The sequence below is a fragment of the Pseudomonas sp. ADAK18 genome (genome assembly GCF_012935695.1).
In the GTDB taxonomy this organism is placed as follows: domain Bacteria; phylum Pseudomonadota; class Gammaproteobacteria; order Pseudomonadales; family Pseudomonadaceae; genus Aquipseudomonas.
Genome location: NZ_CP052859.1, coordinates 278,313 through 508,998 on the forward strand (window position 1 = coordinate 278,313; position 230,686 = coordinate 508,998).

Annotated in this window: 209 protein-coding genes and 1 tRNA gene (2 of these 210 only partly in view); 131 read left to right on the forward strand and 79 right to left on the reverse strand. The window is 59.4% G+C overall.

Going from position 1 to position 230,686, the window contains the following annotated elements; genetic code table 11:
- Positions 1-49 carry the end of an NADH:flavin oxidoreductase gene (locus HKK55_RS01235; RefSeq protein ID WP_169352996.1) on the forward strand. 1,055 nt of this gene lie to the left of the window's left edge, so 49 of the gene's 1,104 nt are visible here — the last part of the coding sequence; its start codon lies off the left edge, out of view; it ends in the stop codon at positions 47-49.
- Here HKK55_RS01235 and HKK55_RS01240 read toward each other — a convergent pair.
- Entirely contained in the window at positions 18-1,220 is a 1,203-nt protein-coding gene (locus tag HKK55_RS01240; RefSeq protein ID WP_169357759.1) for a glycosyltransferase family 1 protein, read from the reverse strand. The genes HKK55_RS01235 and HKK55_RS01240 overlap by 32 nt on opposite strands.
- A 64-nt stretch (positions 1,221-1,284) precedes the next feature.
- Positions 1,285-2,040, reverse strand: a complete 756-nt coding sequence (gene cysZ / locus HKK55_RS01245) for a sulfate transporter CysZ (RefSeq protein ID WP_169352997.1) — start codon at positions 2,038-2,040, stop codon at positions 1,285-1,287.
- 293 nt (positions 2,041-2,333) lie between these two features.
- On the opposite strand from cysZ, the gene trxB reads away from it, so the two are divergent.
- On the forward strand, positions 2,334-3,296 hold the full coding sequence (trxB, locus tag HKK55_RS01250; RefSeq protein ID WP_169352998.1) for a thioredoxin-disulfide reductase: 963 nt from the start codon (positions 2,334-2,336) through the stop codon (positions 3,294-3,296).
- A 382-nt stretch (positions 3,297-3,678) separates the two neighbouring features.
- Here trxB and HKK55_RS01255 read toward each other — a convergent pair whose 3' ends face one another.
- The 6 genes from HKK55_RS01255 to HKK55_RS01280 all read right to left on the reverse strand — a co-directional run bounded on the left by HKK55_RS01255 (position 3,679) and on the right by HKK55_RS01280 (position 6,629).
- A complete protein-coding gene (locus HKK55_RS01255; RefSeq protein ID WP_169352999.1) occupies positions 3,679-4,020 on the reverse strand; it encodes a HopJ type III effector protein in 342 nt (113 codons plus the stop codon).
- Positions 4,013-4,309, reverse strand: coding sequence for a DUF1244 domain-containing protein (locus HKK55_RS01260; protein ID WP_169353000.1), 297 nt, complete (start codon positions 4,307-4,309; stop codon positions 4,013-4,015). The genes HKK55_RS01255 and HKK55_RS01260 overlap by 8 nt, the downstream gene beginning before the upstream one ends.
- Before the next feature lie 24 nt (positions 4,310-4,333).
- Positions 4,334-4,705 (reverse strand): dihydroneopterin triphosphate 2'-epimerase, encoded by a 372-nt coding sequence (folX, locus tag HKK55_RS01265; RefSeq protein WP_003194073.1) that lies wholly within the window; start codon positions 4,703-4,705, stop codon positions 4,334-4,336.
- A gap of 2 nt (positions 4,706-4,707) precedes the next feature.
- Positions 4,708-5,268, reverse strand: coding sequence for a GTP cyclohydrolase I FolE (gene folE, locus HKK55_RS01270; RefSeq protein ID WP_169353001.1), 561 nt, complete (start codon positions 5,266-5,268; stop codon positions 4,708-4,710).
- Between the two features lie 20 nt (positions 5,269-5,288).
- A complete protein-coding gene (folM, locus tag HKK55_RS01275; RefSeq protein WP_169353002.1) occupies positions 5,289-5,999 on the reverse strand; it encodes a dihydromonapterin reductase in 711 nt (236 codons plus the stop codon).
- 69 nt (positions 6,000-6,068) lie between these two features.
- Positions 6,069-6,629 (reverse strand): antibiotic biosynthesis monooxygenase, encoded by a 561-nt coding sequence (locus HKK55_RS01280; RefSeq protein WP_169353003.1) that lies wholly within the window; start codon positions 6,627-6,629, stop codon positions 6,069-6,071.
- 214 nt (positions 6,630-6,843) lie between these two features.
- Here HKK55_RS01280 and HKK55_RS01285 point away from each other — a divergent pair, with 214 nt between their 5' ends.
- Entirely contained in the window at positions 6,844-7,803 is a 960-nt protein-coding gene (locus tag HKK55_RS01285; RefSeq protein WP_169353004.1) for a MerR family transcriptional regulator, read from the forward strand.
- Positions 7,804-7,805: 2 nt separating this feature from the next.
- On the opposite strand, the gene HKK55_RS01290 is transcribed toward HKK55_RS01285, so the two are convergent.
- Both HKK55_RS01290 and HKK55_RS01295 read right to left on the reverse strand, forming a co-directional pair.
- A complete protein-coding gene (locus HKK55_RS01290; protein ID WP_169353005.1) occupies positions 7,806-8,411 on the reverse strand; it encodes a hypothetical protein in 606 nt (201 codons plus the stop codon).
- Between the two features lie 59 nt (positions 8,412-8,470).
- Entirely contained in the window at positions 8,471-8,938 is a 468-nt protein-coding gene (locus HKK55_RS01295; RefSeq protein ID WP_169353006.1) for a PAS domain-containing protein, read from the reverse strand.
- A 108-nt stretch (positions 8,939-9,046) separates the two neighbouring features.
- Here HKK55_RS01295 and HKK55_RS01300 point away from each other — a divergent pair, with 108 nt between their 5' ends.
- From HKK55_RS01300 to HKK55_RS01330, 7 genes are all read left to right on the forward strand, one after another.
- On the forward strand, positions 9,047-9,502 hold the full coding sequence (locus HKK55_RS01300; RefSeq protein WP_169353007.1) for a flavodoxin: 456 nt from the start codon (positions 9,047-9,049) through the stop codon (positions 9,500-9,502).
- A 231-nt stretch (positions 9,503-9,733) separates the two neighbouring features.
- A complete protein-coding gene (locus tag HKK55_RS01305) occupies positions 9,734-10,516 on the forward strand; it encodes a class II aldolase/adducin family protein (protein WP_169353008.1) in 783 nt (260 codons plus the stop codon).
- On the forward strand, positions 10,516-11,418 hold the full coding sequence (locus HKK55_RS01310) for an alpha/beta fold hydrolase (RefSeq protein WP_169353009.1): 903 nt from the start codon (positions 10,516-10,518) through the stop codon (positions 11,416-11,418). Before HKK55_RS01305 ends, HKK55_RS01310 begins: the two co-directional genes overlap by 1 nt.
- Before the next feature lie 114 nt (positions 11,419-11,532).
- On the forward strand, positions 11,533-12,444 hold the full coding sequence (locus HKK55_RS01315; RefSeq protein WP_169353010.1) for an SDR family oxidoreductase: 912 nt from the start codon (positions 11,533-11,535) through the stop codon (positions 12,442-12,444).
- Positions 12,445-12,989: 545 nt separating this feature from the next.
- The gene (locus HKK55_RS01320) at positions 12,990-14,780 is read left to right on the forward strand and encodes a DUF1302 domain-containing protein (RefSeq protein ID WP_169353011.1); all 1,791 of its coding nucleotides are present in this window, start codon (positions 12,990-12,992) and stop codon (positions 14,778-14,780) included.
- A gap of 44 nt (positions 14,781-14,824) precedes the next feature.
- Positions 14,825-16,183, forward strand: a complete 1,359-nt coding sequence (locus HKK55_RS01325; protein WP_169357760.1) for a DUF1329 domain-containing protein — start codon at positions 14,825-14,827, stop codon at positions 16,181-16,183.
- 273 nt (positions 16,184-16,456) lie between these two features.
- The gene (locus tag HKK55_RS01330) at positions 16,457-18,973 is read left to right on the forward strand and encodes a LuxR C-terminal-related transcriptional regulator (protein ID WP_169353012.1); all 2,517 of its coding nucleotides are present in this window, start codon (positions 16,457-16,459) and stop codon (positions 18,971-18,973) included.
- Between the two features lie 130 nt (positions 18,974-19,103).
- Here HKK55_RS01330 and HKK55_RS01335 read toward each other — a convergent pair whose 3' ends face one another.
- Positions 19,104-19,892, reverse strand: a complete 789-nt coding sequence (locus tag HKK55_RS01335; protein WP_169353013.1) for an IclR family transcriptional regulator — start codon at positions 19,890-19,892, stop codon at positions 19,104-19,106.
- A 118-nt stretch (positions 19,893-20,010) separates the two neighbouring features.
- On the opposite strand from HKK55_RS01335, the gene hmgA reads away from it, so the two are divergent.
- The 4 genes from hmgA (at position 20,011) to HKK55_RS01355 (ending at position 24,842) form a co-directional block, all read left to right on the forward strand.
- The gene (gene hmgA / locus HKK55_RS01340; RefSeq protein WP_169353014.1) at positions 20,011-21,294 is read left to right on the forward strand and encodes a homogentisate 1,2-dioxygenase; all 1,284 of its coding nucleotides are present in this window, start codon (positions 20,011-20,013) and stop codon (positions 21,292-21,294) included.
- A gap of 3 nt (positions 21,295-21,297) precedes the next feature.
- Positions 21,298-22,596, forward strand: coding sequence for a fumarylacetoacetase (fahA, locus tag HKK55_RS01345; protein ID WP_169353015.1), 1,299 nt, complete (start codon positions 21,298-21,300; stop codon positions 22,594-22,596).
- A 12-nt stretch (positions 22,597-22,608) separates the two neighbouring features.
- The gene (maiA, locus tag HKK55_RS01350) at positions 22,609-23,244 is read left to right on the forward strand and encodes a maleylacetoacetate isomerase (RefSeq protein ID WP_169353016.1); all 636 of its coding nucleotides are present in this window, start codon (positions 22,609-22,611) and stop codon (positions 23,242-23,244) included.
- A 227-nt stretch (positions 23,245-23,471) separates the two neighbouring features.
- Positions 23,472-24,842 carry an aromatic acid/H+ symport family MFS transporter gene (locus tag HKK55_RS01355; RefSeq protein ID WP_169353017.1) on the forward strand — a complete coding sequence of 457 codons (1,371 nt, stop codon included), beginning with the start codon at positions 23,472-23,474 and terminating at the stop codon, positions 24,840-24,842.
- A gap of 9 nt (positions 24,843-24,851) precedes the next feature.
- Here HKK55_RS01355 and HKK55_RS01360 read toward each other — a convergent pair whose 3' ends face one another.
- Entirely contained in the window at positions 24,852-25,655 is an 804-nt protein-coding gene (locus HKK55_RS01360) for a SirB1 family protein (protein WP_169353018.1), read from the reverse strand.
- 187 nt (positions 25,656-25,842) lie between these two features.
- Between HKK55_RS01360 and HKK55_RS01365 the strand changes: the two genes are divergently transcribed.
- Positions 25,843-26,862 (forward strand): Glu/Leu/Phe/Val dehydrogenase, encoded by a 1,020-nt coding sequence (locus HKK55_RS01365; protein WP_169353019.1) that lies wholly within the window; start codon positions 25,843-25,845, stop codon positions 26,860-26,862.
- Between the two features lie 54 nt (positions 26,863-26,916).
- On the opposite strand, the gene HKK55_RS01370 is transcribed toward HKK55_RS01365, so the two are convergent.
- Complete coding sequence (locus HKK55_RS01370) at positions 26,917-27,177, reverse strand: YebG family protein (protein ID WP_010564043.1); 261 nt, start codon at positions 27,175-27,177, stop codon at positions 26,917-26,919.
- Between the two features lie 431 nt (positions 27,178-27,608).
- Here HKK55_RS01370 and HKK55_RS01375 point away from each other — a divergent pair, with 431 nt between their 5' ends.
- Positions 27,609-27,944 (forward strand): DUF6124 family protein, encoded by a 336-nt coding sequence (locus tag HKK55_RS01375; RefSeq protein WP_169353020.1) that lies wholly within the window; start codon positions 27,609-27,611, stop codon positions 27,942-27,944.
- 269 nt (positions 27,945-28,213) lie between these two features.
- The gene (locus tag HKK55_RS01380) at positions 28,214-28,702 is read left to right on the forward strand and encodes a phosphate-starvation-inducible protein PsiE (RefSeq protein WP_169353021.1); all 489 of its coding nucleotides are present in this window, start codon (positions 28,214-28,216) and stop codon (positions 28,700-28,702) included.
- On the opposite strand, the gene HKK55_RS01385 is transcribed toward HKK55_RS01380, so the two are convergent.
- From HKK55_RS01385 to HKK55_RS01395, 3 genes are all read right to left on the reverse strand, one after another.
- On the reverse strand, positions 28,699-29,016 hold the full coding sequence (locus tag HKK55_RS01385; protein WP_169353022.1) for a DUF3509 domain-containing protein: 318 nt from the start codon (positions 29,014-29,016) through the stop codon (positions 28,699-28,701). The genes HKK55_RS01380 and HKK55_RS01385 overlap by 4 nt on opposite strands.
- Before the next feature lie 310 nt (positions 29,017-29,326).
- Positions 29,327-30,622 (reverse strand): serine/threonine transporter, encoded by a 1,296-nt coding sequence (locus HKK55_RS01390; protein ID WP_169353023.1) that lies wholly within the window; start codon positions 30,620-30,622, stop codon positions 29,327-29,329.
- Between the two features lie 60 nt (positions 30,623-30,682).
- Positions 30,683-32,059: an L-serine ammonia-lyase gene (locus HKK55_RS01395; protein ID WP_169353024.1), complete on the reverse strand. Its 1,377-nt coding sequence runs from the start codon at positions 32,057-32,059 to the stop codon at positions 30,683-30,685.
- Positions 32,060-32,196: 137 nt separating this feature from the next.
- Between HKK55_RS01395 and HKK55_RS01400 the strand changes: the two genes are divergently transcribed.
- Both HKK55_RS01400 and HKK55_RS01405 read left to right on the forward strand, forming a co-directional pair.
- The gene (locus HKK55_RS01400; RefSeq protein WP_169353025.1) at positions 32,197-33,144 is read left to right on the forward strand and encodes a LysR substrate-binding domain-containing protein; all 948 of its coding nucleotides are present in this window, start codon (positions 32,197-32,199) and stop codon (positions 33,142-33,144) included.
- Between the two features lie 212 nt (positions 33,145-33,356).
- Positions 33,357-33,767, forward strand: a complete 411-nt coding sequence (locus HKK55_RS01405; protein WP_169353026.1) for an HPF/RaiA family ribosome-associated protein — start codon at positions 33,357-33,359, stop codon at positions 33,765-33,767.
- A gap of 228 nt (positions 33,768-33,995) precedes the next feature.
- Here HKK55_RS01405 and fecA read toward each other — a convergent pair whose 3' ends face one another.
- The 3 genes from fecA to HKK55_RS01420 all read right to left on the reverse strand — a co-directional run bounded on the left by fecA (position 33,996) and on the right by HKK55_RS01420 (position 37,870).
- On the reverse strand, positions 33,996-36,341 hold the full coding sequence (gene fecA, locus HKK55_RS01410; RefSeq protein WP_169353027.1) for a TonB-dependent Fe(3+) dicitrate receptor FecA: 2,346 nt from the start codon (positions 36,339-36,341) through the stop codon (positions 33,996-33,998).
- Positions 36,342-36,431: 90 nt separating this feature from the next.
- Positions 36,432-37,385 carry a FecR domain-containing protein gene (locus HKK55_RS01415; protein WP_169353028.1) on the reverse strand — a complete coding sequence of 318 codons (954 nt, stop codon included), beginning with the start codon at positions 37,383-37,385 and terminating at the stop codon, positions 36,432-36,434.
- Complete coding sequence (locus HKK55_RS01420) at positions 37,382-37,870, reverse strand: sigma-70 family RNA polymerase sigma factor (RefSeq protein ID WP_169353029.1); 489 nt, start codon at positions 37,868-37,870, stop codon at positions 37,382-37,384. Before HKK55_RS01420 ends, HKK55_RS01415 begins: the two co-directional genes overlap by 4 nt.
- A 180-nt stretch (positions 37,871-38,050) precedes the next feature.
- Between HKK55_RS01420 and HKK55_RS01425 the strand changes: the two genes are divergently transcribed.
- The 7 genes from HKK55_RS01425 (at position 38,051) to HKK55_RS01455 (ending at position 47,139) form a co-directional block, all read left to right on the forward strand.
- Positions 38,051-38,353, forward strand: coding sequence for a DUF3649 domain-containing protein (locus tag HKK55_RS01425; protein ID WP_169353030.1), 303 nt, complete (start codon positions 38,051-38,053; stop codon positions 38,351-38,353).
- Complete coding sequence (locus tag HKK55_RS01430) at positions 38,350-39,921, forward strand: PepSY domain-containing protein (RefSeq protein WP_169353031.1); 1,572 nt, start codon at positions 38,350-38,352, stop codon at positions 39,919-39,921. The genes HKK55_RS01425 and HKK55_RS01430 overlap by 4 nt, the downstream gene beginning before the upstream one ends.
- Positions 39,921-40,247 carry a DUF3325 domain-containing protein gene (locus HKK55_RS01435; protein ID WP_169353032.1) on the forward strand — a complete coding sequence of 109 codons (327 nt, stop codon included), beginning with the start codon at positions 39,921-39,923 and terminating at the stop codon, positions 40,245-40,247. Before HKK55_RS01430 ends, HKK55_RS01435 begins: the two co-directional genes overlap by 1 nt.
- 11 nt (positions 40,248-40,258) lie before the next feature.
- Positions 40,259-40,834: an RNA polymerase sigma factor gene (locus HKK55_RS01440; protein WP_169353033.1), complete on the forward strand. Its 576-nt coding sequence runs from the start codon at positions 40,259-40,261 to the stop codon at positions 40,832-40,834.
- The gene (locus HKK55_RS01445; RefSeq protein WP_169353034.1) at positions 40,831-41,820 is read left to right on the forward strand and encodes a FecR family protein; all 990 of its coding nucleotides are present in this window, start codon (positions 40,831-40,833) and stop codon (positions 41,818-41,820) included. Before HKK55_RS01440 ends, HKK55_RS01445 begins: the two co-directional genes overlap by 4 nt.
- Before the next feature lie 271 nt (positions 41,821-42,091).
- Positions 42,092-44,332 (forward strand): TonB-dependent receptor, encoded by a 2,241-nt coding sequence (locus HKK55_RS01450; RefSeq protein WP_169353035.1) that lies wholly within the window; start codon positions 42,092-42,094, stop codon positions 44,330-44,332.
- A 374-nt stretch (positions 44,333-44,706) separates the two neighbouring features.
- Positions 44,707-47,139: a TonB-dependent receptor gene (locus HKK55_RS01455; protein ID WP_169353036.1), complete on the forward strand. Its 2,433-nt coding sequence runs from the start codon at positions 44,707-44,709 to the stop codon at positions 47,137-47,139.
- Between the two features lie 308 nt (positions 47,140-47,447).
- On the opposite strand, the gene HKK55_RS29490 is transcribed toward HKK55_RS01455, so the two are convergent.
- Entirely contained in the window at positions 47,448-47,921 is a 474-nt protein-coding gene (locus HKK55_RS29490) for a glucokinase (protein ID WP_169357761.1), read from the reverse strand.
- A gap of 309 nt (positions 47,922-48,230) precedes the next feature.
- Between HKK55_RS29490 and dacB the strand changes: the two genes are divergently transcribed.
- Positions 48,231-49,688, forward strand: coding sequence for a D-alanyl-D-alanine carboxypeptidase/D-alanyl-D-alanine-endopeptidase (gene dacB / locus HKK55_RS01465; RefSeq protein ID WP_169353037.1), 1,458 nt, complete (start codon positions 48,231-48,233; stop codon positions 49,686-49,688).
- Positions 49,689-49,750: 62 nt separating this feature from the next.
- Here the strand turns inward: dacB and HKK55_RS01470 are convergent, their stop codons facing one another.
- On the reverse strand, positions 49,751-50,626 hold the full coding sequence (locus HKK55_RS01470; RefSeq protein ID WP_169353038.1) for a helix-turn-helix domain-containing protein: 876 nt from the start codon (positions 50,624-50,626) through the stop codon (positions 49,751-49,753).
- Positions 50,627-50,763: 137 nt separating this feature from the next.
- Between HKK55_RS01470 and HKK55_RS01475 the strand changes: the two genes are divergently transcribed.
- Positions 50,764-51,663: a DMT family transporter gene (locus tag HKK55_RS01475; RefSeq protein WP_169353039.1), complete on the forward strand. Its 900-nt coding sequence runs from the start codon at positions 50,764-50,766 to the stop codon at positions 51,661-51,663.
- Between the two features lie 3 nt (positions 51,664-51,666).
- Here the strand turns inward: HKK55_RS01475 and norR are convergent, their stop codons facing one another.
- Complete coding sequence (norR, locus tag HKK55_RS01480) at positions 51,667-53,214, reverse strand: nitric oxide reductase transcriptional regulator NorR (RefSeq protein ID WP_169353040.1); 1,548 nt, start codon at positions 53,212-53,214, stop codon at positions 51,667-51,669.
- A 154-nt stretch (positions 53,215-53,368) separates the two neighbouring features.
- Between norR and hmpA the strand changes: the two genes are divergently transcribed.
- From hmpA to queC, 9 genes are all read left to right on the forward strand, one after another.
- Positions 53,369-54,550: an NO-inducible flavohemoprotein gene (hmpA, locus tag HKK55_RS01485; protein ID WP_169353041.1), complete on the forward strand. Its 1,182-nt coding sequence runs from the start codon at positions 53,369-53,371 to the stop codon at positions 54,548-54,550.
- Positions 54,551-54,826: 276 nt separating this feature from the next.
- Positions 54,827-55,333 carry a disulfide bond formation protein B gene (locus HKK55_RS01490; protein ID WP_169353042.1) on the forward strand — a complete coding sequence of 169 codons (507 nt, stop codon included), beginning with the start codon at positions 54,827-54,829 and terminating at the stop codon, positions 55,331-55,333.
- Between the two features lie 796 nt (positions 55,334-56,129).
- Positions 56,130-57,071, forward strand: coding sequence for a ubiquinol oxidase subunit II (cyoA, locus tag HKK55_RS01495; RefSeq protein WP_169357762.1), 942 nt, complete (start codon positions 56,130-56,132; stop codon positions 57,069-57,071).
- 3 nt (positions 57,072-57,074) lie between these two features.
- Positions 57,075-59,093 carry a cytochrome o ubiquinol oxidase subunit I gene (gene cyoB / locus HKK55_RS01500; protein WP_169353043.1) on the forward strand — a complete coding sequence of 673 codons (2,019 nt, stop codon included), beginning with the start codon at positions 57,075-57,077 and terminating at the stop codon, positions 59,091-59,093.
- Positions 59,094-59,096: 3 nt separating this feature from the next.
- Positions 59,097-59,723 (forward strand): cytochrome o ubiquinol oxidase subunit III, encoded by a 627-nt coding sequence (locus tag HKK55_RS01505; protein WP_169353044.1) that lies wholly within the window; start codon positions 59,097-59,099, stop codon positions 59,721-59,723.
- Positions 59,723-60,058 carry a cytochrome o ubiquinol oxidase subunit IV gene (gene cyoD / locus HKK55_RS01510; protein ID WP_003216374.1) on the forward strand — a complete coding sequence of 112 codons (336 nt, stop codon included), beginning with the start codon at positions 59,723-59,725 and terminating at the stop codon, positions 60,056-60,058. The genes HKK55_RS01505 and cyoD overlap by 1 nt, the downstream gene beginning before the upstream one ends.
- 11 nt (positions 60,059-60,069) lie before the next feature.
- Positions 60,070-60,957 (forward strand): heme o synthase, encoded by an 888-nt coding sequence (gene cyoE / locus HKK55_RS01515; RefSeq protein WP_169353045.1) that lies wholly within the window; start codon positions 60,070-60,072, stop codon positions 60,955-60,957.
- A 120-nt stretch (positions 60,958-61,077) separates the two neighbouring features.
- Positions 61,078-62,103 (forward strand): IS110 family transposase, encoded by a 1,026-nt coding sequence (locus tag HKK55_RS01520; RefSeq protein ID WP_169353046.1) that lies wholly within the window; start codon positions 61,078-61,080, stop codon positions 62,101-62,103.
- Between the two features lie 329 nt (positions 62,104-62,432).
- Positions 62,433-63,125 (forward strand): 7-cyano-7-deazaguanine synthase QueC, encoded by a 693-nt coding sequence (gene queC, locus HKK55_RS01525; RefSeq protein ID WP_169353047.1) that lies wholly within the window; start codon positions 62,433-62,435, stop codon positions 63,123-63,125.
- Positions 63,126-63,178: 53 nt separating this feature from the next.
- Here the strand turns inward: queC and HKK55_RS01530 are convergent, their stop codons facing one another.
- Positions 63,179-64,075: a queuosine precursor transporter gene (locus tag HKK55_RS01530; protein ID WP_169353048.1), complete on the reverse strand. Its 897-nt coding sequence runs from the start codon at positions 64,073-64,075 to the stop codon at positions 63,179-63,181.
- Positions 64,062-64,664, reverse strand: a complete 603-nt coding sequence (locus HKK55_RS01535) for a helix-turn-helix transcriptional regulator (protein WP_169353049.1) — start codon at positions 64,662-64,664, stop codon at positions 64,062-64,064. Before HKK55_RS01535 ends, HKK55_RS01530 begins: the two co-directional genes overlap by 14 nt.
- A gap of 441 nt (positions 64,665-65,105) precedes the next feature.
- Between HKK55_RS01535 and glyA the strand changes: the two genes are divergently transcribed.
- The 4 genes from glyA (at position 65,106) to HKK55_RS01555 (ending at position 70,287) form a co-directional block, all read left to right on the forward strand.
- A complete protein-coding gene (gene glyA / locus HKK55_RS01540; protein ID WP_169353050.1) occupies positions 65,106-66,461 on the forward strand; it encodes a serine hydroxymethyltransferase in 1,356 nt (451 codons plus the stop codon).
- Between the two features lie 239 nt (positions 66,462-66,700).
- On the forward strand, positions 66,701-67,237 hold the full coding sequence (locus HKK55_RS01545; RefSeq protein WP_169353051.1) for a sugar dehydrogenase complex small subunit: 537 nt from the start codon (positions 66,701-66,703) through the stop codon (positions 67,235-67,237).
- Between the two features lie 14 nt (positions 67,238-67,251).
- Positions 67,252-68,841 (forward strand): GMC family oxidoreductase, encoded by a 1,590-nt coding sequence (locus HKK55_RS01550; RefSeq protein ID WP_169353052.1) that lies wholly within the window; start codon positions 67,252-67,254, stop codon positions 68,839-68,841.
- Positions 68,842-68,844: 3 nt separating this feature from the next.
- Entirely contained in the window at positions 68,845-70,287 is a 1,443-nt protein-coding gene (locus HKK55_RS01555) for a cytochrome c (RefSeq protein WP_169353053.1), read from the forward strand.
- Positions 70,288-70,462: 175 nt separating this feature from the next.
- Here HKK55_RS01555 and HKK55_RS01560 read toward each other — a convergent pair whose 3' ends face one another.
- Both HKK55_RS01560 and HKK55_RS01565 read right to left on the reverse strand, forming a co-directional pair.
- The gene (locus tag HKK55_RS01560) at positions 70,463-71,161 is read right to left on the reverse strand and encodes a hypothetical protein (RefSeq protein ID WP_169353054.1); all 699 of its coding nucleotides are present in this window, start codon (positions 71,159-71,161) and stop codon (positions 70,463-70,465) included.
- A 73-nt stretch (positions 71,162-71,234) separates the two neighbouring features.
- Positions 71,235-71,759, reverse strand: coding sequence for a GNAT family N-acetyltransferase (locus HKK55_RS01565; RefSeq protein ID WP_169353055.1), 525 nt, complete (start codon positions 71,757-71,759; stop codon positions 71,235-71,237).
- Between the two features lie 212 nt (positions 71,760-71,971).
- On the opposite strand from HKK55_RS01565, the gene HKK55_RS01570 reads away from it, so the two are divergent.
- Entirely contained in the window at positions 71,972-73,996 is a 2,025-nt protein-coding gene (locus HKK55_RS01570; RefSeq protein WP_169353056.1) for a c-type cytochrome, read from the forward strand.
- A gap of 98 nt (positions 73,997-74,094) precedes the next feature.
- Here HKK55_RS01570 and HKK55_RS01575 read toward each other — a convergent pair whose 3' ends face one another.
- The 5 genes from HKK55_RS01575 to HKK55_RS01595 form a co-directional block, all read right to left on the reverse strand.
- Positions 74,095-75,378, reverse strand: coding sequence for an FAD-binding oxidoreductase (locus HKK55_RS01575; RefSeq protein WP_169357763.1), 1,284 nt, complete (start codon positions 75,376-75,378; stop codon positions 74,095-74,097).
- Positions 75,379-75,596: 218 nt separating this feature from the next.
- Positions 75,597-76,427, reverse strand: a complete 831-nt coding sequence (locus HKK55_RS01580) for a transporter substrate-binding domain-containing protein (RefSeq protein ID WP_178128825.1) — start codon at positions 76,425-76,427, stop codon at positions 75,597-75,599.
- A gap of 42 nt (positions 76,428-76,469) precedes the next feature.
- Entirely contained in the window at positions 76,470-77,198 is a 729-nt protein-coding gene (locus HKK55_RS01585; RefSeq protein WP_169357764.1) for an amino acid ABC transporter ATP-binding protein, read from the reverse strand.
- 51 nt (positions 77,199-77,249) lie between these two features.
- On the reverse strand, positions 77,250-78,224 hold the full coding sequence (locus HKK55_RS01590; RefSeq protein WP_169353058.1) for an amino acid ABC transporter permease: 975 nt from the start codon (positions 78,222-78,224) through the stop codon (positions 77,250-77,252).
- A gap of 137 nt (positions 78,225-78,361) precedes the next feature.
- Positions 78,362-79,612, reverse strand: coding sequence for an aspartate aminotransferase family protein (locus tag HKK55_RS01595; protein WP_169353059.1), 1,251 nt, complete (start codon positions 79,610-79,612; stop codon positions 78,362-78,364).
- Positions 79,613-79,853: 241 nt separating this feature from the next.
- On the opposite strand from HKK55_RS01595, the gene HKK55_RS01600 reads away from it, so the two are divergent.
- Positions 79,854-80,882, forward strand: coding sequence for an amino acid ABC transporter substrate-binding protein (locus HKK55_RS01600; protein WP_169353060.1), 1,029 nt, complete (start codon positions 79,854-79,856; stop codon positions 80,880-80,882).
- A 33-nt stretch (positions 80,883-80,915) separates the two neighbouring features.
- Here HKK55_RS01600 and HKK55_RS01605 read toward each other — a convergent pair whose 3' ends face one another.
- The 5 genes from HKK55_RS01605 to HKK55_RS01625 form a co-directional block, all read right to left on the reverse strand.
- Positions 80,916-81,929 carry a diguanylate cyclase gene (locus tag HKK55_RS01605; protein WP_169353061.1) on the reverse strand — a complete coding sequence of 338 codons (1,014 nt, stop codon included), beginning with the start codon at positions 81,927-81,929 and terminating at the stop codon, positions 80,916-80,918.
- Between the two features lie 141 nt (positions 81,930-82,070).
- The gene (locus HKK55_RS01610) at positions 82,071-83,981 is read right to left on the reverse strand and encodes an alkaline phosphatase D family protein (RefSeq protein WP_169353062.1); all 1,911 of its coding nucleotides are present in this window, start codon (positions 83,979-83,981) and stop codon (positions 82,071-82,073) included.
- Between the two features lie 125 nt (positions 83,982-84,106).
- Positions 84,107-84,310, reverse strand: coding sequence for a hypothetical protein (locus HKK55_RS01615; protein WP_169353063.1), 204 nt, complete (start codon positions 84,308-84,310; stop codon positions 84,107-84,109).
- Between the two features lie 129 nt (positions 84,311-84,439).
- On the reverse strand, positions 84,440-84,718 hold the full coding sequence (locus HKK55_RS01620) for a hypothetical protein (RefSeq protein WP_169353064.1): 279 nt from the start codon (positions 84,716-84,718) through the stop codon (positions 84,440-84,442).
- Positions 84,708-85,496, reverse strand: a complete 789-nt coding sequence (locus HKK55_RS01625) for a VacJ family lipoprotein (RefSeq protein WP_169353065.1) — start codon at positions 85,494-85,496, stop codon at positions 84,708-84,710. Before HKK55_RS01625 ends, HKK55_RS01620 begins: the two co-directional genes overlap by 11 nt.
- Before the next feature lie 164 nt (positions 85,497-85,660).
- On the opposite strand from HKK55_RS01625, the gene HKK55_RS01630 reads away from it, so the two are divergent.
- On the forward strand, positions 85,661-86,371 hold the full coding sequence (locus HKK55_RS01630; RefSeq protein ID WP_169353066.1) for a response regulator: 711 nt from the start codon (positions 85,661-85,663) through the stop codon (positions 86,369-86,371).
- On the forward strand, positions 86,368-87,690 hold the full coding sequence (locus HKK55_RS01635) for a cell wall metabolism sensor histidine kinase WalK (protein WP_169353067.1): 1,323 nt from the start codon (positions 86,368-86,370) through the stop codon (positions 87,688-87,690). Before HKK55_RS01630 ends, HKK55_RS01635 begins: the two co-directional genes overlap by 4 nt.
- Here the strand turns inward: HKK55_RS01635 and HKK55_RS01640 are convergent.
- Positions 87,679-88,074, reverse strand: a complete 396-nt coding sequence (locus HKK55_RS01640; protein ID WP_169353068.1) for a response regulator — start codon at positions 88,072-88,074, stop codon at positions 87,679-87,681. The genes HKK55_RS01635 and HKK55_RS01640 overlap by 12 nt on opposite strands.
- A gap of 187 nt (positions 88,075-88,261) precedes the next feature.
- Here HKK55_RS01640 and HKK55_RS01645 point away from each other — a divergent pair, with 187 nt between their 5' ends.
- Together HKK55_RS01645 and HKK55_RS01650 are read left to right on the forward strand one after the other, a co-directional pair.
- Complete coding sequence (locus tag HKK55_RS01645) at positions 88,262-88,783, forward strand: GNAT family N-acetyltransferase (RefSeq protein ID WP_169353069.1); 522 nt, start codon at positions 88,262-88,264, stop codon at positions 88,781-88,783.
- A gap of 46 nt (positions 88,784-88,829) precedes the next feature.
- Positions 88,830-89,219, forward strand: a complete 390-nt coding sequence (locus HKK55_RS01650; RefSeq protein ID WP_169353070.1) for a cytochrome c family protein — start codon at positions 88,830-88,832, stop codon at positions 89,217-89,219.
- A 70-nt stretch (positions 89,220-89,289) separates the two neighbouring features.
- On the opposite strand, the gene HKK55_RS01655 is transcribed toward HKK55_RS01650, so the two are convergent.
- The 4 genes from HKK55_RS01655 to HKK55_RS01670 all read right to left on the reverse strand — a co-directional run bounded on the left by HKK55_RS01655 (position 89,290) and on the right by HKK55_RS01670 (position 94,233).
- Complete coding sequence (locus tag HKK55_RS01655) at positions 89,290-90,000, reverse strand: hypothetical protein (RefSeq protein ID WP_169353071.1); 711 nt, start codon at positions 89,998-90,000, stop codon at positions 89,290-89,292.
- Between the two features lie 201 nt (positions 90,001-90,201).
- Positions 90,202-92,223, reverse strand: coding sequence for an LTA synthase family protein (locus HKK55_RS01660; protein ID WP_169353072.1), 2,022 nt, complete (start codon positions 92,221-92,223; stop codon positions 90,202-90,204).
- Positions 92,224-92,365: 142 nt separating this feature from the next.
- Positions 92,366-92,980 (reverse strand): hypothetical protein, encoded by a 615-nt coding sequence (locus tag HKK55_RS01665; protein WP_169353073.1) that lies wholly within the window; start codon positions 92,978-92,980, stop codon positions 92,366-92,368.
- Complete coding sequence (locus tag HKK55_RS01670) at positions 92,980-94,233, reverse strand: exo-alpha-sialidase (protein WP_169357765.1); 1,254 nt, start codon at positions 94,231-94,233, stop codon at positions 92,980-92,982. The genes HKK55_RS01665 and HKK55_RS01670 overlap by 1 nt, the downstream gene beginning before the upstream one ends.
- Before the next feature lie 195 nt (positions 94,234-94,428).
- Between HKK55_RS01670 and HKK55_RS01675 the strand changes: the two genes are divergently transcribed.
- Entirely contained in the window at positions 94,429-95,091 is a 663-nt protein-coding gene (locus HKK55_RS01675) for a response regulator (protein WP_169353074.1), read from the forward strand.
- Positions 95,088-96,485: an ATP-binding protein gene (locus tag HKK55_RS01680; RefSeq protein WP_169353075.1), complete on the forward strand. Its 1,398-nt coding sequence runs from the start codon at positions 95,088-95,090 to the stop codon at positions 96,483-96,485. Before HKK55_RS01675 ends, HKK55_RS01680 begins: the two co-directional genes overlap by 4 nt.
- Here the strand turns inward: HKK55_RS01680 and HKK55_RS01685 are convergent.
- From HKK55_RS01685 to HKK55_RS01715, 7 genes are all read right to left on the reverse strand, one after another.
- On the reverse strand, positions 96,442-96,912 hold the full coding sequence (locus tag HKK55_RS01685) for a hypothetical protein (protein ID WP_169353076.1): 471 nt from the start codon (positions 96,910-96,912) through the stop codon (positions 96,442-96,444). The genes HKK55_RS01680 and HKK55_RS01685 overlap by 44 nt on opposite strands.
- A 10-nt stretch (positions 96,913-96,922) precedes the next feature.
- Positions 96,923-97,201: a colicin E3-like toxin immunity protein gene (locus tag HKK55_RS01690; protein WP_169353077.1), complete on the reverse strand. Its 279-nt coding sequence runs from the start codon at positions 97,199-97,201 to the stop codon at positions 96,923-96,925.
- Positions 97,202-97,216: 15 nt separating this feature from the next.
- The gene (locus tag HKK55_RS01695; protein WP_169353078.1) at positions 97,217-98,380 is read right to left on the reverse strand and encodes an S-type pyocin domain-containing protein; all 1,164 of its coding nucleotides are present in this window, start codon (positions 98,378-98,380) and stop codon (positions 97,217-97,219) included.
- 227 nt (positions 98,381-98,607) lie between these two features.
- Complete coding sequence (locus HKK55_RS01700; protein WP_169353079.1) at positions 98,608-98,898, reverse strand: barstar family protein; 291 nt, start codon at positions 98,896-98,898, stop codon at positions 98,608-98,610.
- Between the two features lie 50 nt (positions 98,899-98,948).
- Positions 98,949-99,317, reverse strand: a complete 369-nt coding sequence (locus tag HKK55_RS01705; protein WP_169353080.1) for a PH domain-containing protein — start codon at positions 99,315-99,317, stop codon at positions 98,949-98,951.
- An 86-nt stretch (positions 99,318-99,403) separates the two neighbouring features.
- The gene (locus tag HKK55_RS01710; protein ID WP_169353081.1) at positions 99,404-99,730 is read right to left on the reverse strand and encodes a hypothetical protein; all 327 of its coding nucleotides are present in this window, start codon (positions 99,728-99,730) and stop codon (positions 99,404-99,406) included.
- 94 nt (positions 99,731-99,824) lie between these two features.
- A tRNA-Leu gene (locus HKK55_RS01715) sits at positions 99,825-99,909 on the reverse strand.
- A 108-nt stretch (positions 99,910-100,017) separates the two neighbouring features.
- On the opposite strand from HKK55_RS01715, the gene queA reads away from it, so the two are divergent.
- The 6 genes from queA (at position 100,018) to HKK55_RS01745 (ending at position 106,097) form a co-directional block, all read left to right on the forward strand.
- Positions 100,018-101,067, forward strand: coding sequence for a tRNA preQ1(34) S-adenosylmethionine ribosyltransferase-isomerase QueA (gene queA, locus HKK55_RS01720; protein ID WP_169353082.1), 1,050 nt, complete (start codon positions 100,018-100,020; stop codon positions 101,065-101,067).
- A 5-nt stretch (positions 101,068-101,072) separates the two neighbouring features.
- A complete protein-coding gene (gene tgt, locus HKK55_RS01725) occupies positions 101,073-102,188 on the forward strand; it encodes a tRNA guanosine(34) transglycosylase Tgt (protein ID WP_169357766.1) in 1,116 nt (371 codons plus the stop codon).
- Positions 102,189-102,231: 43 nt separating this feature from the next.
- Positions 102,232-102,570, forward strand: a complete 339-nt coding sequence (gene yajC, locus HKK55_RS01730) for a preprotein translocase subunit YajC (protein WP_076017553.1) — start codon at positions 102,232-102,234, stop codon at positions 102,568-102,570.
- A 62-nt stretch (positions 102,571-102,632) separates the two neighbouring features.
- The gene (gene secD, locus HKK55_RS01735; RefSeq protein ID WP_169353083.1) at positions 102,633-104,501 is read left to right on the forward strand and encodes a protein translocase subunit SecD; all 1,869 of its coding nucleotides are present in this window, start codon (positions 102,633-102,635) and stop codon (positions 104,499-104,501) included.
- 9 nt (positions 104,502-104,510) lie between these two features.
- Positions 104,511-105,425, forward strand: a complete 915-nt coding sequence (secF, locus tag HKK55_RS01740; RefSeq protein WP_155581727.1) for a protein translocase subunit SecF — start codon at positions 104,511-104,513, stop codon at positions 105,423-105,425.
- A 123-nt stretch (positions 105,426-105,548) separates the two neighbouring features.
- Entirely contained in the window at positions 105,549-106,097 is a 549-nt protein-coding gene (locus tag HKK55_RS01745; RefSeq protein ID WP_169353084.1) for a glycine zipper 2TM domain-containing protein, read from the forward strand.
- A gap of 88 nt (positions 106,098-106,185) precedes the next feature.
- Here the strand turns inward: HKK55_RS01745 and suhB are convergent, their stop codons facing one another.
- Positions 106,186-107,001 (reverse strand): inositol-phosphate phosphatase, encoded by an 816-nt coding sequence (suhB, locus tag HKK55_RS01750; protein WP_003175971.1) that lies wholly within the window; start codon positions 106,999-107,001, stop codon positions 106,186-106,188.
- Positions 107,002-107,146: 145 nt separating this feature from the next.
- On the opposite strand from suhB, the gene trmJ reads away from it, so the two are divergent.
- The 21 genes from trmJ to HKK55_RS01855 all read left to right on the forward strand — a co-directional run bounded on the left by trmJ (position 107,147) and on the right by HKK55_RS01855 (position 125,961).
- Positions 107,147-107,917 carry a tRNA (cytosine(32)/uridine(32)-2'-O)-methyltransferase TrmJ gene (gene trmJ / locus HKK55_RS01755; protein WP_169353085.1) on the forward strand — a complete coding sequence of 257 codons (771 nt, stop codon included), beginning with the start codon at positions 107,147-107,149 and terminating at the stop codon, positions 107,915-107,917.
- Between the two features lie 2 nt (positions 107,918-107,919).
- Entirely contained in the window at positions 107,920-108,702 is a 783-nt protein-coding gene (cysE, locus tag HKK55_RS01760) for a serine O-acetyltransferase (RefSeq protein ID WP_169353086.1), read from the forward strand.
- Between the two features lie 297 nt (positions 108,703-108,999).
- Positions 109,000-109,491, forward strand: coding sequence for a Fe-S cluster assembly transcriptional regulator IscR (gene iscR / locus HKK55_RS01765; protein WP_169353087.1), 492 nt, complete (start codon positions 109,000-109,002; stop codon positions 109,489-109,491).
- Positions 109,492-109,541: 50 nt separating this feature from the next.
- The gene (locus HKK55_RS01770) at positions 109,542-110,756 is read left to right on the forward strand and encodes an IscS subfamily cysteine desulfurase (protein ID WP_155581724.1); all 1,215 of its coding nucleotides are present in this window, start codon (positions 109,542-109,544) and stop codon (positions 110,754-110,756) included.
- A gap of 101 nt (positions 110,757-110,857) precedes the next feature.
- The gene (gene iscU, locus HKK55_RS01775) at positions 110,858-111,244 is read left to right on the forward strand and encodes a Fe-S cluster assembly scaffold IscU (protein ID WP_155581723.1); all 387 of its coding nucleotides are present in this window, start codon (positions 110,858-110,860) and stop codon (positions 111,242-111,244) included.
- Between the two features lie 27 nt (positions 111,245-111,271).
- Positions 111,272-111,595 (forward strand): iron-sulfur cluster assembly protein IscA, encoded by a 324-nt coding sequence (iscA, locus tag HKK55_RS01780; protein WP_017478657.1) that lies wholly within the window; start codon positions 111,272-111,274, stop codon positions 111,593-111,595.
- A gap of 8 nt (positions 111,596-111,603) precedes the next feature.
- Positions 111,604-112,125 (forward strand): co-chaperone HscB, encoded by a 522-nt coding sequence (gene hscB, locus HKK55_RS01785; protein WP_169353088.1) that lies wholly within the window; start codon positions 111,604-111,606, stop codon positions 112,123-112,125.
- Between the two features lie 51 nt (positions 112,126-112,176).
- Complete coding sequence (gene hscA, locus HKK55_RS01790; RefSeq protein WP_169353089.1) at positions 112,177-114,039, forward strand: Fe-S protein assembly chaperone HscA; 1,863 nt, start codon at positions 112,177-112,179, stop codon at positions 114,037-114,039.
- Positions 114,040-114,042: 3 nt separating this feature from the next.
- On the forward strand, positions 114,043-114,384 hold the full coding sequence (gene fdx, locus HKK55_RS01795; RefSeq protein WP_003209674.1) for an ISC system 2Fe-2S type ferredoxin: 342 nt from the start codon (positions 114,043-114,045) through the stop codon (positions 114,382-114,384).
- 14 nt (positions 114,385-114,398) lie between these two features.
- On the forward strand, positions 114,399-114,599 hold the full coding sequence (gene iscX, locus HKK55_RS01800) for a Fe-S cluster assembly protein IscX (RefSeq protein WP_169353090.1): 201 nt from the start codon (positions 114,399-114,401) through the stop codon (positions 114,597-114,599).
- An 88-nt stretch (positions 114,600-114,687) separates the two neighbouring features.
- On the forward strand, positions 114,688-115,113 hold the full coding sequence (gene ndk, locus HKK55_RS01805) for a nucleoside-diphosphate kinase (protein ID WP_017846179.1): 426 nt from the start codon (positions 114,688-114,690) through the stop codon (positions 115,111-115,113).
- 28 nt (positions 115,114-115,141) lie between these two features.
- Positions 115,142-116,290, forward strand: a complete 1,149-nt coding sequence (gene rlmN, locus HKK55_RS01810; RefSeq protein WP_169353091.1) for a 23S rRNA (adenine(2503)-C(2))-methyltransferase RlmN — start codon at positions 115,142-115,144, stop codon at positions 116,288-116,290.
- A 12-nt stretch (positions 116,291-116,302) separates the two neighbouring features.
- Positions 116,303-117,061: a type IV pilus biogenesis/stability protein PilW gene (gene pilW, locus HKK55_RS01815; RefSeq protein ID WP_169353092.1), complete on the forward strand. Its 759-nt coding sequence runs from the start codon at positions 116,303-116,305 to the stop codon at positions 117,059-117,061.
- Positions 117,061-118,065, forward strand: coding sequence for a RodZ family helix-turn-helix domain-containing protein (locus tag HKK55_RS01820; RefSeq protein ID WP_169353093.1), 1,005 nt, complete (start codon positions 117,061-117,063; stop codon positions 118,063-118,065). The genes pilW and HKK55_RS01820 overlap by 1 nt, the downstream gene beginning before the upstream one ends.
- Before the next feature lie 2 nt (positions 118,066-118,067).
- Positions 118,068-119,177 carry a flavodoxin-dependent (E)-4-hydroxy-3-methylbut-2-enyl-diphosphate synthase gene (ispG, locus tag HKK55_RS01825; RefSeq protein ID WP_155581716.1) on the forward strand — a complete coding sequence of 370 codons (1,110 nt, stop codon included), beginning with the start codon at positions 118,068-118,070 and terminating at the stop codon, positions 119,175-119,177.
- A 23-nt stretch (positions 119,178-119,200) separates the two neighbouring features.
- Complete coding sequence (hisS, locus tag HKK55_RS01830; protein ID WP_169353094.1) at positions 119,201-120,490, forward strand: histidine--tRNA ligase; 1,290 nt, start codon at positions 119,201-119,203, stop codon at positions 120,488-120,490.
- Positions 120,491-120,530: 40 nt separating this feature from the next.
- Positions 120,531-121,172, forward strand: a complete 642-nt coding sequence (locus HKK55_RS01835) for a YfgM family protein (RefSeq protein WP_169353095.1) — start codon at positions 120,531-120,533, stop codon at positions 121,170-121,172.
- Positions 121,165-122,316, forward strand: a complete 1,152-nt coding sequence (gene bamB / locus HKK55_RS01840) for an outer membrane protein assembly factor BamB (protein ID WP_169353096.1) — start codon at positions 121,165-121,167, stop codon at positions 122,314-122,316. Before HKK55_RS01835 ends, bamB begins: the two co-directional genes overlap by 8 nt.
- 135 nt (positions 122,317-122,451) lie before the next feature.
- Positions 122,452-123,921 carry a ribosome biogenesis GTPase Der gene (gene der / locus HKK55_RS01845; protein ID WP_154743539.1) on the forward strand — a complete coding sequence of 490 codons (1,470 nt, stop codon included), beginning with the start codon at positions 122,452-122,454 and terminating at the stop codon, positions 123,919-123,921.
- A gap of 112 nt (positions 123,922-124,033) precedes the next feature.
- Complete coding sequence (locus HKK55_RS01850) at positions 124,034-125,182, forward strand: pyridoxal phosphate-dependent aminotransferase (RefSeq protein ID WP_169353097.1); 1,149 nt, start codon at positions 124,034-124,036, stop codon at positions 125,180-125,182.
- On the forward strand, positions 125,170-125,961 hold the full coding sequence (locus HKK55_RS01855) for an amidohydrolase (RefSeq protein WP_169353098.1): 792 nt from the start codon (positions 125,170-125,172) through the stop codon (positions 125,959-125,961). The genes HKK55_RS01850 and HKK55_RS01855 overlap by 13 nt, the downstream gene beginning before the upstream one ends.
- Positions 125,962-126,161: 200 nt before the next feature.
- Here HKK55_RS01855 and leuA read toward each other — a convergent pair whose 3' ends face one another.
- The 4 genes from leuA to HKK55_RS01875 all read right to left on the reverse strand — a co-directional run bounded on the left by leuA (position 126,162) and on the right by HKK55_RS01875 (position 131,296).
- Complete coding sequence (leuA, locus tag HKK55_RS01860; protein WP_169353099.1) at positions 126,162-127,841, reverse strand: 2-isopropylmalate synthase; 1,680 nt, start codon at positions 127,839-127,841, stop codon at positions 126,162-126,164.
- 343 nt (positions 127,842-128,184) lie between these two features.
- Entirely contained in the window at positions 128,185-129,006 is an 822-nt protein-coding gene (locus tag HKK55_RS01865; protein WP_169353100.1) for a peptidoglycan DD-metalloendopeptidase family protein, read from the reverse strand.
- 3 nt (positions 129,007-129,009) lie between these two features.
- Positions 129,010-130,389 (reverse strand): exodeoxyribonuclease VII large subunit, encoded by a 1,380-nt coding sequence (gene xseA, locus HKK55_RS01870; protein WP_169353101.1) that lies wholly within the window; start codon positions 130,387-130,389, stop codon positions 129,010-129,012.
- A gap of 10 nt (positions 130,390-130,399) precedes the next feature.
- Positions 130,400-131,296: a LysR family transcriptional regulator gene (locus HKK55_RS01875; protein ID WP_169353102.1), complete on the reverse strand. Its 897-nt coding sequence runs from the start codon at positions 131,294-131,296 to the stop codon at positions 130,400-130,402.
- A gap of 99 nt (positions 131,297-131,395) precedes the next feature.
- Here HKK55_RS01875 and HKK55_RS01880 point away from each other — a divergent pair, with 99 nt between their 5' ends.
- The 4 genes from HKK55_RS01880 (at position 131,396) to guaA (ending at position 136,090) form a co-directional block, all read left to right on the forward strand.
- The gene (locus HKK55_RS01880) at positions 131,396-132,163 is read left to right on the forward strand and encodes a sulfite exporter TauE/SafE family protein (RefSeq protein ID WP_169353103.1); all 768 of its coding nucleotides are present in this window, start codon (positions 131,396-131,398) and stop codon (positions 132,161-132,163) included.
- A gap of 144 nt (positions 132,164-132,307) precedes the next feature.
- The gene (locus HKK55_RS01885) at positions 132,308-132,856 is read left to right on the forward strand and encodes a sugar ABC transporter ATPase (RefSeq protein ID WP_155581707.1); all 549 of its coding nucleotides are present in this window, start codon (positions 132,308-132,310) and stop codon (positions 132,854-132,856) included.
- Between the two features lie 104 nt (positions 132,857-132,960).
- Complete coding sequence (gene guaB, locus HKK55_RS01890; RefSeq protein ID WP_155581706.1) at positions 132,961-134,430, forward strand: IMP dehydrogenase; 1,470 nt, start codon at positions 132,961-132,963, stop codon at positions 134,428-134,430.
- Between the two features lie 82 nt (positions 134,431-134,512).
- Complete coding sequence (gene guaA, locus HKK55_RS01895) at positions 134,513-136,090, forward strand: glutamine-hydrolyzing GMP synthase (protein ID WP_169353104.1); 1,578 nt, start codon at positions 134,513-134,515, stop codon at positions 136,088-136,090.
- A 69-nt stretch (positions 136,091-136,159) separates the two neighbouring features.
- On the opposite strand, the gene HKK55_RS01900 is transcribed toward guaA, so the two are convergent.
- Positions 136,160-139,210, reverse strand: coding sequence for a membrane-targeted effector domain-containing toxin (locus HKK55_RS01900; RefSeq protein ID WP_169353105.1), 3,051 nt, complete (start codon positions 139,208-139,210; stop codon positions 136,160-136,162).
- Between the two features lie 65 nt (positions 139,211-139,275).
- Positions 139,276-139,980, reverse strand: a complete 705-nt coding sequence (gene treR / locus HKK55_RS01905; RefSeq protein WP_169353106.1) for a trehalose operon repressor — start codon at positions 139,978-139,980, stop codon at positions 139,276-139,278.
- Between the two features lie 325 nt (positions 139,981-140,305).
- Between treR and treP the strand changes: the two genes are divergently transcribed.
- The 5 genes from treP (at position 140,306) to HKK55_RS01930 (ending at position 147,868) form a co-directional block, all read left to right on the forward strand.
- A complete protein-coding gene (treP, locus tag HKK55_RS01910; protein ID WP_169353107.1) occupies positions 140,306-141,748 on the forward strand; it encodes a PTS system trehalose-specific EIIBC component in 1,443 nt (480 codons plus the stop codon).
- Between the two features lie 132 nt (positions 141,749-141,880).
- Complete coding sequence (gene treC / locus HKK55_RS01915) at positions 141,881-143,527, forward strand: alpha,alpha-phosphotrehalase (protein ID WP_169353108.1); 1,647 nt, start codon at positions 141,881-141,883, stop codon at positions 143,525-143,527.
- A gap of 177 nt (positions 143,528-143,704) precedes the next feature.
- A complete protein-coding gene (locus tag HKK55_RS01920; RefSeq protein ID WP_169353109.1) occupies positions 143,705-144,925 on the forward strand; it encodes a carbohydrate porin in 1,221 nt (406 codons plus the stop codon).
- 124 nt (positions 144,926-145,049) lie between these two features.
- Positions 145,050-147,584, forward strand: a complete 2,535-nt coding sequence (gene ptsP / locus HKK55_RS01925; RefSeq protein WP_169353110.1) for a phosphoenolpyruvate--protein phosphotransferase — start codon at positions 145,050-145,052, stop codon at positions 147,582-147,584.
- A 2-nt stretch (positions 147,585-147,586) separates the two neighbouring features.
- Positions 147,587-147,868: a PTS transporter subunit EIIB gene (locus tag HKK55_RS01930; RefSeq protein ID WP_169353111.1), complete on the forward strand. Its 282-nt coding sequence runs from the start codon at positions 147,587-147,589 to the stop codon at positions 147,866-147,868.
- Positions 147,869-147,961: 93 nt separating this feature from the next.
- Here HKK55_RS01930 and mltF read toward each other — a convergent pair whose 3' ends face one another.
- Positions 147,962-149,422, reverse strand: a complete 1,461-nt coding sequence (gene mltF, locus HKK55_RS01935; RefSeq protein ID WP_169353112.1) for a membrane-bound lytic murein transglycosylase MltF — start codon at positions 149,420-149,422, stop codon at positions 147,962-147,964.
- 286 nt (positions 149,423-149,708) lie between these two features.
- Between mltF and purL the strand changes: the two genes are divergently transcribed.
- Both purL and HKK55_RS01945 read left to right on the forward strand, forming a co-directional pair.
- Complete coding sequence (gene purL, locus HKK55_RS01940) at positions 149,709-153,605, forward strand: phosphoribosylformylglycinamidine synthase (RefSeq protein WP_169353113.1); 3,897 nt, start codon at positions 149,709-149,711, stop codon at positions 153,603-153,605.
- 4 nt (positions 153,606-153,609) lie between these two features.
- Entirely contained in the window at positions 153,610-153,921 is a 312-nt protein-coding gene (locus tag HKK55_RS01945) for an NGG1p interacting factor NIF3 (protein WP_169353114.1), read from the forward strand.
- A 140-nt stretch (positions 153,922-154,061) separates the two neighbouring features.
- On the opposite strand, the gene HKK55_RS01950 is transcribed toward HKK55_RS01945, so the two are convergent.
- From HKK55_RS01950 to HKK55_RS01985, 8 genes are all read right to left on the reverse strand, one after another.
- Complete coding sequence (locus HKK55_RS01950; protein WP_169353115.1) at positions 154,062-159,800, reverse strand: membrane-targeted effector domain-containing toxin; 5,739 nt, start codon at positions 159,798-159,800, stop codon at positions 154,062-154,064.
- A gap of 81 nt (positions 159,801-159,881) precedes the next feature.
- The gene (gene nagE, locus HKK55_RS01955; protein ID WP_169353116.1) at positions 159,882-161,588 is read right to left on the reverse strand and encodes an N-acetylglucosamine-specific PTS transporter subunit IIBC; all 1,707 of its coding nucleotides are present in this window, start codon (positions 161,586-161,588) and stop codon (positions 159,882-159,884) included.
- Between the two features lie 27 nt (positions 161,589-161,615).
- A complete protein-coding gene (ptsP, locus tag HKK55_RS01960) occupies positions 161,616-164,129 on the reverse strand; it encodes a phosphoenolpyruvate--protein phosphotransferase (protein ID WP_169353117.1) in 2,514 nt (837 codons plus the stop codon).
- Positions 164,130-164,165: 36 nt separating this feature from the next.
- Complete coding sequence (locus tag HKK55_RS01965; RefSeq protein ID WP_169353118.1) at positions 164,166-165,188, reverse strand: SIS domain-containing protein; 1,023 nt, start codon at positions 165,186-165,188, stop codon at positions 164,166-164,168.
- The gene (gene nagA, locus HKK55_RS01970; RefSeq protein ID WP_169353119.1) at positions 165,169-166,275 is read right to left on the reverse strand and encodes an N-acetylglucosamine-6-phosphate deacetylase; all 1,107 of its coding nucleotides are present in this window, start codon (positions 166,273-166,275) and stop codon (positions 165,169-165,171) included. The genes HKK55_RS01965 and nagA overlap by 20 nt, the downstream gene beginning before the upstream one ends.
- 53 nt (positions 166,276-166,328) lie before the next feature.
- A complete protein-coding gene (locus tag HKK55_RS01975; RefSeq protein WP_169353120.1) occupies positions 166,329-167,060 on the reverse strand; it encodes a GntR family transcriptional regulator in 732 nt (243 codons plus the stop codon).
- A 273-nt stretch (positions 167,061-167,333) separates the two neighbouring features.
- Positions 167,334-167,837 (reverse strand): murein L,D-transpeptidase family protein, encoded by a 504-nt coding sequence (locus tag HKK55_RS01980; RefSeq protein WP_169353121.1) that lies wholly within the window; start codon positions 167,835-167,837, stop codon positions 167,334-167,336.
- Between the two features lie 40 nt (positions 167,838-167,877).
- Positions 167,878-168,426 carry an NUDIX hydrolase gene (locus HKK55_RS01985; RefSeq protein WP_169353122.1) on the reverse strand — a complete coding sequence of 183 codons (549 nt, stop codon included), beginning with the start codon at positions 168,424-168,426 and terminating at the stop codon, positions 167,878-167,880.
- A 146-nt stretch (positions 168,427-168,572) separates the two neighbouring features.
- Here HKK55_RS01985 and HKK55_RS01990 point away from each other — a divergent pair, with 146 nt between their 5' ends.
- The 5 genes from HKK55_RS01990 to purT all read left to right on the forward strand — a co-directional run bounded on the left by HKK55_RS01990 (position 168,573) and on the right by purT (position 171,846).
- Positions 168,573-169,175, forward strand: a complete 603-nt coding sequence (locus HKK55_RS01990) for a CoA pyrophosphatase (protein WP_169353123.1) — start codon at positions 168,573-168,575, stop codon at positions 169,173-169,175.
- Positions 169,176-169,215: 40 nt separating this feature from the next.
- The gene (locus HKK55_RS01995) at positions 169,216-169,740 is read left to right on the forward strand and encodes a gamma carbonic anhydrase family protein (RefSeq protein WP_169353124.1); all 525 of its coding nucleotides are present in this window, start codon (positions 169,216-169,218) and stop codon (positions 169,738-169,740) included.
- Positions 169,737-169,952, forward strand: coding sequence for a DUF1289 domain-containing protein (locus tag HKK55_RS02000; RefSeq protein WP_169353125.1), 216 nt, complete (start codon positions 169,737-169,739; stop codon positions 169,950-169,952). The genes HKK55_RS01995 and HKK55_RS02000 overlap by 4 nt, the downstream gene beginning before the upstream one ends.
- 175 nt (positions 169,953-170,127) lie before the next feature.
- Positions 170,128-170,595, forward strand: a complete 468-nt coding sequence (locus tag HKK55_RS02005; RefSeq protein ID WP_169353126.1) for a preQ0 transporter — start codon at positions 170,128-170,130, stop codon at positions 170,593-170,595.
- 69 nt (positions 170,596-170,664) lie between these two features.
- Positions 170,665-171,846: a formate-dependent phosphoribosylglycinamide formyltransferase gene (purT, locus tag HKK55_RS02010; RefSeq protein WP_169353127.1), complete on the forward strand. Its 1,182-nt coding sequence runs from the start codon at positions 170,665-170,667 to the stop codon at positions 171,844-171,846.
- Between the two features lie 103 nt (positions 171,847-171,949).
- On the opposite strand, the gene HKK55_RS02015 is transcribed toward purT, so the two are convergent.
- The 3 genes from HKK55_RS02015 to HKK55_RS02025 all read right to left on the reverse strand — a co-directional run bounded on the left by HKK55_RS02015 (position 171,950) and on the right by HKK55_RS02025 (position 175,629).
- A complete protein-coding gene (locus HKK55_RS02015) occupies positions 171,950-173,260 on the reverse strand; it encodes an MFS transporter (protein ID WP_169353128.1) in 1,311 nt (436 codons plus the stop codon).
- A gap of 305 nt (positions 173,261-173,565) precedes the next feature.
- Positions 173,566-174,804, reverse strand: coding sequence for a transporter associated domain-containing protein (locus tag HKK55_RS02020; RefSeq protein ID WP_169353129.1), 1,239 nt, complete (start codon positions 174,802-174,804; stop codon positions 173,566-173,568).
- Positions 174,805-174,816: 12 nt separating this feature from the next.
- Entirely contained in the window at positions 174,817-175,629 is an 813-nt protein-coding gene (locus HKK55_RS02025; RefSeq protein WP_169353130.1) for an inner membrane protein YpjD, read from the reverse strand.
- Positions 175,630-175,848: 219 nt separating this feature from the next.
- On the opposite strand from HKK55_RS02025, the gene ffh reads away from it, so the two are divergent.
- The 5 genes from ffh to rplS all read left to right on the forward strand — a co-directional run bounded on the left by ffh (position 175,849) and on the right by rplS (position 179,420).
- A complete protein-coding gene (gene ffh, locus HKK55_RS02030) occupies positions 175,849-177,225 on the forward strand; it encodes a signal recognition particle protein (protein ID WP_169353131.1) in 1,377 nt (458 codons plus the stop codon).
- A gap of 250 nt (positions 177,226-177,475) precedes the next feature.
- A complete protein-coding gene (gene rpsP, locus HKK55_RS02035; protein ID WP_084377301.1) occupies positions 177,476-177,727 on the forward strand; it encodes a 30S ribosomal protein S16 in 252 nt (83 codons plus the stop codon).
- Between the two features lie 5 nt (positions 177,728-177,732).
- Positions 177,733-178,269, forward strand: a complete 537-nt coding sequence (gene rimM, locus HKK55_RS02040) for a ribosome maturation factor RimM (RefSeq protein WP_169353132.1) — start codon at positions 177,733-177,735, stop codon at positions 178,267-178,269.
- Positions 178,251-179,024 carry a tRNA (guanosine(37)-N1)-methyltransferase TrmD gene (gene trmD / locus HKK55_RS02045; protein WP_178128826.1) on the forward strand — a complete coding sequence of 258 codons (774 nt, stop codon included), beginning with the start codon at positions 178,251-178,253 and terminating at the stop codon, positions 179,022-179,024. Before rimM ends, trmD begins: the two co-directional genes overlap by 19 nt.
- A gap of 45 nt (positions 179,025-179,069) precedes the next feature.
- Positions 179,070-179,420, forward strand: a complete 351-nt coding sequence (gene rplS / locus HKK55_RS02050) for a 50S ribosomal protein L19 (protein ID WP_063322826.1) — start codon at positions 179,070-179,072, stop codon at positions 179,418-179,420.
- A 63-nt stretch (positions 179,421-179,483) separates the two neighbouring features.
- Here rplS and HKK55_RS02055 read toward each other — a convergent pair whose 3' ends face one another.
- Positions 179,484-181,280 (reverse strand): sodium:proton antiporter, encoded by a 1,797-nt coding sequence (locus HKK55_RS02055; RefSeq protein ID WP_169353134.1) that lies wholly within the window; start codon positions 181,278-181,280, stop codon positions 179,484-179,486.
- Positions 181,281-181,387: 107 nt separating this feature from the next.
- Between HKK55_RS02055 and xerD the strand changes: the two genes are divergently transcribed.
- The 6 genes from xerD (at position 181,388) to HKK55_RS02085 (ending at position 191,076) form a co-directional block, all read left to right on the forward strand.
- Positions 181,388-182,284, forward strand: coding sequence for a site-specific tyrosine recombinase XerD (gene xerD, locus HKK55_RS02060; RefSeq protein WP_169353135.1), 897 nt, complete (start codon positions 181,388-181,390; stop codon positions 182,282-182,284).
- Positions 182,285-182,426: 142 nt separating this feature from the next.
- Entirely contained in the window at positions 182,427-183,158 is a 732-nt protein-coding gene (locus HKK55_RS02065; RefSeq protein WP_155581677.1) for a thioredoxin fold domain-containing protein, read from the forward strand.
- Between the two features lie 130 nt (positions 183,159-183,288).
- The gene (locus tag HKK55_RS02070) at positions 183,289-184,593 is read left to right on the forward strand and encodes a homoserine dehydrogenase (RefSeq protein WP_169353136.1); all 1,305 of its coding nucleotides are present in this window, start codon (positions 183,289-183,291) and stop codon (positions 184,591-184,593) included.
- A gap of 66 nt (positions 184,594-184,659) precedes the next feature.
- Positions 184,660-186,069 (forward strand): threonine synthase, encoded by a 1,410-nt coding sequence (gene thrC, locus HKK55_RS02075; RefSeq protein ID WP_169353137.1) that lies wholly within the window; start codon positions 184,660-184,662, stop codon positions 186,067-186,069.
- A 129-nt stretch (positions 186,070-186,198) separates the two neighbouring features.
- On the forward strand, positions 186,199-189,774 hold the full coding sequence (locus tag HKK55_RS02080) for a transporter substrate-binding domain-containing protein (RefSeq protein ID WP_169353138.1): 3,576 nt from the start codon (positions 186,199-186,201) through the stop codon (positions 189,772-189,774).
- Between the two features lie 72 nt (positions 189,775-189,846).
- A complete protein-coding gene (locus HKK55_RS02085; protein ID WP_169353139.1) occupies positions 189,847-191,076 on the forward strand; it encodes an EAL domain-containing protein in 1,230 nt (409 codons plus the stop codon).
- Here the strand turns inward: HKK55_RS02085 and HKK55_RS02090 are convergent.
- Positions 191,073-191,735 carry a response regulator transcription factor gene (locus HKK55_RS02090; protein ID WP_169353140.1) on the reverse strand — a complete coding sequence of 221 codons (663 nt, stop codon included), beginning with the start codon at positions 191,733-191,735 and terminating at the stop codon, positions 191,073-191,075. The two genes, HKK55_RS02085 and HKK55_RS02090, sit on opposite strands and share 4 nt — an antisense overlap.
- 168 nt (positions 191,736-191,903) lie before the next feature.
- Positions 191,904-192,104 carry a hypothetical protein gene (locus HKK55_RS02095; RefSeq protein WP_169353141.1) on the reverse strand — a complete coding sequence of 67 codons (201 nt, stop codon included), beginning with the start codon at positions 192,102-192,104 and terminating at the stop codon, positions 191,904-191,906.
- A gap of 310 nt (positions 192,105-192,414) precedes the next feature.
- Between HKK55_RS02095 and HKK55_RS02100 the strand changes: the two genes are divergently transcribed.
- Entirely contained in the window at positions 192,415-192,699 is a 285-nt protein-coding gene (locus HKK55_RS02100; protein ID WP_169353142.1) for a DUF3509 domain-containing protein, read from the forward strand.
- Positions 192,700-192,870: 171 nt separating this feature from the next.
- Here HKK55_RS02100 and HKK55_RS02105 read toward each other — a convergent pair whose 3' ends face one another.
- Both HKK55_RS02105 and HKK55_RS02110 read right to left on the reverse strand, forming a co-directional pair.
- Positions 192,871-193,713 (reverse strand): TIGR02285 family protein, encoded by an 843-nt coding sequence (locus HKK55_RS02105; RefSeq protein ID WP_237151310.1) that lies wholly within the window; start codon positions 193,711-193,713, stop codon positions 192,871-192,873.
- Positions 193,714-193,784: 71 nt separating this feature from the next.
- Entirely contained in the window at positions 193,785-194,984 is a 1,200-nt protein-coding gene (locus tag HKK55_RS02110) for a CaiB/BaiF CoA-transferase family protein (protein ID WP_169353144.1), read from the reverse strand.
- Between the two features lie 148 nt (positions 194,985-195,132).
- On the opposite strand from HKK55_RS02110, the gene HKK55_RS02115 reads away from it, so the two are divergent.
- From HKK55_RS02115 to HKK55_RS02130, 4 genes are all read left to right on the forward strand, one after another.
- Positions 195,133-195,675 (forward strand): YaeQ family protein, encoded by a 543-nt coding sequence (locus HKK55_RS02115; RefSeq protein WP_169353145.1) that lies wholly within the window; start codon positions 195,133-195,135, stop codon positions 195,673-195,675.
- Between the two features lie 222 nt (positions 195,676-195,897).
- Entirely contained in the window at positions 195,898-197,607 is a 1,710-nt protein-coding gene (gene recJ, locus HKK55_RS02120; RefSeq protein ID WP_169353146.1) for a single-stranded-DNA-specific exonuclease RecJ, read from the forward strand.
- Positions 197,608-197,763: 156 nt separating this feature from the next.
- On the forward strand, positions 197,764-198,870 hold the full coding sequence (locus HKK55_RS02125) for an NADH:flavin oxidoreductase/NADH oxidase (RefSeq protein ID WP_169353147.1): 1,107 nt from the start codon (positions 197,764-197,766) through the stop codon (positions 198,868-198,870).
- A 292-nt stretch (positions 198,871-199,162) separates the two neighbouring features.
- Positions 199,163-199,348 carry a hypothetical protein gene (locus tag HKK55_RS02130; protein WP_169353148.1) on the forward strand — a complete coding sequence of 62 codons (186 nt, stop codon included), beginning with the start codon at positions 199,163-199,165 and terminating at the stop codon, positions 199,346-199,348.
- A 46-nt stretch (positions 199,349-199,394) separates the two neighbouring features.
- Here the strand turns inward: HKK55_RS02130 and HKK55_RS02135 are convergent, their stop codons facing one another.
- The gene (locus HKK55_RS02135; protein ID WP_169353149.1) at positions 199,395-201,020 is read right to left on the reverse strand and encodes a glucan biosynthesis protein D; all 1,626 of its coding nucleotides are present in this window, start codon (positions 201,018-201,020) and stop codon (positions 199,395-199,397) included.
- A 321-nt stretch (positions 201,021-201,341) separates the two neighbouring features.
- On the opposite strand from HKK55_RS02135, the gene HKK55_RS02140 reads away from it, so the two are divergent.
- The 14 genes from HKK55_RS02140 (at position 201,342) to HKK55_RS02205 (ending at position 217,855) form a co-directional block, all read left to right on the forward strand.
- Positions 201,342-202,052, forward strand: coding sequence for a tellurite resistance TerB family protein (locus HKK55_RS02140; protein WP_169353150.1), 711 nt, complete (start codon positions 201,342-201,344; stop codon positions 202,050-202,052).
- Between the two features lie 843 nt (positions 202,053-202,895).
- The gene (locus HKK55_RS02145; protein ID WP_169353151.1) at positions 202,896-204,518 is read left to right on the forward strand and encodes a methyl-accepting chemotaxis protein; all 1,623 of its coding nucleotides are present in this window, start codon (positions 202,896-202,898) and stop codon (positions 204,516-204,518) included.
- On the forward strand, positions 204,518-205,039 hold the full coding sequence (locus tag HKK55_RS02150) for a chemotaxis protein CheW (RefSeq protein ID WP_169353152.1): 522 nt from the start codon (positions 204,518-204,520) through the stop codon (positions 205,037-205,039). Before HKK55_RS02145 ends, HKK55_RS02150 begins: the two co-directional genes overlap by 1 nt.
- On the forward strand, positions 205,039-206,301 hold the full coding sequence (locus HKK55_RS02155; RefSeq protein WP_169353153.1) for a protein-glutamate O-methyltransferase CheR: 1,263 nt from the start codon (positions 205,039-205,041) through the stop codon (positions 206,299-206,301). The genes HKK55_RS02150 and HKK55_RS02155 overlap by 1 nt, the downstream gene beginning before the upstream one ends.
- Positions 206,298-206,996: a chemotaxis protein CheW gene (locus tag HKK55_RS02160; protein WP_169353154.1), complete on the forward strand. Its 699-nt coding sequence runs from the start codon at positions 206,298-206,300 to the stop codon at positions 206,994-206,996. Before HKK55_RS02155 ends, HKK55_RS02160 begins: the two co-directional genes overlap by 4 nt.
- Complete coding sequence (locus HKK55_RS02165; RefSeq protein ID WP_169353155.1) at positions 206,993-209,275, forward strand: hybrid sensor histidine kinase/response regulator; 2,283 nt, start codon at positions 206,993-206,995, stop codon at positions 209,273-209,275. The genes HKK55_RS02160 and HKK55_RS02165 overlap by 4 nt, the downstream gene beginning before the upstream one ends.
- Positions 209,272-210,282, forward strand: coding sequence for a chemotaxis response regulator protein-glutamate methylesterase (locus tag HKK55_RS02170; protein WP_169353156.1), 1,011 nt, complete (start codon positions 209,272-209,274; stop codon positions 210,280-210,282). The genes HKK55_RS02165 and HKK55_RS02170 overlap by 4 nt, the downstream gene beginning before the upstream one ends.
- A 51-nt stretch (positions 210,283-210,333) precedes the next feature.
- The gene (locus HKK55_RS02175; RefSeq protein ID WP_169353157.1) at positions 210,334-211,335 is read left to right on the forward strand and encodes a PleD family two-component system response regulator; all 1,002 of its coding nucleotides are present in this window, start codon (positions 210,334-210,336) and stop codon (positions 211,333-211,335) included.
- 235 nt (positions 211,336-211,570) lie between these two features.
- Positions 211,571-212,666 (forward strand): peptide chain release factor 2 gene (gene prfB, locus HKK55_RS02180; protein ID WP_169353158.1). Its coding sequence is split into 2 segments (ribosomal slippage): positions 211,571-211,642 and positions 211,644-212,666, totalling 1,095 coding nucleotides; the frame shifts between segments, so codons are not numbered across the junction.
- 91 nt (positions 212,667-212,757) lie between these two features.
- On the forward strand, positions 212,758-214,260 hold the full coding sequence (lysS, locus tag HKK55_RS02185) for a lysine--tRNA ligase (protein ID WP_169353159.1): 1,503 nt from the start codon (positions 212,758-212,760) through the stop codon (positions 214,258-214,260).
- Between the two features lie 106 nt (positions 214,261-214,366).
- On the forward strand, positions 214,367-215,083 hold the full coding sequence (locus tag HKK55_RS02190) for a TetR/AcrR family transcriptional regulator (protein WP_169353160.1): 717 nt from the start codon (positions 214,367-214,369) through the stop codon (positions 215,081-215,083).
- Positions 215,084-215,162: 79 nt separating this feature from the next.
- A complete protein-coding gene (locus HKK55_RS02195; RefSeq protein ID WP_169353161.1) occupies positions 215,163-216,440 on the forward strand; it encodes a flavohemoglobin expression-modulating QEGLA motif protein in 1,278 nt (425 codons plus the stop codon).
- Positions 216,441-216,617: 177 nt separating this feature from the next.
- The gene (locus HKK55_RS02200) at positions 216,618-217,532 is read left to right on the forward strand and encodes an alpha/beta hydrolase (protein WP_169353162.1); all 915 of its coding nucleotides are present in this window, start codon (positions 216,618-216,620) and stop codon (positions 217,530-217,532) included.
- Complete coding sequence (locus HKK55_RS02205; protein WP_169353163.1) at positions 217,529-217,855, forward strand: hypothetical protein; 327 nt, start codon at positions 217,529-217,531, stop codon at positions 217,853-217,855. The genes HKK55_RS02200 and HKK55_RS02205 overlap by 4 nt, the downstream gene beginning before the upstream one ends.
- 109 nt (positions 217,856-217,964) lie before the next feature.
- Here HKK55_RS02205 and HKK55_RS02210 read toward each other — a convergent pair whose 3' ends face one another.
- The 4 genes from HKK55_RS02210 to HKK55_RS02225 all read right to left on the reverse strand — a co-directional run bounded on the left by HKK55_RS02210 (position 217,965) and on the right by HKK55_RS02225 (position 220,256).
- Positions 217,965-218,171 carry a hypothetical protein gene (locus tag HKK55_RS02210; RefSeq protein WP_169353164.1) on the reverse strand — a complete coding sequence of 69 codons (207 nt, stop codon included), beginning with the start codon at positions 218,169-218,171 and terminating at the stop codon, positions 217,965-217,967.
- Between the two features lie 194 nt (positions 218,172-218,365).
- A complete protein-coding gene (locus tag HKK55_RS02215; protein WP_169353165.1) occupies positions 218,366-219,148 on the reverse strand; it encodes an OmpA family protein in 783 nt (260 codons plus the stop codon).
- 56 nt (positions 219,149-219,204) lie between these two features.
- Complete coding sequence (locus tag HKK55_RS02220; RefSeq protein WP_237151311.1) at positions 219,205-219,612, reverse strand: DUF4398 domain-containing protein; 408 nt, start codon at positions 219,610-219,612, stop codon at positions 219,205-219,207.
- Between the two features lie 299 nt (positions 219,613-219,911).
- Positions 219,912-220,256 (reverse strand): pilin assembly protein, encoded by a 345-nt coding sequence (locus HKK55_RS02225; RefSeq protein WP_169353167.1) that lies wholly within the window; start codon positions 220,254-220,256, stop codon positions 219,912-219,914.
- Between the two features lie 170 nt (positions 220,257-220,426).
- Here HKK55_RS02225 and ppc point away from each other — a divergent pair, with 170 nt between their 5' ends.
- The 6 genes from ppc to HKK55_RS02255 all read left to right on the forward strand — a co-directional run bounded on the left by ppc (position 220,427) and on the right by HKK55_RS02255 (position 226,985).
- Entirely contained in the window at positions 220,427-223,072 is a 2,646-nt protein-coding gene (gene ppc / locus HKK55_RS02230) for a phosphoenolpyruvate carboxylase (RefSeq protein ID WP_169353168.1), read from the forward strand.
- Positions 223,073-223,350: 278 nt separating this feature from the next.
- Positions 223,351-223,998: an adenylate kinase gene (adk, locus tag HKK55_RS02235; protein ID WP_169353169.1), complete on the forward strand. Its 648-nt coding sequence runs from the start codon at positions 223,351-223,353 to the stop codon at positions 223,996-223,998.
- Positions 223,999-224,098: 100 nt separating this feature from the next.
- Entirely contained in the window at positions 224,099-224,782 is a 684-nt protein-coding gene (gene tsaB, locus HKK55_RS02240; RefSeq protein ID WP_169353170.1) for a tRNA (adenosine(37)-N6)-threonylcarbamoyltransferase complex dimerization subunit type 1 TsaB, read from the forward strand.
- 172 nt (positions 224,783-224,954) lie between these two features.
- Positions 224,955-225,275, forward strand: a complete 321-nt coding sequence (locus HKK55_RS02245) for a hypothetical protein (RefSeq protein ID WP_169353171.1) — start codon at positions 224,955-224,957, stop codon at positions 225,273-225,275.
- Positions 225,275-226,135: a DUF72 domain-containing protein gene (locus HKK55_RS02250; RefSeq protein WP_169353172.1), complete on the forward strand. Its 861-nt coding sequence runs from the start codon at positions 225,275-225,277 to the stop codon at positions 226,133-226,135. Before HKK55_RS02245 ends, HKK55_RS02250 begins: the two co-directional genes overlap by 1 nt.
- A 25-nt stretch (positions 226,136-226,160) precedes the next feature.
- On the forward strand, positions 226,161-226,985 hold the full coding sequence (locus tag HKK55_RS02255) for an oxaloacetate decarboxylase (protein WP_169353173.1): 825 nt from the start codon (positions 226,161-226,163) through the stop codon (positions 226,983-226,985).
- A 6-nt stretch (positions 226,986-226,991) separates the two neighbouring features.
- On the opposite strand, the gene HKK55_RS02260 is transcribed toward HKK55_RS02255, so the two are convergent.
- The gene (locus HKK55_RS02260; RefSeq protein ID WP_169353174.1) at positions 226,992-227,612 is read right to left on the reverse strand and encodes an energy transducer TonB; all 621 of its coding nucleotides are present in this window, start codon (positions 227,610-227,612) and stop codon (positions 226,992-226,994) included.
- A gap of 95 nt (positions 227,613-227,707) precedes the next feature.
- Here HKK55_RS02260 and HKK55_RS02265 point away from each other — a divergent pair, with 95 nt between their 5' ends.
- Positions 227,708-228,490 (forward strand): class I SAM-dependent methyltransferase, encoded by a 783-nt coding sequence (locus HKK55_RS02265; protein ID WP_169353175.1) that lies wholly within the window; start codon positions 227,708-227,710, stop codon positions 228,488-228,490.
- 169 nt (positions 228,491-228,659) lie between these two features.
- On the opposite strand, the gene HKK55_RS02270 is transcribed toward HKK55_RS02265, so the two are convergent.
- Positions 228,660-229,295, reverse strand: coding sequence for a TetR/AcrR family transcriptional regulator (locus tag HKK55_RS02270; RefSeq protein WP_169353176.1), 636 nt, complete (start codon positions 229,293-229,295; stop codon positions 228,660-228,662).
- Positions 229,296-229,387: 92 nt separating this feature from the next.
- On the opposite strand from HKK55_RS02270, the gene HKK55_RS02275 reads away from it, so the two are divergent.
- Positions 229,388-230,488, forward strand: a complete 1,101-nt coding sequence (locus tag HKK55_RS02275) for an efflux RND transporter periplasmic adaptor subunit (RefSeq protein WP_169353177.1) — start codon at positions 229,388-229,390, stop codon at positions 230,486-230,488.
- A 6-nt stretch (positions 230,489-230,494) separates the two neighbouring features.
- A protein-coding gene (locus HKK55_RS02280; RefSeq protein WP_169353178.1) for an efflux RND transporter permease subunit crosses the window boundary here: on the forward strand, positions 230,495-230,686 show its 5' end (the start). Its footprint extends 2,874 nt past the window's final position; the window shows 192 of its 3,066 coding nt (coding positions 1-192); the start codon lies at positions 230,495-230,497; its stop codon lies off the right edge, out of view.

Sequence of the window (230,686 nt, forward strand, 5' to 3'; positions counted from 1 at the left end):
GGGCGATATCTTGCCGTTCAGTCGTGAGGCACTGATGACCCTGGTATAAGCGGCGGCAGGACGGGGAGCGCCTGCTCGTCCACGCACACACCACGCAACTGCTGCTCAAACTGCTCGATAATCGCCGGCCATCCCTGACGGCTGGCGTGTTGCCGAGCATTGAGTCGCACCCGGCGCAAGTGCTCGCGCCCGTCCAGCAGCCAGTTGGTCGCGTCACAAAACGCGTCCTCATCCCCGGGCATCGCCAGCACACCGTTGTGACCATGGCGGATATGCTGGGTCGCGGCCGCCTGGTCGTAGGCCACCACGCCGAGCCCTGAGGCCATGGCCTCCAAAACCACGTTGCCAAAGGTCTCGGTGAGGCTGGGAAACAGGAACAGATCGCCCGAGGCGTAATGCCTGGCAAGCTCTTCGCCGCGTTGAGTGCCGCAGAAAATCGCCTCTGGTAGCGTTTTCTCCAACATCACCCGTTGCGGGCCATCGCCGACGATGATCAGTTTTAACTGACGCTGTGGATAAGTGGCTTGCAGCGAATCGAAACAACGCTTGAGCACGCCCAGGTTCTTTTCCTGAGCCAGGCGCCCAACGTGCAGTACGGCGATATCGTCGTTGCCCAGCCCCCAACCCTCACGCAAGTCATTGTCGCGCTTGGCCGGGTGGAACAGCTGGCTGTCGACACCTCTTGCCAGCATGCCCAGTCGCTCGAAGTGGCGGCGCTCCAGTTCCAGCCGTTGGCTGGCGCTGGGCACCAGGGTCAAGGTCGAACGGTTGTGAAACCAGCGCAAGTAGTGGGTCAGCACCCGACTCAGCATGCCCAGGCCGTACTGGTTGGAGTACTGCTGGAAATTGGTATGAAAGCCGCTGACCACGCGGATCCCCAGCCGCCGTGCTGCTCGTAGCGCCGACAAACCCAGCGGGCCTTCGGTGGCGATGTACAACACGTCCGGACGCTGGCGTTTCCAGCGCCGCAGCAACTTGTGCATCGACGATTGCCCCCATTGCAGGCCCGGATAGCCAGGCAACGGCCAGCCACGGCACAGCATCAAGCCATCATCGCTGGGCCGGCTTTGATCGCTGCCCTGGCGAGGACGGATCAGTTCCACCTGATGGCCGCGTGCGCGCAAACCGTCACACAGGCGGCCAAGGGTATTGGCCACCCCGTTGATCTCCGGCGGGAAGGTTTCGGTAATCAGGGTGATATGCAGCAAAGCGCTCGTCATGGCCCCCAGTGTCGGCGCGGGCCATGTCGTCATTGTGTCATCTGGATGATGGATTTATGACAGCTCAGGCCTTCTTCACTGCCATCGCCTCGGCACCTTGCTCGCGCACCCAGAATAGCGTCGCTCCAGCCACTGCCGCCGGCATCATCAGCAGGTTGACCACCGGCACCAGCAACACCAGGTAGACGATCCCGCCGAAGCTCATGCTCTGCCAGCGTTTCTGGCGCAGCCAGGCGAGCATTTCGTTCCAGCCCAGTTTGTGGTTATCCGCCGGGTAGTCGATGTACTGGATCGCCATCATCCACACCCCGAACAGCAACCACAGCGGTGCAGCCACCAGGTTGACCACCGGAATGAACGACAGGATAAACAGGCCGATGGCCCGTGGCAGGAAGTAACCCAGCTTGCGCATTTCCCGGGCCAGGGTGCGGGGGACCATGGCTGCCAACTCTGCCCAACTGAAGGGTGGGAAGTCGTCGGTGCCGCGCACTACCACTTCGACCTTTTCCGCGAGAAATCCGTTGAACGGCGCGGCGATGATGTTGGCGAGCATGGTGAAGGTGAAAAACACCATCAGTACCACCAGCACCACGAACAGCGGCCACAGGAGATAATTCAGGAAGCTCAGCCAACTCGGCAGGGTCGGCATCAGCGTGTCGACCCACAGGCTGAACTGATGGCCGGCGAAGTAGATCAATCCGACGAACAGTATCAAGTTGATTGCCAGCGGCAGCAGCACGAACAGGCGCAGGCCGGGGCTGAGCACCAGTTTGAGGCCTTCGCGCAGGTATTGCGGGCCTGAGAGAGCGGGGGCGGGCATGGATAACTCCGGTCAAAGGGACGAACGCGCCGACCTTACCGGCTTTGCCTGAAAGGCGAAAGCGGGGTCAACATGTCGACACTAACGGTAACAAAGGCGTCGATTAATAGAGACGACTGCATAGAGACCACCTATGAGCTGGATTGTTATTCCGTATTTCCTTAATCTTGCCCCCCTCGATACGCTGCACCCATTATTTTTCAGGGCCTGCGAGTTCAAGCCTTCCCCAAGTGCTTCGCGGTCCTTTTTTATTCCAGCCGTTCTGTTGTCCGGGCGGTCGATAGGAGTGAGTCATGTCTGATACCCGTCATTCGCGAGTGATTATTCTCGGTTCCGGCCCTGCCGGTTACAGCGCTGCTGTCTACGCAGCCCGGGCCAACCTCAAGCCGCTGCTGATCACCGGCATGCAGGCGGGCGGTCAACTGACCACCACCACCGAAGTCGACAACTGGCCGGGCGATGTCCATGGCCTGACCGGTCCGGTGCTGATGGAACGCATGAAAGAGCACGCTGAGCGCTTCGAGACCGAAATCGTCTTCGATCACATCAACGCTGTCGACTTCTCGAAAAAGCCTTACAGCCTGACCGGCGACAGCGGCGTCTACACCTGTGACGCGCTGATCATCGCCACCGGCGCCAGCGCCCGCTACCTGGGCCTGCCGTCGGAAGAAGCATTCATGGGCAAGGGCGTTTCCGCCTGCGCCACGTGCGACGGTTTCTTCTATCGCAACAAACCCGTTGCCGTAGTCGGTGGTGGCAACACCGCCGTCGAAGAAGCGCTGTACCTGGCGAACATTGCCAGCACCGTGACCCTGGTTCACCGCCGCGAGACTTTCCGCGCCGAGAAGATCCTGATCGACAAGCTGCACGCCCGGGTTGCCGAAGGCAAGATCATCCTCAAGCTCAACGCCACCCTGGATGAAGTCCTGGGCGACAACATGGGCGTGACCGGTGCTCGCCTGAAGAACAACGACGGCAGCTTCGACGAACTGACTGTCGACGGTGTGTTCATCGCCATCGGCCACACCCCGAACACCTCATTGTTCGAAGGCGTGTTGGATGCCAAAGACGGTTACCTGATCGTGCAGGGCGGCCGTGAAGGCAACGCTACTGCCACCAACATCGAAGGCATCTTCGCTGCCGGTGACGTGGCTGACCACGTTTACCGCCAGGCGATCACCTCCGCCGGCGCGGGCTGCATGGCGGCACTGGATGCCGAGCGTTACCTCGACGGGTTGAAGGACGCTTCGTTCTAAACCGTTGAAATGAAAAAACCGGCTGCGAGGCTAATGCCAGTCAGTTAAGGGCGAACACTGTACCTGTGGCGAGGGAGCTTGCTCCCGTTGGGTCGCGAAGCGGCCCCAAAAATGGGACTGCTGCGCAGTCCAACGGGAGCAAGCTCCCTCGCCACAGGTTACTTTTTACCCCCTTCTACTTCTTAACTGACTGGCATTAGGCTGCGAGGCCGGTTTTTTTATGTCTGCGATTTATGCCGCACCGCAGCTCAAATGTGGGGGCTTGTGTGGGAGCTGGCTTGCCTGCGATAGCATCACTGCGGTGTAGCTGACACACCGAGGCGACTGCATCGCGGGCAAGCCCGGCTCTCACACAAGCCCCACATTTTGATCTATGTCTGACTCAGGATTTGCGTGTCAGAGGCTGTGCACTGAATTTAACACCCACCAACCCATGCTCGATCAACGCACGGATATTGCCGTGATCACTGCCCTCAGGCGTGGCCAATACCGAACGGTAATGCTCACCAAACGCCAACAGCGCTTCCTGATCGCTCAAGCCTTCCAGCAACGCCAGGCCCAGGGTCTTGCACGAACCTTCATTCTGCCCGGCAGCGTTTTCCACGCCGCCGTTGGTGAAGGCCTGTGGCTGGTAGTCGTAACCGGCGGCGACAAAGGCCAGGGTATCGGCAAAGGCGTGTTCGCCGCTGTTGAGGCTGGCGCGCAGGGTGTTCAGGTCAGTCATGGGTTTTTCCTTTGGCGAACGCCGCTTGTTGTTCGGCGTTGGCTTCTTGCTGGTATCGGGCTTTCCACTCGGCGTACGGCATGCCGTACACCACTTCACGGGCGTCATCGAGGCTGACCTCGATCTGGCGCTCGTCGGCCTCGGCCTTGTACCACTTGGACAGGCAGTTGCGGCAGAAGCCGGCGAGGTTCATCAGGTCGATGTTCTGTACATCCTTGCGGCTGTCCAGGTGCGCCACCAACCGGCGGAAGGCGGCAGCTTCGAGTTCGAGGCGTTGTTGGTCGTTCATAGTGCTCACTGCGAATGTAAGGGGTTAGCGACTCGCCGCGAGGGTGATCGACACCGACTCGGCAAAACGTAGCGCGTGGGGTTTGTCGACTTCGACTTCGGCGTACAACACCGATTCGTTGCTCATCACCAGGTCCAGCAGTTCCTGGGTCAGGCGCTCCAGCAGGGCAAAACGGTTGCCTTCCACGTGGGCGATGATGGCCTTGGTGATGGTGCGGTAGTTCAACGCATGGTCGATGTCGTTGTCGCGCACCGCTTCCTGGGCGGCGTAGAGGATGGTCAGGTTGATCAACACATCCTGCTTGTTGAGGATTTCGTCCTCGTTGATCCCGATAAAAGTGCGCAAGCACAGGTCCTTGACCCGGATGCGCGCCATGCCTGGTTGAAGTTGTGGCATTGCTACTTGCTCCGTCCAATCAGTTGCAGGAACTCCATGCGCGTGGTGTTCGACTCGCGGAAAGCGCCGAGCATCACCGAGGTGTTCATGGTTGAATTCTGTTTTTCGACACCGCGCATCATCATGCACATATGTTTGGCTTCAATCACAACCGCCACGCCGGCAGCTTGGGTGACACCCTGGATGGCATCGGCGATTTCCCGCGTGAGGTTTTCCTGGATCTGCAGGCGACGGGCAAACATGTCGACAATGCGCGCAATCTTCGATAGGCCCAGCACCTTGCCCGTTGGCATATAGGCGACGTGCGCCTTGCCGATAAAAGGCAACAGGTGATGTTCGCACAGGGAATACAGCTCGATGTCGGCGACGATCACCATCTCGTCATTGTCGGAGGCGAACAGTGCACCATTGACGATCTCCTCCACGCTCTGGCTGTAGCCATGACACAGATACTGCATGGCCTTGGCCGCGCGCTTGGGGGTGTCGAGCAAGCCTTCGCGCTCCGGGTCTTCACCCAGGCCCTTGAGAATCTCGCGGTAGTGGTGGGGCAGGGACAAAGTCATACAACATCCTCGCAAACGGCTTACTTGATATGCCGCCCGCCGTTGACGGTCAGGGTGGTACCGGTGACATAAGGGTTGTCCAGCAGGTAACGCACGCTCTGGTAAATCACCTCGGGCCCTGGCTCGATGCCCAGCGCCGATTTGGCCAGTACTTTGGCACGATACGCCGCATCGTCGCCTTCATTGAACATCACCATGGCCGGGGAGATGCCGTTGACCTTGATATCGGGTGCCAGTTGAGCGGCAAAGGACAAGGTCAGGCTGTCGAGGCCGGCCTTGGTGGCGCAATAGGCGATGTGTTGGCGGCTGCCCTTACGGGTGACGTCATCGCTGATGTGCACAATATCGGCAGGTCGAGAGCGTTGCAGCAAGTCCGCACAATGCAGGTTGATCAGGTACGGCGCAAGCATATGCACGCTGAACATGTCGGTGAAGGCGCGGCTTTCCTCGCCGGGTGTTTCTGTTTCCCAGGCCGAGGCATTGTGGATGATTGCCCGCAGGCGGGTGGTATGTGCTTTGAGTTCATCGATGAAGGTGAGGATGCCCGCCTCGCTGGAAAAATCGGCGAATAAGGCAATCGCACCGCGCTCGCGCAGGGTCTTCACGCCGGGACGTTCGCTGCGGTAGCTGAAGATGACCGGCTGCCCTTCGTCCAGCAGGCGCAACGCGCAATGCAGGCCGACGCGCTGGCTGGCGCCGGTGATCAGGATCGGGGCAGGAGTAGGCGTCATGACGGGCTCGAATCGCGGGTAGGTGAAAACTATACCAGCGACCGGCCCACCTTACCTGTTGTGCGTAGGTTACGCCGCAGCTTCAGTGGCTTTGACCCGAACCGGTGCGGGGTGCAGCCAGTTCGCCAACAAATGGGTCGACAGCGGAATGAAGAAATACACCATCAACGGCGTCAGCGCCAAAGTGCTGACCAGCACGCGGTTGAACAGGCCTAATTCGCTGAGCAGAGGCTCAAGCCCGACATTGAACAACAGCGATACCGGGAAAAACGCCAGCCAGATGGCGACCGCTTGTTTCCAGCGGGGTGGGCGCTGGCCCACGGCGCCAAACCAGCCGTCGATCCCGCGAACTCGATGTTCCGATGGGTCGGCAAACAAATCGCTGCCGCGTCCCAGCCATGCACCGCGGGACGCCGAGAACTCCCAAGCGTGCAGGGTCTGTTCATCGGCGAAACGGAAAATGATCTGGAACTCATCATCGCCCGGTGGCGGAGCCAGTACGCCAGAGCCCAGGTAGCCCGGAAAGTCAGTGGCCAACTGTTCGCCTTCGCGCAGCCAGGCAATCAGGTCTTCATAACGACCTTTAGCCACACGACGCGCGACCATCAAGGTGACGGGTGAGGTAGACATTGTGTATCTCCAGATGTATGGGCACACGTTACCGGATAGGTGGTGTACCAAGCACAACCGCGGGGTAGGGCGGCTGCACTAAAAAACAAGCAAGGATTATTCCTGAATTGACGAAATACACCAGCGACGTTGGTCGGTTAGTAGCGACCTTGAAAAACGTAGGTGTAAAAGCGTTAAATAGGATCCAAACATCACATGGATGTGTTGTCTGCTGATGGCCACGCTTACTGCTTTACTGGATGGATTTTCGCTCACTGGCACAGTTGATTCTGAAGAGTTTTTGCCAATTCGCGAAGTCTCGAGATTGACAGGCGTCAACCCGGTCACCTTGCGTGCCTGGGAGCGGCGATATGGCCTGATCCAGCCGACACGCACCGAAAGTGGGCATCGCCTGTACTCGAAAGCCGATGTTGATACCGTTCATCGCGTTCTCGACTGGATCGAGCGCGGCGTAGCGGTAAGCAAGGTGGGGAAGATCCTGGCGCGTGATGATCAGCAAGCGGCGGCGGTGCGGGTCGTGGCGCAAGAGTCTGGTAGCCACGAGTGGGGTGAGTGGCAAAGCCAACTGTGGCAGGCCATCAGTGCCTTTGACGACAGGCAATTGTGTCGCCTGTATGGCCAGATTTTCGCGGCTTATCCGATAACGGTAGTGTTTCAGGACATTCTGATGCCTCTCTGGCATCAACTGTCGCGCCATCAAGGCCAATTTGGCCAAGCCAGTGAGTGGCTGTTCTTCGACGCCTTCCTGAGTAGCCGGGCAATACAGCGCCTGCAACTGGCGGCTGCCTCGGCGGCGCCAAGGGTTTTACTGGCGGCCATGCCTGGGGAGTGTCGGAGTCTGGAATTGCTAGTGGCCGGTGTATTGCTGGGCAGTGAAGAACTGACGGCGCAGGTCCTGGGCATGGGCCAGCCCTTCGACGAGTTGACGCTGGTTTGTGAAAAGACCCGTCCTCGTGCGCTGGTGGTGTTCTCCAATCATTCACCTACCCATGACTTGTCCCGACGCCTGAACCGGCTGGCGATGACTCTCGAATGCCCGCTGTTGTTGGCAGGTGATGCTTCGGACTTGGCGCAGGAGGCCCTGGCGGGCTCGTCCATTGGCTGCCTGGGTAATGACGCAAGGTTGATGCAGCAACGACTATGGCGGTTTCTCAGCGGTACCCTGGATACCTGAGATCAGGCGTGAACTTCAGGATGTGCAAGGCGGTGCTGCTGCAGGATGAACTGGCGCAGGCGCTCGATTTCATCCGCATCCCCCTGGTTCAGGCGGTAGGCAAACAGCCCTTGGGCGTTTTCGCGCTCCAGGGTGCCGCGCACGGCGATGCGCTCGTAACCGGAAGGGCTGAACCACAGGGAAAAGGTTTTCGGTGCCTTGGCCCGGCCGCGAATTTCCAGCAGCAACCCCTTGAATGATACTTCACGGACCCATAACGAACCTGGCTGGCCCTTGATGTTCTCCAGGGCTACTGGCTCCTCGAGTGCCAGGCGCCACGGACGGATCATCGGCCCGTCTTCGAAAATGCTCGGTACACCCAGGCGCAAATGCACCGCATGAAACTCGTCTTCCACCAGTTGCAGCGGAAAGGTCATTTGCTGGTTGTCGAATTGGGCCTGGATAGTGACGTGCTCATGGGCGGCCAGCCGGGTGAGCAGATCGCGAATCTGCGCACCGCCATTGACCGTCAGGCTCGACGACGCATCCCGCACGTTGAGTTGCGGGTTATGGTGCATGGTCTGAATAAAATCCAGCTCGTCCTGCGTCAAAAGCGCGTCGCGTTGCATTGATCTGGCTCAAGGAAAGGTGGCAAAAAGCAATTATCACCTTTAAAAGACCGCATTTTCTAAGTTTTGTTAGATCCGCTCGTCGCCTTTAGCGCGGCCAGTTCAGCCAGGGCCTCGGCCAATTGCGCTTCCAATTGCGCTACGCGCTGCTGGGCCTTCACCTGAACCGTGACGTCTTTCTGCACACCGACGAAGTACGTCTGTTTATCGGCATTGTTGTAAACCGTTGATAACGACAGCTCATTCCAGAAGTGTGTGCCGTCTTTGCGGTAATTACGCAGAATTTCCCGGCAGGCACCACCACTGTCCAGCGCATCGCGAATCGCCGTCAGTGCGGGCTGGTCACGGTCGCCTGATTGCAGGAAGCGGCAGTCCTGATAAAGGATCTCATCAAGGGTGTAGCCGGTCAGGCGTTCAAAGGCCGGGTTCACGTAGATCAGCGGTTTGTCCTTGCCTTCGCGCTCGGCGACGACGATCCCGTCGTTGGAGGCGTTGATCACCATTTGCATCAACTTGGCGTTGATCATAAAGCTGTCCATGGCTTGTTTTGGGAGTGTGCAGTCTAGGACATTCGCTGAAAAAGTCTGCGCAACTGCTAATATCCCAGGCTTTTAGTCAGCTACAGGATCAGATTGATGAAAGTCGCCATCCTTTCCGGCTCGGTGTACGGCACGGCCGAAGAAGTCGCCCGGCATGCTGCAAGTATCCTTAATAAAGCGGGTTTTGAAGCCTGGCATAACGCCCGTGCCACCTTGGCGGACGTGCAGGCCTTCGCCCCGGATGCCTTTCTGGCCGTGACTTCCACCACCGGCATGGGCGAGTTGCCGGACAATCTGCAACCGTTGTATTCGATGATCCGCGATCAATTACCCGCCGCCTGGCGTGGCTTGCCGGGTGCGGTGATTGGCCTGGGTGACTCCAGCTACGGTGACACTTTCTGCGGCGGCGGCGAACAAATGCGTGAATTGTTTGCCGAGCTGGGTGTACAGGAAGTGCTGCCGATGCTGCGCCTCGACGCCAGCGAAAGCGTCACCCCGGAAACCGACGCCGAGCCTTGGCTGGCCGAGTTGGTTACTGCACTGCGCGGTTGACCGGGTACTCGCGTGGCAGCGCCAGCCAGGCCTGGGCGGCTTTCGACATGTGCCAGCGCCTTTATTGGCGCTGCTTCTCTGAAACGCTTTAAGCAAATTGAAACTATGCTGAGGAGTGACCCGCTCGGTCATCAAGCTGGCTGGCAATGCAACTACGCCAACCCTCAGGTCTGACTAGACTGGCCCTTCATCCCCCAATAATAAGAAAACCACACCGTCGAGGTCATTGCCGTGAGCCTAGCCCCCGTTCAATCGACACAGAGTGTAAAAGACCAGGTCAGTGCCGCCGAATGGCAGACCCGCGTCGACCTGGCCGCCTGCTACCGCTTGGTCGCCATGCATGGCTGGGACGATCTGATTTTCACCCACATCTCAGCCAAAGTGCCGGGCACCGAAGATTTCCTGATCAACCCGTTCGGGTTGATGTTCCATGAGATCACCGCGTCGAGCCTGGTCAAAGTCGATCAGGCTGGCAACAAGCTGATGGACAGTTCCTACGAGATCAATCCGGCGGGCTACACCATCCACAGCGCAGTGCATGAAGTGCGGCACGACGTGGTGTGTGTCTTGCACACCCACACCGCAGCCGGCGTTGCTGTCTCGGCGCAGAAGCAGGGTGTGTTGCCCATCAGCCAGCAGTCGATATTCGTGTTGTCCAGCCTGGCCTATCACGCCTACGAAGGTGTGGCACTGAACCACGAAGAAAAAGCCCGGTTGCAGGCTGACCTGGGGGAGAACAACTTCCTCATGCTGCGTAACCACGGCCTGCTGACCTGCGGCGGCACCATCGCCGATACCTTCCTGATGATGTTCACCTTCCAGCGTGCCTGTGACATTCAGGTGCTGGCGCAAAACGGCGGCGCCGAGTTGATCGCCATCGAGCCGCAAATTCTGGCGGGAGCCAAGGCCATGATCGCCGGGGTCACCAAAAGCGCCCAAGGCATGGGCGGTGCGTTGGCCTGGCCGGCGCTGTTGCGCAAGCTGGACAAGCAGGACCCAGGATACAAATCCTGATGCGTCTGGCCGAGATTCCCCTCAGCGCCTGGCGCAAACGCGGCCAGAGCTTTGTGTTTCGGGGCCGGACTATTCGTTACTGGGTGGCAGGGCAGGGCGAACCGTTGCTGTTGATCCACGGTTTTCCTACCGCCAGTTGGGACTGGCACTACCTATGGCAGCCCCTGGCCCAGCGCAACACGGTGATTGCCTGCGACATGCTGGGCTTTGGCGATTCGGCCAAGCCACTGGATCATGGCTATTGCCTGCTGGAACAGGCCGACCTGCAACAGGCCTTGCTGGAGTACCTGCGCGTACAGCGGCCGGTGCATGTGTTGGCCCATGATTACGGTGACAGCGTCGCCCAGGAACTGCTTGCCCGGCACTACGAAGGCCGCTTCAAGATGTCGAGCTGTGTGTTTCTCAATGGTGGGCTGTTCCCCGAGACTCATCGCCCAGCGTTGGTGCAAAAACTGTTGCTCAGCCCCCTGGGCTGGATGATCGGTCGCACCTTTGGGCGCAATGCCTTGGCCAGCAGCTTCAAGCAGATCTTCGGCCCTGACACCCGGCCCAGTGAAAGCGCCCTGGACGATTTCTGGAGCCTGATCAATGCACATGATGGCCCACGGATCCTGCACAAACTGATCGGCTATATCCCTCAACGGCGCCGGCAACGGGAGCGTTGGGTGGCGGCGATGCAGCGCGGTGATGTGCCGTTGCGGGTGATTGACGGCGAAGTTGACCCGATTTCCGGTGGGCACATGGTCGCGCGCTACCGCGAACTGGTGCCGAACGCCGATACGGTGTTGCTGGCCAACATCGGCCATTACCCGCAGATCGAAGCGCCGGTGCAGGTGCTCAAGCATTACCTGGCGTTTCGCGAGCGCATCGCGTTGACGGCGCCGCACGTGGCGTGTTCCTGACGATCATCCCCGCACCTTATCGCGCACCATTCAGCCCTAACCGTGTTTATTGTGACCACAAGCCCGGTGCCGGACACTCAACCTATTCCCCCCCTATCGCCCCTGGAGTTTCGTATGAGTGAGTCTGTGCAGTTCAAGGATAAGGTCGTGATCGTCACCGGTGCTGGCGGTGGATTGGGCCGGGCTCACGCGCTGCTGTTCGCCAAGCACGGCGCCAAGGTGTTGGTGAACGACTTGGGTGGCTCGGCCCAGGGCGAAGGTGCCAATGCATCGGCGGCAGACCGAGTGGTGGCCGAGATCCGTGAGGCCGGTGGCATTGCCGAGGCCAATCATGATTCGGTCACCGATGGCGACAAGATCGTACAGAACGCCCTCGACGTGTTCGGCCGCATCGACGTGGTGGTGAACAACGCCGGGATCCTGCGGGACAAGACCTTCCACAAAATGGACGATGGTGACTGGGACCTGGTTTACCGGGTGCATGTCGAAGGCGCCTACAAAGTCACCCGCGCCGCCTGGCCGCACCTGCGGGAGCAAGGTTATGGACGCGTCATTTTTACCGCTTCAACCTCCGGGATTTACGGCAACTTCGGCCAGTCCAACTACGGCATGGCCAAGCTCGGCCTGTATGGCTTGACCCGCACCCTGGCATTGGAAGGGCGCAAGAACAACATTCTGGTCAACGCCATTGCGCCTACCGGTGGCACGCGCATGACCGAAGGCCTGATCCCGCCACAAGTGTTCGAGCGCCTGAAGCCGGAACTGGTCAGCCCGTTGGTGGTGTACCTGGGCAGCGAGGCCTGCCAGGAAACCTCCGGCCTGTTTGAAGTCGGCGGTGGCTGGATCGGCAAGACCCGTTGGGAGCGCAGCCTGGGTGTGGGGTTTGACCCTGAAGCTGGCTTCTCGCCGGACGATGTGGCCGCGCACTGGCAGCAAATCTGCGACTTTGAAGGCGCCGCTCACCCTAAGGACAATATTGAAGCCTTGAAGGAAATGATGGCGAACCTGCAGAAGTACGCCCTCTGATCGTTGCATGAACATTGTTTAATAAAGCGGGGCGCGTAGAGCGCCCCGTTTTATTTCAGGCATAAAAAAGGCCGCTGCAAAAGCAGCGGCCGAAGTAAGACGTTGGATCAAGGAGCGATAAATCAACGTCAGTGAACACTGGTAACAGACTGAAAGTAATGGTCAATCCGTTTGAATTCGGCTTTCTGTTGCCTGGCGGGCGCACACTGGGAAGCGTTCGTTTGCCGTGAAAGCCAGGTAAGAATAGTCGCTTGTCACAGAATGAAAAACACCGATTCGAGACAAGGACTGTTACCAAAGTAGCAACAGTTGGCCGCGCTCTTATGTGGCAAGCCCGCTCGCCACGGGATTGGCCGTACTTCTACTTTACTGCATCCATCCTCCTGATAACCCGCCATCCACCCCGTCGATACCCTCGCCAAAACCCCATCCGGCGCCTCCTCTCATCCTTTCGAGCGACAGTACGAATACCTCCTTGGTGCGCTTATCGCTCCTGATGCGGGGCAGTAGGGTGGGGCCTTCTGTCACACCACCGGGGAAGACGCATGACAAAAACAACAATGCGCGCCATCTTCAGGCCACAGGCGCTGGCCGCTGCGGTTGCTTTGGGTTGCTGCGCCCAGGCGCAGGCTGTTTCGTTCAACATCGGGGAAATCGAAGGGCAATTCGATTCCTCTCTCTCGGTGGGTGCCAGTTGGGGCATGCGCGATGCCGACAAAAAGCTGGTGGGCATTCCCAATGGCGGCACGGGCCAGGCCTCCACCGGCGATGACGGGCGCCTGAATTTCAAGAAGGGCGAGACCTTCTCCAAGATCTTCAAGGGCATCCACGACCTGGAGCTCAAGTACGGCGACAGCGGCGTGTTCGTACGGGGCAAGTATTGGTACGACTTTGAACTGCAGGATGAAGACCGTGAGTTCAAACAGATCAGCAATAACCATCGCGACGAAGGCGCGCGTTCTTCCGGCTACCAGTTGCTGGACGCGTTCATCTACCACAACTATTCCATCGGCGACTTGCCCGGCAACGTGCGCGTCGGCAAGCAAGTGGTCAGTTGGGGTGAAAGCACCTTCATCGGCAACTCCATCAACAGCATCAACCCTATCGACGTTTCCGCCTTTCGCCGACCGGGCGCCGAAATCAAGGAAGGCCTGATTCCGGTCAATATGGTGTTTGCCTCCCAGAGCCTGACCAACCAGCTGAGCGTCGAAGGCTTCTATCAGTTGAACTGGCAAAACACCGTGGTGGATAACTGCGGCACCTTCTTCGGCAACGATGTGGTGGCCCACGGCTGCAACAGCAACTATACGGTTGGCAGCCCGGCGATTGCGCCGTTGCAACCCGTGGCGGCAGCGTTTGGCCAGGGCTTCCAGGTCACTCCGGAAGGTGTGGTAGTGCAGCGTGCCAAGGACCGTGAAGCCCGCGATGGCGGCCAGTTCGGTGCGGCCTTGCGCTGGCTGGGCGATGACACCGAGTACGGCCTGTACTTCATGAACTACCACAGTCGCACGCCGAACGTGGGCACGATCACCGCCAATACCAACTTGGCGACGATCCAACGCATCATCAATACCGCCAACTCCATTGCCCCCGGCACCGGCGCAGGCTTGGCGCAAAGCACGATGCTCGGCCGCGGTCAGTATTACCTCGATTACCCGGAAAATATTCGCCTGTTCGGCGCCAGCTTCTCCACGACCTTACCTACGGGCACCGCTTGGACCGGCGAGATCAGCTACCGCCCCAACGCGCCGGTGCAACTCAACACCACCGACCTGACGTTGTCCCTGGTCAACCCGATTGCCGGTAACGCCGCTTCACCGATTGCCAGTTCATTTGGGGCAGATAACAGCGGTTACCGGCGCAAGGAAATCACCCAGATCCAAAGCACCATGACCCAGTTTTTTGACCAGGTGCTGGGCGCCGAACGCCTGACCCTGGTGGGTGAAGCGGCCTACGTCCATGTCGGTGGGCTGGAGGCGAAATCCAAGCTGCGTTACGGCCGCGATTCGGTCTACGGGCAGTACGGTTTTGGCGGCGACACCGACGGTTTCGTCACGGCCAACTCCTGGGGTTATCGCGCCCGGGCGATCCTCGACTACAACAACGTGTTCGCCGGGATCAACCTCAAACCCAACCTGTCCTGGTCCCATGACGTCAGCGGTTATGGCCCCAACGGCCTGTTCAACCAGGGCGCCAAGGCTATCAGCGTTGGCGTCGACGCCGACTATCGCAACACCTACACCGCCAGCCTGAGCTACACCGACTTTTTTGGTGGCGACTACAACACCCTGACCGACCGTGACTTCCTCGCCCTCAGCTTCGGCGTGAACTTCTGATTTGGCTTAAAGAAGGACATCTTTTTATGAACAAGCAGCGCAACATGATTTTGCAGTGCGGCGTATTGGCCCTGAGCCTGTTGGCGGCCAACGTGATGGCGGCGGTGTCGCCGGAAGAAGCGGCCAAACTCGGCACCACCCTGACGCCGGTGGGGGCCGAGAAAGCCGGCAACGCCGACGGTTCGATCCCGGCCTGGACCGGTGGCATTCCGAAAAACGCTGGCGCGGTGGACAGCAAGGGCTTCCTGGCCGACCCGTTCGCCAATGAAAAACCGCTGTTCGTGATCACCGCCGCCACCGTCGACAAGTACAAGGACAAGTTGTCTGACGGTCAGGTAGCGATGTTCAAGCGCTATCCCGAGACCTACAAAATCCCGGTCTACCCGACCCACCGCACGGTCAATCTACCGCCAGAGGTCTACGAGTCGATCAAGCGCAGTGCGTTGAACGTCAAGGCCATCAACGACGGCAACGGCCTGGAAAACTTCACCGGTAACCGCTACTACGCATTCCCGATTCCGAAGAACGGCGTCGAGGTGCTGTGGAACCACATCACCCGTTACCACGGCGGCAACCTGCGGCGCATCATCACCCAGGCCACGCCGCAGACCAACGGCAGCTACACCTCGATCCGCTTCGAAGAAGAAGTGGCCGTGCCGCAATTGATGCCGGACCTGGACCCGGCCAAAGGCTCCAATGTATTGAGTTTCTTCAAGCAGTCAGTGACCGCTCCGGCGCGTCTGGCGGGCAACGTACTGCTGGTGTATGAAACCCTCGATCAGGTCAAAGAGCCGCGCCTGGCCTGGATCTACAACGCCGGCCAACGCCGTGTTCGCCGTGCGCCGCAAGTGTCCTATGACGGACCTGGTACGGCTGCCGATGGTTTGCGCACCACCGACAACTTCGACATGTTCTCCGGTGCCCCGGACCGCTACGACTGGAAGCTGGTGGGCAAGAAGGAAATGTACATTCCCTACAACAGCTACAAGCTCGACTCGCCGACCCTCAAGTACGACGACATCATCAAGGCCGGGCATATCAACCAGGACCTGACCCGTTACGAACTGCACCGGGTCTGGGAAGTGATCGGCACGGTCAAGCCGAGCGAGCGGCACATCTACGCCAAGCGCCACATGTACATCGACGAAGACAGCTGGCAAGTGGCGCTGGTGGATCACTATGACGGCCGTGGCCAACTGTGGCGCGTGGCTGAAGGTCATGCCCAATTCTATTACGACCACCAGGTGCCGGCCTACACCGTCGAAACCCTGTACGACATCATCGCCGGCCGCTATATAGCACTGGGGATGAAGAACGAGGAGAAACACAGCTTCGAGTTCGGCTTTGCGGCCAAGGCGGCGGACTATACGCCGGCGGCGTTGAGGGCCTCGGGCGTACGCTGATCTTCGTTTGAAATACGATCAAAATGTGGGAGCGGGCTTGCTCGCGAAAGCGGTGAGTCAGTTGGTGCATATTTGGCTGACACTCCGCCTTCGCGAGCAAGCCCGCTCCCACATTTGACCGCGTTCCACATTCAGGTCCCATGCCGGGACCCTTCGGGCGCCCGGCATTTTTTATGCCCGGCAATCAGCCTGCTGAATACTCCTCAACAACCGCCAACCACAGGACTAGGGTAGGAGGCACGCAGCCTAATAATAAAAAACAGGGACGCAGTAATGACCGCCATGACCCGTTGTCTGGATCGTCCTGGATTCATGCCCCGTTTGTCTTCCCACCATTTATTGCGCCCGCGTCTGGCCGAGCCTTTGCTCATGGCGCAGGCTCGGGTGAAGTTGCTCTGTGCACCGGCCGGCAGTGGCAAGAGCGCCTTGCTTGCCGAGTGCGCGTTACAGGCGCCCACCACGTGCCAGGTGTATTGGCTGCCCTTGAACGGTGCTGCCCTCGGCGCCCTCGATTTCTGCCAGCGCCTGGCGCAAAGCCTCGGTTTGGTGTTTGTCGATGAAGCGACATTGTCGATGGATCTCAGTCGCTGGCAGGGCACGGCCTGGGTCTTCCTCGATGACTATTGCCGGGTTCCGACCCTGGAGCTGGATGCCTTGCTCGACCGCTTGCTGGTCGCCAGCAGCCCGGCGTTGAGCTGGTGGTTGGGCGCACGGCGACGGCCGATGTGCAACTGGCCCCGGTTGCTGCTCGATGATGAGTTGTGGGAATGCAGTGGCGCGGAAATGGCCTTTGATCAGGCCGAAATCCAACAATTGACCACCCGCTGTCCCTACGCCGGGCAAACCGCCGACAAGGTGGTGCACTTCAGTGCTGGTTGGTGTGCTGGCGTGCGCATCGCCCTGCTTGAAGTGGATGGGCATCCGGATAAAACGCTGCTCGATTACCTGCAGCATGAGCTGTTCAGCACGCTGACACCTGAGCTGGCCGAAGCCTGGCGCGTGTTGGCGCACTTGCCGCGTTTCAATCCCGGTTTGTGTGAGCACCTGTTCGGTTTTGGTGATGGTGCCGACTACCTGCGGGACTTGCAGGCGCTGGGTGCCTTTATTGAACCTTGGGAGGATTCTCCCGACTGGTCGCAAGTCTTCCCACCCTTGGCGAAATTACTGCAGGACGAACCCTGGCCGGCCAAGCGCTCCTGGCATCGGCGAGCGTGCCAATGGTTCACCGTGGCCGAGGATTGGCAGGTGGCGTTCGAGCAAGCGCTGTTGGCCGAGGAGTACGAAGTCGCCGTCAGCCTGCTGCGTCATTTCAGTTTTGAAGACCTGTTCCGCCAGCAAAACGCGGTGCTGTTGTTGCGTTTGCATGAACAGCATGGCGATGAACTGATGCTGGGCTCGGCGCAGTTGGTGGGGCTGGTGACGGCGGCGTTGTTGTTTGCCGGGCGCTTCGATCAGGCCGCGCAATGCATCGACCAGTTGGCGCGGTTCACACCGCAGCCGACCGCGCAATTGCAGCGTCAGTTGTTGGCCCGTTGGCAGGCACAGTGGGGCTGGCTATTGCATCTGGGGGGCGAGGCGTTGCGCGCCCGCGAGCACTTTCTCGAAGCCCTGGCGTATCTGCCGGACGGTGCTTGGACATCGCGCTTGATGTGCTTGTCCGGGCTGACCCAACAGGCCTTGTTGCGGGGGGAACTGGACGTGGCCCAAGGTCTGAACCGAGAAGCGCTGTGCCTGGCCAGGTCTCATGGTTCATTGTTGCTGGAGGCGCTACTGGAGCTTGATCACGCCCAGTTGCTGGAGCAGCGTGGTGCGCCTTATCGAGCCCAGAGCCTGCTGGAAAATGTCCAGGCGATGCTAGCCAGGCAGCGACTCAAGGCTGGGCCATTGGTGGGACGAATTGCTCTGCGACGTGGGCGTCTGGCCTTGCGCCAAGGCCACGATGCCGTGGCCGCCGAATGCTTCGAGACAGGGTTGGACATTTGTCTGCATAGCCAGGACAAGCGTGTGTTGTACGGTTTTCTCGGGTTGGCGTTGTTGGCGGCGAACAAGGGTGATTATGCCCAGGCGTTTATCCAGCTGCGGGACGCCGAACGCCTGATGCAACAGCGGCACGTGCCGGACACCGTGTACCGGGCCGTGCTGTTGTTGCTCAGTGGGCATTTCTGGCTACAGCAAGGGCGTGCCGAGTTGACCCTGGAGGCGGTGACTCGCGTGTTGCGTCACTACCGTGGGCCGAATGCGAAACAGGCGCCGCCGGCCACGCTGGAATTGATTCCACGTCTTGAGTATTTGCAGGTGTTGGCCGAGGTGAAGTTAAGCCGTTTTGATGCGCCCATCGCGCGGCTTAACGCCTTGCTTGAGAGTGCCCGGCAACGGGGCATGCTGTGCCTTGAGGCTGAATTGCATCTGGTGTTGGGGGAGGTGGCCTGGCAAATGGCCGATCGGCCGTTGGCCTTGCGCTCATTGCAAGCCGGTCTGGAACTGGCGGGCCGTTGTCAGGTGCAGCAGGCGATTCGCGAGTTGCGTCTGCGTCAGCCGGGGTTGTTGAGTGAATTGGGGCTGGAACCTCGGGAGTATCAGGCCTGTGTCGGGGACAATCCCCTTAGTCAGCGGGAGCTGGAGGTGCTGCAGTTGATTGCCTTGGGTAACTCCAACCTGGAGATCGCCGACCAACTGTTTATCTCGCTGCACACGGTGAAAACCCATGCGCGGCGGATACATAGCAAGTTGGGGGTAGAGCGGCGGACTCAGGCGGTGGCGAAGGCCAAGATGTTGGGGTTGATGGCCTGAACGCCAATCTCGAAATCAACGCAGGCCAATGTGGGAGCGGGCTTGCTCGCGAAGGCGGTGTATCAGCCACTAGATACTTTGACTGACCCACCGCCTTCGCGAGCAAGCCCGCCCCCACATTTTTACTCAATCAGGGCTGATACCCCATCCGCCAACTCACCGCCTGGCTCGCCGCGAGCAATCGCTTGGCCGCCGGCCCATCCTCATCGGCATGAAACAACGACGTCGGCCCCACCACCGTCAACACCGCCGCCACTTGCCCCATCGCGTTGAACACCGGCGCCGACAGCGCGTCCACCCCCGGCATCAGCAGGCCATGGACAAAATGCAGCCCACGCTGGCGAATCTGTTCACAGGTGTCGGCATATGCCTGGTCATCCACCAGGGCATGGGCGATACCCGCCTGAATCTCCCGCTCACGCAACTCGACCGTTTCCCGCGAGGGCAGAAAGGCGCTGAACACCAGCCCTGTGGACGAACTCAACAGCGGCAGCACCGAGCCCAGTTGCGTCACCACCGTCACGGCCCGCACGGCCGGTTCGATGTGCACCACGGTGGCGCCCTGATTGCCCCACACCGCGAGAAAGCAGGTCTCGTTCAACTCGTCCCGCAGCTCTGCCAGGGGCAGGGCCGCGACTTTCAGCACGTCCATACTGCCCAGTGCGGCCAAACCCACACGCAAGGCTTCGCGGCCCAGGCCGTAATGGTTGGTGGCGGTGTTCTGCTCGGCGAAGCCACTGGCGATCAGCGCCTGCAAGTAGCGGTGGACCTTGCTCGCCGGCATCTGCACATGCTCAGCCAGACGCGATAACGACGTGGCCGGCGACAGTTCGGCCAGGGCTTTGAGGATGTCGGTGCCGACCTCGGCCGAGCGGACTTTCTGTTTACCGGTGTCGCGGGTAGCGGGCGGCTTTTCCATGGAAGGCGTGTATCCCAAGACGAATGGCGGTCTTTATAGCTTGACGGTCAATACCAATCAAATTACGTTATGCGTAATTGGATTACGATAAAAATAACTTCTACGCAGAGGAAGATCCATGACCCTCAATTATCAATCTGGCTTTGGCAATGAATTCGCCAGCGAAGCCTTGCCAGGCGCGCTGCCCGTCGGCCAGAACTCCCCGCAAAAAGCGCCCTACGGGCTGTACACCGAACTGTTCTCCGGTACGGCCTTCACCATGGCGCGCAGCGAAGCGCGGCGTACCTGGCTGTACCGCATCCAGCCGTCGGCCAACCACCCGGCGTTCGTCAAGCTTGAACGGCAGTTGGCCGGTGGCCCGTTGGGCGCCGTGACCCCCAACCGTCTGCGCTGGAACCCGCTGGATATCCCGAGCGAGCCGGCCGATTTTATCGACGGCCTGGTGGGCATGGTTGCCAACGCCGGGGCGGAAAAACCCGCCGGCATCAGCATCTATAACTACCGCGCCAATCGCTCCATGGACCGGGTGTTCTTCAATGCCGACGGTGAGCTGCTGATCGTTCCCGAGCAAGGTCGCCTGCGCATCGCCACCGAACTGGGCGTGCTGGAAGTCGAGCCGCTGGAAATCGTTGTGTTGCCGCGCGGCCTGAAATTCCGTGTCGAGCTGCTGGATGCCCAAGCCCGTGGCTATGTTGCGGAAAACCACGGCGCGTCGCTGCGTCTGCCGGATCTTGGCCCCATTGGCAGCAACGGCCTGGCCAATGCACGGGACTTCCTCACCCCCGTGGCCCATTACGAAGACCTCAAGCAACCCACGACTCTGACGCAGAAATTCCTCGGCGAACTGTGGGGCTGCGAGCTGGATCACTCGCCACTGAACGTGGTGGCCTGGCACGGCAATAACGTGCCGTACAAATATGACCTGCGCCGTTTCAATACCATTGGCACCGTGAGTTTCGATCATCCGGATCCGTCGATCTTTACCGTATTGACCTCACCCACCAGTGTGCACGGCCTGGCCAACCTCGACTTCGTGATCTTCCCGCCCCGCTGGATGGTCGCCGAGAATACCTTCCGGCCACCGTGGTTCCACCGCAACCTGATGAACGAGTACATGGGCCTGATCCAGGGTGCCTACGATGCCAAGGCCGAAGGCTTCCTGCCGGGCGGCGCGTCCTTGCACAGTTGCATGAGCGCCCATGGTCCGGACGGCGAGAGCTGCACCAAGGCCATCGCTGCGGACCTGGCGCCCCACAAGATCGATAACACCATGGCCTTCATGTTCGAGACCAGCCAGGTGCTGCGTCCCACCCGGTTTGCCCTGGAATGCACGCAGCTGCAAAACAATTACGACGCTTGCTGGGCCTCGCTGCCCGCAACCTTCAACCCGAATCGGAGATAACCTATGACTCAGTCCACCATCACCCGCAGTTGGGTGGCCTCCGCCAACGGTCACCGTGACTTCCCGCTGCAAAACCTGCCGCTGGGTGTGTTCAGTGTTAACGGTTCGGCGCCGCGCAGTGGCGTGGCCATTGGTGAACATATTTTCGACCTGCACGCGGCGTTGGATTTCTTTGACGGCGAGGCTCGTCGTGCCGTGGAAGCCACCGCTGGCGGTCAATTGAACGCCTTCTTTGAACTCGGCCGTGGCCCTCGGGTGGCCCTGCGTGAACGCCTGTTGGAACTGCTGGCTGAAGACAGCAGCCTGCGTGGCAAGCTCGAAGCGCTGGGGGCGAAAGTGCTGCCGTTGGCCGCCGATTGCCAGATGCACCTGCCGGCGAAGATCAACGATTACACCGACTTCTACGTCGGCATCGAACACGCACAAAACGTCGGCAAACTGTTCCGCCCCGACAACCCGTTACTGCCCAACTACAAATACGTGCCCATCGGTTATCACGGCCGTGCGTCGACGATTCGTCCTTCGGGCACCGAGGTGCGCCGACCCAAGGGCCAGACACTGCCTGCGGGCCAGACCGAACCTACCTTCGGCCCGTGCGCTCGCCTGGATTACGAACTGGAACTGGGGATCTGGATCGGTCAGGGCAACGCCATGGGCGACTCGATTGCCATTGGTGACGCGGCGGACCACATCGCCGGCTTCTGCCTGCTCAACGATTGGTCGGCGCGGGATATCCAGGCTTGGGAATACCAGCCGCTGGGGCCGTTCCTCTCGAAAAGCTTTATCACCAGCATCTCGCCATGGGTAGTAACCGCCGAAGCGCTGGAGCCATTTCGCAAGGCACAACCGGCACGCCCTGAAGGCGACCCGCAACCGCTGCCGTACCTGTTGGACACGCGTGACCAGAAAGGCGGCGCTTTCGATATTGAGTTGGAAGTACTGCTGACCACCGTCTCGATGCGCGAGCAGAACCTGCCGGCCCATCGCCTGACCCTGAGCAACACCCGGCATATGTACTGGACCGTGGCGCAGATGGTCGCGCACCACAGCGTCAACGGCTGCCAATTGCAGGCCGGCGATCTGTTTGGTTCGGGCACGTTGTCGGGGCCTGAAGCGGGCCAGTTCGGCAGCCTGCTGGAAATCACCGAAGGCGGTAAAAAGCCGATTGAACTGGCATCCGGTGAAGTCCGTAAATTCCTCGAAGACGGCGACGAAATTATCCTGCGGGCCCGTTGTACTCGTGAGGGGTTTGCTTCCATCGGCTTCGGCGAATGCCGAGGCACTGTGATCGCGGCGCGCTGAGAGGGCAGGGCCATGGAACTCTATACCTACTACCGCTCCACTTCGTCGTACCGGGTGCGAATCGCACTTGCGCTCAAGGGCCTGGATTTTACGGCGGTGCCGGTCAATCTGCTGGTGCCCAAGGGCGGTGCCAATCGCCAGCCCGAGTACCTGGCCATCAACCCGCAAGGCCGCGTGCCCGCCTTGCGCACCGATGATGGAGAGCTGTTGATTCAGTCGCCGGCGATCATCGAGTACCTGGAAGAACGTTATCCACAGGTGCCGTTGCTCTCCAAAGACCTGGCAACCCGGGCTCATGAGCGGGCGGTGGCGTCGATCATCGGTTGCGATATTCATCCGCTGCACAACTCCAGCACCCAGAACCTGCTCAAGCAGTGGGGGCACGACGAAGCGCAGGTGCTGGAGTGGATTGGTCATTGGATCAGCCAGGGGTTGGCGGCGGTGGAGCAACTGGTTGGTGACGAGGGTTACTGCTTTGGTGAGCAGCCGGGGATGGCAGATGCGTTTCTGATTCCGCAGTTGTATGCGGCAGAGCGCTTCAAGGTGCCGTTGGATGCCTACCCACGCATTCGGCGTGTGGCTGAGCTGGCGGCGAAGCATCCGGCGTTTATCCAGGCGCATCCAGCCAATCAACCGGACACCCCATAAATCAATGTGGAAGCTGGCTTGCCCGAGATCGGTGTAGCCGCTGCCGAGGGACGAGGCTGCGATGCGGGCCGCAGGACCGCCCTTGAGGGCCGCTACGTCGGAATGCCGCACCAAACCCATCGCAGCCTCGTGCCTCGGCAGCGGCTACATCGTAATTATGTATTTACCTAGTCAAAAACCGCCTCGCATGAAGGCGGACACCTAAAAAACAACACAGGTACCTTGCGATGCACAATCAGATTGCCAGCTTTCGCGCGGCACTCGACACCCGTCCGGTGTCGCGCTACCAGTGGTTGATTCTCCTGTTGCTGGCGTTGCTGCTGGTCACCGACGGCTACGATGCTCAGGTCCTGGGTTACGTAGTGCCTGCGTTGGCCAGGGACTGGGGCCTGGAAAAAGCCGCGTTCGGCCCGGTGTTCAGCGCCAACTTGTTGGGGCTGACCCTTGGCTCCCTGGCGGTGACACCGCTGGCGGATCGCTTCGGTGTGCGGCGCATTCTGCTGTGTTGTGTGCTGATCTACGCCAGCCTCACGGTGCTGATGGTCTTTGCTAACTCCCTGAATACCTTGATGGCCGCACGCTTCATCTGCGGCATCGGCATGGGCGGCGCGATGCCCAGCGCCATGGCCCTGATGTCTGAATACTCACCGCCGCGCCTGCGTACCTTGATGGTGACGTTGGCGGCGTGTGGCTTTTCGTTCGGTGGTGCAGCCGGCGGGTTTGTCGCGGCGGGGTTTATCGACAGCTTCGGCTGGCAAGCGGTGTTCCTGGCGGGTGGTATCACACCGTTGCTGCTGTTCCCGTTCCTGGCCTGGTTACTACCGGAGTCACTGCCGCGCTTACTGCGTGACGCACCACCGTATGCGCGCCTGCAAAAAGTCACCGCACGCATGCTACCCGGCTGGCAGCCACCTGCAGCGAGCGAGGCAGAAAACCGTCAGGAGCAGGGCAGCAAGCTGACCGTAGTAGAGCTGTTTCGCCATGGTTACGCCCGTCCGACGCTGCTGATCTGGGCGACCTTTTTTGTCAGCCTGATCCTGCTGTATTTCATGATCAGTTGGCTGCCGTCGCTGCTGCTGGAAAGTGGCCTGGGCATGAACGAAGCTAACCTGGTGACCTCGATGTTCCTGTTTGCCGGGACCTTGGGCGCTATCGGCATGGCCTGGTTTGCCGACCGACTGAAAAGCAAAGTGCGGCTGCTGTCTGGCGTGTTGGCTGCTGCGGCGGTGTGCACGATCTTGCTGGGGCTCAATCACGACAATCCGCGTTATCTGGTGGCCAGTGTGTTCGCGGCAGGTTTCTGCATCATCGGCGGCCAACTGACCCTCAATGCGTTCGCCAGCAATTTCTACCCGGCCCACGTACGTGCCACCGGCACGGGTTGGGCGTTGGGCGTGGGGCGATTCGGTTCGATCCTGGGGCCGTTGTTCGGCAGCATGCTGTTGGCGATGCATATTCCGGTGCAGCAGATTTTCTTTTTCTGCGCGATTCCGGCGGTGATTGCGGCGTTGTTGATCATTCAAGTGCGTTCGCCGGGTAGCGATGCACCGAAGGAGCCGATGTACAGCGATATCCTCAAAGTGCCGACAAAGTTGTGAGCGGTGGCTTCAATGCACCACTGAATTGGGCGGCAGATGCCCCAGCCGCTCGGTCAGGCGCAGCCGCTGGATAGGGTCTTCGCTGAGCATCAGGGCGTGCTCCAGATCAAAGCGCTCGGCATTCGGGCAGTCCAGGCGCTGGTACAGGCTGGCGCGGGCCAGGTAGTCGGCCGCGCTGGCATTGCCCAGTTCCAACACGCGTTCGGCGTCCACCAGGGCGGCGAGGTGATCGTCGTTGGACAGGTGCAACTGGCGCAGATTGCGTGACAACCGTTGCAGGATCTCCCGAGGCTCGGCGGTGTGCAGGTGATCGGCCTGCAGCTTGAGGTTCGGCCCGTACTGGCGTTGCAGCAGCTCGCGGCAATCGTTGGGGTACAGGCGCCGACCGCCGCAGGGGTCCAGCAGATGATCAGTACCGGGTACGCGGAGCAAGAAGTGCCCCGGAAAGTTGACCCCGACCATGGGGATGTCCAGCCGTCGTGCCAGTTCCAGGGCGATCAGTCCCAGGGCCAGCGGTTGCCCACGCTTGCGTTGCAACACCTTGTCCAGCAGGGCGGCGGCGGGGCGTAACGGGGTGTAGTCGTCCTGGGCGAAGCCTAAGTCATTCATGCGCCGCAGCAGCGGTTGGCCCAGTTCATCGGGCGCCAAGGTGGGCATGCCGAGGTTGATCCGCTGCGCCAGCCATTTGAAGTCGTGCAGGATGACCAGGGGCTCGACGGCGGGGTCGTGCTCGGCAGCCATCCACAGCGCGGCTTCAAACAGCGCGGGGGGTGAACGTTCCAGACAGGCGAAAAAGGCTTGGCGGGGATTCATTACGGTCTCCGGCGGATGGTTCGTTTTAGCCTTGCAGAGCACTTTCGTCCAGTGCCTTATAAGAAACGCCCCACTTGGTTATGTCGCAAAGCCTGTAAAACCGGCGGGCTTATTCCTGCGTACTTCGGCAAGCTTTTACCGCAGGCCTATACTTGGCCATTACAAGAAGTGATTCGGGAGCCCGACGATGTTTGCGCTCATGCACAGCTCACGCCTTGAATCGCTGCACCTGAGTATCGACCCGGTGACGGGGTTGAAGGCGGTCATTGCCATCCACAGCAGCCGCTTGGGCCCCGCCCTGGGAGGTTGTCGCTACTTGGCCTATCCGGACGACGAAAGCGCCGTCGCGGATGCTGCGCGCCTGGCCCAGGGCATGAGCTACAAGGCTGCCATGGCCGGTTTACAGGTCGGCGGCGGTAACGCCGTGATCGTCCGCCCGGCCCACGTTGAAAGCCGCGCGGCCCTGTTCGAAGCCTTTGGCCGCTGCATCGAGCAACTCGACGGCCGCTACATCACCGCCATCGACAGCGGCACTTCGGTCGCCGACATGGACTGCATCGCCCAGCAAACCCGCTTTGTCACCAGCACCACGGCCGCTGGCGATCCTTCGCCCCATGCCGCCATGGGCGTATTCGCCGGCATCCGCACCACCGCCATGGCTCGTCTGGGCAGCGATAACCTGGAAGGCCTGCGCGTGGCGATCCAGGGCTTGGGCAACGTCGGCTACGCCCTGGCCGAGCAGCTGCATGCGGCGGGGGCTGAATTGCTGGTGAGTGATATCGACCACGGCAAAGTGCAATTGGCCATGGAGCAACTGGGCGCTCACCCGATTGCCAATGAAGCCTTGCTCAGTACCCCGTGCGACATTCTCGCGCCCTGCGGCCTGGGCGCCGTGCTCAACCGCCACAGTGTCGCCCAGTTGCGCTGTGCTGCCGTGGCCGGTTCCGCCAGTGCCCAGTTGACCAACCTGCAAGTGGCCGACCAGTTGGAAGGGCGCGGCATCCTTTACGCCCCAGACTACGTCATCAACTCGGGCGGGCTGATCTACGTTGCCCTCAAACACAGCGGCGCGGAGCTGGCGACCATCACGGCGCACTTATCAAACATTGGCACGCGCCTGACGGAAATCTTCGCCCATGCCCAGGCTGAAAAACGCTCGCCTGCGAGGGTGGCGGATGAGCTGGCCGAGCGGCTGTTGTACCGATAAACAGGTATTAAAAAGGCCCTGAACCAATGATTCAGGGCCTGTTCAATTCGGGCTTTATTCCGCCGGTGGGTTCAGCAACTCGGACAGCGCGTCCGGCTGACTCTTGAACGCCTTGGCAAACACATCGCGATTCTTCGCCATGTAGATCCCGGCTTCCTCCACCTGCTGCTCGCTCAGGGAAGGCACGGCTTTTTGTAACACTTCTGCCAGCAACTCAGCGAGTTCAAGCATCTTGTCATGACGGTCAGCTTCGGCTTTATCCATGAACAAACGCTCCAGATCTCGGCTGCTGCGGTATACCACTTCGACGGCCATTCACCACCTCACATGCCTTCACGATAGTTGTCTTTTGCGACTACTGTATTTATATACAGCAAAAAGGATAAGCCAATCCACGGGTTTTGGGTAGCAGCTTTTTAATGTAGTCGGTAAATGGGGGTTTGCAGCAGGAGAAATTTCTGACAACTTGCCGGGGTTGCGCCGGTTTCGTCCGGTGGCTTACCTTCGCCGTTCGCTGCACATGCAGCAAACGGGCTTGGCGGCCCGATACACGAAAGGCGCAACAGTGTCGCCAAACAAGATTGCAGGCGTTTTTTTACGTCTGCACTCCTGTGTTATGGCGGGTTGCGCAAGGACCCTTCGGGGTGCCGGGTTCCTTTCGTGCCGGTCCGCCAACCTTGTGCAATCCGTCACCCAATCTGCTTGGCGGCAGATGGTGATGGTCCCATTACGAAAGGATCTATGCCATGAAAAAGCACTCCCCCAATCCCCCTGACAATTCGCACAATGATGGTCGGCTCCAAGCTGCCGCCAATCGGGCCATTGATCACTGTCTACGAGCTGAATCATCTCAACCTGCACCCGAATCCCCCACGATGCTTTTCAGCGTTACGCCTCAAGCGGATACGGAAACTTTACTGGTCAATGCCAGCGAAACCTTGAACAGTGCCCGTGAAATGGCAAGCAGTCTGGCTTTTGAACTTGAGGGCTCGCAACGAAGCCTGTTGCTGGCGATCCATCAGTTGGTGGAAATGAGCGGCTTGCTGGTCGATCGAGCGTTGGAGCAAACCACACCCGCTTGAGGGTGATGCAACCGAAACCCTGTAGCCGCTGCCGAGGTACGAGACTGTGATGGGGTTGGGCGGCATTCCGATGTAGCGCCCCCCCAGTCGGCGGTCCTGCGGCCCGCATCGCAGCCTCGTACCTCGGCAGCGGCTACAGAGCGCCAAGAAGTGCCTAATATCATCCGGCCACCTTCTCACTCTCTGTCCCTGGCCTTTTTTCTGCATGCAGAGAAACCGTCACGTCCAACCCGCATTATCCGGTCGAGCTGACCTAAGGAAGCATCATCGTGAAAATCAACTGGGCCGAAAAACTGCGGCATAACGTGCATCAACTGGCCGAGTCCCTGGGTAATCTGTTCGTCGAGTCGTTCCACTACCTGGCGCTGTTCGCCATTGGTGCGGTGACGGCCTGGGCGGCGGTGATGGAGTTTTTGGGGATGCTCGAAAACGGGCACATCAAGATCGATGACATCTTGCTGCTGTTCATCTACCTGGAATTGGGGGCGATGGTCGGGATTTACTTCAAGACCAACCACATGCCGGTGCGGTTCCTGATCTATGTGGCGATCACCGCGCTGACCCGCCTGCTGATTTCCAACGTCTCGCACCACAACCCGCCGGACATCGGCATCATCTACCTGTGCGGTGGGATTCTGCTGTTGGCCTTCGCGATTTTGGTGGTGCGTTATGCGTCCTCGCAGTTTCCGTCGGTGAAGGTTGAAGGCCCGAGGCGCAAAGGCCAGGCGAGCCAGGAGACGGAGAAGGGCGAGCTTTAAAACCCGGTGGTTAATGGCGCTCCACTGTTGGGCGGCCGTTGAAGAGGGGGAGGGCTATCGCCATCGGTCATCACCGCGAGGATTTCCATGGCGCTGTGGCCCTGTTCGATGGCGATGCCAAATTGCACACTTTGCACCAGGCGCCTGAGGCGTTGCGGGTCGTTGCGTTGTGCGGCGCTGATCATGCGTTTGGCCACTACGCCGTTATCGTCGGAAAGGGTCAGCATGATGCTGCCGTCCAGGCGTTGAATGCTCAAATTGACCCGGTATTGGGGGCTAAAGGTGTCGGTGATGATCTGAAAAGGATTGTCCATGGTGCGCTACCGCCTGATAAGAGCATGCAGTCATTGACGGTCGGTGTCGGGATTAGTTCGCGTTTCCAGACCACCGGCCATTCGCTCGCTGAGGTTTTCACAAGGTCCGTTTTCCTCATGAGGGGTAGAGCAAGGGCCGTGCCGTTTAGGCAAGATGCGATTCTACGGGTAGCCACAAAACCCATGTGGGAGCGGGCTTGCTCGCGAAGGCGTTGGGTCAGTCACCAGATGTGTTGACTGATCGACCGCCTTCGCGAGCAAGCCCGCTCCCACATTTGATGGGCGTTGTTCTTGAGGTTTGTGTTCCGTTTCAGGGCATGAACGAGAAAACGATCGCAGACAGCGCAATCAGCCCGATCAACACCACAAACACGTTCGATGCCTGGCCCGAGTACTGGCGCAAAGATGGCACGCGCCGAATGGCGTACATCGGCATCAGGAATAACAGGCAGGCGATGATTGGCCCGCCCAGGGTTTCGATCATGCCCAGGATGCTCGGGTTGAAGGTGGCGACGGCCCAGCAGGTCAATACCATGAACAGCGCGGTGCTGCGCTCCAGCCATTTGGCCGACATCGAGCGGTTGCGCCCGCGCAGGGATTTGACGATCAGGCCCTGGAAGCCTTCGCTGGCGCCGATGTAATGGCCCAGGAACGACTTGGTGATTGCCACCAGCGCGATCAACGGCGCGGCGTAGGCGATCACCGGGGTCTGGAAGTGGTTCGCCAGGTAAGACAGGATCGAGATGTTCTGTTCCTTGGCCGCCGCCAGGTCTGCGGGGGACAAGGCCAGCACGCAACTGAAGCAGAAGAACATCACCGTCAGCACCATCATGCTGTGGGCGATGGCCAGGATGCCGCTGCTTTTACGCTCGGCTTGCGGGCCGTAGACGCGTTTCTGGTCGACCGCAAAGGCGGAGATGATCGGCGAATGGTTGAAGGAGAACACCATTACCGGAATCGCCAGCCACAGGGTCTTGAAGAACAGCGGCAGCGGCATGCCTTCACTGGCGGAGGCGAAGAACGCACCGTTCCAGTTGGGGATCAGGCTCAGGCCCAGCAGCAGCAAGGCGGCGACGAACGGGTAGACCAGCACGCTCATGGCCTTGACGATCACGCCCTGGCCGCAACGCACGATTGCCATCAGGCCGAGGATCAGCACCAGGGACAGGATCGCCCGAGGCGGCGGTGCCATGTGCAGTTGGTGTTCCATGAAACTGCTCAAGGTGTTGGTCAGCGCCACGCTGTACACCAGCAGGATCGGGAAGATCGCAAAGAAATACAGCAGGGTGATCAGCTTGCCGGCGCCGACGCCGAAGTGTTCTTCCACCACGTCGGTGATGTCACCGGATTTGCCTGACAACACAAAGCGCGTCAGCCCACGGTGAGCGAAGAAGGTCATCGGAAAGGCCAGCAGCGCCAGCACGATCAGCGGCCAAAAGCCGCCGACGCCGGCGTTGATCGGCAGGAACAAGGTGCCAGCCCCGATGGCTGTGCCGTAGAGGCCGAGCATCCAGGTGGTGTCGTGTTTGTTCCAGCCTTTTGTGACGGTGCTTGCAGTCAGGTCTACAGCGGGATTTTCGGCAGCAGGTGTACGTACATCGGTCATCGATATTGCCTCGTTATTATTCTTGCGCGGGCTCACGTTGGGACGGTCAGCGAATGCTCCTCAGCATTCCACCCAGCTAACGGCCAGGCCGCCCCGTGAAGTTTCTTTGTATTTGTCGTGCATGTCGGCGCCGGTGTCGCGCATGGTGCGGATCACCCGGTCCAGGGAGATGAAGTGTTTGCCGTCACCGCGCAGGGCCATTTGCGTGGCATTGATCGCTTTGACGGCGGCGATCGCATTGCGCTCGATGCACGGCACCTGAACCAGGCCGCCGACCGGGTCGCAGGTCAGGCCGAGGTTGTGTTCCAGGCCGATTTCAGCGGCGTTTTCCAGCTGTTCCGGGGTGGCGCCGAGGATGTCGGCCAGGCCAGCAGCGGCCATGGCGCAGGCAGAGCCGACTTCACCCTGGCAGCCGACTTCGGCGCCAGAGATCGAGGCGTTTTTCTTGCAGAGAATGCCGACAGCCGCTGCCGCGAGGAAGAAATTGACGACATCGTCGTCAGACGCTTCGGCGTTGAACTTCATGTAGTAATGCAGCACCGCCGGAATGATCCCCGCTGCGCCGTTGGTCGGCGCGGTGACCATGCGCCCGCCGGCCGCGTTCTCTTCGTTGACGGCCAGGGCGAACAGGTTGACCCATTCCATGGCCGACAAGGTCGACGTGATGACGTTGGGTTTGCCGATTTCCAACAGGCTGCGGTGCAATTTCGCCGCGCGCCGTGGCACATCCAGGCCGCCCGGCAAGATGCCTTCATCCCGCAGGCCCTGCTCGACGCATTCGCGCATCACCGACCAGATATGCAGCAGGCCACTGCGAATCTCGGCATCGCTGCGCCAGGCCCGTTCATTGGCCATCATCAGTTCCGAGACCCGCAGGCCGTGCTTTTTGCACAGGCTCAGCAATTCGGCGGCGCTGGAAAAGTCGTAGGGCAATTGCACGTCGCTGGCGGGCGCAATGCCTGATTCGGCTTCGGCGGCTTCGATGATGAAACCACCGCCCACCGAGTAATAGGTCTGCTCGATCAGCAGGCCATTTTCCCCGTAGGCATGCAGGGACATGGCGTTGGGGTGGTAGGGCAGGCTTTCGTCCAGCAGCAGGAGATCGTGTTGCCAGTTGAAGGCAATCGACACTTTGCCTGCCAGCAGCAGTTGGCCCGACTCACGCAACTGCTGAATACGCGGACCGATGCTGGTGGGGTCAACGCTATCAGGCCATTCGCCCATCAAGCCCATGACGCAGGCACGGTCGGTGGCGTGACCTACGCCGGTGGCGGACAAGGAGCCGTACAAGCGGACCTCCACGCGGCGGGTTTCACTCAGCAACTGCTGGTCAGCCAGGGCCTGGGCGAAGGTCGCCGCCGCACGCATCGGACCGACGGTATGGGAGCTGGATGGGCCAATGCCCACCTTGAATAGATCGAAAACACTGATAGCCATGCTAAAGCCTTACAAGCAATGGAGTAGGAATCGCTGCCATGTTTTGTAGGACAAGCGGAATCGGCGCGATACTGAGCCTCTAGATCGGCACTGACCAACGAATTATCCTAAGACACCCTTTAGCAGGACTAAACCCTATGAACCGCCCGTTTCATGGTCAGACTTACGTTTGGCTGCACGTATTTTTGTGCGCTGCACGGCACTTGTCGTTCACCCGTTGCGCCGAAGAACTGCACATCACGCCGGGGGCGGTCAGCCAGCAGATTCGTCAGTTGGAGGAGCGGTTGGGCTTTCGTCTGTTTCATCGACGGGCGCGTGGGGTGGAGTTGAGCGCCGAAGGCCAGCGGCTAGCGATTACCGTGGGTGAGGCGTACGGCAGCATTGACGCCGAGCTGCAGCGCCTGGACGCCGGCATGATCAGCGGCACCCTGCGCCTGCGCTCGATTCCCTCGTTCCTGGGCAAGTGGCTGACCCCGCGCCTACCGCGTCTGCAACAGCGCTTTCCGGATATTCAACTGCGCCTGGTGGCCGAAGACAGCAGCGTGGCCCTGCACGAGGGCGACTTTGACCTGGCCATCGACCTCAATGACGGCAGCTATCCCGGTTTGTTATCCACAGCCCTGCTGGATGAGCAGATCTTCCCGGTGTGCGCGCCGAGCCTGCTGCGAGGCCGGCCGCCGCTCCACGGCCCGGCGGACCTTGTGCATTTCCCGCTGTTGCACGACATCACCGCCTGGCGTGGGAGTTATGAGTACGCGGAATGGGAGTTTTACCTGAATGCTATCGGCTATGACGCGGCGGATGTGCGCCGTGGGCATACCTTCAACCGCAATCACCTGACCATTGAAGCCGCCATCGCCGGCATGGGCGTGGCGATTGCCCGGCGTACCCTGCTCAATGACGAACTGGAGCGCGGCACCCTGATCGTGCCGTTCGGCGTGGCCGTGCCCAATCACAAGCGTTATGTGTTGCTGTACGCGCCGGGCGCGCTGAGCCATCCGGGCGTGCGGGCGGTGCATGACTGGCTGGTAGAGGAAGCAGAAATTTTTCGCGGATTGCACCCGTTGGGAGAGGGGCAACTTTGAGGAATACGGGCGTAAGAAGATGTAACTAACTCCCCACCCTAACAGCGCTTTCGGCGGTTGTCAGACTTAATTTGTAATGTGGGATTTATCTTTGTAAAGGGCTTGAATTGTTCCTCTGTCTGCTCAATTGTGTAATCAGGAGGTCATGGTTTTCACCCCTCCGGTGAAGCAGGAGTGACCTCCCGCGAGCTAGCTGAAATAAGGGAAGAACTATGCAAATCCAAGTCAATAGCGATAACCATATTGAAAGCAGCATCCGACTGGAGGAGTGGGTACGTACTACCATTGAGAGCACGCTCGAACGTTATGAAGAAGACCTGACCCGCGTTGAGGTCTACCTGCGGGATGAGAACGGCGACAAGCCCGGTCCCCACGATTTAAGTTGCCGATTGGAAGCACGGCCAAAGGGCCATCAACCGGTTTCGGTCTGCCATAAAGCCGATACGCTGGAACAAGCGATCGATGGTGCGGCCAACAAGCTGGAGCATGCGCTGGAGCACTTGTACGGCAAACTGCGCGGCAAACCACGCGCCGCCGGTCAAGGCTTGCCGAATACCAAGGCCGACGAGGCCGAGCTTGAAGAGGAATTCCTGGAAAACGAACAGGCTGCGCTTAACGGCTGATAGCTGATGGTTTTTTCAACCCTACTGAAAACGGGCCTGCATCTGCAGGCCCGTTTTGTATTTCAGGGTAGCGTCGGCTCTTGGACTCAGCGCAGATCAAGTGTGGGAGCGGGCTTGCTCGCGAAGGCGGTGGATCAGTCAAAGTATCTGGTGACTGATACACCGCCTTCGCGAGCAAGCCCGCTCCCACATTAGATCTCCATTTCCCCAGGCACTGGCGTCGAGCTTTTAGAACGCCACCGACGTTTGCACATACACCGTCCGCGGTTCGCCCACGTACTTACCCTTGTTGTTATCGTCAAACGAGCGCGTGTAGTACTGCTTGTTGAAGATGTTCTTCACCCCAACCGCCACATTCAAATCCGACAACTGCGGGCCAAAGTCATACGCCGCACGGCTGCTGAACAACATGTAGCCGGGGATCCGCCCGGTGCTGCCGTCGGCGCTTTCCGCCTGGGTATTGGCGTTGTCGGCGAACTGGCTGCTCTGATAGCTGCTGTCCACATTCAGCTTCCACGGGCCTTCGGTGTAGCCGACGCCCAGGGTGCCTTTGTGCTTGGACGAGAAGGGCACGCGGTTGCCTTTGTTCGGGCCGTTTTCGCGGATGGTGGCGTCGACGTAGGCATAGGTGGCGTACACATCAAAACCGGCCAGGGCCGGGCTCAACCCGTCGAGGGCGTAGTTGATGCTGGACTCGATGCCCTGATGGCGGGTTTCACCGCGCGCAATCACCGTGTCGTTGGTCTGGTTGCTGTCGTACTGGTTGTCGAAGTTGATCAGGAACGCGCCGATTTCCGCCCGCAGGGTGCCGTTGTCATAGCGCGTACCCAGTTCCCAGGTGCGGGCCTTTTCCGGTTTCACTTCGCCGCTGTTCACACGGTTGGGCATTTGGCTGTACTGCACGCTGCCGAAGGAGCCTTCGGTGTTGGCGTAGAGGTTCCAGTCGTCGGTCAGGTGATAGAGCACGTTCAACGCCGGCAGGGCGGTGTTGTAGTCACCCTTGTATTTGACGTTGGTCAGGTTGTTGGTCTGTTGCGACTCGATCATCTCGTAGCGCACGCCCGGGGTGATGGTCCACTTGCCGATATCAATCCGGTCATCGATAAAGAACGCATGGGCTTCAGTACCGCCGCGGGTGTCGCGGTCGTTGCGGCTGTTGGTGCTGGGCAGTTGCTGGTTGGCGGTGATCGGCGTGCGGTAGCGCAATTCGTGGCCGGCTTCGTTGATGTAGCGATAGCCGACGCCTACTTCGTGGCTGCTTTCACCAAGATCGAAGCCTTGGGCGAAACGGGTTTCGAGGCCACGCACCCAATATTCGCGGGGTGACAGCGAGAGGAAGTTGCCTTGGTCCAGGTAACCGCTGCGCAGGGTCTTGGTGAAGAAGCTATTGACGGTGAATTCCCGGCGATCTTCCTGATAGCGATAGCCGAAGTTGAACATCGTGCGACGGCCCCAGAACTTGTCGTTGGGACGGGTGGACTGATACGGATCAGCCTTGTAGTCCGCCGCGCTCAAACCGCCGGGCATATCGGCCTGGCCTTCGTAGTACTGGGCCATGGCGTTGAAGCTGTTGGCTTCATCCAGTTGGTATTTGCCCTTGAGGATCAGGTCGTCGATTTGCGTGTCGCTGTGTTCGCGCCAGTCACCGCCGCGAGTGCCGGAGTAGAGGATCGCGCCGCCCAGGCCGTTGTCGGCAGTGCCGCCCGCCAGCAGGTTGCCGGTGGTCTTGAAGCCGTCATGGCTGGAGGACGGGCTGGTCTCGGTCTGCAAGCCGCCTTTGACGGTCGGCGCATCGGGAATCGCGCGGGTCACGAAGTTGACGATGCCGCCGACGTTCTGCGGGCCGTAACGCACCGCGCCGCCGCCACGCACCACGTCCACCGCGTCCATGTTGCCCATGCTGATGGGAGCGAAGGACAGCTGCGGCTGGCCATACGGCGCGAAGGGCACCGGGATACCGTCCATCAAGACTGTGGAGCGCGACGCCAACCGTGGGTTGAGCCCGCGAATCCCGAAGTTCAGCGCCATGTCGTGGCTGCCAGTGCCGTTGTTTTCCGGGGCATTCACGCCGGGGATGCGGTTGAGCACGTCGCGGGCCTGGGTCGCGCCCTGGCGTTCGAACTCTTCGCGGCGGATCACGTCACGGGCGCCGGGGTGTTCGAAGACGTTGGTCTGGGCGGCATCGCCCAACCAGTCGCCGACCACGCTGGAAGTGCCCAACTCCAGGGTAGCCGGCGCGTTGACCGATTGCAGGCTGTAGGCGTTATCGCCTTCGGCACGCGCCTGCAAACCGGTGCCTTCCAACAGCTTTTGCAAACCCTCTTCGGCGGTGTAGTTGCCCGACAAACCATGGCTCTGCACACCAGCGGTGACTTGTGACCCAAAGGAAATCAACACGCCCACTTCCCGACCAAACTGATTCAGCGCCGCTTCCAGGGAGGAGGGCGCGATACGGTAAGGCTTGGTCTCGGCAGCTAAGACCAGCGGCAGTACCGTGAAACTGAGGCTGGCGCCCAGCAGCAGGTGGCGCAGGGTGCGAGCGAGTGGCGTCAGGCGAGTCGGTTGCTGGGGCATGGAAGGCGGTCCTGAGAAGGAGAAGTCTGGGTGGCTTTCCTTCTCTGTCACGCGAGGTGCGGAAAACGGCTCACAGGTGCAAAAAATAATTCAGGCGCGGGCTTCGACCGTCACCCAGTAGCGGGTAAAACGCCGCACTTTCACCGGCAGGCTGATTTCCAGCAGGTCGAGAATCCGCTCGCTGTCGTCCAGCGGGTAGCTGCCGGAGATCAGGAGGTTGGCCACTTGCGGATCGCAATTGAGTTGGCCGCGGCGATAGCGCCCCAATTCGTCGAGAAAATCCGCCAGGCGCATGTGGGCCGCCACCAGCATGCCGTCGGCCCAGGCGCCGCTGCCGGCATCGACGGATTGTGCGGTGTCCCAGCCTTTACGGGTGAAGTTCACCTGACGGTTTTTTTCTACCGTCAGCGGCAGGCCGGAGTAGGCCTTGGGCGTGACCTCGACATGGCCGTCAAATACCGCCAGTTGGGTGTGATCGCTGAATTGCCGCACATTCAGTCGCGCCGCTTGGGTGCTCAGCAATCCTTGACCGGTCAGGACGCGCAGCGGGGTGGTGCCCGCGTTGCTGGTGAGCAAAATCTCGCCTTCGAGCAAACGAATCAGGCGTTGCTGGCCGTTGAAATGCACATCCACCGCGCTGCCGGTGTTGAGCTGCAGCTGACTGCCGTCGGCCAGTTGCACCTTGCGGCGCTGGCCCACGGGGCTGCGGTAGTCGGCGCTCAACGGTGGCAGCAGGTGTTTGTCCCGCAGGCCCCAGGTCACGGCCGAGCCGGCGCCGAGGATCAACAACAGTTTCAAGGCGTGGCGCCGGCTGCTGGACGTCGGTGCATTTAATGCCGCGTGGGCCAAGGGCGATGGCATGCCGCGCAGCCGCTGGTTGACCCGTTGAATATGCTCCCAGGCCCGTTGATGTTCGCTGTGGGCGTCCAGCCATTGCTGCCAGGCGGCCTGTTTGCGCGGGTTGAGCGGTGCCTGCTGCATTTCCATCAGCCAGTGCACCGCCTGTTCGGCGACTTGGGTGGAGAAGTTCGTGGCCGGGTTCATAGGGCGAAGTAACAGCGCAGGGCTGCCTTGTTGAGATGACGTTTGACGGTGGCGATGGAGATCTTCAATTCGGCACCGATTTGCGCGTAGGTCAAGCCGTCGAGTTGCGCCAGCAGGAAGGCGCGCTTGACCATGGTGGGCAAGCCGTCCAGCAATTGATCAAGCTCGATCAGGGTTTGCAGGATGATCGCCCGGTCTTCTTCCGAGGGCGTCACGCACTCAGGCATTTGCGCCAGGGCATCGAGGTAGGCGCGCTCCAGGTCTCGGCGGCGGAAATGGTTGAACAGCACGCGCTTGGCGATGGTGGTGAGGAAGGCACGGGGCTCGATCAGCGTCGGTGTTTGCGGCGCCGTCAGCACTTTGATGAACGTGTCCTGGGCCAGGTCGGCAGCACTGTCCGGGCAGCCGAGCTTGCGTCGCAACCAGCCGGTAAGCCAGTTGTGATGGTCGTGGTAGAGGACTTCGACAGTGGTGGACGGCCGCAACGTGCATACTCCGGCAGCATCTGCATGCTTTAGAGAACAAGAATTGTTCGCATTGTAGTAGCGGCCGATGGCATTCGGCAATCAGTGGCAGACCGATGGAATGCGAATGCATCCGTTCTCTTTTGCTTATGAGAATATTTATCATTAATATTGCGCCCTGATAAATCAGGCGTTGCCCGCATGAAAAGTAAGGCCTCACTTCCCGTCTCCTACCGCCTCGGCGTGACATCGCGCGCGTTGGCGGCTGTCTTGGGCGGCTACTTGTTGGCTTCCCTGGCCAGTGTCTGTATGGCCTTCTGGCTACCCCTTTCACGGGCCGATGCGGTGGTCAGCGCGATGATGAGTTCTTTTGTGTTCTACCTGTTGGCGGTGATCTGGTGTTTTGCCTGCCGTAGCGCCTGGCGAGCCTGGTTTGGCATCTTGGTACCCAGTGCGGTATTGGCGACGCTGGCGGGCGTCAGCCACTGGATGGTCCAGCCATGAAAGAGGGCTTCCGTCAGGCCATGGCCTGGTTGCACACCTGGGCTGGGTTGATCTTCGGCTGGCTGCTGTTCGCGATTTTCCTGACGGGTACCTTGTCCTATTTCAAGGACGAAATGACCCACTGGATGCAGCCCGAGGTGCAGGCCCATCCTCTGGACAACGCCCGCAGCCTGGCGATGGCCCAGACCTATTTGCAACAACAGGCACCCAATGCCGCCCGCTGGTTTATCACCTTGCCTGACAGCCGCCAGCCGGGTCTGTCGGTGATGTGGCAGGACAAGGTCGACCCAGGCAAACGCGGCAATTTCATCCGCAAACGTCTCGACTCGCTTGCCGGCAGCGAGGTCCAGGCCCGAGAAAGTATGGGCGGCGAGTTCTTCTACCGCTTCCACTTCCAACTGCAAATGCCTTACCCGTGGGGCCGCTGGCTGTCGACCATGGCAGCGATGGTGATGTTTATCGCGTTGATCACCGGGATCATCACCCACAAGAAAATCTTCAAGGACTTCTTCACCTTCCGCCCGCGCAAGGGCCAGCGCTCCTGGCTCGATGGGCATAACGCGGTGGGTGTGCTGGTGTTGCCGTTTCATTTGATGATCACCTACAGCAGCCTGGTGATTTTCATGAGCATGGTGATGCCGGCAACCATCGTGGCCTCCTACGGCAGTACCGACGCGTTTTTCGATGACCTGTTCCCGGCCACTAATAATGCGCCCGCCTTGGGGCAGCCTGCGCCGTTGCTGGCGCTGGGCCCGATGTATGACGAGGCACGCAAACAATGGGGCGGCGGCCACGTCGAACGGTTGGTGGTGAACAACCCGGGGGATGTGAACGCTTCGGTTAATGTGATCCGCGCCGGTTCCGATCGAGTGGTGCATGATTTTGGCAGCGTTGTGTCGTTCAACGGCGCCAGTGGTGAAGTGGTGCGGGTCAGTACCGAGCAATCCCTGCCCATGGCCATCAGTGGCAGTTTCTACGGCTTGCACATGGGGCATTTTGCCGGCCCGGTGTTGCGTTGGTTGTATTTCATTTGTGGCTTGGCGGGCACGGCGATGATCGGCACCGGGCTGGTGATCTGGTTGGGCAAGCGTCAGCTCAAACATGCCAAGACCGGCGTCATGCCGTTTGAGTTGCGGCTGGTGGAAGTGCTGAACATCGCCAGCATGTCGGGGTTGATGATCGCCATCGGCGCGTTCTTCTGGGCCAATCGGCTGCTGCCGGTCGGGTTTGCCGAGCGCTCAAGTTGGGAAGTACAGAGCTTCTTTATTGCCTGGGGCCTGACCGTACTGCATGCGACGGTACGGCGCGGGCGCCAGGGTTGGGTCGAGCAACTGAGCCTGGGTGCGTTGCTGTTTATCGGTGTGCCGCTGCTTAACGCCTTGACTACCTCCCAGCACCTTGGGGTGTCGCTGGTTCAGGGCGACTGGGCCATGGCCGGCTTCGACCTGACCTGCCTGGGCAGTGGCATATTCCTCGCCTGGGCCGCCTGGAAAATGCAGCATCGCGCAGTGCCGCAACTCAAGGCTGAGCGTGCCCGCGCACTGTCTCTCAAGGGCGAGGTGAACTGATGCTGCTGGCGCTGCTGCTGTGTTACGTCGGATTCACTGTGTTGTGCCTGTCCACCGACCGCCACCATGGCGAGTTGCTGCGCAGCAAGCCATCGCCGAGCCGGCGGCTGGCCTTGCGTCTCGGTGGTTGGTTGCTGCTGATCGTGTCGATCTGGCCAGCGGTGCGCGTCACCGGTTGGGGCCAGGGTTTGGTGGAGTGGTGTGCGGTGCTGATGTGCAGTGCTTTGCTGCTGGTGTTGCTGTTGCCGTACCGGCCAAGGTTGGCCTTGATCCTGGCTGGCGTCAGCCTGCTGGCCAGCCCGGTTGCGGCCGTCGCAACACTTTGAGCGCACCCTTGATGATCACCACGCCACCCGAATCCCAGGATTGCCAGCACGCCGAATCGGCCGGTGGACGTGCGCATTTTTTACAGGTGTTTTTGTCCCAGCGTTCGCAGATGGAAGCGCTGGTCAGCCGTCGTGTCGGTTGCCGGGCGACGGCGGCGGATTTGGTCCAGGACTTGTTCCTGCGCTTCTGGCGTCGGCCGCTGGTGCAGGTCGAAGAACTCAGCACTTACCTGCTGCGTTGCGCCGGTAATATCGCCATCGATCACCTGCGCAGCGAAGGCGCGCGCGTGCGCAGCAACGAAGGCTGGTTGCCGGAACAACAGCACAACCAGAGTTGTGAACCCCAGGCCGCGCTGGAAGCCGGCAACGACCTGCGGCATGTCGAAGCCGCCTTGCGCAGCTTGCCCGAGCGCACACGACAGATCTTTTTGCTCAACCGGATTCACGGTCGTAAGTACGTCGAGATCGCCAAGGCCATGAGCCTGTCCCAAAGCGCCGTGGAAAAACATATGATGCGTGCCCTCGAAGCCTGCAAGGCCAGCCTTCGTGAACCCTCATTGCCACGCTCGCCAGGGAAAGCACCGTGATCACCTCTTTCAGCGTCACCCCGACGCCCGAACAGGAACAGGCCGCACTGGCCTGGCTGAGTCTGCTCCACGACCATCCCAGCAGCGGCGATCAAGCCACGTTCAGCCGTTGGTTGCGCGCCGATCCGGCTCACGCCTGTGCCTACGCCCAAGCCCAAGTGCTGTGGGAATTGAGCGAAGTGCCGGCGCGAGCACTCGCGCAGGAAGAAACCGTGGTGTTGCAGGGTTATCTGAATGCGATGGACCGTTCAAAACGCTCAAGCGTACGGCGCTGGTCGGGTGCCTTGGCGATGGCCGCGTGCCTGTTGTTGATGGTGGCTGTCGGTGCCGGTTGGCAGCCGTCGCGCTGGGTCGAAGACTTCGGCGCCGATTACGTGACGGCGCCGGGTGAGGTGAAGACGCTCATCCTGGCGGATCAATCCAGGGTCACCCTGGATGCTGACAGCTCCATCGCCGTGGATTTCAGCCATGGCGAACGCCATATTCAACTGCGTCGTGGTGCCGGTTTTTTCAGCGTGAGCCACACCGGCGAACCCTTTGTGGTGGAGGCGGGCAGCGGTGAAGCGCGGGTGCTGGGCACACAATTTGAAGTGCGCCTGCAACCGGCGGGCGCCCAGGTAACGGTGTTATCCGGGCGCGTGGGTGTCACGCCATCCAAGAGCGGGCAGCAGCAGATTCTCACCGCTGGCCAGCAAGTGGCCTACGCGGATGGCGTCGCCGATGAGCTGCATGCTGTCGACAGCGAGTCGCGCCTGGCCTGGCGCGACGGCTGGCTCAACTACTACAAGGCGCCCCTGGCCGATGTGGTCCAGGACCTGCGCCGCTACTACCCGGGGCGTATCCTGTTGCTCAATGACGACCTCGGCAACCGCCGCGTCAGTGGCAGCTTTCCGAGCCAGGATCCGCAGTCGGTCATCAGCGCCTTGCAGGCAGTTTTGGGGTTCGAACAGCACACCGTACTGGGTCGTGTAATTGTGTTGCGCTAGACATCAATTGCCGCGCGAGCAGCCCATTCGCATCAATGTTTTTCCTGAATCTCTCTTTCGCCTATCGCTACAGGCCATGCACCACGGCGCATGCAGACCCTTCATCTAACCTTCATCGCAATTACCAAAACCTGTCACCAAACCGTTACACGAGGCGCGGATGATCGCCGGATTCCTGAGCAGATGGTCAGGAAGATTGGCGTCTTCTGTCAGCTCAGTCCCGACGCAAATTCCTCCCTACAACAGAAAAATGTAAGCAAGGGATCTACTCGTGAAGATCAACAAACTCTCTGCCCTGCTTTTAGCATCGGGCCTGGGCAGCTTTGCGCCGCTGGTTCTGGCGGACGACACCCAAGATGTTGGCTCGGTGAATGTGGCCGGTAAACAAACCTTGGGCAACGGCCACATGATCCGGGAAGAAAGCGCCAAGGCACGGTCGACGGTGACCAAGGAAGCCATGGACGAAATGTCGGCCACGGCCAACGCCATCGACAAACTCAAATACACACCGGGCATCAACGTTTCCAGTGATGACGCCAGCGGTACCAGCGGCACCAGCTTCACCATGCGCGGCATGAACTCCGACCAGGTCGGGGTTTCCATGGACGGTGTGCCGATCAACGACTCCGGCAACTACAGCGTTTATTCAAACCAGTTCGGCGACCCGGAAAACCTGGCAGAAGTGTTTGTCACTCAGGGCTCTTCGGAAGCGGACGGCCCGCACATTGGCTCCAGCGGCGGCAACATTGGCATGATCACGGTTCGGCCAACCAAGGAGTCCGGGGTTTTCGTCAAACAGATCGTCGGCGCCAATGCCCTGCGCAAGACTTTCGCACGGATCAATACTGGTGAGATGGGTGGTTTCAAGTCCTGGATTTCGGCGTCCCATCTTGAAGGTGACAAATGGCGCGGCGAGGGCACGATGCGCAGTGACAAGGTTGAATGGAGCGGCTTGTTCGAAGATGACAACGGCAATTCCACCCAGGCCATCGTGAAATACAACAAGCAGGAAAACTACAACTACAGTTCCTTGAGCAAGGCACAGTTCCAACAGCAGGGACGGAAGCTGGACTATGCTGAAACACCGGTCTACAAGGGCGGCTTGCTGTCATCTTCCTACAAGCTCAACCGCAACCCGTTTGAAAGCGTCAATGCGACGCTCACCCAGCGCTGGCAACTGCGTGACAACCTGTCCCTGACCGTCACGCCTTATTATTACTGGGCCAGCGGCGGCAGCTTCAGCGGCCAGACTGCTTCCAATCTGGGGCCGAAGTCCGACAAGGCCGGCAACTACGACCTGAGTAACCTGCAATCGGCCAACTATTACCGCCCATCATGGACCGAGACCTGGCGTCCTGGCGTCACCGCCAAAATGAAATGGGACATCAACGAAGAGCACAGCCTGGACTACGGCTACTGGTACGAACGCGCACGCCAGCGCCAGACCCAGCCGTTTATCGGGATCAACAGCGAAGGCGCACCCAATGATGTGTGGGGCGACTACAACAGCGGCAACCAAGTGGTCGACAAGAACGGCGCCACCGTTCAGGGCCGCCACTACTACACTGAGACCCCGTCGCAAAAGCTCTGGGTCCAGGACAGTTGGCAAGCAACCCCGGACCTGAGTTTTGTCGGCGGCGTGGCTTACCAGTATGTCGAGCGTGACGGCAACAACCTGGGCAGCCTGTACGATCAGGCGGAAAAACGTAACGCCCGCTACCATCAGTTCCTGCCCAACTTCAGTGCCAAGTACCAGGTCGATGAGAGTAACCAGGCGTTCTACAACGTCACCCGCAACATGCGTACGCCGCCCAACTACGTGCTGTACAACAAGGGTGATTCCTTAAGCCTCAGCCCCGAGTTGAGCTGGAACCAGGAGTTGGGCTGGCGTTACACCGAAGAGAAGATGGCGCTGAGCGCGACCCTGTTCTACATCACCTTCAAAGACCGTCAACTGTCGACCACCGACCTCAACGGCGACTTCGTGATGGCCAACGTCGGCGACGTGACCAACAAGGGGCTGGAACTGGAATGGAGCGGCCTGCTGCCGCACAACTTCAACTACTACGCGTCCTACACCTACACCAAGTCGGAGCAGCAAGACGACTTCGTCAGCAAGAACGTATTGTTGCCGACCTCGGGCAAGCAGTTGGCCAACGTGCCGGAAAACATGTTTAACCTGGTCTTCGGTTATGACGACTCGCTGTTCTACGGCAACATCGCGGGCAAGTACGTGGGCAGCTTCTATGGTGACTTGACCAACAACGAGAAGATCGAAGGCCGCACGGTGTTTGACCTCAACGCCGGTATTTACTTGCCGGTGGATAAAAAAGTCATCAAGTCGGCGACCCTGCGTTTCTCGATGCTCAACGTGTTCGACAAGGAATACCTGAGCTCGGCGCGCACCGTGTCGTTCAACTCGGCACCGGTCAACGGCCTGGGGGCAAGCACCGCGTTTTATAACGTGGGTGAAGAGCGTACGGCGATGGTTTCCCTGGAAGCCAATTTCTAACCGCTGTGGCGAGTGGGCTTCCTGTGGCAGTCGGGCTTCCTGTGGTGAACGGGCTTCCTGTGGCGAGCGGGCTTGCCCGCGTTGGGCCGCGAAGCGGCCCCATAACGTCACCGCGCTCTTTCAGAAGAAACGCGGTGACAGGTTTCAGGGCTGCTTCGCAGCCCAACGCGGGCAAGCCCGCTCGCCACAGGAAGCCCGTTCACCACAGGAAGCTCGTTTGCCACAGGAAACGGGCTCGCCACAAAGGTCTTCTCATCACTGTTTCTGAAAAATATTTTCAGTTTGCCATGAGGTAAACCCACCCCTCATCCGTGTAGTGCTTGAAACTGCGATTAATTCGCATTAACAGCGCTTCTCTACACGGGTTCTCAAGCATGAAGTCCAGGGCAACGTCGGCGACAGGTGGTTTGGTTAAGCAATGGCTGGGAGCCTCGGTGATGGTGGTGTCGGGGCTGGCGTTGTTGCCCTTGTCGGTGGCGCGGGCGGCGGAGTCGGAGCAGCAAAGCACGGTGTTCAGCTTTGCCCTGGCGGCCAAGCCGTTACCTCAGGCGTTGAGTGAGTTCAGCCGGGTCACCGGGATCAGCGTGGTCTACACCGATGAAGCGCCCTATGGCCTCAACGCCCCGGCGGTCAACGGACGGATGAGTGCGGCCCAGGCCATGCAGCGTTTGCTCGGCAGTTCCGGTTTCACCTTCCGCCAGATCGACGCCCGTACCCTGGTCTTGGAGCCACAACCCACCGAAGGTGCGTTGAATCTGGGCGCCACCACCATCAGTGGCCTGGGCCAATCCGAGGAAACCACCAGCTATCAGCCACCGCCCACCAGTTCGGTGATGCGCTCCCAGGGCTTGCTGCTGGAAACCCCGCAAACCGTCAACGTGGTACCGGCTCAGGTCATTCGCGATCAGGTGCCGCGTAATCTTGACGATGCCTTGGCCAACGTCAGCGGTATCACTCAAGCCAACACCCTGGGCAGCACCCAGGACGCGGTGATGCTGCGCGGCTTTGGCGACAACCGTAACGGTTCGATCATGCGCGACGGTATGCCAGTGGTGCAGGGCAGGGCGCTGAACTCCACGGCGGAGCGGGTCGAAGTGCTCAAGGGCCCGGCGTCGTTGTTGTACGGCATCCAGGACCCGGGCGGCGTGGTCAATATTGTCAGCAAAAAGCCCGAACTGACCCAGTCCACCGCCCTGACCGTGCGCGGCTCGACCTTCGGCAGCGGCAAGAACGGCAGCGGTGGCAACCTCGACACCACCGGCCCCATCGGTGACTCGGGCCTGGCGTACCGCCTGATCGTCGACCATGAAGATGAAGATTACTGGCGTAACTTTGGCACCTATCGCGAAAGCCTGATCGCGCCGTCCCTGGCCTGGTATGGCGAGAACACCAAGCTGCTGTTCGCGTATGAACATCGGGAATTTCTCTCGCCCTTCGACCGTGGCACCGCCATCGACCCGAAGACCAATCACCCGCTGGACATCCCGGCCACCCGTCGCCTGGATGAGCCTTTCAACAATATGGAAGGCCGCTCCGATCTGTACCGCTTTGAAGCCGACCATGACCTGAACGACGACTGGAAAGCCCACTTCGGCTACAGCTGGAACCGCGAAACCTATGACGCCAGTCAGGTGCGTGTGAGCAAGGTCAACGCAAACGGCACCCTGACCCGCAGTATGGACGGCACCCAGGGCGCGCTGACCACTGACCGTTTCGCTACCGCCAGCCTTGAAGGCAAGGTCGATGTGGCCGGCATGCGCCATGACTTGGTGTTCGGCCTGGATGACGAGTATCGCAAGATCTACCGTGCCGATCTGATTCGCCAGGCCAGCCGCAGCACTTTCAGCTACACCGACCCGGTGTATGGCCGTGAAGTGGCCGGCAGCACCGTCAGCGCTCCGGACAGTAACCAGACCGACTTGCTGCGCAGTGACTCGCTGTTCTTCCAGGACGCCATCCACCTGACCGACCAGTGGATCCTGGTGGGCGGCGCACGCTTCCAGAAATACGACCAGTACGCCGGTAAAGGCGTGCCGTTCACCGCCAACACCGATGGTAACGGCCAGAAGTGGGTGCCGCGGGTTGGCCTGGTGTATCGCTACACCGATGAATTGTCGTTCTACGGCAGTTACACCGAGTCGTTCAAACCCAACTCCACCATCGCGCCGCTGGCCAACAAGAGCGTGCTGGATGGCAGCCTTGAGCCGGAAGAATCCAAGTCCTGGGAATTGGGGACCAAGCTCGACATGCCAGGGCGTATTACCGCTAGCGCCGCGTTGTTCAATATCGACAAACGCAACGTGCTGGTATCGGTGGGCGAAGGCCTGACCTCGGTCTACAGCGTCGCAGGCAAGGTGCGCTCCCGTGGCCTGGAGTTGGATCTCAGTGGCCAGTTGACCGATCAGTGGAGCTTGATCGGTAGTTATGCCTACACCGATGCCAAGGTCACCGAAGACCCGGCGTTGAAAGGCAAACGCCTGCAAAACGTGGCGAAGAATACGGGCTCGCTGTCGGCGGTCTATGACTTCGGCAGCATTGTCGGCGGCGACCAACTGCGTGTCGGCGCCGGTGCGCGTTACGTCGGCGAGCGAGCTGGGGATGCCACCAATAGCTTCGAGTTGCCGGGCTACACCGTGGCCGATGTGTTTGCCACCTACGACACCAAGGTTGACGGGCAGAAGGTCAAGTTTCAGCTCAACGTGAAGAACCTGTTTGACCGCACCTACTACACCTCCGCCGTCAGCACGTCCTTTGTATCGATTGGCGATGCACGGCAGGTGTCGGTCTCGAGCACCCTGGAGTTCTGATGAAAAATTGGCTACTGGCACTTTTGTTGATCAGCGGGACCGCGTTGGCTGATGACGCGCTGTATCACCGTGAACACCGGGCGACATTGCCCGGTTCCGGTCACAATTGGGGCTTTGTCGCGCTGGACCCGACCCGGCCCTATCTGTTCCTGGCTCGACGCGAAAACGGCTTGAGCGTGTTCGATACCCGGCAACAGCGGCTGGTCAAGACGGTGGAGCAGTCCGAAGGCGCCAATGGCGTGGTGTTTGTGCCGGAAGTGGACCGGGTGTTTGTGCTCCACACCGACGGCAGTTTGAGTGTGGTGCAGTTATCCACGCTCACACCGTTGAAGCGTATCCCCGTGGCGCAAAGCAACCTCAACAGTGCGGTGTACGAGCCCACCACCGGCAAGGTGATTATCGTCAGCGGGCGGCGGGCGGATCGTTCGACGCTGTTTGAATTCGATCCGAAGCAGGAGCGGATCACCGGGGCCCATGAGATGGCGGTGAAAAAAATCGACCCGCTGCTGGTCAAGGGTGACGGCAGTTTCTTCCTGCCGATGCGGGATGAAGGCAAGGTGGCCCGCTTCGATGCGAAAACTTTTGCGGTGCTCGACACCTGGCAGTTTGCCGATTGCCCCAAGCCCAGTGCCCTGGCCCAGGATGTGGAGCGTCAGCGCGTGTTCATCGCCTGCCGTGGGGACGCGCCGCAGTTGATCGTCGCCGACCGTGAAACCGGCGAAGTGAAAGCCCGCTTGCCGATCACCCGCGACGTCAACGCCCTGGCCTACGATGCGCCGCATCGTCGCCTGCTGATCCCCAGCGGCGTGGACGCCAGCCTGACGGTGATCGAGCAACACGACGCCGATCACTATGTGCTGCGCGCCAGCATCAGCACCTTGCCGATGGCCTACAACATGGCGTTCGACCCGCAGACCCGGCGGGTTTACCTGCCAGCGATGGACTTCATTCAACCGGCGCCGAGCCCGGCGGAGCCCAAGCCGGACCCGTTGTTTCAGGCCGATACGTTCTCGGTGACGACCTTGGCACTTGATTGAGCGGGGTGAATTCACCAAGCTGCGCACTCTCGCACATCAAGGAACACACGGTTTATGCGGTTGGGACGATGGACACACGCCAGTGGCATGCTGCTGGGCTTGAGCTTTTTGCTGGGCGGTTGCGCCACGGCGCCGACACCTTCAACCAGTCAGGCCCTTGACCACCTGTTGGCCGACCCGGCACTGAACGGCGCCAGCGTTTCGCTGATGGTGCGTGATGCTCGCAGCGGCAGCACGCTCTACCAGCACAATCCGCGCAGCCGGTTGACCCCGGCTTCCAGTCTAAAGCTGCTGACCACTGCCGCCGCGATGGATGTCCTCGGGCCGCAGTACCGGTTTTCCACGCAACTGCTGAGCAACGGCGCTCGCCAGGGTGAGCGCCTGAACGGCAATCTGTACCTGCGCGGTCTTGGGGATCCGACGATCCAGTGGGCGGATTACCAAGCACTGGCGGCGCAATTGGCGAGTCAGGGTATTCGTCAGGTTCAGGGCGACCTGGTATTCGATGACACCTGGTTTGACGCCGAGCGCCTGGGCGTTGATTGGGCCCATGACGACGAAAGCACCTACTACGGCGCGCAGATTTCGGCGCTGACGGTGTCGCCCGATACGGATTTTGATGCGGGCACGCTGCTCATTACGGCCAAGGCACCGGTGGTTACCGGCCGGCCGGTGACGGTCGAGATCAGCCCAGCCACCGATTACGTACAAATCAGCAATCGGGCGGTCAGCGGGCCGGGCAACAGTTATGGCCTCAACCGCCAGCACGGGACCAATCTGCTGCGGCTCAGCGGTGCGGTGGCGCCGGGCAAGCAAAGCCAGCAAGCGGTCAGCGTCTGGGAGCCGACCCAACTGGTGGCCAACCTGTTTGAACGGGCATTGGCGGAGCAGGGGATTAGCGTTCAGGGGCGTCGAGTGATCGGGGGCACAAGCCCAACCACGGCGACGGTGTTGGCGGTGCACGAGTCGGCGCCGTTGCAGGAATTGATCACGCCGCTGCTCAAACTCTCCAATAACAGCATGGCCGAAGCGCTGCTCAAGGCCATGGGCCGCAAGACCGCCAACACCGGCACGGCGGCTGCGGGTACGGCGGCGGTGGCCGGCTTTCTGAAACGCCAGGGGCTGGACCCAGCAACGCTCAATCAGGTGGACGGTTCGGGTTTGTCCCGGCGCAACCTGGTGTCGGCGCAAAACCTCACCGACCTGTTATTGGCGGCGAGCAAGCAGCCATGGTTCAGCGCCTGGTACAACGCGTTGCCGATTGCCGGCAATCAGGACCGCATGACCGGTGGCAGCCTGCGCTATCGCTTGCGAGGCACCTCGGCCGAGAACAACCTGCACGCCAAGACCGGGTCGATGGGCGGGGTTTCGTCGTTGACCGGGTATGTCACTGATGTTGAGGGGCGTAAGTTGGTGTTTTCGATGGTGACCAATAACTACGTGGTCGAGGGTGCGCGGATCAAAGTGCTGGAAGATCGGTTGGCCGCTGCGCTGGCGCAATGGGCGGACTGAAACCGAACACAATTTCCGGAATATAGGGAGATCAAAATGTGGGAGCGGCGGTCCTGTGTGATTCAGGCCAAGAACGCCTGGCGGTATTCCCCCGGCGTCGCCCCCATCGATTGGCGAAACCGATTGGTGAAATGACTGGCACTGGAAAACCCGCACGCCAGGGCAATTTCGCTCAAGGGCAGTGAGCTGCTGCGCAGCAGCTCCCTGGCCCGGTTCACTCGGCGTGCCAACAAATATTGATGGGGCGGCAGGCCAAAACTCTCGCGAAACATCCGCGCAAAGTGGTACTCCGACAACGCGCACATCCCCGCCAGTTGCCCCAGGCTGATGGGCTCAGCCAGTTGCTGGTCAATGTATTCCACCAACTGCCGACGCTGGTGAGCGGCCAATCCACCCTTCAAGCGCAAGCCTTCGCGCATGCCCACTTGGCTGAGCAAGGTGTGGCTGAGCATTTCATGAGCCAGGCTGCTGGTGAGCAAACGCTCGGCGGGCTCGTGCCAGTTCAGGCCGATCAACTGGTGGAAGCGACGGGCTTGCCGGGCATCTTCCAGGAAAGTGTTTTCCCGCAGTTGCAGTTCACGGGGTTCGCGGTCCAGCAGGGTGACGCAGCCAAGGGCAAACTGTTCCGGGCTGAAATACACATGGGCCAGGCGGATCTCGCCGTTGATCACCCAGGCTGACTGATGTTCGGCAGGCAGAATGCACAGTTTGTCCGGGCCGCCCTTGGTGCCGGGCTGGTCGCGCCGGAACGTCCCGGTGCCGCCGCCCACGTAGCAGGACAAGGTGTGGTGGCTGGGCGCTTCATAATCCTGGGCATCGTGATGGTTGCTCCACAAGGCTGCAGACAAGCCGTCACCGAGCTCGGCGCACCGCTCAAGGCGAGCGTTGGGCGAGCGGTTGAGGGATTGAAAGACTTGCAGGGTTTCCAGTGGCGGCATGGCGGTTCTCTCTGACGACTTGCATCCTACTCCCCGCAGCGGGCGCTGTGATCCCGCCAGCCGACAAAAGCGCAAGAATGTGCAAGAGCTGCCGGCCGCTGCGGGGCGACACTGTGGCTCAACAACCGGAGTGCGCCATGAACCTTTCCCTGTATTTACTCACTGTGCTGATCTGGGGCACCACCTGGATTGCCCTCAAGCTGCAATTGGGCGTGGTGGCGATCCCCGTGTCTATCGTCTATCGCTTCGGCCTGGCGGCGCTGGTGTTGTTTGTGCTGCTGCTGGCCAGCCGCAAGCTGCAGGTGATGAACCGCCGTGGGCATCTGATCTGCCTGGCCCAGGGCTTGTGCCTGTTCTGCGTCAACTTCATGTGCTTCCTGACCGCCAGCCAATGGATCCCCAGTGGGTTGGTGGCGGTGGTGTTCTCTACGGCGACCTTGTGGAACGCCCTGAACGCTCGGGTGTTCTTTGGCCAGAGAGTCGCCCGCAATGTGTTGATGGGCGGCGGCCTAGGGTTGATGGGGCTGGGGCTGCTGTTCTGGCCGGAGTTGGTCGGGCACACCGCCAGCCCGCAGACCTTGCTTGGCCTGGGGTTGGCGCTGCTGGGAACCATGTGTTTCTCGGCGGGCAATATGTTGTCGAGCTTGCAACAGAAGGCCGGGCTCAAGCCGCTGACCACCAACGCCTGGGGCATGGCCTATGGCGCGTCGATGCTGGCGCTGTACTGCGTGTTCCAGGGGATTCCTTTCGACATGGAGTGGAACACCCGTTATATCGGTTCGCTGTTGTATCTGGTTATCCCAGGTTCGGTGATCGGGTTTACGGCGTACCTGACGCTGGTGGGGCGTATGGGGCCGGAGCGTGCGGCGTATTGCACGGTGCTGTTCCCGGTGGTGGCGCTGAACGTCTCGGCCTTTGCCGAAGGTTACCAATGGACGGCGCCGGCGTTGGCGGGATTGGTGCTGGTGATGTTGGGGAACGTGTTGGTGTTTCGTAAGCCCAAGCCCGTAGTGGTAGAGGCCCGGGCGGTAGCCTGAGGGCTACTTCATCCCCAGCCGCTTGGCCATCCGGCCCAGGTTCGCCCGGTCCAGTCCTAGTTCCCGGGCGGCGCTGGCCCAGTTGCGCTGGTGGCGTTCCAGGCAATCACTGATCACCTGGCGCTGATAGTTTTCGGTGGCCAGGCGTAGATCGCCGGTCACCTCTGGCAAAGCGGCAACCGGTTGTTCTTCGAGCTGCGGCGCCGAGACGTTCGGTAAATCCAGGTCCTGGGCACTCAGGCTGAGTATCTTCGGCCGTTCCCGGCAATTACCCAGCGCCTTCAAGGCGCTGCGGCCGATCAGGTGTTCCAGCTCGCGCACGTTGCCCGGCCAGGCATACGCCAGCAAGGCCGCTTGGGCGTCGCTGGTCAGGCGCAGGCTGCCCAGGCCCATGCGTGAACGGTTCTGTTCAAGGAAAAATCCGGCGAGCAGCAGCACATCGCGACCACGCTCACGCAGGGCCGGGACTTGCAGCGGGTAGACGCTCAAGCGGTGGTAGAAGTCGGCGCGATAACGGCCGTTGCGCACTTCCTCGGCCAGGTCGCGGTTGGTGGCAGCAATCAGGCGCACATCCACCTGATGTTCCTGATCTGAGCCCAGGCGCTGCAACTGCCCGCTTTGCAGCACCCGTAACAGCTTGGCCTGGACCGTGAGCGACAACTCGCCTACTTCATCGAGAAACAGCGTGCCGCCATTGGCCAGTTCAAACTTGCCCCGGCGCTCATTCAGCGCCCCGGTAAAGGCGCCGCGCACATGGCCGAACAGTTCGCTTTCCACCAGGGTTTCCGGCAGCGCCGCGCAGTTGAGGCTGATCAGTGGTTTCTCGGCCCGCGGCGAGGCGGCGTGAATGGCCTGGGCCACCAGCTCCTTGCCGACGCCGGTTTCGCCGGTGATCAACACCGTCAGGTCGCTGCCGCCCACCAGTTTGATCTCCTCCACCAGGCGCTTGTGGCTCTTGCTCTGGCCGATCATTTCCTTGTGCTGCTGGCCGCTGGCCTGGCGGTAGATCTCGGCGCGCTGGTGCTCGTCTTCGGCACGAATGGCCAGGCGTTCGATGCGCTCGGCGGCATTGACCGTGGCGGCGGCGAGGCTGGCGAAGGCTTGCAGAGCGTCCAGCTCGACCCGTTCGAAACGCTCGATGTCGAGGGCGTCGAGGGTCAGCAGGCCCCAGGGTCGGTCGTCGATAAACAGCGGGCAGCCCATGCAATCGTGAACTTCCAGATGGCCGTGCAGGCCATCCACCAAGCCGTCGTAGGGGTCGGGCAGTTTGCTGTCACTGTCAAAGCGGGTTGGGCCGGTGCTGCTGAGCAGCACCTCGAAGCGCGGGTGTTCGCTGATCTTGAAGCGCCGCCCCAGGGTATCGGCGCTCAAGCCATCCACTGCCAAGGGCACCAGCCATTCACCGTCCAGGCGCAGCAACGCGGCGGCGTCGCACGGCAGCAGGGCGCGCATGGCCTGGAGCAAGCGTCGATAGCGTTCGCCTTCGGGCAGTTCGCGAGACAGGTCGGCGACCAGGGGCAGCAGGGTGGTGAGCAGCGATTGCGCAGTCATAATGACTCCTTGTAGTCCTAATGACTATAAGTCGTAGGAGGTCATACTGACTACATATAAATTAAGTGATTGAAAATTAACGATTTATTTATTGGCACGATTCCTGAGTAACACAGGGTAATCAGTTAGAAACCCAAAGCCCAGGAGTGTCCCCATGCTTAGCGTTCAAGACCGCGCCATCGTCAAGTCCACCGTACCGCTGTTGGAAAGCGGCGGTGAAGCCCTGATCACTCATTTCTACCGGATGATGCTGTCCGAATATCCTGAAGTACGCCCATTGTTCAACCAGGCCCACCAGGCCAGCGGTGATCAGCCCCGCGCCCTGGCCAACGGCGTGCTGATGTACGCCCGGCATATCGACCAACTGGACCAGTTGGGTGACCTGGTGGCGAAGATCATCAATAAACACGTGGCCCTGCAAATCCTGCCGGAGCATTACCCGATTGTGGGCAATTGCCTGCTGCGGGCGATTTCCGAAGTGTTGGGCAGCGAGATTGCCACGCCTGAAGTGATGAGTGCCTGGGGCGCCGCGTATGGTCAACTGGCCGATATCCTGATCGGTGCCGAAGCCGCGATCTACGACGAGAAAGCCCAGGCCCCGGGCGGCTGGCGTGGTGCGCGGCCATTTACCTTGGTCAAGCGCGTGGAGGAGAGCAGTGAGATCATCTCCTTCTACTTTGAACCTGTGGATAAAGGCCCGATCCTGGCCGCCGAACCTGGCCAGTACATCGGTATGAAAGTACTGCTCGATGGCGAAGAAGTGCGCCGCAACTATTCATTGTCGGCACTCAGCGATGCGGGTCAGTACCGCATCAGCGTCAAGCGTGAAGACGGTGGGCGGGTGTCCAACTACCTGCATGATCAGTTTCAGGTCGGCGCAATTATCGACCTGTTCCCGCCATCGGGCGAGTTCACCCTGGTGGCCAGCGACAAGCCCTTGGTGTTGATCAGCGGTGGTGTTGGCATCACCCCAACCCTGCCGATGCTGGAAGCGGCGCTGGCCACTGATCGTGCGGTGCACTTTATCCACTGCGCCCGTAACGGCGGGGTGCATGCGTTCCGTGATTGGGTGGACGCGCTGGCCGACCGTCATCCGCAACTGCAGCGCTTCTACTGCTACGCCGAGGACGATGGCGTGAGCCCGGCGGCGGACAAGGTGGGGATGCTCAGCCAGGAGCAACTGGCAGCTTGGCTGCCTGAGCAACGGGACCTGGATGCGTACTTCCTGGGGCCCAAAGGGTTTATGGCGGCGATGAAGCGCCACCTGAAAGCCTTGGGTGTGCCGGAGAAGCAGAGCCGGTATGAGTTCTTTGGGCCGGCGGCGGCGTTGGAATAAGGTTTAACCGATACACCAAGTCGGCTTCATCGCGGGTAAGCCCGGCTCCCACAGTTGAACGGTGTTTGCTTGAGCAACTCGGTCAACTGTGGGGGCCGGGCTTGCCCGCGATGGCGTCAGCACAGTCACAACCTGTTCAACGATTAATCCGCTGTTAACCCTTGCTGTTTAAACCTCCTGACGCCAACTGCTCAACGTTCACGCTCTGCGTGTAAACTTGCGGCCATTGGCATCGACACGGTCGACAACAACCATTATTGGCAAAGGGAAACGGGGATGAGTGACGAAATGCGTTTGGGACGGGAACGACGCTTTCTGGTGTTGCTGGGCATTATCTGCCTGGCGCTGATCGGCGGGGCGCTGTACATGCAGGTGGTGTTGGGCGAGGCGCCATGCCCGCTGTGCATCCTGCAACGTTATGCCTTGCTGCTGATTGCGATCTTCGCCTTTATCGGTGCCGCCATGCGCACCACCCGCAGCGTCACGATCTTTGAAGTGCTGGTGGTACTCAGTGCCATCGGTGGCGTCGCCGCAGCCGGGCATCATGTGTACACCCAGTTCTACCCGGCGGTCAGTTGCGGCATTGATGTACTGCAACCGATTGTCGATGGTCTGCCCCTGGCGACGATCTTCCCCCTCGGTTTCCAGGTCGATGGCTTCTGTGACACGCCTTACCCACCGATCCTCGGCTTGTCCCTGGCCCAATGGGCGCTGGTGGCCTTTGTGCTGACGGTGATCCTGGTACCGCTGGGCATTTACCGCAATCGTCACAGCAAATCCTGAGCCGTTACTCAAGAGCGCCCCGGTCTTTCTTATAGGAAGGTCGGGGCGTTCTTGTTTGTAGGAATTTTGTGAAGGTGGTGTGACGGAGGGCAACATCAGGTGCGCGCAGCATGCGACATGTTGTCACAGTGGCGATGTCGCAGGACGTTTCCCACCCCTTAGGCAGCTAAGTAAATTTGCATCCACGCAAGAATTCTGGCTGTCAGTTCGTCGTTTGAGCAACGCTACACAGCACGTGCCGTCCATGACATTGCCTGATGTCTGAATGCCTTGTTTTTAGGGGGCTTGGATGCGTTTCCTAATCCCTTACGAGGTGTAGGGAATGTGGCGTAATGCCCTATAACACGGTACTTTTTGGGGTTTTTGTTGAGAATCAAACGCGATACGGTCGCGCACCTTTGCAATAATGGTGAAGGATTATTGCTGGAAACGATAAAAATTATTTCTGGATAAGACATGGTTTCTACATCCTTACCTATCTACAATCGCCCGCACTGAATGTCCGGTGCTGCTCATCCCATGAGTATCAGGGCGGTTGAGAGGCGCAGGAACTGCTTCATGCGACCCCCAGGTGCCGGCAGCCTTCAATTATCCGCACCAAATGGAATTGGTCTGTAACAAGGCCTTTGACCCACGAATTCGAATAAGAACTCACCGCTAACCCGGACGTGTCGATCGCGCATAGCGTGACGAGCGGGCCCTTATTCAATCGAAGAGAAATGCCAACCCTTGGCAGGGTGAAGTGTTGGCGATCAAAACCCAACTGCATTGCGCAAGCTGCTTTAGAGGTCGTGAGATGAGTAAAAACAGGTACCCCCGATTACTAGGCTTTTTGCCGCTGCTCGGCATGTTTTTAATGCTGGGAGGCTGCAAGTGGACCTTGCTGGACCCAAAAGGCCAGGTCGGTCTGGATCAACGAAACCTGATCATCACCGCCACCCTGCTGATGCTGTTGGTCGTGGTGCCCGTGATCATCATGACGTTCGCGTTCGCCTGGAAATACCGTGCCTCCAACACCAGCGCGACGTACGCGCCGAAGTGGTCGCACTCCACCAAGATCGAAATCGCGGTGTGGCTGGTCCCGATTCTCATCATCATCGCCCTGGGTTACATCACCTATAAGTCGACCCACGAGCTGGACCCTTACCGTCCGCTGGACTCCGACGTCAAGCCGATCAACATCGAAGTGGTCGCTCTGGACTGGAAGTGGCTGTTTATCTACCCGGACCTGGGTATTGCCACTGTGAACCAGATCCGGTTCCCGGAGAACACCCCGCTTAACTTCCGGATCACCTCCGATGCCGTGATGAACTCGTTCTTCATCCCTGCTCTCGGCGGCCAGATCTACGCGATGGCAGGCATGCAGACCCGCCTGCACCTGATCGCGAACGAGAAAGCTGAAATGGAAGGCATCTCCGCCAACTACAGCGGTGCTGGCTTCACCGGCATGAAATTCAAAGCGATCTCGACGAGCCAGGAAGACTTCAACGCCTGGGTAGCCGAAGTCAAGGCCGCACCTAAACAGCTTGATCAAGCTGAATACGAAGCCCTGGCCAAACCAAGCCAAAACAACCCAGTCGCCCTGTACTCCACGTACGAGCCGGACCTGTTTCAGAAAATCGTCGACAAGTACGAAGGTATGAAGCCAGGCAAGCCGATCGAGCACGAGAAGAAAGAAGTGGCCGCGGTTGAAGGTTCTGACACGGGCTCGAATTCAGCTGCTGGGGCAGAGGAGTAAACGATGTTTGGTAAATTAAGTTGGGAAGCGGTCCCGTTCCACGAGCCGATTGTGATGGTGACTATCGCCATGATCGCACTCGGTGGTCTGGCGCTGGTCGCGGGTATCACCTACTTCAAGAAGTGGACCTACCTGTGGACTGAGTGGCTGACTTCGGTCGACCACAAGAAAATCGGCGTCATGTACGTCATCGTTGCCATGGTCATGCTGCTGCGTGGTTTTGCCGACGCCATCATGATGCGTACCCAGTTGGCCATGGCCACCGAGGGTTCGCCTGGCTACCTGCCCCCTGAACACTATGACCAGATCTTCACCGCCCACGGTGTGATCATGATCATCTTCATGGCGATGCCTTTCTTCACCGGCCTGATGAACCTTGCCTTGCCGCTGCAGATCGGTGCACGTGACGTTGCGTTCCCGTTCCTTAACTCCCTGAGCTTCTGGCTGCTGGTTTCCGGCGTTGTGCTGATCAACCTGTCCCTGGGCGTCGGCGAATTCGCCAAGACCGGTTGGGTTGCGTATCCGCCGCTGTCGGGCCTGGCTTACAGTCCGGGCGTGGGTGTGGACTACTACATCTGGGCGCTACAGCTATCAGGACTCGGGACGACATTGACGGGGGTCAACTTCCTGGCCACCGTCTTGAAAATGCGTACCCCTGGCATGAAGCTGATGGACATGCCGATCTTCACTTGGACCTGCACCTGGGCCAACGTACTGATCGTCGCTTCGTTCCCGATTCTGGCTGCAACCATGGCGTTGCTGTCGCTTGACCGTTACCTGGATTTCCACATTTTCACCAATGAACTTGGTGGCAATCCAATGATGTACGTGAACCTGTTCTGGGCATGGGGTCACCCTGAGGTGTACATCCTGATCCTGCCAGCGTTCGGTATTTTCTCTGAAGTGATCTCGACCTTCTCCGGCAAGCGCCTGTTCGGTCACCACTCGATGATCTACGCCTCGGGCGCGATCTCGGTACTGGGCTTCATGGTTTGGCTGCACCACTTCTTCACCATGGGTTCGGGGGCCAGCGTCAACGCGTTCTTCGGACTGGCGACGATGCTGATTTCGATCCCGACGGGGGTGAAGCTATTTAACTGGCTATTCACCATTTACCACGGTCGTTTGCGCATCACCAGCCAGGTTCTCTGGACCCTGGGCTTCATGGTGACCTTCGCCATCGGCGGCATGACCGGCGTACTGCTGGCCATCCCGGGTGCTGACTTCGTACTGCACAACAGCCTGTTCGTGATCGCTCACTTCCACAACGTGATCATCGGCGGCGCGGTATTCGGCTACATCGCAGGCTTCAGCTTCTACTTCCCGAAAGCGTTCGGCTTCAAGCTGCACGAAGGTTGGGGCAAGGCTGCATTCTGGTTCTGGATCTCGGGCTTCTTCGTCGCCTTCATGCCGCTCTACGCTTTGGGCTTCATGGGCATGACCCGTCGTCTGAACGCCACCACCAACCCTGAGTGGGTGCCGTACCTGTACGTCGCCATGTTCGGTGCGGTGATGATCGCTGTCGGTATCGCCTGCCAGTTGATCCAGCTGTATGTCAGCGTGCGTGATCGCAAGCTGAACGCCTGTGACTCCGGCGACCCATGGAATGCACACACCCTGGAATGGTCGACCTCCTCGCCACCTCCGTTCTACAACTTCGCTGTGTTGCCGAAAGCCAACAGCATCGATCCGTTCACTGAAGCCAAGGAAGACGGTACTGCGTACCAGAAGCCGGCTCACTACGAACCGATCCACATGCCAAACAACACCGCCACTGGCGTTGTGATGGGCGCGCTGTTGACCGTGTTCGGTTTCGCGATGATCTGGCACATCTGGTGGCTGGCCATCGTGAGCCTGGTGGGCACCATCGGCTACTTCATCGTTCACGCTGCCCGTGATGACCAAGGCTACATGGTGCCGGTCGACGTGATCGAACGCATCGAAGCCGAGCAACACGCTCGCCTGGTTGCCGAGAAGAAGATCCCGGCCAACCGTGTTGAAACCTCGTTGGAACAGGCTTAAACCATGTCGAACTTAGTGACCAATGCTGGACACGCCCATGTCGATGACCATGGGCACGATGACCATCACCACGACTCGGGGCCAATGACCGTCTTCGGTTTCTGGCTCTACCTGATGACCGACTGCATCTTGTTTGCGTCGATCTTCGCGGTGTACGCGGTACTGGTAAACAACGTAGCGGGTGGCCCCTCGGGCCACGACATCTTCGAACTGCCTTACGTGCTCGGCGAAACCGCCTTGCTGTTGTTCAGCTCGATCACCTACGGCTTCGCCATGTTGGCCTTCTACAAGGGCAACAAGAAAGGCGTCCTGAGCTGGTTGGCGCTGACCTTCCTGCTGGGCCTGGGCTTCATCGGCATGGAGGTCAACGAGTTCCACCTGCTGATCTCCGAAGGCTACGGCCCGCACCGCTCTGGCTTCCTGTCGGCGTTCTTCACGCTGGTAGGTACCCACGGCCTGCACGTATCCGCCGGTCTGCTGTGGATGGCGGTGATGATGTATCAGGTCAACAAGCATGGCCTGACCAACACCAACAAGACTCGCCTGAGCTGCCTGAGCCTGTTCTGGCACTTCCTGGACGTGGTCTGGATCTGCGTCTTCACCGTTGTCTACCTGATGGGGACTCTGTAATGGCTAATGCACATTCCCATGACAGCCATGATGATAGTCACGGCAGCGTTAAGTCGTACGCCATTGGCTTCATCCTGTCGGTCATCCTGACGCTGATCCCGTTCGGCCTGGTGATGTACCCGACCTTGCCGAAATCGATCACCTTGATGATCGTTCTGGCGTTCGCGGTGATTCAGGTTCTGGTTCACCTGGTGTACTTCCTGCACCTGGACCGTTCGAAGGCTCAGCGCGATAACGTGATTGCGTTCGTGTTCGCAGGTTTGGTAATCCTCCTGCTGGTTGGCCTGTCGGTATGGATCATGTTCAGCATCCATACGTTCATGATGGCGAAGTGAGGTAAGACCCGATGTCGCTTAAGCACTTTATCCAAATCACCAAACCGGGGATCATTTTCGGTAACGTGCTTTCTGTGGCAGGCGGCTTCTTCCTGGCCTCCAAGGGACATGTCGATCTGGCCATTTTCCTGGCCGCGATGATTGGCACGTCCCTGGTGGTAGCTTCCGGTTGCGTGTTCAACAACTGCATCGACCGCGACATCGACATCAAGATGGAGCGCACCAAGAATCGTGTGCTGGTCCAGGGCCTTATCTCCCTGAAGCTGGCACTGATCTTCGCGACCGTCCTGGGTGTTGCCGGTGTAGTGTTGTTGTACAAGGTGGCCAATCCGTTGGCGGCGCTGTTTGCCGTGATCGGCTTTGTCATCTACGTCGGCCTCTACAGCCTGTACCTCAAGCGCAAGTCGGTTCACGGCACGCTGGTGGGCAGTCTGTCGGGGGCGATGCCGCCGGTGATTGGTTATGTGGCTGTGACCAATAGCTTCGACATGGCCGCGCTGGTGCTACTGGTGATGTTCAGCCTGTGGCAGATGCCGCACTCTTACGCCATCGCGATCTTCCGTTTCAACGACTACCTGGCGGCTTCGATTCCGGTATTGCCGGTCAAGCGCGGTATCCAGGTCGCGAAGAAACACATCCTGCTCTACATCCTGGCCTTCCTCGTGGCGACCTTGATGTTGACCTTCAGTGGCTACGCTGGCATGAGCTACCTCGCCGTCGCGGCTGCCATGGGCATGTACTGGTTGTACATGGCCTGGACCGGCTACAAGGCGGTGGATGACACCGTCTGGGCGCGCAAGCTGTTCGTGTTCTCGATCTTCACCATCACCGCCTTGAGCGTGATGATGTCCCTGGATTTTCGGGTGCCGAGTGAACTGCTGGTGACCTACGCACACTGAGTGGTAACGCAGTCAAAAAGCCCCGCCTTCGAGAGAAGCGCGGGTTAATGAGATGGTCACCCCCAACACCCTGTGAGGGCTACGCTTTCACGGGGTGTTTTGTTTTCGGAGGCCATCATCATGAGCGAGTCAGCACTGATCGGTATCGATCTCGGCAAACATACTTTCCACCTGCACGGCCAGGATAAGTCGGGCTGTGAGGTGTTTCGCAAAAAATGCTCACGGACGCAAATGATGCAGTTTTTCGGCAACTCGCCGAGCTGTATCGTGGTGATGGAGGCCTGTGCGGGGTCGCACTATGTTGCTCGTCAGTTGGCGGCAATGGGGCACACGGCCAAGCTGATTTCTCCGCAGTTCGTTAAGCCCTTCGTCAAGGGCAATAAAAACGACTTTGTCGACGCTGAGGCAATCTGCGAAGCCGCTTCGCGCCCATCTATGCGCTTCGTCACGCCTAAAACCGAATCCCAGCAAACCCTGTCCGTGCTACACCGGATGCGCGAATCGCTGGTGCATGACCGCACCAAAACGGCTAATCAGATGCACGGTTTCCTGCTGGAGTTTGGGATCAGTCTGCCCAAAGGGTTGGCCATCATGAAGCGTCTGGCGAGCGCCTTGGCCGAGCATGAATTACCCGTTCGTCTGACGATATTGTTGCAACGCCTGCACGACCACTTTGCCTACCTGGATGAGCAAATCAAGGTCTTGGACAAAGAGCTGGCGGGCCAACTGGCCGACGATGATCTGGGCAGTCGTTTGCTGAGTCTTCCATGTGTCGGCCCGATCACCGCCAGCCTGCTGGCTGTAGAAATGGGCGACGGCAAGCAGTACCGATGCAGTCGGGACTTTGCCGCCTCAGTGGGCTTGGTGCCCAGACAGTACAGCACCGGTGGCAAGGCCAACTTGCTGGGAATCAGCAAGCGTGGTGACAAGCACCTGCGACAACTGTTGGTGCAGTGTTCCAGGGTCTATATGCAAAATCTGGAGCACCAAAAAGGCGCCTTGGCCGATTGGGTGCGCTCATTGCTAAGTCGACGACATTCGAATGTCGTGGCCTGTGCCCTGGCTAACAAACTGGCGCGTATCGCTTGGGCGATAGCCGCTCACCATACGCAATATGAAGCAGGGCCAGACGCCTTGAACGCCTGACCCCGCGGTTGTTGCAGTACCACGATTCACCTTCAGGTTTTGCGATAGCTGAACAACAGATGATGTGAACGGCACACCGGCCTGGCGAAGATCCTGACATAAAAATCGGCTTCAGAAGCCGACGGGTTTTTAAGGATCGTCAGGCGCGACTCTCATCGTGGCGCTGGGGCATGCCCCAAACAGACGCCGGATAGATTTAAGCAAGCCAACCACACCACCCGTTAATCAGTATTGCAAAAATGGGGGTGACCATAGATTTTTTATTGAGTGCGCTGCCGTGGGCCGTTTAAAATGTTGAAATGACCCCTATTAATGCAGGAAGCAGAAAGATGAAGAAAAAAGCCGTTATCGTTTTCAGTGGCGGACAGGATTCAACGACCTGCTTGATCCAGGCGCTGCCTCTGTACGATGAAGTGCACTGTATTACGTTTGATTATGGCCAACGCCATATCGCTGAAATTGAAGTCGCACAGAAGCTCTCAAAACAACTTGGGGCAACCGTGCATAAAGTACTGGATACCTCCTTGTTGAACGAGTTGGCGATCAGCAGCCTGACCCGCGATAACATTCCGGTGCCGACTGTGAACAGTTCAGGCGAAAGTCTGCCAAGTACTTTTGTGCCGGGAAGAAACATTCTGTTTTTAACCCTGGCGTCTATTTATGCCTACCAAGTACAGGCTGAGACGGTCATCACCGGTGTGTGTGAAACCGACTTCTCTGGCTACCCGGATTGCCGGGATGAGTTTGTCAAAGCGCTGAATAAAGCCCTTCAACTGGGCATGGAATATAACGTGCGCCTTGAAACACCGCTGATGTGGCTGAACAAGGCAGAGACATGGGCGTTGGCTGATTACCACAACCAGCTGGACTTGATTCGTGATCAGACGCTGACCTGCTACAACGGCATTATCGGCAGTGGCTGTGGCAACTGCGATGCTTGTAATCTTCGCGCTAAAGGCTTGAACGAATATCTGGAAAATAAAACAGAAGTCATGCGCAGCTTGAAAAATAAACTGGCCTGATAGAGTCGGCTGCCAATGGGTTTATGTTATTGAACCCATTGGCTTGAAAATGATCAGGTGGCTTGTTGTTGGGCTTGGCTGTCGCCCGTTATATACCGTTTGAACAGTGAACGGGCGCCGTAGGCAGGCAGGATATTGAAAAAGGCAAAGCAGACTTTTATCGCGATCTGCACATAAATCATGTTGAGGATGTCACTGGTTTGCATGGCGCCGTAGAAGGCGATGAAGCAAAACAGGAAGCTGTCGATAATGACCGCAAACAATGTGCTCAGGAATATGCGTAAAAACAGGTACCTGGAATTGGTCAGTTCCTTGATTTTGCACAGCAGGTACGAGTTTATATTTTCTGAAACAAGAAACGAAACCGAGGATGCGATCAACACCGACGAGACTTGAACGATCACGTCGTTATAGGGGCCGTCGAGCTTCCAGCCGGGCAAGCCGGGGAGGAAGGTCGAGCCATAGAGCAGGATGATAATCATAGCGTTGCTGGCAAACGCAAACAGGATGGCCCTTCTCGCCAGCCTCAGCCCGAACTGCTCGTTCAGCAAATCAACGATCAGGAATGTCAGGGGGTAGAGAAAGGTGCCCGGAGTCACAATGATATCGAGCGATTCCAGATAAATGGGCTTTGTCGCGGCAATACTGGTAAAAATATAAAATGTAAAAAGCAGCAGGTTCAGGATGATATAAATCATCCATGAGTTTTCATGCCGGTCATTTATATCGTAGGCAGTCAGTGTTTCGCCTTGAGAATAGAGTTTCTTATACAAGTTCTTAATTTCCGTTTTATTTAAATTGTCCATTATTTCACTGTTTACTACTTCGCTCAGTTTTATCCTGATTATCTTGCCGGTGGCGATGATCATGATGACGGCCAAACTCTTGTCATTTTCGAATCCCAGCAGTTTGTATTTGCTGTTTTCGATGTCACCTTCATACGCCGTCATTAAATCTCTCCTCAATGATATCGCCGACGACACACATGCGCTCTGAGCTAACCCACGCGTCATTCGTGATAAACAGTCTTTTTGTTATTCTGTCGTACACCAGCTTTTCCTTGTCGTCACTCGACGCGCCTTTTTGTATGATCAACAGGTCGCCGGGCTCGTTTACTCCGCTGATTTCGTTCTCTAAAAGTACCGCGATCAAATTGTAGGATGTGCCGAAGTAGTAGGTCAGCGGGTAAAGGGTAGCCAGCTCGCCAATTCGTTTGTCCATGCTTGAAATAACCAAGCTTTCTTTGATGATCGGGACGGCCGCCGGGTTCATATTGCCTTGCAGGGAAATACTGCCTTCGATTATCTCTTTCTCTTCAAAGTCGACGGTTTCTATCTCCGAGTAAGACACTCCAAAAAAATCAGAAATTTTGCGAATGGTCGACTGTTGTACATTGACTACTTTGCCTTCCAGAATGTTATAGATAGTGGTTCTGGTCAGGCCGCTGGAATTGCACAAAGACAGCTGCGTCTCTCCGCGACTTTTTATCAAGTACTTAATGTTGCTCTTCAAGTACTCGGTTCTTTCTCTTTTGTGCATCAAATGCCCACCATTTCCTTATAGTCGTGACACGTCGAGTTTTTACAGCGCTCGCACCCTGGAGGGGCATTCAATGCTCGACGCAAATCTGGGCGATCAAATCGTGGGGAAGTCCGATTCGGGTTTGCGTTTCAGGAGGCACCGCAGACGGAAGTGTTGCATGCACCCGCTATAAGAATAAAGGCCCGGGTACTCGCCGTCATGGCGTCCCTGGGTGAACGGCCCGCGCCAACCCATGGAAAACTGCCGGCCTGCCAGTGATCGTAAATCCCTTGATCAGGCAGAAAGCATCATTTTATTTGGAAAGTGTTTAATTTTCTGTTTAATTGCCCTGCGTAGGGTGCAGTCTGCACCAAGGCTTCATACGCACACACGAACGTGAAACCCAGGAAAGCGTGCGGTCGTTCGTAGCACGCAATCACCAAGGAAGGGGCACAGAAAATGGCAGCCAATACTGAACCACTGAAGAACCAGGCTGACCTGCTGCGACGAGGCATGGCGGACCTGCGAGCAGAAGACGCCGAGTTGGCGGGAATCCTGGACGCAGAAGTCACGCGCCAGCACCGCACACTGTCACTGGTCTCGTCTTCCTGCGCAGTCACGCCTAGAACCCTGGCGGCATCCGCCTCAGCGTTGGTCAACGTCACGGCGGAGGGCACGCCAGGCCGGCGCTATCACGCAGGTTGCGAGAACGTCGATCTGGTTGAGTCTCTGGCCATCCGAAGAGCCCGTGAGCTGTTCGGCGCCCAATACGCAGGTGTGCAATCACACTCGGCATCGAACGCCAATGCCCAAGTACTCGCTGCCCTGCTTGAGCCTGGTGATACGCTGCTGGGAATGGCCCACGATCACGGCGGGCACCTTACCCATGGCGGGCCCGTCGCATTTACGGGCGCCTACTACAAGGCGATCCGATACGGCACGACATCTGACGGCCTCATCGATTACGACCAAGTGCGCACACTGGCGCTCGCTCATCGCCCGCGCATCATCATCTGCGGTGCTACGGCTTACTCACGGGTCATAGATTTCGGGCGGTTTCGCGCGATTGCCGATGAATCCGGGGCGATTCTGCTCGCTGACATTTCACATATCGCCGGACTGGTTGCCACTGGGCGACATCCGAGCCCGATCGACGCAGCACACGTCACGACGACGTGCACGCACAAGCAACTCGCGGGCCCTCGCGGAGGCCTGATCCTTTCCGGCCGCGATGCCAATACAAAGGTTCCCGGCCTGAAGTCGACCTTCAGCCGCGTGCTTGACCAAGCCGTGTTCCCCCGGATGCAGGGCGCGCCAGCCGTCAACATGATTGCGGCAAAGGCCGCTGCGCTGGGTTACGCCATGTCCCCAGCGTTCGACGCTTGGATGGGACGGATTCGGACCACGGCGGATGTGCTGGCCGGTGCGTTTCAGGCCTATGACTACGAGGTCGTAGGAGGGTGCAGTGAAAACCACACGGTTCTGATTCGATTGCGTGGAGGTATCACCGGCGCCATCGCGGAGTCGGCACTGGAGTGCTGCGGCATCACCGTGAATAAAAATCGAGTACCGGGCGAGACCCGATCGTCATTCGTCACCAGTGGGTTGTGTATCGGCACCGGCTCCATGGCGCAACGTTTCATCGACCCTGCGGGATGTCGCCGAGTTGTCGATTTGGTTTGCCGGATATTGGACGAGGTGACGCCGCTCGGCGAGCAGGAGTACACCCTGGAGCCCGCCGTACAGGCACAATTGCGGTTAGAGGCCGAAGCGTTGTGCGCGATGTATCCCATCGCCGACTATATGGAACGTTGATGTTTCATGTGATTACAGGATGAATTGCTGTAGGGTGGTTCAGCAACTGTCATACATGCTCGTCTTACTTCTCATTCTTATTATAAGCAAGCTGTCCGGCAGCTTGATGTTCTCCAGGCAGTTATAAAAGGGCTCTTAAAGTCCGATCAACTTCAGTGAACGAAGTACTCAGCCTTTTACAGTGAAGTCGACATTGGTCTCTCTACCGATCATTGCTCGACTCATGTGGAGATACCCCCGTGATTACCAGAAGAAAACTTCTTTATTCAGGTGCAGCCTTGACCGGCGCCGGCCTGTTCGCCCCTTTGTGGGCGGGCTCTGCGCTGGCGCAGGATGTTCGCAGCGCAGCCAGTGACGATGTTGAATCCTTCCGTCAGTTATCGATGTTCCTCACCGAACGCCAGACCGTCGATGCCACCTTGTCCCTGCGGATCCTGGCCCAGTGCACGCAGAACGATCCCCAGTTCCCGGACAAGATGAAAGCGCTGTGGAGCAAGGTCGGCCAGCAGCACTTGCGCAGCGTCAGCCAATTGTCCGGCAGCCCGATCTATCGCGATCCAGTGGTTAAAGACACCGTGCAAAAAATCGTTTCGGCCTGGTACCTGGGCTACACCGGCACTCCGGTTTCCTGGCGTGCCACGGACAACACGCGGCTGGTGACCTTTACCGGGGCGTTGGCCTATGAGCCAACCCGTGATGCCACGGTGATCCCGACCTATTCCCGTGGAAAAACCAATTACTGGGTTGATCCTCCGGCCACGCTGGCCAACGACTAAGACAAGGCACCTTTATGAATCAGGATTATGACGCCGATGTCATTGTGGTTGGCTCCGGCGCTTTAGGCAGTAATGCCGCTTTTGAATTGGCCAAACACGGCAAGTCAGTGATTATTCTGGAAGCGGGTGAGCATATTCCCCGCTGGAAGATCGTCGAGAACTTCCGTAATTCGTCAAACAAGAGCAATTACAACTCACCGTATCCCAATGAACCGTGGGCTCATCATTCTTATGATGAGCAATATATTGAGAACACCGGTTCTTTCGAGTTTCGCCCCGGCATGTTGAAACTGGTGGGCGGCACTACCTGGCACTGGGCGGCGGCCTGCTGGCGTTATTTGCCTAACGATATGAAGTTGAAGACGTTGTATGGCGTCGGTCGTGACTGGCCGCTGGAGTACAGCGATCTGGAACCCTATTACGTCAGGGCGGAAATTGCCCTGGGTGTGTGTGGCAGCGACACCCAGGACCAGAGCGGGCAGGGCGGCAGCGCTTTCCCACCGCGCTCGGCTCCTTATCCGATGGCACCGGAAGGCGATACCTACCTGTTCCAGCGGCTGCGAGAGCGAATGGCACCGGCCGGTTATCACTTCATTCATGAGCCCAACGGCCGCGCCACCGAACCGTACGACGGTCGCCCAGCGTGCAGTGGCAATAACAACTGCATGCCGGTGTGCCCCATCGGTGCGATGTACAGCGGCGATGTCCACGCTCGTCATGCTGAACAGGCCGGTGCCAAGCTGCTCACCGACGCCACTGCCTACAAACTGGAAAAGGGTGCGGACGACAAGATCGTCGCGGTCCATTACCGCAGTTCCACCGGTGCCGATGTGCGACTCACGGCCAAGTATTTCGTGGTCGCCGCCCATGGCCTGGAAACCCCCAAGTTGCTGCTGATTTCCGAGGTGGCCAACTCCTCCGATCAGGTCGGGCGCAACCTGATGGACCACACTGGCATGGGCCTGCAGTTTCTCGCCGACGAGCCCTTGTGGCCGGGGCGCGGCGCAGTGCAGCAGGGCGGGATCTTCAACCGCCGCGACGGTGAGTTCCGCAAGGAACGAGCCTCGGTCAAACACTCTATCTCCAACAACGTGCCCAACATTGCCGTGGCCAAACGGCTGATCGCCGAGGGCGTCTACGGCAAGGAACTGGACGAGCGCATCCGCCACGACGCGGCACGCTGGGTCGATGTGTCCACCGTCTACGAAACCCTGCCGCTGCCCACCAACACCGTACGCCCGAGCCGCACCCGCAAGGACGCCCTTGGTATTCCGATGCTGGTGGTCAATTACGAAGTGGGGGATTACGTCAAGGCCGCCAAGGCAGACGTCGATGAAGATTACGCCCACTTTGTGCGCCTGATGGGCGGCACAGTGGTGGAAGACAACACCGGCTACCAGAACCGCGACCACCTGATGGGCACGGTAATCATGGGCACCGATCCCAAGGACTCGGTGGTCAACCACGAGTGCCGCACCCACGACCACGGCAACTTGTTCCTCGCCACCACCGGAGTGATTCCGGCGTCCGGCACCATCAACCCGACCCTCGCGGGTGTGGCGTTGAGTATCCGTATGGCCGACATCATTGCGCGGGAGGTTTAGGTCATGGGATTACTGAAATTTCCATTGCTGGCGCTGTTGGCGGCCTCGCTGCCGGCCTTCGCCAGCGAAGACAATGCGGCGCTGATCGAGCAAGGGGCTTATGTCGCACGGGCTGGGGATTGTGTGGCCTGTCACCGCACCGCTGAAAACGGCGGGCCGGAAATGGCCGGCGGCTATGTGATCGACTCGCCCATGGGCAAGATCATCTCCAGCAATATCACGCCCTCCAAAGCCTATGGCATCGGCGACTACACCGAGCAGCAACTGGCGGATGCCTTGCGTAAGGGCATCAACGCCAAGGGCCAGCACCTGTACCCGGCGATGCCGTATACGTCCTATCAGGGCATGAGCGATCAGGACATCCACGCGCTGTACGTGTACCTGCAACAGGGCGTCAAACCGGTGGACCAGCCGGTGCCGGAAACGAAGTTGGCGTTCCCCTTTAACATCCGCCAATTGATGTTCGGCTGGAATCTGGTGTTCCTCGACAGCCAGGGCTTTGTGCCCAAGCCGGGCGCCAGCGAACAGGTCAACCGTGGCCAATACCTGGTGGACAATCTGGCGCACTGTGGTGCCTGTCATACGCCGCGCAACGTATTGATGGCCGAGGACAACAGCCAGTACCTGGCCGGGGCGAAACTGGGCGGCTGGGTTGCGCCCAACATCACCTCGGACAAGGTCAGCGGCCTGGGAGACTGGAGCGAGGACGACCTGGTCGACTTCCTGAAAAACGGTCACCTCACTGACAAGGCTCAAGCCGCCGGTGGCATGGCCGAGGCGGTGGAAAACAGCTTCCGTCACCTCAGTAACAGTGATCTGCATGCCATGGCTGCGTACCTGCAGAAGGTCCCGCCGATCCGCGATCCGCAGCAGGCCGAGCGGGTGGTGCGTGAGGTCAAGCCGGTGGACATGAGCACCCTGGAAACCGGCCAGGGTGATCAAGCCTCACTGGCCGACGCCAGTGGCACCGATGGCGCGCGCCTCTACAACTCGGCGTGCTCCAGTTGCCATGGTCGCGATGGGCAGGGCACCTCGGATGCGTTTTATCCGTCCCTGAGCCTCAACAGCGCGCTGAACGGCAACCAGGCCAACAACCTGGTGATGGCAATCATTGCCGGGATCGACCGCGAGGGCGCCGATGCGGCTGTCAGCATGCCAGCGTTGGGTGGCGATCTGAATGACGCGCAAATTGCCGCCATTGCCAACTACAGCCTGCAAACCTTCGGTAATCCGGCACTGAGTGTCAGCCCGGCAGACGTGGCCAGTATGCGTCGCGGCGGGGACGCGCCACTGTTGATCACGGCCATGCCGTATCTGCTGTGGGGTGGCGGGTTGTTGGTGTTGCTGCTGATTGTTGTGCTGGTGGTGTGGCGGCGTCGCCGCGCACAGGTGCGGGCGCTGGAGGCCAAGCGCATTGCTTTGAATCGTCGGCTGCATTCAAAGTAACCGCCACAAAAAAGCCCCGCCTTCGTGAGAAGCTCGGGGCTTTTTTATGACTCGAACTTTGCGTAGATACCGTCTTGAACCTCACCCGGCAAGCACACCAGCCCGTAGCAGCTGTTGAGCTTTAGCGAGGCAGCGTCAGGCGCCATGCGGTGCCTGACGCATCGCAACCTAGCGCCTACGCGATGCTGTAGCCGTCAAACGCGGTCTGCTGTTGCAACGCCGTCACGATGCTTTTGCGGGTCAGCGGCTGCTCGTTACCGGCGTTATCCACAAAGGTCTCGACTTCCAGTTCCGCTTCATCACCTTCACCGACAAAGCTGAAGCCGAGGAACTCAAACGCTTCGCGGTCGACATTCGGCTTGGAGCGCGGCGAGCGCATGGGCAGGGTAACGCTGATGCCGTCCTTGCTGATGGCGAACACTTCGACTTCCTTCTTGGCCCGGGCCGCCTTGCCTTTGCCGGCACTCGGGTTGCTGATGGCCTGGTGAGTCTGGTTCAGCACCTTGAGGGCCAGGCCGTAGACCAGCTCCTGGAACTCGGGGTCGTCCTTGAAGCTGGACAGGATGCGGCTGATGGAGAACTTGCTGTTCAGGTCTTCCAGGGCGGCATTGTCGGCGGCTTCGGCGTCCTTGAGCTGCTTGAGCTGGCCCATCAGGTCGTAGGCCTTGTCGTCGTCGAAGGCGTCGTGGGCTTGGCGGATAGCGAGGCGCAGTTCGCGGATCTGGTCGCTTTCCTTGGAGGTGTGGAACGCGTCCAGCACCATTTCACTGATGCTCTTGGCCGCCGGCACGTGTTGTGAAAGGTTGATGGCGTTTTCGTATTCAGCTTTGGACTGCAAGGTGTCTACGGGTTCTTCGATACGGGCATCAGACATTGAAATTTCACTACTTCGTTAAACGGGGAGACGGGAAAAGCGTCGGGCATTTTCAGCGGGGAGACGGATCAGGTCAAGGCAGCACTCTGCCTTCATTGGGTGAGTCATCTTCTTGATCAAGGCGCTTACCCATCTCGAAGGCGCGTATTTCATAGCCCATTTCCTGGTACAGCCGTTGCGCCGGCTCATTGAAGGACCAGACCGTGAGCCGCAAATCCCCAGCCCCCTGTTCGATCGCCCAGCGCTGGGCAATGCCCATCAGTGCCCGGCCAATACCTTGGCCGCGCTGCGCTTCCAGCACGCACACCGAGCCAATCCGGCAGGCGCGCAGCGGTTGCATCAGCGGACTGCTGGGGTCGAAGAGCTGCAAGGTGATGAAGCCGATACCCACGCCATGCTGTTCAGCGATAAAGGCCGCCTGGTGGGTATTGGTCAGGCTGGGCAACCAATGGGATTGGTCGCGACCTACGTGCTCTGTGGCCGCGGTGTAGATATCCGGGCGGGCCTGGTGATGCAGACGGTTCAATGGCTGTCCCAGCTCGCACAGGGTCAGTAGGTCGGCCTCGGTGGCCTGGCGGTACGTCAATCCTTGAGACATGGGCAGTCCTTAATGTGGGAACGGTTGTTATGCCGTCAATCAACGTTGTCGTAAAGAGCGCTGACCCATGTCAATTGGCCGTTGCCGAGAATCCGCTACAACGAAGCCGGGGCTGACCTTGCCCCGGTTATCCGCCTGATGACCTCATAACAACGATTGCAGACCTGCGCCGAGGGGACCACTCCAGGCCAGGTTATTAAAGGAATAATGCGATGGCCCTTTGCCTGTCACGTCTGGCCCTGATGGGGGCGACGCTGTTGTTGGCGCCTCCTCTGCACGCCAACGAACCCGATACCCGCCTGATCGAGCACGGCCAATACGTTGCGCAACTGGGCGACTGCATTGCCTGTCACACCGCCAAGGAGGGCCCGGTGATGGCCGGCGGGCTGGAGCTGAAGACGCCGATGGGCACGATCTTCTCCAGCAACATCACCCCGGACCGTGACAGCGGAATCGGTCAATACAGCTTCAAACAATTCGACCGGGTCATGCGTGAAGGCGTGACGCCGGCGGGGGGCAATCTGTACCCGGCGATGCCGTACCCGTCCTACGCCAAGATGAGCGAAGCCGACATGCGTGCCTTGTTCGCCTACCTGATGCAGGGCGTGGAGCCGGTGCGCCAGGCCAATCTGGAAGCGGACATGGGCTTCCCGTTCAACCAGCGCTGGGGCCTGGCGTTGTGGAATTTTGCGTTTCTCGACAAGCAGCCGTTTGCGCCGGATCCGGCCCGGGATGAAGTGCTCAATCGTGGCGCTTACCTGGTCCAGGGCCTGGGGCATTGCGGCTCGTGCCACACACCACGCGGCATTGCCTTCCAGGAAAAAGCCATGAGCGATGCCGGGCGCGGCGGCCAGCACTACCTGGCCGGGGAAACCGTCGAACATTGGCGTGCGCTGAGCCTGCGCAACCTGTGGACGGTGGAAGACACTGTGCAGTTGCTTAAGACCGGGCAAAACCGATTTGCCACGGTGTCCGGCAACATGGCCGATGTGATTCACCACAGCACCCAACACTTCACCGACGGCGATTTGACCGCCATTGCCACCTACCTGAAATCCTTGCCGGCAGGCAAAGACGACTTGCCGATGCCCGCTGTGGCGCAGGCACCCGCAGCGCTACCCAAGGATTTGTTCACCCGTCGCGGCGGCCTGGGTTACATGCAGTTTTGCAGCGACTGTCACCGCAGCGACGGCGGTGGCGTGAAAGGTCTGTTTCCGCCTCTGGCCGGTAACCCGAGTGTTGCTTCGAACAACCCGACCTCGCTGTTGCACATCACCCTTACCGGTTGGGAAACAGCAGAAACGGCGACCCACCCACGGGTCTACACCATGCCGGGTTTTGCCCGATTGGTTGATCAGGAAATCGCCGAAATTCTCAGTTTTGTCCGCACCAGCTGGGGCAATGAAGGCACACCTGTCAGCGCCGCGCAGGTCAAGAAGCTGCGCGACCAGCTCAACCCGGTCAGCACCGACTCATCGGCCTTTGAAACCCCGCGACTGGCCAACTTGCTCGCGGCACCGAATGCCGACCAAGTAGTGCGCGGTATGCGCCTGCACCTGCAAACCAAAGAACTGCTGCCGGACAACGTCGGCAACTCACTGAACTGCACCAGTTGCCATTTGAACGCGGGTACCGTGGCGGACGGTTCGCCCTTTGTTGGTGTCTCGGCGTTTTTCCCCAGCTATGCGCCGCGTGCGGGCAAGGTGGTGAGCCTGGAGGAGCGGATCAACGGTTGTTTCCGGCGCTCCATGAACGGCAAGCCGTTGCTGCCGCAATCGGCGGACATGCAGGCGATGGTCGCGTATTTCGACTGGATGCAAATGAACACTAAACCCGAAGACAAGGTTGCCGGGCGTGGCGTGGGCAAGATCGATCCAGCGATCAAACCTGACTTGGCCAATGGCAAGCAGGTGTACGCCAAGCAGTGTGCGGTGTGCCACGGCAACAACGGCGAGGGCCTGACCCGTGTCGATGGCAGCCTGGTTTATCCGCCGCTATGGGGCGAACAGTCCTTCAATATCGGCGCTGGCATGGCCCGCACTTACACGGCTGCAGCCTTCGTCAAACGCAACATGCCGATTGGCTTCCACGAGAAATTCCCGTTGGGGCAGGGTGGTTTGTCGGACCAGGAAGCGGTGGACGTCGCGGCTTACTTTTCCGGCCAACCGCGCCCGGACTTCCCGGACAAGGTGAAGGACTGGCCGAACGGCGGCAGGCCGTTGGATGCGCGGTACTAAGCCATATTTGAAGAGCGAACACTGACCTGTGGCGAGGGGACAAGCCCCCTCGCCACAGGTCAGTGTTCGCTCTTAATTGATCGGTATTGGTCACAAAACTAAGACCGCAACCGCTCCTGCACAAAGTCCATCACTTTCAGCGAGCGATAGATGGCATTCGCCGCGACCAGCCCGAACGGCCCGCCATTCCACGGCAGCAGGTAGGGCTTGAATAGCTCATACCTGCGGGTCTCGCCGCAGACGGCTTCGGCGATCACCCTGCCACCGATGGACCCGGTGTTCAGGCCATGCCCGCCAAACGAGGTGCAGGCCCACACGCCCGGTTCCAGCAGTCCCAGGTTGGGCATTTTGTGGGTCGCGTAGCCCATCAGACCGGACCAGGCGAGTTCAATTTTCACCGGGGCCAGTTGTGGGTACACCGCGACCATATCGGCCTTGAGCATGGCTGCCAGGGCTTGTTCGTCCTGTTCGTTGTGGGTGGTGATGCGTCCGCCCCACAGCAGTCGGTCGCCTTCCACGACGCGGTAATAGTCTGAGGCGCGGCGGTCGTCGGAGAAGGCGGCGTTGGAGTCGAGGACGTTTTTGATGCCATCGCCCAAGTGTTCCGTCAGCACCACATAGGTGGCGATGGGCAGGTAGGCGTGGCTGAGTTTTTGCAACTCCGCACCGCCGTAGCCACCGGCGCAAAACACCAGGTCTTTGCAACACACCGTGCCGTCGGCGGTCTGGACAATGCGGTCATTACCATCGCGATGCCAGGCGAGCATTTTCGACTGTTCGAAAATCCGCCCACCAGCGGCTTCGATCGCCTGGGCCAGGCCCAGGCAATAATTCAGTGGGTGGAAATGCAGTGCGTTGGGGTCTTCGATGCCCTGGTAATAACGTTGGGTGTGGGCCCGCTCGCGCACCTGGCGAGTGTCGAGGTAGTTGAGCTCATAGCCGAAGTTCTGGCGCATGCTTTCGATATGGTTTTTCACGCTGGCGCTGTCGTCGTAGCGCTTGACCCGAATCGTGGCGGGTGCGGGATCACAACCGGGGAGCGCCAGATCGGTGATGTTATGCCGCACGATCTCGACGCCTTCGGCCGACAGCTTGAACAAGGCCTGGGCGTGTTCCAGCCCGAGTTTTTTGCGGATGGCGCCTGAACCTTCGGCCCAGCCCGGCGAGACCACCCCACCATTGCGCCCGGAAGCACCCCAGGCAATCTGATGGGCGTCGAGGACGATCACCCGTTTGCCGCGCCGGGTCAGCTCCAGCGCCGCCGTGAGGCCGGCGATACCGGCGCCGATAATGCACACGTCGCAGGTTTCGTCGGTGCTCAGGCTGGGGCGCGGTGTGCGCGGGAGTGAGGTTTGTGAGTACCAGGTGGTGGGCATGGTTATTCCTTCAAATCTCAGTACAGAGGTATCTGCCGCTATTTTCGTGAACACGGATCCCTGTGGCGAGCGGGCTTGCCCGCGTTGGACCGCGAAGCGGTCCCAGTAAGAACAACGCGTTGTTCAGACAGCGTTCCGTGGCAGGTTTCAGGGCTGCTACGCAGCCCAACGCGGGCAAGCCCGCTCGCCACAGGGGGTTCGTCGGCCAATGGTTGTGTGCAGTGCTATTTGACGGTTGAGTAGTCCACGCCATACCACTTGGTCGACAGTTTGGTCAGCGTGCCATCGTCATGCATGGCGCCGACGATTTCGGCGAGTTTGGCCTTGAGTTCCGCGTCGCCTTTGTCGGTGGCAATGGCCAACGGTTCGTAGAACACCACGCCATCGATCGCCTTGAGCGGGTAGTTTTTCTTGATCGCCGCTTCCAGGGTGCTGCGCTGGGTGAGGATCGCGTCCAGGCGCACGCCATCCCCCAGGCGCAGATCATCGAGGGGCGCCAGGGAGCCGGCGTAAGTCTTCAGTTTGCCGGCTTTGACGTCACATGAGGCCGGTGGAATGTCGCTGGTTTCGATGGCCAGGGCCTGATTCAGGCAATCCTCGGAAGTCGTGCCGCCTTCCACGCCAATGGTCTTGCCATTGAGGGCCTGGCGGTCGGTGACGGTGGACGTGTTGTGCACCGCGAACACATAGGGCACGTAGTAGTAAGTGGCCGGGAAATCGAGAATTCGCGCACGGCTTTTAGTCGCCGTCATGGAACCCACGGACATGTCCCAACGCCCATTCCACTTGCCGGCGGTGATCACGTCCCAGTCCGGTGTAATGAACTTGACCTCCACCCCCAATCGCTTGGCGATCTCTTTGGAGACGTCGATGTCGAAGCCGTCGATTTCATTCTTGTCGTTGATAAAGCCCTGGGGCGGCCAGATCGCCGACGTCGCCACGGTCATTTGTTTGCTGCTCTGGATCTTGTCCAGGACGGCACCGGCGTTGGCTGTGCCGACGAACAGCAGTGACAGGGTTGCTGCCAAGGTGATTGCACGTTGTTTACTGAGCATGTCCATCTCCACGTCTGGTTATTGTTATGGGTAAAGCGGCACTCAGTGACCGATGATTTGCGAGAGGAATTTCTGCGCGCGCTCGGTCTGGGGGTTGTTGAAAAACTCGGCGGGGGTGGCTTGTTCGATGACTTGGCCCTGATCCATGAACAGCACACGGTCGGCGACCTTGCTGGCGAACCCCATCTCGTGGGTCACGCAGATCATGGTCATACCGTCGGTGGCCAACTCGCCCATCACTTCCAGCACTTCATGCACCATCTCCGGGTCCAGGGCTGAGGTGGGCTCGTCGAACAGCATGACCTTGGGGTTCATACACAGCGCCCGGGCAATCGCGACTCGCTGTTGTTGGCCGCCCGACAATTGGGAAGGATACTTGTGGGCGTGTTCGGCAATGCGCACGCGTTCGAGGTAAACCTGGGCGCGTTTTTTCGCCTCGGCCGAGGACGCGCCTTGCACCAGTTGCGGGGCCAGGGTCAGGTTGTCCAGGACGCTGAGGTGGGGGAACAGGTTGAAGCTCTGGAACACCATGCCGATTTCCCGGCGCACTGCGCTGACGCTTTCCGCTTCGCTGGTGAGGGTGATGCCGTTGACCTGGATATGGCCCTTCTGAAAGTTTTCCAGGTGATTGATGCAGCGAATCATTGTGGATTTACCCGAGCCCGACGGGCCGCACACCACCAGTATTTCGCCGCTGGCAACGTTCAGGTCGACGTCACGCAGCGCATGGAAATTGCCATACCACTTGTTCAGGCCAGTGATGGCAATCATCGATGGGGCGAGGGTCGCGCGCTCGGTGAGATGAATCTGAGTGGTCATGGTTCAGCCCCTTGCCGTGGATCGGTTGACCCGTTTTTCGATCCGCGCCTGCACCCGTTCGAGAATGAAGGACATCGCCCAGTAAATCATTGCGGCGGTGATCAGCATTTCCAGGTGACGGAAGTCGGCGCGGCCCTGAGTTTTGGCCAGGTACATCAACTCCCAGACACCGATCACCGAGACCAGGGAGCTGTCCTTGAGCATGGCGATGAACTGGTTACCGGTGGGCGGGATGATCACCCGCAAGGCCTGGGGCATGATCACTCGGCTCAAGGTCTTGAACGGGCTGATGCCCAGGGCCCGGGAGGCTTCCCACTGGCCCACTGGAATGCTCTGGATGCCTGCGCGAAAAATCTCGGTCATGTAGGCGCCGTAGCACAGCGACAAGGCGAGGATGCCGGCTGGCACCGCGTCGACCACGTAGCCCAGTTGTGGCAGACCCAGGTAAATCAGGTAGATCTGGATCAGCAATGGCACACCGCGAAAGAACGAGGTGTAGAACGAGGCCAGCGCGTTGGCTACACCGTTGTTCGACAGTTTGGCCACCGCGCCGATGAGCGCCAGGACGAAAGCCAGCACGATGGCGATGGCCGAGATATACAGCGTGGTGGCCGCGCCCTGGATGATCAGGAAGCCCACCTTGTCGAGGATGAAGCTGTAAGAGAGGTTGAAAGTGTCGAAGAACGCCAGGAACAGCATCAGCAGCTCGACCCAGACCACGGTCGTCTGCACCTTGAGCTTCAGGCGCCCCAGAACATGAAAGTTGAGTGTGCCGAGCACGGCAATGCCCAGGCCGATGGCGATGTTGCGCGCCGTCAAACTGTCTGGCGCGTTGCCCAGCAGGGGCTGCAGGGCGTGACTCAGGGCGCTGTTACCCAGGTTCATCAGGTATGCGCCGAGAAATAAAACCACAGCTACGCCGAGCAGGAACCGAGGATCATTGGACTTCTTTTTATAAATTATATTGTCGTGATACATGAATGCCTCTGGCTTGTCAGGGGTACTGATCTCGTCGGGTAGAGGGGATATCGGCCAGTATTGCCGGGCAAAATTGCCCACGACAAGCGACCATAATTCGTTATGTCAGTCCCTGAGGTCATCCTGGGTTTAGCGGTTCAATCCAGTGCAGCCAGGCAGGCTTCAAGAATATCCAGGCCTTCCTCCAGCACAGCGGGCTCGATGGTCAACGGCGCGAGCAGGCGGATGATGTGGCGGGATTTACCGCTGGGCATCAGCAGCAAACCGGCATCCCGCGCCAGGCTCAGCAGTTGGGTCAGTTGTTTGGATGCAGGTGTTCCATCGACGTTGACCAACTCAATGCCGCGCATGGCGCCGACGCCGGTCAAGCGGCCCAGATACGGTGAAAGCTGTTTGGCTCGCCACGACTCGTAGCGGCCAACGATCGCTTCTTCCTGCTGCGTGCCCCAGCTTTGAAGGTGTTCATCCGTCATGACATCAAGGGTAGCCAGCGCCGCCGCGCAGGCTATCGGGTTGCCGGAATAGGTGCCGCCCAGGCCGCCCTTGGGCAAGGTGTCGAGCAACAACTTGCGACCCACCACCGCTCCCAGTGGCACACCGCCGGCAATGCTTTTGCCCAGCAGGATCAGGTCCGGTTCGATGCCCAAGCGTGAGAAGGCAAAGCGCTGGCCGGTGCGGCCGAAACCGGACTGGATTTCATCGGCGATCAGCAGGATCTTTTTGTCATCGCACAATCGCCGTAGGGCTTGTGCGAACTCCACGTCGAGGGCCAGGAAACCGCCTTCGCCCTGTACCGGTTCGATGATGAAGCAGGCAACGTCATCCACATCGATTTCCACGCTGAACAGCCGTTCCATGGCCTTCAACGCCTCGCTGCACGTCACGCCGTTGTCCTTGCTGGGGAAGGGCAGGTGATACACCGGGCCCGGCAGCACACCGACTTTTTGCTTGTAGGGCGCGACCTTGCCGTTGAGGTTCAGCGTGGCCAACGTGCGGCCGTGGAAGGCGCCGTCGAAGGCGATGACTGCGGTGCGGCCGGTGGCGCCACGGACGATTTTCAAGGCGTTTTCCGCCGCCTCCGCGCCGCTGTTGGTGAGCATGCCGCTGACCGGGTAATCCACCGGGATGAAGGCCGTGAGGCGGTCCATCAGCTCGATATAGGGCGCGTGGGGCGCAGCGTTGAAGGCGTAGTGGGTGAGTTTTGTCGCCTGCTCGCGAATCGCCTCGACGATACGTGGGTGACAGTGGCCGAGGTTGAGCACGCCGATGCCGCCGACAAAGTCGATGTAGCGTTTGCCGGTGGTGTCCCAGACTTCAGCGTTTTTGCCGTGGCTGAGGCTGATGGGGTGGACGATGGAAATCGACTGGCTGATGGTTTCGCGGCTCATGGCTCTCGGACTCGCAAGTGGGTACTTCTTTTTATCTAAGCCGTGAGCTGCGCTGCCCCGCAAACGAAATAAAGTCGCCGGGTCATTATTAAAAGTCGGGATGTGCGGTAGCAAGCGGGTTTGCCCGGATACCTGAAGCTTGTTTGTGGCCAAGGTGTAAAGCGGTTGATACTCATCGCTCACTATCAAGCGGCGCGGGTTTGCGGCGCCGAATAATAAGAATCGACAGGGAGTGCCTTGCATGAAGAACGTGAAAACCACTTTGGCCGCATTCAGCGCCGCTGCGTTATTGGGCTTGACCGGGGCCGCCCAAGCAGGCGCGACCCTGGATGCCATCCAGAAGAAAGGCTTTATCCAGTGTGGCGTCAGCGACGGTTTACCTGGCTTCGGCGTGCCGGATGCCAAGGGTAAGATGACCGGTATAGACGTTGACGTCTGCCACGCTGTTGCCGCTGCCGTGTTCGGCGACGCCTCGAAAGTGAAGTTCAGCCAGTTGACCGCCAAGGAGCGTTTCACCGCGTTGCAGTCCGGGGAAATCGACGTGATCTCTCGCAACACTACCTGGACCAGCTCACGGGATGCTGGCATGGGCCTGGTATTCACCGGGATCACCTACTACGACGGCATCGGCTTTCTGGTGAATAACAAGCTGGGGGTGGCCCATGCCAAAGAGCTGGACGGCGCGACCATCTGCATCCAGGCCGGTACCACCACCGAGTTGAACGTTTCCGATTACTTTCGCGCCAACGGCATGAAGTACACACCGATCACCTTCGACACCGCCGATGAAAGCGCCAAGGGCCTGGAGGCCGGCCGTTGCGACGTGCTGACCACCGACCAGTCGGGTCTGTACGCGCAGCGGATCAAGATGGCCCATCCGGACGAGTTCGTGGTGCTGCCGGAAGTGATTTCCAAGGAGCCGTTGGGCCCCTTGGTGCGCAAGGGCGATGAGGAATGGTTCAGCATCGTCAAATGGACCCTGTTCGCCATGCTCAACGCCGAGGAAATGGGCATCACCTCGCAGAACGTTGAAGAGCAGGCCAAGAGCACGAAGAACCCTGATGTCGCCCGCTTGTTGGGTGCCGACGGTGAGTACGGCAAGGATTTGAAGCTGCGCAAGGATTGGGTGGTGCAGATCGTCAAGCAGGTGGGCAATTATGGCGAGGTGTTCGAACGCAACATCGGCCAGGGCAGCGTGCTGAAGATCAAGCGTGGCCTCAATGCCTTGTGGAACAACGGCGGTATTCAATACGCACCACCGGTTCGTTAAACGGTGACAGGAGCGAGTTTGCTCGCTCCTGCATCACTCTGAGACGCCATCCTTGCCCGCCGCCTTGGAGCGATACAGCGCCTGGTCCGCCCGGGCCATCAGGCGGGAGGGCAACTCGTCAGAGAAGCGTTGCACGACTCCCAGGCTCACGGTCACCTTGAAGTCGCCCACGGTCGGCAGCTTCCTCAGTGCCTGGCGCATGCGTTCCGCCAGGGTTTTTGCGGTTTCCAGGGTGCTCTTGGGCAGGACAACCATGAACTCATCACCGCCCCAGCGGGCCAGCAAATCGCCGTGGCGCACGCAGGCTTCAAGGCATTCCACCACCCGCACCAGCGTCTCATCGCCTACCGCATGACCGTGCCGATCGTTGATCGGTTTGAAGTCATCGATATCCATCGCTATCACCGACAGTGGCAGGCGAAACCGCTGCGCGCGTTCGCACTCTTCCAGCAGGACCTTCTCCAGGCGATAGCGATTGGCGACGTGAGTCAGGGCATCGCGCTCGGCGAGGGAGCGGTTTTCGTCCAGTTGCAGTTGAAGTTGCTGATTGACCCGAGAAAGCTCCAGGGTGCGCTCAGCCACCAATGCTTCCAGGGATTTGTTGCGGCGCTCAAGCTGTTCGATGGAGCGTTTACGCACTTGAATATTGCGGTGGGCACCGACCATTCGTGCCACGCTGTCATCGGCATTGCGCGCAATCACGTAGCCTCGGTCTTCGATCCACAGGAAAGTGCCGTCTTTCTTGCGACAACGGTATTCGGCTTGATAGTGGGTAGTGCGGCGGTTGGTGTAATCATCAAACACCTTCATCACCTGGGGATAGTCGTCGGGATGAATGACGTTTTCCCAAGTGAAGACACTGTTTTCCAGGGAGTGCCTGGGGTACCCGAGCATTTCGTACCAGCCCGGGTTGCGATACACAAATCCGGTATTGGCGTTCCAGTCCCAGATGCCATCACTGACCAACTCCATGACGGCATGCAACATGTCGGCATGGAGGTCGGAAAAATCATTGCTCAATGGTCCGGTATCGGCTGTATCGCACATCTGCGCGCTCCCTGCGAGGGCTGGCTCGAAATGGCCAGTCAAGTGTTAACGCCGATACTCCGTGGCTGGACGTAATGTACAACGGGGATTTTGCGGTTAGAAGGGTGTGGCTATATGCCATTATTTTGGGCGTAACGAAGCTTACTGCGGTGCTTCCATCTTTGTCCGAGGTGTCCCATTGGCGTTATGTTGATAGATCGCCTCTGGCTGCCCCCGATCATTGAAAAACACCTGGCCAATTCCCGCCGAGTTCCATAACCGTTCACCCGCCCGGGCGTGTTCTGGAATATGCGGTACCACCTGCATGGGGCGGCGACGGGTCAGCCAGTTCAAGGGCGAGCGGGGCGAGTAGAGCCAGCGGTTGAGGCGGTCGAACCAGTCCAGCAAGCGTCTGGGGAATTCGTTCTTGATGCCGCTGCTGGTGATCTGCCAGATCTTTGGCCCGGCGTTGCGGTGGCGGATCAACACTTCGTAGACGAACGAGTAGTGCACGTCACCCGACAGGATCACGTAATTGCCTGGGGTGCGCGAGTGTCGAAAAATATTCAGGATCACTTGGGCGGCACCGCGATGGGCCATCCAGTTTTCGGCGTCCACCAGCAGTGGGTAGCCGCACCAGCTGAAGGCTTTTTGTACGGTCTCGATCAGCTTCACCCCAAAAACGGGTGCCGGTGAAACGATGATCGCCGAAGGGTGGTCCAGCAGTTCCTGTTGCAGTTCGCTCAAGGCCTCCCAGTCCAGCAGGCCGGACGGTTGCTTGAGGTTGAACTCGCTGCGCCAGCGCCGGGTGCGGGTGTCGAGCACCACCAGTGCAGGCGTGGTGGGCAGTACGTAATGCCATTGCTGGAACTTCAGCAGATCATCAATCAGTTGGTCCTGGGCATGAGCGTTCAGGTAGTTATCGCGGGCCTGGGCGGTGAGGGCGCAGGTTTGGCTGAGTACGTCCTTAAAAGCGTCCGGGTTATTGCCCCAGCCCTGGCACAGCATATAGGCCAGCAGGGCGTTGCCGATAATGCGTTTGGAGAAGGGATGACCGTAGGCGGTTTCTTCCCATTGCGCGCTGAGGTTCCAGTCGTCGGTGATGTCATGATCGTCGAAGATCATCAGGCAGGGCAGGTGGGCAAGCACCCTGGCCACTCCGTTCAAACCGTCGCGAAATTTATCAATCTGCACCTGCTCGCGGGCATAGCGCGCCTGTTCTTCGGGCGTCAGTTGCGGAGCTTGCGGCGTGATCAGGGTCCAGGGCGTTGGCGACCACACCAGTAGGTACATGGCCATCACTTCGGCAAAGGTCACCAAGTGATTGTCGGCGCTACTGCTGGTGAAAATCGGTTTTTTCACGCCGCCGAAAAAACGCTCGCGCAGGGTTTCGTTACGCTTCAGGGCGGGCAGCAGGTCGGCGCGATGGTAGTAACTGGCCGGGTGCTCGTAGAGCTTCGCGCTGTCGTCCACGACAGCACCATCCAGGTGTTCGCCGAACAGGCCAAGACGCTCGATCAATTGGTGAATAGCCCGCAGCATCGGCCCCGCCACATCATCGGCGTAGACCTGATCGCCACTCATCATCAGCAACGCCGGACGTTCAGCCGGTGTGTGGGCTTCGGCCAACAAGCGGTCCACGCATAATAAGCCTTCATCGGCGCAGTGGTGCGGTTTACGGCAGGAACCGTGCATCAGTTGGTGAATATGGCTGTGCAGGACAAAATTCGGGTTTTGCGCGTTTGCGTACATCAGGTGCGGCGCCCATTGGGCGATACCGGATGGGTGACCTTGGGCTTCGGTGATCAGCAGGTCATAGCCGATGGTTACGTCTTGGGGCAGGGCGTCGGCCAATGCCACATCGATCAGGTGGATAAAGGCTTGGCGTCCCACAGGAACAACTTGGCAGCGCGTAGCATCCAGTTCGAGATCGAGGGTTTGCCCTGGCAGTTGCAGCCTCAGGCTCAACGCCAGTGCCTGACTTCCCACCAGCCACAGCACCAGGCGCCCGGGTTCCAGGCGACGTAGCAGCGGGCCGGCAAGCACGGCGGGCAGTGTGTCGGGTTGAGACATGCAGGAAGTGGCTCTGTGCAAGGTTGGACCGGCAAGGGTAGCGCAGCGGATGTCAGTGTTTTGTTAAGGCGGGTTCAAAGCAAAACAGAGAACTGCGCGAAGGCACAGTTCTCTGCCCTGATTATTTAAAGGAGGTTGCCACGACCGAGGCTGTCCAACCCTCCGGAGCTTTTTGGCCTGTCGTTGGCCGATGGGCCGCTGAAGTCAATCGCTGACCCCTCGACACGCGGCTGTTCAATGCTGCGCTTGTTACGTACAGGCGCTTGTTCGTCATTTTTGGGAAAGTTGTTGTATACGTTTCCAATAGAGGGGGTAGTGACGTTAAACATGGACGTTTTCCTTCTGTAAGAATGGATTTTCCCGATAGGCAACCCAGGGGCAATCAGCCGTCTGGTTATCAAGAAGAGCGTGAACTTACAGAGGGAGGGAGGGCCGAGATATAAACGCCTCGCGTCAAATTATGACGCTAGAAACCGGGTGTCAGAGCGGTTGCTTATCGCTGTGGCCGAGGTCTCTCCTTGGTCAATCAGCCAGCGCAATACGTCCTCCACCGCGACGCTGTACTGGCGCTCGACCCAGCGCACACCCTGAGGGCTGTACTGTTCCATATAGCGGTTGAGCACCAGTCGGCTCTGATCGGACGAAAGGTGCAGACGGGTTTCCCGGCACAGCAGGGCATTGGCGCCCCGTTTGCGTACGTGATGTTGCAGGAGCAGCGAGCCAGGTTCAGAAATCATCGCCAGCCTCCTTCGCGCAGCGGTCGGCCTGGGGAGCCGTGAGCCCTTGCTTGCCCTCAAGCACATAAGCGGCGCGGTGTTCCGCCACCACGTTACGCAGCGCACTGTAGTAATCCGGCAGCCGTTGCAGGCTGTCAGTCAGCGGCAGCAAGGATGCCCGGGTGTCTATCGTGCCACCCACCAGGCTGATGGTGTCCAGGGTCCGTACGGTATCGCTGTCTCCCAGTGGCGCCACCAGGAAATTCAACACCTTGCCCACTGCATCACGGCTGTTGCCGGTGCCCAGCAATGGCAATTCGACGATCGGGCCATTGCCGATGCCCCACACACCGAAGGTCTGGCCGAAATCGGAAGTGTGGCGGGGGATACCCAGTGGGTCGGAGACGTCAATCAGGCCGATGATCCCCACCGTCGTATTCACTGCGAAGCGCCCCAGGGTGTTGACCGAACGTCGTGCATTGCCCTGCAGCAGATCGTTGATAAACACCTTGGGCTCGCTGAAGTTGCTGGCGAAGTTATGCACACCCTGCTGGAAAAAGTCCGGCAGGTAGCGATAGCCGCGGGCCACAGGGGCCAGGGCATAGTCATCAACGGCTCGGTTGAAGGCAAAGACGCCACGGTTGACCGGTTCGGCGGGGTCATACACCGGGTAGGAAACCTGTGCACAACGGGTAGTACTCGCCACTGGGGCCGGGCTGGTACAGCCTGCCAGGTAAGACAGGGTCAACAGCAGCGCCGCCTGGCGGGCCAGGCGCGGGGAATACGTCAGCGAGCGCATTGGCACGGTCTCCGAAAAAAGGAAGCCGATGCTGGCATTCGCGGTTTGCGCAAAGATGTCTGCTTTATTGCGGAACTGACGCTTTGTTGCACGGTTGAAATATATGACGGGCCGCGTCTAATGGTTTTAGATAGCGGCTTTGACCAGCCCAAGTGATACCACCGGTGAGCAACCTTTTAATTGTCGATGATGACCTTGAAGTCCTCGCGCTCCTGAAGAAATTCTTTCTGCAACATGGCTATACGGTCGAGACCGCCGCCAATGGCACCGACCTGTGGGCAGCCATGGAGCGCCAGCCTGCGGACCTGATTATTCTCGACCTCATGTTGCCGGGGGATAACGGCCTGCTGCTGTGCCAGCGCCTGCGCCAGCAATACGCAACCCCGGTGATTATGCTGACGGCCATGGGCGAGCTCAGTGACCGGGTGGTGGGCCTGGAAATGGGTGCCGATGATTACCTGAGTAAACCCTTCGATGCCCGCGAACTGCTGGCTCGGGTGCGTGCGGTACTGCGTCGCGCCGGTGAAAACCATCCCGCCGTGGGTGATGTCATGCGACCATTGATCCGCTTCGACGGCTGGCAGTTGGACCTGACTCGTCGTGAACTGCGCTCGCCGGATCAGGTGATGATTGCACTGTCGTCCGGTGAATTCGACCTGCTGCTGGTATTTGTCGAGAACCCCCAGCGGGTCCTGACCCGCGAGCAGCTATTGAACCTGGCACGCGGCAACCGCCACGATGCTTTCGACCGCAGCATCGACGTCCAGGTGAGCCGCCTGCGACGCAAGCTGGAGTTCGACACCAAGCGCCCGGCGATGATTCGCACCGTGCGCAACGGTGGTTACCAGTTCACTGTCAGCGTGACCCGATCATGATTATTCGTCGCCCGCGGGACACCGTAGCCCGCTGGATTGCCCTGACCATCCTGATTGCCATGTTCACGGCCCTGGCCCTCAACGCACTGTTTGTCCAGTTGGCGGGTGTGTGGGCCCGTCCGCCACTGAGTGAAACCGGTTTATTGGACAAGGTGGCGGTGATTGTTCGAATAGTCGAAACAGCCGAGCCCAGCCAACGCCCCAGCCTGTCCCAATCAGCCGGTGATGGAGGTTTCAGTGTGAGTTGGTCGCTCAATCGCGAGCGCTTCGATCTGCCAGCCTTGAAGGCTTCTGATTTTCACACCGGCGAAGAAGTTTTCGGGTCGGTGCTCAGGTGGCCACAACGGCGAGTCGAAGGCTATGAGCCGACCGACTGGCCAGGTTCCGGCGGGCACTACGCTTTGCTGGTGGAGCTGACTGATCACTCTTGGCTGATGTTCAGCGCACCCTCGCGCAGTTGGGGGTTGGCAGAAGGGCCGCGCAGCTTGATCGTGCTGGTCCTGGTGCTGATTTCCACTGCGCTGGTGACGTTGGTTGCCACCCGCCGCCTGGCCCGGCCCCTGCAGCATTTCGCCCTGGGTGCCCGGCGTTTTGGCGCAGATTACCGGGCGCCACCCATCGATCCGGTCGGTCCCCACGAAATTCGCCAGGCGATTCTGGCCTTCAATGGCATGCAGGCCCAGTTGCAACACTTCATCCAGGACCGCACGCAGATGCTCGCGGCGATCTCCCACGATCTGCGCGCACCCTTGACCCGCTTGCGGCTGCGGGGTGAATTCATTGAGGACAGCGACCAGCAGCAAAAGCTGTTCCGCGACGTCGATGAAATGCAGGCCATGATCCACACCGCGTTGGAATTCTTCCGTGACGACGCGCGTCTTGAACAGGCCACCCAATTGGACCTGGCGGAGCTGCTGCAAACCTTGGTGGACGATTACCGCGACCAGTCCATCGACATCACCTTCAGTGGGCCGCCGCGCCTGGTGTATTTCGGGCGGCCCCTGGGGCTCAAGCGGGTCATGACCAACTTGATGGAGAATGCCATCCACTATGGGGGTGCACCCGAGATTGAACTGCACCAACGCGCGGGGGAGGTTGTCATTCACGTGCTGGACCGCGGTCCGGGAATTCCCACGGCCTTTCACGAGCAAGTGTTCCTGCCGTTTTTCCGCCTGGAAGGCTCGCGCAACAAAAGCACCGGCGGGGTCGGGTTGGGGCTTTCCACTGCGCGGGCGATAGTGCTGGAGCATGGTGGGACGCTGACGCTGGCGGATCGCCAAGGCGGTGGGCTGGAAGTGATGGTGGTATTACCGGTCTAGGTGATATTGCGAGGTTATCAAATGGGGCGGCAGGGCCGACTGCACGCAATCGATCAAGCGTTCGACACTCCATGGCTTGGGAAGAAAGTGTACGGTGGTGCCCAATTGCTCCGCCATCACGGTGTCCCCCGAGGTCAGCAGCACCGGCAACGAAGGCCAGCGATGAGCGACCACCTTGCTCAAGTCATAGCCATTGAGCAGGCCCGGCATCTGGATATCGCTGACAATCAAGTCCACCGGATCGCTCGTGCGCTCTAGAAACGTCATGCCTTCGTCCGCCGAGGGGAAAGACGTCACGCGCGCACCGAAGTCTTCCAGCACCTCCACCATCAACGCACGAATGATCTCGTCGTCTTCCAGTACCAAAATCGATGGCTGAGCCATGATCACTACTCCACCATCGGGGTTCAATAGGGTGGAGTCGGGCGTGATGGAATAGGTTCGATTGAATGTTTTTTATTAGATGGATGGTCATTTGGCTGGCTTTCAACCCACAGGGGGCATGGCTTGCAGGCCCGCTGCAGGATGCGTCAGGCTACCGTCGCCACCAGAAGATAGACCTCACAAACCCATGCTTATCGTGATTCGCCTTGCCACTCCCGATGACGCCGAATTTCTGCCCGCGATTGAGCGTTCGGCCGCCCAGACCTTTCGTCTCATCGAGGGTCTGAGCTGGCTTGCCGAGGCCGGGGTGATGAGTGCTGAGCGTCATCGTCAACTGATCACGCTGTCTACTTGCTGGGTGGCGGTTGACGCTGATAATCAGCCCCAGGGCTTTTTGAGTGCGCAGTTGTATGGCGAGGATCTACACATCCATGAACTGTCCGTCATACAGACCCTGCAAGGCCAAGGAGTCGGGCGGCAATTGGTCGAGGCCACGATGGACGCAGCAAGGTCGCGACATCTGCGCGCGGTGACCTTGACTACGTTCTGCGATGTTCCCTGGAATGCGCCGTTTTACCAGCGACTGGGGTTTGAGCGGGATTCGTTGGTGAAGCCGGATCCGCGTCTGACGCAGATTCTACGTGATGAATATGGCCATGGTTTTGCCCCGGACAGTCGTTGCGCCATGGTGCGGCGCGTATCGCGATAGAATCGGCGGTCTTTTGTTGCCAGCCCTATCTGATCGGGAGCCACCCATGAAATACGCTGCCCTATTAACCTGCGCCCTGACGCTCACAGCAGGGTTGTTCAGTACCCCGTTATTGGCAGCCGGCGATGCCGAGGCCGGCGGGAAGCTGTTCAGCAAAACCTGCGGCGGCTGCCATAGTATTGGTGTTAACGCCCGCGGCGGTTTCGGGCCAGAGCTCAATGGGATTATTGGGCGGCCGGCGGGGACCACCACGGACTATCAGTACTCCGACGCGATGAAAAACTCAGGCGTCGTGTGGACGCGGGAAAAACTGGCGGCTTATATCGAGGCACCGAAGAAAGTCGTGAGTGGCACCCGGATGATTTTTTGGGGCATCAGTGATCCGGAGAAGATCGAGAATTTGCTGGCGTACCTTGAGACGTTTCAGCCGCAGTGATTAAGTGTCTACGGTGGCGCGACCCCGGGTATACCCCGGGGGCAGGGCAAGTGCAGCGATAATTACTGATTCATGTTCCGGCAGGAATATAAGTTTGCTGCGAGTTACAGCGGGTTCCTATCTGAAGTGCTGAATCGTCCGTATAAGCCGTTCCATCGGGGCTGACTCGGTAGAAAACTTCATGCAGGTACTGCTTGCCATCTTGAATGAAGCAGCGGAATGACGCGTTTGCGGGAAATGCTTTTTTGAGGTCATCAAACATCACGCTATGGCCTATCCAGGCTTCAAACATCGGCTTGTTGTAGTCGACTACTTTCCTGAGCGTCACGAGGTCATTGAAATAGTCCTCCTCGGTCTTACCGGAGCAGGTTCCATGCTTTTTCCATTCGTGCCTGAACATGCCTTGCGGGTTGGTGGTGACCAGTTTGGCAATCTCAGGTTTACGCGCAATGCTTTCCAGTTTGTCCTCGCTGATCGCGCACTCTGTGTCTAGCTTGCAGCTTGGAGATGTGTTGCAGAAAGCGGGGTGGCGGTTGGTTTTCTCAGGGGTGCTGTTGTTATACGGCCATATACCATGGGTGAGGAATGTTTGCGGTGGTTTGTTACAGCCTGCTGTATCGGGTTTCAACTGGCAGAAGCTGGGCTGCCAGGTAACAGAATAGACCCAGTATTGGTAACCCATATCGCTGGGGGTGATTTCCTCGTTGGCATCCAGTGCCTGAGCACCATTGCAGATTAGAACGGTTGCAATGGCTGCCACGAATCTATGCATTAATTTCATGGTCCTGCTCCCTGACCTGGCGATCAGGTTGATCGCCTCCTGGAGCCCATGGTTGCCCGTAGTTGCACAAAAATCTACTGTCAGAAACAACAGGTGCCTGGCGAAAGTTATTGGGCCGCCCCCACTGTTGCGCGAATAACTTCCCAGGGAATCGAACTACGATTTGGGAGCCTCAGTCTGCTGGTCAATTGCTAACTACCTTCAGCGGACATTGCGAAACAGCATCAACCGCGCACTTTCATGCAGCCCGCGAGTCAGTCCCTGCAAGCGCTGAAACTCCTCCGGGTACTGCTGCGCCACATCCTCGCGGGGTGTTTGCGAGGCCAGGTCATGCAAGGTCGGCGAACTGCCGTCGTGCTCCATCTGTAATAAAAAGTCCTGGGTCACGCCGCCAATCAGCGGGAACGTCCCCTCACGTAATACCAGTGGTACTACACGCTCACCCTCCGGCGCAGGCTGCTGGATGTCGCGCCCCATGGCGCCATTGCGAAAAGGCATGCCGGCCATCCCGGCCACGGTGGGCAGCAAGTCCGCCAGGCCCACGGCCTCTTCAATCACTTTGGGCTGCAAACGCCCTGGCGCATGAATCAGCATCGGTACGTTGTTGCTTTCCAGCCCTAGCTGTTCGAAGGCTGGCGCCATATGCGGGATCTGGCTGATGCGGGTGTTGTGGTCGCCGAAGAACACGAAGATGGTGTTGTCGTAGTAACCGCCGGCCTTGGCGATCTCCATCAGGCGCCCGATGTTGTAGTCCAGCAAGCGTACGGCGTTGTATTGCTCGACGCTGCGCGAGCCTGCGGCCTGAACCTGTTCCAGGGTCAAGTCGTGGACCACGAAGCCATCGTTGTCCTTGGGAATGGTGAACGGTCGATGGTTGCCGGAGGTTTGCAGGTAGGCAAAGAACGGCTGGTCCTTGGGCACGGCGCGCAGCAATTGGTCGCTTTCTTTGAACAGGTCCAGATCGGAGATGCCCCACACGTCTACTCGTGGCGAGCGCCAGTTGCTTTCCTCATACAGCTTCACGCCGTCGATGCTCTGGCGGATCAATGCGTTGATATTGGCCCAGCCAGCGTTGCCGCCGATCATGTAGAACTTCTGGTAGCCCTCGAACGCATTGATCAGCGAGTGTTGCCGGGTAATCAGCGGGTGACGTGTCGCGGTCTCCTGGCGGGTGACGTCGGGCACGCCGGTGATGCTGGCCCAGACGGTCTTGGCGGTGCCGGTGACGGGCACGTAGAAGTGCTTGAAGAACCAGCTTTCAGTGGCCAGTTTGTCGAGGTTTGGCGTCGGGTTCAGCGGATTGCCGTAGGCACCCACGGCGCTGGTGCCCAGGGATTCGAGCATGACGAAGATCACGTTGGGCGGGCGTTCGCCAGCGAATCGATAAGGCTGCACGCCTTGCTCGCGAACGAAGTTCAGTTGCTGCGCGTCCGGTTGGCTCACGCCCAGGTAGTGGGCGACTTGTGGATAATGCTCGCGCACTTGTGCCTCGTCGAATTGCGACTGGCCGGCTTTGAGCGTGTCATATAAAAACAGCACCGGGTTCAGGCCCACGGCGGCGACCTGGTTGTTGCCGGAAAAAAATGCATCGCTCCAGCGCAGGGGCACCGGGTTTTCGAGATTCAGGTTGGCGACGCGCCCGAGCAGGGCCAGCAGGACTGCGATTACGCCGACCACGGCGACAGACGCAATGGCCAGCTTGCCGATGGCCTGAGGTTCGCGATCCAGGGTGATCCGCTCAAGGCGAATCAGTGCCCAGGTCCAAAGCGAGGCGGCGGCGAGCCAACTCAAGGTTATCCACAGCACCGGGTAGGTTTCCCAAACCATTTGTTGGGAGATCTGCGCATCTTCCAAGTAACGCAGCACCGTGGCGTTGATACGCACACCGAGGTAGGCGTAGTGGCCGAAGTCGATGATATACACCAGTCCGACGACACTCAGCGCCAGCAACAGGTAACCCCGCGCCAGCCAGCGCAACGCCGGTAACGTCAGCAGGTTCCAGCGCGGCAGCCAGGCGAGCAGAGCCAGCGGCAGCAGCATCAGCACCGCCAGGCGCAGGTCGAAACGCAGGCCGATGCCCAAGGTTTCCAACAGCGCAGGCGTGCGCAGATCAACGCCGGAAAAGCCCAGCACAAATATCAGCCGTAGCCCGACCAACAGCGCAAATACCAGCCCGATCGCGCCCGCGCCGTAGCGCAGGCGGCGTGATTGCAACCAACCCATCATTGACCTCTTTTTTTCCAATCTATAGAACGAAGCAGATCCAGTGTGGGAGCTGGCTTGCCTGCGATGGCGGAGTATCAGTCAATAGAAATGCCGACTGGCACACCGTCTTCGCAGGCAAGCCAGCTCCCACATTTGATCTTCATTGTTTCGCCGGGAGTGCTCGGCTTGGTATTTGATGCCGGCGCAGCCAAACGGCCATCGCCAACATCCACACCCCAGCCACCAGGCAATAACCCGCCAGCAGCGGATCAATCACATAGTCCCAATAGTTTTCCGACGCCTTAAGCCGCAAAGCGAACGCCAGCGTGCCCACCGCCAGCATCCACACCGCCAGGGTATTGCGCAGCGCCAGCATCACCAGCGCCGCCACGCCCATCAGCACGATCATCGGCCTAGGATTGAAGCCCCAACGGTAAGGATCGAAATAGGTCAGTCCCAGGGTGGCTGGATACAGCATCAGGCTCAGCACGCCAAACAGCAGCAGGACTTGCACCCGATGCCGGCCATTAAGCGGCCGCACCACCCCCAATCGGCACAGGCCCACCCACGCCAATAACACCAAGGTGCTGATGGCCAAGTCATCGGTAAAACTGCGCACATAGGCCGCCAGCGGCAACTCATTGATCGGGATAAAACTCGCCAGCGCCAGCAGTGGCAACAACCACGGCCGCCAGGGCGCGGTAAAGCGCAGCGCGCTCAACAACACAAAACCCAGCAGGACAAAACTCAAATGGGCTTGCCACAAAGAAACCATCACAGACGCTCCGCCAGCCAGGCCTCGTTGAAGCTGACATGTTTGATAAAGGTGTTATTCCACGAGTAGACCAAGTGGTACATGCCGTCCGGGCTGCGGCTGAAGTACGGGTACTCGTATTCGAATTCGCAGCCTCGGGGTTTGCACACCCGGTAATCCAGGCTGCTGAGGAAGCGTTGCTCCATGGGTAAACGCAGGGCGCCGCTGGAGGCGCGGAAACCTTCGCCGATGATTTCCTTGTAGGCCTCTGGAGAGAACGGTTGGCCCAACGGGTCTGGCGACTGGTCCAGCTCCACCACGTTACGCCACTGATTGAGCCCGGCGTTGGTGCCGTACAGGCTGAGTTTGAAGCGCCCGTCCTGCAGATCATTGAGGGCTACCAGCAGTCCGTCGTTGGCCATGCCCACCGCCGCCAGCGACGAGTTTGGATTGGACGGCTCCAGCGGATACGGCTCGCTCCACGTCTGCCCGGCGTCTTCGGTGCGGCTGGCGAGAATGCGGTGATGGGTCTCACCGGCGTAACGCAGCATGGCGATAGCACGTTGCCCATCCTGCGGAACGATAGTCGGTTGCAGCGAATGCTTGCCACGGCTGATGCGGAATTTATCGATCACCGCACCGTCGGCGCTCAAATACAGGTACTCGGCAAACTTGCCCATGAACTCGTGATACACCGGCAGGCCAATGGACCCGTCGGCATGGAACACCGGCGCGGCGCGCACCAGGGTGCTGATGTTGAAGAACGGCGACGTGATCAATTGACGAGGTGGCGACCAGTTCGTCCCCAGGTCGTCGGAAACCATCACATTGATCGCGCTGGTGGCCCAACCACCGACGGACACCGAGACATAAAACATCCACAGGCGATTGTCCGGCGCCAGGGCAATCACCGGATTGCCCAGTTTGCGAATGTAGCGGTGGGTGCCGTCGCGGGTGCTTTCCCGAGTGGCCAGCACTTGTTCGGCGCCCCATTCGCCGCTGTTGGCGTCAAAACGTGCGGTACGCACCTGCACATCGGCGGCGCCTTCACGGGAGCCGGCAAACCATACCGCCATCAGGTCGCCGCCGGGCAGGGCGGTCACGGAGGAGGAGTGGACAAAGTCCGTGAGTTGCGAGGAGACGAAGCGGCTGCTGTATTGCGGGGCTGCTGCCACTGCTGAGGCAGACTGGCTCGCTTGGGCAAACGGGGCCAACACATGGGGTGGATGGCTTTGCCAGGCGGCAAAAAATACCGCTAGCAGGCTGCAGATCAATAAAGGCGCGCGTAGGGAACGCTTGTCGAAAAAAGGTTTACTGCGCACGGAAACATTCTCAACAGACGTGGGATGTTCCACTGTGCAAAACCAACCTTAGCGAAAGCTTAGTTAGCAACGATACGTAACATCTTTCCCGGAATACTCCCCGCTGGAACCCGGCATGATGCGGCGGTTTCCTACAGAGAGTCCGCTATGCGCCTACTCCTCGTCGAAGATGACCGTGCCCTCGGCCAGGGGATTCGCGTGGCCCTGAGCGCCGAAGGCTACACTCTGGACTGGCTGCACGATGGTGTCAGCGCGTTGCATGCCCTGCGCAGTGAAAGCTTTGACCTGCTGCTGCTCGACCTCGGCCTGCCGCGCCTCGACGGCCTGGCGCTGCTGCAACAACTGCGCGCCGAGCAACAGGACCTGCCGGTGCTGATCCTCACCGCCCGTGACGACACCGCTGATCGTATTGCCGGCCTCGATGCCGGCGCCGACGATTACTTGGTCAAACCCTTTGACGTCGAAGAATTCAAGGCCCGGGTCCGCGCCCTGTTGCGCCGCAGCCAGGGGCGAGCGCAACCGTTGCTGGAGCACGCTGGCGTCAGCCTCGACCCGGCGACCCAACAAGTCAGCTACCAGGGCCAGGACATCGTCGTCACGCCCATGGAATACCAATTGCTCCACCAACTGATGGCGCGCCCCGGCAAAGTCGTCACCCGCGAGCGCCTGTCCCGCGCGCTATATGGCTGGCAAGACAGCGTCGAGAGCAACACCCTCGAAGTGCTGATCCACAACCTGCGTAAAAAACTCTCCACCGAACTGATCCGCACCGTTCGTGGCGTCGGCTATGTGGTGGAACTCAAGCCATGAACTCGGTCCGTGCACGCATCCTCATCCCGGTGCTGGTACTGATCCTGCTGGGCGACGCCCTGATCAGTTGGCTGGTGCTGCGGGACAGCCATCATGAAATCGAAGAAGTCTACGACGCCCAACTTGGCCAAAGTGCCCGTCTGCTGCAAAGCGTGCTGCGTCAGCGCGACCCTGGCGACGCCGACTGGGACCGTCTCTATCAGGCCTTCGACCATGCCATGAGCCGCGTGGGTGAAGACGGCGCAGCACATCCCTACGAAACTCGCCTGACGTTCCAGGTGTGGCGCACCGACGGCCAATTGCTCGTGCGCTCCACCGAAGCGCCGATCCTCGATGCACCGCCCACCACGTTCGGGTCCCACGACATCACGGAAAATGGCAACGATTGGTGCGCCTTCCTCCTGGCCGATCCGCAACAAGGCGTGCTGATCTGGGTGGGTGAACGCGACGACATTCGCCAGGACGTGATCGAGCGCATCGTGCGGCACACGTTATGGCCGAGCCTTATCGGCGTACCTCTGTTGGCCGTGCTCATCTGGCTGGCCATCGGCTGGGGCCTCAAACCCCTGCGCGCCATGGCCCAGGCGATTCGTGGGCGTAATACCAATACGTTGCAACCCTTGCAACTTGAGCCATTACCCGCAGACCTGGAGCCGATGCAAACCGCGTTGAATCGGCTGCTGGTGCAGATTGATGAGTTGCTGGCGCGCGAGCGGCGGTTCATTGCCGATGCGGCGCATGAGTTGCGTACGCCGCTGGCGATATTGCGCATTCATGCGCAGAACGCCCAGAGAGCAGGGACTGAGGAACAGCGTCGAGAGGCATTGGATTTTCTGGTGAATGGCGTGGACCGGGCGACGAGAATTGGTAGCCAGTTGCTGACCATGGCGCGCATCGAGCCGCAGTTGAACAACCCGGTTCGCGTGCGTGTGCAATTGACGGCGTTGGTGCGGGAGGAGTTAGCGGAGTTGACACCCCTGGCAATGGAGAAAGGCGTTGAGCTGGTGCTGGAAGGGGATGAAGCATGTTGGGTTGAAACCGAGCCGATGGCGCTGGCGATTGCATTGCAGAATCTAGTGACCAATGCGCTGAATTTCTCGCCAGTGGGGAGCGAGGTGAGGGTGGTGGTCAAGGTGCTGGATTCCGGGGTGGTGCATCTGTGCGTGGAGGATGCGGGACCGGGGATTGAAGAGCAGGAGATGGGACGATTATTTGAGCGGTTTTATAGCCAGGGGAACGCCAACGGCGCGGGGTTGGGGCTGGCGATTGTCGAGATGATCGTGGGGAAGATTGGGTGTGGGTTGGAGTTGTATAACCTGGAGGCAGGTGGGTTGTGCGCGCGGGTGAGTTTCAGTTCCTGTGGGGTTGAGCCTGCGGGAATATCACGCCGTTGAAGGTGTGGGTGCAGCAGTCGCAAAACGGTTTCATGCGTTCTGCATTTAACTGCGGATTGACCTTCTGCAGCAGGCCTGTTTTATCGACGTACAGTCCGCTGTAGTAGGTTGATTCACCCACTCGCACGTACTCTGTTTTATCGGCGTCGTGTAGGGCAACCATCCAGAATACCGGCTCAGGCCGATCCAGGCGGGCATTGGCTTCGCTGAAAACTTCATCCCATTGATGACCGACCTTGGACAGCAAAAATCTGAATAGCGGTGTGTAATCAAAGCCATGTCGGTGATGGCTGTGCATCGAGCCACGGTTGGACAAAGAGCTTTTTTCGCTTTTGCTGTGGCGTTCATGTCGATAGGCGCGAAAGCTACCATGGCGCACATTCCGGGTTCGAGTGTTGACTGAGCGATAGAGAGGGGGCTTTTTCATTGGGTTCCTTTTATGGCTGCTTGGCGGGTTGGGGTGGCCATTTACCTTGGTAGCGGAAAGATATTTGGTAATCGAACTGCTCGGGTTCAATCACATGCTGGAAGTGCGGTTGGATAATCGCTATCCAGATTGGAAGAACATTGAATACGTCGGCATATATCGCAGGTTCCTGGTTCAAACCTAATGCCTCAAAAAAGCTGTCTCCATCATCAAGCTCTGCCGAGTATTCATCCGCTTTAACGTCATTGCTGTGCTTGTCGTACCATCGCAATCTGACTTTCATAACCATTCTGGATTCTCCGCGTTATCTGTAAATTCGGCGCTCTGGTTTTGCTGGGCCTCGACGCTCGCCGGTGTAGGGGTCGAATGCACCGAGGTGACTAAGGTCACTGTTTCGATAAGCTTCTAATTCGCCTTTTTTGGAATCCCATTCATAGAGTTTCCTCCCTTTAGCATCTATCCAACGCTCACGTAAGCCGCTCCCGCCTTGCCTTGGCGTCACGGGTCTTTGTTCTATCAGGCCTGGGAAGCCCGTTATGTCTTCAGTTTTGGGTGCAGGAAAGTAATCATGGTCCGGGTTTCTCAACCCCTTCCGAGGTTCGTTAACCACCACATATAGCGGCCTGACCCCCGACTCCACCGGAAACACCAGAATAAAATCCCGATACCCCGGCGGGTAAATAGGGTTCACCAAAATCTGCTTCGCCGCCTCAGTCGGCGGATAGATCCACATCACCGGGGCTTGCGGCGCAGCTTCTAATGCCGGAATGCCCAGGGTGTCGCCAGGATCAACGGCAGGTGTCCAAATCAGCTCCACACCTTCACCGAGATCCGCCACAAATTGACTGTCTCGGTTCTGGAACTGAACCACATCTATCATCTGCCAATCGGCATTCTTACCGGTGTAAAACCCATACCCCTTGAGTGTCCCGTCGGTGCTTTGCTCGACATGCAGGCGCATCTGCGAGCGGGCTTGTCGCAGGTTCCGGAGCTGGTCTTCGCTATAGAGCGCGCTGTCCCCAAGCTGTGACGGCCAAGCCAGCGCCACCAGCCCTGTCAACAGGCCTCCCGCTGCGGCACCGACGGTCGCCGCTGCTGACTCCAGCGCCGCCGTGCGCAACACAAGCTGGCCAAGCCCGACGGGCAGGGCGCTGCCACTGATCTTCTTGAGAGACACGCCGCCGCGGCTGTCCACCTCACGCCCGCCCAGTAGGGTGAAGTGGCCGTAATCCTTGATCAGCTCAAGCGGTACATAACCGCTCGGGTTGTTGTAGCTGATGATGCCGTTGGGCAGTTGGCACGACTTGGCGAATACGTAGCCTGGAACCTTGGTGGGTTCAGGCTTGGAAGCGGGGATGGTGTCGGGAACATCAATGAACGGTGAATAAGGCGCCCGCGAAGGTTGCGGGGTCAGAATTCGCTGTCTCAGCTGTTCTTTTTCGGTAATCGGATAAGCGCGTTCTGGCATGACTGGCTCACTTCCCTGTGCAGGGGAGTGAGCCTATGAGAGCGGGCGAGAGACTGAAATTCTCGTTGTTCGATGGTGTGCGTGGGAAAAGTCATTTTGAGCAACGGGCTCCTATAACTCAGCCTGGGAGCGGCAAGATTCGGGTTCTCGTTTATTTAACGTTTTCGTACTCGCTGGTTTCACACTCGGTGATCGTGCGGAGAAAACTCAGGGCTCGCGGGGCTCAATCAGCTTAGGTAATGAACCTCTGGTGCAAGATCCGGGTATTCGATCGCCATATCTGTAAGGCACTGCCGCATGAGCTTTGCGTCGCGGGGTAAGTGTTCCGAGAAAACACTCCAGCCAACGAGTTCCAGTTTTATTGGCATCTCCACCAGGCCGGTGATGGCATCCCAGAAGGCGTCCCAGTTATAGCCGTACCAGTCGGGGAAGCTGAGTGCGTTGCTCAGGGTTGAATGGAGTTCGCCCGAGTCCTTGACGCTACTTAAGTCAATTTCTACAACGGGTAATCTAGCCACCTATTCTCCGAGATGCGTTTGGCCTAGAGGTTTGAGCCTGATAAGAGTTGTCAGAGCACGTGCCTGGAAATCAACTTCGATATTTCAACAATCGAAGTCTTCCCGGTAAATTCAAACTTAACCTTCCCCACCGACGAAAAATAAATCTCCAACTCCGAATCCAGGTCAAACGTGCCAGACGTTTCCACCGAATACGCGACGATGTTTTTATAGGGCAGGGAGGTGAAGTCTTTCTTACTGCCGGTGATGCCTTGCACATTCACGGCGATGATGCGCTTGGTGGTGAAGACCACGCCGTCGCGCATGGCTTTGTAGGAGTCGATGACGTGTTCGTCATCCAGCAGCAGGGACGATACGCGTTCGGCGTATTCGTTGTTTTGTTTGAGTTTGAAGAAGCCTTTGTTGTTGAAGTCGATCATGTTGACGGTCCTTGTGGTGAGCCAGTGAGGGCGCGTTTTCGTTGACGTCCATCGCGGGCAAGCCCGGCTCCCACAGGGGAGCTGTGTCACTGGATGGCTTTGAGGTAGTCCTTGAGTGCGTCGAGCGGCGTGTTCAGTTCCTCAAGCGTTGGGGCTTGGTGAACGTCAGTCGCCAGTTTTTGCAGCTCGCGACCCAGCACGGTGTCGGCACCTAAGGCGTGCAAAGCCTGCGCGATGCATTCATCGAGCTTGAGTTGAATGGCATCGAGGTCTCCTTTGCGCACCAGCAACCCAAACACTTCCCTCTCATACTCGCTCATGATCAGATCATCCCGCAAAACCGGGCTGCCACCGTCCGTCTCATAAGCCAATTTGAGGGCGAATAGCGCCACCGTCTCCAGCGTCAATTCCATGGTCCAGGTTCCTCTGCTGTCTCGTGTGCCCGCCAACCGGCACTTTTCTACAGGCGAAAAAAAAGACCTTGAATTTCAAGGTCTTTTTTTAAGATGGTGCCCCGAGGGAGACTCGAACTCCCACTCCTTTCGAAAACGGATTTTGAATCCGCCGCGTCTACCAATTCCGCCATCAGGGCTCAATGGCGGCGAAGTATAGAGATGAGATTACCGTTGGTCAATCACGTTTCATGGTCTATTTTCACTATTTCCGCTAGACTTCCCGGCCCTGCTAGACGAACCCCATCATGCGCGTTGCTGACTTTACTTTTGAGCTCCCTGATTCGCTGATCGCTCGCCACCCTTTGGCCGAGCGTCGCGCCAGTCGACTGCTGACCCTGGACGGGGTCAGCGGTGCCCTTGCACACCGTCAATTCACTGATTTGCTTGAGCATTTGCGCCCAGGCGATTTGATGGTTTTCAACAATACCCGGGTGATTCCGGCACGGCTGTTTGGCCAGAAAGCGTCCGGCGGCAAGCTGGAAATTCTGGTAGAGCGGGTGCTGGACAGCCATCGCGTGCTGGCCCATGTGCGTTCCAGCAAGTCGCCGAAACCAGGGTCGAAGATCCTTATCGACGGCGGTGGCGAAGCCGAGATGCTGGCGCGTCATGATGCGTTGTTCGAGCTGGGGTTTGCCGAGGAAGTACTGCCGCTGCTGGAGCGGGTTGGGCATATGCCGTTGCCTCCTTATATAGACCGCCCGGACGAAGACTCGGACCGCGAGCGCTATCAGACAGTGTATTCCGAGCGCTTGGGCGCGGTGGCTGCACCGACGGCGGGGCTGCACTTTGATCAGCCGTTGTTGGAAGCGATTGCCGCCAAGGGCATCGAATCTGCCTTTGTGACCCTGCACGTGGGGGCCGGGACGTTTCAGCCGGTGCGTGTGGATAACATTGAAGACCATCACATGCACAGCGAATGGTTGGAAGTCAGCCAGGACGTGGTGGATGCGGTCAATGCGTGCAAGGCCCGCGGTGGTCGTGTGGTGGCGGTCGGTACCACCAGCGTGCGTTCTTTGGAGAGTGCGGCGCGCGACGGCTTGCTCAAGCCCTTCAGTGGCGATACCGATATCTTTATTTACCCAGGCCGGCCGTTCCATGTGGTCGATGCCCTGGTGACTAATTTCCATTTGCCGGAATCCACGCTGTTGATGCTGGTGTCGGCCTTCGCTGGTTATCCCGAAGCCATGGCCGCCTATAAGGCCGCCATCGAGCATGGATACCGTTTTTTCAGCTACGGTGATGCGATGTTTATCACCCGCAATCCGGCGCCGCGCGGCCCAGAGGAACAAGTATGAGTCGTATGTCGTTTGAACTGCTGGCCACCGACGGCAAGGCCCGTCGTGGTCGCCTGACCTTTCCGCGTGGCACCGTCGAGACCCCGGCATTCATGCCGGTCGGTACCTATGGCACGGTAAAAGGCATGATGCCACGGGATATCGTCGCCACCGGCGCCGAGATCATCCTGGGCAACACCTTTCACCTGTGGTTGCGCCCGGGCACGGAAGTGATCAAGAAGCACGGCGACCTGCATGACTTCATGAAGTGGCAAGGCCCGATCCTGACCGACTCCGGTGGTTTCCAGGTGTTCAGCCTGGGCGCCATGCGCAAGATCAAGGAAGAGGGCGTGACCTTCGCCTCGCCGGTCGACGGTTCCAAGGTGTTCATGGGCCCGGAAGAGTCGATGCAGGTCCAGCGTGACCTGGGCTCCGACATCGTGATGATTTTTGATGAATGCACACCGTACCCGGCCGATGAAGACGTGGCGCGGATCTCGATGGAGTTGTCGTTGCGTTGGGCCCAGCGTTCGAAGAATGCCCATGGTGACAACACTGCGGCCTTGTTTGGCATTGTGCAGGGCGGCATGCACGAAAACTTGCGCAAGCGCTCCCTGGAAGGCCTGGACAAGATCGGCTTTGACGGCCTGGCCATCGGCGGTCTGTCGGTGGGCGAGCCCAAGCACGAGATGATCAAGGTACTGGATTACCTGCCGGGCCTGATGCCGGCTGACAAACCTCGTTACCTTATGGGCGTTGGCAAACCTGAAGATCTCGTAGAGGGTGTGCGCCGCGGTGTGGACATGTTCGATTGCGTGATGCCAACCCGTAATGCCCGCAATGGGCATCTGTTCATCGATACAGGCGTGCTGAAGATCCGTAACGCGTTCCATCGCCATGATGATTCGCCGCTGGATCCCACCTGTGACTGCTATACCTGCCAGAACTTCTCCCGTGCTTATCTGCACCATCTGGACAAGTGTGGGGAAATGCTGGGTAGCATGTTGAATACCATCCACAATTTGCGTCACTACCAAGTCCTGATGGCTGGTTTGCGCGAGGCTATTCAACAGGGTACATTGGCCGCCTTCGTCGATGCCTTCTATGCCAAGCGCGGGCTGCCTGTGCCGCCCTTGGACTGAGTTTTCCGACCCTAAGATTCACTATTTGCAACTGGAGTGCTAAATGAGCTTTTTTATCTCTAATGCCATGGCTGATGCCGCTGCGCCGGCCGCTGCCGGTCCCCTGGGTGGTGGTTTTGAGTGGATTTTCCTGGTCGGCTTCCTGGTCATCTTCTACCTGATGATCTGGCGTCCACAGGCCAAGCGCGCCAAAGAGCAGAAGAACCTGCTGGGCAGCTTGCAGAAAGGCGACGAAGTTGTGACCACCGGCGGTATCGCTGGCAAGATCACCAAGGTTTCCGATGCTTTCGTGGTTCTGGAAGTCTCCGACACCGTAGAAATGAAGTTCCAGAAGGGCGCCATCGCCGCCACGCTGCCAAAAGGCACGCTCAAAGCGATCTAAGTTCCAACCTTTACCAATCGACGGGGCGCGCAAGGCGCCCCGCGTTATAAGCGGGCGGCGTGATGCTGAACAAATACCCTCTGTGGAAATACGTACTGATCCTGGCGGTGCTGGCGATCGGTTTTATTTATTCCGCTCCCAATCTCTATCCTGATGACCCGGCGATCCAGATCACTGGCGCCAGCACTGCGTTGCAGGTCAATCAGGCTGATCTGGACCGCACGAGCAAAGCGCTCACCGACGCGGGTATCCAGGTTAAAGCGGCAACATTGGCAGCTGATGGCAAGGGCGGTTTGTTGCGCCTGACCAAGCAAGAAGACCAATTGCCGGCCAAAGACGTTGTGCGCAAGATCATGGGTGATGACTACGTCGTCGCGCTGAACCTGGCACAGACCACGCCAAAATGGCTGCGCAGCATTGGCGCGCACCCGATGAAGCTGGGTCTGGACTTGTCCGGTGGTGTGCACTTCCTGTTGGAAGTGGACATGGACAAGGCCCTCGATGCTCGCCTGAAGGTCTATGAAGGCGATGTGAAGAGCCTGCTGCGTAAAGAGAAGTTGCGCTATCGCAGCCTGCCGCAGCTCAACGGTGCCATCCAGCTGGGCTTTGCTGACGAAGCAACCCGCGAACAGGCCCGTGCGCTGATCCGCAAGAACTTCAACGATTTCGACATTGTTCCGGCCGACCTCAATGGTCAAGCGGTACTGCGTCTGGCGATGACCCCGGCCAAGCTGGCGGAAATCCGTGAATACTCCATCAAGCAGAACTTGACCACGGTACGTAACCGCGTCAACGAGCTGGGTGTGGCCGAGCCGCTGGTTCAGCGCCAGGGTGCCAACCGCATCGTGGTTGAGCTGCCGGGCGTGCAGGACACCGCTGAAGCCAAGCGGATCCTCGGCAAGACCGCCAACCTCGAGTTCCGTCTGGCTGCAGAGCCAGGTGCTTCGAAAGCCACTTCCGAAACCTTCGAGTTCCGCGAAGGCAACCGACCTGCGGCTCAGATCGAGCGTGGCCTGATCATCACCGGTGACCAGGTGACTGATGCCAAGGCTGGTTTCGGCGAGCATGGGACGCCCGAAGTGAACATCCGTCTGGATGGTCATGGTGGCGAGCTGATGAACCGCGCGACCCGCAGCAACGTCGGTCGCAGCATGGCGGTGATCTTCATCGAGCAGCGTCCGGTCACCACCTACACCAAGCAGATGGTCAACGGTGTCGAGAAAGACGTACCGGTGCAGACCTTCAAGGAAGAGAAGAAGATCATCAGCCTGGCGACTATCCAGTCGCCGCTGGGTGCTCAATTCCGTATCACGGGCCTGAACGGCCAGGGCGAATCGTCCGAGCTGGCGCTGCTGCTGCGTGCCGGTGGTCTGGCGGCACCGATGTACTTCGCTGAAGAGCGCACCATCGGCCCTAGCCTGGGTGCTGACAACATCACCAAAGGTATCGATGCTTCCCTGTGGGGCATGCTGTTCGTGTCGCTGTTCATCATGGCCATCTACCGCTTCTTCGGTTTGATCGCCACGGTCGCACTGGCGGTGAACATGGTGCTGCTGCTGGCCTTGATGTCGCTGCTGGGGGCTACGCTGACCCTGCCAGGCATCGCCGGTATCGTACTGACCATGGGTATGGCGGTGGACGCCAACGTGCTGATCTTCTCGCGGATTCGTGAAGAGATCGCCGCCGGCATGACCGTGCAAAGGGCAATCAACGAAGGCTTCGGCCGGGCATTTACCGCGATTCTCGACGCCAACCTGACCACGCTGTTGGTCGGCGGTATCCTGTTTGCGATGGGCACAGGTCCAGTCAAAGGCTTTGCGGTGACCATGTCCCTCGGGATCTTTACCTCGATGTTCACGGCCATCATGGTGACCCGCGCAATGGTCAACCTGATCTTTGGCGGGCGTGACTTCAAGAAGTTGTGGATTTAAGGGGCTGCCATGTTACGTACAATCAACTTCATGGGCGTTCGCAACGTTGCGTTCGGCGTCACTGTGCTCCTTACCGTCCTGGCGTTGTTCAGCTGGTTCCATAAGGGCCTGAACTATGGTCTGGACTTCACCGGCGGTACGCTCATCGAGCTGACCTACGAGAAGGCAGCCGATGTTACCCAGGTGCGGACCGAGCTGAACCAGGCCGGTTACCACGAGGCCATCGTGCAGAGTTTCGGTGCGACTACCGACCTGCTGGTGCGTATGCCAGGCGAAGACCCGCAATTGGGTCACCAGGTAGCCGAGGCCTTGCAGAAGGCTGGTGGCGACAACCCGGCAACGGTCAAGCGCGTCGAGTTCGTGGGTCCGCAAGTGGGTGAAGAGCTGCGCGACCAAGGCGGCCTCGGCATGCTGATGGCGCTGGGCGGCATCCTGATCTACCTGGCGTTCCGCTTTCAGTGGAAGTTCGCGGTCGGCGCCATTGTGTCGCTGATCCACGACGTGGTGGTGACCGTGGGTATCCTGGCCTATTTCCAGATCACCTTCGACCTGACGGTCTTGGCAGCGGTGCTGGCGATCATTGGTTACTCCCTCAACGACACCATCGTGGTATTTGACCGGGTTCGCGAGAACTTCCGGGTACTGCGCAAGGCGACGCTGATCGAGAACATCAACATCTCCACCACCCAGACCCTGCTGCGCACCATGGCGACATCGATCTCGACGTTGTTGGCGATTACCGCGCTGATGGTGTTCGGTGGCGACAACCTGTGGGGCTTCTCGCTGTCGCTGTTTATCGGCGTGCTGGCAGGTACCTACTCGTCGATCTACATCGCCAACGTGGTGCTGATCTGGCTGAACCTCAACAGCGAAGATTTGATCCCTCCGGCCAGCACTGGCAAGGAGGTCGACGACCGTCCTTGATGGGCGATTGTTGATCTGCTGTTACAAAGAAGGCGCGAGTATTGAACTCGCGCCTTTTTTTTGGCTCCAAGGCTGGGTATAGCGCGGACGTTTCGGTCCGTTTGTGATGGTCAGGAGGTTCATGTGAACAAGTCGTTGCTGGTTGGTGCGGTATTGGGTGCTGTCGGTGTGACTGCCGGGGGCGCTGTTGCCACCTACAGCCTGGTAAAAAGCGGCCCTGAGTATGCGCAAGTGCTGGCTGTGCAGCCGGTGAAAACCCAGATCAAAACCCCGCGCGAGGTCTGCAAGGATGTCGCGGTAACCCGGCAGAAACCGGTACAGGATCAGCATCAGATCGTCGGTACGGTGGTTGGTGCGCTGGCCGGTGGTTTGTTGGGTAACCAGGTTGGTGGCGGTAATGGCAAGAAGCTGGCCACGGTGGCCGGTGCGGTCGGTGGCGGTTATGCCGGTAACAAGGTTCAGGAAGGTATGCAGAACCGTGATACCTACACCACGACTCAAACCCGCTGTAACACTGTGAATGACATCAGTGACAAGGTTGTCGGGTATGACGTGCGGTATCTGCTGGATGGCAAGGAAGGTTCCGTGCGCATGGATCGTGATCCGGGCGGCCAGATTCCGGTGAACAAGGAAGGGCAGTTGGTACTTGGCCAGAATCAGCCGGGCCAATAAGTTGCCGTGATTGAGTGTTCTTCAGGGCTCACTCAAAAACCAGGCATAAAAAAAGCACCCCTAGGGGTGCTTTTTTGTGCTCGCTCGCTTAGCGCTTCAGCGAAGCCGGCAGGTGCGGTTGGATCGCCGTCAGTACTGCCTTGAAGCATTTGGTGTTGCCGGCAACCACATGGCCCTTCTCCAGGAAGTCGTGACCGCCGGTGAAGTCGCTCACCAGGCCGCCTGCTTCTTGAATCAGCAGCGCGCCTGCAGCCATGTCCCACTCGGACAGGCCCGACTCCCAGAATGCGTCAAAACGACCAGCGGCCACGTAAGCCAGGTCCAGGCTTGCAGCGCCGGCGCGACGGATGCCAGCGGTCTGGCCTACTAGGGCGCGGAACATGCCCAGGTAGTTTTCCAGGTTGTCCATCTGGTCATCACGGAACGGGAAGCCTGTGCCCAGCAGGGCGCCGTCCAGGCTGGTGCGACCGCTGACGCGCAGGCGACGACCATTGAGCTGGGCGCCACGGCCGCGGCTGGCGGTGAATTCTTCCTGGCGAACCGGGTCCAGAACAACAGCGTGTTCCAGGCGGCCACGGTATTTGCACGCGATGCTCACGGCAAAGTGCGGGATGCCGCGCAGGAAGTTGGTGGTGCCATCCAGTGGGTCGATGATCCACAGGTAGTCTTCGCCTTCGCCGCTACCTTTGTGCAGGCCGGTTTCTTCACCGAGGATGCCGTGGGTAGGGTAGGCCTTGCGCAGAGCGTCGATGATTTTCTGTTCGGCGGCGCGATCCACCTCGGATACGTAATCCTTGGCGTCTTTTTCGTCGACCTTGATGGTGTCCAGGCGCTCGATGGAGCGGAAGATCAATTCACTGGCGCTGCGGGCGGCGCGCAGCGCGATATTCAGCATGGGCTGCATGGATGTGTCACCTAAGGTTGTTAAAGAAAGCCGAGCATTCTAGCAGAAACTTTCTTCAGGTGAAGGATGACGTTAGCTTTCATGGCATAACCTTAGGCTGTTCTGTAAGATTTGCTCCCCTTTCCCGTGTCCGAGAGCGCCTCCCTTGCTGCAAAACATTCGTGTCGTCTTGGTCAATACCAGTCATCCCGGCAACATCGGTGGGGTGGCGCGAGCCATGAAAAACATGGGGCTGACGCGCCTGGTGCTGGTCGAGCCTCGCCTGTTTCCGCATCACGAGGCCGATGCCCGCGCGTCCGGCGCCAATGACATCCTCGCAAGTGCGCAAGTTGTTGCCACTCTGGAAGATGCCTTGGTGGGCTGTAATTTGGTGTTGGGTACCAGCGCCCGCGACCGTCGTATCCCCTGGCCACTGCTCGACCCCCGCGAATGCGGCACCAAAGTGGTCGAGGAGGCTGCCGGCGGCGCTGAAATTGCCTTGGTGTTCGGTCGTGAAGATTCCGGCCTGACCAATGACGAGCTGCAGCGATGTCATTACCACGTGCACATCCCCTCAGACCCTGAGTTCAGCTCGTTGAACCTCGGGGCGGCGGTGCAGGTGTTGAGTTATGAAGTGCGCATGGCTTGGTTGGCGGCTGAAGGCCAGCCGAGCAAGGTTGAGAAGGACGAGGTTGCGTCGACCAAGAGTGGCGAGTTGGCCACCATGGATGAGCTGGAGCGGTTCTATGAGCACCTGGAGCAAACCCTGGTAGCCATTGAGTTCCTCGACCCGGAAAAACCACGGCACTTGATGGCGCGCCTGCGTCGGCTGTACGGACGCAGCTCGGTCAGTCGGGCGGAAATGAATATATTGCGTGGCATCCTCACGGAAACCCAGAAGGCGGCCCGTGGCGAGCTTCTTAAGCGGAAGGATTAAAAATGTTCGAGCGTTTGCGAGAAGATATCCAGAGTGTATTCCACCGTGACCCGGCGGCGCGCAACGCCTTTGAAGTGCTGACCTGCTACCCGGGCATGCACGCGATCTGGATTCACCGTCTGTCCGGCGCCTTGTGGAATATGGGCTGGAAGTGGCTGGCGCGGCTGGTGTCGAACTTCGGCCGTTGGTTGACCGGGATCGAGATTCATCCGGGGGCCAAGGTCGGTCGTCGGTTCTTTATCGACCATGGCATGGGCATCGTTATCGGTGAGACAGCCGAAATTGGCGATGATGTGACCCTGTATCAGGGCGTGACCCTTGGTGGCACCACCTGGAACAAGGGCAAGCGTCACCCAACCCTGGAAGATGGTGTGGTGGTGGGGGCGGGTGCCAAGGTGCTTGGGCCGTTTACTGTCGGTGCCGGGGCCAAGGTTGGCTCCAACGCTGTGGTTACCAAGGCTGTGCCGCCTGGCGCTACCGTAGTGGGTATTCCGGGGCGGATCATCGTCAAGCCGCAAGTCGGTGATGAGCAGGAAGCCAAGCGCAAGGCTATGGCCGAGAAGATCGGCTTTGATGCCTATGGTGTGAGCGAAGACATGCCTGATCCGGTGGCTCGCGCTATCGGCCAATTACTTGATCACCTGCAAGCGGTGGACGGCAAGCTGGACGGCATGTGCGGCGCGTTAAAGGATCTTGGCAGTAGCTACTGCGCCAAGGACTTGCCGGAGCTGCGCAAAGAAGACTTTGCCGAGATCAAGGACGAAAGCGCCAGTAAGGCGAGCTAAGTCTCAAGGCTAATGCAACCCCTGTGGGAGCTGGCTTGCTTGCGATAGCGGTCTGCCAGTTCCATTTCCGGTTCTGATCCACCGCTATCGCAGGCAAGCCAGCTCTCACAGGGGATCTCCATTGGTCTCGCAATCGTGCTCAGGTCTTGATCCTGCTGTTCGATGTCGCCCCATCCTGCTATTATTCGCGCGCCCTTTTTACGGGTATTCCTGACTAAAGTACTAGGTCTTATAGTTGACTTAAATACTCGGGAATCGCATACTTGCTCCCATTCTGAAACACCTTGGTACTTGTCCATGAGACTGACTACAAAAGGCCGATACGCGGTAACCGCCATGCTTGATCTGGCCTTGCACGCGCAAAATGGGCCGGTGTCCCTGGCCGATATCTCCGAGCGCCAAGGCATTTCCCTGTCCTACCTCGAGCAGTTGTTCGCCAAGTTGCGCCGCAGCAATCTGGTTTCCAGTGTTCGTGGTCCAGGTGGCGGCTATCAACTGTCCCGCGATATGCAGGGCATTCAGGTGGCCCAGGTGATCGACGCGGTCAACGAGTCCGTCGATGCCACCAAATGCCAGGGCCTGGGTGATTGCCACGCCGGCGACACCTGCTTGACGCACCACTTGTGGTGCGATCTGAGCCTGCAGATCCATGATTTTTTGAGTGGTATCAGCTTGGCTGATCTTGTGACTCGCCGTGAGGTGCAAGAAGTAGCCCAGCGTCAGGACCAGCGCCGTTGCAACACCAAGGCGCCGCGTCTGGACAAGATTGAAGCGTCCGCCGTCGAGTGACAGCCGAAGAGCTAACGGCACGCCAGCCAGCCTGATTTAGGAGAAAGTCCATGAAATTGCCGATTTACCTTGATTACTCAGCGACCACCCCGGTTGATCCGCGTGTCGCGCAAAAGATGAGCGAATGCCTGTTGGTTGACGGAAACTTCGGCAACCCGGCGTCCCGTTCCCACGTTTTCGGCTGGAAAGCTGAAGAGTCCGTGGAAAACGCTCGTCGCCAGGTCGCCGACCTGGTCAATGCCGACCCGCGTGAAATCGTCTGGACCTCCGGTGCCACCGAGTCCGACAACCTGGCAATCAAGGGCGCCGCGCATTTCTACTCCACCAAAGGCAAGCACCTGATCACCACCAAGATTGAGCACAAGGCTGTCCTCGACACCATGCGCCAACTGGAGCGTGAAGGTTTTGAAGTCACCTACCTCGAGCCAACCACCGACGGTATCGTGACCCCGGCGATGATCGAAGCTGCGATGCGTGAAGACACCATCCTGGTTTCCGTGATCCACGTGAACAACGAAATCGGCACCATCAACGACATCGCGGCCATCGGCGAGCTGACTCGCTCCAAAGGTGTTCTGCTGCACGTCGACGCCGCTCAGTCCACCGGCAAGGTCGATATCGACCTGTCGAAACTGAAAGTCGACCTGATGTCGTTCTCTGCCCACAAGACCTACGGTCCTAAAGGCATCGGTGCTCTCTACGTGAGCCGCAAGCCTCGCGTGCGCATCGAAGCCACCATGCACGGCGGCGGTCACGAGCGCGGCATGCGCTCCGGCACCCTGGCGACTCACCAGATCGTCGGCATGGGCGAAGCTTTCCGTGTAGCCAAGGAAGACATGGCTGCCGAAAACGTGCGCATCAAGGCTCTGAGCGATCGCTTCTACAAGCAGGTCGAAAACCTTGAAGAGCTGTACATCAACGGCAGCATGACTGCCCGTGTACCGCACAACCTGAATTTGAGCTTCAACTACGTCGAAGGCGAGTCGCTGATCATGGCGCTCAAGGACCTGGCGGTTTCGTCCGGCTCGGCCTGTACCTCGGCCTCTCTTGAGCCGTCCTACGTCCTGCGCGCCCTGGGCCGCAACGACGAGTTGGCGCACAGCTCGATCCGCTTTACGTTCGGCCGTTTCACCACCGAAGAAGAAGTCGACTACGCCGCGCAGAAAGTCTGCGAGGCCGTTACCAAACTGCGCACTTTGTCGCCGCTGTGGGACATGTACAAAGACGGTGTCGATATCTCCAAGATCGAGTGGGCGGCACACTAAATATAGAAGCCGCCACCCAAAGGCTCTGTAAAAACGTGGCGGAAAACGCAGGCGTTTTTGCAGGGTTCCAGAGCGGCCCTGATGAGTGAGGATTCAGTACCATGGCTTACAGCGAAAAGGTCATCGACCACTACGAAAACCCGCGTAACGTCGGCAAGATGGACGCGGAAGACCCAGATGTGGGCACCGGCATGGTCGGCGCTCCGGCGTGCGGCGACGTTATGCGCCTGCAGATCAAGGTCAACGATCAAGGTGTCATCGAAGATGCCAAGTTCAAGACCTACGGCTGCGGTTCGGCGATCGCCTCCAGCTCCCTGGCGACCGAATGGATGAAAGGCAAGACCCTGGATGAGGCTGTCACCATCAGCAACACCCAACTGGCCGAAGAACTGGCCTTGCCGCCAGTGAAAATCCACTGCTCGGTACTCGCAGAAGACGCCATCAAGGCGGCCGTTCGCGACTACAAGCAGAAGAAAGGCTTGATCTAAGCATTTGGCGACGAGTAAGGAGTCACGATGGCTATCAGCATGACAGAAGCGGCGGCTAAACACGTGCGACGCTCCCTTGACGGGCGCGGCAAAGGTGAGGGGATTCGTCTGGGTGTTCGCACCACGGGCTGTTCCGGCCTTGCCTACGTGCTGGAGTTTGTCGATGAGGTGGTCGAGGAAGATCAGGTGTTCGAAAGTCACGGCGAGAAAGTGATTATCGACCCGAAAAGCCTGACCTACCTGGACGGCACCGAACTCGATTTCGTCAAGGAAGGGTTGAACGAAGGCTTCAAGTTCAACAACCCCAACGTACGCGGTGAATGTGGCTGCGGCGAAAGCTTCAACATCTGAGGCTGATTGTGGGTACTCCTTGTCATTTCGCTTTATTCGAGTTGCAGCCGAGTTTTCGCCTGGATCTTGACCAGCTTGCCACGCGCTATCGTGAATTGGCGCGAGGGGTGCATCCGGACCGTTTCGCTGACGCTTCCGAGCGTGAGCAACGCTTGGCGCTGGAGCAATCAGCCAGCCTCAATGAAGCCTATCAGACGCTCAAAAACCCTCCCAAACGCGCGCGCTACCTGCTCGCCATGGGCGGTCGCGAGCTGCCACTTGAGGTCACGGTTCAAGACCCTGATTTCCTGATGCAGCAGATGCAGTGGCGTGAAGAACTCGAAGACTTGCAGGACGAGGCCGATCTGGCTGGCGTCGCAGTCTTCAAGCGCCGTCTGAAAGTGGCTCAGGATGAACTCAACGAAAGCTTCGCGGCTTGTTGGGATGATGCGGCGCAACGCGAACAGGCCGAACGCCTGATGCGGCGCATGCAGTTCCTCGACAAGCTCACCTACGAAGTGCGCCAGTTAGAAGAGCGCCTCGACGATTAACCCAGTGCTGCCCACGTTGCACGCCTGATAGACAGATAAGACCTGATTACCATGGCCCTACTGCAGATCGCCGAACCCGGCCAAAGTCCTCAACCGCACCAGCGTCGTCTGGCGGTCGGGATTGACTTGGGCACTACCAATTCGTTGGTCGCTGCGTTGCGCAGCGGTCTTTCCGAACCGCTGCCCGACGCTGATGGCCAGGTCATCCTGCCGTCTGCCGTGCGTTATCACGCTGACCGCACCGAAGTCGGTGAGTCAGCAAAGCTGGCGGCATCTACCGACCCCCTGAACACCGTGCTGTCAGTCAAGCGCTTGATGGGTCGCGGTCTGTCCGACGTCAAGCAACTGGGCGACCAACTGCCATACCGCTTTGTCGGTGGCGAGTCCCATATGCCGTTCATCGACACCGTCCAGGGCCCGAAAAGCCCGGTGGAAGTGTCGGCGGATATCCTCAAGGTTCTGCGCCAGCGCGCCGAAACCACCTTGGGCGGTGAGCTGGTCGGTGCGGTGATCACTGTTCCTGCGTATTTCGATGACGCTCAGCGCCAGGCTACCAAGGACGCGGCAAAACTTGCCGGCCTGAACGTGCTGCGCTTGCTCAACGAGCCGACCGCTGCCGCTGTGGCTTACGGTCTCGATCAACACGCCGAAGGCCTGGTCGCTATTTACGATCTGGGTGGCGGTACGTTTGATATCTCTATTCTGCGCCTGACCGGCGGTGTCTTCGAAGTCCTGGCTACCGGTGGCGACAGCGCCCTGGGTGGTGACGATTTCGATCACGCCATTGCTGGTTGGATCATTACCAGTGCCGGGTTGTCTGCCGATCTGGATCCGGGCGCGCAACGTAACTTGCTACAAACCGCCTGCGCCGCGAAAGAAGCACTGACTGACGCCGCGTCGGTTGAAGTTTCCTACGGTAGCTGGTCGGCCCAACTGACGCGCGACGCCTTTGATGCGCTGATCGAGCCAATGGTCGCCCGCAGCCTGAAAGCTTGCCGCCGCGCCGTTCGTGATTCCGGTATCGAGTTGGAAGACGTCGGCGCCGTGGTTATGGTGGGTGGTTCGACTCGGGTGCCACGCGTTCGCGAAGCCGTTGCCGAAGCCTTTGGTCGCCAGCCGCTGACCGAAATCGATCCGGATCAAGTGGTGGCCATTGGTGCCGCGATCCAAGCCGATACCCTTGCCGGCAACAAACGCGATGGTGGCGAACTGCTTCTGCTCGACGTGATTCCGTTGTCCCTGGGGCTGGAAACCATGGGCGGCCTGATGGAGAAGGTGATTCCACGTAACACCACCATCCCTGTCGCTCGCGCCCAGGACTTCACGACGTACAAAGATGGCCAGTCGGCCATGGCGATTCATGTGTTGCAGGGCGAGCGTGAGCTGATCAGCGACTGCCGCTCCTTGGCACGCTTTGAGCTGCGCGGTATTCCGGCCATGGTTGCCGGCGCGGCGAAGATTCGCGTGACCTTCCAGGTCGATGCCGACGGCTTGCTCAGCGTTGCTGCCCGTGAGTTGGGCTCGGGCGTTGAAGCCAGCATCCAGGTCAAGCCGTCCTACGGCCTGACCGACGGCGAAATCGCCAAGATGCTCAAGGATTCGTTCCAGTACGCCGGTGACGACAAGGTCGCCCGTGTACTGCGTGAGCAGCAGGTCGATGCCCAGCGCCTGCTCGAAGCGGTGCAGGGCGCCCTGGATGCTGATGGCGACCGCCTGCTGGATGCTGAAGAACGCCTGGTCATCAACCTGCAGATGCAGGACTTGGCCGAACTGATGAAAGGCACCGATGGTTACGCCATCGAGCAGCAGACCAAGCGCCTGTCGCAAGTGACCGATGCCTTTGCCGCCCGTCGTATGGACCAGTCGGTAAAAGCCGCCCTGGCGGGCCGCAACTTGAATGAACTTGAGGATTAACTGATGCCGCAGATCATTTTTCTGCCACACGCCGAGCATTGCCCGGACGGTATGGTTGTGGAGGCTGAGACCGGCAAGTCCATTCTCGAAGTCGCTCACGACAACCACATCGAGATCGAAAGCGCCTGCGGCGGCGTCAACGCCTGTACAACCTGTCACTGCATCATCCGTGAAGGTTTCAATAGCCTCGAAGAGGCTGATGAGCTGGAAGAGGACTATCTTGATAGGGCGTGGGGTCTGGAGCCGACATCGCGCTTGAGCTGTCAGGCAAAAGTGGGAACAGAAGACCTTACCGTCGAAATTCCGAAATACTCGCTTAACCATGCCGCCGAAGCGCCGCACTGACTGGTAGAACTGTCATGAGTTACGGTTGGAATGATGTACAACGCATTGCTGAAGAACTGGCTGAAGCCAAGCCGGGTGTCAGTCCGCTGACGGTCAACTTCGTCGACCTGCAACGATGGATCATGGAGTTGCCTGATTTCGACAATACCTCCGGTCGCTGCGGCGAGAAGGTGTTGGAGGCCGTCCAGGCGCTCTGGATCGAAGAAATAGACTGATCATCCCCGCAGGTTAGGCAATACCCAAGAACCCGCGTATAATTCGCGGGTTTAATTTTTCGTAAATTACCGTTTCTGGAGTTACACCATGGCTGTTCAACGTACTTTCTCCATCATCAAGCCTGACGCTGTTGCAAAAAACGTCATCGGCGAGATCACCACTCGTTTCGAAAAAGCCGGCCTGAAGGTTGTAGCTTCGAAACTCAAGCAACTGTCCAAGGCTGAAGCTGAAGGCTTCTACGCTGAGCACAGCGCCCGTGGTTTCTTCGGTGACCTGGTTGCTTTCATGATCTCCGGTCCTGTTGTTGTCCAGGTTCTGGAAGGCGAAAACGCTATCGCTCTGAACCGTGAGCTGATGGGCGCTACCAACCCTAAAGAAGCTGCTGCTGGCACCATCCGTGCTGACTTCGCTGACTCCATCGATGCCAACGCTGTACACGGTTCGGACTCCGAAGCCGCTGCTGCTCGCGAAATCTCGTACTTCTTCGCAGCTACTGAAGTAACCACTCGCTAAGCATTGGCTTAAGAGTGAAGGTGAATCCATGACTACATTGACTGCAAAAACCAACCTGCTGGGTCTGACTCAACAGGAAATGGAAAAATTCTTCGACTCAATCGGGGAGAAGCGTTTCCGTGCCGCTCAGGTAATGAAGTGGATTCACCATCTTGGTGTCGATGATTTCGACGCCATGACGAACGTCAGCAAGGCCCTGCGCGACAAGCTCAAGACCATTGCCGAAGTTCGCGGCCCCGAGGTTGTCAGCGAGGACATCTCCACCGACGGCACCCGTAAGTGGGTGGTGCGTGTGGCGTCCGGTAGCTGCGTCGAGACCGTCTACATTCCCCAGGGCAAACGCGGCACTCTGTGCGTTTCGTCCCAGGCAGGCTGTGCCCTGGACTGCAGTTTCTGCTCCACTGGCAAGCAAGGTTTCAATAGCAACCTCACCGCCGCCGAAGTCATCGGCCAGGTGTGGATTGCCAATAAATCGTTCGGCAGCATCCCGGCGACCGCCGATCGTGCCATCACCAATGTGGTGATGATGGGCATGGGTGAGCCGCTGCTGAACTTCGACAACGTCGTCGCGGCCATGCATTTGATGATGGACGACCTGGGCTACGGCATCTCCAAGCGCCGTGTGACCCTGTCGACCTCCGGCGTGGTGCCGATGATCGATGAGCTGGCCAAGCACATCGACGTCTCCCTGGCGTTGTCCCTTCACGCACCGAATGACGCATTGCGTAACCAATTGGTGCCGATCAACAAGAAGTATCCGCTTAAGATGCTGCTCGAATCTTGCCAGCGCTACATGGCGACCTTGGGTGAGAAGCGTGTGTTGACCATTGAGTACACCATGCTCAAGGACATCAACGACAAGGTCGAGCACGCGGTCGAGATGATCGAGCTGCTCAAGAATGTACCGTGCAAGATCAACCTGATTCCGTTTAACCCGTTTCCCCATTCTGGCTACGAGCGGCCGAGCAACAACGCCATCCGCCGCTTCCAGGATCAACTGCACCATGCCGGCTTCAATGTCACTGTACGCACCACCCGTGGTGAAGACATCGATGCGGCATGTGGCCAACTGGTAGGACAGGTGCTGGATCGCACCCGTCGTAGCGAACGTTATATCGCCGTGCGTGAGTTGAGCGCTGACAGCGATATGCCGCAAAGCGCTGCGACTCGAACCTGAGAGAGGATCTCTATGCCCTTGCGCCTTGCGCTGCTGTTGCTGGTTGCCAGTCTCACGACTGGCTGTGTTTCATCGGGCTATGACAGCCCTTTGCAAACCGGCAAGGGCCGTGATGAGGCGCGTGCTGCCTATGTGCAGTTGGGCTTGGGCTACTTGCAGCAAGGGATGACCGAGCAGGCCAAGGTTCCATTGAAGAAGGCTCTTGAGCTGGATGGCAACGATGCCGACGCCAACGCGGCATTGGCCCTGGTGTTTCAGGCTCAGGCCGAACCTGAGTTAGCCGCCGAGTATTTCCAGAAGGCTCTGGCTTCACGTCCTGCCGATCCACGCTTGCTGAATAATTACGGCAGCTTTTTGTTTCAGCAGAAACGCTATGATCTGGCGTCCGATTATTTCCAGCAGGCTGCGGCGGATACCCTTTACCCTGAGCGCTCGCGGGTTTTCGAGAACCTTGGGGTGACTTCAATGCTTCTCGGCCAGCGCGACACCGCCCGCCAGCAACTGGAAAAAGCCCTGCACCTGAACCAGCATCAGCCACGAGCGTTGCTCGAAATGGCTGAGTTGTCCTTCGAAGACAGGCATTATGTGCCGGCACGTGACTATTACGAGCGTTTTAGCCTGCTCAGCGGGCAAAATGCACGTAGTCTATTGCTCGGTGTGCGCTTGGCGACGGTTCATGAGGAACGCGACAAGGCCGCACGTTTTGGCCAGCAATTAGAACGACTCTATCCCGGTACGCCGGAATATCAGCAATACCTGTCGGAGCAATGATGAAAGCGGCGCACCCGGAAGTTGTAGCAGCTAATCGCATAAACCCAGGCGAGACCTTGCGTCAGGCCCGCGAAAGTAATGGTTGGTCGCTGGCAGAAGTGGCCCTCAAGCTCAATTTGACCACCACTTCATTGGGAAACCTGGAAACCGGCGCGTTCGACAAGCTGCCAGGGCATACCTTTGCCCGGGGCTATATCCGCGCCTATGCCAAATTGCTGGGTATTGATCAGACCGCGCTGGTCCAGGAATTCGACCAGTTCACCGGTACCGACTCCCAAGGCAGTAATGTCCATGGCCTGGGCCGCATTGAAGAGCCGGTACGGGTTTCCCACACTATTTTGCGAATTGTCAGTCTGTTGCTGCTGATCGCTGTAATCGGTGGTGGTTTCGTCTGGTGGCAGGACCAAACGTCCTTGCGCTCCAAAGACCTGGTCAGCAACGCTATGGAACATGTCGAAGTCGAAAGTGCCGACGGTACCACCCAGATTCATCCGCTTGACGAGCCGGAAGAGCCGGCTGCGACTCAGACCCAAACGACACCTGAAGGCCAGGCCAACCTGGATCTGCAAGCGGGTCAGCCGGCTGTTGAAGCCAGCGTTGACCCAGCCGCTACGGCGGTTGCCCCAGCCCCGGCTGTGCCTGCAACGCCAACAACCCCGATTCATGCTCCGGTAGCGGCGGTCCAGGCCCCAGTCACGACGGCTCCGGTCGCTCCGGTAGCACCGGCGGTTGCCGCACCAATAGCCCCAGCGCTTATCGCGGGTGACGGGCGTGTACAGATTACCTACGTTGCTGACTGCTGGACGCAAGTCACTGACGGTAATAGCAAAGTGTTGTTTAGTGGTCTGAAGCGTAAGGGAGATACGCTTGACCAAGGCGGCAAGCCTCCTTTGACGCTGCGTCTGGGCTTTGCCCGTGGCGCGCAAGTGGCCTACAACGGCCAGCCTGTGGACGTGGCGCCGTTCACCAGTGGCGAGACTGCTCGCCTGAAGTTGGGACAATAGTCATGCACGGCGAATCTCCAATCAAACGTCGCGTATCGCGCAAGATCTGGGTCGGCTCGGTTCCGGTGGGTGGCGACGCCCCCATCGCGGTACAGAGCATGACCAACAGCGACACCAACGATGTTGCGGCCACCGTCGCCCAGATTAACCGTCTGGAAGCTGCCGGCGTCGATATCGTCCGGATTTCCGTTCCGGACATGGATGCTGCCGAAGCCTTCGGCCGCATCAAGCAGTTGGTCAAAGTACCGCTGGTGGCCGACATTCATTTCGACTACAAGATCGCCCTGCGTGTGGCGGAGTTGGGTGTCGATTGCCTGCGGATCAATCCGGGCAACATCGGTCGCGAAGACCGGGTGCGCGCCGTGGTGGATGCCGCCCGTGATCGTGGGATCCCGATCCGCATCGGCGTCAACGCCGGTTCCCTGGAAAAAGATCTGCAAAAGAAATACGGCGAGCCGACTCCGGCGGCGCTGGTTGAATCCGCGCTGCGCCACGTTGAACACCTCGAACGCCTGAATTTCCAGGACTTCAAGGTCAGCGTAAAAGCTTCCGACGTGTTCATGGCAGTAGAAGCCTACCGTCTGTTGGCCAAGGAAATTGTCCAGCCGTTGCACTTGGGTATCACTGAAGCCGGTGGTTTGCGTTCAGGCACAGTGAAATCTGCGGTGGGTCTCGGTATGCTGCTGGCCGACGGGATTGGCGATACTATTCGCATCTCCCTGGCGGCAGACCCGGTAGAGGAAGTGAAAGTCGGCTACGACATTCTAAAATCCCTGCATTTGCGCTCCCGTGGCATCAACTTCATTGCCTGCCCGAGTTGTTCGCGGCAGAACTTCGACGTGGTGAAAACCATGAACGAACTGGAAGTGCGCCTGGAAGACCTGCTGGTGCCATTGGATGTTGCTGTAATCGGTTGCGTGGTCAACGGGCCGGGTGAGGCCAAAGAGGCTCATGTGGGCCTGACCGGTGGTACGCCTAACCTGATTTATATCGACGGCAAACCGTCGCAGAAATTGACGAATGACAATCTGGTGGATGAGCTGGAACGGCTGATCCGCCAGAAAGCGGCCGAAAAGGTCGAAGCTGACGCTGCGGTTATCGCGCGCGGCTGATCGAACGAATTTAAGGATTTGATGTGAGCAAGTCTCTGCAAGCCATTCGTGGCATGAACGACATCCTGCCTGAGCAGACGCCCCTGTGGCGTTACTTCGAGGCGACTGTCGCGCGCCTGCTGGATAACTACGGTTACAAGCAGATCCGCATGCCGATCGTCGAGTTCACCGAGTTGTTCAAGCGCTCTATCGGTGAAGTGACCGACATCGTCGAAAAAGAGATGTACACCTTCGAAGACCGCAACGGTGACTCCCTGACCTTGCGTCCGGAAGGCACTGCTGCGTGCGTACGCGCTGTTCTGGAGCACGGCATCACCGGTGGTGGCCAGACCCAGAAACTGTGGTACATCGGCCCGATGTTCCGTCACGAGCGTCCACAGAAAGGCCGTTATCGCCAGTTCCACCAGATCGGTTGTGAAGTGTTCAACCTGGACGGTCCGGACATCGATGCCGAGTTGATCGTGCTGACTTGGCGCCTGTGGGGCCAGTTGGGCATCCGCGACGCCGTCAAGCTTGAACTCAACAGCCTGGGCACCAGCGAATCTCGGGGCCGCTACCGCGAAGCCCTGGTGGAATTTCTGTCGGCCCACCTGGACAAGCTGGATGAAGACAGCCAGCGCCGCCTGAAAACCAACCCGTTGCGGGTCCTGGATACCAAGAACGCCGATACCCAGGCTGTGCTGGTAGATGCGCCAAAAATGGCCGACTACCTGGATGAGGAATCTCGCACGCACTTCGAGGGCCTCAAGGCTCGCCTGGATGCGGCCGGTATTCCCTACGTCATCAACCCGAAGCTGGTGCGCGGCCTGGATTACTACAGCAAGACCGTATTCGAGTGGGTCACCGACAAACTCGGCGCTCAGGGCACCGTGTGTGCCGGCGGTCGTTACGACGGCCTGGTCGAGCAGATGGGCGGCAAGCCAACCACTGGTGTCGGTTTCGCCATGGGTATCGAGCGACTGATCCTGCTGCTGGAAACCCTGGAGCAGATCCCCGAAGAGATTTCCCGTCAGGTGGATGTGTACCTGTGCGCCTTTGGTGAGGCCGCCGAACTGGCAGCCCTGGCCTTGAGCGAGAAGGTCCGTGACCAACTGCCTAACCTGCGCCTGCAGATCAATGCCGGCGCTGGCAGCTTCAAGAGCCAGTTCAAGAAAGCCGATAAGAGCGGCGCGTTGTATGCGCTGATCCTGGGCGATGACGAGTTGGCCCAGCAAGTGGTAGGTTTCAAACCCCTGCGTGGCCAGGGCGAACAACAAAGCATTGCCTTTGATGCGCTTGCTGCGCACTTGGCCACCTGCGTCGTGCAGGGTTGAAGCTGTCAAACAGCCGATTTAGCGATTAAGGAGTATTGGGGTGTCGAGTACTGATGATGACCAGCTGGCCGAGTTGAAAGACTGGTGGCAGCGCAACGGCAAGCCCCTGGTCACTGGCGGCTTGCTGGCTTTAGTGGTGGTGTTCGGCTGGCAAGCCTGGCACAAGTATCAGGGCAACCAGTCCCAGGGTGCCTCGATCCTCTATCAGCAACTGTTGGAAACCACGCTGACGCCAGATGGCAAGCCTGATCCTGCCCAAGTGGCGGACCTGGCTGGCAAGCTGAAAAGCGAATTTGGCGGTAGCGCCTACGCCCAGTACGGCAGCCTGTTCGTCGCAAAAGTTGCGGTCGATACCGGTAAGTTGGATGACGCAGCTTCCGAGCTGAAAGCTATTACCGACAAGCCGGTCAACCCGACCTTGGGTGAAATCGCACGCCAGCGCCTGGCGCAGGTACTGGCGGCACAGAACAAGCCTGATGATGCACTGAAACTGCTCGACGGCGATGCTGACAAGGCATTCCTGGCTACTCGTGAAGAGCTCAAGGGCGACCTGTTGGTCCAATTGGGTCGTACCGACGAAGCCAATGCTGCGTACCAAAAAGCCAAGGCTGCGCTGTCTGATGAAGCGGCGGTCGGTGGCTTACAAATCAAGCTGGACGACCTGGCCAAAGGGGATGCATGACGTGATCCGTTGGAAACATGCAGCATTGCTGGCTCTGGCCGTTTTGGCCGCGGGTTGCAGCAGCAACAGCAAAAAAGAACTGCCTCCTGCCGAGCTGACCAGCTTCAAGGAAGAAGTGGTCCTGCAAAAACAGTGGAGCCGCTCCGTCGGTGATGGTCAGGGCGACCTCTACAATCTGTTGGTGCCGGCAATCGACGGTGACAACATTGTGGCCGCTGACTCCACTGGCGTCGTGATGTCCATGGATCGCATGAACGGCGACGTCAAGTGGAAGAAAGACCTCGACGTACCGGTATCCGGTGCCGTCGGTGTGGGCTACGGCCTGGTGATGCTGGGTACGCTGAAAGGCGAAATCATTGCACTGGACTCGACCAACGGTGAAGAGAAATGGCGCGCTCGCGTGACCAGTGAAGTGCTCGCACCGCCTGCCAACAACGGCGATGTCGTTGTTGTGCAGACTCAGGATGATCGTGTGATCGGCCTTGATGCCGCCACCGGCACCCAGCGTTGGTTGTATGACAGCACCCCGGCAGTCCTGACCTTGCGCGGTACCAGTGGTCCGGTTGTGACCAATAACCTGGCAGTAGCAGGCTTGTCGACCGGTAAAGTGGTCGGCCTGAATATCCAGAACGGCGTGCCGGCCTGGGAAACCCGAGTAGCGATTCCACAGGGTCGCTCGGAACTGGATCGCGTGGTGGACATCGACGGTGGCTTGCTGCTGTCGGGTGAAACCGTTTATGTCGCGACTTACCAGGGCCGTGTGGCTGCGCTGGACCTGCAAAGCGGCCGGATCAACTGGCAGCGTGATGCATCCAGCTACGCCGGTGTCGCCCAAGGGTTTGGCAGCGTCTATGTCAGCCTGGCGTCCGGTACTGTTGAAAGTGTCGACGAACGCTCCACCACTGCACTGTGGAGCAACGACTCCCTGGCCCGCCGCCAGCTGTCGGCACCGGAAGTGTTCTCCAGCTACGTAGCGGTAGGCGACTTTGAAGGTTACCTGCATCTGCTGAGCCAGGTAGACGGTCGTTTTGTCGGTCGCGAACGTATTGACAGCGATGGCCTGCGTTCTCGCCCGCTGGTGGTAGGTAATATGCTTTACGTGTTTGGTAACAGTGGCAAGCTGGAAGCCCTGACCATCAAGTAAAGAACTATGCTTGGGGTAACCCCCAGGCGGCCCTGCTTCGGCAGGGCATGCGGCACCTCCGGGTGCTGCCCCGAGCACCAGCCGCTGCCTTGCAGCGGCTTTTGTATTTTCTGAAATAACGAAGTGGAGAGCCGCATGGTTCCCGTAATCGCCCTGGTGGGCCGACCCAATGTCGGCAAGTCCACCTTGTTCAACCGCCTGACCAGGACTCGCGACGCCATCGTCGGCGACTTGTCCGGTCTGACCCGTGATCGCCAATACGGTGAGGCAAAGTGGCAAGGGCGCTCCTACATTCTTGTCGACACCGGCGGTATTTCCGGTGACGAGCATGGCATGGACGAAAAGATGGCCGAGCAGTCGCTGCTGGCCATCGAAGAAGCCGATGTCGTGTTGTTCCTGGTGGATGCCCGCGCGGGCTACACCGCTGCTGACCAGATGATTGGCGAACACTTGCGTAAGCGCAACAAGCGCTCCTACGTGGTGGCCAACAAGATCGACAACATCGATCCAGAACTGGCCCGCGCCGAGTTCAGCCCGATGGGCCTGGGCGATGCGATCCCGATCGCCGGCGCCCACGGTCGTGGCATCACCCAGATGCTGGAAATCTGCCTGCGTGACTTCCCTCGGGATGACATCGAGGAAGAAGAGGGCGAAGGCGAGATCGTTGCCGAAGGTGAGGAAGCCAAGCGCATTCCTGGCCCTAGCGAAAAAGACGGTATCAAGATCGCTATCATCGGCCGGCCGAACGTTGGCAAGTCGACTCTGGTCAACCGCATGCTCGGTGAAGACCGGGTTATCGTCTATGACGAGCCCGGTACCACCCGCGACAGTATCTACATTCCATTTGAACGTAACGACGAAAAGTACACGCTGATCGACACCGCCGGTGTGCGCAAGCGCGGCAAGATCCACGAGGAAGTTGAAAAATTCTCGGTGGTGAAAACCCTGCAGGCGATCAAAGACGCCAACGTGGTGATCTTCGTCATGGACGCCCGCGAAGGCGTGGTCGACCACGACCTCAACTTGCTGGGCTTTGCCCTGGAAGCCGGTCGGGCACTGGTGATCGCGATCAACAAGTGGGACGGCATGACGCCGAGCGAGCGCGACTTCGTCAAGATCGAGCTGCAGCGTCGTCTGTTCTTCGTCGAGTTCGCCGATATTCACTTTATCTCGGCACTGCACGGCACTGGCGTGGGCAACCTCTACGCCTCGGTGCAGAACTCGTTCAAGTCAGCGGTAACCCGCTGGCCGACCAACCGTCTGACCCAGATCCTCGAAGACGCCGTAGGCGAGCACGCACCGCCGATGGTCAACAACCGTCGGATCAAACTGCGTTACGCCCACTTGGGTGGTGCCAACCCGCCGATTATCGTGATTCACGGTAACCAGATCGAGAAGGTGCCGAAGTCCTACGTCCGCTACCTGGAAAACACTTACCGCCGTGTCTTGAAACTGGTCGGTACGCCGATCCGGATCGAGTTCAAAGGTGGCGAGAACCCATATGAGGGCAACAAGAACAGCCTCACCGACCGCCAGGTAAACAAGAAGCGCCGGATGATGACTCACCACAAGAAGGCCGATAAGAAGCGTCGCGATAAACGCTGATCTTGATCTGTCAAAAGGGCGCCTCTGGCGCCCTTTTTCATGCCCGCCGTATGGGCTATCCTCGGGGCTTCCCGTGCCGCCGTAGAGCCGGGTGTTCAGCAGGGACTTACCGATGATCACCAGCAAGCTGCCGAATGTCGGCACCACTATTTTCACCACCATGTCGCAGCTCGCCTTCGATACCGGCGCACTCAACCTGTCCCAGGGTTTTCCCGATTTCAATGGGCCTCAAGGTTTGCTCGACGCGGTGGGCAAGCATATCGCCCTCGGCCATAACCAATACGCGCCCATGACCGGCTTGCCAGTGCTGCGCGAGCAAGTGGCGGCCAAGATCGCTCGCAGCTATGGTGCCACGGTCAATGCCGACACCGAAGTGACCATCACCCCAGGCGCCACCGAGGCGATTTTCTGCGCGATCCAGGCGGTAATCCGCAGCGGCGATGAAGTCATCGTCTTTGATCCCGCCTACGATAGCTACGAACCCTCGGTAGAACTGGCTGGTGGTCGTTGTGTGCATGTTCAATTGGGCCTGCATGACTTCGCCCTGGATTTCGAGCAGATCAAGGCCGCGCTGTCACCGCGTACCCGCATGATCATCCTCAACAGCCCGCACAACCCCACTGGCGCCCTGATCAGTCGCGCGGAGCTGGACCAGTTGGCTGAGCTGATTCGCGACCGCGATATTTATGTGGTCAGCGACGAAGTCTACGAACATCTGGTATTCGACGGCGTGCCTCACGTCAGCGTGTTGGCCCATGAGGAGCTGTATCAGCGCGCCTTCGTGGTCAGCTCCTTCGGCAAGACCTACCATGTCACTGGCTGGAAAACCGGCTATGTCGTCGCGCCACCAGCCCTTAGCGCCGAGCTGCGTAAGGTGCATCAATATGTCAACTTCTGTGGTGTGACCCCGTTGCAGTATGCTTTGGCGGACTTCATGGCCGAACACCCGGAACACGTCGAAGAGCTGCCGACGTTCTATCAGGCCAAGCGCGACCTGTTCTGCGACCTGCTGGCGCCTTCGCGTTTCAGCTTTACTCGGGTGACCGGCACTTACTTCCAATTGGTGGATTACTCACAGATTCGCCCGGACCTGGATGACGTGGCCATGTCACTGTGGATGACCCGCGAACACGGTGTGGCGACGATCCCGGTTTCGGTGTTCTATCAGAACCCACCGCAAGGCCAGCGCCTCGTGCGTCTGTGCTTTGCCAAACGCGAGGAGACGCTGCGTCAAGCAGCAGAAAAGCTATGCGTGATCTGAGTGCACTGCCCAATCTGAATATCGCCCTGGTGCAGACCACCCTGGTGTGGCATGACCGCCAGGCCAACCTCGAGCATTTCGAACTGCTGCTGGATCAGGCCCAAGGCGCTGACCTGATTGTGCTGCCGGAGATGTTCACCACCGGCTTCTCGATGGAGTCGAAAACCCTCGCCGAGCCGGAGCACGGCCCGACCCATGATTGGCTCCGGGCCCAGGCAAAAAAATACAACGCGGTCATCACCGGCAGCGTGATCATCCAGGCGGCCGACGGCAGTCATCGCAACCGTTTGTTGTGGGCGCGGCCGGACGGCGAAGTGTGGCACTACGACAAGCGCCATCTGTTTCGAATGGCCGGTGAGCACGACCACTACACCCCCGGCGAGCGCCAGGTGCAGTTCGAACTCAAGGGTTGGCGGATCCGTCCGTTGATCTGCTATGACCTGCGCTTCCCGGTATGGAGCCGCGATGCCCAGGACACTGACCTGCTGCTGTACACCGCCAATTGGCCGGGCGCACGGCGTCAGCATTGGAATCGCCTGCTGCCGGCTCGGGCCATCGAAAATCTCTGCTACGTAGCAGCGGTGAATCGAGTGGGGACGGATGGCAAAGGCTTTGCCTACACCGGTGACAGCCAGGTCCTGGACTTCCAGGGCGAAAGCCTGCTGAGCGCGGGGGAGGCGGATGGGGTGTTTCAGGTTTGCCTGGATGCATCGGAACTGGCGGCGTACCGCGCGCGGTTCCCGGCGAATCTGGATGCTGATACTTTCGAGTTTGTCTGAAAGGTTTCTATTGTTTGAGAGAATGCTATCGCGGGCAAGCCCGACTCCCACAAGGGGAATGCATTTTTTCCAGACAATGCAGATCAAATGTGGGAGCCGAGCTTGCTCGCGATGAGGCCCTGACAGACACCGCAGCTTTCAAAGCCAACAAAAAGGCCCCTGGGTTCTCACTCAGGGGCCTTTTGCATTTCAGCGGCTGGTTACGCCGCTTTAGCTTCCAACTGGCTCAACGAGCGGTTCAGCGCGCTGAACACGGCCTTGAAGCTGGCCGTGGTGATGTTTTCATCAATGCCCACGCCGTGCACCGGACGCTCACCGTTGACCCGCAGTTCAATGTAGGCCGCTGCCTTGGCATTGGTCCCGGCACCGATGGCGTGTTCGTTGTAGTCCATGATCTCGACACCAATCGGCAGGCCGGCCACCAGCGCTTCCAGGGCGCCGTTACCCTTGCCATGCCAACGCAGGTTGGTCTCGCCCTGGCCTTTGCCGGAGACTTCGACTTCCACCGAGCTGTTGCCGTTCTCTTCCTGCAAACGATGGCTGACCAGCGCGTACGGGGTGTTGGCTTGCAGGTATTCACGCTGCAACAACGCATGAATCTGCGAAGCGGTCATTTCCAGGCCCACACGGTCGGTTTCAGCTTGTACCACTTGGCTGAACTCGATCTGCATACGACGCGGCAGGCTGATGCCGTATTCCTGTTCCAGCAGGTAAGCGATCCCGCCTTTGCCCGACTGGCTGTTGACGCGGATCACTGCCTCGTAGCTGCGGCCGATGTCGGCCGGGTCGATCGGCAAGTACGGTACTTCCCACAGGGCGTCGGACTTCTGCTGGGCGAAGCCCTTGCGGATCGCGTCCTGGTGAGAGCCGGAGAAAGCGGTGTGAACCAGATCACCCACATACGGGTGACGTGGGTGCACTGGAATCTGGTTGCACTCCTCGACGACTTTGCGCACGCCGTCGATGTCGGAGAAGTCCAGCTCAGGGTTCACGCCCTGGGTGTAGAGGTTCAACGCCACGGTCACCAGGTCGACGTTACCGGTACGTTCGCCGTTGCCGAACAGGCAGCCTTCGACACGGTCGGCGCCGGCCATCAGGCCCAGCTCGGTGGCGGCCACGCCGGTGCCACGGTCGTTGTGGGTGTGCAGGCTGATGATCACGCTGTCACGACGGTTGATATGACGACCGAACCACTCGATCTGGTCGGCATAGATATTCGGTGTGGCGCACTCGACGGTAGCCGGCAGGTTGAGGATCACCTTGTGCTCGGGCGTAGGGTTCCAGACCTCGATCACGGCGTCACAGACTTCCTTGGCGAACTCCAGTTCGGTGGCGCTGAAGGTCTCTGGCGAGTACTCGAAGGTCCACTGGGTTTCCGGCTGCTGGGCGGCGTATTTGACGAACAGCTTTGCTGCGTTGACCGCGATGGCCTTGATCCCGTCCTTGTCCTGGTTGAAGACAATGCGGCGGAACGACGGCGAAGTGGCGTTGTACAAGTGAACGATGGCTTTCTTCGCCCCGCGCAGGGATTCGAAGGTGCGGGCGATCAAGTCTTCACGGCCCTGGGTCAGCACCTGAATGGTGGTGTCCTCGGGGATGTGGTTGTCTTCAATCAGGGTACGCACGAAGTCGAAGTCGGTTTGCGAAGCGGCCGGGAACGAGGCCTCGATTTCCTTCACGCCTACCGATACCAGGGTTTTCCAGAAGCGCAGTTTTTTTGCCGCGTCCATCGGTTCGATCAGCGACTGGTTGCCATCGCGCAAGTCGGAACTGCACCAGATTGGCGCTGCGGTGATGGTCTTCGACGGCCAGGTGCGATCCGGGATATCGATAGTCGGGAACGCGCGGTATTTCGAAGACGGGTCTTTGAGCATGCTCATCAGAAGAATCCTTGTTGTAGGGCCGAGAAGAGGCGGCCTGCCGGAAAGCGTTTATTAGGGATACTGCTATTGGATAAAGCAGGGGACGAGGCAGTTCGATTCAGCCTGGCAGTCGTGCGCTGACAAGGCACAGGCTGCGGTGCTGGCGAAGTTGAATGAGGGTGTGAGAGGTTTTCATAAGCTCAACCCTAACCGCGAGGGTGAAAGATGGCAAGCTGTTGAAAAAAATTGAGAGAAGTTCTGCTATTAACGTCGTAAACGAGATTTTATGGTTGGGGATGGCGTGGATGGTGGTTTTATTTGCGCGCTCTTTGCTGGGCGCGCAATAGAGGTGATTTACTTCTTAAGGCTGGAACGCCCCGATAAAAATCGCCGGATCCACGCGCGCATCATTCAGGCTGATATTCCAATGCATATGCGGCCCGGTCGCCCGTCCGGTGGAACCCACTTTGCCCACCACCGCGCCGCGAGCCAGTTGCTGGCCTACCGTCACGTCAATCTTCGACATATGGCAAAACATGCTGATAAAGCCCTGGCCGTGGTCGACAAACACGGTGTTGCCGTTGAAGAAGTAGTTACCGGTCAGGATCACCTTACCCGCTGCCGGGATCTTGATCGGAGTGCCGGCGCCTACAGCAAAGTCCAGACCGGAATGAGGATTACGTTCCTCACCATTGAAGAACCGGCGCACACCAAACTTGCTCGACAGCGGCCCGTTGACCGGCTTGTCCAACACCAGGTTGCTCGGGGTGTTCGGGCTGAAGCTGCGGTAGGCCTTGAGCTGGACCGCCAGCTCGCCTTCGATGCGCTTGAGCTGTGCCGGCTCCGGGTTCACCTGGCTTTTGTTCTTCAAGGTGATGTGCTGTTCCGGGTATTTCTTGTTGCCCACCGTGAACGGCAAGTTGCGCGCGCCACTGCTGATCTGTTGGCTGCCAGGCTTGACGGTCAGAGGGATGCCGACAATCGCCAGCCAGTTGTTCTGTTCCTTGACCACCAGCACCGGTTTGCCTTGATAGGTAGCCTTGGGCGCCGTCGCCGAGACACCCAGGTCAACCACCGCAACGCCACCGGGCACCGGTTTATTCAACACGCGGGTGATGTAGCTGTCGGCATGGGCATTGAAGGTCAGGCACAACAGCATCAACAAGCTTAGAAAACGTGGCATGCATCAATCCAGTAGCGAGAGGGTGACGGGTGTCAGGTGGTTGTCTTCCACCCGGACCTGCAATTGGCCTTCACCGAGACGCGCGGTGAGACGCTGGCCGGTGTGGGTTTGCGCGGCATTACGAATCGCCTGGCCGCGCTCGTCCAGCAGAATGCTGTAGCCACGACCCAAGGTTGCAAGTGGGCTGACCACTTGCAGCGTTTGCACTTGGCTTTGCAATTGCAGGCGACGTGCCTTGAGGCCTTCGCGCATGGCGCGGGGCAGGCGTTCGGCGAGGCTGTCCAGGCGCTGGCGCAGCAGGGCCAACTGACGGCCAGGATGTTGGCCGGCGAGGCGGGTTTCCAGGCGGATCAAGCGTTCGCGTCGGGTATTGAGGCTGCGCTCGAACGCGCGACGCAGACGCATGTCCAGGTCGTCCAGGCGTTGGGCTTGCTGACGTAGACGCTCGCCGGGATGACGCAGACGACGAGCCATGCCTTCCAGGCGCAGGCGATCATGCAGCAGGCGGTTACGCATGTGCATCACCAGGCGCCGGTGCAGGCTTTCAACCTGGCGCACCAGATCGCTGGAGTCCGGCGCCAACAGTTCCGCAGCCGCAGAGGGCGTCGGGGCGCGCACATCGGCAACGAAGTCACTGATGGAAACATCGGTTTCATGGCCGACGGCGCTGACAATCGGCGTCACGCAGGCATCCACGGCACGAGCCACGGCCTCTTCGTTGAAACACCAGAGGTCTTCCAGGGAGCCGCCGCCACGGGCCAGGATCAGCGCGTCGAAGCCACGTGCGTCGGCCAGCTTCAGTGCGCGGACGATTTGTGCTACCGCTTCACGGCCTTGCACGGCAGTCGGGATCAACGTCAGTTGCACGTTGGGCGCCCGGCGGCGGAACACGCTGATGATGTCGCGAATCACCGCGCCGGTGGGCGAACTGATAATCCCGATACGTCGGGGATGAGCCGGCAGAGGTACCTTGCGCTCGGCACTGAACAACCCTTCGGCGCTGAGCTTCTCCTTCAACGCATCGAAGGCCAGGCGCAGGGCACCATCGCCGGCCGGTTCCACCGTGTCGAGGATCAACTGATAGTCGCCACGACCTTCAAACAGCGAGACCTTGCCCCTGACCTTGACCGCCAGGCCGTCTCTCAAAGCTTGGCGCACCCGCGCGGCGTTCTGCCGGAACAGCGCGCAACGCACTTGGGCGCCGCTGTCCTTGAGGGTGAAGTACACGTGGCCGGAGGCCGGGCGGGCGAGGTTGGAGATTTCGCCTTCGACCCAGATATTGGTGAACACGTCTTCCAGCAACACCCGCGCGCGGCCGTTGAGCTGGCTGACAGTCAGGACTTCGCGGTCCAGGCCCAGGCGGGCAAAGGGATCTTTAATCATGGGCGGCAGTTTATAGGCATTCGTGCAGGGTTTGACAGAATTGCTCCACCAATGCCGTCGGCGCTTGCCGACAGGCAAGGGCGATGGTGCTTTGGCTGTCGGGATCGGCCAGGGGCAAGAAATGGATGTTGGCGGGTGCGATGTCTTGCATCGACTCCGGCAGCAAGGCGATACCGAACCCGGCCTGGATCAACTGCAATTGGGTGGTCTTGCGCGACATCACCCGTGCGGCCTTGGGGAAAAATCCGGCGCGCATGCACAGCTCGGCGGACAGATAACTCAGCCCGCCACGCTGCGGGTGAGGGATTGAAATAAACGCTTCGTCCCGCAACTGAGCCAGGTCGATACCGACGGCGGGTATGTTCTGCGCGAGAGGGTGATTCGGCGGCACTGCCAGTAACAGTCGTTCGCTATATAAAGGCACGATTCGTACACCTTCGCGCTGGCGCAATACCGGCAAGCGCAACAGCCCTGCATCGAGCCGACCGTCGGCGATTTCTTCCAGCTGCGCTTCGGAGGACAGTTTGACGATGTCCATCGACACGCCAGGGCACTGTTCAAGGTAAGCACTGATCCCTTGTAGCAGGCGGCCGCTCATGGGCACGGTGCTGGAATGGCTCAGGCGCAAGGTGCCGAGTTGACCGTTGCCCACTTGGGTGGCCATTTCACTGGCTTTGAGTAGTTCGCCCAGCAGGTTGCGTGCCCGTGGGTAAAAGGCTTCCCCGGCCGCCGTCAGCCGTGGCTGGCGGGCCGTGCGTTCGAACAGTGGGGTTTGCAGGAGGATTTCAAGCTCCTTGATCTGCCGGCTGAGGGCCGATTGCGCGACGAACAGCCGTTCGGCTGCGGCGCTGAAACTGCCGCTCTCGGCGATTTCGACGAAGTAGCGCAGTTGACGGGTGGAAATCACAAGTCATGCCTTTTCGAGATAGGTGAGTGGCTTTGAAGATATTAGTCGCAACTCAGAGTGATGGCTAAAGTGACTGCCATCATCTTCAAGGAATACCTCATGAACTGGGTCGAACTGCTTAACCAATGGGCCTTCAGTGGTGTCGACTGGCTGGTGATCGGTGTCGGGATTGTCGTGGCTTATATCGTGTTTGGCATCGCCGGGTTCGGCACGGCGCTGGTGGCGGGGCCAATCCTGATTCTGTTCATGCCGTTGTCGAAGATCATCCCGCTGCTGGTGCTGCTGGACTTTGTCGCCGCCTTTGGCAACCTCCTGCAGTCGCGGCGGGACGTGAATAAGCCAGAACTGTTGAGGCTGCTGCCGTGCATGGCGATCGGTTGCACCCTGGGCGTGATCTTTCTGCTCAATCTCCACTCGAACCTTTTATTGCTGTTAATGGGGCTGTTCATCAGTGCCTACGCGATCTATAGCCTGTTGGTAAAGGCTCGCCCCAAGCAGTTGGCGGCCGGCTGGGCCATTCCTATGGGCACTGTCGGCGGTCTGTTCGGGGCGTTGTTTGGTAGTGGCGGCTTTTTATATGCGATCTATCTGAACAGTCGTCTGCCCAAAGACCCAGCGCGGGCGACCCAGAGTGCCTTGATCAGTTGCAGCACCGTGGTGCGTTTGAGTTTGTTTTTGCTCGCCGGGGTGTATGCCGAGCTACCCTTATTGGTGTTGGCGGTGTGCTTGCTGCCGGCGATGGCCCTGGGGCTGTGGGTCAGCCGGCGGCTGACACTGCATATGTCCCGTGAGGCGTTCGTGCGGCTGGTGACCTGGTTGGTACTGGGCAGCGGCATTGCGTTGATTGCCCGGTACATGAGTACTTGACCCGTTTTTTTCAGGGATTAAGCTGCCGTCCTCCCGGGCCTCATCGCGGGCAAGCCCGGCTCCCACAGTTGATCGCATTTCAATGTGGGAGCCGGGCTTGCCCGCGATGAGGCCAGAAGTCACACCGCAGGACATCCAGGCCTCATGAACTCCCAAAGCATCCTTGTCCCGAAGATCTCCACATTGCCTGTCCACGAACCCCGGGCCCGGGCGATTGTGCGCTGGCTGGTGCGCAAGAATATTGTCAAGGAAGAGCTGACCACCTGTGGCCGTACCGGCAACCGCATGGCCTACGCGCTCGCCGACGGTGCCCGCGCCGTGGTGCTGCACCCCGAGGCGCTGCCGTTCAACGAGCCGGTCAATGGCCTGGAGATCATCTATAAACGCTGCATCTACACGCCGGCCAAGGGCTTTCTCGAGGAAGCAGGCTGCCCTGAATGCCTGAAAGAAGTCGGCGAAGCGCTGTTCGAAAGCCTGGAAGACTGGATGCCCGGCCACACCGATAACTTCACTTGCCCATTGTGTGGTCATGAAGACGACATCAACGGCTTCCTGTACTTGCAGGAGTGCGGCTTTTCCAACCTCGGGTTCATCTTCAATAACTGGGCGGAGGCGGGGTTCAAGCAGAGTTTTATCGACGAATTTGCCGATTGGTTGGACCAGAAGATGAGTTGGGTCAAAGTCGAGCTTTAACCCTTCTATCAGTATTACCAAGTTTGTCAGAGTTTTACATTGAACCCGAGGGGGTGTCTGACTATAATGGCGCGCTTCCATTTTCCCGCTCGGGAGCCCCCGCGATGCTGCGTATCAGCCAAGAAGCTCTGACATTCGACGACATTCTCCTAGTGCCCGGTTATTCCGAGGTGCTTCCTAACGAAGTCAGTCTCAAGACCCGCCTAACCCGTGGCATCGAGCTGAATATTCCTCTGGTTTCCGCTGCCATGGACACCGTCACCGAAGCCCGTTTGGCAATCGCCATGGCTCAGGAAGGCGGCATCGGCATCATCCACAAGAACATGACCATCGAGCAGCAAGCTGCCGAAGTGCGTAAGGTCAAGCGTTACGAAGCCGGTGTGGTCAAGGACCCGATCACGATCGAGGCCGATGCCACCGTTCGTGACCTGTTCGACCTGACCCGCCTGCACAATATCTCCGGCGTTCCGGTGCTGCACGATGGCGACCTGGTCGGCATCGTCACCTCCCGTGACGTGCGTTTCGAGAACCGTCTTGAAGTCACCGTCCGCGAAGTGATGACGCCTAAAGAGCGTCTGGTCACGGTCAAGGAAGGCGCCGACAAGAACGACGTTCGCGAATTGCTGCATAAGCACCGCATCGAACGCGTACTGATCGTTGACGACAAATTCGCCCTCAAAGGCATGATGACCGTCAACGATATCGAAAAAGCCAAGGCTTACCCGCTGGCCAGCAAGGACGATCAAGGTCGTCTGCGCGTAGGCGCTGCGGTCGGCACCGGTAAAGACACCGGTGACCGTGTCTCGGCCCTGGTCGCCGCTGGTGTTGACGTGGTGGTGGTCGACACCGCTCACGGTCACTCCAAAGGTGTGATCGACCGCGTACGTTGGGTCAAGCAGAACTTCCCTGACGTGCAAGTGATCGGCGGCAACATTGCCACCGGCGCTGCCGCCAAGGCACTGGTTGAAGCGGGCGCTGATGCAGTCAAGGTCGGTATCGGCCCAGGCTCGATCTGCACCACCCGTATCGTTGCCGGTGTGGGCGTGCCGCAAATCAGCGCCATCGCCAACGTCGCCGCTGCCCTTGAAGGTACGGGCGTACCGTTGATCGCCGATGGCGGTATCCGTTTCTCCGGTGACTTGTCCAAGGCCATCGTAGCCGGTGCTTCCTGCGTGATGATGGGCTCGATGTTCGCCGGTACTGAAGAAGCGCCAGGCGAGATCGAACTGTTCCAGGGCCGCTCCTACAAGGCTTACCGTGGCATGGGTTCGCTGGGCGCAATGTCCCAGGCTCAAGGCTCTTCCGACCGATACTTCCAGGACTCCTCGGCAGGCGCCGAGAAGCTGGTACCGGAAGGTATCGAAGGGCGTGTTCCGTACAAGGGCACCCTGAGCGCCATCATCCATCAACTGATGGGTGGCCTGCGTTCCTCGATGGGCTACACCGGCAGCGCCGACATCGAAGAAATGCGCACCAAGCCTGAGTTTGTGCGGATCACCGGTGCTGGCATGGCCGAATCCCACGTTCACGACGTACAGATCACCAAAGAAGCGCCGAACTACCGCGTAGGTTGATGCTTCAAGCAAATAGTTAAGTAACCGGGGCTGTCTTATTCAGCCCCGAGTTGTTTCTGATTCATTAGACGAGACTGATCTCATGGCCCTCGACATTCACGCCCACCGCATCCTGATCCTCGACTTCGGTTCCCAGTACACCCAGCTGATTGCCCGCCGCGTGCGTGAAATCGGCGTGTACTGCGAACTGCATCCGTTCGACATGGACGACGAAGCGATTCGCGAATTCGCTCCAAAAGGCGTCATCCTCGCCGGTGGCCCCGAGTCGGTACACGAAGCCAACAGCCCTCGTTGCCCTCAAGCTGTGTTTGACTTGGGCGTGCCGGTCTTCGGTATTTGCTACGGCATGCAGACCATGGCCGAGCAACTGGGCGGCAAGGTCGAAGGTTCCGAACTGCGTGAATTCGGTTATGCCCGCGTTGATGTCGTCGGCAAGAGCCGCCTGCTGGACGGCATCGAAGACCACATCGACGCTGACGGCCTGTTCGGCCTCGACGTATGGATGAGCCACGGTGACAAGGTCACCAAGATGCCGGAAGACTTCCACATCCTGGCCAGCACCCCGAGCTGCCCGATTGCTGGCATGTTCAACGACGCGCGCGGCTACTACGGCGTGCAGTTCCACCCGGAAGTGACCCACACCAAGCAAGGCGGCCGCATCCTGTCGCGCTTCATCCTCGACATCTGCCAGTGCGAAGCGCTGTGGACCCCCTCGAAGATTGCTGAAGACGCCATCGCCAACATCCGTGCCCAGGTCGGCACCGATAACGTCCTGCTGGGCCTGTCCGGTGGCGTTGACTCTTCGGTGGTTGCCGCGCTGCTGCACAAAGCCATCGGCGACCAACTGACCTGCGTCTTCGTCGACAACGGCCTGCTGCGTCTACACGAAGGCGAGCAAGTGATGGCCATGTTCGCCGAGAACATGGGCGTCAAGGTGATCCGTGCCAACGCTGAAGATCAGTTCCTGAACAACCTGGCCGGCGAGTCCGACCCGGAGAAGAAGCGCAAGATCATCGGTCGTACCTTCATCGACGTATTCGATGCCCAGTCCAACAAACTGGACAACATCAAGTACCTCGCCCAGGGCACCATCTACCCTGACGTGATCGAGTCGGCTGGCGCCAAGAGCGGCAAGGCCCACGTGATCAAGTCTCACCACAACGTGGGTGGCCTGCCTGAGGAAATGAACCTCAAGCTGGTCGAGCCGCTGCGCGAACTGTTCAAGGACGAAGTCCGCCGTCTGGGCCTGGAACTGGGCCTGCCGTACGACATGGTCTACCGTCACCCATTCCCGGGCCCGGGCCTGGGCGTGCGGATCCTCGGTGAAGTGAAGAAGGAATACGCCGACCTGCTGCGTCGTGCCGACCACATCTTCATCGAAGAACTGCGCAAGGCCGACTGGTACCACAAAGTCAGCCAGGCTTTCGTAGTGTTCCAGCCGGTGAAATCGGTTGGCGTTGTAGGCGATGGCCGTCGTTACGCGTGGGTCGTGGCCCTGCGTGCGGTGGAAACCATCGACTTCATGACCGCCCGTTGGGCACACCTGCCGTACGAACTGCTGGAAACCGTCAGCGGCCGTATCATCAATGAAATCGAAGGTATTTCGCGCGTCACTTATGACGTGTCGAGCAAGCCGCCGGCGACCATTGAGTGGGAATAAACATTGGCCGACATGGCCAACGTTAAGTAACTAAAAAAACCTGGCCTCGGCCAGGTTTTTTATTGTCTGTCAGATAGGCAACCGGCTTTGCAAACTCATGCCCATGTTAGTAAGGGCGCTGGACAGCTTTTCCAGCGTTGGGAAGTGCACATCATGGACGGCAGCCCAGGCAGGCCGGTCGATATAAAAGCTGCCATCGGCCAGCCGATTGATGGGTGTGCTGACGATCCCCCTGTCTCTGCTGTGATGCAGCAGCGTGTAGTTGCCCTGGCTTTCATTGATCAGGTACATGCCCTTGCGAAACAACAACCGCTGGTTTTGCTGCAAGGTGCGCCGCACCAGAGGCGCCTCTACTTGTACCCGCAGGTCGGCATGGAAGGTGTCGAAGCTATCGCCGGCGCTTTCAAGCAGGGGCGCATTGTCGCGATCTATGGCAATACCGGGGTCCAGGCGCACATCGTTACCTTGCCCAGGCAGCACCTCTTCGACACGCAGCCCGATGCCACCTTCCAGTTCGCTGAGGCCGGCGAATCCATTGAAGGTGTTGATGTTTCTCGCGCCCGTCAGTACCAGCCACTTACCGCCACCGTTCAGGGCTCTATCGGCTTGGATAAGGGTGTGGGCGAGGTAGTTGCTCGTTACTTGTTCTGACAGGTCGGCGACAGGGGCGGGGTATTTGTAATGGGCTGCACAGTCGATTGCCTGCACGCGTATGCCGTTGTTCCTGGCGGTCTTGACCAGCTCCAGTTCGTTGAATTGCCCGGACGGGTCAGTGCTCAGTCGGCTCAGGTGGTTTTCCAGGTCCTCGGACATAACTCCGGTGCGGAAGTAGAGGTTCAAGTCATCTTGGGCGAAGTCATTGAGCAGGCGGCGCATGTACAGGGTTTTGACGCTCTTGCGCGCAAAGAGTGGCATTTTTTCGATTACCAGACGGGTACTGGCGACACGGTCGAGGGTTTCACCGATGACGTATCCCGGTACCTCGTCGGGCAGGCACTCGAGGGCTTCATCAAGGGTGGCGGTGGGTTCAAAGGCGGGGATATCCGGGCGAGCCGGTAACCGGGCCCAGGGCAGTTCGTTGTAGAAGTCTTGCGCCAATTGCAGCAGTTTGCGGTGGGTTGAGCCGTAGTAGTAAGTGAAACTGTCGATGCAGCCGAAACGGCTTTGAACGTGAGTTTCATTGAGCCCCAATGCCCAGCGTTTTACTTCTGGGCGGGTCGATGGCGGGGTATCGAATTGCGTGGTGACCCTGCGTACGCCGCTAGACGGCTGAACCACAGGTTGCGAAGGCGGTGTGGTGCGCGAGGGCGCTGTTTCCTTTGCCGCTTTACTGGAGTTGCCGCCACCGCCTTTCAGGCCTTTGCCGCCGGGCACCCGCTCCCATTCATTGAACTCATTCAGGCGCACCGGCAGCGAGCCGGAAAAGGCATGGGGGGTGTTCGGGTCGACGATGGCCCAATAACCACGGCCATTGGGATCGCTTTCATAACGTACGTAATAGGCTTCATCGTTCAGTAGGATGGCTTGCTGGGGCATGCCGTCCGATGACCTGAGGGAATAAACCTGCTGAAACTTTCCGGGGGCGGTATCCAGGGTTTCGCCTTCCAATATCAGGTTGGTCTGGTAGATGGCCGGCACCGCAGGTTCAGGTGCCGACGGTGGCGCAGGGTGTTCTGCGGGAAGTGTGGTTTCAACCGCCAGGGTTTCGGCAGCTTCGGCGATATCCGGCATGACTCCATCGGCTTTCAGCAGCGCGAGGTTGAACAGGGTGTCGATGGCACTGAGTACGGCGCCAAGCTCCCCGGCGCGACGCTCAGCGAGGGTTTTGCCGTTGATGGCCTGGTCGATATTCAGGCCGAGATTCGCCACGCTGGCCCCCACGACCACCAGGGCTATCGGCCAGCCCGCCACCGCCATCGGGCCGAAGGTTTTGCCAAAGGCATTCAGGTAGCCGATCCACAGTTTCTTGCGCAGGTCGCCGTTGCTGCGCAGAGCAAAGTCCGCATCATTGTGCATACGAGACTTGCCGGAGTGCGCCAGCCAGGTAAACGCATCGCCTTCAATCGTCTGGTCGGTTTGGTTGATCAGGTGGTGCTCCCAGGTGCCCCAGTCGATAAAGAGCTGCTCGATCAGGTGGTACAGGCCGGTGTCGACCGAGTCTGGCGGCAGGGTGCCGGCCAGGGCCTGGCCGGTACGATAGATCAGCACGGGTGTCAGCAGCATCTGCTTCCAGGTCACGGCGTCGGTGTCGTCCTGCTGGACCTGGGCCGACAGCGGGAAGTGGGCCATGAAGCGGGCGCGGTTGTCCGGATGATTGGTCTGGTTCAGCAGCCAGAAATGCAGGTCGGCGGGGGTCTCGCAACAATGGAAAGCCTGGGCGTCGCCGGGGATGTAGAGGATTTGCCGGCCAGCGTGGTTGACGATGCGCAGGATGTCCGTGGCGATATGCCCACCGATATCCAGCGCCGCCACACGCAGCCCATTCACAGAAGGCGACTCGGCTTGCAGATGGGACAGGGTCGGGGGCCAAGGCAGGTTGCTGGCCAGGGCCTGGAGGACCGTTTGCAACTGTGACTCGGTAAGGTGCCCGGTATGACGGGCTTGCAGTGCCTGGGCCAGGCAGTTGACCTTGGCCAGGGTGCGGAAGTCGTCGAAGTGGGCGCTCCAGAAGCTGTTCATGCGGGTGGTGTAGTGATCACTGAAGTTGATCGTCCAGAAATCGTCGAGCACTGCACGGGCCGATAGCCGCACTTCGTTGTGGTGATCGAACAGCCGCGCCTCGGGACCATCGAGATAGAAGCCACCATCGCCGTCGAGCAGGTCGGCATTGTCCTGGTCATGCACATTGAAGCGGTGAATGACCAACTGCGTCAGGGTCATCGACTCTTGCGGTTTTTCGTTATGGCTCCAGCCGGTAAAGGCCGACGGGTCACTGTAGCTGCCGTTGAAACGGTGCCAATACAGGTAATCGGGGTCCAGGTCCGCCAGACCGTGCCTGGCGAGAATCTCACGGGCGGTCTCGATGGCCATTGTCTGCATATTCGGGCAGGCATCCAGCACCACGGGAGCCAGGGCTTTGAGTTGTTGCTGGGCGGCGGGGGATGTATCGGTAAGCGGCATGCTGCTCTCCTTGAGGGGGGAGAACCGAGCATGCCAATCCCTTCAGAAGGGCGGTGGGTAGATAATTACCGCCTGGCGATATCGGAGAAGTAGAACTTATCCAGGGTATGCCGCGACTCGGTGTATTCGAACTGCCGACCGTCCTGCAAAAACGTCTGGTTACTCACCACGATCACATGACTTTGACCCTCGAGGTCCAGGTGTGCCTGGTCGTCCTTGCTGCGGGGCAGGGCTTCGATGGTGCGTTGCGCGTAGCTGATCTGCAGTTGCAGGGTCTGTTCGATAAACGCGTAGATCGACTGTTCGGCAATCGCCTGGTCCAGGCCAGGAATCAGTTCGGCGACGAAGTGGTTGATGTCGAGGATTACCCGCTTGCCGCCGATGCGCCGTACCCGTTTGATCCGGGTGATCAGGCTGCCGGCTTCGGCCTCGATATGTTCCAACAGCGCGCCTTCCAGCGGGAACTGGGAGAACTCGACGACGTCGGTGCGCACATCATCCCCCAGGTCAGCGTGGGTTTCGCGGAAGCTGACAATCCCGCCCAACTGGAACTCGATGGGGTTGGGCGACAGCACAAACGTGCCTTTGCCATGAATTTTTTGCGCGAACCCACGCTCCTGCAACTGTTCGATAGCCCGGCGTACGGTGCCGCGGCTGGCCTGATAGGCGTCCATCAGTTCGGTTTCGGAGGGCAGGCGAGTGCCGCGTTGCAGGCGTTCGGTGGTGATGCTGGCAAGCAGATCGGTGTAGATCTGGTTGTATTTGCTCATGGGGAGGGCTCTGTGCCGCGTTTGCGTTCAAGGCAGGAACCTTAGAGCCAGAGGTGGGGTTTGTCCATTGGACCATTGGAAAACTGTGGTCTGTGTAGGAGCGAGCTTGCTCGCGAAGAGCGGTAACGATAACGCGACGAACCTGATAACCCGCAGCGCTCTCAGGTTCTTCGCGAGCAAGCTCGCTCCTACAGAAAGCGAAAACCGATATTTTTCAAACTCGTACAGACGAGTTGTTGCTTTAACTCGTACAGACGAGTACTTTTGCCCTCGGCGTGCTGCCAATGACTGCCCGAATAACAAAAAAACCAAGTGGAAACCAAGCATGAGCCACGACTATCCGAATATCGCCCGCGAGATTCTCCAGAGCCTCGGGGGCAGCGACAACCTTGAGCAAGCTGCCCACTGCGTGACCCGCCTGCGCCTGGCGCTCAAGGACCCGAGCCTGGTCAAGAGCGGTGAGCTGAACCAGATCGATCTGGTCAAGGGTTCCTTCTTCACCGGCGGCCTGTTCCAGATCGTGATTGGCCCTGGCGAAGTGGAAAAGGTCTACGCCGCCCTGCGCGAACAGACCGGCCTTGCCGCCTCGACCATCGCCGATGTGAAGCAGAAGGGCGTCGAAAAAACCAACCCGATGCAGCGCCTGGTACGGGTGTTCTCCGATGTGTTCATGCCCATCCTGCCGGCGTTGATCATTGCCGGTCTGTTGATGGGCGTGAACAACCTGATGGGCGCCAAGGGCATGTTCATTGCGGACAAGACCTTGCTTGAGGCCTATCCGAACCTGGATGGCCTGTGGAGCCTGATCAACCTGATGGCCAACACCTCGTTCGTGTTCCTGCCGGCGCTGGTGGGCTGGTCGGCGGCCAAGCGGTTTGGCGGCAGTGAAATCCTTGGCATCGTCCTTGGCCTGATGCTGGTGCACCCAGACCTGCTCAATGCCTGGAACTACGGCAAGGCAGTGGCCGGGCTCGACGGCCAGAGCCTGCCGTACTTCGATATTTTCGGCTGGTTCAAGATCGAGAAGGTCGGTTATCAGGGGCAAATCCTGCCGATCCTGATGGCGGCCTACGTCATGAGCGTGATTGAGAAATGGCTGCGGGCGCGAGTACCGAATGCCATTCAATTGTTGGTGGTGCCGATTACCACCATCGTCGTCACCGGTGTGCTGGCGCTGGCGATCATTGGCCCGGTGACCCGTCACCTGGGCATCTTGATCACCGAAGGTGTGGTCACTCTGTTTGACCTGGCGCCGATGGTCGGTGGGGCGATCTTCGGCCTGTTGTATGCACCGCTGGTGATCACCGGCATGCACCACATGTTCCTCGCCGTGGACCTGCAGCTTATTTCTACCCAGGGCGGCACGTTTATCTGGCCGATGATCGTCATGTCCAACCTGGCCCAGGGCAGCGCAGCGCTCGGTGTGTTCTACATGAGCCGCAATGCGCGGGATAAAAGCATGGCCTCGACTTCGGCGATTTCCGCCTACTTCGGCATCACCGAACCGGCGATGTTTGGGGTCAACCTGCGCTTCAAGTTTCCATTCTATGCGGCCCTCACCGGGTCGGCGCTGGGCAGCATTTTCCTCTCGTTGAACAAGGTCCATGCCTCGGCTATTGGGGTCGGCGGCTTGCCCGGTTTTATCTCGATCATTCCGCAATACATCCCAAGTTTTGTCATCGGCATGGTCATCGCAATTGTGGTGCCGTTTGTTCTGACTTGCGGGTTGAGCATGAAGATTGTTCGGCCTGGTTATCGGGTCGCCTGACAGATCGCTATCGCGGGCAAATCGAATCGTCGCACCGCCGCCCCCACAGTTGAAATGCTTTCCCATATGGGAGCTGGCTTGCCTGCGATGAGGCCTTCAGGGCCAGCACACAACCAAATGAAGGAACCCACCATGCAAGACTGGCAACACTCGGTGATCTACCAGATCTACCCCAAAAGCTTCCACAGCCACGCGGGTAACGCCACCGGTGACTTGCTGGGGGTTGTGGACAAACTCGATTACCTGAAGTGGCTGGGTGTCGATTGCCTGTGGATCACCCCGTTCCTGCGTTCGCCTCAGCGCGACAACGGTTACGACATCAGCGACTACTACGCCATCGACCCGAGCTACGGGACTATGGCCGACTGCGATCTGTTGATCAGCGAAGCAGCCAAGCGAGGCATCAAGTTGATGCTGGACATCGTGGTCAACCACACCTCCGTCGAACACGAGTGGTTCCAGCAGGCCCGCAGCAGCCTCGACAACCCGTACCGCGACTTCTACATCTGGCGTGATCAGCCGAATAACTGGGAATCCAAGTTCGGTGGTTCGGCCTGGGAGTACGAGGCGCAAACCGGCCAGTACTTCCTGCACCTGTTCGACCACACCCAGGCTGATCTCAACTGGGATAACCCGAAAGTCCGTGCCGAAGTGTTCAAGCTGATGCGCTTCTGGCGTGACAAGGGGGTCGGTGGATTCCGTCTGGATGTGATCAACCTGATCTCCAAGCCGAAGGACTTCCCGGAAGACAACAGCGACGGCCGCCGCTTCTACACCGACGGCCCGAATGTGCACGAGTACCTGCAGGAAATGCACCGCGAAGTCTTCGAAGGGCATGGCCTGATCAACGTGGGTGAGATGTCTTCCACCAGCCTTGAACACTGCATTCGTTACTCGCGTCCAGAATCGAAAGAACTGTCGATGACCTTCAACTTTCATCACCTGAAAGTGGATTACCCGAACCTGCAAAAGTGGGTGCGGGCCGACTTCGATTTCTTGCAACTCAAGCAGATTCTTTCTGACTGGCAGTTGGGCATGCAGGCCGGTGGTGGCTGGAACGCGTTGTTCTGGTGTAACCACGATCAGCCGCGAGTGGTCTCCCGTTTTGGTGATGACGGCGAGCACCGCGTGGTCTCGGCGAAGATGCTCGCCACCGCGTTGCACTTCCTGCAAGGCACGCCCTTCGTCTATCAAGGTGAAGAGCTGGGCATGACCAATCCGGGCTTCGGCAAGATCGAGCAGTACCGCGATGTCGAGACCCTGAACATCTATCGGCTCAAGCGCGATGCGGGAGAGTCCGAAGCTGAAAGCATGGCCGCGATCATGCAGAAGTCCCGGGACAATAGCCGCACACCGATGCAATGGGATCACGGGGCTAGCGCCGGTTTCAGTAGCGGCAAACCGTGGATCGGCATCCCGGCCAACGCCGCGCAGATCAACGTCGAAAGCCAGCTTGATGATCCGGAATCGGTGCTGCATCACTACCGTGCGCTGATCGCCCTGCGCCGCCATGAACCGCTGATCCAGGAAGGCGTTTACCGCCAACTGCTGCCAGAGCACCTGCAGGTCTGGGCCTATCTGCGCGAAGGCCACGGCGAGCGCTTGCTGGTGGTGAACAACTTCTACGGCACGCCGTGCCAGGTCCAATTGCCGGAAGGGCTTTTCAATCACGCGATCGAACAACGCCTGCTGATCAGCAACTACCCCGACTGCCCGGTACGTACGGCTCAGGTGTCGTTGCGCCCTTATGAATCCTTTGTGCTGCACCTCAAGGACTGAAGAGCGACCTGTAGCCGCTGCCGCCAGGCTGCGATGGATCACCGTGGTGTTTTTGGGAGAACCGTGATGAGCGTTTACCAGTGCTGCGCACTGGATCGCAGCCTCGTGCCTCGGCAGCGGCTACAGGGGGGTACAAAAAAATGAGCCAAAAACATAATAAAAATATCGGAGCGCTTCATGAAAACAACAATAAAGCTGGGCCTCGTTGCTTCTTGTCTGTCTTTACCTTTTGCCGCCCAGGGGCTGGAGTTTGCCGGTTACTTGCGTAGCGGTGCGGGGACCTCGACCGGCAGTGGCAAGCAGCAGTGCTTCCAACTGCCCGGCGCACAATCGAAATACCGTTTGGGTAACGAATGCGAACAGTACGCCGAGCTGGAGTTGCGCCAGGACCTGTTGACCCTTGACGACGGCTCGGTGCTCAGCGTCGATGCCATGGCTTCGTTGTATAACCAATACGATCGCGAGCTGAAGTTTCAGGGGGAAAACAACGGCTCGGCACGCATGCCGCAGATGTATGCGCAGTGGTCGAACCTGCCCAGCCTCAACGGCGGTTCGCTGTGGGCCGGTCGGCGTTACTACAAGCGTAACGACATCCATATTTCCGACTTCTACTACTGGAACCAGAGCGCCACGGGCGGCGGTATCGAGGACGTGAAAATCGGCGATCTGAAATACAGCTACGCGATTTCCCGCAAGGACAACCTGTACCAGAAGGAATACGCCACCCGTCACGATTTCAACGTGGCCGGCTTCAAGACCAACCCTGACGGCGAGTTGGAATTGGGCTTGAGTTACATTGCAAAAGCCGGTGGTCGGGACGCTAACAGCGGCTGGGCCATCACCGCCCAGCACGTTCAGAAACCCTTCCTGGGCGGTCGGAACAAGTTCGCCCTGCAGTACGGCGAAGGTCCGGGCACGGGCCTCGGTTACACCGGTAATACCGCACTGGATAACAGCAGTAAAAGCTACCGTGCGGTGGAGTTCTTCGACTGGCAAGTGACGCCGCGTTTCGGCGGCCAGGTCGAGGCGGTGTACCAGAAAGACATTCGCCCGGGCAGACAGGATCAGACCTGGATGTCCATTGGGGTGCGCCCTGCCTATGCAATCACCGAGCAGTTCAAGCTGGTGACCGAGTTGGGTCACGATCAGGTCGAGGCCACCGGTGGCACACGCAAACTGAGCAAATTTACCTTTGCCCCGACCTGGTCGCCTAAAGGCCCGGATTTCTGGGCGCGGCCGGAAGTGCGTTTGTATTACACCTACGCTACCTGGAACGAAGCCGCCAAACGTGCGGCCAATGAACTGGCGGCGGGTTCGGCGTTGTCCGACACCGGCGCTTATGGCACGGCGCGGCATGGATCGAATTTTGGTGTGCAGGTTGAATATTGGTGGAAATAAATGAACCCGGTACACCCATGATTCATGTGAATGGGCTTTATGTGGGAGCGGGCAAGCCAGCTTCCACATTGGATCTCCATCGTTTGCTCGATGATTTTTACAGAACAAAACAGCAGGTGAAGTCATGACCACAACCCAACCCCTGGAACTGCTGGCGCCCTTGTCCGGTGTGCTGTTGCCCTTGGACCAGGTGCCCGATCCGGTGTTTTCCAGTCGGCTGATTGGCGATGGCCTGTGTATCGACCCGACGTCGCAGACCCTCTGTGCGCCCTTGGCCGGGGTGATCAGCAATATCCAGGACAGTGGCCATGCGGTGAGTGTCACCGGCGACAACGGCGTCCAAGTGTTGATGCACATCGGCCTGGACACTGTGAACCTGGCCGGCAAAGGCTTTACCCGGCTGGTCGAGGAGGGCCAGCGGGTGGAGGCTGGTCAGCCGCTGATCGAATTTGATGCCGACTTTGTCGCGCTCCACGCTCGCAGTTTGCTGACCCTGATGTTGGTGGTCAGTGGCGAACCGTTTGTGCTGCTGACTTCGGGCACCGGGGTGGTCGATGTGGGGCAAGCGTTGCTGCGGGTGACGCCTGAGACCAGTGCTGATGAGGTGGCGGACGAAGAGGGCGATGCGCTGTTTTCCAAACCCCTGACACTGCCCAATGCCAATGGCTTGCATGCCCGGCCGGCGGCAGTGTTTGCCCAGGCGGCGAAAGGCTTCAAGGCGAGTATTTATCTACACAAACAAACCCAGAGCGCCAATGCCAAGTCGCTGGTGGCGATCATGGCATTGCAGACGGTGCAGGGCGATACCTTGCAAGTGAGCGCGGCGGGGGATGATGCAGAGGCAGCGATCAAGGCGTTGGTGACGTTGCTGGCCGAAGGGTGCGGCGAGACCGTGGTGGCTGCGCCTGTCGAGACCCCCGAACCGGTCGCGCCGGCTTCATCGCCGAGCCTGCTGCGGGGCGTGTGTGCGTCGCCGGGTTCGGCGTTTGGCCAAGTGGTGCAGGTGGCCGAACCGGAACTGGACATCACTGAAGCGGGTGCCGGTGAAGCCGTCGAGCGCGTTGCGCTGGTGAGCGGTCTGCTGCAGGCAACCGAGGCCCTGCAAGCGTTGCAGGCCAAGGCTGTCGGCAGCGCCCAGGCGGAGATTTTCCGTGCTCATCAAGAGTTGCTGGAAGACCCGACGTTGCTGGACCAGGCCCACGCGCTGTTGGCTCAGGGCAAGAGCGCCGCATTCGCCTGGAACAGCGCCACGGCGGCCACTGCCATGCTGTTCCAGGGCTTGGGCAGTGCGCTGCTTGCCGAGCGTGCCGCCGACTTGGCAGACGTCGGCCAGCGGGTGCTGAAGCTGATCCTCGGTGTCAAGGACAGCGCCTGGGATTTGCCGGAGCAAGCGATCCTCATCGCCGAACAACTGACCCCTTCGCAAACCGCCAGTCTCGATAGCCGCAAGGTGTTGGGTTTTGTCACGGTGGGTGGTGGCGCTACCAGCCATGTCGCGATTCTCGCCCGTGCCCTTGGCCTGCCGGCTATCTGCGGCGTACCGATGCAAGTGCTGGCGTTGGCCAACGGCAGCCAGGTACTGCTGGATGCCGACAAGGGTGAATTGCACCTGGACCCGGATTTGGCCGAGATCGAGCAATTGCAGGCCTCCCGCCAACGGCAAGTGCTGCGCCGTCAGCGTGAAGTAGAGCAGGCCTCTCTGGCCGCCACCACGCGTGACGGTCATCACGTGGAAGTGACGGCCAACGTTGCCTCGCTGCAAGAGGTCGAGCAATCGCTGTCCCTGGGCGGTGAAGGCGTGGGCCTGCTGCGTTCGGAGTTCCTCTACCTGGATCGCAACCGCGCGCCGAGCCCCGAAGAACAGGCGGGCACTTATAGCGCCATCGCCCGGGCGCTGGGGCCGGATCGCAATCTGGTGGTACGCACCCTGGACGTCGGTGGCGACAAGCCGTTGGCCTATGTGCCGATGGACAGTGAAACCAACCCATTCCTCGGGCTGCGCGGGATTCGTTTGTGCCTGGAACGTCCTGAACTGTTGCGCGAACAGTTCCGGGCGATCCTCGCCTGCGCGGGCCTGACTCGCCTGCATATCATGTTGCCGATGGTCAGTCTGCTGTCGGAATTGCGCCTGGCCCGCAAGATTCTGCAAGAGGAGGCACAGGCCCTGGGACTTACGGAACTGCCGAAACTGGGGATCATGATCGAGGTGCCCTCGGCGGCCTTGATGGCGGATCTGTTTGCACCGGAGGTGGATTTCTTCTCTATCGGTACCAACGACCTGACCCAATACACCCTGGCCATGGACCGTGACCACCCGCGTCTGGCCAGCCAGGCTGACAGCTTTCATCCGGCGGTGCTGCGCCTGATCGCCAGCACGGTCAAGGCGGCCCATGCCCATGGCAAGTGGGTCGGCGTCTGCGGCGCCCTGGCTTCGGAGGCGCTGGCAGTGCCAATGTTGATCGGGCTGGGGGTGGATGAGTTGTCGGTCAGTGTGCCGCTGATCCCGACCATCAAGGCCACCGTGCGTGAGCTGAACCTGGCGGACTGCCAGTTGATCGCCCGCCAAGTGCTGGGCCTGGAAGAAGCCGCGCAGGTACGCGAGGCCTTGCGCCTGTACCACGCGGCGACCGTCGAAACCTCTTTGGTTGTGGAGAACTGAGCATGTTCGAGAAATTGCAGCAGGCGTTCTGGAAGGCCCTGACGCCGGACTTGATTGCCGAGACGGTTGCCGTGTCGACGGGTGAAGCACCACTGGCGCCGGGGGTGTTGAGTGCGCTGGGTGGTGCGGGCAACCTCAAGTCGCAACAACGGGTGGCATTGACTCGGGTGCGGGTGCAATTGCACGAGCCGGGGCGATTGGATGCGGTGGCGCTACGCGCGGCGGGTGTGCCGGGAGTGATGGTGCTGACGGGTGGGGTGGTGCACCTGATCACCGGACTTTAAAGGCGAGAGCGTTCTTGTGGCGATCCGGCAAGCCCCCTCGCCACAAGAGCCCGGCTCCCGCATGGGTATTGCAGTGTTTGGGAAATCGGTGAGTTACAACTGTGGGGTTTCTTCGGTGGGCTTGGTCTTGTCCACGCCCGGCACATGCAGATTGCCTTCCACCACCTGGTTGCCTTCCAACTGCGGCTGGGTCACCCAGGTCAGGATGTCGTAGTAGCGCCGGATGTTCGCCACAAAATGTACCGGCTCACCGCCTCGGGCATAGCCGTAGCGGGTCTTGCTGTACCACTGCTTCTGCGACAGACGCGGCAGCATTTTCTTCACGTCCAGCCACTTGTTCGGGTTCAGCCCTTCTTTTGCGGCCAGCTTGCGGGCGTCATCCAGGTGACCGGTGCCGACGTTGTAGGCGGCGAGGGCGAACCAGGTGCGATCCGGCTCGGCAATCTTGTCGTCCAGCTCATCCTTGATCCTGGCCAGGTACTTGGCGCCGCCCATGATGCTCTGTTTGGCATCCAGGCGGTTGGACACGCCCATGGCCTGGGCGGTGTTCTGGGTCAGCATCATCAGGCCGCGTACGCCGGTCTTGGAGGTGACAGCCGGTTGCCATAGGGACTCCTGGTAACCAATGGCTGCCAACAGTCGCCAATCGACCTTTTCTTCCTTGGCGTAGGTCTTGAAGTGCTTTTCGTATTTTGGCAGGCGCTGTTGCAGATGCTGGGCGAAGGTATAGGCGCCGACATAGCCGAGTACATCGACGTGCCCGTAATAGCGATCTTTCAGACGCTGCAAGGTGCCGTTCTTTTCAACCTTGTCGAGGTAACTGTTGACCTCATTGAGCAGGCTGTTGTCTTCACCCAACGCCACTGCCCAGCTCTGGTTGCTGGCGTCTCCGAGGTCAAAGGCGACCCGCACGTTGGGAAAGTACACCTGGTTCATCGCCACTTCGTTGGAGTCCACCAACGTCAGGTCGATTTGCCCTTCGTCGACCATGCGCAGCAGGTCGACCACCTCAACGGCGTCGGACTCTTCATATTCAATCGCGGGAAATTGCTTTTTCAGCGCAGCCAATTGCTCGGCGTGGGTACTGCCCTTGAGCACCATGATCTTCTTGCCCACCAGGTCCGCCGCCGTGGTGGGGCGAGACTGGCCGTTGCGATAGATGATCTGTGGAGTGACTTCCAGGTAAGGATGGGAGAATCGCACCTGCTGGCGGCGTTGCTCGCTGCTGACCAAGCCGGCAGCGGCCAGTACCGGGCCATTGGGTTTACCCACCTGCGCGAACAGGTCGTCAAGGTTGTCGGCGGTCTCGATCTCCAGTTTCACGCCCAGATCGTCGGCAAAGCGTTTGACCAGTTCGTATTCGAAACCGGTTTCGCCGTTGCGGTCCTGGAAATAGGTGGCCGGGCTGTTTCGGGTGACCACCCGCAATACGCCATCCTCCTTGATTCGCTCGAGCGTGCTGGGTTTATCAACACAGGCGCTGAGCATCAGGAAGAGTCCGGTGACGATGAGCCATTTGGCGCATCGCGGGCGCAAAGCAGTTGGGGAAAACATCTGCGCAGTATACGCAAAGGACCCTCGGCGCCATATCTCGACAGCATGGGACTTGTCTGCTAGCACCCCGTAAGCCGGGCTGAAGGCCGCAGAAACGGGGCTTGGCGCGCCATTGTGACGGTTAAAATAACTGCCGCGAATGATCCTGATGGCCCGCTGGTACGGTGCAATTTATGCCAACTGACGTCCGGCAACGGCCACTGGTGCCGTTTCGGGTGCCGTTGGCGGCGGTTTACGCTAGAATGCACGGCCTCAAAGCACACCCCTTCCCGAGGCTGTCCCGAAGATGTTGATCCTGCGCGGCGCTCCTGCCCTTTCTGCCTTTCGCCACAGCAAACTCCTTGAGCAACTGAGCCAGAAAGTCCCGGCTGTCAGTGGCTTATATGCCGAATTTGCTCACTTCGCCGACGTTACCGGCGTTTTGACTTCCGACGAACAGCAAGTGCTGGCGCGCCTTCTGAAGTACGGTCCCAGCGTCCCAGTCCAAGAGCCTAGCGGCCGCTTGTTCCTGGTTCTGCCACGGTTCGGCACCATCTCGCCCTGGTCGAGCAAGGCCAGTGACATCGCCCGCAACTGCGGCCTGGAAAAAATCCAGCGCCTGGAACGCGGGATCGCCTTCTACGTCGCGGGCCAGTTCAGCGATGCCGAGGCCGAGCTGATCGCCAGCAGCCTGCACGATCGCATGACCCAGATCATCGTTGGCCAGCTGGAACAGGCCGCCGGTCTGTTCAGCCATGCCGAGCCCAAGCCGCTGACCGCGATTGACGTGCTCGGCGGTGGTCGCGCCGCCCTGGAAAAAGCCAACACCGAACTGGGCCTGGCCTTGGCCGAAGACGAAATTGACTACCTGGTCAACGCCTTCATCGGTCTCAAGCGCAACCCGCACGACATCGAACTGATGATGTTCGCCCAGGCCAACTCCGAGCACTGCCGTCACAAGATATTCAACGCCAGTTGGGATATCGACGGCCAGAGCCAGGAAAAAAGCCTGTTTGGCATGATCAAGAACACTTACGTGATGCACAGCGAAGGCGTTCTGTCGGCTTATAAAGACAACGCCTCGGTGATCGTCGGCAGCATTGCCGGTCGTTTCTTCCCGGACCCTGAAACCCGCCAGTACGGCGCGGTGCAGGAGCCGGTGCACATCCTGATGAAAGTCGAGACCCACAACCACCCGACCGCAATTGCCCCGTTCCCGGGTGCAGCTACCGGTTCCGGCGGCGAGATTCGCGACGAAGGTGCAACCGGCCGTGGCGCCAAGCCAAAGGCTGGCCTCACCGGTTTCACCGTCTCCAACTTGCAGATCCCGGGCTTCGAACAGCCGTGGGAAGTGCCGTACGGCAAGCCTGAGCGCATCGTCACCGCGCTGGACATCATGATCGAAGGCCCGCTGGGCGGCGCTGCGTTCAACAACGAATTTGGTCGTCCGGCCCTGACCGGCTACTTCCGTACGTTCGAGCAGTCCATCACCACCCCGCATGGCGATGAAGTGCGCGGTTACCACAAGCCGATCATGCTGGCTGGCGGTATGGGCAACATCCGTGAAGATCACGTCCAGAAGGGCGAGATCCTCGTCGGCTCCAAGCTGATCGTCCTCGGCGGCCCGGCGATGCTGATCGGCCTGGGCGGCGGCGCAGCTTCCTCGATGGCCACCGGTACCAGCTCGGCAGACCTGGACTTCGCTTCCGTTCAGCGTGAAAACCCTGAAATGGAACGCCGTTGCCAGGAAGTCATCGACCGTTGCTGGCAGTTGGGTGACAAGAACCCGATCAGCTTCATCCATGACGTCGGCGCGGGCGGTTTGTCCAACGCCTTCCCGGAGCTGGTCAACGATGGCGAGCGTGGCGGCCGTTTCGAACTGCGCAACATTCCAAACGACGAGCCGGGCATGGCCCCGCACGAGATCTGGAGCAACGAATCCCAGGAGCGCTACGTGTTGGCGGTCGGCCCTGCCGACTTCGAACGCTTCCAGGCGATCTGCGAGCGCGAGCGCTGCCCGTTTGCCGTCGTTGGCGAAGCCACTGCCGAGCCGCAACTGACGGTCACCGACAGCCACTTCGGCAACAGCCCAGTGGACATGCCGCTGGAAGTGCTGCTGGGCAAAGCCCCGCGCATGCACCGTTCGGCCGTGCGTGAAGCCGAACTGGGCGACGATTTCGATCCGTCCACGCTGGCCATCGCCGATTGTGTGGAGCGCGTTCTGCACCACCCAGCCGTTGCCAGCAAAAGCTTCCTGATCACCATTGGCGACCGCACCATTACCGGTCTGGTTGCCCGCGATCAAATGGTTGGCCCGTGGCAGGTTCCGGTGGCTGACGTTGCCGTCACCGCCACCAGCTTCGACGTCTACACCGGTGAAGCTATGGCCATGGGCGAGCGCACACCGCTGGCCCTGCTGGACGCTCCGGCGTCGGGCCGCATGGCTATCGGTGAAACCCTGACCAACATCGCCGCTTCGCGCATTGGCAAGATCTCCGACATTAAACTGTCGGCCAACTGGATGTCCGCTGCCGGTCACCCAGGTGAAGATGCGCGTCTGTACGACACCGTGAAAGCCGTCGGTATGGAGCTGTGCCCTGAGCTGGGCATCACCATTCCGGTGGGCAAGGACTCCATGTCCATGGCCACGCGCTGGAACGATGAAGGCGTGGACAAGAGCGTCACCTCGCCGCTGTCGCTGATCGTCACCGGCTTTGCGCCAGTCACCGACATCCGCCAGACCCTGACCCCGCAACTGCGCATGGACAAGGGCACCACCGACCTGATCCTGATCGACCTCGGTCGTGGCCAGAACCGCATGGGCGCCTCGATCCTCGCCCAGGTGCACGGCAAACTCGGCCAGCACGCTCCGGACGTCGACGACGCCGAAGACCTGAAAGCCTTCTTCGCCGTGATCCAGGGCCTGAATGCCGACGGTCATCTGCTGGCTTACCACGACCGTTCCGACGGTGGCTTGCTGACCAGCGTGGTCGAGATGGCCTTCGCCGGTCACTGCGGCCTGAGCCTGAACCTCGACGGCCTGGCGGAAACCTCCGCCGATATCGCCGCGATCCTCTTCAACGAGGAGTTGGGTGCGGTGATCCAGGTTCGCCAGGACGCCACCCCAGACGTGCTTGCACAGTTCAGCGCTGCTGGCCTGGGCGACTGTGTGTCCGTGGTTGGCCAGCCGATCAACAACGGCGAAATCAACATCGTCTTCAACGGCGAAACCGTGTTTGAAGGCCAGCGCCGTCTGCTGCAACGCCAGTGGGCAGAAACCAGCTACCAGATCCAGCGCCTGCGGGACAACGTCGACTGCGCCGAGCAGGAGTTCGACGTGATCCTGGAAGAAGACAACCCGGGCCTGAGCACCAAGCTCAGCTTCGACGTCAACCAGGACATCGCCGCGCCGTACATCAAGAAAGGCATCCGCCCACAAGTTGCCGTACTGCGTGAGCAGGGCGTCAACGGCCAGGTGGAAATGGCGGCCGCGTTCGACCGTGCCGGCTTCAATGCGATCGACGTGCACATGAGCGATATCCTCGCCGGTCGCGTTGACCTCAACGAGTTCAAAGGCCTCGTAGCCTGCGGTGGTTTCTCCTACGGCGACGTGCTGGGTGCCGGTGAAGGCTGGGCCAAGTCGGCCCTGTTCAACAGCCGTGCCCGCGATGCGTTCCAGGGTTTCTTCGAGCGCAACGACAGCTTCACCCTGGGTGTGTGCAACGGTTGCCAGATGATGTCCAACCTCAGCGAACTGATCCCGGGCAGCGAGTTCTGGCCGCACTTCGTGCGTAACCGTTCCGAGCAGTTCGAAGCCCGTGTTGCGATGGTTCAGGTGCAGGAGTCCAACTCGATCTTCCTGCAGGGCATGGCCGGTTCGCGTATGCCAATCGCCATTGCTCACGGTGAAGGCCATGCGGAATTCTCCAGCGAAGAAGCCTTGCTGGAAGCTGACCTGTCCGGTTGCGTGGCGATGCGTTTCGTCGACAACCACGGCAAGGTCACCGAGAGCTACCCGGCCAACCCGAACGGCTCGCCGCGCGGGATCACCGGGCTGACCAGCCGCGACGGTCGCGTCACCATCATGATGCCGCACCCGGAGCGTGTATTCCGCGCCGTGCAGAACTCGTGGCGCCCGGAAGAGTGGAACGAAGACGGCGCGTGGATGCGCATGTTCCGTAACGCTCGCGTGTGGGTGAACTAAGGCGGTGTACAAGCTCAGCTTCTTTGTGCCCGACAGCCATGTGGAGACGGTGAAAGCCGCCGTCTTCGCAGCCGGTGGCGGGCGCATCGGCACCTACGACAGCTGCGCCTGGCAAGTGCTGGGCCGAGGCCAATTCCGGCCGATGGATGGCAGTCAGCCGTTTATCGGCCAGATCGGGCAGGTTGAAGTGGTCGAGGAATGGAAAGTTGAGCTGGTGGTGGCGAATGAGTTGATCGTGGCGGTAGTGGCTGCGTTGAAGCTCAGTCATCCCTATGAGACACCGGCGTATGAGGTATGGCAGTTGGCGGATTTCTGATCCGTTCGTTGTTGAAAAAAAGCCGCTGATCGTTACCGATTCAGCGGCTTTTTTACGTGGGTTTTCGTTGTCTGACGGTGGGATACCCTGTAATCATTTCCTCGCACGGTATGAGCGCTATCGCACCCGCAGGCTGCGCTTTATGGCGCCGGTGTCAGGCGTACTTTCGCTTTAAGCATGTCAATCAGCATTGACTGATATTCGAAGTACTGTTCTTTCATGTCCCAGCGATCAATAAAAAACAACCCTTTATCGTTCACTTGAATGGGTGTGGACTCGATTTTTCCAGTACTGGAGTAGTGCACCAGGTTGGTCTCGATGGCCGAAGGGCGTTCGATCAGGAAGTGCCCGGGAACTTTTAATCTTGACCTGTCGATAGAGATAATGGGAGCAGGTGCCCGGTTTCCGGCGATGGCCTCCTCCAGTTTGAAATCGCTGCGCAGCGCGGGCCATCCCGTTTCTTCAATCACTGTTTCCCAGGCGGCACGGTGAATTTTTCTGCCCAACCCTGGGGCAACATCCCTGACCTCAAGGCTGACTGTCCCCAGTATTTCTGCTAGCCCTGGTACCCCCACGTGGTAATTGCCGTGGGCGTTGCCGACGAAGGCGATCCATTTATGAGGCCCTTGCGCGGCTTGGTCGGCTTGTATGACGCGCGAGGCAAAGTAGTTGAACATCTTGGTCCTGGCCTCATATTTGGCGCCTACGCCTTTGAGGTTATAGCTGGCGGTACAGTCGAGGGCTTTGACACGGATGCCGTATTTGCTGGCGGCTTGGTAGACCTCTGAGTAGGTGTTACTGCCGCCGTAATGGAGGGGCATGTGGCCTCTGTCCTGGCTTTTCAGGTATCTCTTGAGTTTGTCTGGAAGCCTCTGGGTTTTATGGAACACGTCCAGTTCAGCTTGATGCAGATCGGTACACAGATGTTCGACATAGAGCGTCTTGAAGCCCAACTTCTGGATTTCTTTCATATCAGTTATCAGTAGTTTCTTGCTCGACTGCGCAGAGTGGGACTCGCCCAATACAAGTCCTGGCAAGTTGCTGTCACTGATCTCTTTTAGAAAGGATTCAGGTGTGGTGCTTTCCGTTATCGTAGGCAGTGCTGGGCGAGAAGGGGGTGTGTAGTCGGTAAAGAAACGTTCAGCCTTGTCTTGCAGCCTGGTTCGCGCATTGGCGAATACAGAGAGCGCTTTACGACTGTCCTCATTGCGATAACTGTAAATGGGGTTCAGGCCATTTGGGGTGTAGTACTGGCGATCAATCTCATCCCTCATTGAGATGGGAATATCAAATTCGTTGACACTGTGTGCAGCGGTCGCAACTTCAGCCGCTGGTTCGACTTGCCTGGCGCCAGCGATCGGCTCGGGTACTTTGTAGGATGTTTCCAGCGTTATGCGATAGTCGCCCTTGGCCAGCGCATCACCGGTTATCGCGCCGGCCGTGTCTGTCCAGAGGCCTATAGGCTGGTTCGGACCGACATCTTCAATACGCACAGCGATCGTATTCTTTTGCAGATCGGCAAGGCCTGGTATCTCGTTGAACGTGCGCATTCTGGATTGATCCACCAAGGCGATCCAGCGCCCGTCGGGCTCGGTTTTGGCGTCGATCTCAATGACCTTGTGGGAATAGAAGTTCCTGACTGCATTGTCCCGCGGGATCGTCACCGGAGCGTCGTTGAATTGCAGGACATCGTCCAGGTGATAGGACGTGGATGCATCCAGCGCGTTGATCTTCATTTTCTTTTCTTGAGCCGTGCGTACCAGGGCACGGTAGGAGTACTCGGCGTTCTCGGCAAAACCCATTGCTTGATCGATGCTTCTTAAATGCTCCGCGATGTGTTGCCAGGTTCCATTTTGGTTGAGTTTTTTCAGTTTTGGACGGAACACGTCGATGGGCAGGTATTCCACATACAGTCGCTTGAAGCCTTTCTTGACCAGGGTGTCCATTTCCATGATCAGCAGCTGTTTACTGGCGATGGAACCCGGTACCGCGCCGATGACCAGGTTCTTATCTCCGGCAAAAACGTCGCTGTCGAGCAACTGCTTGAAGGTAGTGCTGGCCTCAATGGTGGGGGCCTCGGTGCGGGCGGGCAGCGGGGGAAGGTTCTTGAAAAAGTCCTGGGCATCCTTCTCCAGGAGTTGGGTTTTTTTCAAGTAGGCTTCGTGAAGATCATTCACATCGAGAGCTGCACTTCTTCGCGCTTGTTCCTGCGTGATGGTCAACCACTCTTTGTTTTCCAGTATGGAGGCGCGTTTCTTGGGATTGAGGATGATTTCAAGTTCAACCACGTAGTTTTCCGGTACCTCATATTGTTTCAACGGCTGAGGCGTATCGGGCAATTTTTCATACTTCGGCGCGCCTCCGACGACGCCGGTACGGCGCCAGACGCCTTGCGCATCGGGTGCGGCCACGCGGGTGGTGGAGACCATCCTGCCGCTGACTGGGTCAAGCCGATACAGCAAATAGCGACCGATGGCGTCTGGCGTATTTTTCGCCCAAAGGACCTCTCCCGCGAACAGCACCGCTTGCATGCCCGCAGGCGCAGGCGACGTTGGCTCCAGTGGGCGGATCAGCTTAATGGCCTCACTCGACGCTGCGCTTACCGGGGCTCGGTGCAGGACAGGTTTTGCCAGCTGTTTAAGCGAGAACAACGCCGGTCGCAGGTCGGTGAACGCTGCCCCGGCGCTGTTGAGCACGTAGCCGATCAAATGCTCCAGGGCGGCACCGGTATCGCCTTGATGATAAGCGTGCAAGGCCAGCATGCCGTCCTTGAACGCCAATAACATACCGAGGCTCAGGCTAAGGGTTGGAAACGGCGCAGTGGCAATCGCAGTGACCCATTCCACGCAGGACCACAGGATGCCGGTGATCATTTGGCTGCGATTGGCGGTGGTCCCTTCAACGTCGTCGATCTTGCGCTGCTGCTTCATGTCGTACAGCGCGTGGCGCAGATCAAGAAGCGGTACTTTCGAGCGGGTCGAGTCATAGCGTGCCGGGCTGACGTCGGTTTTATTCAGATCCTCGGGCAGTTGGCGCTTGGCATCCTCCAGGAAGGCCCGCACCCTGGCCTGGGACTGAGCACCCACCCGGGTCGTGAGGTAACCGACCATGCCGGGATTTTTTTTCAGCAGATAATTGAATTGCTGTGCCTCGCGAAAGCTGATGCCATCCGGGGCGTCGGGGGTGTACAGCAAGGTTGGGTAGCTGGCGTGGCTGAAAAGGAAGTTGCCGATGACCCAGTCTCCGTCCACCAGCAGGCGGTGGATGGCGTAGGTGCCGCGGGTATCGCTGGAGGTGTCGCCCATGCTGGCGATGCTGCGCTCCAGCCACTGCCAATCGACCCCGGCAAGATGCCCTTGCAGGCGGCATTCCAGGGCCGCGCTCTGCATCTGGCGCTGGGTGATGCTCAGCGTTGCATTGCGTCGCAGATCATAGTCTGCGCTGCCGGTGTTCAGCAGCCTGGTCTTGACCTCGTTGATATAGCGTTGGCCGATCCACACACCGGTGACCGAGCGTGCGACCTTTTCAGCGGTCAGCAGGCTCAGGTCCACGTCTTTCGGGCCCTTGAAACGTGCGGATCGGGAGAACTTCTCGTCGAGGAAGCCCACACCGTCGGTGTAGCCGTCGCGGTACAGTTGGGTGTAGGTCAGCGGCGGCGAGGTCAACGAACCGATCAAGGCCGGTGGTGAGAGGGCCCATACGGTGTCGGGGTCGACATCGTTCTGGCGGCGTCCCAGCAGTTCGTTCAAGCGCTTTTTCGCCTGTTCATGTAGGTAACGGGTGAAGCTGGGAAAGCGCGCGTCAGACAACGGATACTCGCTGTAGGCATGCAGGGCACCGTCGGTATCTTCGGCGAGCTTCAACAGTGTCTGACGGTTCTCGGTACTGGTGGAGCGATACCAGTTCGGAGTGCTGAACTCGTAGTCGTCGACACGGGTAGCCAGCACATGGGCCGACATGGCCTTGAGGCAATCGGCATGGCTGCCACTATTGCCAAAACGGATCTCTTTGTTTTCCTGGGTGTGAAACTTGAAGCTTAGGCCGTTCAACACCTGCTTCATTGCGCCGCGAAAACGCAGGGCGATCCGCTTGATCAGGTAGTCGGTCAGCGTGCCAATGGGATTTTTCGTACCGTTGTCCAGGCTCCAGCCGAGGATATGGTTCTGGCAGGCGATTTCGCTGTTGAATGCCTGAAATTGCTGTTCCCGGGGCGCCTCGGGCGTACACAGCAACAGGCGGATGACCTTGCCGCTGGCATCACTCTGGCGCAGTACCCACAGGTCCTGTAACTGAGCGGCATGCAGCGACAGGGTCGCGGCACTCAGGTGGGCGTCGGTACCTAGGCGCAGGCGCTGCACCAACTGGAAGTCGCCTTCGCTGAGGTGGCCTTGCAACACTGCGGCATAAGCCAGCGCGTTGATCCGCTGATCGAGCATCTGTTCGATAGCGCGGCTGAGGGCTGGCTTTTCATGCATCTGATTTTGCAGTTCGGCAAAGTCGAGACGCGGTTGCAGAGTGGCCAGCTGTTGCGCCAGCCAGGCTGGTGTGAGGTCTTGATAGACCTCGGGCAGTGGCGCGCCTTTGTAGGTGAGGGTGGTTTTTGTCAGGAAGTCCGATCCGGGCCGTTCATCACCCGCTTGCGGGCCGCGCAGAGCCAGGTCGACCAGGTTGTGCTCGTGTTCGTACTCGCCAATGGGGTCGACGTAGCGGCGAGTGTTGATCACCAGGTGTTCCGGCGCCAGGTCGTGGATAGACAGGTCATCGCTCAAGCGTTCAAGCAGTTGATAGCGGGCCAGGGTTTCAGGCGTGGTAACCGGGCCCAGCAGATCGAGCAAATTCTGACGAGCCTCGTTGTAGCCACCCAGATGTTCGGCCAGCGTGGCTCGTCGAGCGTCGCTGGCGCTGCGGTACCAGTCCGGGGCGCTGTTGCGCAGGTGGCGTTCCAGCAGGCGTTGGGCTCGCCACTCCAGGCGTGCGGTGATGTCTGGCAGGGAGGCAACAATGGCACGGTCCAGGGCGTCGATCAGTTGCGTGGCCTGTTGCTCCGGGTTGTCCACAAGGCTCAAGGCACGGTTGATGTCTTGGGTGCGTTTGTCGATCAGGGCGTTGTAGGTGTGCTCGAACAGCGGCTTGTCGTCGATGGGAGAGAGTTTCAGGGGCCAGATCGCGCCGGGTGTCACATCACGGAAACGCGCCGGCAGCAGTTGCATGAAGTTGCGCCATTGCGCGTCGTCACCCATCCCTTGCAGTAAATGCGTATTCAGTTGAGCCAGTGAACCAAAGGATTCAATGCCGCGTGAGGGAGTGAATAGCATCACTTCCCCGACTGCTGGCATGGACGTCAGGTCGGCTACGACCGGGTTGGACTTTTCTGTCAACACAAAGGCACCGGCCAGCTCGACGGTCTGTTCCTGATAACGGAAAGTCAGCGCGTAGAAGCCAGGACGTGAGGTGATGCCTTGCGGCACACGTTCGAGCATCGCCTGTTGCAGAGGGTGCAATAAACGGTCGTGGGCACTGAGCGCGTTTTCGTTCGCCAGAACGGTGAACCCGGCTTCAAAGGTCATGAAGGATTTGCGTGACTTGCCGTCGATCTGCTCATTGCGATCGAGCAGTTGAAGGTGAGCGTTCAGTGTGGTCTTGAGCGTCGCCAATTGGAGAGGCAAGTCGCTCTGTTTCAACCCTTGATAGAAGGCTCGGCCCTTTTCCAGGAATTGCTGTCGGTACTTGATCAGTATCCCGTTGAGCTTTTCCAGGTACGCCAGTTCGCCAGAGGGTTTCTGTTCGGGCAATAGCGGCCCTTCGACTTTGAGCAGGTGATGGCCGATCTGATTAAGATTGCCTTTGAGGCCTTCAAAGGCCTGGTGTGTTGTGCTCACAGGCACGCGCTCCATGCTGGGGATAAGAACCCTCAGCATGGCGAGCGGTGCCCTGGGCAGGGCGGTAGATAAGTAGCGGCGTCAGACCCCGGCGCGCACCGGGTCGCGGCTGGCTAGGGACTTGAGTGCGGCACTCAAACCTTGTGCCGAATCACCCACCAGCAAGTGCCAGATACCACCGTCGAGCTGGCTCACACCCTGGCAACCCAGGGCTTTGAGCTGCTGCTCCGACAGTGCCTGGTCATCGGCCAGTTGCAGGCGAATACGGGTCATGGCCACGCAATCCAATTGCAGCACATTGTTGCTGCCACCCAGGGCGTTCAGCCATTGCTGGGCGTCGGGCGTTGCGACGGCATGCTCCGGGGTTTTCGGGGCTGCGGCGATGGTGGGTGCGTTGCTGGCGGTCGGCATGGCCAGACGGATCTCGTCGGCAATGCTGTCAGCCATCGGCCCCACTACCACCTGCAAGCTGCCGCCGTTACCGGGGCGAACCACGGCCATCGCACCCAGCGCCTTGAGCTCTGCGTCCACGGCCTTGTTGCGGTCCACCATGTCCAGGCGCAAGCGAGTGGTGCAGGCGCCGACACTGAGCAGGTTGTCGGCACCGCCGAGGGCTCGAATGTAGGCTCCGGCGCGCTGGTTGTCGGTCATGGCTTCGGTCTGTACGACCTGGATGTCTTCACGGCCCGGCGTCTTCAGGTTGAAGCGGCGGATACAGAAATCAAATACGGTGTAGTAGACCACCGCATAGGCCAGTCCCACCGGTATCACCAGCCAGCCATTGGTGGATTTGCCCCAGCCGAGGACCATGTCGATGAAACCACCGGAGAAGGTAAAGCCCAGGTGAATGTTCAGCAGGTTGGTAATGGCCATCGACAGACCGGTCAGCAGCGCATGCAGCAGATACAGGAACGGTGCGAGGAACATGAAGGCAAATTCGATCGGCTCGGTCACCCCGGTCAGGAACGAAGTCAGGGCCATCGACAGGAAAATCCCGCCCATGATCTTGCGTCGTTCCGGCAGGGCGTTGCGGTACATCGCCAAGCAGGCGGCGGGCAGGCCGAATAACATTACCGGGAACATGCCGGTCATGAACTGGCCGCCTTTCGGGTCGCCGGCGAAGTAGCGGGTCAGGTCGCCGGTCACTACCGCGCCGGTCGCCGGATCAGTGAAGCTGCCGAATACAAACCAGGCCATGTTGTTGAGGATATGGTGCAGGCCGGTAACGATCAGCAAGCGGTTGAACACGCCAAAGACAAACGCGCCGAAGCTGCCGCTTTCCATCAGCAACACGCCGAAGCTGTTGATGCCATGCTGGATCGGCGGCCATATCAGCCCGAAGATCACCCCCAATCCCACCGCCGAGAATCCGGTGACAATCGGCACAAACCGTCGCCCGCCAAAAAACGCCAGGTATTCCGGCAGCTTGATGTCCTTGAAGCGGTTATACAGTGCGCCGGCCATCAGGCCGCTGGCGATCCCCGCGAGCATGCCCATGTTGATGCTGGCATCCATCACCTTGAGGGTGGAGATCATCACCAGGTAGCCAATGGCGCCGGCAAGCCCTGCGGTACCGTTGTTGTCCCGGGCAAAGCCCACGGCGATGCCGATGGCGAAGATCAGCGCCAGGTTGGCGAAGATCGCTTGCCCTGCGTCGTGCATCACCGCGATGTTCAAAAGGTCGGTGTCACCCAGTCGCAGCAGCAGGCCGGCAATCGGCAAGATGGCGATGGGTAGCATCAGCGCGCGGCCCAGGCGTTGCAGGCCTTCGATGAATAATTGGTACATGGCGAGTCTCCTTTTTTCTTGTTGTTGTCAGCTCAGCGGCCAGTGGTGTTGACAGGCTTGGCGAACGGCCTTGGCGCTGCTCAGGTTAAGCAGGCCTTGGCTCAGTTGCCGGCATTGAGCCGCGTCCATGTGGCGGACGCGGTCCTTGATTTCTGCGATTTGCGGCGGGCTGACGGACAGCTCGCTGACGCCCAGGCCGATTAGTACCGGCGTGGCCAATGGATCAGATGCCAGAGCGCCGCACACACCAACCCAGCGCCCATGCTTGGCGGCGCCGATGCAGGTCTGGGCGATCAGCCGCAGCAGCGCCGGGTGCATTGCATCGACCCGTGCGGCGAGGCCGGCGTGGTCGCGGTCCATGGCCAGGGTGTACTGGGACAGGTCGTTGGTGCCGATGGACAAAAAGTCCGCGTGCTCGGCCAGTTGCTCGGCCATCAGCGCGGCGGCGGGCACTTCGATCATCACGCCGAGTTCCGGGCGTTGGGTCAGCTCCAGCTCGGCGCACAGCTCGTCGAGACGCTGGCGAATGTGCAGCAACTCGTCGACTTCGCTGACCATCGGCAACAGGATCCGGCAGCGTTGCAGCGGGCTGACCTGGAGTAGCGCACGCAGTTGCTGATCCAGCAGTTCCGGGCGCACTTGGGCCATGCGAATGCCACGTAGACCGAGCACCGGGTTGGCTTCGGCGGGCAGCGGCAGATAGTCGAGCTGCTTGTCGCCGCCGACGTCGATGGTGCGGATGATCACGGATTTGTCGCCCATGGCATCCAATACCGCTTGATAGGCCTGGCGCTGCTCTTGTTCATCGGGTGCTGTACGGCGGTCGACGAACAGAAATTCAGTACGCAGCAGGCCGACACCATCGGCACCGTTTTCATGAGCCACCTGCGCTTCGGCGCTGGAGGCGACATTGGCCGCTACTTCAATGCCCACACCATCCAGGGTACTGGCCGGTGCTTGAGCCTGGGCCTGTTGTTCCTGACGCCGCAGCTTTTGCGCATCGCGAATCTGGTGGACCTGGGCGTGGCGTGCATCGTCCGGCGTGAGTTCCAGGCGACCATTGACGGCGTCCAGCACCACACGTTGGCCTGTCGGTACATCGAGTACTTCGGCGCCCAGTGCGACTACACACGGCAAACCTTTGCCCCGGGCGAGAATCGCCACATGAGAGGTTGCACCGCCTTCGGCCATGCAGATGCCAGCAGCGTTTTGTGCGCTCAGTTGCAGCAAATCCGAGGGGGTCAATTCATGGGCGGCGACAATGGCCCCCGCAGGCAACTCGAAATGCCAGGCTTCCCCCAGAAGCGCCCGCAGCACACGTTGCTGCAAGTCCCGCAGGTCGTTGGCGCGCTCGGCGAACAAGGGTTTGCCCAAGGCCAGGAGTACGTCGCACTGGGCCTGGATCGCATCACGCCAGGCGTGAGTGGCAGCGCTGCCTTGTTCAATGGAGCCAGTGGCGGCCTCCAGCAGGGTCGGGTCTTCCAGCAACGCCAGGTGGGCGGCGAAGATCTCTTCTTCCTCGACGGCCTTGCGCTGACGGGCGTGGTCCAGGGTGTTGCGGATTTCGCTGCGCACCTGTTCCAGGGCGCTGTCCAGGTGCTGCAATTGCTCGTCGGCCGAGTGGTTGCCTGAGTCCTGCGGCAACTCAATCCCGTTCAGCCGGAACAGCGGCCCGCAGACCAGGCCGGGCGCGCCGCATACGCCTTGCAGTACACCGACTTCGGTGTTGACCACGCGTGGGGCGTCGGCTACCGGTGCATGAGGCTCTTCGCTGACCGCGACCGACAGCGCGTCGATCAGCGCCTGCAACGCAGCGTCGCAGTCCTTGCCACGGCAAGTGACCTGCACCTCATCTTGTTCACCGATGCCCAGCCCCATCAGGCCGATCAGGCTGTCGCACGACGCTGATTTTCCGGCGAAATGCAGCTGTGACTGGCTGCTGAAACCCTGGGCGGTCTTGCGGATCAGGGCGGCCGGCCGTGCATGCAGACCACCCCGGTGAGTGATGCGAATGCTGGCGCTGGCTTCAGTGTGAGAGTCGTCGGCAGCCATGGGGCGTACGGTGGAGGCGTGGCGAGAAACTACTCGCAGCATCGGCTCGCCAACCTTGATCGTCTGCGAGGCAATCGGTTGCAGCTCGAACTGATCGCCATTGGTGACGATGATCAAGCTGATCAGGCTTTTGCACTGGCGGGCGATACGGTCCAGGTCAAAGCGCACCAACGCCTGTCCATCACGGACCCGCGCGCCTTCCTTGACCAACAAGGCGAAACCCTCGCCTTTCAACTCGACGGTGTCGATGCCTACGTGCAGTAACACTTCGGCACCGTTGTCGGCACGAATCGTCAGGGCGTGGCCGGTGCGGGCGACATGGATCACCACGCCGTCGCACGGTGCATGCAGGCAGTCGTTGAGCGGGTCAATGGCAATGCCGTCGCCCATGGCACCGCTGGCGAACACCTCATCAGGAACGTTGCCCAGGGTCAGCACCGGCCCACTGAGGGGCGCGCTGAGGGTGAGGTCATTATTATTGTGGGACATGGGCACGGTACTCATCAGGAAACGGCGGAAATCAACTCAGTGGGTACGGGTAACTTTGCTCAGGTGACGCGGCTGGTCCGGGTCCATGCCCCGGGCTTCAGCCAGGCCTGCAGCCATCACGTAAAAGCTCTGGATCGCCAGGATTGGGTCCAGGGCTGGGTGTTCGGCGCGAGTCAGGGTCAGGTCGCGCTCGGCGATATCGTCGGGCGCCGCCAGCAGTACACGGGCGCCGCGCTGGCGCATGTCGGCGGCCAACGTCAGCAATCCGGCTTGTTCGGCACCGCGCGGGGCGAAGACCAGCAGCGGATAGTTTTCGTCGATCAGGGCCATCGGCCCGTGGCGCACTTCGGCGCTGCTGAAGGCTTCGGCCTGGATCGCCGAGGTTTCCTTGAGCTTGAGCGCGGCTTCCTGGGCGATGGCAAAGCCGGCGCCACGGCCGATGACCATCAGGCGTTGGCAGTCGCGCAAGGCGTCGATGGCCAGGCGCCAATCCTGTTTGGCAGCTTCACGCAAGCCATCCGGCAAGGCATGGCAGGCTTCCAGAAGACCGTCTTCCTGGTTCCAGTGGCCGATCAATTGGGCGCTGGCGCTCAGGGTGGCGATAAAGCTTTTGGTAGCTGCGACGCTGTTTTCCGGCCCGGCGCACAGCGGTACGTGGAATTCGCACGCGGCTTCCAGGGGCGAATCTTCAGCGTTGACCATGGAAATGCTCAGGGCGCCACGCTTGCGCAACAAGCGCAGGCTGTTGACCAGGTCCGGGCTCTGCCCCGACTGGGAGAAGCCGAACGCCACCTGGCCGCTGACTTTCAGCGGCGATTGCAGCATGGTCACCACTGACATCGGCAGCGACGCCACCGGAATCCCCAGGTGTTGCATGGTCAGGTAGGCGAAGTAACTGGCGGCGTGGTCAGAACTGCCCCGAGCGATCGTCATCGCTACTTGCGGCGGCTGGCGGCGCAGGCGGCCGGCGACTTCCTCCAGTAGTGGGTCCAGGCGTTGCAGCTGGGCCTCGACGGCCTCACAGGAGGACAGGGCCTCTTCAAGCATTTTTGAAGTCAATGGTTTCTCCTTCGACCATTACGTCGGTGAGGTTCAGGGAGCGGTCCAGGCGCACGCAGTCGGCAAAGCTGCCGGGTTGCAGGCGACCACGTTCTTCCAGGCCCAGGTAGTCCGCAGGAAATTGCGACAGGCGTTGTGAGGCTTCGCTGATGGGCAGTCCGATCTTCACCAGATTTCGCAGCGCCTGATCCATGGTCAGGGTGCTGCCAGCGAGGGTGCCGTCAGCCAGGCGTACGCCGCCCAGGCATTTGGTCACGGTGTGGCTGCCCAGCTTGTATTCACCGTCGGGCATGCCGGCGGCGGCGGTGGAGTCGGTGACGCAGTACAGGCACGGAATCGAGCGCAGGGCCACGCGCATGGCGCCCGGGTGGACGTGCAGCAGGTCGGGGATCAGTTCGGCATATTGGGCATGGGCCAGGGCCGCGCCGACGATGCCCGGCTCGCGGTGATGCAGCGGGCTCATGGCGTTGTACAAATGGGTGAAGCTGGTGGCGCCGGCGGCGAGGGCGGCGACGCCTTCTTCATAGCTGCCCAGTGTGTGGCCGATCTGCATACGCACGCCCCGCGCGCTGAGGGCGCGGATCAACGCATCGTGGCCGGCGATTTCCGGGGCAATGGTGATCACCCGGATTGGCGCCAGGCGCAAATACTCTTCCACTTCGGCCATCAGCGCGGTGTGGGCGAAGTTCGGTTGTGCGCCGAGTTTTCCGGGGTTGATGTAAGGACCTTCCAAGTGCACGCCGAGGACACGGGCGCTGCCCGTCGGGCGGCTTTCGCAGAAGCGGCCGAGGGCGCCTAACACGCTGGAGATTTCGTCTACCGGCGCAGTCATGGTGGTGGCCAGCAGCGAGGTGGTGCCAAACCGCACATGGGTGCGGGTGATGGTCTCGAAGGCCTCGGTGCCTTCCATGATGTCTTTGCCGCCGCCGCCATGAACGTGCAGGTCGATAAAGCCCGGCAGCAGGTACGGCAGGTCATTTTCGGTCGGGTCGCAGGGCACACCTTCAACGGCAATGACTTTACCGTTGTGGTGCACCAGGCGGCCGCGAATCCAGCCTTGGGGCGTGAGGATGTTGTCTTCGGACATGGGCAGTTCTCTAAGTCTCGCAATTGGCGGCAAAGTCATATCGACGCGGCTTTCTAGCGTCGAAGCTCTGCGACAAAGTCGTAGTAATCGTTGCGGCAGTAGGTGTCGGTGATTTCAATGGGCGTGTTGTCGGCGGTGTAGCCGACGCGGGTCATCAGCAACATGGCGGCGCCGGGGGCGATGCCCACCAGGGCGGCGAACTCGTCCGAGGCGTTGATCGCCTGGATGTGCTGCAGGGCGCGCACGATGGGTTTGCCGATGCTTTCCAGGTATTCATAGAGCGAGTTGCCGATGGCTTGCGGTTGCGGCAGCACCGAGGCCGGCATGGCTGTCATTTCGATCGCCATGACCGTGTCGTCGGCCTTACGCAGGCGTTTGAGCCGCGCCACTTTGTCGGTGGGCGAAAGGCACAAGCGGATCAGTTCTTCGTGGGTCGGTGGGGTAATGTCCCGTTCCAGCCATTGGGAGGTGGGGACAAAGCCCTTGAGCCGCAGCATTTCGCTGAAACCCGAGAGGCGCGACAGCGGCTGCTCAAGGCGCGGCGTAATAAACGTTCCGGAACCCTGGCTGCGGCGGATCAGGCCTTGGGCGAACAGCACTTCCAGCGCCTTGCGGGCGGTCACCCGGGAAATACTCAACTGCTCGCTCAGGGCGCGCTCCGATGGCAATGCCTGCTCGGATTTCCACTGGCCAGCATGAATCGCGGCTTCCAGGTTACGGGCCAGTTGCAGGTACAGCGGCGTGGATTGTTTGTCGTCAGGGCGCAAGGCCAGGATCGGGTTCATCTGTAGGGTTTCCGATGCGGTTATTGGAGTGTTGTCGCCCGGTAGTGGTCGGAAATTAATACCACTTAAATACCATGTCAATGCCACGGAAATGGTGCAGGCAAGCGTTTACGGGCGTCTTTATGGTGCGCCGAATCAAGTGGTATTAGAGAGGTCTTTCTTTGTGGCGGAAGCGCGCAGCCTCCGGTCGTGCCTGGCAGGTGAACTGGTATTCACCGGCAGGCATCGCCGAAGGCTGGGATTTTTTTTGAATTTTTTACGAACGGTAGAGGGTTACGGCCGAATTTCGATCAGCGTGCCGTCCTTGACCAGATTCCAGACCTCACGCATGTCGACATTGCGCATGCCGATGCAGCCGTCGGTCCAGTCCAGGGTGTGGAACCACTCTTCCGGGTAATCCTCGGCGTCGGGGGTGCCGTGGATCATGATCATGCCGCCCGGCAGTACGCCTTCGCGGCGCGCACGGGCGGCGTCAGTAATGTTGGGATAGGAGATGTGCATGGACAGGTTGAAGCGGTCGCTGGTCTTGCGCCAGTCGATCCAATAGAGGCCTTCCGGGGTTCTGCGGTCGCCTTCCATCAGCTTGGTGCCCTTGGGGTTCCTGCCCAGGGAAATACGGTAGGTCTTGAGGGACTTGCCGTCATTGATCAGTTGCAACTGACGAGCAGATTTGAGAACCAGGATCTTTTCGACAGGTTTACCGTTCAGGGTCTCCAGGGTAGAGGCCGGCGACAGCGTGGCGAACGACAGGCAAATCAGAGCAAGCAACCAACGCATCAAGCGATATCCCTTAGAAGACTACGTACTGTCTGGATTGTTATTTGGCCAACGCAGTCAATGGCGGTACTGATTCGCTGCGCACTGGATACGACTGTTGCCGACGGTCAGCGAAAAAGCATTCTAGGGTACGCCCGACTGTGCGGAAAGCCAGCTCGGACCAAGGGATGTCGGCTTCATCAAATAGCCGTACTTCCAGGCTCTCGGGACCGGCGGAAAAATCCAGGTCGATCAGCTCGGCGCGATAGAAAATATGCACCTGGCTGATGTGCGGCACGTCGATCAGGGTATAGATGCTCAGGTTGCGCACTCGGGCGCAGGCTTCTTCCATGGTTTCGCGCATGGCGGCCTGTTCCACGGTCTCGCCGTTTTCCATGAAGCCTGCGGGCAGTGTCCAGAAGCCCAGGCGTGGCTCGATGGCGCGGCGGCACAGCAGCACCTGGTCGCCCCAGACCGGCACGGTACCGGCGACGATATTGGGGTTTTGGTAGTGAATGGTCTGACAGTGATCGCAGACATAACGCAGGCGTGCGTCGCCTTCGGGAATGCGTTGGGTGACCGGTTTACCGCACTGGCTACAGAAGTTCATGCTGGGGTTCCTGACGAGTGCGCCTATCTTGGCGTGGCAGGGTTGGGCCTGCAAGTTGTCGTTTAGCGACACCGCCCGGGTTTTGGGGTTGGGCGCCTGCACGCTTTGGTGCATGATGCAAAGTAGCCAACAGATCGAGATGACTCATGCTGGACGAGCTACTTCGCCGGGTAAGCAATCATACGCCACACGCACTGGAGGCTGACGGCCGTTTCCCGGAGGCTGCCGTGCTCGTACCGATCACCCGCAGTGATGAGCCGGAGCTGATCCTGACGCTTCGGGCCAGCGGTTTGTCGACCCATGGCGGTGAAGTGGCGTTTCCTGGCGGACGGCGCGATCCTGAAGACCCCGACCTGATATTCACCGCTTTGCGCGAGGCCGAAGAAGAAATCGGCCTGCCGCCGGGCCTGGTGGAAGTGGTCGGCCCGCTAAGCCCCTTGATTTCCCTGCACGGCATTCGCGTCACACCTTATGTCGGTATCATCCCCGATTACGTGGAGTACCTGGCCAACGACGCCGAAATCGCCGCTGTCTTCAGCGTACCCCTGGAGTTTTTCCGCCAGGACCCGCGCGAGCACACCCACCGTATCGATTACCAGGGCCGCAGTTGGTACGTGCCCAGCTATCGGTTTGGCGAGTACAAGATTTGGGGGCTGACGGCGATCATGATTGTCGAGCTGATCAATCTGCTCTATGACGACGCTGATATCAGCCTGCACCGTCCGCCCAAAAGCTTTATCAACACTTAATAAGCCATCGTTTCGTATGGCACGCCGTGAGGGCCACACCATGAAATACCGCCTGGGCGACGCCCGAGTCGAGACCCATCCCCAGAGTTGGGTAGCTCCCAACGCCACGCTGGTGGGCAAGGTCAAGTTGGAGGAGGGCGCCAACGTCTGGTTCAACGCGGTATTGCGTGGCGATAACGAACTTATCCTGATCGGCAAGAACAGCAACGTGCAAGACGGCAGCGTGATGCACACCGACATGGGCTACCCGCTGACCCTGGGCACCGGCGTGACCATTGGCCATAACGCCATGCTGCATGGCTGCACCGTCGACGATTACAGCCTGATCGGCATCAATGCGGTCATCCTCAACGGCGCGAAGATCGGCAAGTACTGCATCATCGGCGCCAACTCGCTGATCGGCGAGGGCAAGGAAATTCCCGATGGTTCACTGGTGATGGGCTCGCCGGGCAAAGTGGTGCGGGAATTGACCGAAGCGCAGAAGAAAATGCTGGAGGCCAGCGCCGCGCACTATGTGCATAACGCCCAGCGTTATGCCCGTGATCTGGTTGAGCAGGAAGAATGAACACGCCGGAACGCCCAGTGGCTTCGCCTTGCGTGAGTATTTGTGCGCTGGATGACGATGACATCTGCACGGGTTGTCAGCGCAACGTCGATGAGATCACTCGCTGGAGTCGCATGGACAATGCCGAGCGGCGTGTGGTGTTGGGGTTGTGCCATGAGCGGGCGAAGGCGAGCGGGATGATGTGGATGATCCCCGGAAAATCTGGCGCCTAACCCTGTGGCGAGGGGGCTTGTCCCCCGCTGGGCTGCGCAGCAGCCCCAGTTAAGTCACCGCAGCCAGGCAGGTAAATCTCTGTTGTAGGTTTTAGGGCCGCTTCGCAGCCCAACGGGGGACAAGCCCCCTCGCCACAGAGTACCCTGTGCCCCTTACCCACAGGTCCTTCGCCCCATGTTTTTCCTGATCGCCTATATCAGCAGCGTCGTGCTGATCAACTTCGCTTTTTCCACCGCCCCGCACCTGGACGTCATCTGGTCCGCCTGGGGCGGCCTGGTGTTTGTCTTGCGTGACATGGTGCAAACCCGCTTTGGTCATGGCGCGATCATCGCGATGCTGGCGGCGCTGGTGCTGTCCTATGTCACGTCCGATCCCGCCATTGCCCTGGCCAGCGCTACGGCGTTTGCGGTCTCCGAGTGCATTGACTGGCTGGTGTTCAGCATCACCAAGCGTCCACTGCACGATCGACTGTGGATAAGCTCGGCACTGAGTATCCCCCTCGATACCTTTATCTTCTTCGGCCTGATCGGTGCCCTGACGCCCGCCGTGGCGGGGACCGCGCTGGTCTCGAAATTCGCCGGGGTGACCGTTGTTTGGCTGGCCATGGCCTGGCGTATACGCAAGCAGCGTGTCGCCAACTGAGGCCAATCTTTACAGTTCATGTAAAATGCCGGCCTTTCTCCCTACGATCCGCTCCCCTGAGGACCTGAGATGACCCGAATCGGAACTCCATTGTCGCCAACCGCGACCCGCGTTTTGCTGTGTGGCTGCGGTGAGCTGGGCAAGGAAGTGGTAATCGAACTGCAACGCCTGGGCGTTGAAGTGATTGCCGTGGATCGCTACGCCAACGCGCCGGCCATGCAGGTTGCCCACCGCAGCCATGTGATCAACATGCTCGATGGCGCCGCCCTGCGTGCGGTGATCGAGGCGGAGAAACCGCACTACATCGTCCCGGAAATCGAAGCCATCGCCACTTCCACCCTGGTGGAGCTGGAATCCGAAGGCTTCACCGTGATTCCTACCGCTCGCGCTGCACTGCTGACCATGAACCGCGAAGGCATTCGTCGTCTGGCCGCTGAAGAGTTGGATCTGCCGACCTCGCCGTACCATTTCGCCGATACCGTGGAAGACTACCGCAAGGCCGTCGAAGACCTCGGTTTCCCATGTGTTGTGAAGCCGGTAATGAGCTCGTCGGGCAAGGGCCAGAGCCTGCTGCGCAGTGCCGATGACGTGCAAAAAGCCTGGGACTACGCCCAGGAAGGCGGCCGTGCCGGCAAAGGCCGGGTGATCATCGAAGGTTTTATCGACTTCGACTACGAAATCACCCTGCTGACCGTGCGCCACGTGGGCGGTACCACCTTCTGCGCGCCAGTGGGTCACCGTCAGGAGAAGGGCGACTACCAGGAGTCCTGGCAGCCCCAGGCCATGAGCCCGATTGCTCTGGCCGAGTCCGAGCGTGTGGCCAAAGCCGTGACTGAGGCGCTGGGTGGTCGAGGCCTGTTTGGCGTCGAGCTGTTCATCAAGGGCGATCAGGTGTGGTTCAGCGAAGTGTCGCCGCGCCCACACGACACCGGCCTGGTGACCCTGATTTCCCAGGATTTGTCGCAGTTTGCCTTGCACGCGCGGGCGATTCTGGGCTTGCCGATTCCGTTGATTCGTCAGTTCGGGCCATCGGCTTCGGCGGTGATTCTGGTGGAAGGGCAGTCGACCCAGACGGCATTCGCCAACCTCGGTGCTGCGCTGAGCGAGCCGGATACGGCGTTGCGTCTGTTTGGCAAACCGGAAGTGAATGGCCAGCGCCGCATGGGCGTGGCGTTGGCGCGGGATGAGTCGATCGAGGCTGCTCGGGCTAAAGCGACCCGTGCTTCCCAGGCTGTTGTTGTAGAGCTGTAACCGCGGCGCGCCTATCGCGGGCAAGCCCGGCTCCCACATTTGGAGTGCATTCTCCTGTGGGAGCGGCGGTGCGACGATTCGACTTGCTCGCGAAAGCGGTCTATCAGTCGACCTTGTTCAAATCGTTATCCCGCGTCTCTTTCAGGCACAGCACAGCAATCAAGCTGAGCAACGCCGCCGCCGACACATACCCGCCGACATAACTCAGGCCACCCATCGCCACCAGCTTGGTAGCGAAGAAGGGTGCAGCCGAAGCACCCACGATTCCACCCAGGTTATACGCCGCCGAAGCACCGGTATAACGCACCCGGGTCGGGAACAGTTCCGGCAACATCGCGCCCATCGGAGCGAACGTGATGCCCATCAGGAACAGCTCCAGGGCCAGAAACAACGCGACGGCCCAGGTCGAGCCATGGGTCAGCAAGGGCTCCATGGTAAAGCCCGACAGAATGGCCAGGACCGCACCGACGATCAGCACCGGCTTGCGCCCGTATTTATCACTGGCCAAGGCCGCCAATGGCGTGGCCAACCCCATGAACAGCACCGCAAAGCACAGCAGTCCGAGGAAGGTTTCTCGGCTGTAGCCCAGTGTGGATACGCCGTAGCTCAGGGAAAACGCCGTGGTGATATAGAACAGCGCATAGCACACCACCATCGAGGCCGCGCCCAGCAGCACTGGCAACCAATGCTGGCTGAACAGCTCCACCAAGGGCACTTTCACCGGTGCTTCCTTGGCCACGGCATTGGCGAAGACCGGGGTTTCATGCAGCTTCAGTCGTGCATACAAGCCGACCATCACCAGCGCTGCGCTGAGGATGAACGGGATGCGCCAGCCCCAACTGCGAAATTGTTCGTCGTTCAGGTTCATGGCCAGGATCAGGAACAGCCCGTTGGCGGCCAGGAAACCAATAGATGGCCCCAGTTGCGGGAACATGCCGAACCAGGCGCGCTTACCCTTTGGCGCGTTCTCCGTGGCCAGCAATGCCGCGCCGCCCCATTCTCCGCCAAGGCCCAGACCCTGGCCGAAGCGCAGCACGCAGAGCAGGATCGGTGCCCAGGCGCCGATGCTGTCATAGCCGGGCAGCAAACCGATCAGCGTGGTACAGACCCCCATCAGCAGCAGGGACGCCACCAGTGTTGATTTGCGGCCAATGCGGTCACCGAAATGGCCGAACAATGCCGATCCCAGCGGACGGGCGATAAAGGCGATGCCGAAGGTCAGGAATGACGCGAGCATCTGCGCCGTGCCGGATGTCTGTGGGAAGAACACCGGACCGATCACCAGTGCGGCGGCGGTGGCGTAGATATAGAAGTCGTAGAACTCGATAGCGGTGCCGATGATGCTTGCGGTAGCAACCCGTGCGGTCGAGTTGGTCGGGGCGGCAGGCGCGGCCTCGTTATAGGTGGTGCTCATTGACGTATCCCTGAAGTCATTGCGCGCTTGAGCGCAGATTATTATTGGTCTTGCACCCATGGATCAGGGTTGTGCGCGGAGCGGCTCGGGATGGGAGCGAGCGCCGGTCAGACAAAGTAACGCGATGCCTGGACGCACTGAGTGCGGATAGCACGCGGACGGGCAGGGCTTGGGTAAGCCGTGGGGATTATAGGAAGGGGGATGTGGATACAACAAGAGGTGCAAGCGCAGCAAAGCTAATGTGGGAGCAGCTTGTGTGGGAGCAAGTCGAATCGTCGCACCGCCGCTCCCACATTGACCGTCGTTCAGGCCGCCACCGGCACGGTGCTGGTATGCCAGATCAGCACCTTGCTCACGCGGTTGTCTTCGGTCTCGACGATTTCCAGGCGATAGCGGCCAATCTTCAGGCACACCGCGCAATCGGGAATGGTCTCCAACGCTTCGGTCACCAAGCCGTTGAGGGTTTTCGGCCCGTCGCTGGGCAGGTGCCAGCCCAGGCTTTTGTTCAGCTCGCGGATCGAGGCTGCACCGTCGATCACGTAGCGGCCATCCAGTTGCGGCTCAATGTGCGGGTTATCCACACTGTGCTCGCTTTCGAATTCGCCGACGATTTCTTCGAGAATGTCTTCCAGGGTCACGATGCCCAGCACTTCGCCGTATTCGTCCACCACCATGCCCAGGCGTCGCTGCTGTTTATGGAAGTTCAGCAGTTGCAGTTGCAGGGGCGTGCTTTCGGGGACGAAGTAGGGTTCATGGCAGGCCACCAACAACGCGTCTTTGGTCAGGCTGGCGTCCGGCAGCAGGTGCTGGACCTGACGGGTATTGAGCACCGCTTCGACCTGATTGATGTCGCTGTGGAACACCGGCAGTCGGGTGCGTTTGGACGTGCGCAACTGCTCGATGATCTCTTCGATGGGGTCATCCAGGTTGATACCGTCCACTTCGCTGCGGGGCACCAGGATGTCATTGACGGTGATGTTGTCCAGGGCGTGGATGCCCGGCATGCCGGCTTCCCGGTCGTTGGGGGCTTCGGGTTCCGGTTCATCGTCGTGGTCCGGTTGTGGTTCGTCGCTTTTCTTGACGATACCGGCCTTGCGGGCAAACGGACGCAGCATTAACAGACTGATGCCGTTAAGTAACCAGGCCAGCGGATAAAGAATTTTCAGAGGTACGCCCAGCAGTGTATTACCAAACCCCAGCACCGCATGGGGATGGCGGGTGGCCAGGGTGCGGGGCAGGTAGTCGGCCAGCACCAGTAGCGCGGCGCAGGAGATCACCCAGCCGAGCCATGGGCCGTTTTCCGCCCAGGCATAGATCGCCAGCAAGGTGCAGAGGATCACCACCACGGCGCGGCACAAGGTGTTGCAGAGGATCAGGCTGTTGCGTGGGAAACTCAGGCGAGCGGCGGCCTTGTCGCTTTGACGAGTACCGGGGCGCAGGGCCAGCAAATGGTGCTGGGCGGCTTCGATGGCGGTAAACAGCGCCGACCACAAGATCAGCAAGGCGACTACCGCGAGCATCGGCCCCAGGGGCAAGTTGTCCATTATTACTGCCCGTCAGATATGCAGGATGAATTCGCGAACCAGCTTGCTGCCGAAATACGCCAGCATCAGCAGGCAGAAACCGGCCAGGGTCCAGCGGATCGCCTTGTGCCCACGCCAGCCCAGGCGGTTGCGGCCCCACAGCAGCACGCTGAACACCACCCAGGCCAGGCACGCCAGCAGGGTTTTGTGCACCAGGTGCTGGGCGAACAGGTTCTCGACGAACAGCCAGCCGGAGATCAGTGACAGCGACAGCAAGGTCCAGCCGGCCCAGAGGAAACCGAACAGCAGGCTTTCCATGGTTTGCAGCGGCGGGAAGTTCTTGATCAGTCCGGACGGGTGCTTGTGTTTGAGCTGGTGGTCCTGCAAGAGCAGCAACAAGGCTTGGAACACTGCAATGGTGAACATGCCATAGGCGAGGATCGACAGCAGGATGTGGGCCAGGATGCCTGGCTCTTCATCAATAACCTGCACCGTGCCTGATGGCGCGAATTGCGCCAGCAGCACGGTCAGCATCCCGAGGGGGAACAGCAACACCAGCAGGTTTTCCACCGGAATCCGCGAACAGGCCAGCAGGGTCAGGGCGATCACTGCCGCGGCAATCAGGCTGGCGGCGCTGAAAAAATCCAGGCCCAAGCCGACCGGCGTCATCAGATGAGTAAACAGGCTGGCAGCGTGGGCCAGCAGGGCGAGCACGCCAAGACTGACCAGCAGGCGCTTATCCGCCTTGGCGCATTGGGCCAGACGTGTGCCTTGGTAGATAGTCGCAGCGGCATACAAGATGGCGGCGGCGAGACTGGTGAGCAAACTGGGTGACAAAGGGAGCATAAATCCTGTTAAGCAAGCCCGAAAGCCGATGAGTTTGGCATACACCTGCGTTCCACGAAAGACCACCGGGCCAGACAGCGGGTGTGCATGTCGACAGTCTTCGCTATAATCCGCGACCTGCCCACGCCGCAGGCTCGCCGAGCGCTGTTTTTAATAGCGATTTACCACAGCCTGGGCCGCCATTACCTCGGTCTACCATAGGGCCTGAAAGGATCGCGCATGTTTGAAAACTTGACTGACCGTCTCTCGCAGACGCTGCGCCATGTCACCGGCAAGGCCAAGCTGAGCGAGGACAATATTAAAGACACCCTGCGTGAAGTGCGCATGGCGTTGCTGGAAGCCGACGTTGCCTTGCCTGTGGTCAAGGACTTCGTCAACTCGGTCAAGGAACGTGCGGTCGGCACCGAAGTGTCCCGCAGCCTGACCCCGGGCCAGGCCTTTGTGAAGATCGTCCAGGCCGAACTCGAAAGCCTGATGGGCGCAGCCAACGAAGACTTGAACCTCAGCGCCGTGCCTCCGGCCGTTGTGCTGATGGCCGGTTTGCAAGGTGCGGGTAAAACCACCACCGCAGGCAAGCTCGCGCGCTTCCTTAAAGAGCGCAAGAAAAAGTCCGTAATGGTGGTTTCTGCCGACGTTTACCGTCCGGCGGCCATCAAGCAGCTGGAAATGCTGGCGGGTGAAGTGGGTGTGACCTTCTTCCCGTCCGACCTGAGCCAGAAGCCGGTCGACATTGCCCAGGCAGCTATTAAAGAAGCAAAACTGAAATTCATCGACGTGGTGATCGTCGACACCGCTGGTCGCCTGCACATCGATGAAGAGATGATGGGCGAGATCAAGGCGTTGCATGCCGCGATCAACCCGGTCGAGACGCTGTTCGTGGTCGATGCCATGACCGGCCAGGATGCGGCCAATACCGCCAAGGCCTTTGGTGATGCGCTGCCGCTGACCGGCGTGATCCTGACCAAGGTCGACGGCGATGCCCGTGGTGGTGCCGCGCTGTCGGTGCGTGCTATCACCGGCAAGCCGATCAAGTTCATCGGTATGGGCGAGAAGAGCGACGCGCTCGAACCGTTCCACCCTGAGCGGATTGCCTCGCGGATTCTCGGCATGGGCGACGTGCTCAGCCTGATCGAACAGGCCGAAGCGACCCTTGATAAGGACAAGGCCGATAAACTGGCCAAGAAACTGAAGAAGGGCAAGGGCTTCGACCTCGAAGACTTCCGTGATCAGTTGCAACAGATGAAAAACATGGGCGGCCTCGGCGGCCTCATGGACAAGCTGCCGAACATGGGCGGTGTGAACCTGGCGCAAATGGGCAACGCCCAGGGTGCGGCAGAGAAGCAATTCAAGCAGATGGAAGCCATCATCAATTCCATGACCCCGGCCGAGCGCCGCGACCCTGAGATGATCAGCGGTTCGCGCAAACGTCGGATCGCCATGGGTTCCGGCACTCAGGTGCAGGACATCGGTCGCTTGATCAAGCAGCACAAGCAGATGCAGAAGATGATGAAGAAATTCTCCGCAAAAGGCGGAATGGCCAAAATGATGCGCGGCATGGGCGGTATGTTGCCCGGCGGCGGCATGCCAAAGATGTAAAGAATTCGAGCAGGAGCGTGCTCCTGCTCCGACCCACAGGGATGTGGGATCTCCAGCAAACCCGCACTTGGCGGGAGCTGACTGGCCGTTTTAACCGACGGCTCTATAGCAGATCTGAATGGCACGCAGGTAGGTGCCGGAAAAAGACATTTGCAAAAGTCCGGATATTCCTTAGAATATGCGGCCTTTCGGGCACCCATGCCCGCTGTGCATTTAGATTTGCAGCACCGACTACAGGAACGATGTTCACATGCTAACAATCCGTCTTGCCCTTGGCGGCTCCAAAAAGCGCCCGTTTTACCACTTGACCGTAACCGACAGCCGCAACCCGCGCGACGGTTCGCACAAGGAACAGGTTGGTTTCTTCAACCCTGTTGCTCGTGGTCAAGAAATTCGTCTGTCCGTGAACCAAGAGCGCGTAGCCTACTGGCTGAGCGTTGGTGCACAACCTTCTGAGCGTGTTGCTCAGTTGCTGAAGGACGCTGCTAAGGCTGCGGCCTGAGCAATATGAACGCGACGCCTGCTATTGCTGATGATTTGATCGTTATCGGCAAGATTTATTCTGTTCACGGCGTTCGCGGCGAAGTGAAGGTGTATTCCTTTACTGATCCGACTGAAAACCTGTTGCAGTACAAAACCTGGACGCTCAAGCGCGAAGGCTCTGTCAAACAGGTCGAGCTGGTCAGCGGACGCGGGAACGACAAGTTCCTGGTCGCAAAGCTCAAGGGTCTTGATGATCGTGAAGAGGCTCGTCTTCTGGCCGGTTATGAGATCTGCGTGCCGCGCAACCTGTTCCCTGAATTGACCGACGGCGAGTACTACTGGTACCAGCTGGAAGGTCTGAAGGTCATTGATCAACTCGGGCAATTGTTCGGGAAAATCGATCATCTTCTGGAAACCGGCGCCAATGATGTAATGGTGGTCAAGCCTTGCGCTGGCAGCCTGGATGATCGCGAACGCCTGTTGCCGTATACCGAGCAATGTGTGTTGGCCGTCGACCTGGCCGCGGGCGAGATGAAGGTGGAATGGGACGCGGACTTCTAAACGTGGCTAACCTGCGCGTAGAAGTGATCAGTTTGTTTCCCGAGATGTTTTCCGCCATCAGCGAGTACGGCATCACCAGTCGTGCGGTGAAACAGGGGCTCTTGCAGCTCACCTGTTGGAATCCGCGAGACTACACGACGGATCGACATCACACTGTGGACGATCGCCCATTTGGCGGTGGCCCGGGCATGGTGATGAAGATCAAGCCCCTGGAAGATGCTCTGGTTCAGGCCAAGGCAGCAGCCGGGGAGAAGGCGAAGGTAATTTACCTGTCCCCTCAAGGCCGTCAGCTGAATCAGTCGGCGGTACGCGAGTTGGCGAATCTGGAAGCATTAATCCTGATTGCCGGCCGCTATGAAGGCATTGACGAGCGTTTTATTGAAGCTCATGTCGATGAAGAGTGGTCGATTGGGGACTATGTCCTGTCTGGCGGCGAGCTGCCGGCGATGGTCCTGATAGATGCGGTTACACGACTGCTGCCCGGAGCTTTAGGGCATGCGGACTCCGCGGAGGAAGATTCCTTCACGGATGGTTTGCTGGATTGCCCGCACTACACCCGACCGGAGGTGTATGCGGATCAGCGTGTTCCCGACGTATTGCTTAGTGGCAATCACGCACACATCCGGCGTTGGCGTTTACAGCAGTCCCTCGGGCGGACCTATGAACGACGCGCCGATCTTCTGGAAAGCCGCTCGCTTTCTGGAGAAGAGAAGAAGCTGCTCGAGGAATACATCCTCGCGCGGGACGATAGTTAACAACGTATCGATGGTAGGTCCGATGACTTACCTTAGGAGCACAGCATGACTAACAAAATCATCCTTGCACTCGAAGCAGAGCAGATGACCAAAGAGATCCCTACCTTTGCCCCGGGCGACACTGTTGTCGTTCAGGTGAAAGTGAAGGAAGGCGACCGTTCGCGTCTGCAAGCGTTCGAAGGCGTGGTAATTGCCAAGCGTAACCGTGGTGTGAACAGTGCTTTCACTGTTCGTAAAATCTCCAACGGTGTTGGCGTAGAGCGTACTTTCCAGACCTACAGCCCGCAAATCGACAGCATGGCCGTTAAACGTCGCGGTGACGTACGTAAAGCCAAGCTGTACTACCTGCGTGACCTGTCCGGTAAAGCAGCTCGCATCAAGGAAAAACTGGCTTAAGTCCAGCTTCCCGATGCAGAAAAAAGCAGCCTACGGGCTGCTTTTTTGTTGCCCGGGATTTGTCTATTGCTCTGGCTGGATCACGGCCAGCAACGTCCATCCCGCCACCGGCTTCAAGCCGCTTTGCGGTGTCACCACATGCACCCAGCCACTGGTGTCCCGGGCAAACAGCAAGATTGCGCGCTCGCCGTGCAGTGCTTGATAGTCGTCCCAACCAAATCCGTCCGTCAGGTTAGTGCTGTAGAGCTCAGCCCCTTGCCCCAACAGGCTGGCCAGTTTGGTGTAGCTCAGCGGCTGGCTCCCCAGCAAATGTCCACGATGCTCATGGCTTGCCCGGTGCTTGTCGGTTCGTCGGCTTTCCTGACTGCTGGCCAGGGCAAACAGTCGCTGGCCAAACTCATGGCGAAAACGCATGGCGGCCAAGGTGTTCAATTCGCCTGACGGCGACAGTGCCAACAAGTGCCCCAAGCCCACCAGGTCCAGATGCGATTCGGCATGCTGCGACGCCGGGTTACCAAAATAGGTCGGCAAACCCTCCATCCGGCTGGCGCGGATATTCTCCCAGCTCGAATCGGTCAACAGCACCCGACAGCCCAACTGTTGCAAGGCTTTACCCAGTATGCGTGCCGGACCGTTGGCACCGACGATCAGAAAACCGCTGGGCGCCGGCTCCGCCACTTTCAATAGGCGAGCCAGTGGACGTGCCGTGGCACTCTGCAACACCACCGTGCCGATAATCACCGCAAAGGTCAGGGGCACCAGCAGCAGCGCACCTTCATGACCTGCTTCATCCAGGCGAATGGCGAAAATCGCTGACACCGCCGCCGCCACTATCCCTCGTGGTGCAATCCACGCCAGCAGTGCCCGTTCCCGCCAATTCAGGTTCGAGCCAAAGGTCGACAGGGCGACATTCAATGGCCGTGCAATAAACTGAATGATCAACAACAAGATCAGCACAAATGGCCCCAGGGCGATCAATGCGTTCAGGTCCAGCCGCGCCGCCAGCAGGATGAACAGCCCGGAGATCAGCAGGACACTGAGGTTCTCCTTGAAGTGCAGGATGTGTCGCACATCGACGCCCTTCATATTGGCCATCCACATGCCCATCAATGTCACCGCCAGCAGGCCGGATTCGTGCATCGCCTGGTTGGAGGCGATAAAGACCCCCAACACGCCCGCCAGGGTCGCCAGGTTGTGCAGGTATTCCGGCAGCCATTGCCGACGCATGATCTGCCCCAGTACCCAGCCGCCGGCAATGCCGAACAGGCTGCCACACACAATCACCCCGCCAAAGGTCAGCAGGCTGTGGCTCAAGCCGTCACCGGAGGCGCGGGCGATAATGAAGCTGTAGACCACCACCGCCAGCAATGCGCCGATCGGGTCGATGACAATGCCTTCCCAGCGCAGGATGTTGGCGATAGAGGCTTTGGGGCGTACGACACGCAGCATGGGCACGATCACCGTCGGCCCGGTCACCAGCGTCAGGGTGCCGAACAGCAGGGCCAGCATCCAATCGAAACCGAGTAGCCAATGGGTTGCGAGGGTGATCACGGCCCAGGTCGACAGCGCTCCGATCGTCACCAACCGGTGTACCACGCTGCCGATTTCCCGCCATTCCGACAGGTGCAGGGTCAGGCTGCCCTCAAACAGAATCAGCGCCACCGCGAGCGACACCAACGGCATCAGTAACGGGCCAAACATCTCTTGCGGGTTGAGCCAGCCCAGCACTGGCCCCACCAAAATCCCGGTCAGCAGCAGAAACAGGATCGCCGGCAGTTTCAGGCGCCAAGCCAACCACTGGCACCCCAGCGCGGCCACGCCGATACCGCCAAAAGCCAACAAAATCTGTTGTTCGTTCATTGAAGCTCCCTGTTCCTTGAAATAGCTGGCTATGAAAGACTAGTGACCTTCGTCACAGTTCACTATTAATTTGCGCAAAGCCCCGTGCCAGCGCTGCCCGAGTGCCCATGCCTGCCATCGATCACCCCCTGATAGACCGCTTCCTCGACGCCCTCTGGCTGGAAAAGGGCCTGTCGGACAACACCCGCCAGGCCTACCGCAGTGATTTGGCCCTGTTCAATGGTTGGCTGCAGGAGAAGAACCTGGAGCTGATCAATGCTGGTCGCGAACTGATCCTCGACCATCTGGCCTGGCGTCTGGAGCAAAACTACAAGCCGCGTTCCACGGCGCGTTTTCTCTCCGGCGTGCGTGGCTTCTATCGCTACTTGCTGCGGGAAAAACTGATCGCCGTCGACCCGACCCTGCAAGTCGACATGCCGCAACTGGGTAGGCCATTGCCTAAATCCCTGTCAGAAGCCGACGTTGAAGCCTTGCTGGCGGCGCCCGATCTGAGTGAAGCCATCGGCCAGCGTGACCGCGCCATGCTCGAAGTTCTGTATGCCTGCGGCCTGCGGGTTACGGAGCTGATCAGCCTGACCCTGGAGCAGGTCAATCTGCGCCAGGGCGTGTTGCGGGTGATGGGCAAGGGCAGCAAGGAGCGGCTGGTACCGATGGGGGAGGAAGCGATTGTCTGGGTCGAGCGCTACATGCGCGATGCCCGTAGCGAACTGCTGGGCGGGCGTCCCAGCGACGTACTGTTCCCCAGCCTGCGGGGTGAGCAAATGACCCGCCAGACCTTCTGGCACCGCATCAAGCACCAGGCCAAGGTCGCCGGGATCGGCAAGTCGCTGTCGCCCCATACGCTGCGTCATGCCTTTGCCACCCATTTGCTCAACCACGGTGCGGATTTACGGGTGGTGCAAATGCTGTTGGGCCACAGTGACCTGTCCACCACCCAGATCTACACCCATGTGGCACGGGCACGCTTGCAGGATATGCATGCCAAGCACCATCCGCGTGGTTGAAAAAGCGCCAATTTACCTACCACAGTCGGCCCTCCCGCCCAACTGTGGTAGGCTTTGCCGGTTCGCAAAGGGGACGGCCCCAACCCGTGTTTTCAGACCGGTGTTCTTGCCCCCGTCCCTGCATCTGCCTTCAGGAGTTCCCATGCGCTTGACCCAGATTTTTGCCGCCGCAGCTATTGCGTTGGTCTCAACCTTTGCCGTTGCCGATGATGCCGCCGAGAAGGCTATTCGCCAGAGCCTGCAAAACCTCAAGCTTGATACCCCGGTGGAAAGCATCAGCGCCAGCCCGATGGCCGGCCTGTACGAAGTCAAGCTCAAGGGCAGCCGCGTGCTGTATGCCAGTGCCGATGGCCAGTACATCGTTCAGGGCTACCTGTTCCAACTCAAAGACGGCAAGCCGGTCAACCTGACCGAGAAAGCCGAACGCTTGGGCGTGTCCAAGCTGATCAACGGTATCCCGGTGGCCGAAACCGTGGTGTACCCGGCGATTGGTGAAACCAAGACCCACATCACCGTATTCACCGACACCACCTGCCCGTACTGCCACAAGCTTCACGCCGAAGTGCCTGAGCTGAACAAAATGGGCGTTGAAGTGCGCTATGTGGCATTCCCGCGCCAAGGCCTGGGTTCGCCGGGTGATGAGCAGTTGCAAGCGGTCTGGTGCTCGACTGACAAGAAAGCGGCCATGGACAAGATGGTCGACGGTAAGGAAATCAAGGCTGCCAAGTGTGCCAACCCGGTTTCCAAACAGTTCGCCCTTGGTCAGTCCATCGGTGTGAACGGCACGCCGGCCATCGTCTTGGCCGACGGTCAGGTCATCCCGGGCTACCAGCCTGCACCACAAGTTGCCAAACTGGCGCTGGGTGCCAAATAAACAGTATCGTCGAGCCTTTGACGATCATGGCGCGACGACAATGGTCGGCGCGTCATTAATAGAGAGCCGCAGTTGTGCGGCTGTTTTCCACGGCCGACCTTGAGTCGGCCGTTTCATGGGGAGTTCTTCAGTGAAACCGGTCAAAGTAGGCATCTGTGGGTTAGGGACCGTCGGTGGCGGCACCTTCAACGTACTTCAGCGTAACGCCGAGGAAATTTCCCGCCGTGCAGGGCGTGGGATTGAAGTGGCTCAAATTGCCACGCGTACGCCAAAGCCTCAGTTCCAAACGACCGGTATTGCGATTACCAACGATGTCTTTGAAGTTGCCACCAACCCTGAAATCGATATTGTTATCGAGCTGGTGGGCGGCTACACCGTGGCCCGCGAACTGGTACTCAAGGCCATCGAAAACGGCAAACACGTGGTCACCGCCAACAAGGCTTTGATCGCCGTACACGGTAACGAAATCTTCGCCAAGGCCCGGGAGAAGGGCGTGATCGTCGCTTTCGAAGCGGCTGTTGCCGGTGGTATCCCGGTGATCAAGGCGATTCGTGAAGGCTTGTCCGCCAACCGCATCAACTGGGTGGCCGGCATCATCAACGGCACCGGTAACTTCATCCTCACCGAAATGCGCGAGAAGGGCCGTACGTTCGAAGACGTGCTGGCCGAAGCCCAGGCCCTGGGTTACGCCGAAGCCGATCCGACCTTCGACGTCGAAGGCATCGACGCGGCCCACAAACTGACCATCCTGGCTTCCATCGCCTTTGGTATCCCGCTGCAGTTCGACAAGGCCTACACCGAAGGCATCACCAAGCTGACCACCGCCGATGTGAATTACGCCGAAGCGCTGGGCTACCGCATCAAGCACCTGGGCGTGGCGCGCAGCACCGCCGCCGGTATCGAGTTGCGTGTACACCCGACGCTGATCCCGGCCGACCGCCTGATCGCTAATGTGAATGGCGTGATGAACGCAGTGATGGTCAACGGCGACGCCGCCGGTTCGACCCTGTTCTACGGCGCTGGCGCCGGCATGGAACCGACCGCCTCGTCCGTGATCGCCGACCTGGTGGACGTGGTTCGCGCCATGACCAGCGACCCGGAGAACCGCGTACCGCACCTGGCGTTCCAGCCGGATTCGTTGTCGGCCCACCCGATCCTGCCGATCGAAGCCTGCGAAAGCTCCTACTACCTGCGAATCCAGGCCAAGGATCATCCGGGCGTGTTGGCCCAGGTCGCCAGCATCTTGTCGGAGCGCGGCATCAACATTGAATCGATCATGCAGAAGGAAGTCGAAGAACACGACGGTCTGGTGCCTATGATCCTGCTGACCCATCGTGTGCTGGAACAGCACATGAACGATGCCATTACTGCGCTGGAAGCCCTTCAGGGCGTGGTTGGTCCGGTGGTGCGGATTCGCGTCGAACACCTGAACTAACCGATTTTTCCAGGGGCCCCGTGTGTTCGGCGGCCTCTGTTCGAGAATGTTTTAGAGGAGCCAGTCATGCGTTACATCAGCACCCGCGGCCAGGCACCGGCCCTGAATTTCGAAGATGTCCTGTTGGCAGGCCTCGCCACTGACGGCGGCCTGTACGTGCCGGAAAACCTGCCACGTTTCACCCAGGAAGAAATTGCCTCCTGGGCCGGTTTGCCATACCACGAGCTGGCGTTCCGGGTCATGCGCCCGTTTGTCACCGGCAGCATTCCGGATGCAGATTTCAAGAAAATCCTCGAAGAGACCTACGGCGTGTTTTCCCACAACGCCATCGCACCGTTGCGTCAGTTGAACGGCAATGAATGGGTTCTGGAACTGTTCCACGGCCCGACTCTGGCGTTCAAGGATTTCGCCCTGCAATTGCTGGGTCGTCTGCTGGACTACGTGTTGGAGAAGCGCGGAGAGCGCGTGGTGATCATCGGTGCCACCTCCGGTGATACCGGCTCGGCGGCCATCGAAGGCTGCAAGCATTGCGAAAACGTCGACATCTTCATCCTGCACCCGCACAACCGCGTGTCAGAAGTGCAGCGTCGGCAGATGACCACTCTCTTCGGCGAGAACATCCATAACATCGCCGTCGAAGGCAACTTCGATGACTGCCAGGAAATGGTCAAGGCCAGCTTCGCTGACCAAAGCTTCCTCAAAGGCACCCGCCTGGTAGCGGTGAACTCGATCAACTGGGCGCGGATCATGGCCCAGATCGTCTACTACTTCCACGCCTCCCTGCAACTGGGCGGCCCGGCGCGTTCGGTGTCGTTCTCGGTGCCGACCGGTAACTTCGGCGATATCTTCGCCGGTTACCTGGCGCGCAATATGGGCCTGCCGATCAACCAATTGATCGTCGCCACCAACCGCAATGACATCCTGCACCGCTTCATGAGCGGCAACCAGTACGTCAAGGAAACCCTGCACGCCACGCTGTCGCCGTCCATGGACATCATGGTTTCGTCGAACTTCGAACGCTTGTTGTTCGACATGCACGGTCGCAACGGCGCGGCACTCGCCGACCTGATGGAGAGTTTCAAGCAAGGTGGCGGTTTCAGCGTCGAGCAAGAGCGCTGGACCGAAACCCGCAAGCTGTTCGACTCCCTGGCCGTGGATGACGCGCAAACCTGCGAAACCATCGCCGAAGTCTACGCCCAGACCGGCGAGCTGCTGGACCCGCACACCGCCATCGGCGTCAAGGCCGCACGTGAATGCCGCCGCAGTCTGGACATCCCGATGGTGATCCTCGGCACCGCCCATCCGGTCAAATTCCCGGAAGCGGTGGAAAAGGCCGGTGTCGGCAAAGCCCTGGAGCTGCCGCCGCACTTGGCGGACCTGTTCGAGCGCGAAGAGCGTTGCACGGTCCTGGCCAATGATCTGAAAGCGGTACAGGCTTTCGTCAGCCAGCACGGCAATCGCGGCAAGCCGCTCTGACCTCAAGGCTTTACAGCGTTGTACAAGCCCGTCCTCGTGACGGGCTTTTTCTTTTTAGCGAGCCATACTCGCTAAGGCCCTCTTTGCGAGGGCACAGTTGGCAAAATAACAACCAAGGAAACCGACACGGTGTGGTTATCGACCCGATGGCGTTTGTGGCTAATGTGCGTGCTATGGCTCTGTCACGCGCCCTCAAGCCTGGCTGCCGTCAGCCTGCCTTTCAAGTTGGTGCCGGCGTTTATCCCGCTGGCATCCATGCCCCTGGCACCCGCCGAACAGCAGTGGTTGGCGGCCCACCGAACGCTGAAAGTGGGGATCTCCATTGATGACTATCAGCCGATTGATATCACCCGCGACCGTAATCGCTACCAAGGCATCAGCGCCGACTACCTAAGCCTGGTGGGTGCGCGCCTGGGCGTGTCGATGCAAGTGCTGGGCTTCGCCGAGCGGGCGCAGGCAGTGGAAGCCCTGCGTGCCGGGGCCATCGATATTCTCACCAGTGCCAATGGCTACGAGCGCGATGTGCCTGGGTTGGCGTTTACCCGGGATTACATGCCGGACCGTTCGGTGGTGGTTGTGCGGCGGGACGACGACACGCAAAACGAGGACCTGAATGACAAGAAAGTGGTATTGCTGGAGGGCTACGCCAACGTCAACAACGTGCACGCGGCGTACCCCGACAGCCATATCATGCTGGCCCCCAACCTCTACAGTGGCCTGGAAGCCCTGAAGCAGGGCGATGCCGATGCCTTTATCGGCAATGAAGTGATTGTGCGAGCCTACAAATCCCTGCGCCCTTATCTGGGTTTGCAGATCAGGGTGGAGAGCAGGCTGGCGCCGATTGGTTTTGCTTTTGCCACGCGCCAGGCCGATCCGCTATTGGGCACGATGATGGATCGCGCGCTGTCGACTATCGATGAGTCGGTGCAGCGGGAAATCCTCGCACGCTGGACCACCGGTCTGGGCGTCGGTCTTGCCGGTGAGCGCATAGAGTTATCGGCGTCGGAGCAGGCGTGGCTACTCCGGCATCCCCACGTGGTGGTGTCGACCCAGCAACTGTCGCCTTACGTATTCAAGGACAAGAACGGTGTGTGGGTTGGTCTGAATGTCGATGTGCTTAATCGCATCTCGCGGATGACCGGCTTGCAGTTCGTCTTCGAGGAAGTATTTTCCACTGCGCAGACCCTGGAGTTGCTGGAGGCGGGCAGGGCGGACATGAACACCACGCTGGTCGAGAGTCAGGAACGCAAGGGATTCCTCAATTTCAGCCATGGTTTTGGCGGTTCCGGCTGGGTGTTTGTCGAGCGTGTCGAGGCGCCGCCGGTGACAAGCTTGAGCGAGCTTTCCGGTAAGGTGCTGGCGCTGCCGGCACGGCATGTCCTGGAAAGTTATATCCGTCGTGAGCACCCCACTATCAAGCTGCGGCTGGTGGACAACTACGCCCAGGCGCGTGAGCTGGTGATGCGCGGCGATGCGGCCGCGACCGTACAAAGTGAAGTGGAAGTGCAGAGCTACCCGACCGATGAGTTGCGCATCGGTCGTAGCGTCGACGGCAAATGGTCGGCCAACAGTCTGTCGGTGCGCAAGGACCAGCCTGAGCTGCTGAGTATTCTGAACAAGGCCCTGGAAGCGTTGCCGGTGGCTGAGTTGAGCACCTTGCGTTTGCGCTGGTTGGGGGCAGTGGCAATTCCAATGCCGGTCTGGCAACGCGTGCCGCCTTGGGCTTACTGGATGGTCGCCACGGCCATCTTGTTCGTATTGGTATCTCTGGTCTGGAACAGCCGGCTCAAGCGCCAGATCCGCCAGCGTCTGGCGGCTGAACAGCGGCTTAACGATCAGTTGGCATTCAAGCGTGCCTTGCTCGATGGCATGCCTAATCCGGTGTTTGTTCGCGACTTGGCCGGCCGCCTGGTGACGTGCAACAAAAGCTATGAGCAACAATTGGCCACCCGACTTGAACTGATCCAGGGCCTGACCCTGATGGAAAGCGGCCTGTTACCCGAAGCTACCGCGGCACGCCTGCACGCAGGCCACATGGAGCAATTGGCCAAGCATCAGTCATTGTTTGTTGATCGGGAGTTGGAGTTCAACGGTGGAACCTTCCATGTCTACCAGTGGACGGTGCCGTTCTTCGACGCCCAAGGCCAGCTGCAAGGTTTACTTGGAGGCTGGATCGATATCAACGAGCGCAAGGTTCTGGAAACTCAGTTGATGGACGCGCGCCAGGCCGCCGATGAGGCGAACTTTGCAAAAAGTGCCTTCCTCTCGACCCTCAGTCATGAGATTCGTACGCCGATGACCGCCATCATCGGTTTGCTGGAGTTGGAACAGGAACGCGCGACGGCCTCAGGCAAACCAGTGTCCGAAGCGCTGCGAGTGGCCCATCGCTCGGCGCGGGAGCTGATCGCGTTGATGGGCGACAGCCTGGATCTGGCCAAGATCGAAGCGGGCCATTTGCAATTGGCCCCACAGACCACCGACCTGAAAAGTTTTTTCGAAGGTATTCAGCGGCTGTTTGAAGCGACAGCACAGAAAAATGGCCTGCACCTGACCTTGGCCTTCGACCCGCAGGCGCAAGGGCATTATTGGTTCGACCCGCTGCGTCTGCGCCAGGTCATGCACAACCTGCTGGGCAATGCACTCAAGTTCACGGAGCAGGGAGAGGTCCGTGTCAGCGTCGCATCCAAGGTGGATGAGGCGGGTACCGAATACTTGCACCTGTGCGTTGAGGACAGCGGCCCGGGGATCGGTGTCGAACAACAGGCCCGTGTGTTCAAACCGTTTATCCAGGTCAGTCCGCTGACGGCTGCCGAACACGGTGGGACGGGCCTGGGTTTGAGCATCTGTCAGCAATTGGTGGAGCTGATGGGTGGGGAAATTACCTTGCACAGTCTTCTGGGCGAAGGCACGACGGTATGCGTTGATCTGCACCTGGACCGGGTCAGCAGTGACGACGTGCCCGCCGCCGTCTCGCCGCAACCTGCCGGCCGAGTGTTGTCGGTGTTGATTGTCGATGATCTGCCGGCCAACCGCCTGGTGCTGGCACAGCAATTACAGTTCCTCGGTCATCAGGTGGTGTCCCTCAATACCGCTGAGGCAGCCCTGCAGCGTTGGCGTGTCGAGGCATTCGACCTGCTGGTGACCGACTGCCAGATGCCGGGGATGTCGGGTTATGCCTTGAGCCAGGCCATTCGCGAGATCGAGGCCCAGGAGCAACGCCCGCGTTGTGCGCTGGTGGGGTGCACGGCCAATGCTTTTGATGACGAACGCCTGCGCTGTCGGGAGGCCGGTATGGACGAACTGCTGGTCAAGCCCGTTACCCTGGAGCAATGGGCCCAGGTGCTGGCCCGTGTGGTACCCCCGCGCTCCTTTGATATCCACACCCTGCGTACCATGACCCAGGCCGAGGGGCCAGTCCTGCAGCGGATGTTGCAGGAGTTGGCGAAGAGTCTTGAGCACGAACACAGCGCACTCTCCGGCGCCATGGACGATCAGGACTTGGCGCGGCTGGCGGCCTCCTTGCATCGCCTCAAGGGTATTTGTTGCCTGGTGGATGCGCTGCCGCTGGCCAAGGCCTGCGTGGCGCTAGATGTCAGTGTGCGTGAGCGGCGCAGCGGTGAATTACCGGCGCAATGGCTGGCTTTGTCCGGCGCATTGGCGCAGTTGCGACGAGATATTGAGCCCTATCTGATTACGGCTAAATAGGACTCGTCCTATGGGGTATGGACCATGTTTTGACTAGTGTGGGCGACCTTGCTCGCGCCCACAGGGTTTCCCATGCGTTCACTCAAAGTCCTGATCCTTGAAGATAACCCGTTCCAACTGATGGCCCTGCACCAGATGCTCAACGCCAACGGCGTGTTCAATGTGCTTACGGCGGAAAGTGTCGAAGCGGCCCGCCAATCACTGGCCAGCAAGGGGCCGGTGGATATCGCCATCTGCGATCTGTACCTGGAGCAGGGTGACGGCCTGGAGTTGATCCGTGAGTTGGCCGAACACCGGCAGGCTCAGGTGTTGATTCTGTTGAGCAATGCCGAGCCCGACGTACTGGAGGGCGTGGCGAATATGGCGCGTCAAGCCGGGCTCAACGTGTTGGGGTGCTTGCCCAAGCCGGCGTCGGCGACGCTGATCGGGCAATTGCTCGCCGCGTGCCAGCAACGCTTGCGGCCAGGTCCACCAGTCATGTCCTGGGAACGGGTACGCCAGTTGCTGGGGACGAACGAGGTCGAGGCGCAGCCAGGACCGTCAGGGGCCTGCCATGCAGCCATCGCACGCTGCGCCAGTACGTGGTTCCAACCCATTGTCAGCCAGACAGGAGAGCTGCAAGGTGTGGAGGCGTTGGCTCGGTGGCAGCACCCTGAACGAGGTCTGTTGTTGCCCGACGAGTTTTTATCCGTGCTGGAGTTTGCCGGGTTGGAAGAGGCCTTCACCTGGCATGTGCTGGAAGAGGCGCTGGGAATCGCCGCCCAAGTGCTACAGGATTCGGGCAAGGTATTGCCTGTGTCGGTCAACATTCCCGGGCGAGTGCTTGAACACGGACACTTTCCCCAAGCCTTGCAGGCCTTGTTGCAACGCTTCGCGATCCCGGCCCACAGCCTCACTCTGGAACTGGTCGAAACTTCCCGCTTGAAGACCGACAGCACCCATGTCACCGGTTTACTGCGCCTGCGTATGATCGGCTGCAAGTTGTCTATCGGCGATTTCGGTGTCGGAGGTACCAGCTTGCAGCGTTTGCTGGAGTTGCCGTTCACCGAGTTGAAAATTCCGCCAGCCTTTGCCTGCGGGATGGCCGACGACGAGCGCAAGGCAGCGGTCGTTGCCGGAGCCATGAGCATGGCGGGGCACTTGGGCGTGGGCGTCGTGGTGACCGGCATTGAAACTGCGGCTGACCGTGAAGCGGTTTGCGCACTGGGCACAGCCTGGTTGCAAGGCTGTTTCATCGCTCGGCCCATGAGTGCTCAGGCGCTGCGGCAGTGGATTGCGCAATGCCCGGAGTTTGCGGCTTAGGCCAAGCCGTGTTCCTGCCCATAGATGAACAGTGCGGCATCACTGGAAAGACCGAGCTTGCGCATGGCGCTGACTTTTTGCGTGCTGACAGTCTGCTTGCTGCGATTGAGGTTTGCCGCGATTTCGCCCACCGTCATCCCGGCGGCCAGCAGGCGGATCACTTCCAGCTCACGGGGTGACAGTTGCTCCTGGGAGTGCAGGCGATCAGGGCCCACTTCGCCAGCCAGGCTCAGCGCCTGACGAATGGTGTGGGCCACGTAGCGACGCTGTAGCCGCACTTGCCGGACCGCCTCGGGCAGTTCGTCGGCCAGGCTGGCCTTGCTGAGCAAGCCCATGACCCCAAGCTCCAGAATGGAATGAAAAAGCCCTGCGTTGTTGAGCATCGTCACGACTACGATGGGCAGGGTCGGGTAATTCCGGCGCAGTTGCTCAATCAGACGCAGGCCATCAGCCTGGGGCTCGGCGGGCATCATGAAGTCGGTGACCAGCACATCGCAGGCACAGTGTTGCAGCAACTCGGTGAGGGCCTGGGGCGAACTGGCTTCGCCAACGATGCTCACCCGTTCATCACGCTCCAGCAGCGCCCGCAAGCCGATCAGGAAAATCGGATGGTCGTCGGCGAGGACGATGCGCAATGGCTTTTCAGACGCGGTTTTCAAAGCGGGCTCCCAGGACAATTCCGGGATTCTAGCCTGTTAATGGAGAAGATGGCCTGAAGGTATGCCCCCACGAAGCTCAAAAAAACGCCGCATTCCCTTCCAGGGGCTGCGGCGTTTTTTCTTTCTGATAGGCCTTGACCGGTGTTTGGGGGGCACCCGGGTCTTCGGTTATGTAAGCAATTTGATCAGCAGCGCGGTGGCGGTGGAAATCGTGGCCACTACGGCTAATGCGATGCCCATGGGGTACCAGAAAGTTTCACAGGTTATCTTGCTTACTTCTGCGTTGTATTTACGTTGCTCCGCTACCAGCTTTTTTATTTCTACGTGAACCTTCTCCAGTTCAGCCTGCTCTTTAGTGTGTTCCAGCATGGGGTTCATCCTTCGGGTTGGGCCTTGTGACATGCGCTTCTACCTGTCTGGTGGGGTGAGGTGCGCTTAATGAGTATAGGTCTGGCCAGTAACGTCATTGGCTGCTGCATCACCAGATTCCAGGCCAATGAGTAAGCAGTTATGTGCAGTCGTTTTTTCGTTGTCATGTTGCAAGTGCATGCTGGTCGAAGTCACTCCCCGACAGACCCAAAAGACGAAAAGGCGAACTTTCCTACGCAAAAAGTAGTCACTTGAGTTAGATACATCTGCCGTTTACACGACTGTTTTCGAACTATTGAAGGTGATCGAGATGGAAAGTATCAGCCTAATGCTCGGTGAAGCACTGAGCCCTTATCAGGTTACGCTGACCCCCTCGGACGCGCAGGGCGAATGCCTGGTGACGGTAAAGAGCCCAAGTGGTGCCATCGTTGTCGAACGTGAAGTCGATCAGGCCCAACTGACCGATAAACGCACCTTGGTGGATGTGGTGGATTGTTTGCACCGCGACCTTATGATTGCCGAAGGTCGACTGGAACCTTCGGTGATTGCGGCGTTGCGCAATGCGGCCCTGACCCGCTCCCCAGCCTGTACATGAAGATTTATTTTTGTTTGGAACCTTCCTACACCAAGGCGAGTCAGATTTTGTAACAACGGGATCAAGCATTGTGCTCCGGTGCTTGTGGCCTGTTGTTACTGGTCTTTGTAGGCCATGTTTAACCCCGAGTTGTTTCCCCACTGCTCGGGGTTTCTTTTTGCCCGCGATTTGTCATTGATCCGGGGCGTCCTGAAAAAACTGCGGGTTGTCATTCAAGTAGTGCGTTCGCAGTACTGGGTCGAGCCATGAGGCGTAGGACTGCAACAGGCTGTCCTGAGGGATGCGGCGCAGCACCTGGTTGATGCGGGCCATGGCATTACGACCATGGGGCGTGTCAGAGCAGCCGATATGGATGCGCTGGTAAGGCATGCTCCCGGTGATCGGATAGAAGATCAGGTCATGGGGATCGATATTCTGCTGCAGGGCCTGGTAGCGGACCTCCGGCCAATACCCCAAGACCACCTCCAGTCGTCCCCGTTGCTGCATCTGCAACAGGCTGCCGATGGCGTCATTGCCGTAGTGTGCTGTCAGCTTGTGAGGGTTGGCCTGTTGCAGCCGCTCATCAATGACGGGACCGTAGCTGCGTTCGGCGATGATCCCGAGCCGCGCCTCCTGAGCCTCTAGAAACGCTGCCAGATCAAACTGTCCATCGACGATGAATGGTGCCAGCGCCTCCTGCTGGCTCTGACGGATCGTCACCCCATTGGCCACCACCGCGAATGCGGGCGTGGAAAACACAATCGACTTTGCCCGTGCCGGCGTCCACAGCAGGGACGGGTCGCAGGTGAAGGAGGGCGCCTGGAGCATTTGTAGGCCGCGGGCGCGATTGACGTGCAGGATCTGGTGCCGGTATTCCGGCAGGCGCTCGATGAGTATCGGCAACAGTTGATCTACAGCACCCCGGCCCTTTTGCGGGCCTTCGAGAATCGTCATCGGCGGCAGGTCACGGACCAGCCAGGTCAAGGTTTCTTCGGCCTGGCCCGAGAGCGGTAGGGCACCGAGCAGCGAGGTCATGAAACACAGCCGAATGAGTCGGCGTTTGAAGCAACAGGCCATTGTCTTGAGTGTTCTCCTGAAAACTTTTTTCAGATCGCGCCATCTGTGCGCAGTCGGGTTATAGCGGCGGCGTCGTAGCCCAATTCATTGAGCACCACATTGTTATGTTCCCCCAATTGCGGCCCTACCCACTCGCAACTGCCGGGGGTGTCCGAGAGCTTGGGCACAATGCCCGGCATCTTGAAGTCTTTGCCGCCGGGCAGTTGTGCCTTGAGGAACATCTCCCGAGCAAGAAACTGCGGGTCGCCCAGCATGTCTTCCGCGCTGTAGATCCGGCTGGCGGGCACTTCTGCCTTATTCAACTGCTCGACCACCTGCTCCAGCGGCAGCGAATTGACCCAGCGGTCGATCACCCCGTACAGCTCGTCACGGCGGTTGTCTCGGCCGTCGTTGCTCGCCAGTTCAGGATCGCTGGCCAAGTCCTCACGGCCAATGGCTGACATGAAGCGCTTGAAGATCGCATCGCCATTGGCGCCAATCTGCACATGCTTGCCATCCAGGCTGGTATGGATCGATGACGGGGTAATCCCCGGCATGATGTTGCCGGTGCGCTCGCGGATAAAACCGAACACGTCGAACTCGGGGATCATGCTTTCCATCATGGCGAAGATGGCTTCATACAGCGCCACATCCACCACCTGGCCCAGGCCGCCATTGACCTCGCGATGACGCAAGGCCATCAGCGCACCAATCACCGCCCACAACGCGGCAATGGAGTCGCCGATGGAAATTCCGGTGCGCACCGGCGGACGGTCCTCGAAACCGGTGATATAGCGCAGGCCGCCCATGGATTCGCCGACTGCGCCAAAGCCCGGTTGATCCTTCATCGGTCCGGTCTGGCCAAAGCCCGAGAGCCGCACCATCACCAGTTTCGGGTTCAGGGCATGCAGGGTTTCCCAGCTCAGGCCGAGCTTTTCCAACACGCCGGGGCGGAAGTTCTCGATCAGGATGTCCGCGTCGGCCAGCAATTGCTTGAGGATCGCCAAACCGTCCGGGTGTTTGAGGTTCAGGGTCAGGGACTTCTTGTTACGCGCCTGGACGAACCACCACAGCGACGTGCCTTCATAGAGCTTGCGCCACTTGCGCAGCGGGTCGCCACCGTCCGGGGATTCGACCTTGATCACCTCGGCGCCGAACTCGGCACAGATACGCGAGGCGAACGGGCCGGCGATCAGGGTGCCGAGTTCGATGACTTTCAGGCCGGCAAGCGGTTTGGCGGTAAACGACATGGGGATCCTTTCAGGCGCAGGGCAGGTGTGTGATGCCTTTTAACATAGGCCAATGGCACAGGGATAAGGATGATGCAGCGCAGGATTCGTTGAATGACCCCACCATCGGTTAGACTTGCCGCCTTTCCCTGTCTTTAGAAGCCCGTTCATGGCCCAGCCGTCCACGACCTACAAATTTGAACTCAACCTCACCGACCTTGATCGTTCGGTGTACGAGAGCGTCAAACAGACCATCGCCCGCCACCCTTCGGAAACCGAAGAGCGCATGACCGTGCGTTTGCTGGCCTACGCCCTTTTCTACAACGAACAGTTGGCTTTTGGTCGTGGTTTGTCAGATGTAGACGAGCCAGCCCTGTGGGAAAAAAGTTTGGATGATCGTGTTCTGCACTGGATTGAAGTCGGCCAGCCCGATGCCGATCGCCTGACCTGGTGTTCGCGCCGTACCGAACGCACCACTTTGTTGGCGTATGGCAGCCTGCGTGTCTGGGAAGGCAAAGTGGTTCCGGTGGCGAAGAACCTGAAAAACGTACATATCGCGGCCGTGCCCCAGGAAATTCTGGAAACCCTGGCCAAGGACATGCCACGGGTGATCAAGTGGGACGTGATGATCAGCGAAGGCACGATCTTCGTGACAGATGACCGTGGACAGCATGAAGTCCAGCTGGAATGGTTGGTTGGCGAGCGCGACTGACATTTCGGTACCTGGTCAGGCATACGGTCCGGGGAAACGAAACAGGTCGATGTGGGAGCTGTCGAGCCCCAGCGAGGCTGCGATGGGATCACCTGAGTGTATCTGCCAGACCGCAGCGTCTGCATCGCAGCCTCGCTAAAGCTCGACAGTGCCCACACGGAATCGCCGCTGTTTTCAGCCTTCATTTTCAACGTTGTATCAAAGAGAAGCCTCCGTCATCCCATGCGTATCGATCCCCGTCCGTTGCCCGCCGTCCTGCCGTTTCTCGGTGAATTGCCACCGCTGTTGACCCGTCTCTATGCCGCGCGCGGGGTGCAATCGGAAGCCGAGTTGGATAAAAGTCTGGCGCGGTTGATCCCGTATCAGCAACTCAAGGGCATCGATGCCGCCGTGGACTTGCTGGTGACGGCGCTGGAGCAACGCCAGCGGATCCTTATCGTTGGCGACTTCGATGCGGACGGCGCCACGGCCAGCACGGTGGGCACTCTTGGTTTGCGCTTGCTCGGGGCGGCCCATGTCGATTACCTAGTGCCTAACCGCTTTGAATACGGCTACGGCCTGACCCCGGAAATCGTCGCTGTGGCCCTGCAACGCCAGCCACAGTTGCTGATCACCGTGGACAATGGCATCTCCAGCGTCGAAGGCGTCGCGGCGGCGAAAGCGGCGGGGCTCAAGGTACTGGTGACCGATCACCACTTGCCAGGCGACGAACTGCCGGCGGCCGACGCCATCGTCAACCCGAACCAGCCGGGCTGTGAGTTTCCCAGCAAGGCCCTGGCCGGCGTCGGTGTGATTTTTTACGTGCTGATGGCTTTGCGCGCCCGCTTGCGCAGCCTCGGCTGGTACGACAGCAAACCGCAGCCGAATATCGGTGAATTACTGGATCTGGTCGCCCTCGGCAGCGTCGCCGACGTGGTGCCCCTGGACGCCAACAACCGCATCCTGGTCCACCAGGGCCTGGAACGCATTCGTGCCGGTCGCGCCCGGCCGGGGATCAAGGCGATCCTCGAAGTAGCCAAGCGCGACCACGCTCGCATTACGTCCACCGACCTGGGTTTTATCCTCGGACCACGGCTGAACGCCGCCGGTCGCCTGGACGACATGAGCCTGGGCATCGAATGCTTGCTGACCAGTGATGTTGCTGCCGCCCGGGAAATGGCTGCGCAACTGGATGGCATGAACCAGGACCGCAAATCTATCGAGCAAGGTATGCAGCGCGAGGCCCTGGCCCAGCTCAAGGACTTGCCGGTGGAGTCGATGCCTTATGGCTTGTGCTTGTTTGATCCGGAATGGCACCAAGGCGTCATCGGGATTCTGGCCTCTCGGATGAAGGAGCGGTATTTCCGCCCCACCATTGCCTTCGCCGATGCCGGCGACGGCTTGCTCAAGGGGTCGGGGCGTTCGGTGCCGGGCTTTCATATTCGCGATGCGCTGGCGGTAGTGGCCAGCCAGCATCCCAACCTGATTGCCAAGTACGGCGGCCATGCCATGGCGGCAGGGCTGACCTTGCCTGAGGCGAATTTCCCGTTGTTCGCCGAAGCCTTTGATGCCGAAGTGCGTCGGCAACTGCGCGAAGAAGACCTCACCGGACGGTTGTTGTCCGATGGCACCCTGGCGGTCGAGGAGTTTCACCTGGAACTGGCGCGTGCCCTGCGCAACGCCGGTCCTTGGGGTCAACACTTCCCCGAGCCGTTGTTTCACGGGGTGTTCCAGTTGGTGGAGCAACGGGTGGTGGGCGAGCGGCACCTCAAAGTCGTGCTCAAGAGCGAATGTGGTTCGGTGAAACTCGATGGCATTGCCTTTGGCATTGATCGGGAAATCTGGCCAAACCCGACCATCCGCTGGGTGGAACTGGCCTACAAACTTGATGTGAATGAATTCCGGGGCCAGGAAACCGTGCAGTTGATGATCGCGCATATCGAACCGCGCTGAACCCTCCAAGATCCCTTGTTGTCGACTAGTCTCTAAGCACTGTGTGATTGGTCTTGTGACCTTGTCCTGTTTCAGCCCACCGGGGGGTGGGTATTTTCGTCGACCTTTCAAACAGAACCCTGGAGCCAGCCCACCGGATACGAGAAGAGGTGCCCCATGAGTCTGCTGCTTGAACCCTATACCCTGCGCCAATTGACCCTGCTCAACCGCATTGCCGTGTCGCCGATGTGCCAGTACTCCAGCACCGACGGCCTGGCCAATGACTGGCACCTGGTGCACCTCGGCAGTCGGGCCGTGGGCGGCGCCGGGCTGATTTTTACCGAAGCCACTGCCGTCACCGCCGATGGTCGCATCACCGCTCAGGACCTGGGGCTGTGGAACGATGAACAGATCGAACCCTTGCAACGCATCACCCGCTTTATCAGTGCCCAGGGCGCGGTAGCGGGGATTCAATTGGCCCACGCCGGGCGCAAGGCCAGTACCCACCGGCCGTGGCTCGGCAAGCACGGCAGCGTCAAGCCAGGCGACGGTGGCTGGCAACCGGTTGGCCCGTCGCCGATTGCCTTCGACCCGCAGCACACGTCACCGAAACAATTGGACGAAGGGCAAATCCAGGCTGTGATCGAGGCGTTTGTTGCATCGGCCAAGCGGGCGTTGGTCGCCGGTTTCAAAGTGGTGGAAATTCACGCCGCCCATGGCTACCTGTTGCACCAATTTCTCTCGCCCTTGAGTAATCAGCGTCAGGACCAATACGGCGGCTCGTTCGAAAATCGCATCCGCCTGGTGCTGCAAGTGACCGAAGCCGTACGCGCGGTCTGGCCGCAAGAACTGCCATTGTTTGTGCGGCTCTCGGCCACCGACTGGGTGGAAGACGGTTGGAACCCGGATGAAACCGTAGAGCTGGCGCGCCGCTTGAAAGGGCTGGGTGTTGACCTGATCGACGTATCGTCCGGAGGCACCGCCGCCAATGCGGAAATCCCCATCGGCCCCGGCTATCAAACGCGCTTCGCCGAGCGTGTGCGCAAAGAGTCCGGGATAGCTACCGGCACCGTGGGCATGATTACCGAGCCGGCTCAAGCCGAGCACATCCTGCGTACCTGCCAGGCCGACATCATCTTCCTGGCCCGTGAGCTGTTGCGTGATCCGTACTGGCCGCTACACGCCGACGATGACCTCGGTGGGCGCAAAGCGATCTGGCCAGCGCAGTATCAACGGGCGACACACCGGGACCAGCCGATTCATGAGTCGGACTTGCGGGACTGACAGGCTGTTTGTTCAACCAGAACCCACCGCTGACAACGGTGGGTTTTTTATTGCTCGTTGTCAGAGAAGTCGTGATCCTTGGTCATCCGAAGGCTGTAGATCGTTACTGCCAAAGTGTTTTTTAAGTGATTGCTCTAAAAAAATCTCACACGCGCCTGGATAGTTTCTACGCTTTAAGTAAGGCGGGTTTCTGGCCCAGGGAATCAGTCTGTTTATCCACGGAAGCATTGCGCTTTACGGGAGGAGATTATGGGCACAAGGAGTCGATGTTTATTACACGGAGAAAGAGTCCATGGCCAAAACCTATGGTTTAGCGGGTGTTCTGGAGTTTTTTCTGACCCGTAAGCTGTCGTTGCGCCGTCGTTGGTTGAGTTCGGATGAGGCGCAATTGCTGGAGCAGTACCGCGCCCTGACCGAAAACGACCAGGTGGCGATGCGGTATCTGATTGGGGCAATGAAGAGTATTTCTCGGTTCTGAAAAGGCGTTGATCGTTCCCACACAATGGGAACGATCAACGTGCCTGTCAGGTGTATTTGCGTTTGTCTGGCGCCGGTGGGAAGTACTGGTACAGCCAGGTTTCACTCAGGGTCCGGTCCTGGGTGCGAATGAACAGCCGCAGTTCTACCGGCTCCACGCTGTCACTGGTCGGGTACCAGTCGAAGAGGATTCGATAGCCTTTGATGGCATCGAGTACCAGCACGCTGAAATCCTTCACTTCGCCATGGGAACAGGTGACGATCGGCTCGATTCCCGTGCCTTCGGGCAAGCGGTCCAGGCCACCACCGTTGAAGTCCACGGCAAAACGTCGGGCCCAAACCTTGGGGTAATGCTCGCCCGGTGCCCAACCTTCTGTGAAGCCGCCCATGCCCGAACGGGTGGCGTTGACCTGCGCCAGCGGTGTGCTGACCGGCGGCAGGGCGCTCCAGTAAAGCTTATAGCCGTAGTTCAGGGAGTCGCCGGCGGCCACGGGTGTTTTCGGGGTCCAGAAGGCCACGATGTTGTCCAGGGTTTCGCCGGTGGTAGGAATTTCCAGCAGATCGATAGAGCCTTCGCCCCACGCGGTTGTCGGCTCTACCCACAGGCTCGGGCGCTTGCTGTACCAGTCAACGGTGTCCTGGTAGCTGGCGAACTCATGGTCGGTCTGCACCAGGCCGAAACCTTTCGGGTCCTTGTCGGCGAAGGCGTTGAATTGCAGGGTGGCCGGGTTATTCAGCGGGCGGCAGATCCACTCGCCATTGCCGCGCCACATCGCCAGGCGATCCGAGTCGTGAATTTGCGGGTGGAGGGTGTCGCACATTCGGCGTTCATGGGTGCCGCAACTGAACATGCTGGTCATCGGCGCGATGCCCAGTTGTTCGATGGCTGTGCGAGCGTTGATGTGGGCGTCGATCGCCATGACCACCTGGTTGGCCTGACAGTCGATGTCGAAGCGGTAGGCGCCGGTAGCGCTCGGTGAGTCCAGTAGGGCATAGACCACGAAGCGGGTGCTGTCCTTGTCCGGGGTCTCGAACCAGAACTGGGTGAAGTCGGGGAACTCCTCACGTTTTTTCGCGTAGGTGTCGATGGCCAGGCCGCGCGCGGAAAGCCCGTACTGGCCAGTGGAATCCACCGCACGGAAATAGCTGGCGCCGAGGAAAGACAGCACGTCATGGCGATCCAGCTCCGGCGCCTTGAACAGCTTGAATCCGGAAAAACCCAGGTCGCCCTTGAGTTGTTGGGTGTCGACCGTGGTTTTTGCGTAGTTGAAGAGCGACGGCCGGAAATGCACCTCGCGGGACATTCGAGTCTTCGGGTCGACGCTATGCATGCGCACTGGCGTTTTGAAGCCCATGCCGACGTGGAAGAATTGCACATCCAACTGGCCGTTCAATTCCTTCCACAGCGAATGGTTGCCGTCGTAACCGATGGCATTGAAATTCTGCGGGGTCATGTTGGCCAGAGTGGGAGGCAGCACCTGTTTGGTGTCCTGATATGGCTTGCTGGCCAATTGCTTGGCCTGGGCCTTCAGTGTCTCGAAGTCGAAGGCCAGGGCGTCGCCATCCGCGGCACGATTTCCTGCCCAAGCCTGGGCGGCCAGCAGGCCGCTGGCCGACAGACCGGTATAAGCCGCGATGGCCATGGACGCTTTGAGCAAATTCCTGCGGTGCATAGATACAACCTGTCGTGAGCAATCCCGCGCCGTTCCTGGCACGTGGTGGATTAGAGATAACGGTTCGGACATGCCTTCGGCCAAACGCAACGGACATTAAACAGATGCCAAATAGCTTAAGCCGTTCGGTGCCGAAGGAAAAATGATTGATGGCGGGGTGATGGCCTCGTATGTGAAACAAGACGTGTCGGCTCAAGCCTGAAGCTTGAAGCTACAAGAGCGGTGTTACATCTGGAAGTACTCTAGGCCGCGAGTTTGTGGCACTTGGTTTTACGCTGGTGGCCTTATTAGTCCTGTAAACCCAAGTTTCTGGAGGCTGTGATGAATACCCGTGGATTGCTTGATCAGTTGCTCAAGTCCGGCCAGGACATGCTGCAAAACAAGGCTGGTGGCCAGCGTAAAAGCGAAGACAAAGGCGCCTTGGGCGGGTTACTTGGTGGCGGCGGGCTGGGAAGCTTGCTGGGTGGTGCTGGCGGTGGTGCCCTCGCGGCCGGGGCCATGGGGTTGTTGCTGGGCAACAAGAAAGCCCGCAAGTTTGGCGGCAAGGCGCTGACCTACGGTGGCCTGGCGGCGTTGGGGGTGATTGCCTACAAGGCCTATGGCAACTGGCAGGCGCAGCAGGCCAATGCACCACAAGGGGAGCCGCAAACCATTGATCGTTTGCCGGCGGCTCAGGTTGAGCAGCATAGCCAGGCGATTCTCAAGGCGTTGGTGGCGGCGGCCAAGGCTGATGGGCATGTAGATGAGCGGGAGCGGGCGTTGATCGAAGGCGAGTTTACCAAGCTGGATAACGATCAGGAGTTGCAACAGTGGTTGCATGCTGAACTCAACAAGCCCTTGGACCCGACTGATGTGGCGCGGGCGGCGAGTACGCCGGAGATGGCGGCTGAGATGTATATCGCCAGTGTGATGCTGGTGGATGAGGAGAACTTCATGGAGAAGGCCTACTTGGATGAACTGGCTCGCCAGCTTAAGTTGGAGCCGGGGTTGAAGGTTGAGTTGGAGAGGCAGGTGAGGGCGGCGATGCTCTGATGTTTGGTGGTTGTTTTGTGTACATATCCGTTTTTGCGGTAACGGCTACTTAAGGTTCCGCCCTTACGGCGGGTCACTTTGGAAGAGCCGGAATGCCGGCCCAGCCCAAAGTAACCAAAGGGCTCTTGCCCCACCACTTGGTGCCTCGCTGTGGCTCGGCATGCCTGAACGTAGGCATTGCTCCGTGGGCCGCCGCAATGGGCCATCCCTGGCCCAGTGCGGCTAAACCGGCGTCCTGCCGGTTTACCCACGGACCAATGCCTACGTTCAGCCATCGTGGTTTAACGGGGCGCCTAAGATCAAAAACAGAGCGAGGCGGCCTAGTAGCCGACCTAATCTTTGAAGCGTACGCGGTGTGGCTTTTACATCCTTATTCGCTGGCGAAGTCAGCGGTCTTTTGATCTGGTTTTTGATCTTGATCTGAGGCGCCCTGTTAAACCACGCTGGCCGGAATCCGATATTGATTTGGGGGGTAAACCGGCAGGACGCCGGTTTAGCCGCCCTCGGCCATGGATGGCCGATGGCGGCGGCCCCCCAAATCAATGTCGGATTACGGGCACACCGAGCCTTAGCGAGGTGCCGAGTGGTGGGGCAAGAGCGTTTTGCTTACTTTGCCGCTTTTGCAAAGTGAGTCGCCGTAAGGGCGAAACCCTACTCAGCCGTTACCACAACAACGGATATACACACCAAACAACCCGCCCCCCAAACAGCCCCGCCACAAGTCAATCCCCCTCCACCACAATCTTTTTGCATTCCCTGAGACCCACCCCACAACCCATTGATAGATGATGGCATTTGCTCAGCTATACTCCCCTCCATTTGATCGGCCCTCGAGGAATTACTGTGAAGAACTGGACCTTGCGCCAAAGGATTTTGGCGAGCTTTGCGGTCATCATTGCCATCATGCTGTTGATGGTAGTGGTCTCGTATTCACGGTTACTGAAGATCGAGACCAGCGAGACATCGGTCCGCGACGACGCCGTACCTGGGGTGTTTTTCAGCTCGATGATCCGCAGCGCCTGGGTCGACAGCTATTTGCAAACCCAGGAGTTGATTGGTTTGCATAAAAATCAGGGCATTTCTGACGCCGATAAGCAGGACTATAAATCTTTCGAAGCACGCCTCGAGCAGCACATGGCCAGTTACGCGGCCACGATCAACATGGACCAGGATCGGAGCGAGTTCAATACCTTCGAAAATCTGCACCAGGCCTACAACAAAATCCTCGCTCAGGTTCTGGACTTGCACTTGGCTAACAATGACGCCGAGGCGGTCAAGATGTTTAACGAGCAACTGACACCGGCCTGGACCGCAGGCCGCATGAAGCTCAACGACATCATCAATGAGAACAAGCAAGTGGCGGATCACGCCACTGCGGCGATTGACGATGCCGTGAACGCCGCGAAAATCAGCATGGGTGTCTCGTTGATCCTGGCGATCTTCGCTGCCGGCCTTTGTGGCCTGCTGCTGATGCGGGCAATCATGGCGCCGATGAAACGCATCGTCGATATTCTCGAGTCCATGCGCACCGGCGATCTGAGCAAGCGCTTGAACCTGGAGCGCAAGGATGAATTCGGCGCCGTGGAAACCGGCTTCAACGACATGATGACCGAGCTGACCGCTCTGGTGTCCCAGGCTCAGCGTTCGTCAGTGCAGGTCACCACCTCGGTCACCGAGATTGCCGCCACGTCCAAGCAGCAACAGGCCACCGCCACTGAAACTGCCGCGACCACCACCGAGATCGGTGCTACGTCCCGGGAGATTGCAGCAACGTCCAAGGACCTGGTGCGCACCATGACTGAAGTGTCCACCGCTGCCGATCAGGCCTCGGTGGCCGCCGGTTCTGGCCAGCAAGGCCTGGCCCGTATGGAGGAAACCATGAACTCGGTGATGGGGGCCGCCGACCTGGTGAATGCCAAACTGGCGATCCTCAATGAGAAGGCCGGCAACATCAACCAGGTGGTAGTGACCATCGTCAAGGTCGCCGACCAGACCAACCTGCTGTCCCTCAACGCGGCGATCGAGGCCGAGAAGGCCGGTGAGTACGGCCGTGGTTTTGCCGTGGTCGCGACCGAAGTGCGGCGCCTGGCGGACCAGACTGCCGTGGCTACCTACGACATCGAGCAGATGGTCCGCGAGATCCAGTCGGCCGTGTCTGCAGGCGTGATGGGCATGGACAAGTTTTCTGAAGAAGTACGCCGTGGCATGTCCGAAGTGCAGCAAGTGGGCGAGCAGCTGTCGCAGATCATTCATCAGGTCCAGGCCCTGGCGCCTCGTGTTTTGATGGTCAATGAAGGCATGCAGGCTCAGGCCACCGGCGCAGAACAGATCAACCACGCCCTGGTGCAATTGGGCGATGCCAGCAGCCAGACTGTGGAGTCTCTACGTCAAGCCAGCTTCGCCATTGATGAACTGAGCCAGGTCGCAGTGGGCTTGCGCAGTGGCGTGTCGCGTTTCAAAGTCTGATGAGCGACCTCGCGGCTAAACGCGGCGCCGTTACGGCAGCGAAAAAAGCGTTGTTCCTGGTGTTTCACATTGCCAGCGAACGTTATGCCCTCAAGGCCACCGAAGTGGCCGAGGTGCTGCCGCGTTTGCCGTTGAAACCCATCGCCCATGCGCCTGCTTGGGTGGCCGGGATCTTTGCCCATCGAGGGGTGATGGTGCCGGTCATCGACCTCAGCGCCCTGACCTTCGGTTCACCGGCCCAGGCCCGAACCAGTACACGGTTGGTGCTGGTCAACTATCGGCCTGAGCCTTGGGTTGATGCGCGCTGGCTGGGCCTGATTCTCGAACAGGCCACCGATACCCTGCGTTGTGACCCGGCGGACTTCCAGCCCTATGGCCTGGACAATCGCCAGGCGCCATACCTGGGGCCAGTACGTGAAGACGAGCGGGGCTTGATGCAATGGATTGGAGTGGCCGACCTGCTGACGGCTGAGGTGCGGGCCTTGCTGTTTTCTGCCGACCTGACGCCTGAGGAGGGGTGATGAGCAGTGACCAACGCTTTTTCGACTTCCTTAAAGAACGCATCGGCCTGGATGTTGCTTCGGTGGGCGAAGCCATCATTGAGCGTGCCGTGCGCCAGCGTAGTCAGGCCTTGCAGGCACTGACCGCGGATCAGTACTGGCTGCATTTACAGGGCTCCCATGACGAACAGCAAGCGCTGATCGAAGCGGTAATCGTCCCTGAGACCTGGTTTTTCCGATACCCGGAGTCCTTCGCCACCTTGGGCCGGCTGGCGCTGTCACGGCTGGCCGAGATCAAGCAGATGCGCGCGTTGCGCATTCTCAGCTTGCCGTGTTCTACCGGCGAGGAACCTTATTCGATTGCCATGGCCTTGCTCGATGCGGGGCTTGCACCCCATCAGTTCAAGGTCCAGGGCATGGACGTCAGCCCGTTGTCGGTGGAACGTGCCCGGCGTGGGGTGTATGGCAAGAATTCCTTTCGTGGCCAGGACATCGACTTTCGCGAGCGTCACTTTGCCGAGCAAAGCGATGGCTACCGGGTTTCGGACCGGGTTCGCGAACAAGTGCGCCTGCAAGTGGGCAACTTGCTGGACCCGGCGTTGCTGGCCAATGAGCCGACCTATGACTTCGTATTTTGCCGCAACCTGCTGATCTACTTTGATCAGCCGACACAGAAGCAGGTATTTGAAGTACTCAAAACCCTGACCCATGTCGACGGTGTGCTGTTTATTGGCCCCGCCGAGGGCAGCTTGCTGGGGCGCCTGGGCATGCGCTCGATTGGTGTACCGCAGTCTTTTGCGTTCAGTCGGCATGCCGAGCCGGTGCCTGAGCCGGTCTTTGTGCCCATGCCGGCGCCTGTACCTCAGCGCAGCGCGGCACCGATTCCCGTGAAGCCTCGACCTTTCAGCTCATTCAGTGCGCAGGTGACGCCGATCAAGGCAGCGCCTGCGCATTCGGATGCTGCCGATTTACTCAGTCAGATCGCAATCCTGGCCAATGAAGGCAAAAGCCTCGAAGCCCGTGCTGCCTGCGAGCGTTACCTACAGAGCCATCCGCCGGCGGCCCAGGTGTTTTATTGGCTGGGCCTGCTCAGTGATGTGGCCGGCAGCGCCCTGGAAGCCCAGGGCTATTATCGAAAAGCCTTGTACCTGGAACCCCAGCACCCGCAGGCCTTGATGCATTTGGCCGCGTTGCTTGAATCCCAGGGTGATGTGGCGGGAGCCCGCCGCTTGCAGGCCCGTGCCGCCCGCAGCGAGCGAGCAGACAGTGAGCGTAAACGATGATTGACCCTGTATCCCAGGACCTCGGGATGGACCTGACCCTGGCCGACACCCAGGCCATCGACGACTGTTGGAACCGCATCGGTATCCACGGTGACAAGTCCTGCCCTTTGCTGGCCGAACACATTCATTGCCGTAATTGCTCGGTGTATTCCGCCGCCGCTACCCGTTTGCTCGACCGCTATGCCCTGCAGCAGGACGATCGCCGTCCAGTGGCTGCAGTGGAGGCTGATGGCGATATCGTCACGCGCTCGCTGCTGATGTTTCGTCTCGGCGAGGAATGGTTGGGCATCGCCACCCGTTGCCTGGTGGAAGTGGCGCCGTTGCAGCCGATTCATTCCTTGCCCCACCAGCGCTCGCGGGCGTTGCTGGGGGTAGCCAATGTGCGGGGAGCCTTGGTGGCTTGCCTGTCGCTCGTGGAGTTGCTGGGCCTGGACGGCTCCGGCAGTGGCCCGAGCGGTGGTCGGATCATGCCACGCATGTTGATTATCGCGGCGCAAGACGGCCCGGTGGTGGTGCCGGTGGATGAGGTGGACGGCATCCATGCCATTGATGAGCGCACCTTGAAGGCTGCGTCTGCGTCCGGTACCCAAGCCAGCGCGCGCTTTACCCAGGGCGTATTGCAGTTCAAAGGCCGCAGCCTGCGTTGGCTGGACGAAGAGCAGTTGTTGTCCGCCGTGACCCGGAGTCTCACATGACCCCCGACCAGATGCGTGATGCGTCGCTGCTGGAATTGTTCAGCCTGGAAGCTGACGCCCAGACCCAGGTCCTCAGCGCCGGCTTGCTGGCGTTGGAACGCAACCCGACCCAGGCCGATCAGCTTGAAGCCTGCATGCGCGCCGCTCATTCCCTCAAGGGAGCGGCGCGGATTGTTGGGGTGGATGCCGGGGTCAGCGTGTCCCATGTCATGGAGGATTGCCTGGTCAGCGCCCAGGAAGGCCGGCTTTATCTGCAACCGGAACATATTGATGCGTTGCTGCAGGGCACCGACTTGCTGATGCGTATTGCCACCCCCGGCAATACGGTGGGCCCGGCAGATATCGAGGCGTATGTGGCGTTGATGGAGCGTTTGCTCGATCCGTCGCAATTGAGCGCCAAAGTCGCACCACCTACACCGCAACCAGAGCCAGCACCCACGTCGCTCGTCGAAGACCTACCGCCAGAGCCTGAGCCCGCACCACCGCTCAGCAGCGATGTGCCGCGGCAGAACAAGTGGATGACCGAAGGTGGCGAACGGGTATTGCGGGTCACCGCCGAACGCTTGAACAGCCTGCTGGACTTGTCCAGCAAATCCCTGGTGGAAACCCAGCGGCTCAAGCCTTATCTGGCCAGCCTGCAACGCCTCAAACGCATCCAGAGCAACAGCTCACGCGCGCTGGACAACCTCGATGGCCAGCTCAAGCTCGTTGAATTGAGCCTGGAGGCCCAGGAAGCCCTGGCCGATACTCGTCGCCTGTTAAGTGAAGCGCAGTCGCTGCTGGCGGAAAAAACCGCCGAGCTGGATGAGTTCGGCTGGCAGGCCGGGCAGCGTGCCCAAGTGCTTTACGACACCGCGCTGGCCTGCCGCATGCGGCCCTTTGCCGATGTGTTGGCCGGGCAGGTGCGCATGGTTCGCGACCTCGGCCGTAGCCTGGGCAAGCAAGTGCGTCTGGAGGTTGAAGGTGAAAAGACTCAGGTCGACCGCGATGTGCTGGAAAAGCTCGAAGCGCCACTGACCCATCTATTACGCAATGCCGTTGATCACGGCATCGAAACGCCTGAGCAGCGCCTGCTGGCCGGCAAGCCGACAGAAGGCCTGATCCGCCTGCGGGCCTCCCATCAGGCGGGTCTGCTGGTACTGGAGCTGAGTGATGACGGCAACGGTGTCGACCTTGAGCGCCTGCGAGCCACTATTGTCGATCGCAATCTGTCGCCGGTGGAAACCGCGCTGCGCCTCAGTGAGGAAGAACTGCTGACGTTCCTGTTCCTGCCGGGTTTCAGCCTGCGGGACAAGGTCACCGAAGTCTCCGGGCGTGGCGTCGGCCTGGATGCGGTCCAGCATATGGTCCGCCAGTTGCGCGGTGCGGTGGTGTTGGAGCAGACGGCGGGGCAGGGCAGTCGTTTCCATCTGGAAGTGCCACTGACCCTGTCGGTGGTGCGCAGCCTGGTGGTGGAAGTCGGGGATGAAGCCTACGCGTTCCCCCTGGCCCATATCGAACGCATGTGCGACCTGGAACCCGATGACATCGTGCAGGTGGAAGGTCGCCAGCATTTCTGGCATGAGGGCCGGCATGTTGGTCTGGTGGCTGCCAGTCAGTTACTGCATCGGCCGCCAGGGCAGAGCAATGAGGAGACCCTCAAGGTCGTGGTGATCCGCGAGCGCGAGGCGGTCTATGGTATCGCCGTGGAGCGCTTTATTGGTGAGCGCACGTTGGTGGTGTTACCGCTGGATGACCGCTTGGGCAAGGTCCAGGACATCTCCGCCGGCGCCTTGCTCGATGATGGCTCGGTGGTGTTGATCGTCGATGTCGAGGACATGCTGCGCTCGGTGGACAAGTTGCTGAATACCGGTCGTCTGGAGCGCATTGCCCGGCGTAATCAGCACGTCGTCGAAGTGGCGCGCAAGCGTATTCTGGTGGTGGATGATTCGCTCACCGTGCGCGAGTTGCAGCGCAAGCTGTTGCTCAATCGCGGTTATGACGTGGCGGTTGCGGTGGATGGCATGGATGGCTGGAACGCCTTGCGTTCCGAAGACTTTGACCTGCTCATCACTGACATTGATATGCCTCGTATGGACGGTATCGAATTGGTCACACTCTTGCGCCGCGATACCCGTCTGCAGTCGTTGCCGGTGATGGTGGTCTCCTACAAAGATCGAGAAGAAGACCGGCGTCGTGGACTGGACGCTGGAGCCGACTATTATCTAGCCAAGGCTAGTTTCCATGACGATGCACTGCTGGATGCGGTGGTGGAGCTGATTGGAGGTGCCAGGGCATGAAGATCGCTATTGTCAATGACATGCCCCTGGCTGTTGAGGCGTTGCGCCGGGCCCTGAGCCTGGAGCCGGCCCATGAAGTGGTGTGGGTGGCCAGTAACGGCCTGGAAGCGGTGCAGCGTTGTGCCGAGTTGACGCCGGACCTGATCCTGATGGACCTGATCATGCCGGTGATGGATGGCGTGGAGGCTACCCGGCAAATCATGGCCGAGACACCGTGTGCGATTGTTATTGTCACCGTGGACCGTCAAGCCAATGTCGGCCGTGTCTTCGAAGCCATGGGCCACGGTGCTCTGGACGTAGTGGATACCCCGGCCCTGGGTGTGGGCGATGCCAAGGAAGCGGCGGCGCCGTTGCTGCGCAAGATCCTCAATATCGGTTGGCTGATTGGCCAGCGGGGCGCTCGTGTACGTGCCGAACCCGCGCCGCAGCGGGTTATGGGTAAGCGCCAGAGGCTGGTAGCCATTGGCTCTTCCGCCGGTGGTCCGGCCGCCCTGGAGGCGCTGCTCAAGGGCTTGCCTCGAGATTTTTCGGCGGCCATTGTGCTGGTGCAGCATGTGGATCAGGTTTTCGCCGCGGGCATGGCGGAATGGCTGAGCAGTGCTTCGGGCCTGCCGGTACGCCTGGCTCGGGAAGGTGAGCCACCGCAAAGTGGCGTGGTGTTGCTGGCGGGCACCAATCATCATATTCGTCTGTTGAAGAACGGCACGCTGGCTTACACCGCCGAGCCGGTAAACGAGATCTACCGGCCGTCCATCGACGTGTTTTTCGAGAGTGTCGCCAGTTACTGGAGCGGCGATGCCGTCGGCGTATTGCTGACTGGCATGGGGCGCGACGGGGCTCAGGGACTCAAATTGATGCGTCAGCAAGGCTACCTGACCATCGCCCAGGACCAGCAAAGCAGCGCGGTGTATGGCATGCCCAAAGCGGCAGCCGCGATCGACGCCGCTGTTGAAATTCGCCCATTGGACAGAATTGCGCCACGATTGCTGGAGATATTCGCAAAATGACCGATATAACTCGCGTCCTGGCCGGCAAAGTAGTAATTCAGGTGACCGCAAATGAATGATTTACAACTCGATGACTTCAAGACCGACGAGAACGCCGCCATGGTGTTGCTGGTCGACGATCAGGCAATGATCGGCGAAGCCGTGCGGCGTGGCCTGGCCCAAGAAGACAATATCGACTTCCACTTTTGCGCCGACCCGCATCAGGCCATTGCCCAGGCGATCCGCATCAAGCCCACGGTGATCCTGCAGGACCTGGTGATGCCGGGCCTGGATGGGCTGACCCTGGTACGCGAATACCGTAACCACCCGGCCACGCAGAATATTCCGATCATCGTGCTCTCGACCAAGGAAGACCCGCTGATCAAGAGTGCGGCGTTTGCAGCTGGGGCCAACGACTACCTAGTCAAGCTGCCGGACAACATCGAGCTGGTGGCGCGGATTCGTTACCACTCCCGTTCTTACATGACTCTGTTGCAGCGGGATGCGGCGTATCGCGCATTGCGGGTCAGTCAGCAGCAGTTGCTCGATACCAACCTGGTATTGCAGCGCCTGATGAATTCCGACGGCCTGACCGGGCTGTCCAACCGTCGGCACTTTGACGAGTATCTGGAACTGGAATGGCGCCGCGCCATGCGTGACCAGACCCAATTATCGTTGCTGATGATCGATGTGGACTTCTTCAAGACCTACAACGACAGTTTCGGCCACCTGGAAGGCGACGAGGCCCTGCGCAAAGTAGCCGCGACTATTCGCGATGCCAGCAGTCGTCCATCGGACTTACCGGCCCGTTACGGCGGTGAAGAATTTGCCTTGGTGCTGCCCAACACCTCACCGGGTGGTGCACGGTTGGTGGCCGAGAAGCTGCGTCAGGCGGTGGCGGCCCTGAAAATCCCCCACATCACCCCGGCCGAAGGCGCGAGCTTGACGATCAGCATTGGCCTGTCGACCATGACGCCGCAATTGGGTACCGATTGCCGGCAGCTTATTTCGGCGGCGGACAAGGGGTTGTACCTGGCCAAGCATAATGGGCGTAATCAGGTGGGGATCGAATAGCCGAAACACCACAAAACCCTTGTGGGAGCGGGCTTGCTCGCGAATGCGCTGGATCAGTCAATATAGGTGTTGATTGACACACCGCATTCGCGAGCAAGCCCGCTCCCACATTTGCTCTGTGTTGATGCATAGGTCGCACTCAAACCTGCCTTTTCGGCCAAGCGGACTGCCGTTTTCAGCCGTTTACCGTTATACTCGCCGGCTTTCAAAAGTTCGCCAACGAGTGCTGCCCGCCATGGAAATCAACCCGATCCTTAACAGTATCAAGGACCTGTCCGAGCGCTCCGAAACTATTCGGGGGTATCTTTGACTACGATCAAAAGCATGAGCGTCTGACCGAAGTCAATCGCGAGCTTGAAGATCCGAGTGTCTGGAACAACCCTGCCTATGCCCAGGAACTGGGGCGCGAGCGCTCCCTGCTGGCGCAGATCGTAGAAACCCTCGATGAGATGCACTCAGGCCTGGCCGACGCCAAGGACCTGCTGCTGATGTCCGCCGAGGAAGAAGACCAGGGCGCCGTCGATGACGTGGCCGCTGAAGTCGAGCGCCTGCGCGAGGCCCTGGAAAAACTCGAATTCCGTCGTATGTTCAGCGGTGAGATGGATGCCAACAACGCCTACCTGGATATCCAGGCCGGCTCCGGTGGCACCGAGGCTCAGGACTGGGCCAACATCCTGCTGCGCATGTACCTGCGCTGGGCTGACAAGCGCGGTTTCGACGCGACCATCATGGAACTGTCCGCCGGTGAAGTCGCCGGGATCAAGGGCGCGACCATTCATATCAAGGGTGAATACGCCTTTGGTTGGCTGCGTACCGAGATCGGCGTACACCGCCTGGTGCGCAAGAGTCCGTTCGACTCCGGCAACCGTCGCCATACCTCGTTCTCGGCGGTGTTCGTGTCGCCGGAAATCGATGACAACATCGAGATCGACATCAACCCGTCGGACCTGCGCATTGACACCTACCGCTCCTCGGGTGCCGGTGGTCAGCACGTAAACACCACCGACTCGGCTGTACGTATTACTCACGTACCGTCCAACACCGTGGTCAGTTGCCAGAATGAACGTTCCCAGCATGCGAACAAAGACACCGCGATGAAAATGTTGCGGGCCCGTTTGTATGAGCAGGAAGTGCAGAAGCGCAACGCCGCGTCCCAGGCCCTGGAAGACACCAAGTCCGACATCGGCTGGGGTCATCAGATTCGCTCCTACGTGCTCGACGCGTCGCGAATCAAGGACCTGCGCACCAACATCGAACGCAGCGATTGCGATAAAGTCCTCGACGGCGATATCGACGAGTACCTGGTGGCCAGCCTGAAACAAGGCCTTTAACACTGTAGGAGCGGGGGGGACACCTAGTTCTTGCCCGCGATCCCCAGCCGAAGGCTGGGGAAAACGTACCTGTGATGGAATTTCAAAAGACATGAGCGACCAACAACTCGACCCGCAAGCCCTGCAACAGGAAGAAAACTCCCTGATCGCCCTGCGCAAGGAAAAGCTTGCTGCCGAGCGCGCCAAGGGCAATGCCTTCCCCAACGACTTCCGTCGCGACGCCTACTGCGAAGACTTGCAGAAACAGTACGCCGACAAGACCAAGGAAGAGCTGGCAGAAGCGGCGATTCCGGTCAAGGTGGCAGGTCGCATCATGCTCAACCGTGGCTCGTTCATGGTGATCCAGGACATGTCCGGCCGCATCCAGGTCTACGTCAACCGTAAGACGTTGTCCGAAGAAACCCTGGCCGCAGTGAAAACCTGGGACCTGGGCGACATCATTGCAGCCGTTGGCACCCTGGCCCGTTCCGGCAAGGGCGACCTGTACGTTGAAATGACCAACGTGCGCCTGCTGACCAAATCCCTGCGCCCGTTGCCGGACAAGCACCACGGTCTGTCCGACACCGAGCAGCGCTATCGCCAGCGTTACGTTGACCTGATCGTCAACGAAGACGTGCGCCACACTTTCCGCGTGCGTTCGCAAGTGATTGCCCACACCCGTGCCTTCCTGATGAAGCGTGACTTCCTGGAAGTGGAAACGCCGATGCTGCAAACCATCCCGGGTGGTGCCGCAGCCAAGCCTTTCGAAACTCACCACAATGCGCTGGACATGGAAATGTTCCTGCGTATCGCACCTGAGTTGTACCTCAAGCGTCTTGTTGTGGGCGGCTTCGAGAAAGTGTTCGAGATCAACCGTAACTTCCGTAACGAAGGCGTTTCGACTCGTCACAACCCTGAATTCACCATGTTGGAGTTTTACCAGGCCTACGCCGACTACGAAGACAACATGGACCTGACCGAGGAACTGTTCCGCGAACTGGCAGAACTGGTTCTGGGGACTACCGACGTGCCGTACGGCGACAAGGTATTCCACTTCGGCGAGCCGTTCGTGCGCCTGTCGGTGTTCGATTCGATCCTCAAGTACAACCCTGAGCTGACTGCCGATGATCTGAACGACATCGACAAGGCCCGCGCGATTGCCAAGAAAGCCGGCGCCAAGGTGCTGGGCTTCGAAGGCCTGGGCAAATTGCAGGTGATGATTTTCGAAGAGTTGGTGGAGCACAAGCTGGAACAGCCGCACTTCATTACCCAATACCCGTTCGAGGTCTCGCCGCTGGCCCGCCGCAACGATGACAACCCGAACGTCACCGACCGTTTCGAGCTGTTCATCGGTGGCCGTGAAATCGCCAACGCCTACTCCGAGCTTAACGACGCGGAAGACCAGGCCGAGCGCTTCATGGCTCAGGTGGCAGACAAGGACGCCGGCGACGACGAAGCCATGCACTATGACGCCGACTTCGTCCGCGCCCTGGAATACGGCATGCCGCCAACCGCCGGTGAAGGTATTGGCATCGACCGTCTGGTGATGTTGTTGACCAACTCACCGTCGATTCGCGACGTGATCTTGTTCCCGCACATGCGGCCACAAGCGTAACTGTAGCGAATCAAAAGCCGCCTTTTATAAGGCGGCTTTTTTGTGTGGCCTGAACAAGCGTCAAGCTTGCAGTGCCGGGCTTTAACCTCTTCCAAGGATGTGTGTTGTGAACCGCGTATTGGCTAAAGAAGGCGCCGCCGGCATTGCTGCTGCCGTGGTTGAAAGCGTTCAGTATCAGGGCCGAAAGGCTAGTCGTCAGGGCAGTGAACAGCGCAGACAAGACATCCTCGATGCCGCCATGCGGATTGTCGTGCGTGAGGGTGTGCGCGCCGTTCGGCATCGGGCGGTGGCGGCAGAGGCCGGGGTGCCGTTATCGGCGACCACCTATTACTTCAAGGACATCGATGACCTGCTCACCGACACCTTCGCCCAGTATGTGGAGCGTAGCGCGGCCTTCATGGGCAAGCTGTGGGTACGCAACGAAGGCCTGCTGCGGGAAATGGTGGCCTATGGCGATGGCAGTGCGCAGTCGCGCTCGCAACTGGCCGATGACATTGCACGGCTGACCGCCGACTACGTGCAGCGGCAATTGCTCAATCGTCGCGAGTACCTGATGGCCGAGCAGGCCTTTCGCCAGGAAGCGCTATTGAACCCACGCCTGGCTGATCTGGTACGTTCCCACCAGCAAATCCTGTTGCAGGGCACCTGCCAGTTTTTCCAGGTGTTGGGTTCCAGCGAGCCGCAACAGGATGCCAAGGTGTTGACGGCGATTATCGGTCGGATGGAATATCAGGGCCTGCTTGGCGGGCCAGAGCCTCTGACGGGCGAAGAGATGCTTGAGATTCTCAAGCGTCACATGCATCTGGTACTGGCTTCGGTGTAACGATCGCGCAAAAGGTACTACCGTTGAGACCATGCGCTACCGGCGCATGGCTACATAACGTTTAAAGAGGGAGCATCGGGTGGACGATTACCAGCAGACGATACGCACCTTGTCTGATCGCATTGTGCTGGCGCAAACACCGATTCGTGTCCTTGATGCGGTGAAGTGGGACGAGAATATTCGCAAGGGCTTCCTCAAGGCCAAGGGCAAGGAAATGCCGGCGGTGGACCGCGACTATTATCTCAATCGACCCCTGTCGTTCGATTCCAGCGCGGTGAAACTGGAGTTTCAGAACATCGAGCGGGACATCACCCGCACCCTCGGCCAGTTCAGCCCTGTGGGGCAGATCATGCGGCGCATGTGCAGGGAATACCGCATGGTGGTGCGCATGCTTGAAGCCCGTGGCACCGCAGATTTCGGCCTGATTTCCCAGGAACTGTATGGCGCCGCCTCCGACGCGTTCCACGCCGGTGACCCAACCCTGGCTGACCTGGGCCTGATGCTCTCCGATTACCTGAACAACATCGATGGCCGTGGCGATCTCAAGGACGAAGCCAAGACCTTGACCGCCAAGGATGCCGTCAACCTGCTGCAAAGCCGTCTTAACAAGGTGTTTGGCGAAGCGGAAGAAACTATCCGGGTGTTCGAGTCTGACGGCATCGTCGCCGACGCGGCGGCGGGGGCCGACTACATCAAGATTCGCGCCGACGCGATGTTCAACGACCGCGACGTGCGGGCTCTGGAAGTCCACGAAGGCCTGGTGCACGTGGGTACCACCCTCAATGGCCAGAACCAGCCAATCTGTACCTTTTTGTCGAAAGGGCCGCCGTCGTCTACCGTCACCCAGGAAGGCCTGGCGATCCTGATGGAAATCATCACCTTCGCCTCCTACCCCAGCCGTCTGCGTAAATTGACCAACCGTACCCGCGCCATTCACATGGTGGAGGAGGGTGCGGACTTCCTGCAGGTTTACGAATTCTTCCGTGAGCAGGGCTTTGAAATGGCCGAAAGCTACGGCAACGCCAGCCGGGTGTTCCGCGGCTCGGTGCCCAATGGCCTGCCGTTTACCAAGGATTTGTCCTACCTCAAGGGCTTTATCATGGTTTACAACTACATTCAGTTGGCCGTGCGCAAAGGCAAGCTGGAGCAGGTGCCATTGCTGTTTTGTGGCAAGACTACCCTGGAGGACATGCGTACCTTGCGCCAGTTGGTGGACGAAGGGTTGGTGGTGCCGCCCAAGTACCTGCCGGAGCAGTTTCGCGATATGAACGCCCTGGCGGCCTGGATGTGCTTCTCCAACTTCCTCAATCATCTGAGCCTGGATCGGATCGAGGCGGATTACTCCAATATCCTCTGACCCTTGTGGCAAGCGGGCTTGCCCGCGTTGGACTGCGTAGCAGTCCTATAACCGCATCGGGTGTTCTGCCTGAAACAGCGTGAGAATCAGAATGGGGCTGCTATGCAGCCCAACGCGGGCAAGCCCGTTCGCCACAATGCTGGGCCACCTTTTTATCCATTTCTGAGGCTTCAACGGATGAGAATCCTCGGCATTTTTTGCCTGCTACTGATCTTGAGCGGCTGCAGTTCCTTGTTGTTCTACCCCGAACCGGGCCTGCCGTTCACGCCAGAACAAGCCCGCCTGCAATACCGCGACGTCACCCTGGCCACCGCCGACGGTCTCAAACTTCATGCGTGGTGGCTGCCGGCCAAGGCCGGTGTGCCGATCAAGGGCACGGTGCTGCACCTGCACGGCAACGGTGGCAACCTGTCTTGGCACTTGGGCGGTAGCTGGTGGTTGCCGGAGCAGGGCTATCAAGTGTTGCTACTGGACTATCGTGGCTATGGCCTGTCCGAAGGCAAACCTTCGTTGCCTGCGATCTATCAAGACCTGGACGCCGCTTTCAACTGGATCGATAAGGCCCCAGAAGCTCAGGGCCAACCGCTGATCATCCTCGGCCAAAGCCTGGGGGGCGCGCTGGCGGTGCATTACCTGGCCCAACATCCCGAGCGCCAACGACAACTCAAGGCCATTGTCCTGGATGGTGTGCCGGCCAGTTATCGTGACGTAGGGCAATTCGCCCTGAGTACTTCCTGGTTAACCTGGCCGTTCCAGGTACCGTTGTCGTGGTTGGTGCCGGACGCCGATAGCGCGATCAACGCCATGCCCCAGTTGACAGGCGTGCCGAAACTGCTGTTTCACAGTCTGGATGACCCGATCGTGCCGCTTTCCAACGGTATCCGCCTGTATCAAGCAGCGCCACCGCCGAGGGTGCTGCAGTTGACCCGGGGTGACCACGTACAGACATTTGCCGACAAGACCTGGCAAACCGTGATGCTGCGCTACCTCGACGACCCGCAGCATTTCAATGGTCTGCGCCGCCTGGGGGAAATCCCCAATTACCCGGTCGCCCCGAACTTCAAAGTTGAATCATCAGAGAGCCCGCAATGAGTGAAGAACGCAACATGATTCCCCTGATTCTCACCGGCATCGGCACCATCATCGGCACCGTGGGCTGCCTGTGGTACTACGGCTACCTGCATTTCGCCAAGCCGGAGGATGCGTTATTGCTCAGTGATTTCACCATGCTCAAGACTGTGCCTGGCGAGGATTACAAAATCTCCCTGACCCCGGCAGCCCAGGTGGCGCAATGCGTCGATGGTGTGCTGGTGCTGTTTGATACCGAACAGAAAGGCCTGACCGGCGTGCTGGTGAATAACAAGAAACAGGCGGTGCGGTGTATGGGGCAGGAAACGCCGCAGCTTGAGCAATAGTCGTAGGAATCGGCTCCCGCTCCACCTGTAAGTCAGAAGCCCGGAACCATATCTTGTAAGAGACCACTGAACGGATTGTCAGCACCGCTGATAAAAAACTTATGAATAGTTAACTGTGAGGTGTGTAATGGGTATGGGCGTTGGTGGTATCGGTGGCATGCAGGGTATGGGCGGCATGCAGGGTCTGGACCAGGGGCAGAAGCAGGGCATCGACCCTGAGATGCTTAAAAAACTCCTGGAAATGATGATGGGCGGCGCCCAAGGTGGCGGTGGTGCTCAGGGCGGTGGTGGCAGCCAGGGCGGCGCAGGAGACCAATCTGGCTCCATGAACCCAATGAATCAACAAAGTCTACAAAGTATGATGCCGCAAGATAACAGTAACCAAGTCCAATTCGGATGAAGTAAAAAGCCCCCTTGTATTGAAGGAGGCTTGTCTAGTCCCGAAATAGGGTTACACCTGTTTCAGTCTCAAAACGCCCGATGCACTGCATCGGGCGTTTTGCCAGTCCGTTACTGGATTGACGAACGTGGCTTGACCGGCTGGTTGTCGTTGGAAATGGTCACTTCAACGCGACGGTTCATGGCTCGGCCGGAAACGCTGCCGTTATCGGCAACCGGGTATTCCTTGCCATAGCCCTGGGTCACGATGCGCGAAATATCCACACCTTGTTGGGCCAGTGCACGCTGTACGGACGCTGCACGGCGCTCCGACAGGCTCTGGTTGTAGGCATCGGAGCCGGTGCTGTCGGTGTAGCCTTCGACAATCACTTTACGGTCCGGGTTGTCCCGCAGGAACTGCGCCAGTTTGGTGATGTTCACCAGGCCACTGGATTTCAGGTCGGACTTGTTGGTGGCAAACAGCACGTCACCGAACGTCACTAGCGTACCGCGATCAGTCTGCTTGGCGTTCAAGCTGTTTTGCAGCTGCTTGATTTGCGCATCACGGGCTTCGAGCAGTGCGCGGGCACGTTGGTCACCTGCGTTTTTCAGCTGGGATTCTGAAGTGCGCAGGGCGATGGTGTCTTTGGCGACTTCAACACGCTGGTTGGTCAGGTAGGCCAGTTGGTCGACTTTCTTCTCGTCATCGTTGTCGCGGTAGGCTTTGTCAGCCTTGTCCAACCAGTCGCTGGCGTCCTTGGTTTCCAATGCCGCGACTTTGGTGGCTTGCGGGTTGGCTTGCAGGGCCGAGAAGTTGGTCCGTGCGTTTTCCAGATTTGCGTTCGGCGGGGTGGAGCAAGCCGCCAGGGCAACGCTCATCGCCAGCAGGGCAGGGATCATCAATTGTTTACGCATAATGGTGTCGTCCTTTCAATTCGATTTCGGGTGCAATGCAATCAGAGGTCAGTCACTTACTGTTGGATAACAGCAGGACGCATACCTTCGTGACGCAGCTCCTGAACAGCTTTCTGGGAGTCCTTCACGGCTTGCTCTGCCTTGGCAGCCTGAGCTTTACGCTCGGCGACGCGAGCATCCCACTCAGCTTGTTCGGCCAAGCGACGAGCGTCGTCATACTTCTTGTCGTGCATGGCGATTTCGGCTTGCTTGAGCTTGTCCTGGGCCGATTTCATTTCCACGGCTGCAAACTCGGTACCGCCGGCGCTGACCGCGCTGTTCACCGCTGACTGGGTCACGGCGTATTGCTCGGTCGGCGGGTTACCGGCGCAACCGGCCAAAATGAAGCTGGTACCGATTGCCAACGCGGCCAATTTGAGCCCGCGCAGGTGGTTAAACGAGGATTTGGCAGTGCTGGTCTTCATGGTCATCAACTCCATTGGGTAACTCCTCAAAAACATCAAAATCCATCGCTGGTTTGCAGTGTGTACAGGGTCTGGCGGTAAGTTCCGGGACGCCTTTCAAACGGCTGTTCCAAGTGATGGCTTACTGGCTGTGACCTGAGGCTTTTTTGAATAGTTCAGAGAAGATGGCGCTTTGCCTAAATATTTTTTTGACTGAATAGTCAGCGTTTAAAAGTTTGAACTTTCGTCAGGCGCAGAGGTATTACGGGCCTCTGAGAGGCCCGTAATACCTGGGGTGGTGGGTTTTTAGCGGATGTTTATCAGTGTTTTTGCTTATCGGGTTGAGCTGACAAATCGTGCAAGTAACGTCGAGACAAAGTGAGAAAGCGCGGTGTAGGGCCGACGTCTTCGTACAGCGGATCACCTTCTTCATCCGTGGCAATCACATGCTGGCCCTTGATGTAAGGAAAGCTGGTTTCCAACTCTTCGAGGGCTGCGCCAATCAGTTCGCCGAGTAGCTCTTCGGTGTGCCGTTTGGGGTACATCTCGCAGAGTGCCGCGAGCCTGGCGGCGGCTTCTACATCCAGATGGATGGCGTATTCGGTTTTGGTCAGGCGACCCTTGGCGTTTTCTTCCCAATGCTGGGCCAATTCTCGGATTTTCATGACGACCTCGATGAGCGCTCAGGTAAGCGGGCAATCCTGGGGACCGCATAGTTGAGACTAGCTGTAAGCCACAAGGTTTAAAGTCAATTCTCCTGGTCCTTGTAAGAAGCCGGCGCCGGCGGCACTCTTGGGGATCAAAGCATCCCGGATTTCTGGCTGGAGATTGGCTGATGAGCGATATCGATGCACGTTTGCGTGAAGATGTTCACCTGCTGGGTGAACTGCTGGGCAACACGATTCGAGAGCAGTACGGCGATGAGTTTCTCGACAAGATCGAGCAGATTCGTAAAGGCGCCAAGGCCGATCGACGGGGTGCCGCATCGGAACAGGCCGCCGGCGAAGAGCTGAGTGCCAGCCTTAATCAGCTCAAGGAAGACGAACTGCTGCCAGTGGCGCGGGCCTTTAACCAGTTCCTCAACCTGGCCAACATCGCTGAGCAATACCAGTTGATCCACCGTCGCGACGAGTCGACGCCTGCGCCCTTCGAGTCACGGGTATTGCCTGAACTGTTGGCGCGTTTGCAGAGTGAAGGCCACAGCAGCGAATCCCTGGCTCGCCAGTTAGGTCGCCTGGAAATCGAATTGGTCCTCACGGCCCACCCTACTGAAGTCGCCCGCCGCACCCTGATCCAGAAATACGACGCCATCGCCGCGCAATTGGCCCTGCAGGATCACCGCGACTTGACCACCGCCGAGCGCGAACAGATCCGCCAACGCCTGCAACGCTTGATCGCCGAAGCCTGGCACACCGAAGAAATCCGCCGCACCCGACCGACTCCCGTAGATGAAGCCAAGTGGGGCTTTGCGGTGATCGAGCATTCCTTGTGGCACGCCATTCCCAATTATCTGCGCAAGGCTGACCTTGCCTTGCACGCTGCCACAGGCCTGCATTTGCCCCTGGAAGCAGCGCCGATTCGCTTCGCTTCATGGATGGGCGGCGACCGTGATGGCAATCCGAATGTCACTGCTCCGGTCACCCGCGAAGTGTTGCTGTTGGCCCGCTGGATGGCCGCCGACCTGTACTTGCGCGATATCGATCACCTGGCGTCCGAGCTGTCGATGCAACAGGCCAGCCCTGAGTTGCAGGCCAAGGTCGGTGACAGCGTTGAACCTTACCGGGCGCTGCTCAAACAGCTGCGTGAGCGTCTGCGTGCCACCCGCCAATGGGCCCACACCTCGTTGGCCGGCAGCACCCCGGCGCCCGCCGAGGTCCTGCAGAACAACCGTGACCTGCTGGAGCCGCTGGAGTTGTGTTACCAGTCCTTGCATGCCTGCGGCATGGGGGTGATTGCTGACGGCCCGCTGCTTGATTGCCTACGACGTGCGGTGACCTTTGGCCTGTTCCTGGTGCGTCTGGATGTGCGTCAGGACTCCAGCCGCCATTGCGCGGCCATGACTGAAATCACTGACTACCTGGGCCTGGGGCGTTACGAGGATTGGGACGAAGACGCACGCATCAGCTTTCTGATGCGTGAACTGGTCAATCGACGGCCGCTGTTGCCAGCCTATTTCAAACCGTCCGCCGACACCGCCGAAGTACTCAACACCTGCAAGGAAATAGCCGCCGCACCGGCAGCGTCGCTGGGGTCTTATGTGATCTCCATGGCCGGTGCCGCCTCCGATGTTCTGGCAGTGCAATTGCTGCTCAAGGAGTCTGGCGTGCAGCGGCCGATGCGCGTGGTGCCGTTGTTCGAAACCCTCGCCGACCTGGATAACGCGGGCCCAGTGATCGAACGCCTATTGCTGCTGCCGGGCTATCGCTCGCGCTTGCAGGGGCCGCAGGAAGTGATGATCGGCTACTCCGACTCGGCCAAGGACGCAGGCACTACGGCGGCAGCTTGGGCGCAATACAGGGCCCAGGAGCGGCTGGTGGATATCTGCCGTGAACAGCAGGTAGAACTGCTGTTGTTCCATGGTCGCGGTGGCACCGTTGGGCGTGGCGGCGGTCCCGCCCACGAGGCGATTCTGTCGCAGCCGCCGGGTTCGGTGGCAGGGCGTTTCCGCACCACCGAACAAGGTGAAATGATCCGTTTCAAATTTGGCCTGCCGGATATCGCCGAGCAGAACCTCAACCTGTATCTGGCGGCTGTGCTGGAGGCAACCTTGCTACCACCGCCGCCGCCTGAACCCGCATGGCGTAACTTGATGGATGAGTTGGCGGCCGATGGCGTCAGTGCCTATCGCGCGGTGGTGCGGGAAAATCCGCAGTTCGTCGAGTATTTCCGCCAGTCCACCCCCGAACAGGAACTGGGCCGACTGCCTTTGGGCAGCCGGCCAGCCAAGCGCCGCGCCGGCGGGATCGAAAGCTTGCGGGCGATCCCGTGGATTTTCGGTTGGACCCAGACCCGCCTGATGCTGCCAGCCTGGCTTGGCTGGGAAGCGGCCTTGAGCAAAGCCCTGGAGCGTGGTGAAGGTGAGTTGCTGCAGCAGATGCGCGAGCAGTGGCCGTTCTTCCGTACCCGCATCGATATGCTGGAAATGGTCCTGGCCAAGGCCGACGCCGATATTGCCCGGCTTTATGATGAACGTCTGGTACAACCTGATCTGCTGCCACTGGGTGTGCACTTACGCGACCTATTGTCGCAGGCATGCAGTGTGGTGCTCGGCCTGACCGGCCAGTCGCAACTGCTGGCGCATAGTCCGGACACTCTGGAGTTCATCCGTCTGCGCAACACTTACCTCGACCCACTGCACCTTTTGCAGGCGGAACTGCTGGCACGCTCCCGACAGCGGGAAGCGGCGCAGGACAGCCCTCTGGAACAGGCGTTGCTGGTGTCCGTGGCGGGAATTGCCGCTGGTTTGCGTAACACCGGCTGACAATTCTGAAGGGTTCTCAAGGGCTTGCAGATAAAGCCGAGCGTTGCCTCGAAAGGGGCGGCGCGAGGTTTTGCCACCGGGTTGCGCCCGGCGATAGCTGTGTTATGAGGCCTGCGCGGCGTGGGTTCCTCCTACTTTTGGCGGCTTGTGTGGTTAAGGCCTGCTGTGTATCTTGATCAGCCTTTGGCCGTTTGGGCGGCCATGACCCTTTTTTCCGAGATTGGCCCCATGCGGCGAATCCGAGCGTTATCTCTATAAAAAAATTGAGGAGCACATCGATGCGCGTCATTCTGCTGGGAGCTCCCGGGGCCGGTAAAGGTACTCAGGCAAAGTTCATCACTGAAAAATTCGGCATTCCACAAATCTCCACCGGCGACATGCTGCGTGCGGCCGTCAAGGCCGGCACCGAGCTGGGCCTGATCGCCAAGAGCGTGATGGACAGCGGTGGCCTGGTGTCCGATGATCTGATCATCAACCTGGTCAAGGAACGCATCAGCCAGGACGACTGCAAGAGCGGTTTCCTGTTCGACGGTTTCCCGCGTACCATTCCTCAGGCTGAAGCTCTGGTGAAGGCCGGCGTTGAGCTGGACCACGTGGTAGAAATCGCCGTTGAAGACGAAGAGATCGTGCAGCGTATTGCCGGTCGTCGTGTTCACGAAGCTTCGGGTCGGGTCTACCACATCGTCTACAACCCGCCAAAAGTCGCTGGCAAAGACGACGTCACCGGTGACGACCTGGTACAGCGCAAGGACGACACTGAAGAAACCGTGCGTCATCGCCTGTCGGTCTACCACTCCCAGACCAAGCCGCTGGTGGATTTCTACCAGAAGCTGTCGGCTGCCCAGGGCAAGCCGAAGTACAGCCACATCGAAGGTGTGGGCTCGGTTGAAGCCATTACTGGCAAAGTACTGAATGCGTTGAGCTGATAGATTTTTCGCGAGCAAGCTCGCTCCTACACAACGGCCCGCTTGCGGGCCGTTGTTGTTTATACTGGCGCACTTTTTTTCAACTTGGACGCAAACACCGATGAGCACCCTGCTGGCCCTGGACACCGCGACTGAAGCTTGCTCCGTTGCCTTGCTGCACGATGGCAAGGTAACGAGCCATTACGAGGTGATCCCGCGCCTGCATGCGCAAAAGCTGTTGCCGATGATCAAGCAATTGCTGGAGGAGGCCGGTACCACCTTGTCGGCGGTCGATGCCATTGCGTTCGGTCGCGGTCCAGGTGCGTTTACCGGTGTGCGGATTGCCATCGGCGTGGTCCAGGGACTGGCGTTTGCCTTGGAGCGCCCGGTGTTGCCAGTGTCCAACCTGGCGGTATTGGCGCAACGAGCGTTTCGTGAGCACGGCGCGCATCAGGTCGCGGCGGCCATCGATGCTCGCATGGATGAGGTCTACTGGGGCTGCTACCGGGAAACCGCGGGTGAGATGCGTCTGGTGGGGGTTGAAGCTGTACAACCACCTGAAGTGGCCGCTTTGTCAGACGATTCCAGCGGAGAATGGTTTGGTGCTGGCACTGGCTGGGGTTATGCCGAGCGCATCGGCGTGAAGCTCAGTGGCCAGGATGCGGGCATGTTGCCTCACGCTGAAGACCTGCTGACCCTGGCGCGATTTGCCTGGGAGCGGGGCGAAGCGATTCCGGCGGACCAGGCGCAACCGGTGTATTTGCGCGATAAAGTGGCGCAGACCAAGGCTGAACGCCAGCTGTGATGGATTGCGGGACAAACGTGGGGGCCAACCCGCTCCCAAGCACCGCCAGTCGTCAGAAATTCCCCCGCGCTTTTAAACCTTTGTCTATTTATGTGTTCTAGTTATCACCAGAGCATTTGCGCGCTAAGGAAAGTGCCGCTAAATTGCCATCATTGATACCGGATTTGCATGCATGCGTATAGACGGCTTCTCCTCTCAGTCCTACCCCCTCAAGCGTAAGCCACGCAAGGCTAACGTGACGGTAGACGAGTCCGTCGAGGACTCGCCGGACTTCGTTGAAGTCCAGTCTGAAGCCCCCTCCGGCTCAACTGTTTCTGCGCGCTCCCAGGGTTCTGCCAGTGCCCGTATCGGTGCTGTTCCTGCCCGCCAGCAAGACATGATTTTCCCGCGCTCCATGAGCAAAAGCGTTGCCAATGCCTTGGCCAGCTACCTGACCACCGCCGGCTTTGTCGAATGGGATATGGAAGTGCTGGGTCTCGATATCCACATCTGATGCCGTTGCCTTACTACCTGGGTTGCCCGTCTTGGAGTGAAAACGCCTGGCGCGAATACCTGTATCCCCAAGACGCCCGCCCCAACGACTACCTCGCCCTCTATTCCCAGGTCTTCAACGCTGTTGAAGGCAATACCACGTTTTACGCCCGTCCTTCGGTGGCCACCGTGCAGCGCTGGGCCGAGATCATGCCGGAACACTTTCGTTTTACCGCCAAGTTCCCCGGCGATATCAGCCATGGCGGTGACCTGCGTGAGCAACTGCCGGCAGCGGAGAGTTTTCTCGGGTTGATGAGCCCTTTGGGGCAGCGAGTTTCACCGTTATGGCTGCAATTACCTGCCAGTTTTGCGCCACAACGTCTGGCGGAGCTGGCCGGGTTTATTGATGGGCTGGAGCGACCGCTGGCGGTAGAGGTACGTCACCCGGAATTCTTTGCCAAGGGCGATGCCGAGCGGATGCTCAACCGTCTGCTGCGTGACCGTGGCGTCGAGCGCATTTGCCTGGATCCCCGGGCCTTGTTCAGTTGCACGTCCACCTCGGCGGCGGTGCTCCATGCCCAATCGAAAAAGCCCAAAGTGCCGCCCCGTCCGGCCGCGTTGACGCAGTTTCCCCAGGTGCGATTTATCGGCCATCCTGAGCTGGAAGCCAACGACCCGTTCCTGGTGCCATGGATTGAAAAGGTCGCCGTCTGGATCGAGGAAGGCCGCACGCCTTATGTGTTCCTGCACACCTCGGACAATCGCCTGGCGGCGCAATTGGCCCTGCGTTTCCATGAAAAACTGATGGCGCGTTTGCCTGGCTTGCCAGCCTTGCCTGAGCTATACAGGGAACCTGCTGTGGAGCAACTGGGGTTGCTCTGAGTGCCTTTCTTACAAGGAGCGAGCAATGGACCCACAAACCCTGCGTGCCGAAACCTTCAAGGCCCTGCATGAGCGCGACCGAGCCTTCGTCATGCCCAATCCCTGGGACGCCGGTTCCGCGAAAATGCTCACCAGCCTCGGCTTCGAAGCCTTGGCCACCACCAGCGCCGGTTATGCCTTCAGTCTCGGGCGCCCGGATGCTGAAGGCGCGTTGTCCCTGGAGGACACGCTGCACAACACCGCAATGATCGCCCAGGCCACGGTGCTGCCGGTGGCCGCTGACCTGGAAAACGGCTTCAGCGATACCCCTGACGGCTGCGCCCAAACTATTCTTCGGGCGGCCGCGACAGGCATCGTCGGTGGTTCGATCGAAGATGCCACCGGTATTGCCGTCGATCCGATCTATCCCTTTGATTTGTCCGTCGAGCGTATTGAAGCCGCAGTCGCCGCTGCTCGCAGCCTGCCATTCCCGTTCATGCTGACGGCCCGTGCGGAAAATCTCCTGCATGGAAAATTGGATCTGCCCGACACCATTCGACGCTTGCAAGCCTACGCCGAGGCCGGTGCCGACGTGCTGTATGCGCCCGGGTTACGCAGTGCCGAGGAAGTTATGGCGGTGGTGCGGGCGGTGGCGCCCAAACCTGTGAATGTGTTGATGTCTGGCGGGCTCAAGCTCACGGTGGCGCAGTTGAGCGAGATGGGGGTCAAGCGCATCAGCGTCGGCTCGGCCATGGCGCTGGCGGCCTATGGTGAGTTCTTCAGGGCGGCTCAGGAGATTCACGACCTCGGCACGTTCACTTTCACCGAGCGTTCGATGTCGTATAAACAGGCCAGCCAGTTGGTCAAGTAACGAGGGTCAGGCGGCCAGGCGTAGGTTATTGAGGATCAATGGACGCGCCCATTGGCAGTCGTAGTCCAGTTGCTTCTGCTGCTCAACCAACTCTTGTGGCGGGAACGGCTCGGCGGCGGGCGGCAGGAGGTCCAGTTCGAACTCGGCAATCGGCAAGTGCAGCGGCTGTGGCTGCGGTGCCGGGCCGGGTTCTGGCAGCGGTTGGCCTGCGGTCAGCACGAGAGGGCGAACCCAGCCACTTTCGAAGTTCTGTTGGCGCTGTTGGACCACGACTTCATCCGGTGGGAACGGCATGGCGGCGGGTGGCAGCAGGTCCAGTTCGAATTCGGCAATCGGCAGGAACAACGGTTCAGGCGGGGCGATCTCGGTGTCCTGCACGTCGCATTGGCGTTGGGTGACGATTTGGCTCAGCAGGTCGCTGCCTTCCCGAGGCTCTACCGAGGCATCCACCGCTGCCGGTATTTTGTTGGCGAGCGCCCCCGAATCCCCTCCGAGCTGCTCGGCCAGCGCCCGGGCGAAGAAGTCCTGCCACACATGACTGACCCCGGCCAGCGCTTGGGTATTGCGCAGGCCGTAATGGTTGTGGGTCGGCAGTACACCGATGGGTAGGGAATGAATGTCTGACATTTCTCTCGGTCGACGCTCAGCTCTGGCAAAATGCCTGATCATTTTTTTATCGGCCGTTTTTTGCCGATCCTTAATATTTTTGAGCGTAGCGACTGATGAGCGAACAACCAGCGGCCAGCCGCATTCGGGTCGAGGCCCTGGCCGAAGGCTTTCAAGCCCGGGCCCAGCAGTGGGCCGAGCAGCTTGGGCTGCCTTTGCAACTGGAGGCGGCGGACTTTACCCTGCAAGTCGGTGAGCACGGCCTGCAACTGCAACAGCTTGGGCCTGACGCACCGGGGCCGGTGCGGGTGGATTTTGTCGAAGGTGGCGCGGCCCACCGGCGTTTATACGGTGGAGGCAGCGGGCAGATGATTGCCAAGGCCGTCGGTATCGCGCAGGGCGTGCGCCCGCGCGTTCTGGACGCCACGGCCGGCTTGGGCAAGGATGCGTTCGTGCTGGCCAGCCTGGGCTGTGAGATGAGCCTGATCGAGCGTCAGCCGTTGATCGGCGCTTTGTTGGAAGATGGCCTGGCCCGTGGCGCAGACGATTTTGAAGTGGCACCAATTGTCGCGCGGATGACTTTGCTCAAGGGCAATTCCATTGATGTCATGCGCAACTGGGAAGGTGAGCCGCCACAGGTGATTTACCTGGACCCGATGTTTCCTCATCGTGAGAAAACCGCCTTGGTGAAGAAGGAAATGCGCCTGTTCCGGCCATTGGTGGGGGATGATCCCGACGCATCGGCGTTGCTGGCCGCCGCGTTGGCCCTGGCCAGCCACCGGGTGGTGGTCAAGCGCCCGCGAAAGGCACCGTGCATTGAAGGCCCCAAGCCGAGCCATGCGCTGGATGGCAAGTCCAGCCGGTATGACATTTATCCTAAAAAAGCGCTGAAGTCCTGAAGCCCCTGGCTAATTGTGGCGAGCGGGCTTGCCCGCGTTGGGCTGCGCAGCAGCCCCAGTAAGGTCTGCATGTGCTTACAGGCAGAATGAGAACACAGGTTTTTGGGCTGCTTCGCAGCCCAACGGGAGCAAGCTCCCTCGCCACAGGTCATTTGCCAACTTATCGGCTCTAAGCCCGATACGCCCGCATAAACAATCCCACCACATCCTGAACGTGCTCCTCGGCGGCTGCCTCGCTCAGCCGTCCGCCACAGCCATGTAGCAATCGAAAGTTCGCCGTGCCCTTGAGCAGGCAGAAAAAATGCTCGGCGGCGGTCAGCGGTTTGTCGATGTTCAGGGCGCCGCTCTGGTCAATTTTGGCCAGCAAGCGTTCCATGCCCTGCAACATCCGCAGGGGCCCGGCTTCGAAAAAAATCTGTGACAGCTTAGGGTCCTGGCTGCCGGTGGCCATCATCAAGCGATGCAGGTTCACCGACTCATCGCTGTTGATCAGCACATGAAAGCCGCGAGCGATGTTTAGCAGCACCTTTTCCACGGGCACGCCGTCCGGCAGCTCGAAATACATCACAGGCAGTTGTTCTTCGCACTTGGCGACCACGGCCGCGGAGAACAGCGTTTCCTTGTCGGTGAAGTGGCTGTAGACCGTCAGTTTTGAGACGCCGGCTTCCACGGCCACGGCATCCATGCTCGTGCTGGCGTAACCATTGCTCAAGAACAGGATTTTTGCTGCATCAAGGATTGCCTGGCGCTTTGCCATGTCCTTGGGACGCCCGGGGCTATTGGTGTTTACGAGATTGTCGGACATTTTCACTTTAATACTGGACTGGTGAGTTTGGTATTAATAACATACCGACCAGTATAATTATTCCTAGCACTATTAGCGAAAGGTCCTTCAGCATGCGCAGCCTTGTCCTGCCCCTCGCGTTGCCTGTCAGCCTGGCGTTTTTATTGGCTGCCTGCGGCCATGAAGAAGCGACCCAAGCCACCGTCCGTCCGGCCATGGTGGTTCAGCCACAGCCTTCCGCCCTGGCGATGGACAGCTACCCGGGTGAAGTTCGCGCCCGTTATGAGCCAGACCTGGCCTTTCGCATTGGCGGCAAAGTCAGTCGCCGACTGGTGGAGGAGGGCGAGCGGGTCAAGGCCAACCAGTCCCTGGCAGAACTCGATCCCCAGGACGTGCGCCTGCAGCTGGAAGCCACCCGCGCCCAGGTCGCCGCCGCCGAGGCCAACCTGAGTCTGGTACGCGCTGAACGTGATCGCTACAAGACCCTGATGGACCGTCAGATGGTCAGCCGTTCCCAGTACGACAATTCCGAAAATATGTACCGCGCAGGCGAGGCACGTCTCAGGCAGATCAAGGCTGAGTTCGACGTAGCCAATAATCAGGCCGGTTACGCCGTACTGCGAGCGCCCCAGGACGGGGTCGTCGCCAAGCGCGCGGTGGAAGTGGGCCAGGTGGTGTCCGCCGGCCAGACGGTGTTCACCCTGGCGACTGACGGAGAACGGGAAGTGCTGATCAGCCTGCCGGAACAAAGTTTTGGCCGCTTCAAGATTGGCCAACCGGTGTCAGTGGAGCTGTGGAGCCAGCCGGACCAGCGTTTCAACGGACGGATTCGCGAGCTGTCACCAGCGGCAGATCCCAAGTCTCGGACCTTCGCCGCCCGAGTGGCCTTCACCGGTGGCAAAGTCCCTGCGGAACTGGGGCAAAGTGCTCGAGTATTCATACAAGCCGACGGTGTTATTCCGCTGTCGGTGCCGCTGTCTGCCTTGAGTGCGGAGAACGGTGCGTCCTACGTCTGGCTGGTACAGCCCGACAACACCCTCAAGCGGGTACCGGTGCGGATCGGCGCCTTCGGTGAGAAAAACGTACCAGTGCTGGAAGGTCTGAACCCCACCGACTGGGTGATTGCTGCCGGTGTCCATGTGCTTCATGAGGGCCAGCAAGTGCGCCCGGTGGATCGCTCCAATCGGGTAGTGAATCTGGCGGCCAAGGAGTAGTCCCCGATGGGTTTCAATCTTTCCGAATGGGCGTTGCGTAATCGCCAGATCGTACTGTTCCTGATGATCCTGCTGGCCGTAGTTGGCGCTTTGTCCTACACCAAGTTGGGGCAAAGCGAAGACCCGCCGTTCACCTTCAAAGCCATGGTCATCAAGACCAATTGGCCGGGCGCTACGGCCCAGGAAGTCTCGCGTCAG

Coding starts and splice junctions, on each gene's coding strand:
- HKK55_RS01240 (WP_169357759.1), bottom strand. CDS start 1,220: ATGACGAGCGCTTTGCTGCATATCACCCTGATTACCGAAACCTTCCCG.
- cysZ (WP_169352997.1), bottom strand. CDS start 2,040: ATGCCCGCCCCCGCTCTCTCAGGCCCGCAATACCTGCGCGAAGGCCTC.
- trxB (WP_169352998.1), top strand. CDS start 2,334: ATGTCTGATACCCGTCATTCGCGAGTGATTATTCTCGGTTCCGGCCCT.
- HKK55_RS01255 (WP_169352999.1), bottom strand. CDS start 4,020: ATGACTGACCTGAACACCCTGCGCGCCAGCCTCAACAGCGGCGAACAC.
- HKK55_RS01260 (WP_169353000.1), bottom strand. CDS start 4,309: ATGAACGACCAACAACGCCTCGAACTCGAAGCTGCCGCCTTCCGCCGG.
- folX (WP_003194073.1), bottom strand. CDS start 4,705: ATGCCACAACTTCAACCAGGCATGGCGCGCATCCGGGTCAAGGACCTG.
- folE (WP_169353001.1), bottom strand. CDS start 5,268: ATGACTTTGTCCCTGCCCCACCACTACCGCGAGATTCTCAAGGGCCTG.
- folM (WP_169353002.1), bottom strand. CDS start 5,999: ATGACGCCTACTCCTGCCCCGATCCTGATCACCGGCGCCAGCCAGCGC.
- HKK55_RS01280 (WP_169353003.1), bottom strand. CDS start 6,629: ATGTCTACCTCACCCGTCACCTTGATGGTCGCGCGTCGTGTGGCTAAA.
- HKK55_RS01285 (WP_169353004.1), top strand. CDS start 6,844: ATGGCCACGCTTACTGCTTTACTGGATGGATTTTCGCTCACTGGCACA.
- HKK55_RS01290 (WP_169353005.1), bottom strand. CDS start 8,411: ATGCAACGCGACGCGCTTTTGACGCAGGACGAGCTGGATTTTATTCAG.
- HKK55_RS01295 (WP_169353006.1), bottom strand. CDS start 8,938: ATGATCAACGCCAAGTTGATGCAAATGGTGATCAACGCCTCCAACGAC.
- HKK55_RS01300 (WP_169353007.1), top strand. CDS start 9,047: ATGAAAGTCGCCATCCTTTCCGGCTCGGTGTACGGCACGGCCGAAGAA.
- HKK55_RS01310 (WP_169353009.1), top strand. CDS start 10,516: ATGCGTCTGGCCGAGATTCCCCTCAGCGCCTGGCGCAAACGCGGCCAG.
- HKK55_RS01315 (WP_169353010.1), top strand. CDS start 11,533: ATGAGTGAGTCTGTGCAGTTCAAGGATAAGGTCGTGATCGTCACCGGT.
- HKK55_RS01320 (WP_169353011.1), top strand. CDS start 12,990: ATGACAAAAACAACAATGCGCGCCATCTTCAGGCCACAGGCGCTGGCC.
- HKK55_RS01325 (WP_169357760.1), top strand. CDS start 14,825: ATGATTTTGCAGTGCGGCGTATTGGCCCTGAGCCTGTTGGCGGCCAAC.
- HKK55_RS01330 (WP_169353012.1), top strand. CDS start 16,457: ATGACCGCCATGACCCGTTGTCTGGATCGTCCTGGATTCATGCCCCGT.
- HKK55_RS01335 (WP_169353013.1), bottom strand. CDS start 19,892: ATGGAAAAGCCGCCCGCTACCCGCGACACCGGTAAACAGAAAGTCCGC.
- hmgA (WP_169353014.1), top strand. CDS start 20,011: ATGACCCTCAATTATCAATCTGGCTTTGGCAATGAATTCGCCAGCGAA.
- fahA (WP_169353015.1), top strand. CDS start 21,298: ATGACTCAGTCCACCATCACCCGCAGTTGGGTGGCCTCCGCCAACGGT.
- maiA (WP_169353016.1), top strand. CDS start 22,609: ATGGAACTCTATACCTACTACCGCTCCACTTCGTCGTACCGGGTGCGA.
- HKK55_RS01355 (WP_169353017.1), top strand. CDS start 23,472: ATGCACAATCAGATTGCCAGCTTTCGCGCGGCACTCGACACCCGTCCG.
- HKK55_RS01360 (WP_169353018.1), bottom strand. CDS start 25,655: ATGAATCCCCGCCAAGCCTTTTTCGCCTGTCTGGAACGTTCACCCCCC.
- HKK55_RS01365 (WP_169353019.1), top strand. CDS start 25,843: ATGTTTGCGCTCATGCACAGCTCACGCCTTGAATCGCTGCACCTGAGT.
- HKK55_RS01370 (WP_010564043.1), bottom strand. CDS start 27,177: ATGGCCGTCGAAGTGGTATACCGCAGCAGCCGAGATCTGGAGCGTTTG.
- HKK55_RS01375 (WP_169353020.1), top strand. CDS start 27,609: ATGAAAAAGCACTCCCCCAATCCCCCTGACAATTCGCACAATGATGGT.
- HKK55_RS01385 (WP_169353022.1), bottom strand. CDS start 29,016: ATGGACAATCCTTTTCAGATCATCACCGACACCTTTAGCCCCCAATAC.
- HKK55_RS01390 (WP_169353023.1), bottom strand. CDS start 30,622: ATGACCGATGTACGTACACCTGCTGCCGAAAATCCCGCTGTAGACCTG.
- HKK55_RS01395 (WP_169353024.1), bottom strand. CDS start 32,059: ATGGCTATCAGTGTTTTCGATCTATTCAAGGTGGGCATTGGCCCATCC.
- HKK55_RS01400 (WP_169353025.1), top strand. CDS start 32,197: ATGAACCGCCCGTTTCATGGTCAGACTTACGTTTGGCTGCACGTATTT.
- HKK55_RS01405 (WP_169353026.1), top strand. CDS start 33,357: ATGCAAATCCAAGTCAATAGCGATAACCATATTGAAAGCAGCATCCGA.
- fecA (WP_169353027.1), bottom strand. CDS start 36,341: ATGCCCCAGCAACCGACTCGCCTGACGCCACTCGCTCGCACCCTGCGC.
- HKK55_RS01415 (WP_169353028.1), bottom strand. CDS start 37,385: ATGAACCCGGCCACGAACTTCTCCACCCAAGTCGCCGAACAGGCGGTG.
- HKK55_RS01425 (WP_169353030.1), top strand. CDS start 38,051: ATGAAAAGTAAGGCCTCACTTCCCGTCTCCTACCGCCTCGGCGTGACA.
- HKK55_RS01430 (WP_169353031.1), top strand. CDS start 38,350: ATGAAAGAGGGCTTCCGTCAGGCCATGGCCTGGTTGCACACCTGGGCT.
- HKK55_RS01435 (WP_169353032.1), top strand. CDS start 39,921: ATGCTGCTGGCGCTGCTGCTGTGTTACGTCGGATTCACTGTGTTGTGC.
- HKK55_RS01440 (WP_169353033.1), top strand. CDS start 40,259: ATGATCACCACGCCACCCGAATCCCAGGATTGCCAGCACGCCGAATCG.
- HKK55_RS01455 (WP_169353036.1), top strand. CDS start 44,707: ATGAAGTCCAGGGCAACGTCGGCGACAGGTGGTTTGGTTAAGCAATGG.
- HKK55_RS29490 (WP_169357761.1), bottom strand. CDS start 47,921: ATGCGGCGCATCGTAGGCCAGGGCGTTGACGTCGCGGGTGATCGGCAA.
- dacB (WP_169353037.1), top strand. CDS start 48,231: ATGCGGTTGGGACGATGGACACACGCCAGTGGCATGCTGCTGGGCTTG.
- HKK55_RS01470 (WP_169353038.1), bottom strand. CDS start 50,626: ATGCCGCCACTGGAAACCCTGCAAGTCTTTCAATCCCTCAACCGCTCG.
- HKK55_RS01475 (WP_169353039.1), top strand. CDS start 50,764: ATGAACCTTTCCCTGTATTTACTCACTGTGCTGATCTGGGGCACCACC.
- norR (WP_169353040.1), bottom strand. CDS start 53,214: ATGACTGCGCAATCGCTGCTCACCACCCTGCTGCCCCTGGTCGCCGAC.
- hmpA (WP_169353041.1), top strand. CDS start 53,369: ATGCTTAGCGTTCAAGACCGCGCCATCGTCAAGTCCACCGTACCGCTG.
- HKK55_RS01490 (WP_169353042.1), top strand. CDS start 54,827: ATGAGTGACGAAATGCGTTTGGGACGGGAACGACGCTTTCTGGTGTTG.
- cyoA (WP_169357762.1), top strand. CDS start 56,130: ATGAGTAAAAACAGGTACCCCCGATTACTAGGCTTTTTGCCGCTGCTC.
- cyoB (WP_169353043.1), top strand. CDS start 57,075: ATGTTTGGTAAATTAAGTTGGGAAGCGGTCCCGTTCCACGAGCCGATT.
- HKK55_RS01505 (WP_169353044.1), top strand. CDS start 59,097: ATGTCGAACTTAGTGACCAATGCTGGACACGCCCATGTCGATGACCAT.
- cyoD (WP_003216374.1), top strand. CDS start 59,723: ATGGCTAATGCACATTCCCATGACAGCCATGATGATAGTCACGGCAGC.
- cyoE (WP_169353045.1), top strand. CDS start 60,070: ATGTCGCTTAAGCACTTTATCCAAATCACCAAACCGGGGATCATTTTC.
- HKK55_RS01520 (WP_169353046.1), top strand. CDS start 61,078: ATGAGCGAGTCAGCACTGATCGGTATCGATCTCGGCAAACATACTTTC.
- queC (WP_169353047.1), top strand. CDS start 62,433: ATGAAGAAAAAAGCCGTTATCGTTTTCAGTGGCGGACAGGATTCAACG.
- HKK55_RS01530 (WP_169353048.1), bottom strand. CDS start 64,075: ATGACGGCGTATGAAGGTGACATCGAAAACAGCAAATACAAACTGCTG.
- HKK55_RS01535 (WP_169353049.1), bottom strand. CDS start 64,664: ATGCACAAAAGAGAAAGAACCGAGTACTTGAAGAGCAACATTAAGTAC.
- glyA (WP_169353050.1), top strand. CDS start 65,106: ATGGCAGCCAATACTGAACCACTGAAGAACCAGGCTGACCTGCTGCGA.
- HKK55_RS01550 (WP_169353052.1), top strand. CDS start 67,252: ATGAATCAGGATTATGACGCCGATGTCATTGTGGTTGGCTCCGGCGCT.
- HKK55_RS01555 (WP_169353053.1), top strand. CDS start 68,845: ATGGGATTACTGAAATTTCCATTGCTGGCGCTGTTGGCGGCCTCGCTG.
- HKK55_RS01560 (WP_169353054.1), bottom strand. CDS start 71,161: ATGTCTGATGCCCGTATCGAAGAACCCGTAGACACCTTGCAGTCCAAA.
- HKK55_RS01565 (WP_169353055.1), bottom strand. CDS start 71,759: ATGTCTCAAGGATTGACGTACCGCCAGGCCACCGAGGCCGACCTACTG.
- HKK55_RS01570 (WP_169353056.1), top strand. CDS start 71,972: ATGGCCCTTTGCCTGTCACGTCTGGCCCTGATGGGGGCGACGCTGTTG.
- HKK55_RS01580 (WP_178128825.1), bottom strand. CDS start 76,427: ATGCTCAGTAAACAACGTGCAATCACCTTGGCAGCAACCCTGTCACTG.
- HKK55_RS01585 (WP_169357764.1), bottom strand. CDS start 77,198: ATGATTGCCATCACTGGCCTGAACAAGTGGTATGGCAATTTCCATGCG.
- HKK55_RS01590 (WP_169353058.1), bottom strand. CDS start 78,224: ATGTATCACGACAATATAATTTATAAAAAGAAGTCCAATGATCCTCGG.
- HKK55_RS01595 (WP_169353059.1), bottom strand. CDS start 79,612: ATGAGCCGCGAAACCATCAGCCAGTCGATTTCCATCGTCCACCCCATC.
- HKK55_RS01600 (WP_169353060.1), top strand. CDS start 79,854: ATGAAGAACGTGAAAACCACTTTGGCCGCATTCAGCGCCGCTGCGTTA.
- HKK55_RS01605 (WP_169353061.1), bottom strand. CDS start 81,929: ATGTGCGATACAGCCGATACCGGACCATTGAGCAATGATTTTTCCGAC.
- HKK55_RS01610 (WP_169353062.1), bottom strand. CDS start 83,981: ATGTCTCAACCCGACACACTGCCCGCCGTGCTTGCCGGCCCGCTGCTA.
- HKK55_RS01615 (WP_169353063.1), bottom strand. CDS start 84,310: ATGTTTAACGTCACTACCCCCTCTATTGGAAACGTATACAACAACTTT.
- HKK55_RS01620 (WP_169353064.1), bottom strand. CDS start 84,718: ATGATTTCTGAACCTGGCTCGCTGCTCCTGCAACATCACGTACGCAAA.
- HKK55_RS01625 (WP_169353065.1), bottom strand. CDS start 85,496: ATGCGCTCGCTGACGTATTCCCCGCGCCTGGCCCGCCAGGCGGCGCTG.
- HKK55_RS01635 (WP_169353067.1), top strand. CDS start 86,368: ATGATTATTCGTCGCCCGCGGGACACCGTAGCCCGCTGGATTGCCCTG.
- HKK55_RS01640 (WP_169353068.1), bottom strand. CDS start 88,074: ATGGCTCAGCCATCGATTTTGGTACTGGAAGACGACGAGATCATTCGT.
- HKK55_RS01645 (WP_169353069.1), top strand. CDS start 88,262: ATGCTTATCGTGATTCGCCTTGCCACTCCCGATGACGCCGAATTTCTG.
- HKK55_RS01650 (WP_169353070.1), top strand. CDS start 88,830: ATGAAATACGCTGCCCTATTAACCTGCGCCCTGACGCTCACAGCAGGG.
- HKK55_RS01655 (WP_169353071.1), bottom strand. CDS start 90,000: ATGAAATTAATGCATAGATTCGTGGCAGCCATTGCAACCGTTCTAATC.
- HKK55_RS01660 (WP_169353072.1), bottom strand. CDS start 92,223: ATGGGTTGGTTGCAATCACGCCGCCTGCGCTACGGCGCGGGCGCGATC.
- HKK55_RS01665 (WP_169353073.1), bottom strand. CDS start 92,980: ATGGTTTCTTTGTGGCAAGCCCATTTGAGTTTTGTCCTGCTGGGTTTT.
- HKK55_RS01675 (WP_169353074.1), top strand. CDS start 94,429: ATGCGCCTACTCCTCGTCGAAGATGACCGTGCCCTCGGCCAGGGGATT.
- HKK55_RS01680 (WP_169353075.1), top strand. CDS start 95,088: ATGAACTCGGTCCGTGCACGCATCCTCATCCCGGTGCTGGTACTGATC.
- HKK55_RS01685 (WP_169353076.1), bottom strand. CDS start 96,912: ATGAAAAAGCCCCCTCTCTATCGCTCAGTCAACACTCGAACCCGGAAT.
- HKK55_RS01690 (WP_169353077.1), bottom strand. CDS start 97,201: ATGGTTATGAAAGTCAGATTGCGATGGTACGACAAGCACAGCAATGAC.
- HKK55_RS01695 (WP_169353078.1), bottom strand. CDS start 98,380: ATGCCAGAACGCGCTTATCCGATTACCGAAAAAGAACAGCTGAGACAG.
- HKK55_RS01705 (WP_169353080.1), bottom strand. CDS start 99,317: ATGATCGACTTCAACAACAAAGGCTTCTTCAAACTCAAACAAAACAAC.
- HKK55_RS01710 (WP_169353081.1), bottom strand. CDS start 99,730: ATGGAATTGACGCTGGAGACGGTGGCGCTATTCGCCCTCAAATTGGCT.
- queA (WP_169353082.1), top strand. CDS start 100,018: ATGCGCGTTGCTGACTTTACTTTTGAGCTCCCTGATTCGCTGATCGCT.
- tgt (WP_169357766.1), top strand. CDS start 101,073: ATGTCGTTTGAACTGCTGGCCACCGACGGCAAGGCCCGTCGTGGTCGC.
- yajC (WP_076017553.1), top strand. CDS start 102,232: ATGAGCTTTTTTATCTCTAATGCCATGGCTGATGCCGCTGCGCCGGCC.
- secD (WP_169353083.1), top strand. CDS start 102,633: ATGCTGAACAAATACCCTCTGTGGAAATACGTACTGATCCTGGCGGTG.
- secF (WP_155581727.1), top strand. CDS start 104,511: ATGTTACGTACAATCAACTTCATGGGCGTTCGCAACGTTGCGTTCGGC.
- suhB (WP_003175971.1), bottom strand. CDS start 107,001: ATGCAGCCCATGCTGAATATCGCGCTGCGCGCCGCCCGCAGCGCCAGT.
- cysE (WP_169353086.1), top strand. CDS start 107,920: ATGTTCGAGCGTTTGCGAGAAGATATCCAGAGTGTATTCCACCGTGAC.
- iscR (WP_169353087.1), top strand. CDS start 109,000: ATGAGACTGACTACAAAAGGCCGATACGCGGTAACCGCCATGCTTGAT.
- HKK55_RS01770 (WP_155581724.1), top strand. CDS start 109,542: ATGAAATTGCCGATTTACCTTGATTACTCAGCGACCACCCCGGTTGAT.
- iscU (WP_155581723.1), top strand. CDS start 110,858: ATGGCTTACAGCGAAAAGGTCATCGACCACTACGAAAACCCGCGTAAC.
- iscA (WP_017478657.1), top strand. CDS start 111,272: ATGGCTATCAGCATGACAGAAGCGGCGGCTAAACACGTGCGACGCTCC.
- hscA (WP_169353089.1), top strand. CDS start 112,177: ATGGCCCTACTGCAGATCGCCGAACCCGGCCAAAGTCCTCAACCGCAC.
- fdx (WP_003209674.1), top strand. CDS start 114,043: ATGCCGCAGATCATTTTTCTGCCACACGCCGAGCATTGCCCGGACGGT.
- iscX (WP_169353090.1), top strand. CDS start 114,399: ATGAGTTACGGTTGGAATGATGTACAACGCATTGCTGAAGAACTGGCT.
- ndk (WP_017846179.1), top strand. CDS start 114,688: ATGGCTGTTCAACGTACTTTCTCCATCATCAAGCCTGACGCTGTTGCA.
- rlmN (WP_169353091.1), top strand. CDS start 115,142: ATGACTACATTGACTGCAAAAACCAACCTGCTGGGTCTGACTCAACAG.
- pilW (WP_169353092.1), top strand. CDS start 116,303: ATGCCCTTGCGCCTTGCGCTGCTGTTGCTGGTTGCCAGTCTCACGACT.
- HKK55_RS01820 (WP_169353093.1), top strand. CDS start 117,061: ATGAAAGCGGCGCACCCGGAAGTTGTAGCAGCTAATCGCATAAACCCA.
- ispG (WP_155581716.1), top strand. CDS start 118,068: ATGCACGGCGAATCTCCAATCAAACGTCGCGTATCGCGCAAGATCTGG.
- bamB (WP_169353096.1), top strand. CDS start 121,165: ATGCATGACGTGATCCGTTGGAAACATGCAGCATTGCTGGCTCTGGCC.
- der (WP_154743539.1), top strand. CDS start 122,452: ATGGTTCCCGTAATCGCCCTGGTGGGCCGACCCAATGTCGGCAAGTCC.
- HKK55_RS01850 (WP_169353097.1), top strand. CDS start 124,034: ATGATCACCAGCAAGCTGCCGAATGTCGGCACCACTATTTTCACCACC.
- HKK55_RS01855 (WP_169353098.1), top strand. CDS start 125,170: ATGCGTGATCTGAGTGCACTGCCCAATCTGAATATCGCCCTGGTGCAG.
- leuA (WP_169353099.1), bottom strand. CDS start 127,841: ATGAGCATGCTCAAAGACCCGTCTTCGAAATACCGCGCGTTCCCGACT.
- HKK55_RS01865 (WP_169353100.1), bottom strand. CDS start 129,006: ATGCCACGTTTTCTAAGCTTGTTGATGCTGTTGTGCCTGACCTTCAAT.
- xseA (WP_169353101.1), bottom strand. CDS start 130,389: ATGATTAAAGATCCCTTTGCCCGCCTGGGCCTGGACCGCGAAGTCCTG.
- HKK55_RS01880 (WP_169353103.1), top strand. CDS start 131,396: ATGAACTGGGTCGAACTGCTTAACCAATGGGCCTTCAGTGGTGTCGAC.
- HKK55_RS01885 (WP_155581707.1), top strand. CDS start 132,308: ATGAACTCCCAAAGCATCCTTGTCCCGAAGATCTCCACATTGCCTGTC.
- guaB (WP_155581706.1), top strand. CDS start 132,961: ATGCTGCGTATCAGCCAAGAAGCTCTGACATTCGACGACATTCTCCTA.
- guaA (WP_169353104.1), top strand. CDS start 134,513: ATGGCCCTCGACATTCACGCCCACCGCATCCTGATCCTCGACTTCGGT.
- HKK55_RS01900 (WP_169353105.1), bottom strand. CDS start 139,210: ATGCCGCTTACCGATACATCCCCCGCCGCCCAGCAACAACTCAAAGCC.
- treR (WP_169353106.1), bottom strand. CDS start 139,980: ATGAGCAAATACAACCAGATCTACACCGATCTGCTTGCCAGCATCACC.
- treP (WP_169353107.1), top strand. CDS start 140,306: ATGAGCCACGACTATCCGAATATCGCCCGCGAGATTCTCCAGAGCCTC.
- treC (WP_169353108.1), top strand. CDS start 141,881: ATGCAAGACTGGCAACACTCGGTGATCTACCAGATCTACCCCAAAAGC.
- HKK55_RS01920 (WP_169353109.1), top strand. CDS start 143,705: ATGAAAACAACAATAAAGCTGGGCCTCGTTGCTTCTTGTCTGTCTTTA.
- ptsP (WP_169353110.1), top strand. CDS start 145,050: ATGACCACAACCCAACCCCTGGAACTGCTGGCGCCCTTGTCCGGTGTG.
- HKK55_RS01930 (WP_169353111.1), top strand. CDS start 147,587: ATGTTCGAGAAATTGCAGCAGGCGTTCTGGAAGGCCCTGACGCCGGAC.
- mltF (WP_169353112.1), bottom strand. CDS start 149,422: ATGTTTTCCCCAACTGCTTTGCGCCCGCGATGCGCCAAATGGCTCATC.
- purL (WP_169353113.1), top strand. CDS start 149,709: ATGTTGATCCTGCGCGGCGCTCCTGCCCTTTCTGCCTTTCGCCACAGC.
- nagE (WP_169353116.1), bottom strand. CDS start 161,588: ATGTACCAATTATTCATCGAAGGCCTGCAACGCCTGGGCCGCGCGCTG.
- ptsP (WP_169353117.1), bottom strand. CDS start 164,129: ATGTCCCACAATAATAATGACCTCACCCTCAGCGCGCCCCTCAGTGGG.
- nagA (WP_169353119.1), bottom strand. CDS start 166,275: ATGTCCGAAGACAACATCCTCACGCCCCAAGGCTGGATTCGCGGCCGC.
- HKK55_RS01975 (WP_169353120.1), bottom strand. CDS start 167,060: ATGAACCCGATCCTGGCCTTGCGCCCTGACGACAAACAATCCACGCCG.
- HKK55_RS01980 (WP_169353121.1), bottom strand. CDS start 167,837: ATGCGTTGGTTGCTTGCTCTGATTTGCCTGTCGTTCGCCACGCTGTCG.
- HKK55_RS01985 (WP_169353122.1), bottom strand. CDS start 168,426: ATGAACTTCTGTAGCCAGTGCGGTAAACCGGTCACCCAACGCATTCCC.
- HKK55_RS01990 (WP_169353123.1), top strand. CDS start 168,573: ATGCTGGACGAGCTACTTCGCCGGGTAAGCAATCATACGCCACACGCA.
- HKK55_RS01995 (WP_169353124.1), top strand. CDS start 169,216: ATGAAATACCGCCTGGGCGACGCCCGAGTCGAGACCCATCCCCAGAGT.
- HKK55_RS02000 (WP_169353125.1), top strand. CDS start 169,737: ATGAACACGCCGGAACGCCCAGTGGCTTCGCCTTGCGTGAGTATTTGT.
- HKK55_RS02005 (WP_169353126.1), top strand. CDS start 170,128: ATGTTTTTCCTGATCGCCTATATCAGCAGCGTCGTGCTGATCAACTTC.
- purT (WP_169353127.1), top strand. CDS start 170,665: ATGACCCGAATCGGAACTCCATTGTCGCCAACCGCGACCCGCGTTTTG.
- HKK55_RS02015 (WP_169353128.1), bottom strand. CDS start 173,260: ATGAGCACCACCTATAACGAGGCCGCGCCTGCCGCCCCGACCAACTCG.
- HKK55_RS02020 (WP_169353129.1), bottom strand. CDS start 174,804: ATGGACAACTTGCCCCTGGGGCCGATGCTCGCGGTAGTCGCCTTGCTG.
- HKK55_RS02025 (WP_169353130.1), bottom strand. CDS start 175,629: ATGCTCCCTTTGTCACCCAGTTTGCTCACCAGTCTCGCCGCCGCCATC.
- ffh (WP_169353131.1), top strand. CDS start 175,849: ATGTTTGAAAACTTGACTGACCGTCTCTCGCAGACGCTGCGCCATGTC.
- rpsP (WP_084377301.1), top strand. CDS start 177,476: ATGCTAACAATCCGTCTTGCCCTTGGCGGCTCCAAAAAGCGCCCGTTT.
- rimM (WP_169353132.1), top strand. CDS start 177,733: ATGAACGCGACGCCTGCTATTGCTGATGATTTGATCGTTATCGGCAAG.
- trmD (WP_178128826.1), top strand. CDS start 178,251: ATGGGACGCGGACTTCTAAACGTGGCTAACCTGCGCGTAGAAGTGATC.
- rplS (WP_063322826.1), top strand. CDS start 179,070: ATGACTAACAAAATCATCCTTGCACTCGAAGCAGAGCAGATGACCAAA.
- HKK55_RS02055 (WP_169353134.1), bottom strand. CDS start 181,280: ATGAACGAACAACAGATTTTGTTGGCTTTTGGCGGTATCGGCGTGGCC.
- xerD (WP_169353135.1), top strand. CDS start 181,388: ATGCCTGCCATCGATCACCCCCTGATAGACCGCTTCCTCGACGCCCTC.
- HKK55_RS02065 (WP_155581677.1), top strand. CDS start 182,427: ATGCGCTTGACCCAGATTTTTGCCGCCGCAGCTATTGCGTTGGTCTCA.
- thrC (WP_169353137.1), top strand. CDS start 184,660: ATGCGTTACATCAGCACCCGCGGCCAGGCACCGGCCCTGAATTTCGAA.
- HKK55_RS02085 (WP_169353139.1), top strand. CDS start 189,847: ATGCGTTCACTCAAAGTCCTGATCCTTGAAGATAACCCGTTCCAACTG.
- HKK55_RS02095 (WP_169353141.1), bottom strand. CDS start 192,104: ATGCTGGAACACACTAAAGAGCAGGCTGAACTGGAGAAGGTTCACGTA.
- HKK55_RS02100 (WP_169353142.1), top strand. CDS start 192,415: ATGGAAAGTATCAGCCTAATGCTCGGTGAAGCACTGAGCCCTTATCAG.
- HKK55_RS02105 (WP_237151310.1), bottom strand. CDS start 193,713: ATGACCTCGCTGCTCGGTGCCCTACCGCTCTCGGGCCAGGCCGAAGAA.
- HKK55_RS02110 (WP_169353144.1), bottom strand. CDS start 194,984: ATGTCGTTTACCGCCAAACCGCTTGCCGGCCTGAAAGTCATCGAACTC.
- HKK55_RS02115 (WP_169353145.1), top strand. CDS start 195,133: ATGGCCCAGCCGTCCACGACCTACAAATTTGAACTCAACCTCACCGAC.
- recJ (WP_169353146.1), top strand. CDS start 195,898: ATGCGTATCGATCCCCGTCCGTTGCCCGCCGTCCTGCCGTTTCTCGGT.
- HKK55_RS02125 (WP_169353147.1), top strand. CDS start 197,764: ATGAGTCTGCTGCTTGAACCCTATACCCTGCGCCAATTGACCCTGCTC.
- HKK55_RS02130 (WP_169353148.1), top strand. CDS start 199,163: ATGGCCAAAACCTATGGTTTAGCGGGTGTTCTGGAGTTTTTTCTGACC.
- HKK55_RS02135 (WP_169353149.1), bottom strand. CDS start 201,020: ATGCACCGCAGGAATTTGCTCAAAGCGTCCATGGCCATCGCGGCTTAT.
- HKK55_RS02140 (WP_169353150.1), top strand. CDS start 201,342: ATGAATACCCGTGGATTGCTTGATCAGTTGCTCAAGTCCGGCCAGGAC.
- HKK55_RS02150 (WP_169353152.1), top strand. CDS start 204,518: ATGAGCGACCTCGCGGCTAAACGCGGCGCCGTTACGGCAGCGAAAAAA.
- HKK55_RS02155 (WP_169353153.1), top strand. CDS start 205,039: ATGAGCAGTGACCAACGCTTTTTCGACTTCCTTAAAGAACGCATCGGC.
- HKK55_RS02160 (WP_169353154.1), top strand. CDS start 206,298: ATGATTGACCCTGTATCCCAGGACCTCGGGATGGACCTGACCCTGGCC.
- HKK55_RS02165 (WP_169353155.1), top strand. CDS start 206,993: ATGACCCCCGACCAGATGCGTGATGCGTCGCTGCTGGAATTGTTCAGC.
- HKK55_RS02170 (WP_169353156.1), top strand. CDS start 209,272: ATGAAGATCGCTATTGTCAATGACATGCCCCTGGCTGTTGAGGCGTTG.
- HKK55_RS02175 (WP_169353157.1), top strand. CDS start 210,334: ATGAATGATTTACAACTCGATGACTTCAAGACCGACGAGAACGCCGCC.
- lysS (WP_169353159.1), top strand. CDS start 212,758: ATGAGCGACCAACAACTCGACCCGCAAGCCCTGCAACAGGAAGAAAAC.
- HKK55_RS02200 (WP_169353162.1), top strand. CDS start 216,618: ATGAGAATCCTCGGCATTTTTTGCCTGCTACTGATCTTGAGCGGCTGC.
- HKK55_RS02205 (WP_169353163.1), top strand. CDS start 217,529: ATGAGTGAAGAACGCAACATGATTCCCCTGATTCTCACCGGCATCGGC.
- HKK55_RS02215 (WP_169353165.1), bottom strand. CDS start 219,148: ATGCGTAAACAATTGATGATCCCTGCCCTGCTGGCGATGAGCGTTGCC.
- HKK55_RS02220 (WP_237151311.1), bottom strand. CDS start 219,612: ATGAAGACCAGCACTGCCAAATCCTCGTTTAACCACCTGCGCGGGCTC.
- HKK55_RS02225 (WP_169353167.1), bottom strand. CDS start 220,256: ATGAAAATCCGAGAATTGGCCCAGCATTGGGAAGAAAACGCCAAGGGT.
- ppc (WP_169353168.1), top strand. CDS start 220,427: ATGAGCGATATCGATGCACGTTTGCGTGAAGATGTTCACCTGCTGGGT.
- adk (WP_169353169.1), top strand. CDS start 223,351: ATGCGCGTCATTCTGCTGGGAGCTCCCGGGGCCGGTAAAGGTACTCAG.
- tsaB (WP_169353170.1), top strand. CDS start 224,099: ATGAGCACCCTGCTGGCCCTGGACACCGCGACTGAAGCTTGCTCCGTT.
- HKK55_RS02245 (WP_169353171.1), top strand. CDS start 224,955: ATGCGTATAGACGGCTTCTCCTCTCAGTCCTACCCCCTCAAGCGTAAG.
- HKK55_RS02250 (WP_169353172.1), top strand. CDS start 225,275: ATGCCGTTGCCTTACTACCTGGGTTGCCCGTCTTGGAGTGAAAACGCC.
- HKK55_RS02255 (WP_169353173.1), top strand. CDS start 226,161: ATGGACCCACAAACCCTGCGTGCCGAAACCTTCAAGGCCCTGCATGAG.
- HKK55_RS02260 (WP_169353174.1), bottom strand. CDS start 227,612: ATGTCAGACATTCATTCCCTACCCATCGGTGTACTGCCGACCCACAAC.
- HKK55_RS02265 (WP_169353175.1), top strand. CDS start 227,708: ATGAGCGAACAACCAGCGGCCAGCCGCATTCGGGTCGAGGCCCTGGCC.
- HKK55_RS02270 (WP_169353176.1), bottom strand. CDS start 229,295: ATGTCCGACAATCTCGTAAACACCAATAGCCCCGGGCGTCCCAAGGAC.
- HKK55_RS02275 (WP_169353177.1), top strand. CDS start 229,388: ATGCGCAGCCTTGTCCTGCCCCTCGCGTTGCCTGTCAGCCTGGCGTTT.